Here is a 230,686-nt window from a genome sequence, read left to right on the forward strand (position 1 = left end):
TTGCTGATGATCTCGTCGTAGCCGGCCGGGCGCAGCACGTCCTGCAGCCCCCGGGCCAGCGCCGGGTAGAACGGGTTGGTGATGTCGGGGATGACCAGCCCGATCGTCTGGCTGCGGTTGGTGCGCAGCCCCCGGGCCAGCACGTTGGGCCGGTAGCCGAGCCGGTCGATCGCCTCGAGCACCCGCCGGCGGGTCTCGGCCGCGACCGGCCGCCGCCCGTTGAGCGTGTGGGACACCGTGGTCGCGCTCACCCCGGCCGCCTGGGCGACCAGCAGGATGCTCGGCCGCCGGGCGTCGGCGCGCGGCGCGGGGGCGCGGCGGACCGGCGGCGCGGCGAAGGAGGCCAGCGCCTCCTTGAGCTCGCCGACGGCCTGCTCGGCGGCGTCCGGCGCGGGGGCGCCCTCGGCCACCCGCAGGATCGCCGACTCCCACACCCGCCGGGCCGCCGCCGCGACCAGCGCGCCGGTCACCCCCGCGCCGAGCTCCTCCTCGCGCGCCGCGAACGCCTCGCGGGCGTGCGCCCGCAGGTGGGCGTCGTCGCGGTAGACCCGGGCCCGCGCCGGGTCGAGCACGCCGGTCGCGGCCACCCACCCGGCCACGACCTGCGGCACCGGCTCGGCGGGCAGCGGCCCGCGCGGCAGCAGCGGCGGGTCGGCGTCGAAGAACAGCTGCTCCTTGGCCGGGAAGTAGTTGAACACCGTCTTGACCGCGACGTCGGCCTCGGCGGCGACGTCGGCGACCGTGACGGCCGCGAACCCGCGTTCGGCGAACAGCCGCAGCGCGGCCCCGGTGATCGCCCGGCGCGTCTCGGCCTTCTTCCGCTCCCGCCGATCCATGGAGGGATCGTATATCCACACGCACCTTGCACCCGATGTAAGTTCTTAAGGCGGCTCGATGCCGCCATCGGGGCGGCGCACGCGGGCCGACCAGCGTTCGTGGAGATGGGTCACCGGCGGGTGCTTCGCGGCGGCGCGTTCGTCGAGGTCGACGCCCCAGCCCGGGGCGTCGTGGGGGAAGAGGTAGCCGCCGACCGGGTTGATCGTGCCGGGGAAGACCTCGACGACCGGATCGGGGTAGACGTGGCCCTCCTGGATCTGGAACGCGTGGGTGGTGACGTCGAGGGCGATGTTGGCCGCCGAGCCGACGGGCGAGACGTCGGCGGGGGAGTGCCAGGCCGTGCCGACCCCGTTCAGCTCGCAGAGCGCGACCAGTTTCCTGACCGGCGTGAGGCCGCCGACCGCCGAGACGTGCAGCCGCAGCAGGTCGACCCCGCCGTTCATGACGAGCCGCGCCGCGTCGGCGACCGACCCGAGCTGCTCCCCGGCCGCGATCGGCATCGGCGCCGCGCCGCGCACCTCGGGCAGGCGGTCGTAGTACTCGGGCGCGACGGGGTCTTCGAGGAAGAACAGCCGGTACGGTTCGAGCGCCCGCGCCAGCTGCACCGCCTGCTTCACGGTGAGCCGCGAATGGACGTCGTGCAGCAGCCCCGGCTCGTCGCCCAGTTCCTGGCGGGCCCGCTCGAACAACGCCGGGGTCTCGCGGAGGTAGCGCTGTACGTCCCACCCGTCGGGGTAGGGCGCGCCGGGGTAGCCGTTCGGGGAGCCCGGAGCGCCGTAGTGGCCGAGACCGGGCGCGCCCGTCTGCAGCCGGACGTTGCGGTAGCCCGCGTCGAGCAGCCGCCGGGCGTGGTCGAGGGTCGCCTCGACCGTCGCCCCCTCGGCGTGCAGGTAGGTGTCGGCGGCGGCCCTGACCCGGCCGCCGAGGAGCTCGTACACGGGCATGCCGGCGCGTTTGCCCATGATGTCCCACAGGGCCTGGTCGACCCCGGAGAGCGCGCTGTTCAGCACCGGCCCGCCCCGCCAGTACGACGAGTAGTGCACCATCCGGACGATGTCCTCGATGTCGGCCGGATGCCGGCCGACCAGCATCGGCCCGACGTGCTCGTCGACGGCGGCGGCCACGGCGTGGAAGCGCTGGGTGAAGGTGGCGCAGCCCAGGCCGTACAGGCCCGGATCGGAGGTGTCGACCCGCACCACCACCAGCGGCGGCCCGCCCGGCGCGGTCACGATCGACCGCACCCCGGTGATCCTGAGGTTGTCGCGGGCGGGCCAGGGGGCCTGCGTTTCCGGCATCACGGGGCGACTCCGAAGGTGTCGGCGGGGAAGAGGTGCTCGGCGCGGAAGCCGAGCAGGGTCTCGGCCACCGTCAGGTCGACCGGCGCCTCGCGGCCCGTGAAGGTCCTCCGGCGGGCCGCGTCGGGGTGGAAGCGGTCGAGCAGTTCCTCCGTCGGCTGCGGGGCGAGCGTCGTCGGTGCGGTCACGAACACCGCGTGGTAGCCGGTGAGCGGGGCGGTCACGGCGAGCCAGGCCGCGCGGGCGGCGTCGCGGTCGTCGAGGTAGGTCCACAACTCGGCGGCCCCCGAGCCGGGGTCGTCGGCGTAGCGGGCGGCGGTGGTGTCGAACTTGTCGCCCGGCCCGCCGAGCAGCGGATAACGCAGCGCCACTACGCCCATGCCGAACCGCCGCGCCATCATCGCGCCGGTGGCCTCGTCGGCCTGCTTCGACAGGCCGTAGGGGTCCTCGTTCTGGAGCGGGAGCCGCTCATCGATGGGCACGTAGGCGGGGTGCAGCGGCTTGGCCGCCCACGGCATCCCGGTCACCGACAGGCTGCTGGCCAGCGCCGCCCTCGGCACCCCCGCCCGCCCGGCCTCCTCCAGCACCACGAAGGTCGACCGGGTGTTGCCCGCGTAGACCGCCACCGGCGTGCCGAGCGTGGGCGCGGGGATCGCCGCGAAGTGCAGCACCGCGTCGACCCCGTCGAGCGCCCGCCGGACCGTCTCCGGATCGCCCGCGTCGCCTGCCACGACCCTCGGCGCGACCAGCGGTTCCCGATCGAGCGCGGTCACCTCGACCCCCAACTCGGCCAGCAGCGCGAGCGTGGCTCTCCCCAGCCTGCCCGCGGCCCCCGTGACCAGCACCCGGCGGGGTGTGTCGGCCATTCGATCATCCCTCCCGCAAAACGTTTTGCTTTCGAGCAAAACGCAGGGTGCGGGGGTCTGTCAACGTACTACGCGGGGTGATCTTATAGCGGGTATATCTGACAGGCCCTCGGGCCCAGGCTGGGCGCATGGCGGGCCGGGGGAGTCAGCAGTTGAGGGCGGCCGTGGTTTGCGGCCGGCCCGAGGACGGGTCCAGGGTGATGGGGAAGGTGCGGCCGTCCTGCACCCGGATCTCGATCGCGGCCGGGCCCGTCCACCTGACCGAGGCGAAGCCGTCGCCGGACTCGTCGTCGTTGAAGCAGCCGAGGTGCCACTCCCGGGTGAGCAGCCCCTCCTCCCGGCGGAGGCTGAGCCATGTCACCTGGTCGGGCCCGAGTCCCGCCGTCGACGTCTGGAGCCGGATCCGGTACGGGGCCGGCCCGTCGACGTGACCGGCCTCCTCAGCGGCGCCGAACATGACGGCGATCATCCCCTCGAACAGCGCGACGACCAGGCCCAGCGCCGCGAGCACGATGACCGCGACCCGCAGCCAGACCCGGCGCAGCCGGAACGTCGTCGGCATCGCCAGCAGGCAGGCCAGCGCGCCGAAGGCGAACGGGTGGTCCAGGTACGTCCGCAGGATCACCAGCTCGAAGGTGTGGACGTAGGCCACGACCGCGAGGCCGGCCGTACAGAGCGCGAGGACCGGCAGCACTGATCTCATCGCCATGACGGCCTACGGGAAGCGCAGGAAGGCCGGCGGGACGTGGGAGACCAGCCACACGCCGTTCGCGCTGACCCGGAACTCGTGGCCCTCGGCGTGCATGCGGCCCGACTCGACCGTCAGCACGACCGGACGCCCCCGCCGCGTTCCCACCCGCTCGGCCGTCGCGACGTCGGGTGACAGGTGCACGTGGTGCCGCGCCATCTGCCGCAGCCCCTCGGCTCTGATCGCGGGCAGCGCCGCCGGGGCGGTCCCGTGGTAGAGCACGACGGGCGGCTCGACCACGGGCAGGTCGAGGTCGACCTCGATCGAGTGGCCCTGGCTGGCCCGGATGAGGCCGTCGCTGATGACGTACCGCTTCTTGTCGTTGGCCTCGACCACGTGGTCGAGCTCGGCCCGGTCGAAGGGGAAGCCGTGCGCGGCGGCGGCCGCGATCAGGTCGTCGACGGGGGTCCAGCCCTGCTCGTCGAGGACCAGGCCGATGCGTTCGGGCTCGTGCCGCAGGTGCTTGGCCAGGTATTTCGAGATGCGCACCATGCGCCGTTGGTCCATGGTCGTCGAGTGTGGCCGGAAAAACCGGCCGCCGTCTTCCCGATTTCTGTTATCCGCAGGTCGTCGCGGGGTCTCCGGTTCAGACATCCCCTACGAAGGACAACCATGACTCAGACGACAGTTCCCCGCCGGCGCGCCGCGCTCGGGGGCTCCCTCGCGGTGGCCCTGAGCGCGTCCCTGATCACCGGGGTCGGGCCCGCGCAGGCCGCCGACTCGCTGGTCTCGCAGGGTCGTCCCGCGGTGGCCTCGTCGGTCGAGCGGGGCGACCTGTCGGCGGCCGCGGCCTTCGACGGCAAGACGAGCACCCGCTGGTCCAGCAAGTTCGCCGACCCGCAGTGGATCCGCCTCGACCTGGGCAAGGTCACGCCGATCAGCCGGATCGTGCTCAACTGGGAGCGCGCCTACGCGACCGCCTTCCAGATCCAGACCTCGAACGACGCCGCGACGTGGCGGACCATCCACACCACCACGGCCGGCCGGGGCGGCGTCCAGACGATCAACGCGTCGGCGAGCGCCCGCTACGTGCGCCTGCACGCCACCAAGCGCTCCAGCCAGTACGGCGTCTCCCTCTGGGAGTTCCAGGTCTTCGGCAACGGCACCCCCGGGACCACCCCCACCACCACGCCGAGCACGACGCCGAAGCCGACCCCCTCGTCGAGCCCCAGCACGCCCCCGGCCACCGCCAAGGGCAAGAAGGGCGTCGCGGTCTGGCAGATCCCCGGCGTCAACGCCGCCGTGGCCAACGCCAAGGCCGGCTGGTACTACACCTGGGCCGTCGACCACCCCAACATCACCACCCCGGCCGACAGCCAGTTCGTCCCGATGATCTGGGGCGCCAACAGCGTCACCGACGCCAACCTCGCCAAGGCCAAGGCCGCCGGCCCCTACCTCCTCGGCTTCAACGAGCCCGACTTCGCCGACCAGGCCAACATGACGGTCGAGAAGGCCCTCGAACTGTGGCCGAAGCTCCAGGACGCCGGCAAGATCCTCGGCGCCCCGGCCGTCGCGTGGGGCGGCGACCGCGCGGGCGGCTGGCTCGACCGCTTCATGACCGGCGCCAAGCAGCGCGGCTACCGCGTCGACTTCATCCCGCTGCACTGGTACGGCGGCGACTTCGTCACCGAGCGCGCCGTCCAGCAGCTCAAGGGCTACCTCCAGGCCGTGTACGACCGCTACAAGAAGCCCATCTGGCTGACCGAGTTCGCCCTGATCGACTTCAGCAACGGCGTGCGCTTCCCGACCGAGGCCCAGCAGGCGGCGTTCGTCACGGAGTCGGCCAAGATGCTCCAGTCGCTCCCGTTCGTCGAGCGCTACGCGTGGTTCGGCATCGGCGCGGGCGCGAGCGGCGTCAACAGCGGCCTCTTCCGCGACAACGGCACCCCGACCGCAGCCGGCCGCGCCTTCCAGGCGCTGCCCCGCTAGTCACCCGAACGGCAGGACCGCCATCCCGGGACCCGCACCCCCGGCGTTTACGCCCGGGTCCCGGGATGGCCCTTTTCTTGCGACATAATCCGACGATGCTCCGCCTGTTGATCTCCGTGGCCCTGGTGCTGACCGCCGTGGCGGCGGACGGGGGCGCGGCGGCCCGGGACCCGTGGCCGCACACGTGGGACGTGTCGGTGTTCCTGTGCGGCGGTCTCGGCGCCGACAACTGGGGATGCCCGGAAGGCGACCCGACGCCGGCCCAGCTGGAGGCCGCCACCGCCGCGGTCGCCGCCGATCCGAGGATCACGGAGGCCCGTCTCGCCGACCGGCAGGAGGCGGCCGACGACTTCAACCGCCCCGAACTGTCGAACGCTCCCGGCGAGAAGGGCTTCTCGAACCTCTTCACCGCCGACGACCTGGCCTTCCAGATCGAGGCCATCGCGGTAGGCACGGCCGACCCCGACGAACTGATCGAGGATCTCGGCGAGATCCCCGGCGTCACCGTCGTCTACGTCATGCCGGTCATGTACTGGACCGGCAGGGCCGACGTCCGCGTCCAGATGTGCGGACCCGCGACCGAGAAGGACCTCAGCTGCGTGGGGCGCGGCGCCGCCACGGACGCCGAACTGGCGGCGGTCGCCGCCCACCTGCGCGCCCTGCCCGGCGAGCCGATCGTCTACGAGGCGACCCCGGCGCACTCCCGGTGGAACCACCTCACCTACCTGCGCCGCCTCGGCCCCCGGTGGAAAGTGCCCGCCGACGTCGCCTTCAGCACGACGTTCTGGCTGGACCTGGATGACACGACAGGGCGCACCGAGCTCCTCTACCGCCTGGTCAAGCTGCCCGGAGTTCGCGAAGTCGGCCCGAACTGACACATACGCGATAATCCGACGATGCTCCGCTTGTTGATCACCCTCGCCCTCGTCTACGGCGGCGCGTCCGCCGCCGGTGGGGTGGCCGCGAAGGACCCTTGGCCGGAGGGAGGCCGCCTCGCCGTCTACATGTGTGCCGAGGACGCGATGGTGAACGGTTGTGACGCGGGCGCGGCGACGCCCGAGATGGTGCAGGCGGTCCGCAGGACGCTGGAGGCCGATCCCCGCCTCTCCGATCTGACCTACACCAGTCCCGAGGCCATGCTGGCGGACTCGAAGAAGCTCCGGGAGGACAACCGGTCCAACGTCACGCCGCTCTTCGACGCGGAGGAGCTGGCGGATTTCGAGCCCGAGCTCTCGGAATTCGGCGGTATGTTCAACGCCGTGATCGCCCGCACGGCGGACCTGGTGGCGGTGGACGCCGACTACCCCGGCTATCCGCGCACACCCGGCTTTCCCGGGTCGTGGGGCGCTTCGGTGACTCCGAGGCCGTACTGGGAGGGCAAGGGCGGTGATCTCTTCGTGATGATGTGCGGCGAACGGGCGAAGTGGTCGGCGCGCACCTGCGCGGGGGGACGGGGCGCGGCGACCCCGGCCGAGATGCGGGCCGTCGAGGAGGTGCTCAGGGGACTCGATGGAGGGGTCGTGTACCCGGTGAGCCGGGCTTTCTCCCTGTGGGAGGCGACCGAAGGCGATGTCCGCGAGTCGCTGGGGAAACCGCTCGACCCGCCGGACTTCGAGGTCACCGAGGCTCATCACAGTGAGATGTTCATGGTCGACCTGCCCGCCGCGCCCGACCCCGCGCTGCTCGACCGGCTGATCCGCATGCCCGGAGTGTTGTGGGTCCAGTGAGCCTTCACGAGATGCAGGAGCTGACCTCCCGCCTGTGGTTCCCCGGCGCCCGCTGGCACGTCGGCGACCTGGCCTGGGGCCTGCGCCAGCACACCGGCCGCGACCACGAGTGGCCCACGAGGGTCTGGCGCGCGAACGGTGAGGTCGTCGCGTGGGGGTGGGCCGAGTTGCCCGGCCACCTCAACCTTCAGGCCGTCGACGAGCGCTGGGCCGGTGAGGTCCTCGACTGGTTCACCGATATCACCGAACCCGAGAGCGTCGTCGTGTCGAGCGCCGAACCGCACCTGGTCCGCGCCGTCGAGGCGCGCGGGTTCGTCCCGGTGGACGGGCCGTTCTTCCTGCACCTGGTACGCAACCTCGACGACCTCCCCGAACCGGCGGCCGCCTGTCACCCGGTCACCGACCTCGCCGGCCGGGTCAGGGCCCACCGGGAGGCGTTCTACCCGTCGAGAGTCACCGAGGAGAGCTACCGGAACGTCCAGGCCACCGCGCCGTACCGGAGGGAGCTCGACGTCGTCGCCGACGTCGACGGCCAGGCCGCCGCCTACTGCCTCGCCTGGCTCGACGACGCCCGGAAGGCCGTTCTGATCGAGCCCGTCGGGACCGTGCCCGACCACCGGGGCCGGGGCCTGGCCCGGGACGTCTGCCTGGCCGCCCTCCGCACCGCCCGGGACCTGGGGGCCGAGGTCGCCACTGTCAGCCCCCGGGGCGACGACGCCTGGCCGATTCCGGCGCGTCTGTACCGTTCGATGGGGTTCACCCCTATCGCCCGGACCGTGCATTATGGTGTGGCCCGAGGATAAGGAGATCAGGTGGACCTCAAGGCTACGTTCGACGCCATCGACGCCGACAGCGACGGATACGTCACCGAGGCGGAGATCGTCGCCCACTTCCCCCAGCTGCCCGCCGAGGCCCTGGGGGCGTACGCGACCGGTCTCGACGCCGACGGCGACGGCCGCTACTCCTTCGAGGAATTCTCCCGCCTGCTCGGGTAATGCCGGGGCCCGGAACGCCATAAGGGGGACGTGACCCCCGAAACCTTCGAGGCCGTCTTCCGCGACACCTACGAACGGCTCACCCGATACGCGGTGCGCCGTTGCGCGTCCGCGCAGGACGCCGCCGACGTCGTCGCCGACACCTACGCCGTGGCCTGGCGAAAACGCGAGAAGATCCCGCGCGGCGACGAGGCGGTCCTCTGGCTGTACGCCGTCGCCCGCCGCGTGCTCTCCCAGCATCGCCGCGGCGGCCGCCGCGACGCGGTGCTCGACGCCGAGATGGCCGACCTCTACGCCCCGGCGCCCGGCGTCGAGATGAGCGTGATCACGCAGACCTTCCGCGCGCTGCCGGACGCCGACCGCGAACTGCTCGCCCTGGTCGCCTGGGAGGGGCTCGGCCACGACGAGATCGCCGTGACGCTCGGCATCACCCGCAACAACGTCCGCGTCCGCCTCCACCGCGCCCGCCGCCGGTTCGCGGCGGCGCTGGCCGCCAACGGCGTGCCCACCTCCTTCGCCCTGGCCTCCCTGGGAGAGACCCCATGACCGACCTCCTGACGCCCCTCGACCCGTCGGCCCGGGGCGGCGACCCGGACTCCCCGGGCGCCCTCGCCCTGCTGGCCCGGGTGACGGCCGAACCCGTGCCGGCGCGCCGCCGCCGCCGCTGGCTGCGTCCCGCGCTGGTCGCCGTCGCCGCCGGGCTCGTCGTGACGCTGATGCCGCCGCAGCCCATCACCTCCTACGCCAACGCGGCGGTCGAGATCCGCCTGGAGGGGCGGCAGTACGTCGCCCGCGTCATCGATCCCTTCGCCGACCACGAACGCTTCACCGAGGCGTTCCGGGCCGTCGGGCTGAACGTGCGGATCCGCCCGCTGCCGGTCTCGCCGCTCTCGGCCGGGCGGTCGCTCGGGCTGATGATCGCCGGCACGTTCGACCGCCCCGAGGAGATCGGCGGCGAGTTCGCCTACGACGGGGTGGTGCTGAGCGCCAACCCGGAGCCGAAGGGGTGCGTGCCCGCCCGGCCGGGGTGCTCGATGATCATCCGGGTGCCCGCCGGGTTCCCCGGCTCGGTCGACGTCCGGCTCGGGCGGCCGGCCCGGCCGGGGGAGGACTACGCCGACTTCGACAAGGCCCTGGAGCCCGGCGGGCCGCTCCACGGGCTGAAGCTCCGGAACGGCGCGCCCGTACGGGAAGTGACGGCCGAGGCGGAGCGCCGGGGGCTGCGGGTGACGTACCGGCGCATCGACGTCGGGGCCGACGGAGGGCTCTCCTTCACCGACGTCACCCCCGGCGACCGGTGGACCGTCTGGAACGCCTGGCAGGTCCGCGAGGGGGTGGTGCGGCTGCTGGTGACCGAGCGGCGCCTCAGTCAGAACCCGTTTTACAACGGGTCCGCGCCCCCTCCGAACCTGTAGCCGGCATTGACCCGAGATGTACCGCACCGTAACAATATGGACGTCTCGGGCTTGGCGGCGGTGGCACGCCATAGGTCAAGCAGGGTTTTTTTGAACCGTAGACGCGTTCGGCGTGCGCGTCCTCCGACCGGGGACTCAGCGTGCCATAGGCCGGCTCCATCCGACCTCACCAAGCCGTCCCTTCGGAGATATATCGAAAGGGAAGCCGGTGATGGTGAAGCAGAGTCGGACAGGCGTCTGGTTCGTTGGTGTTCGTGGGTCGGTGGCGACCACCGCGATGGCGGGCGCCACCGCGGTGCGGTTAGGGCTCGCGGCCCCGGTCGGCCTGGTCTCGGAACTGCCGGACTTCGCACAGCTTCCGTTGGCCGGATTCGGGGAGCTCGTGTTCGGCGGTCACGACATCGTGGCCACCCCCCTGGCCAAGCGCGTGGAGCAGCTGACCACCTCGGGGGTGGTCCCGCGGGACATCGCCGCGGCCGTGCTGCCCGAGGTGACGGCGGTCGAGGCGGAGATCCGCGACGGCGTGCACGTCGAGGACGCGGTGCCGCAGCTCCAGGTCGTGGCGCGGCTGGCCGCCGACATCGCGGCCTTCCGCGAGCGGCACGGGCTCGACCGGGTCGTCGTGATCAACGTGTCGTCGACGGAGCCGCCCAGCGCCTACCGTCCCGAGCACGACGACCTCTCGGCCCTCCAGAAGGCCATGGAGACCGACGCCTACGTCCTGCCGCCCAGTTCCGTGTACGCCTACGCCGCCTTCGAGGCCGGCTGCGCCTTCGTCGACTTCACCCCGTCGACCGGCGCCCGCCTGCCCGCGCTCGACGAGCTGGCCAAGTCGCGCGGCGTCCCGTACGCCGGCAGCGACGGCAAGACCGGCGAGACGCTCATGCGGTCGGCGCTGGCGCCGATGTTCACCACGCGGGCGCTGCGCGTCCTGTCGTGGTCGGGCACCAACCTGCTGGGCGGCGGCGACGGGGCGACCCTGGCCGACCCGGCCGCCGCGGCCAGCAAGACGGCCTCCAAGCAGCGGGGCATGGCGAAGATGCTCGGGTACTCCGCCGGGGGCGAGGTCCACATTGACTACGTTCCTGACCTGGGCGACTGGAAGACCGCCTGGGACCACATCCTGTTCGAGGGTTTCCTCGGCGTCCGGATGACCATGCAGTTCACCTGGCAGGGTTGCGACTCGGCGCTGGCCGCGCCGCTGGTGCTCGACCTGGCCCGGTTCACGGCGTGGGCGCACGAGCAGGGCGAGTCGGGCGCGCTGGCCTCGCTCGGGTTCTTCTTCAAGGATCCGGTCGGCACCGACGAGCACCGGTTGCTCGCCCAGTACGACGCGCTACGAGAGTGGGCGGTCCGATGACGCCCGACGACCTGCGCGCCGCGCTCGACCTCACCCCCCAGGCCGAGGAATGGTTGTCGTCCGCGCGGGCCCAGGTCGCGGACGACCCCGCCAGACTCGCCGTGCTGTTCCCCGCCGCCGGCCGCAAGGTCGGCCGGGGCGCCCTGGAGAGCCTGCCGGGCTGGACGGCCGACGACGCCGCCCGTGCCCTGCTGCTCGACGCGCTGCCCCGGCCCAGGGCCGCGGCGGCGTCGCGGGCGTACACCGAAGGGGACAACGCCGAGAAGCGGGCGGTGCTGCGCGCGCTGCCGCTCCTCGGCCTCGGCGACGAGGGGCTGCCGCTGGTGCGCGACGCCCTGCGCACCAACGACACCCGGCTCGTGGCCGCCGCCATGGGCCCCTACGCCGCCGCCCACCTCGACGAGGAGGGCTGGCGGCACGGCGTGCTCAAGTGCGTGTTCGTCGGCGTGCCCCTGGCGGCCGTCGCGGGCCTGGCCGACCGCGCCGACGCCGAGCTGGCCCGCATGCTGGGCGACTTCGCCAAGGAACGCGAAGCGGCCGGCCGCGTGGTGCCCGACGACGTGCACCTCGTGCTCACCCTCGTAGACCAGGAGTCCTAACCGTGCGAATCTTCGACCCGCACATCCACATGACGTCGCGGACCACGGACGACTACGAGGCCATGTACGCGGCCGGCGTCCGGGCCCTGGTCGAGCCGGCCTTCTGGCTGGGCCAGCCGCGCACCGGGGTGCGCTCGTTCCTCGACTACTTCGACTCCCTCGTCGGCTGGGAGCCCTTCCGGGCCGCGCAGTTCGGCATCCGCCACCACTGCACGATCGCCCTGAACCCGAAGGAGGCCAACGACCCGCGCTGCGTGGACGTCCTCGACGAGCTGCCCCGCTACCTCGAGAAGGACGGCGTGGTCGCGGTCGGCGAGGTCGGCTACGACTCGATGACGAAGGAGGAGGACGAGGCCTTCACGCGTCAGCTCGACTTGGCGAAGGAGCACGAGCTGCCGATCATGGTCCACACCCCGCACCGCGACAAGGCCGCCGGCACCCGGCGGACGCTCGACGTCGTGCGCGAGTCGGGCATCGCGCCCGGCATGGTCGTGGTCGACCACCTCAACGAGATGACCGTGCGGATGGTCGTCGAGTCGGGCAGCTGGGCCGCGTTCTCGATCTACCCCGACACCAAGATGGACGAGGACCGCATGGTCCGCATCCTCCAGGAGTTCGGCACCGACCGGATGCTGGTCAACTCGGCCGCCGACTGGGGCCGCAGCGACCCGCTGAAGACCCGCAAGACGGGCGACGCGATGCTGGCGGCCGGGTTCTCGGCCGACGACGTCGACAAGGTGCTGTGGCGCAACCCGGTCGAGTTCTACGGCCAGTCGGGCCGCCTCGACCTTTCGGACCTGAAGACCGACGAGACCTTCGAGGGCAACTCGGTGCTGCGCGGCGTGCGCAAGGACGCCTGACATGCGGCTCCGGCATTCCGACGGGTCGACGGTGCACGTCGCCTACTGCACCAACGTCCACCCGGCCGAAAGCCTGGAGGGTGTCCTGGGCCAGCTCGCCCGCTTCGGCGAGCCGGTCAGGGAGGCCCTCGGGGTCGACCGCCTGGGCCTCGGCCTGTGGCTGGCGCGCGACGTCGCGACCGCCCTGGTCGAGGACCCCGTCCAGGTGGTGCGGCTGCGCCGCGAGCTGGCCGCCCGCGGCCTGGAGGTGGTGACGCTGAACGCGTTCCCCTACCGGGGTTTCCACGACCCGGTGGTGAAGCGCAAGGTGTACGTCCCCGACTGGACCACCCACGACCGGCTGCGCTACACGCTCGACTGCGCCTCGGTGCTGGCCGGGCTGCTGCCCGACGACGCCGCGCGCGGCAGCGTCTCGACGCTGCCGCTGGCCTGGCGGACCGACTGGAACCCGTCCAGGGCCGCCGAGGCGCGGGCCCGGCTGGGCGAGCTGGCCGAAGGACTGTCCAAGCTGGCCGCCTCCAGCGGCCGGACGGTCCGGGTCGCCCTTGAACCCGAGCCCGGCTGCGTCGTCGAGACGATCGAGCAGGCGTGCGCCGAGTTCGCCGACCTCGACCACGACTGGCTCGGCGTCTGCCTGGACGTCTGCCACCTGGCCGTGCAGTTCGAGGACCCGGCCGGGTCGCTGGCCGCCCTGGACGCCGCGGGGCTGCCCGTGGTGAAGACCCAGGCGTCGTGCGCCCTCCACGTCGAGGACCCCGCCTCCGCCAAGGCGGAGCTGGCGGCCTTCCACGAGGAGCGGTTCCTGCACCAGACGCGGGAGCGCGGCGGCGGGTCGTGCGACGACCTCGACGAGGCGCTCGCCGGCCTGCCCGGGGACGACGCGTGGCGGGTGCACTTCCACCTGCCCCTCCACGCCGACCCCGAGCCGCCGCTGTCGAGCACGAGCGGCGTGCTGAACAGCACGCTGGAGGCTCTCTTCGGCGGCCCCTCGGCGGTGACCGACCACGTCGAGGTGGAGACCTACACCTGGCAGGTCCTCCCCGAGGACCGCCGCCCGCAGGGAGATACGGGCCTGGTGGCGGGCCTCGCCGCCGAGCTCGCCTGGACGCGCGACCGCCTGGTCGCGCTCGGACTGGAGGACCTGTCCCGATGACGAGACTGCTGGCCCGGTTGCTGATCGCGGTGCTCTGCCTGGGCACGACGACGGTCCTCCTGGAGGGCCCGGCGTTCGCCCACGGCCAGCTCGTCGAGTCGACCCCGGAGAAGGGCGGCACCCTCGCCGAGGCGCGCCAGACCCTCACGATGTGGTTCACCGAGGCGCCGCCGCGCAACGCCCACTTCACCGTGACCGCCCCCGGCGGCGAGCGCGTCGAGCGTCAGTGGCTCGTCGGGGCGACCAAACGCCTCGACGAGCCGGTCACGGAGCTGTTCCTGATCGACGGCAAGTGGGAGCCGCGCCTCTACCACGAGGGCTACTCGGTCGAGCTGCCCGTGGCCTACTGGCCCAAGGTCGGCGAGTACACGGTCGAGTACCTGTCGATCGCCAGCGACGGCGAGGAGGTCAAGGGCAAGCTCGAGTTCACCTACGCGGGCAAGCCGACCAAGGCGCCCGGCGACTGGACCGAGCCGACCGCCGGCCCCGACCCCGGCCTGCTGGCCGCGATCGAGGCGGCGCACTCGCAGAAGGACCAGCAGCCGGTGACGCTGCCGACCACCGACACCCAGACCGTGACGACGGCCGCGCCCACCGTGGCCCCGTCGCCGGTGGCCGCGCCCGACACGGGCGACGACAGCCCGCTGGTCTGGCTGATCCCGGTCGTGCTGGGCGCGGGCGTGATCGTCCTGCTGGCGCGGGCGATGCGGCGTCCACCCGCGAAGAAGACCAGCAGGTCGGGGAACCCCGCGAAGAACAACCGGCCCAAGGCCGGCGCGAAGAAACGTTGACTGGAGAACCGATGAGACACCTCGCCGCGCTGCTCGTGGCGGTCATGGCCCTCACGGGTTGTGCCACCGGGGGCCCGGCCGCCGCGGTGGGCCCGATCAAGGAGATCACGATCACGATCTCCGGCAAGAAGGTCACCCCGCCGCCCGGCCGGATCGAGGTCCGGCTCAACCAGGGCGTCAAGCTCACCGTGACCAGCGACGTCGCCGACGAGGCCCACGTCCACGGCTACGACAAGGCCGCGACGCTGCTGCCGAACCACCCCTCGGTCATCTCGTTCCTGGCCGACGAGACCGGGCTGTTCGAGGTGGAGACGCACGACCAGGGCCTCCAGCTCTTCCAGCTCGTGGTGAGCTGATGCTGCTGGCCCACGGGGTCGGCGGCCGGCAGGACCTGCCCATCCCGTTCTCCGCCGCGCTGATCGGCGCGATCGTCTGCCTCGTGGTGTCGTTCGCCGCGCTGGGGTTCCTGTGGCGGGAGCCCCGGCTCGGCCTCGGGCTCGGCGACGCCCGCCCGCTGCCGAGGTTCCTGCAGTGGCGGGCGCCCGAGTGGGTGTGGCGGGCGGTCGGGCTGGTCGCGACGGCGTACTTCCTGATCGGCTTCTTCGGTCCCGACGACGCCGACAACCCGGTGGCCGGGGTGGTCTACGTCCTGTTCTGGGTCGGGCTGGTGCCGCTGTCGCTGGTCTTCGGCGGCGTGTGGCGGCTGTTCAACCCGCTGCGCACGGTCGTCCTGCTGATCCGGGGCGACCGGGCGCCGCGCCCGCTGCCCGAGCGGCTCGGCTACTGGCCGGCCGCCGCCGGGTTGTTCGCCTTCGTCTGGCTGGAGCTGGTCGCCCCCGGGCGCGTCACCCTGCCGGTCATCGGCGGGTGGCTTGCCCTGTACGCCCTCGCGATGCTCGCCGGCGGCCTCGTCTACGGCGTGCGGTGGTTCGACAAGGGCGACGCCTTCGAGGTCTACAGCGACCTGGCCGGGCGGCTCTCCCCGGTCGCCCGCCGCGACGACGGCGTGCTGGTCTGGCGCAACCCGCTCGACGGCATGACCACCCTGCGGCCCGCGCCGGGCCTGGTCGTGCTGGTCATCGTGCTGCTGGGCTCGACCATGTACGACAGCGTCTCCAACGCGCCGGTCTGGGTCAGGTTCGTCCAGGAGAACAGCCTGCCCTCACCCGTGCTGGGCACGGCCGGGCTGGTGTCGGTGATCCTGCTCGTCCTGGGCGCCTACCTGCTGGCCACCCGGCTGGCGGGTCGGCGCGGCATGGGGGAGCAGGGCCGGACCGCGGGCGAGATCGCCCACTCGATCGTGCCGATCGCGATCGGCTACGTCGTGGCCCACTACTTCACCCTGTTCCTGTACGAGGGCCAGCGCACCCTCGCCCTGCTGTCGGACCCCCTGATGACGGGCGCCAACTGGCTCGGGACGGCGGACTGGACGGTCCAGTCGGCGTTCCTGACCCCCGCCGCCGTGGCCATGCTCCAGGTGACCCTGATCGTCATCGGCCACGTCCTGGGCACGGCCCTGGCCCACGACCGGGCGCTGGTGCTGTTCCCCAGGCGCACGGCCGTGGCCGGCCAGGTGCCCCTGCTGGTGCTGATGGTCGTCTACACCGTCACGGGGCTGATGCTGCTGTTCGCCGCCTAGGGTCCGTCAGGAGAACTTCGTCTTCGGCCGGGGCTCCAGCTCGCCGTCGACGTAGATGTCGACCTTCTCGTTGTAGAAGGCGACCAGGCCGGCGACCTTCTGGCTCTCGGGCAGCGGCGTCCGGTACGACCAGGCGAGGTCCTTGCCCCCGTTGACCGACCAGTACTCGGCCGACCCCTTGTAGGGGCAGTGCGTGACGGTGTCGGTGGCCTCCAGGAGGTCGAACCGCACGTCGGTCTTGGGCAGGTAGTACCGCGCCGGCAGCCCGGTCTCGAAGAGGATGCGCCCGTTCCGGGAGTCGGCGACGGTCTGCCCGCCGACCTCGACCCGGATGTGCCGCGACGAGGGCAGGATGTCCACCCGCGTGTACGGGTCGCGGGGGTGGACGAAGACCTCCTCGTCCTCCTCGAACCAGGCGTCCATGGCGTCCCACTCGAAGCGGACGTGGTCGCGGATCTCCTCGATCGGCGAGTCGGCGTAGACGAGCGCCGGGGCCTCCCTGCCGCCGGACGTCACCGTGTAGAGGGTGGCGTCGCCGCGCGAGGGCGAGTGCGGCCCCGCGCCCGCCTCCTTGAGCACGCCGGGCACGACGTCCTTGATCGGGATGTAGTACGTCGGATAGTAGGGCGCCTCCCAGACCATCAGCGCCGCGGTGGTGTCGGCCACCGGCTGGCCTCCGAGATAAACGCGCAGACGTTTGGCCGTCGGCTCCAGCCTGACTCGGCCTCTGGTTGTCGTCATACCGGCGGAAACCGTGCCGGAGGGGGCGGTATTCCGGGGCCGCGCGGCCCGAAATCTTCATCTTTTCAGCGGGCCGGAACGGCCGTCGGCGCAGGCAGGCGGTCCGGATCACGAACACGGCGCGCCGGGCTCTTGACGATCGAGGTTTCCGGCGTGTTTGCTTCGATCGCTCAGCTCACAATGTTAGCGCTCACATTGTGAACCCCCGGCTCCCGCGAGAGGTTGATCATGTCTACTGGGAAACGATTACTCACCATGGCGCTCGGGGCCGTCACCGTGCTCGCCCTTCTCGTGGGCATCCGGACGACGGCCGCCCAGGCGGAGTCCAACGGCGGGGTGCGCGTCATGCCCCTCGGCGACTCCATCACCGAGGGCACCCAGGTGCCCGGCGGCTACCGCATCGGGTTGTGGCAGCGGCTGGCATCGGCCCGCTACACCGTCGACTTCGTCGGCTCCCAGTTCAACGGGCCGGGCTCGCTCGGCGACCACGACCACCAGGGACACCCCGGCTGGCGCATCGACCAGATCGACGCCAACATCGCCGGCTGGCTGCGCACCCAGAACCCGCGCACCGTGCTGCTCCACATCGGCACCAACGACATCCTGCAGAACTACAACGTGTCCTCCGCGCCCTCGCGGCTCTCCACGCTGGTCGACCGGATCACCGCGACGGTCCCCAACGCCGATGTGTTCGTCGCCACCATCATCCCGCTGTCGAACTCGGGTCAGAACGCCGCGGTCCGCACGTTCAACGCCACCATCCCGGACATGGTCTGGAGCAAGGTCTCCGCGGGCAAGCGGGTGCACCTGGTCGACATGTACAGCAAGCTGACCACGTCCGACCTGATCGACGGCATCCACCCGACGGCGGGCGGCTACGACAAGATGGCCGCCGCCTGGTACGCGGCCCTCCAGTCGGTCCCCGGCACCATCGGCACTCCGGGCGTCGGCCCGAGCCCGACCCCCTCCCCGTCCCCGTCGGGGACGAGCGCCATCCGCGGCGCCGCCTCCGGCCGGTGCGTCGACGTGACGGGCGTCTCCCAGGCCAACGGCGCCCGCGCGCAGATCTGGGACTGCAACGGCCAGTCGAACCAGCAGTGGACCGCCACCTCCTCGGGCGAGCTGCGCGTCTACGGCACCAAGTGCCTGGACGTCAACGGCGCCTCCACCGCCGACGGCGCCCAGGTGATCATCTGGGACTGCAACGGCCAGAACAACCAGAAGTGGCGCTTCAACTCCGACGGCAGCATCACCGCCGTCGGCGCCGGCAAGTGCCTCGACGCCCCCAACAACTCGACGGCCAACGGTGTGAAGCTGCAGACCTGGTCGTGCAACGGCGCCGCCAACCAGCGCTGGAGCCGCTCCTGACGGTTCAGCGGCGGCACCGCACCTCCGTGCGGGTGGTCGTGGCGGTGCCGTCGACGAGGCGGTGGACGTAACAGGCCCCGGCGGGCGGCTCCCGTCCGGCCACCACGATCGCGAGCCCCTCCTTCGTGAGACGGTCGAGGGGCTCGTGATCGGCGGGCGCGTCGAGGAGCAGGATCTGCGGGTTGGCCATCAGGGCCCGCCCCACGGCGGCGGCCTGGTGTTCGGTGAGGGAAAGCGCCGCGGCGTGCGCGCGGCGCTTTTCCCGCAGGTACGGATAGAGCTCGTAGACCCGGCTGAGGGTCCAGGGGCCGGGGGCTCCCCAGCGCGCGCCGACCAGGAGGTTCTCCTCCACGGTGAGCGACGTGAACAAACGATGATTCTGCGGCATCAGACACAGACCACGGGCTTTCCGCCATTCAGGACGTTCCCGGGTGATGTCGGTGTCGTTGAAACGAATCGTCCCGTTCGTGGCGGGGTGCAGGCCGACGACAGTGCGCAGCAGCGTCGTCTTGCCCGAGCCGGGGCCGCCCACGATCGCGTGGTGTTCTCCCTGCTCAACCCGTATCGTGACGGCGCGGATCGCGCACGCGGTGCCATATCCGGCGGACAGTGCGGTGACTTCCAGTACGGCCTTCATTTGCGGTCAATTGTGAGAATTGCGGCGCGCTTTCGTCTTGTACCTAACGGCACACGACTTGACGCAGAGCGCACCGGGTCCCAATCTGCACACATGCTCTATATCGCTCACACTGCGGGCGTGCCCGTCGAGGAGCGTCAGGATTTCTGGCAAGATGTCGTTTCTTCGGCGTTTGTACCGCTTGAAGCAGTTTTTTCGGAAGACTGTTTTGAAGGAAAACTCCGGTCCACCTCGCTGGGCCCGATCGACGTGATCGACGTCGGCGCGACCGCCCACCAGGCCCGCCGCACCCCGAGGCTCGTGACGGCCGCGCCGTCCGACAACCTGAAGCTCGGCCTGATCGTGAGGGGCCGCGGCCGGCTGGAGCAGGGCGGCCGGCAGGCCGTCGTCGAGACCGGCGAGATGGCCGTGTACGACACCGACCGCCCCTACTGGCTCGACTTCGACGTGCCGACCCGCATGGTCGTGCTGCTGTTCCCGCGCGCCATGCTCGGCCTGCCGCACGACCGGGTCGACGAGGTGACCGGCAGGTCGATCCCCGGCTCCGCCGGCCTCGGCACCCTCGTCGCGCCGTTCCTGCTCCGCCTCGCGGGCCACCTCGACGACGTCGAGGTGCGCGACGCCACCCGGCTGGCCGGCAACGTCGTCGACCTGGTCGCGACCATGCTCGCCGACCGGCTCGACCTGCCCCCGGCCGACCCCGACGCCGCGCGGCGGGCGATGCTGCTGCGCATCACGTCGTACATAGAAGCGCACCTGGGCGAGCCCGGCCTCGACCCGGCGCAGATCGCGGCCGCCCACTACATCTCCACCCGCTACCTGCACAAACTGTTCAGCGCCGAGAGCACGACGGTGGCCGCCTGGATCCGCACCCGCCGCCTGGAACGCTGCGTCCGCGACCTGCGCGACCCGCTCCAGGCGGCCCGCCCGGTCAGCGCGATCGGCGCGCAGTGGGGCTTCGCGGACGCCTCGCACTTCAGCCGCCTGTTCAAGGCCGCCTACGGCCTCTCACCCCGCGACTACCGCTGTGCGGTGGGCGAGGACGGAGTCGCGGATCTCACCCGCCCTGATCGCCGTGGTCGACAGCAGGGTTGAGGTCAGCCCGTGGGAGTGCTCGGTGCCGCCCTGGAGGTAGACGCCGGCGCGCACGGTCGAGGCGAACTGGACGCGGTGGTCGCGGCTCACCCGGAGCGCGTCCTCGTCGTCGCGCAGGCACAACTTGCCGGTCTCGCCCAGCAGTGCGGCCACGTCGTGGGGGCGGTAGCCCGTCGCGTGGACCAGGACGTCGGCCTCGATCGTGACGTGCTCGCCGGTCGGCAGGTATTCGACGGTCACCCGCAGGCCGCCGGGGCCCTCCTCGACGTCGCGGATGCGCGAGACGTTGAGCATCTGCAACCGCTGGTGCCCGTGCACCTTCTCGCGGTACATGGTGGCGTACAGGGCCTGGATCAGCTCCATGTCGACCACGGAGTAGTTGGTGCTGCGGTGGTAGTCGACGAGCGACTGCTTCACCTCGGCGGGGGCGGTGAAATAGACGTCGACCGCGTCGGGGTCGAAGATGCGGTTCGCGAACGGGCTGTCGTCGGCGGGGGTGTAGCCGTATTTGGCGAAGACGGCGCAGACCTCGGCGTCGGTGAACGTCCGGTGGAGGTAGTCGACCGCCTCGGCGGCGCTCTGGCCCGCGCCGAGCACTAACGCGCGGGCGACGCGCTCGCCGCCGGCCACCTTCTCGGCCACCTTCGGCACCAGCCCGCTGGTGTGCCAGACCCGGTCCGACAGGACCGTCCCGGGCGGCAGGTGCGGCTCCAGGCCGACCGCCACCGACAGGTTCCTGGCCCGGCGCACCCGGCCGTCGGAGGTGATCACGTCGAAGTAGCGGATCTCGCCGTCCTCCTTGACGCCCTTCACCGCGGTCACCTCGGCCGAGTAGGTCACCGCGTGCGCCATCCGCGCCGCCGCCCACTCGAAGTAGTCGTGGAACTCGGCGCGGAGCGGGAAGAGGGTCTTCTGGTTCAGGAAGTCGACCAGGCGGCCCTTGTCCCGCAGGTAGCAGAGGAAACTGAACTCGCTGGCCGGATTCCGCATCGTGACCAGGTCCTTCGGAAAGGAGACCTGCATCGTCGCGTCGTCGATGAGCATGCCCCGGTGCCAGCCGAACCGCGGCTGTTTCTCCAGGAAGGCGGCGGCCATCCTGTCCGATGGCGCGGCCTGCGCGTTGTGTTCCTCGATGGCTATGGCCAGTGCCAGGTTCGACGGCCCGAATCCGATCCCCAGAACGTCGTAGACCATCGTGGTCACGCGATCGCCTCCCTTGTTGCTCGTATGGTAAATAAGGTTAGCCTTACCTTGCAATATTGGCCGACGGAGAGGGAGCCCCCACCATGCGGGTCGTCATGTTCGGACACCAGACCTGGGGGCACCGCACCCTGCGGGCGCTGCTGGAGTCGTCGCACGAGGTGGTGCTGGCGGTGACCCATCCGAAGAGCGACCACGCGTACGAGAAGATCTGGGACGACAGCGTCGCCGACCTGGCCGTCGAGCACGACGTTCCGGTGCTCCTGCGGAACCGGCCCACCGACCCCGAATTACTGCAGGCCGTGAAGGACGCCCAGCCCGACGTCATCGTGGCCAACAACTGGCGCACGTGGCTGCCCCCGGAGATCTACGACCTGCCCCCGCACGGCACCCTGAACGTGCACGACTCGCTGCTGCCGAAATACGCCGGATTCTCACCCATCATCTGGGCCCTCATCAACGGCGAACCGGAGGTCGGCGTCACCGCCCACCGGATGACCGAAGACCTCGACGCGGGCGACATCCTCCTCCAGCGCTCGGTCCCGGTGACCCCCACGTCGACGGCGACCGACCTCTTCTTCGCGACCGTCGACCTCATCGCCCCGATCGTCCACGAGGGCCTCGACCTCATCGAGTCGGGCAGGGCGATCTGGACACCCCAGGACCGTTCGCAGGCGTCCTTCTTCCACAAGCGCGCGATCGACGACAGCCGCATCGACTGGACGTGGCCGGCGGAGGACCTGGAGCGCCTCGTGCGGGCCCAGTCCGATCCGTACCCGAACGCCTTCACGTTCTGGAAGGGCGAGCGGGTGCGCGTCCTGGAGGCGTCGGTGTCCGAGGGGAACTACGGCGGCACGCCGGGACGGGTGTTCATCCGCGAGGGCGACGGAATCGTCATCGTGGCGGGGCGCGAGGCGCGGTCGGGCCGCCTTCCCGGGCTCGCGATCAGGAAGGTCCGGCTCGACGACGGGACGGAACTCGCGGCGACTGAGTACTTCCGCACGATGGGCGGCTACCTCGGCTGACTGTGCCCTCTCGGCGGAGTCATTCGGCGGACGACGGGCCGGTTTCGAAGCCGGGTGAGTTAGTCGGTGAGGGCCGCGATCGGCACGGTGGTTCCGTAGCGGACGGCCGGAGCGATGGCCTGGGGCGCGTCTCCACGCTGCCCGGCCGTGGTCACTGCGGACGGAGACCCCTTCGGGTTTCCCGTCATGACATGCCGCAGCGCCTGTCGACTTCGACGCAGGCTCTAGCGGGCCGAGACTGTGAGCTTCGCCTTGGGAAGGCGCAATAAGCGGTACGGGCGGCGGCGCCACCTATGGTGACTTCATGCGGAGCGACTGGAGGTGTGAACTCCTTGGGGGGACCCATGGCAGCTTCACGGTGTACCCGGTCGCCCCGTTTGATGAGGTGGCCGGCAACGACAGGCTGCAGCTGAAGTATCGGTGTGAAGAAGGCGCGAGCGAGTTTGCGGAGGCCTTCCGGGCAGCCCTCTCCTCACGCCGTTACCTGCAAGTCTTGGGGCGAGCAAACCGCGGACTGGGCGACTGGTTCCAACTATGGGGCAAGGTCCGTAGGCGTCCTCCATCGACATGTGGTGATTGCGGCAGTTTCGCGCTGGAGTCGTCTCTAGCGGAGTTCCGCCGCGTCCATGGGGCGGTGTTGAGGCACCGCCACTCGTGGCTGACGTCGCTTCGCGATCTTCGCCAGGAGCGGAGGGAAGTCCCGCACTTCGAGGCCCTTCAGGTGGACGGGCTGTTCGAAGGTGAACTGCCGTCGCTCGTCCATCGCTGCGCGGCTTCACATTTCGGTTACAGATTCAGGCGTGCGAGGCGTGTCGACCATCACGAGATGTTGGTCCGGCTCCTCACTCGCGTCGTCCGGATCGTCAGGCTGCTTCGCAAGCTGGTGACCGCGCATTTTCGTCTCCTGGCTCAACTACCGAGGTTCGGTCTGCTGGTGAGAGCCGTCATGCTCAGGTTCGGTCATCGTCACGATGGCGATGACCACCTGCGTCTTCCGCTGCGCCGATTCGTGTTCACGGCGGGGAGAGCGACGACCATCTGACCGATCGCGCTCCCTGCTTTCTGCGGAAGACCGGGAGTTGAGTTCGAATGGACGTCTTCCTCCGCGTGCTGGCGGAGATGGCTCCTGCGGCGGGATGGGCCGCCGCACTACTGGCGACGGTGGTCGCCGCGTTCGTGTTGTACGTCGGGGTCGCCATGGCGGCCACCCTGCTGAGCGGGGACCGGGAGACGGCCAGGGTCCGTTACCGGGTCTTCGCCGACCTGCTGGAGCTGTTCCGCAGGCGGCCGAAATGACCGCGGTCGAGCCCCGCCGCCGTCGTGGCCGGCCGCCGTGCTGCCCGCCCGATGTGGCGTTGCGGGTCCTCGCACTGCGTGATCAGGGGTTGAGCCTGGCCGCCATCAGCCGCGTCCTCAACGAGGAGGGGGTACGGACCCCGGCGGGCGGCCGGTTCTGGCAGAAATCCCACGTGGATCGGCTGTTGCACACGCTGCACGCCAGAGAACTGCGCGAGGACCCGTCATGACGTGTGGTGGCGGCCCATCGGGATCACGAGCGGGGTGCCGCTCACCGGGTCGGTCGTCACCTGGCAGCGCAAATCGAAGACCTCGGCCACGTTCTCGGCCGTGATGACGTCGGCCGGGTCGCCCTCGGCCACGATGCGGCCGCCCTTCATGGCGATCACGTGGTCGGCGTAGCGGCATGCCTGGTTGAGGTCGTGCAGGACCATCACGATCGTGCGGCCCTCGTTGCGGTTCAGGTCGTGGATGAGGTCCAGGACGTCGATCTGGTGCGCGAGGTCCAGGTACGTCGTCGGCTCGTCGAGGAGCAGCACCGGCGTGCCCTGCGCGACCGCCATCGCGATCCACGCCCGTTGCCGCTGGCCGCCCGACAACTCGTCGACCGCCCGCCCGGCCAGGTCGGCGATGCCCGTGGCGGCCAGTGCGTCGTGGACGGCCATCTCGTCGGCCTTGGACCACTGCCGCCACCACGTCTGGTGCGGCGACCGTCCCCGGGTCACCAGGTCGAGCACGGTCAGGCCCTCGGGCGCGGTCGGTCCCTGCGGCAGGATGCCCAGCCGCCGGGCCAGTTCGCGCGTCGGGATCGAGTGCAGCGCCCGCCCGTCGAGTTCCACGGCCCCCTTCCGAGGGGAGAGCAGCCGGGCCAGGGCGCGCAGCAGGGTCGACTTGCCGCACGCGTTCGCGCCGACGATCGCGGTGATGCGGCCCGGGGGCACCTTCACGTCGAGGTCGTCGACGACGATGCGCTGGTCGTAGGCGAGCTGGAGGCCGCCGGCCTGGAGTTCGGGAATCATCACGTTCAGCCTCCTGAGCCCGCGCGGTTGGCGCGGATGAGCAGCCAGAGCAGAATCGGGGCACCGAGGACGCCGGTGACGATGCCGACCGGGAGTTCCATCGGGAACAACCGGGCGGCGGCGAGGTCGGAGCCGACCACGAACAGCGCGCCGGTCAGGCCCGCCGCGAGCGGGGGAGGCCAGGCGGTGCCGGCCAGCCGCTGGGCGATCTGGGGGGCGGCCAGGGCGACGAAGGCGATGGGGCCGCCGGCGGCGGTGCCGAAGGCGACCAGGCCGACGCCGGTGACGAGCAGGGCGAGCCGGACGAACTGCACGCGGGTGCCGAGGCCGATCGCGACGTCGTCGCCCAGCTGGAGGGTGCGGGTCAGGCGGCCGAGCGCCAGGGCCGCCGGGACCAGCACGGCCATGGTGAGCGCCAGCGGCAGCGCCTGCGACCAGTCGCGGCCGTTGAGGTTGCCGGTGAGCCAGCCGAGGGCGGCGTGCGCCTGGAACTGCATGCCGCGGGCGACCAGGTAGTCGGTGGCGGAGGTGGCCATCCACTGGAGGCCGATGCCGACCAGGATGATGCGGTAGCCGGTGGTGCCGCGCCGCCAGGCCAGGACGTACACGAGAGCGGCCATGACGAAGGTGCCGAGCAGGCCGAGGACCTGGGTGCTGACGGTGCTCGTCCAGCCGAAGACGATGCCGGCCACCACGGCGGTGCCGGCGCCCTGGGTGAAGCCGATCATGTCGGGGCTGGCCAGCGCGTTGCGGGTCATCGTCTGGAAGATCGCGCCCGACAGTCCGAACGCGAAGCCGACCAGCACGCCCACGACCGCGCGCGGCAGGCGCAGTTCCTGGACGATCAGCAGGGTGCCCGGGTCGCCGATGCCGACGACGGCCTTCAGCGCCTCGGTGAACGTGATGGGGAAGTCGCCCATCGACACCGCCCAGGCCACCGCGAGGAAGGTGGCCGAGGCCAGCGCGGTGCAGACGGTGATCAGGCGGGGGCGCAGTTGTCCGGAGAGGGGCGGCAGGGCGAGCCGGAAGTGCGCGCCGGACTTGGGGGAGAGGGTTTTGGTCGCCACGTCACACCTCGGCCAGCTTGCGGCGGCGGACCAGCATGATGAAGAACGGCCCGCCCAGGAACGCGATGAGCACGCCGGCCTGCACCTCGGTCGGTTTGGCGATCAGGCGTCCGGCGATGTCGGCCACCAGCAGCAGCGCCGGGGCGATGAGCGCCGAGAGCGGCAGCAGCCAGCGGTGGTCGGGGCCGAGCCCGGCCGCCTGGGCCAGCGCGCGGGCCACGTGGGGCACGACCAGGCCGATGAAGACGACCGGGCCGATCGCGGCGACGGCCGCGCCGGTCAGCAGCATGATGGCGACCACTCCCTGGGTGCGGACCAGGGCCAGGTTGCGCCCCAGTGAGGTGGCCACGTCGTCGCCGAGCGCGAGGCTGTTGAGCGCGGGGGCCGAGGCGAGCGCGAGCACCGCGCCGATCACCACGAACGGGAGGATCTGGACGGCCACGTCGCCGTTCAGCCCGGCCAGCGACCCGGCCGACCAGAAGCGGTAGCGGTCGAGCGCCTCGACGTCCATGAGCACCATCGCGCTGGTCACCGAGCCGAGGAACGCGGTCACCGCGATGCCCGCCAGGGCGAGCTTCACGGGCGTGAGGCCCGAGCGGCCCATGCGGCCCAGCACGAACACGACCACGCTGGCCGCCGCCGCGCCGAGCAGGGCGAACCAGATGAAGCCGTAGAGGGTGCCGATGCCGAAGGCGACGATCGAGACGACGATGCCGAACGACGCGCCCGCGCTGACGCCGAGCAGGCCGGGGTCGGCGAGCGGGTTGCGGGTGAGCGCCTGCATGAGGGTGCCGCCCAGGCCGATGGCGACGCCGGTGGTCAGGCCGATGGCGGTGCGGGGGCCGCGCACCGACCACACGATGTTCTCGACGTTCGACGGCACCGGGTCTCCGGTGAGGGCCCCGACGACCTGGCCGAGGGGGATCGCGACGGCGCCGAGGGCGAGCGAGAGCAGGCAGACGAGGACGAGCAGGGCGACCAGCAGGGTCAGCAGCACCGCCGGCCGGACCCCGGGGGGTGACTTACTGGGAGTAACTGAACCGATCGCCACGAATCCTCATCTTAGGTTAGGCAGCCCTTAACTCTAGCGCCCGGGTTTAGGTAGCCTTTCCCGAGAACTTAGGTAATGCTTACCTTGGTAGTAGCGTTTATGGTTTGGGAGGCTCGGTCTTTCGTGTCCGCTATCGATCAGTCGGCGGCTTTCTGGCGCCAGCGCCTGACCCCTCTTCCTCAGCGGCTCGCTCTCCCGGTGGACACGGCTCTCCCGCCCGGACCCCGGCACGCCCGGGAGTCGTCGCCCGCCGTCCCGGAGGCGACGGGGCTGGCCGCCGTCGCGGCCCTGCTGCACCGCTACGGCGCCGCCACCGACTTACTGATCGGGTACGACACCCTCCCGCTCCGCCTGACCGTCACGGGGGCCACCCCCTTCACCGATCTTGTACGCAGCGTCACCGCCGCCCTGGAGGAGGCCCGCGCCCACGGCCGCCCGGAGGACCTCCCCGAGGTCGCCGTCGCGGTGGGCCCGTGGCCGACGGACGTCGCCCTCACGGTGACCTTCGACGACGGCGGCGTCGTCTTCGACGGCCCCGGCGACCCCGCCCACCTCGCCACCCTGCTCGCCGACGCGCTCGCCCGCCCCGAGACCCCGGTCGCCGACCTCGACCTCCTCCCCGCCGGCGAGAAGGCGCGCATCCTCGACGGCTGGAACCCGACCACGCACGCCGTGCCACTGCGCACGTGGCCCGCCATGTTCGCCGACCAGGTCGCCGCCCGCCCCGACGAGGTCGCGCTGGTCTTCGAGGACGAGTCGCTCACCTACGCCCAGCTGAACGCGCGCGCCAACCGCATCGCGCACGCGCTGATCGCCCGCGGCGCGGGCCCCGAGACGGTCGTCGCGCTCGCGGTGCCGAGGTCGCTCGACCTGATCGTCGCCGAGGTCGCGGTGCTCAAGTCGGGCGCCGCCTACCTGCCGGTCGACACCGACTACCCGCCCGACCGGGTCGCCTACATGCTCCAGGACGCCAAGCCGGTCTGCATGGTGACCACCACCGAGACCGCCGAACCGGGCAGCCTGGTGCTCGACGCGGCGGAGGTCGTACAGGAGCTGGAGAACAGGCCGGCCACCGACCCGGTGACCGATCTGCGGGTGGACCACGCCGCCTACGTCATCTACACCTCCGGCTCCACCGGCAAGCCCAAGGGCGTCGTGTTGTCGCACGCCGGGGTCGCCAAGCTGGTCGCCACCCAGGTCGAGCGGTTCGGCATCGGGCCGCACAGCCGGGTGCTGCAGTTCGCCTCGCCGTCGTTCGACGTCGCGTTCTGGGACCTGTGCCTCGGCCTGCTCTCGGGCGGCCGCCTGGTCGTGGTGCCGTCGGAACGCCGGGTGCCCGGACGCCCGCTGGCCGACTACGCGCACGCCAACGACATCACCTTCATGATCCTGCCGCCCGCGCTGCTCGACGCGATGCCCGCCGACGTGGTCCTGCCCCCGGCGACGCTGCTCGCCGGCACCGAGCGCGTCTCGCCCGAACTGGTCGGCCGCTACGCGCGCGGCCGGATGATGTTCAACGCCTACGGCCCGACCGAGGCGACCACCAACTCCACGCTCGGCCTCTGCGACCCGGACATCGCCCCCGGCTCGATCGTGCCGATCGGCGTGCCCGACCCGGGCACCCGCGCCTACGTCTTGGACGACCGCCTGAAGCCGGTCCCGGCGGGCGTCCCCGGCGAGCTCTACCTGGCGGGCGAGGGCCTGGCCCGCGGCTACCTCGGCCGCCCCGCGCTGACCGCCGAACGTTTCGTCGCCGACCCGTTCGGCGGCCCGGGGGAGCGCCTCTACCGCACCGGCGACCTGGTCAGATGGCGCTCCGACGGCCGCCTGGAGTTCCTCGGCCGGGTCGACTCCCAGGTCAAGATCCGCGGCTTCCGCATCGAACCCGGCGAGATCGAGTCGGTGCTGCGCGCCCACCCGGCCGTCGAGCAGGCCGCCGTCGTGGTCCGCGAGGACCGCCCCGGCGACCGCCGCCTGGCGGCCTACGTGGTGCCGTCGCTCGACGAGGGGGCCAGCGTCGAGGAGTGGAAGGACCTGCACGAACTGCTCTACTCCGCCTCGGCCGGCGACGGCTTCGCGGGCTGGAACAGCATGTACGACGGCCTCCCGATCCCCCTGGAGGAGATGCGCGAATGGCGCGAGGCGACCGTCGAGCGCATCGCCTCCCTTGCTCCGAAGCGGGTCCTGGAGATCGGCGCGGGCAGCGGCCTGATCCTCGACCGGATCGCGCCGACGGCCGACGTCTACTGGGCGACGGACCTGTCCGAGGAGGCGATCCGGGCGCTGGGGGACCGGCTCGACCCGGCGCTGGCCGGCAAGGTGCATTTGCGCGCTCAGCCCGCCGACGACGTGACCGGTCTACCTTCGGGTTACTTCGACGTCGTCGTGGTGAACTCGGTGGCGCAGTACTTCCCCGACGCTGCCTACCTGGAGCGGGTGATCCGCGGCGCGGCGACGCTGCTGGCCCCCGGCGGGGCGGTGTTCGTCGGCGACGTCCGCAACCTGCGGCTCCTGCGCACCCTGCGCGCCGCCGTGGAGACGCGCCGCAACCCCGACGACAAACAGGCGATCCGCGCGGCGACGGACCGGTCGGTGGCATGGGAGGGCGAACTCCTCCTCGACCCCGACTTCTTCGCTCAGCTCGACGGCTTCACGGCGGACATCCGGGTCAAGCGCGGCCGCTTCCACAACGAACTCACGCGCTACCGCTATGACGTGGTCCTCCGGGTGGGCGTCGCCGAGCCGGCCGCCCAGCGAACCATCCGCTGGACGGGCCCGGACCTCACCCTGGCGGACGGCCTGCGCGTAACCGGCATCCCCAACGCCCGCCTGACCACCGACCTCACCGCCCTGTACGCCATCGACGACACCAGCCGCCCAGCAGCCGCCGACGGCGTCGACCCCGAAGACCTGCACACCCTCGCCGAGGCGCAGGGTCTCCAGGTCGCGATCACCTGGGACGCCCAGGCGGACGACGGCTCCCTGGAAGCGCTCTTCACCCGGCCGCCGACCGGCAGCGACACCCTCACCGACCTCCAGGTGGCGGGTGGCTCGCCGGTCTACCGGTCTTCCGGTGGGTTCCCGCTCGCCAACCGGCCCGCGTCCTTCCGGGACGTGCAGGCGCTCATGCGGATCCTGCGGGCGCACGCGGCCGAATGGCTGCCCGACTACATGGTCCCGGCCGCGTTCACGCCGCTCGACCGGTTGCCCGTCACCGCCAGTGGCAAGATCGACGCCGCCGCGCTGCCCGCGCCCGACTACGCCGCGCTCAGCTCTGGACGCGCCCCTCGCGACCCCCGGGAAGAACTGCTCTGCGGGTTGTTTGCCGAGGCGCTCGGGGTGTCCGGTGTGACGATCGACGACGACTTCTTCGCGCTGGGCGGCGACAGCATCACCGCCATCCGGGTGCTCGCCGGCGCCCGTGCCGCCGGGTTGCGGCTGACCTCCCGCGACGTCTTCCGGCACCGCACGGTCGCCGCGCTGGCCGGCGTCGTGGCCGACGTCCAGGCCGAGAAGACCACGACGCTGGAGGTGCCCGAGGGAGCCGACGTCACCGGGCTCGACGTCGAGGAGCTGCTGCCGCTCAGCCCCCTCCAGGAGGGCTTCTACTTCCACTCGCTCGCCGACGACCACGACGCCTACGTCGTGCAGCAGGTCGTCGAGCTCGACGGCGACGTCGACCCCGAGCGGCTGCGCCGGGCGGCGGAGCGGCTGCTCGCCCGGCACGCGCCGCTGCGGGCCTGCTTCCGGCCGGGCGCCGACGGCCGTCCGGTGCAGGTGATCCGGCGTGAAGCGGTGCTGCCGTGGCGGGAGGCCACGCATGACGTCACCGCCGAGGAGCGGGCCCGGCCGTTCGACCTGGCCGACGCGCCGCTGCTGCGGTGCGCGCTGATCGGCGGCCGGAGGCTGGTGCTCACGTTCCACCACATCGTCGCCGACGGGTGGTCGCTGCCGGTGCTGCACCGCGAGCTGCTCGCGCTCTACGCCGATGAGGTGCTGCCGGAGGTCACCCCGTACAGAGAGTTCCTGCGCGGCCTCGCCGGGCGCGACGGCGAGGGCGCGCGGGCGGCCTGGGCGCACGCCCTGGCCGGGTTCGACGAGCCGACCCGCATGATCGACGCGCCGCCCGGACCGGTGGTCCCGGCGCACGTGCGGGTCGAGCTCGCCGAGGACGTCACCGAACGGCTCGCCGCGCGGGCCCGCCAGCTCGGCGTGACGCTGAGCACGGTCGTCCAGGGGGCCTGGGGGCTCCTCCTCGGCCGCACCCTCGGGCGCGACGACGTCGTGTTCGGCACCACCGTCTCCGGCCGCGACGCCGAGGTGGCCGGGATCGAGCACATGGTCGGCCTGTTCATCAACACGCTGCCGACCCGGTTCCGGTGGAGCCCGTCGGCGACGCTCGCCGACCTGCTGACCACGCTCCAGAACGACCAGGCCGCCCTGCTCGACCACCAGCACCTCGGCCTGGCCGCCGTCCAGCGGGCCGCCGGGCGCGCGGGCGGCGGGGAGCTGTTCGACACCCTGGTCGTGTTCGAGAACTACCCGTCCAGCAGCGGTCTGTCGGCCGGCGGGCTGCGGATCGCGGGCGCGGAGTTCCACGACACCGTGCACTATCCGCTCGCGCTGATCGTCAAGCCGGGCCGCCGCCTCGACCTGCGGCTGAAGTTCCACGACGGCCGGGTCCCGCGCGCCGCCGCGGAGGGGATCGCCGACCGGCTGGCCCGCCTGCTCACCGCCGTCGCCACCGACCCCGGCCAGCGGGTCGCCCGCGTCGACCTGGCCGAGGACGTCCGCCCCCAGCAGGGCGAAACCGTCGCGATCACGCCGACGACCTTGGCGGAACGCATCGCGGCCCAGACCGCCCTCACTCCGCACGCGCTCGCGGTCGTGTACGAGGACACCCGTCTCACCTACGCCGAACTCGACGCCCGCGCGACCGAACTCGCGGCCCGGCTGCACGCCGGGCGCGGCGACGTCGTCGCGGTGGCGGTGCCGCGTTCGGAGCAGCTGATGATCGCGCTCCTGGCGGTCGTGAAGTCGGGCGCGGCCTACCTGCCGATCGACACGGGCTATCCGGCCGACCGGATCGTGTACATGCTCGCCGACAGCGGGGCGACGACGGTGATCCGCGGCCGGGAACTAAATGTCGAAATGTCGGGCGGCGAAAGCCGCCCGACCCAGTCCCACGACGCTGACCCACACCCGGCAGTCGACGCTGATTTGCGGAAGGCCGCCGACCTTGTCCCGGGTCCCGAGCGCGATGCTGATCTGCAGGTGGCGGGCGGCGGTGTCCTGGACCCGACCCGTGAGTCTGACCTGCACACGGCGCACGACGCCCTGCCTGACACCGCCGGAGCGCGGCCCGGTGATCCCGCGTACCTGATCTACACCTCCGGCTCGACCGGCCGTCCCAAGGGGGCCGTCGTCTCCCACGCGGCCATCGTCAACCGCCTCCAATGGATGCAGGCCGCCTATCCGCTCCGCGCCGACGACAGGATTCTGCAGAAGACCCCCGCCAGTTTCGACGTCTCCGTCTGGGAGTTCTTCTGGGCGCTCTGCGAGGGCGCGGCCGTCGTCTTCGCCAAGCCCGACGGTCACCACGACCCCGCCTACCTCGCCGCCCTCATCGCCGCCGAGCGGGTCACCACGATGCACTTCGTGCCGTCGATGCTGGAGGCGTTCCTCGCCGCCCCGGAGATCACCGCCGACCCCGAATGGGCGAGGCCGCTGCGCCGCGTCTTCTCCTCCGGCGAGGCCCTCCCCGGCCAGGCGGCCCGCCGCTGGACCGACCTCACCCACGTCCCCCTGCACAACCTTTACGGCCCCACCGAAGCCGCCGTCGACGTCACCTTCCACCCGTACACGACCGACCAGAAGGATCTCACCGTCCCGATCGGCAAGCCCGTCTGGAACACCGGGCTCCGCGTCCTCGACACGTGCCTGCGGCCGGTTCCCGACGGGGTGCCCGGTGAGCTCTACCTGACCGGCGTCCAGCTCGCCATCGGCTACCACGCACGCCCCGGGCTGACCGCCGAAAGGTTCGTCGCCGACCCGTTCGAGGCCGGCCGGCGCATGTACCGCACCGGCGACCTCGTCGCCCGGCGGCCCGACGGCACCATCGACTATCTCGGCCGCACCGACCGGCAGGTCAAGCTCCGGGGCAACCGCATCGAGCTCGGGGAGGTCGAGGCCGCGCTCGCCGCCGTCGACGGCGTCACCCGCGCTGCGGTCACCATCCGGTCGAACACGCTGGTCGCCTACGTCGTGGGCGACGTCACCGAGGACGAGGTCCGCCGCGCCGTCACCGAGCGGCTTCCGGCCGCGATGACGCCCGGGGCGTACCTGATCATGGACGCCCTTCCCCTGACCCCCAGCGGCAAGCTCGACCGCGACGCGCTGCCCGCGCCCGAAGCGCGGCGGGCGGCGGCCCGCGCGGCGGGGAACCCCCGTGAGGAGCTGCTGACGGCGATCTTCGCCGAGGTGCTGAAGCTCGGCGACGTCGGCGCCGACGACGACTTCTTCCTGCTCGGCGGCGACAGCATCAGCTCGATCGGCGTCTCCAGCCGGGCCCGCGCGGCGGGGCTGGCCGTCAGCCCGCGTGACGTGTTCGTGCACCGCACCCCGGCCGCGCTCGCCGCCACGGCCGGGGCCGTGACCGGCACGGCGGCGGCCGTGTCGGAGTTCCGGCTCACCGAGGAGGAGCGGGCCAAGCTCGGCGACCTGGAGGTCTGGCCGCTCGCGCCCCTCCAGGAGGGGCTGTTCTTCCACTCGAACTTCGACGCGGGCGAGCTCGACGTCTACACCGTCCACGAGACCTTCGACCTCGACCGGCGGCTCGACCCCGACCGGTTGAGAGCCGCGATCGGGGCGCTGCTGGAGGCCACTCCGGGCCTGCGGGCCGGGTTCACCAGCGACGGGCTGCGCCAGCCGGTGCAGTTCATCGCCACCGACTACGAGATCCCGCTGGAGGTCCACGACGACCCCGAGGACCTCGACGAGCTCATGCGGGCCGAGCGCCTGAAGCGGTTCGACCTCGACCGGCCGATCCTGTTCCACGTGCTGCTGATCCGCCTGCCCGACCGCGACCGCCTCGTCATCGGCCGCCACCTGCTCCTGTGGGACGGCTGGTCGGCGTGGCTCTTCCTCGACCGGCTCTTCTCCCTGTACGCCGACCTCGACGCCCCCCTCGGCGCCGGCGGCTACCGCGACTACCTCACCTGGCTCGACGCCCAGGACACCGCCGTCGCGACCGCCGCCTGGCGGGAGGCGCTGAAGGGGCTCGACGAGCCGACCCTGCTCGCCCCCGGCGACCACGACCCGGTCATCCCCGAGCAGCTCGACCGCGACCTGCCCGGCAGCCTGCGCGACGTCGCCCGCAACCAGGGCCTCACCCTGAACACGCTGTTCACCACGGCCTGGGGACTCACCCTCGCCAGCGTGACCGGGCGCGACGACGTCGTGTTCGGCACCACCGTCGCCGGACGCCCCTCGGAGGTGCCCGACGTCGAGACCGTCATCGGCCTGTTCCTGAACACCGTCCCGGCCCGCATCGCCTTCGACCCGGCCGAGCCGGTCGGCGCGCTGCTGCGCCGGGTGCAGGACGAACGCCTCGCGCTGATGCCGCACGAGTGGCTCGGCCTCGGCGTCGTCCAGGCCGAGACGGGCCACCGCAGGCTGTTCGACACGCTGTTCGTCATGCGCGACGGCGACACCCGCGAACGCCTCGCCGACCTGCGCGACCGCTACGGCGCGACCGCGGTCGCCAACGTCGACGCCACGCACTACCCGGTCAACCTGATCGTCACCCCGGGCGACCCCACCCGGGTCACCCTGGCCTACCGCCCCGACCTGGTCACCGAGCGGTACGCCGCCGACCTCCTCGACCGGTTCGCCCGCATCGTCACCCGGCTGGCCGACGACGTCACGGCCCCCACGGGCCGCCTCGACCGCTCGCTCCCCGCCGAGCTCGCCGACCCGGGCGAGAACCGCGTCGACGAGCCGACTGACACGGTCGCCGACCTGCTGGCCCGGCAGGCGGAGCGCACCCCCGACGCCACCGCGCTGGTCTTCGGCGACGTCACCGTCACCTACGCCGAGCTCGACGCGAAGATCAACCGCATCGCCCGCCTGCTGATCGCCCACGGGGCCGCGCCCGAGGCCGTCGTGGCCCTCGGCCTGCCCCGGTCGATCGACATGGTCGCGGCGCTGTTCGCCGTGCTCAGAACCGGCGCGGCCTACCTGCCGCTGGAGCTCGACCACCCCGACGACCGCCTGGCGGCCATGCTCGACGACGCCCGTCCGGCCGTCCTGGTCACCACGCCCGAGGTGTCGGCCCGCATCACGACCGGCACGCCCAGGGTCCACCTCGACCGGCTCGACGACCACGCGGCCGACCCGGTCGAGGTCTCCTTCAGCCTCGACCACCCCGCCTACGTCATCTACACCTCCGGGTCGACGGGCCGCCCGAAGGGCGTCGTGACGCCCTACCGGGGCCTGACGAACATGCAGCTCAACCACCAGAGCGAGATCTTCGACCCGGCCGTCGCCTCGGCGGGCGGCCGGCGGCTGCGCATCGCGCACACGGTGTCGTTCGCGTTCGACATGTCGTGGGAGGAGCTCTTGTGGCTGGTCGAGGGCCACGAGGTGCACGTCTGCGACGAGGAGCTGCGCCGCGACGCGCTCGCGCTGGTCGCGTACTGCGAGGCGAACAGGATCGACGTCGTCAACGTCACCCCCACCTACGCCCACGTGCTGATCGACGAGGGGCTGCTGGAGGGGCACCGGCCGCCGCTGGTGCTGCTCGGCGGCGAGGCGGTCTCCGACCACGTGTGGTCGGTGCTGCGCGACACCGAGGGCACCTACGGCTACAACCTCTACGGCCCGACCGAGTACACCATCAACACGCTCGGCGGCGGCACCCACGACAGCGCCACCCCGACCGTCGGCACCCCCATCAGGGGCACCCGGGCGCACATCCTCGACGGCTGGTTGCGGCCGGTGCCCGAGGGCGTCGCGGGTGAGCTGTACATCTCCGGCATCGGGCTGGCCCGCGGCTACCTGCGCCGTCCCGGCCTGACCGCCGAACGGTTCGTCGCCGACCCGTTCGGGCTGCCCGGCGAGCGCATGTACCGCACCGGCGACCTGGTGCGGCGGCGTCCCGACGGCAACATCGACTTCCTCGGCCGCACCGACGACCAGGTGAAGATCCGTGGCTACCGCATCGAACCGGGCGAGGTGGAGAGCGCCCTGACCCGGCTGCCGCAGGTGGCCCAGGCCGCCGTGGTCGTCCGCGACGACCGCCTGGTGGCCTACCTCGTGCCCGCCCCCGAGCGGGACGCCGAGAAGAGGGCCGCCGAGAACGCCCAGATCGGCGAGTGGCAGGAGATCTACTCCGACGAGTACGAGGAGATCGGCACCGCCGTCTGGACCGAGGACTTCGCGGGCTGGGACAGCTCATACGACGGCACCCCGATCCCGCTGGAGCACATGCGCGAATGGCGCGAGGCGACGGTCGACCGCATCCGCTCGCTGAACCCCAGGAACGTGCTGGAGATCGGCGTCGGCTCCGGCCTGCTGCTCTCGAAGCTGGCCCCCGAGGCCGAGAGCTACTGGGCGACCGACTTCGCCGCCCCGGTCATCCGCAAGATCGGCGAAGACCTGAAGCGCGACCCCGCGCTGGCCGCGAAGGTCACGCTGCGGCACCAGGCGGCGAACGTCACCGACGGCCTGCCGCGCGGCTTCTTCGACACCATCGTCGTCAACTCCGTCATTCAGTACTTCCCGAGCCTCGACCACCTGACCGAGGTCATCCAGGGCGCGATGGCGCTGCTCAAGCCGGGCGGCGCGCTGTTCGTCGGCGACGTCCGCAACCTGCGGCTGAACCGGCACTTCCACGAGGCCATCCAGGCGGTGAAGGGCGGCGACGCCGACCGCAGCCTCGCCCTGGAGAAGGAGCTGCTGGTCGACCCCGACTACTTCACGACGCTCGGCCACCCGGTCGACCTGCGGACCAAACGCGGCCACCTGCACAACGAGCTCAGCAGGTACCGCTACGACGTGGTGCTGCACGCCTCGGATCCCGAGATCTCGGTGCACGACGTTCCCGCGATCGCCTGGTCCGACTTCACCGGGTTCCACGGCGAGCCGGTCCGCGTCACCGGCATCCCCGACGGCCGCCTCACCCCCGATGGCGTCGAGGCCGAATTCCTGCACACCTTCGGCCCGGCCGTCACCACCTGGTCGCGGGAGCCCGGCCGCTTCGACGCGGTGTTCCTGCCGTCGGTTCCGCGCGCGCTGAGCGGGGTCTACCTCCCGACCGGGGGAGTGCCCCTCGCCAACGACCCCGGCGACGCCCGCCGCGCGAGCGCGCTGGTCGCGGCCGTGCGGGAGGACGTCAAGCGGGAGCTGCCCGACTACATGGTGCCGGGCGCGTTCGTGGTGCTGCCGGCGTTGCCGATGAACGACAACGGCAAGCTCGACCTCACCGCCCTGCCCTCGCCCGAACCGGTCGCGAGCGGGGGAGGCCGCGCCCCGCGCACCCCCGTCGAGGAGACCCTCTGCCGCATCTTCGCGGAGGTGCTGGGCCTTTCCGAGATCACCGCCGAGGACGCGTTCTTCGAGCTCGGCGGCCACTCGCTGCTGGCCACCCGGGTGGTCAGCCGGGCCCGTGCCGAACTCGGCGCGGAACTCGCCATCAGGGACCTGTTCGAGGCCCCGACCCCGGCGCTGCTGGCCGAACGCGTGGCCGGCAGCGCGCCGGCCCGCCCCGCGCTGACCGTGCGGCCGAGGCCCGCGCGGGTGCCCGCGTCGGCCGCGCAGCGCCGTCTGTGGCTGGCCGAGCGCCTGTCGGGCGGCGACGCCTACCACTTCCCGCTGGTCGTGAAGGTGCGCGGCGCGTTCGACCGGGCCGCCTTCGAGCAGGCCGTGAACGACGTGGTGCGGCGGCACGAGGTGCTGCGCACCGTCATCGAGGAGATCGACGGCGAGCCCTACCAGGTCGTCACCGACCTGACGGTCCGGGTGAGCGACGCCGACGACCGGGGGCCGTTCGACCTGGCCGCCGAGCCGCCCATCAGGGTCTCCGTGCGGGAGACCGCGCCCGGCGAGCACCTGGTGGCGATGATCCTGCACCACATCGCCACCGACGAGTGGTCCGACCGCCCGTTCCTCCGCGACCTCGGCGAGGCTTACCAGGCCAGGCGCGAAGGCCGCGCCCCCACGTGGGAGCCGCTGCGGGTCCAGTACGCCGACTACACCCTCTGGCAGGACCGCCTGCTGGCCCACGACGGCGACCGTCAGCTCGCCTTCTGGCGCGACCGGCTCGACGACCTGCCCGACGAGATCATGCTCCCGTACGACGGCCCGAGGGTCCCGGGCGGCGCGTCGGGCCTGGTCAGCGTGGACGTCCCGGACGCCGACGCCCTCAGGGAGCTCGCCGCCGCCACCGGGACCAGCGTCTTCATGGTGCTCCAGGCGGCCGTCGCCGCGCTGCTGCACCGGATGGGCGCGGGCGACGACGTCCCGATCGGGGCGCCGATCGCGGGCCGTACCGACGAAGGGCTCGACGACCTCGTCGGGTTCTTCGTGAACACCCTCGTGCTGCGGGCCGACCTGTCGGGCGACCCGACGTTCGGGGAGCTGCTCGACCGGGTGAAGGAGGCCGACCTGGCCGCCTTCGAGCACCAGGACCTGCCGTTCGAGCGGCTCGTCGAGGACCTCAACCCGCCGCGGGTGCCCGGCCGGAACCCGCTGTTCCAGGTCATGATGGGCTACCACCACCGGCCCGGCGGCGACCCCGACGTGCTCGGCCTGGAGACCGAGTGGATCGACACCCGGATCGAGACGGCCAAGTTCGACCTCGACTTCACCTTCGTCGACGGCCCCCGCATGACCCTCCTCCTGGAGTACGCCGAGGGCCGCTTCACCGAGCGCACCGCCGCCGACCTCGCGGCCCGCGCGCTGAAGCTCCTCGGCGGGCTGCGGCTCGACACCCGCGTCAGTGAGCTGCCGGTGCTGCTCGACGCCCCGGTCCGGGACGAGGCCCCGCTCCTGCCGTTCCGGTCGATCCCGTCGATCCTCGAAGAGTTGGCGGCGACCCGGCCCTCCCACCCCGCACTGGTCACCGCCGACCGCGTGTACACCTTCGCCGAGCTGGCCGCCACGGCCCGCGCGGTGGCGGCGCACGTCATCGCCAAGGGCGCGGGGCCGGAGAAGGTCGTCGGCCTCGCGGTCTCCCGGGCCGAGATGGTGCCGGCGATCCTGGGCGTGCTGGCCTCGGGGGCGGCGTACCTGCCGATCGACCGGGGGTATCCGGCCGACCGGCTGGCGTACATGATCGCCGACACCCGGCCCGTCTGCGTGCTGGCCTCGCTCGACGACGTGACCGGGGAGGCGCCCGTCGCCGACGTCGAACCCGACAGCGCGGCGTACGTCATCTACACCTCCGGGTCGACCGGCACGCCCAAGGGCGTGGTCGGCACCCACCGGGGCCTGGCCAACCTGTTCGCCAGCCACGCCGGCAACCTGATCACCGCCGAGCCCGCCAGGGCGCTGCACGCCGCGTCGTTCAGCTTCGACGGCTCGTGGGAGCCGCTGCTGTGGCTGCTGGCCGGCCACCCGCTGTACGTCGCCGACGAGCAGACCATGACCGACCCGGCCGCCCTGCTCGCCCTGATCGAGCGCGAACGCCTCGACTACGTCGACCTCACCCCGACCTACCTGCGGGAACTCATGCACCACGGGTTCCTCGACGGCTACGCGCCCAAGGTGCTGTCGGTCGGCGGCGAGGCCACCCCGCCCGAGTTGTGGGAGCGGCTCAAGGGCCTTCCGGAGGTCGTCGTCCACGACCTCTACGGCCCGACCGAGTGCGCGGTCGACGCCTACGGCTGGCACGACGGCTGGGCCGCCCCGGTCGCCGGCATCCGTGTGTACGTCCTGGACGCCCGCCTGCGCCCCCAGCCCGCCAACGTGCCCGGCGAGCTCTACCTGGCCGGCCCGGGGCTGGCGCGCGGCTACCTCAACCGGCCCGGCCTGACGGCCGAACGCTTCACCGCCGACCCGTTCGCGGCGGGGGAGCGCATGTACCGTACCGGCGACCTGGCCCGGTTCCGCCCCGACGGCACGCTCGAGTTCCTCGGCCGCGCCGACGACCAGGTGAAGCTGCGCGGCTTCCGGATCGAGCTCGGCGAGATCGAGGCCGTGCTGCGCGGCCACCCGGCCGTCGCCCAGGCGGCGGTGATCGTGCGCGAGGAGACGCTCGTCGCCTACGTCGTCGCCACCGCGAGCGAGGACGAGCTGCGCGCCCACGTCGCGGCGCAGGTGCCCGACCACATGGTCCCGGCCGCGTTCGTGCCCATGGACACGCTGCCGAGGTCGGTCGCCGGGAAGCTCGACCGCCGGGCGCTCCCGGCCCCCGAGCGCAGGGTGTCCGCCTCGCGCCGTCCCCGCGACGCCCGCGAGGAGGTGCTGTGCGCGGTCTTCGCCGACGTGCTCGGCACCGAGGTCGGCCCCGACGACGACTTCTTCGCCTTCGGCGGCCACTCGCTGCTCGGCATGCGCCTGGTCAGCCGGATCAGGGCGGTGCTCGGGGCCGAGGTCTCGCTCCGGGCGGTCTTCGACGCGCCGACCCCGGCCCGGCTCGCCGGGATGCTGGGCGAGGCCGTGCGCCGGGGCCCCGTCCCGGTCGACCGGCCCGAGTTCGTCCCGCTCTCCTACGCCCAGCGCCGCATGTGGCTGCTCGACCGCATCGGCGACGCCGGCGCGTACGAGATCGCCACGGCGTGGCGGCTGGAGGGCGCGCTCGACGTCGAGGCGCTCCGGCGGGCGCTGGACGACCTCGCCGAACGGCACGAGGCGCTGCGCACCGTCTTCCCCGAGCGCGACGGCGAGCCTCACCAGCTCGTGCTCCAGAACGTCACCGTGCCGCTGATCGAGGGCCCGGTGACCTCCGGGTTCGCGCTCGACCGGGAGATCCCCATCAGGGCGCACCTCGACGGCGGGGTGCTGACGCTGGTCGTCCACCACATCGCCACCGACGAGTGGTCGGACGCGCCGCTGCGGCGCGACCTGGCCGCCGCCTACAACGCCCGGCTGCGCGGGCGGGCCCCCGAGCAGACCCCGCTCCCCGTCCAGTACGCCGACTACACCCTCTGGGCCCCCGAGGGCGACACCGCCCACTGGGAGGAGACGCTGCGGGACCTGCCCGACGAGCTGACCCTCCCGGCCGACCGGCCGCGCCCGGCGGAGAGCTCGTTCCGGGGCGGCCTGGCCGGCTTCGCCCTCGACGCCGACCTGTTCGCCGGCCTCCGCGAGGTCGCGCGGGCCCACGGCGTCAGCATGTTCATGCTGACCCAGGCCGCCGTCGCCGCCCTGCTCAACCGGCTCGGCGCGGGCGAGGACATCCCCCTCGGCACGCCGATCTCCGGCCGCGCCGACGAGAGCCTCGAAGACCTCGTCGGGTTCTTCGTCAACACGCTGGTGCTGCGGACCGACGTCAGCGGCGACCCGACCTTCGCCGAGCTGCTCGGCCGGGTCAGGGGCACCGCGCTGGCCGCCTACGAGCACCAGGACGTGCCGTTCGAGCGGCTCGTCGAGGTGCTCGACCCGCCGAGGTCGCTGGCCCGGCACCCGCTGTTCCAGGTCATGGTCGTCTACCTGACCGGCCGGGCCGCCCCGCCCGCCTTCGACGGGCTCACCGTCACCGAGCTGGAGACCGGCCAGGACACCGCCAAGTTCGACCTGAGCGTCGACTTCATCGAGCACGACGGCGGCGTCGAGGGGTGGATCGAGTACAGCGCCGACCTGTTCGACCAGGAGAGCGCCGACCTGCTCGCCGCCCGCCTCGTGCGGCTGCTGCGCCAGGTGGCCGCCGACCCCTCGGTCCGGGTACGCGACCTCGACGTCCACCTCGAGGAGCCCCCGGCCTTCACGAGCGTCGAGCTCCCGGCGGCGACCCTGCCCGAGCTGTTCCGCGAGCAGGTCCGCCGCACCCCCGACGCGCTCGCGCTGGTCTTCGAAGACACCCGGCTCACCTACGCCGAGTTCGACGCCCGCGTCGAGGAGACCGCCCGGGTGCTGGCCGGGCTCGGCGCGGGCCCCGAGACGACCGTCGCCGTGGCGCTCCCGCGCTCGGTCGAGCTGGTCGTCGCCCTGTACGCCGTCCACCGCGCCGGCGCGGCCTACCTGCCGCTCGACCCCGACCTGCCCGCCGACCGGAAGGCGTTCATGCTGGCCGAGGCCCGGCCGGTCGCCGTCGTCGACGGTGCGCTGCCGACCGGCCCGCACGGGGACCTGCCGGTGAGCCACGACGGCCGCAGCCCGGCCTACGTGATCTACACCTCCGGCTCGACCGGCCGCCCGAAGGGCGTCGTCGTCCCGCACGAGGGCATCGCCAACCGCCTCCGGTGGATGCAGGCCGAATACGGGCTGACCGCCGAGGACCGCGTCCTGCAGAAGACCCCCGCGAGCTTCGACGTGTCGGTCTGGGAGTTCTTCTGGCCGCTCATCACCGGGGCCGCGCTCGTCGTGGCCCGGCCCGACGGCCACCGCGACCCCGCCTACCTGGCCGGCCTCATCGAGCGGGAGGGCGTGACGACGGTCCACTTCGTGCCGTCGATGTTGCGCGCCTTCCTCGACGTCGAGGTGCGCGGTCTCACGCGGGTGCTCTGCTCGGGCGAGGCGCTGCCGGCCGACCTGGCCGCGCGGTTCCACGAGCGGGTGGACGCCGAGCTGCACAACCTCTACGGGCCCACCGAGGCGTCGGTCGACGTCACGGCCGTCGAGGTGACCGGCGACGACGTCACCATCGGCCGCCCGGTCTGGAACACCCGCGCCTACGTGCTCGACCGGTGGCTGCGGCCGGTCCCGCCCGGCGTCGCCGGGGAGCTCTACCTGGCGGGCGTGCAGCTCGCGCGCGGCTACCTCGACCGGCCCGGCCTGACCGCCGAACGCTTTGTGGCCGACCCGTTCGCGGCGGGGGAGCGCATGTACCGTACCGGCGACCTGGCCCGCTGGAACCGCGACGGCACCCTCTCCTACCTGGGACGCACCGACCACCAGGTCAAGATCCGCGGCTTCCGGATCGAGCTCGGCGAGATCGAGGCCGCCATCGGCGGGACCAACGTCGTGGTGGCCCGCGACGACCGCCTGGTCGCCTACGTCGTCGGCGAGCCGCGCGAGCTCGACCTGGGCCGCACCCTGCCCGAGTACATGGTGCCCGCCGCCGTCGTCTGGCTCGACGCGCTGCCGCTGACCAGCAGCGGCAAGCTCGACCGCAACGCGCTGCCCGCGCCCGCGTTCGAGGCGGGCGACGCCCGTCCCGCGACCCCGCGCGAGGAGACGCTCGCCGGGGTGTTCGCCGACGTGCTCGGCCTCGACCGGGTCGGCGCCGAGGACGACTTCTTCGCCCTCGGCGGCGACAGCATCGTCGCGATGCGCCTGGTCAGCCGGGCCAGGGCGGCGGGCCTCCAGCTGACCCCGCGCGACGTCTTCCGGTTCCGTTCGGTACGCGGCCTCGCGGCCGTCACCTCCGAGGCGTCCGCCGACGAACGGTCGGTCGCCTTCTTCACCCCCGCTGAGCTCGCCGAGTTCGCCGACCCGATCCTGCCGGTGACCCCGCTCCAGGCCGGGCTGCTGTTCCACGCCTCCTACGACGACGAGGACGTCTACACCGTCCAGGTCGTCTACGAGATCGACGGCGACGTGGACCCCGCGCGGCTCCGGGCGGCCGGGCAGGCCCTGCTCGACCGGCACGAGAACCTGCGCGCCGGCTTCGGCCACCTGTCGTCGGGCCGCCCGGTCGCGGTGATCCCGGCGAAGGCGGAGCTGCCCTGGCGGGAGGTCGCCCCGGCCGACCTCGACGCCGAGCTCGCCCGCGAACGCGCCGGCTTCCCCGTCGGCCGGCCGCCGCTGCTGCGCCTGATGCTGGCCGGGAACCGCCTCGTGCTCACCCACCAGCACGTCCTCCTCGACGGCTGGTCGCTGCCCGCCCTGATGGCCGAGTTCACCGCCCTCTACGAAGGCCGCCCGCACCCGGTGGCCCCGCCGTTCCGCGACCACCTCGAATGGCTGGCCCGCCAGGACGCCGGCGCCGCGGTCCGCGCGTGGGCCGGGGAACTCGACGGCGCCGAGCCGACCCTGCTCGGCCGGGGCGGCCACCGCCCGGCGTCGCCGCTGCTCCACGAGGTCCGGCTGTCTGCCGCGGAGACCGGCAGGCTCGCCGCCTACGCCCGGTCGAACGGCCTGACGCTCAACACGGTCGCGCAGGGCGCGTGGGGCCTGCTGCTGGCCCGCCTCACCGGCCGCGACGACGTCGTGTTCGGCGCGACCGTCTCGGGCCGCGACATGCCGGGCTCGGAGGCGATGGTCGGCCTGTTCATCACGACCGTGCCCGTGCGGGCCACCCCGCGCGAGGGGGAGCGGATGACGGCGTACCTGACGCGCCTCCAGGACCGGCAGGCGGCGCTGATCGAACACCAGCACCTCGGCCTGGCCGGCATCCAGCGGGCCGCCGGGACCGGCGAGTTGTTCGACACCCTGATGGTCTTCGAGTCCTACCCCGGCGGCGGCCACGACCGGTTCACCCCGATCGCCCACCACGACGCCACGCACTACCCGCTGACCTGGGCGGTCGAGCCCGGCGACGAGCTGGTGCTGACGGCCGAGTTCCACGGCGACCGGGCACGGGCCGAACGCGTCGCCGACGCGCTCGTGGCGATCCTGAGGCAGGTCGCCGACGACCCGCTCGTGGGCGCCCTCGACGGCCTCGCCCCGGGGGAACGCGCGTGGTTGCTCGGCCAGGGCACCGGCACGGCGCTGGAGACCGGCGGGACCGTGCCCGAGTTGTTCGCGGCCCAGGCGGCGGCGACCCCTTCGGAGGTGGCGCTGGTCGCCGACGGCCGGTCGTGGACGTTCGCCGAACTGGCCTCCTCGGTCGACGCCGTCGCCCGGGCTCTCGTCAGCAGGGGAGCGGGCCCGGAGAAGATCGTGGCCCTGGCGCTGCCGCGCACCGCCGACCACGTCATCGCGATCATGGCGGTGCTGCGGTCGGGGGCGGCGTACCTGCCGATCGACCCGGCGCTGCCCGGGGCCCGCGTCGCCGACATGCTCGCCGACGCCGCGCCGGTGCTGGTCCTGGAGTCGCTGCGGGGCCTCGACGGCTCGGGCGACCTCCCCGAGGTGTACGACCCGGGCCACCCCGCCTACGTCATCTACACCTCCGGCTCGACCGGCCGCCCGAAGGGCGTCGTGGTCACCCACGCCTCGCTCGCGAACCTGTTCCACAACCACCGCGCCGACCTCTACGACCGCGTGAAGGCGTCCACCGGCCGCCGTCACCTGCGGGTCGGCCACGCCTGGTCGTTCTCCTTCGACGCGTCGTGGCAGCCGCAACTGTGGCTGGTCGACGGCCACACCCTCCATGTCGCCGACGACGAGACGCGCCGCGACCCGGTCCTGCTGGAGCGGTTCGTGCGCGCCCACGCGCTCGACTTCATCGAGGTCACCCCGTCGTTCCTGGCCCAGATGCCGGGCCTGGTCGACGACGGCCCGCTCGCGCTCGTCGGCGTCGGCGGCGAGGCCGTCACCGACGCGTTGTGGACCCGGATGCGGAACGGCGTCAACCTCTACGGCCCCACCGAGGCCACGGTCGACGCCCTCGTGGCCCACACGGCGGACAGCGCGACCCCGCTGGTCGGCCGCCCCGTGGCCAACACCAGGGCTTATGTCCTGGACGCGGGCCTGCGGCCGGTCGCCCCCGGCGTCACCGGCGAGCTCTACCTGGCGGGCGCGGGCCTGGCGCGCGGCTACCTGAACCGCCCCGGCCTGACGGCCGAACGTTTCGTCGCCGACCCGTTCGCGGCAGGGGAGCGCATGTACCGCACCGGCGACCTGGCCCGCTGGACCGCCGACGGCCGCCTCGACTACCAGGGCCGCGCCGACGACCAGGTCAAGGTCCGCGGCCACCGGGTCGAACCCGGCGAGATCGAGGCGGTGCTGACCCGCTGGGCGACGCAGGCGACGGTCCAGGTCGCCGGCGGTCGGCTGGTCGCCTACGTCGTCGGCGCGGCCGGCGACCTGCGCGAGCGGACCGCCCGGGAACTGCCCGACTACATGGTGCCCAGCGCGTTCGTGCACCTCGACGCCCTGCCGGTGCTGCCCAACGGCAAGCTCGACCGGGCCGCGCTGCCCGCTCCGAAGCTCGCGCCGTCGGAGAGCCGCCCCGCCGCCGGCGACGCCGAACGGGCCCTGCTGGCGGTGTTCGCCGAGGTGCTGGAGGTGCCCGGCCTCGGCGTCGAGGACGACTTCTTCGCCTTCGGCGGCGACAGCCTGGTGGCGATGCGCGTCATCGCCCGCGCCCGCGCCGAGGGCTGGACGGTCACCGCCCGCCAGATCTTCGAGTCCCGCACCGCCGAGGCGCTGGCCCGGGTGGCCGGGCGGCTGGCGATCCCGCTGACCCCGATCATGCGCCGCCTGGTCCGGCGGCCGCACATGGAGTCGTTCTGCCAGTCGGCCGTGATCCGCGTCCCGGCCGGGCTGACTCATGACCGGTTCGAGGAGCTGTTGGGGAAGGTGGCCGACCACCACCCGATGCTCCGCTCCCGCCTCGCCGACGACGGCCTCCACATCGGCGCGTTCGAGATCGGCGACCTCGATCCGCGCGCCGGCCGGATGGTCGCCGTCGACTGGCTCGGCGACCGCGTCCGCCTGTCCATCCACCACCTGGCGGTGGACGCCGTCTCGTGGGGCGTCATCCTCGACGACCTCGCGGCGGCCTGGCGCGGCCGGGAGCCGGCCCCGGTCCCGGTGCAGTTCCGCCAGTGGGCGACGGCCGGCGACGACCTGCCGGAGACCGGCGTCCACGGTTTGGTCCGCGACGCGGTCACCTCGGTCACCGAGGTCCCGGCCTTCGACGTCACCGACGCGCATCTGGTCGCGACCCTGCGGCAGGTCTTCGGCCGCGACGTCACGATCGAGGTCGAGGGCCACGGCCGCGACGGGGACCGCGACCTGTCGCGTACGGTCGGCTGGTTCACCCGCGTCACCGTCCACGGCGACGGCGAACCGGAGGTCCTGCTGAACTACCTCGGCCGCTCGTCGCCGGAGGAGGGCGACTGGACCGTCGACCCCGCCGCCGAGGAGACCCCCGACCACCCCGACGCCCCCCTGACCCACCCGTACACCATCGACGCCGTCACCATGGACGGCGTGTTCACCGCGACCTGGACGCGCGCCCCCGGGGCGCCCGACCTGGCCGACAAGTGGCGCGACGCGCTAGAGAAGGGAACCCCCGCATGAGCAGCAACCCGTTCGAGAACCCCGACGGGATCTACGTCGTCCTGGTGAACGAGGAGGGCCAGCACAGCCTGTGGCCCGAGTTCGCCGACGTGCCCGCGGGCTGGACGGTGAGCTTCGGGCCGGGGGCGCGGCAGGCGTGCCTGGACCACATCGAGGCGACCTGGACGGACATGCGCCCCAAGAGCCTGCGCTAGGACGACGAGAAGCCGGGCTCCGGTGAGCCCGGCTTTCTCGGTCAAGGAGTGTCGTGCTTCCGCAGCACCCCAGGAACACCCGGGAGGTCCGGCAAGGTGTAGCCAAGGGACCGGAACCGCTCGACCACGACAGGCACCGGCAGATTGGTGTGGACCGCCCCGGCGAACACGTTCCAAAGCGGCACGGGCTCCTCCTGATCGATCCACCAGCTCCGGCGCGCGTTTCTGTTGAAATTCGGCGTTTTGATCGTCGAGAAATCACTGAGTTCGTGGCTCATGAGAATGAGGTCGACGGCGTCCACGGACCTGGACGGCAGAAGCGGAATGGACAGCCCGAGCGCGGCAAGCCGTTCTGTCGTTCTCTCCGCCGTCCAGGTCAGCTGTCCCGCGGCCGTGTAGACATGGCCGAGGGGAACGACTCCATCCTCCAGCCACGGCTTGCCGCCGTTGAGCCATCGGCTGGCCAGGAGCCTGTCGCCGGGTTCGACACGGCCGACGGAGAAATAGCCGGCCGGCACCAGAAAACCCAGCTGTGCCAGCCGGTCGGCGATTTCACCGACGGGCTGATCGAGTTTTCCGGCCACCGCCACGAGGTGACCGATGGTGACCGGTTTGAGCGCGTCGCCCCTGTCCCATTGGGGTAGGTGAAATTCTTCCTTCTCGTCCCCTATGCCGAGCATGATCGCGTCTGCCGGCCGGTAGTCCCCGGCAGTGAGAAGGGGTGAGGGGACGTCGAAGCCGAGCTTCGCCAGCCGCCTGGCCACCTCTTCGACGCTCCGGCCTGACTTACTCGCGACCTCGACCACATGGTGTGAATCGACGATCTCCGTCGAGTCGAGCCAGCGCGGGGTTCCGCCGGCATCCCGTGCGACCAGGAGCAGATCATCGTCGTGTGCGAGCGGCAGGGCGTCCGGTATCCGGAACCCGAGGTCGGCGAGTCGTGCGGCGATTTCGCCAACCGGCCTTCCTGTTCTCTTCCCTGCCATGAGCAGATGTCCGAGGGGAACGACGGGGACACCGGGCAAGGTAGGAGGCCTCGCGTCGAAGTTCCTGCTCAGCAGGATGAGGTCGTCGTGGCCGAGCCGGCCTCTGACCGGTAGTTCGCGGGGCACCGTGAACGAGAGATGCCGCAGTTTTTCGGCGACCGCTTCGACGTCGCGCCCCAACTGCGCGGCGACGGCGACCACATGGCCGGCCGCGACGGGTGCCGGATCTCCCGAGTCGTCGATCGGCTCCAGCCAGGGTTGCTCGCCGTCCAGATCCCGGCTCAGCAGAATACGGTCGGCAGGTTCGGCCCTTTGGCCATCGACTCCAGCTGGAACGTGGACCCCGAATTCGATGAGTCGATCGAGTACCTGCCTGATCGGCCACCCCAGCTGAGTCGCCAGGGCGACGACGTGCCCGATGGACGCGGCAGGTGGGGTGTCGGCAGGAAGGCCCTCATCCAGAGAGCCTTCGTCGTCGTAGATATTCGCGCGCAGCAGGACGAGATCCGACTCCTCCGGCGAGCCCAGGGCGCAGGTCGCGACGGGAACGTCATATCCCAGCTCGGCGAGACGCCGGGCCGTCTCGCCGATGCCGTATCCCGCTGCGAGCGCCGCGCGCACCACCTGATGTCTGAGGACGGGTGTGTCCCGCGGCAGCCACGGTTCCTCCAGCCGTGAATAGAAATAGCCAGGTCTCTGGCCGAGAATGACCGCGTCGGTGGGCCGTGCGGGAGGGCCGGGAGTGGGGAGATCGGGGTTCTCGGCCGCGCACATGGCCGCCAGACGCCACCTGATCAGATCGTCGGACAGGGGACGGATGCCCTGATACTGCCGTCGTCGTGCCTGGCCGTCGGTGGAGTAGTCCGGCTGCCGGTAGTTGATATCCGGGGGGACGAGATCCCGATCCCCGGCGAAGAAGCCGAGCCGGGAGAAGTCGATCTCATGCCCGTTCAGAGTGATCGACTTCCCGGTCGAGACGGTTTGAGCGAAGACCAGGTCCGCGATCAGGGGATGCCGGTGGTAGAGCAGTTCGCCGAGCCAGTCGAACGTCGGCGAAACAGGCGCGTCGTCGCTGGCGAGCTGCTCGACGGCCTGTGACAAGACACGTATGAGGACATCCGAATTGCGGGCCGAGTTGAGAAACTCCGTTCGGTCGATGGTCAGTTCCGGGCTGTTCTCGCCACTGAGGTTGACGATCATTCCGAAGCTGGTCGTATTCGTCTGCAGACCGTCGGCGAGGACGCTCGCCGAGCCTTCCCGCCACCAGACCGGCCCTCTGGAACGTTTGTCGGCGATCGGCTCGCCGTACAGTTTCAGCTCTTTCGGGGTCCATACGATCCGCTCGTCGCCATAGGCGGCTTCGACGGAGAACTCGGAGTAGTTCAGTACCTGTCGGAGCGTCTCCGTGCAGGAAACTCGATCCGTGTTTCCCGTGGCTCGCAGGTGAAGACGGAGAACCGTGCCCGCGTCGTCGCCCGGTCCGCAGTCCTGAATGTGGAAGAGCGTTCCAGGGCCCGCGATGGAGACGCGGAGACGGTGGCCGGGGCGGCCGTCCCTTCCCAACCGGCAGGTCGTCACGGTGATCTCGTCGGCGAGCATGAAGTAGCTCAGGACGCCGATGCCGAACTGGCTGTTGGGATAGAGCACGACGGGAGGATCGAGCTTCTCCCATTCGGCCTGCTCCTCGATGAACTCGGGCAGTTCGGCGAATCGCATGCCGGCTTTCGCGAAGACGTCCTGGAGTTCTCGTACCCCCATGCCGATCCCGTTGTCGGCGCAATCGATATAGGGGCGGCCCTGCTCGTCGATGCCCTGGGAGAAGCTGATGTGACCCTCCCAGTCGGGGAGGCCGACACCGGTCCGGCGGAGATACTCGGTTCGGGCCCGCCGGTAGCGGCAGGCGTCGAGGGCGTTCTGGTAGACCTCGCGCAGCGCCAGGTCACGATCGGTGTAGAGCCGTTCGCCCATCAGCAGTTCCTGGACGCGCTCCTCGTCCAGGCGGAACCGGATGCCGGCGGACGTGTACGCGGCGACCCCGTTCGGCTCGGCGGCTCTGACCTGGTCGGCGTCGGCATGACCGGGCAGCCCGGCGAGTTCGGCGAGTGACGGGTCGTCGGCGTTGCCGATGTCGGCGAGGATACGGTCGAGATCGGAGACGTGCTCGCGCAGGGCTACTTCGATGGCCGGATGCGGGCAGGCGGCTCTGAGTACGCGTCCTGTCCCACGGGGTTCCCACCGGGCCTGGTCGATCGTCTGGAGCACGTCTTCCGGGGTGAGGGACTGGACGATGCCGATGTGGTCGACGAGGACGCCGCCGAGTCCGGTCATCTCGATGGCCATGCGGTGGGCCACCACGACGAGGTAGGCCACCAGCCTCTCTCTGATCGTCTGCTCCCCGATACGACCGGGTGCGATCAGACGGGAGGCCGACAGCCCGTGCGGCCGGTCGGTGCGTGCGATGAAACCCGCGTCCGCGTAGACGAGCCGGATCAGCTCACTCAACCGCGTTTTGGTCAGAACCTCGTCGCTCAGCCGAGATCCGGAGCTGTGGCCGTCGAGCGAGACGGCCACGGCCTGTGAACTGAATGACGTGGCCAGCCTGCTGGTCCAGCGATGAAGAAGCCACCATCCGATCTGCCTGGAGACGCCGGTCTCACCTCGGCCGGCGGCGTCGACGGCACGGCGGAGCAGCCGGGGGTGGCTGCGTGTGTACGTCTCATAGGCCTTACGCCGCTCGGTGGGCGCACCGGCGGGAGCCAGGTCGGCGGGGTTGACGACGCTCGCCTCGGCCGCGATGTGCGCCCAGTGGGTGTCGTGCACGAACGGGGCCACCACCAGCAGCGCGGCCTCCGCGGGTGACAGGCGCAGGTCGTCGAGCAGGGATCCGAGGATGAAGTTCATCCGCTCGCTCATCCGGAGCGCGAATCGGGAGTCGTGCCACGGATCTTCGGCCAGCTTTCCGCCGGCCGCCCACCGCCGGGCCGCCAGACGCCGGACGACCGCGACGGTGTCCTCGCGCAGGCCCGCGCTTCCGAGAACGTTGTGAATCTTCTTCCAGGCGACGTGCGCGTCGGCGATCTCCGCCCAGTCGTCACCGTGCTCCAGGACGGAAGCCCGGCCGGGCAGCACGACGAAGGCGTCATGGTCGGCTTCGCCTGCCAGCCGAACCTGCTGAGCGGGCACCCGATGCTCGATGGCCAGCGCCGTCAGGTTCTCGGCCACCTGGCGCTTGAAACTCGACAAGGTGTCGGGCGCGGCCCCCGCGCCGATGGCCAGTTCGACCGCCCGGGCGAACAGGCTGAACGACCTTCCGCCGGGCTGGACCGGCACGTATCGGGCGACCTCCCCGGGCGAGCAGGGGAACAACCAGGCGACGTTCCGCCGGGCGGCGTTGGCGATCTTGTCTGGCGCCCAAGCCGTGCGGGCGAACGCGGACTTGGTGTTCTCGTGGAAGCCTTCGCGGCAGGCGTCCACCAGGAACAGGATTCCGGCGGCCCTGCTCTGCTCGATCATGGGACCCCACGTGGTCAGCGGCACCGCCACGTCGGCCAGGCTCAGCCACTTCAGATCCGCGTCGCTCGGCAACAGGTAGTCGACGTCGTCGCCGTGGGCGCCGTGCCCGCTGAGGTAGATCAGGAGCGTGTCACCCGGGCTCGCGGTGACCAGGAAGCGGCTGACCTCGGTCCGGATTCGGGTCTGCCCCAGCCGCCCGCTCCCTTCGGGAGCCTCCACGGTGCAGCCACGCGCCTCCAACGCCATGGCGACGTCGATGAGATCGTCGGTGACGAACGGAAGGTCCTTGATGCTGGGATCGTCGTACTCGGCCACTCCCAGAAGGAGTGCCCTGAACCTGCCCACAGCGCCCGCCTCAGGTGCCGAACACCAGCGTGATGGCCGCTGTGGCGCCGACCTTGGCGGTGCCGATGAGCTGGATGCCGCCTTCGCCCGTGATCTCGACGCCGATCTGGGCTTCTTTGAGCCGCAGCCCGTCGGTCGCCTTCGCCATGTCCTCGAACACCGCGCGCAGCGACTCAGCCGTTTGCCGCAGGTTCTCCCGGAGCACGTCGACGGGGATCTGGCGGAGGATCGCCGCGTGATCCGCCCCGGGGAACAGACCCATCGTGGAGTCCTGACCGTCGTCGGAGACGATGAAGGTCAAGGAGTCGATCACCGGAGGGGAGGAAGGTTCTTGCACCGTATGTCCTCTTCAGTCGAACCTCGATTGCCACGATAGGAACCAGGCTGTCACGATCACGCCAGGCGCGCCACACGATCCGCTGTGACTGCCGCAGGAGCGGATCGCCGCGCTGGACATGATCATCCGTCCCGTGAGGATTGTCGGTCGAGATCGCTAGGTTGTGCCTACTTTCCCGCTTTGACCTTTGCGAGGTACCGGCATGTCCACGGAACGGAAGCTGACCTACGTCGGCGGCGATTCGGCCAAGTTCTGGCACGTCAGGCAGGACGCCACCGAACTGGTCATCCGGTACGGACGCCTCGATGCCGAGGGCCGGACGCAGGTCACGTCCTTCGACTCCGAAGCCGCCGCGACGGCGGCCGTAGAGAAGCTGGTGGCCGAGAAGCTGCGCAAGGGCTACACCGAAGACGACACTGCCGCCCCCGAGACGGCCGCGCCCGACGACGAAGACGTTCTCACGATGCCGGCCGCCTGGTTACGCGCCCTCCACCCCCGCCGAGGCGGCGTCCGGGTGCCCGAGCGGCGGCGCGACGCCGACGCCGACGCGAAGGTCGCCGCGAGGGTGGCCGAGCACCGGCAGATGATCCGCGACTGCCTGGAGCTGACCACCGACCCCGGGATCGCCGAGGCGGGCGCAACCTGGCTCGACGGCGACGCGGCGGGCGGTCCGCTCGGCGCGGCGGTGGTGGCCGAGGTGGTCGCCGCCCATCTGAACTGGGACGACTCGGCGATGCTGGCCGCGTTCGCGGAGACGTGGCTGGCGGAGCGCGGGCTGGTGTTCGCGGCCGAGGCGGTGGTGGAGCTCATCTCGCTGAAGTGCGGAGACGACAGCTACTACTACCGTAGTTTCCAGCCTGCCATGCCGGTCCGGCGGCTGCCCGACGGCACCGGCACCTCCCGCTGGTGGTTCGGCCACGCGGCCGGGTTGCCGGCGCGGGTCCGGGCCGCCGTGGCGGCGGCGGGCGACGCGGAGTACGCCGAGGTCGTCGCCGTGCTGACCCGTTGTCGTGAGGCGGGGGCGCACCACCGGATGGCCACGTCCTACCTCGCGCCCTCCGAGGTCGCGTGGGTCGACGCCGACTGCGCCGAGGCCGCCGCGCCCGGCACGGGCCAGAGCCAGGGGCTCATCACCGCGGTCAGCACCCCGGCGCAGGCGGCGCTCATCGCCGACGACCTGCGGCTCTTCTGGGTGAGCAGCAGTCTCGCGGTGCCGGCCACGGTCGTCGACGGCATGGGCGAGGCCGCCGTGCCGGTGCTGACCGACTGGCTCGACAGGATCGACGGAGCCGACGAACGGAAACGGCTCCAGTCGGTCCTCGCCGAGCTGCCGGGCGACGCGGCGATGCAGGTGCTGATCGACCGCGTCGACGGGAAGTACGGCCAGCCGGCGCTGCTTCGGGCGGCGGCCCGCTTCCCGCGCCGGGCGATGCGGCTGATGGCGGCGTCCAAGGGGAAGGTCGTGGCCGAGTTGCTGCGGGCCCACGTGCTGGCCCACCCCGACCTGGTCGGCGAGGTGCTCGCGGAGGTCGACGGCACCGTCGCCGCGCAGCGGATCGGCGCTCTCGCGGACACGGCGGCCGTCGCGGTCGCGCCGCCCGAGGCCCTGCCCGAGGTGCTGGTCAGCCCGCCGTGGACGCGGCCCCGGGTGGTCCGCACGCCGGTGGTGATCGACGGCCTGGTCTGCGCCGGCGAACCGGCGACGGCGTGGGCGCCGGGCGAGCGGGACGCCTGGCGGTCGAGCGCCCCCGACTGGTGCGAACGAGGCCACCTGACCTGGGAGCAGATGGCCGCCGTCGTCTCCGGACCCCGCCGCAACGGCTGGTTCGAGGGCCCGACCCTGATCGTGGCCGGGCCGGAGGAACTGGCCAGGCCGGTCCTCGAAACATGGCGTCCGGACCACATGTGGCAGGCCGCCGACTGGATGCGGGCGGCGGTCGCCAGGTTCGAGTTCGCGGCGCTGCCCCTGGTGGTCCACTACGCCCGGAAGCAGGCTGCGGAGGTCGCGCCGGCGCTGCTGCCGCTGGCCACTCCCGAGATCGCCGTGCTGATGGCCGACTGGCTGGCCCGGCTCAAGTCGGTGCGGGCGACCGCGCTGGCGTGGTTCTCGCGGCATCCCGACGCCGCCGCCCGCGCGCTGGTCCCCCCGGCGCTGGGCAAGCCCGGCTCGGCCCGCCGCCAGGCCGAGCAGGCGCTGTCGGCCCTGGTCGCCGGCGGGCACCGCGACGCCGTGACGCGGGCCGCCGCCGGATACGGCCCGGCCGCCGAGGCCGCGATCGCCGAACTCCTCGCGGCCGGTCCGCTCGACGCGCTGCCCGCCAAGATGCCTGCGACGCCCCAGTGGGCCGACCCCTCGATCCTGACCCGGATCCACCTGCGCGGCGGCGGCCTGGCGCTGCCGCTGGAGGCCGCCCGCCACGTGGTGACCATGCTGGCGATCTCCCGGCCCGGCGACCCCTACGCGGGGATCGCCCTGGTCAAGGAGGCGTGCGACGAGCGCAGCCTGGCCGACTTCGGGTGGGCGCTGTTCCAGCGGTGGCAGGCCGCGGGGCATCCGTCCAAGGAGAGCTGGATGTTCGACGCCCTCGCCCTGATCGGCGACGACGAGACCGTGCGGCGGCTGACCCCGCTGATCCGGGCCTGGCCCGGCGAGGGCGGGCACGCCCGCGCCGTCACCGGCCTCGACGTGCTGGCCACGCTCGGCACCGAGGTCGCGCTGATGCACCTCCACGGCGTCGCCGAGAAGGTCAAGTTCACCGGGCTCAAGAACCGGGCGCGGCTGAAGATGGCCGAGGTCGCGGGGCGGCTGAACCTGACGCCCGAGGAGCTGGCCGACCGGCTGGTGCCCGACTTCGGGCTGGCCGCCGACGGCAGCCTGACCCTCGACTACGGGCCCCGCCGGTTCGTCGTCGGCTTCGACGAGCAGCTCAAGCCCTATGTCGTGGACGAGGCCGGCAAGCGCCTCAAGACCCTGCCCAAGCCGGGCGTCAAGGACGACGCCGAGCTGGCGCCGGAGGCGTACCGGCGATTCGCGGGCCTGAAGAAGGACGTGCGCACCGTGGCCGCCGACACCATCCACCGCCTGGAGCGGGCGATGGCCGACCGGCGCCGCTGGGGCGCCGGCGACTTCGCCCGGCTGTTCGTCGGCCATCCGCTGCTCTGGCACATCACGCGGCGGCTGGTGTGGGGCTACTACGACGCCGACGGCGCCCTGCTCGGCACGCTGCGGGTCGCCGAGGACCGCGGCTTCGCCGACGTCGACGACGAGACGCTGACCCTGCCCGGCGGGGTGACCGTCGGGCTCGTCCACCCGCTGGAGCTGGGGGAGACGCTGGGCGCATGGGCCGAGGTGTTCGCCGACTACGAGATCCTCCAGCCGTTCCCACAGCTTGGACGGGACGTCTACACCGCGCCGGACGCCCTCGACCCCGACCGGTTCACCAAGATCCCGACTGGCCGGGTGCTCGGTCTGGAACGGCGCGGCTGGCGGCGCGGCGCCCCGCAGGACGCCGGCTGGCAGGGCTGGATCGAGCGGGAGGCGCCCGGTGGCAGGATCGTCACGATCCATCTCGCTCCCGGCGTCTGCGTCGGCTACGTGGACATGGAGGAGGAGCAGACGGTGATGGTCGAGGAGGGCCACTTCCGCGGCCTCGACCCCATCACCGTCTCCGAGATCATGCGCGACCTCGAGGAGCTCGTCCGATGAGCATCGTCGTCGACGAAGACCACTTCACCATTCCGGTCGCCTGGTTACGCGGTCTCCATCCCCGGCGGGGCGGGGTGCGGGCGCCCGCCAAGCGGCTCGACCCCGGCGCGGCGGCCAAGGTCGCCGCGGCGCTCGGCAAGTACCGGGAGCTGGTCGACGGCTGCCTGGCGTTGTGCACCGACGCGGAGCTTGCCGCCGCCGGCGCCGCCCACCTGGCGGGAGAGCCCGACAGCAGCGCGCTCGGCGCCGCGGTGGTCGCCGAGGCCGTGGCGAGTTGCCTGAACTGGGACGAGTCGAAGGTGCTGCTCTCGATCGCCGAAACGTGGCTGACGGAGCGCGGTCTGGTGTTCGCGGTGACGGCGACGGCGGAGCTGAGCGCGCTGCAGTGCGGCGGCGAGTACCAGCGGAACGTGAGCGCGCAGCATCTCCTGCCGGTCAGGCGGCTGGCCGCCGACGGCCAGGGCCGCTGGTGGGGCGGGAGCCGCCGGGAGTTGTTCCGGCGGGTCCGGGCCGCCGTCGCCGAGGCGGCGGACGACGAGTACGCCGAGGTGGCCGGCGCGCTGGCCCGCTGCCGTGAGGCGGGGCCGCGCCAGCGGGTCGCCGCGTCCTACTTGGCGCCGACCGAGCGCGCGTGGGTGGACGCCGACTGCGCCGAGGCCGCCGGGCTCGATCCCGATGTGTCCTACGGCCTGATTCTCGCGATCAGCACCCCGGCCCAGGCGGCGCTGATCGCGGACCTGGTGCAGGGGCACTGGGTGAGGCACGAGCCCGGCCTGCCGGCGACGGTCGTCGACGGTCTGGGCGGCGCGGCCGCGCCGCTGCTGGCCGCCTGGTTCGACGACGCGTACGACCCCGACGAGCAGCGCCTGCTGCTGGCCATGCTCGCCGAGCTCCCCACCGACGAGGCGATGCGGGCGCTGATCGAGCGCGCCGACCGCACGTTCGTCCAGCCCGCGCTGCTGAGCGCGGCGGCCCGCTACCCGCGCCGGGCGATGCGGCTGCTGGCCGAGGGCGGCGGCAAGGTCGTGGACGAACTGCTGAAGGCCCACGTGCGGGCCCGGCCCGACCTGGTCGCCGAGGTACTGGCCGACCTCACCGGTCCGGCCGCGGAGCGCGTCGCCGCGGTCGAGGCCGCCCCGATCGCGCCTGCCGCGCCGCCCGGGGCGCTGCCCGACGTGCTGGTCGTCCCACCGTGGTCGCGGGATCGGACGGTGCGCACGCCGGTTGTGGTGAGTGGCCTGGTCTGCACGGACGAGCCGACGGTGGCGTGGGGGCGGGGCGAGCGGGACGCCTGGCGGTCGAGCGCGCCGGAATGGTGCCGGGTGGACAGACGCGACTGGCCGCCCGTCGCCGTCGGCGGCGCGCCGGGATACAAGGGCTGGTACGAGGCGCCGGCCCTGTTCGTGTCCGGGCCCGACGACCTGGCCGTGCAGCTGATCGAGGTGTGGCGGCCCGACGAGATGTGGCGCACCCCCGAATGGGTCAGGGCCGTGGCCGCCAGATTCGAGTCCGCCGCGCTGCCCCTGGTGGTCGACATGGCGCGGCGGAACCCCACGGGGATCGCTCCGGCGCTGGTCCCGTTCGCGACCCCCGGGATCGCGAGCCTGATGGCCGAGTGGCTGGGCCGGCTGAAGACGGTGCGGGCGACCGCGCTGACCTGGCTGGCGCGTCATCCCGACGCCGCCGCCCGCGCTCTGGTCCCGGCCGCGCTCGGCAGGGCGGGCGCGGCCCGGCACCAGGCCGAGCAGGCGTTGTCGGCGCTGGCCGCGCGTGGCGGCCGCGACGCCGTGATCCGGGCCGCCGCCGGTCACGGTCCGGCCGCCGAGGCCGCGATCACCGCGCTGCTCGACGCCGACCCGCTCGACGCGCTGCCCGCCACGATGCCCGTCGTCCCCGAATGGGCCGACCCCCTGATGCTGCCCCCGATCCTGCTGCGGGGCGGCGGTGCGACGCTGCCGGTCGAGGCGGCCCGTCATGTCGTGACGATGTTCTCGGTCTCCCGGCCCGGTGACCCCTATGCCGGGATCGCCGTGGTCAAAGAGGCCTGCGACGGCCAGAGCCTCGCCGACTTCGGGTGGGCGCTGTTCCAGCGGTGGCGGGCCGCCGGGCATCCGCCCGCCACAGGCTGGATCTTCGACGCGCTCGCGCTGGTGGGCGATGACGAGACCGTCCGCAGGCTGACCCCGGTGATCCGGGCCTGGCCCGGCGAAGGAGGGTTCGCCCGCGCCGTCACCGGCCTGGAGATCCTCACGACCCTCGGGACCGAGGTCGCGCTCATGCACCTCCACAGCCTCGCGGAGAAGGGCAGGTTCAACGGGCTGAAGAACCGGGCGCGGCAGAAGATGGCCGAGGTCGCCGCGCGGCTGGACCTGTCGCCCGAGGAACTGGCCGACCGGCTGGTGCCCGGCTTCGGGCTGGCCGCCGACGGCAGCCTGACCCTCGACTACGGCCCCCGGCGGTTCGTGGTCGGCTTCGACGAGCAGCTCAAGCCCTATGTCGTGGACGCCGCCGGCAAGCGCCTCAAGAGCCTGCCCAAGCCGGGCGTCAAGGACGACGCCGAGCTGGCGCCGGAGGCGTACCGGCGATTCGCGGGCCTGAAGAAGGACGTGCGCACGGTGGCCGCCGACACCATCCACCGCCTGGAGCGGGCGATGGTCGACCGGCGCCGCTGGAGCGCCGGCGACTTCACCCGGCTGTTCGTCGGCCACCCGCTGCTCTGGCACATCACCCGGCGGCTGGTCTGGGGCTGTTACGACGCGGAAGGCAGGCAGGTCGACGCGTTCCGGGTCGCCGAGGACCGCGGCTTCGCCGACGTCGACGACGAGACGCTGACCCTGCGCGCCGACGTCGAGATCGGGCTCGTCCACCCGCTGGAACTGGGGGAGGCGCTCGGCCTCTGGGCCGAGGTGTTCGCCGACTACGAGATCCTCCAGCCCTTCCCGCAACTCGGCCGGGAGGTCTTCACCGTGGCGGCCGGCTTCGACACCGAGCGGTTCGGCAGGGTCCCGACCGGCCGGGTGATCGGCCTGGAGCGGCGCGGCTGGCGGCGCACCTCCCCGCAGGACGCCGGCTGGCAGGGCGGGATCGAGCGGGAGGTGCCCGGTGGCCGGATCACGGTCGGTCTCAACCCCGGGGTCTCGGTCGGCTACGTCGACATGGACGCCGACCAGGAGTTGATCGTCTCCACCGACGACCTCACGGGCCTCGATCCCGTCACCGCCTCCGAGATCATGCGCGACCTCCAGGAGCTGATCCGATGAACGACCACGTCCAGCGGCCCCCGGCCGAGGTCCGCTACGCCGACGAGCTGGCCCGGCTCCGCGACGCCGACGACGGCGCCCGGCCGCCCGGCTGGGCACTCAGCCTGCGGGCCGCCCGCCGGTTCGTCATCGGCGACGAGAAGCTCGGCGTCACCCGCAAGTTCGTCGGCGACCCGTCGCTGATCGACCGCGCCCTGGTGACGCTGGCGACGAGCCGGGGGCTGATGCTCGTCGGCGAGCCCGGCACGGCCAAGTCGCTGCTCTCGGAGCTGCTCGCGGCGGCGGTCAGCGGCACGTCCACCCTCACCATCCAGGGCGGCGCGGCCACCACCGAAGACCAGATCAAGTACTCGTGGAACTACGCGCTGCTGGTCGCCGAAGGGCCGTCGCCCCGGTCGCTGGTGGCCGCGCCGCTGCTGCGCGGCATGGCGGAGGGCCGGGTGGTGCGCTTCGAGGAGATCACCCGCTGCCCGCTGGAGGTGCAGGACTGCCTGCTGTCGCCGCTGTCCGACCGGGTGCTCGCGATCCCCGAGCTGACCGGCCCCGACGCCATGGTGTTCGCCCGCGAGGGCTTCAGCGTCATCGCCACCGCCAACACCCGCGACCGGGGCGTCAACGAGATGAGCGCCGCGCTCAAACGGCGCTTCAACTTCGAGACCGTCTTCCCGATCGCCGACTTCGGCACCGAGTTGTCGCTGGTCGAGGCCGAGGCGACGGCGCTGCTCCAACGCTCCGGGGTCGGCGCGCTCCCGCACCGCGACGTGCTGGAGGTGCTGGTCAGGGCGTTCCGCGAGCTGCGGCAGGGCCAGACCGCGCGGGGCGACGCCACCGACCGGTTGTCGGGCGTCATGAGCACCGCCGAGGCCGTCTCGGTCGCGCACGCCGTCGGGCTGCGCGGCTGGTTCCTGCGCGGCGAGCCCGGCACCGCCGCCGACCTGGTGACCTGCCTCGCGGGCACGGCCGCCAAGGACAGCCCCGACGACCTGGCCAAACTCCGCAGGTACCTGGAACACCAAGGTTCCGGGCCCCTGTACGACGCCCGTCACCTCCTGCCGGGCTGACGATGACCGCCACCTTCATCGGCGTCCGGCACCACAGTCCCGCCTGCGCGCGGCTGGTCGCCGACACGATCACGGCCCTGCGGCCGGCGTACGTGCTCGTCGAGGGCCCGGCCGACATGAACCCCCGGCTGGGGGAGCTGCTGCTGGGCCACGACCTGCCGATCGCGGTCTACACCGGCTACCGCGACGCCGAGCGCCGGCACGGCTCGTGGGCGCCGCTGTGCGACTACTCGCCGGAGTGGACGGCGCTGACCGCCGGCCGCGACGTCGGCGCGGAGGTGCGGTTCATCGACCTGCCCGCCTGGCATCCGGCGCTGGCCGACGTGCGCAACCGCTACGCCGACGCCGAGGCCCGCTACGCCGAGGTGACCGAGCGGCTCTGCCGCGACTTCGCCGTCGACAACCCCGACGCGCTCTGGGACCACCTGTTCGAGATCGAACCCGCCGACGGCCTGGCCGACCGGCTGGCCGCCTACTTCGATCTCGTCCGGGGAGACGCGCGCACCGCCCCCGACGACGAGGCGCGGGAGGCGTACATGGCGCACTGGGTCAGGGCGGCGGTCGCCGACGCGGGCGACCGGCCGGTCGTCGTGGTCACCGGCGGCTTCCACCGCCCGGCGCTGGTCCGGTTTGCCGAGGAGGGCGACCGGACCTGGCCGGAGCTGCCCCAACCGCCCGGGGACGCGGTCGTCGGCAGCTACCTGGTGCCCTACTCGTTCCGGCGGCTGGACGCCTTCGACGGCTACCAGTCGGGCATGCCCTCGCCCGCCTACTACCAGCACCTGTGGGAGTCGGGCCCCCACGAGGCCGCCCGGGGGCTCACCGAGGCGGTCACCGCGCGGCTGCGCGGCCGGGGGCAGCCGGTCTCCACCGCCGACCTGATCGCCGCCCGCGCCACCGCCGAGGGCCTGGCGGCGGTACGCGGCCACGTCCACCCCGCCCGGGTCGACGTGCTCGACGGGCTGGCGAGCGCGCTGGTCGGCGAGGCCCTGGACACGCCGCTGCCGTGGGCGACCGGCGGCCGGATCAGGCCCGGCGGGCACCCCGTCATCGTCGAGATGGTCGCGGCGCTCAGCGGCGACCGGGTGGGCCGGCTGCACCCGTCGACCCCGCTGCCGCCGCTCGTGCACGCCGTCGCCGACCGGCTGCGCGCCACGGGGCTCGGCGGCTCCGGCGAGGTCCGCCTCGACCTCGGGAAGCCCGCCGACCTCGACCGCAGCCGCCTGCTGCACCGCCTGCGCGTGCTGGCGATCCCCGGGGTGGTGCGCGACTCCGGGCCGGGGCCGGGAGGCGACCCCGTACCGGCGGAGCAGTGGACGCTGACCGACTCCGACGACCGCCTGCCCGCCCTCATCGAGGCCGGCGGCTACGGCGTCGACCCCGAGGAGGCCGCCGCCGCTGTGCTCGCCGAACGCATCGCCGCCACGCCCGGCGACATGGACGTGCTGGCGGGCCTGCTGTTCGACGCGGCGCTCTGCGGCGTCGGCGCGCTGACCGGCCAGGTGCTCGACGACCTGGCACGCGCCGTCGGCGCGGCGGCCGACCTGGGCTCGCTGGGCCGCACGCTGGCCGTCGCCCTGGCGATGTGGCGGCACGACGGCCTGTTCCACACCGGCGGCGGTCCGGCCTTCGGCGCGCTGATCGCCGCGGCGGTGCGGCGCGCTTTGTGGCTGGCCGAGGGCGTGCGCGGCGGTCCCGCCCCGGCCGACCCGAAGCGGATCGGCGCGATGGCGGCCGTGCGCGACGCGCTGGTCCACGCCGCGGCCCCGCTCGGGCTGGACACCACGGCCGCGCTGGGCGTCGCCGACCGCGTCGCCGCCTGCCACGACGCGCCGCCCGACCTGCGCGGGGCCGCCTTCGGGCTGGGCTGGTCGTTGCGCGGCACGGCCGCCGCCGACCCCGGCCGGGCGGTGCGCGGCACCTTCACCCCGGCCCTGGCGGGCGACTGGCTGGCCGGGCTGTTCGCGCTCGCCCGCGAGGAGGTGCTGCACACGCCCGGGATGCTGGAGCTGCTCGACGAGCTGGTCGAGGCGATGACCGACGACGGGTTCCTGATCGCGCTCCCGGCGCTGCGCCAGGCGTTCGGCTACTTCCCGCCCCGCGAACGGCACCTCATCGCCGCCCGGCTGGTTCGCCTGCGCACGGGCGGGACCTCCGGGCCCGACCTGATGCGGCTCGACGCGACCCCGGAGCTGGTGGCCGCCGGGATGAGACTGGACGAACGGGTCGACACGGCGCTGCGCCGGGAGGGACTGATCACGTCATGACCGACCCCACCCTGGAACGCTGGCGGCTGCTGCTCGGCGAACCCGGCGGCGCCTGCCTCGGCGGGCAGCCTCTCGGTGAGCAGGCCGCCGCCCGCGACGCGGCCATGGACTGGCTCTACGGCCGCGACGACGACCTGCGCCGCCGGGGGGTTCGGCGCGACGGCGGCTCGGGCGCGTCGACGCTGACGACCGTCGACTGGCTCGACGACATCACCCGGCTGTTCCCCAAGGAGACCGTCGAACGGCTCCAGCGCGACGCGGTCGAACGCTACGAGATCCACGACGTGGTGACCGACCCCGCCGTGCTGGCGCGCATCGAACCCAACCCGGCGCTGCTCAAGGCGGTGCTGCGCACCAAGCACCTGATGAACCCGCAGGTGCTCCGCCTGGCCCGGCGCATCGTCGAGGCGGTCGTCCGCGACCTCACCGACCGGCTCGCCACCGAGGTCCGCGCCGCCTTCTCCGGCGCGAAGGCCCGCCGTCCGGGACGGCTGAAGCAGGCCCGCAACTTCGACCTGACCCGCACCCTGCGCGCCAACCTCGGCCGCTACCGGCCCGAGACCGGCCAGGTCGTCATCGAGACCCCCTACTTCTTCACCCGCACCCGCCGCCACCTCGACCAGTGGCAGGTGATCCTGCTCGTCGACCAGTCGGGCTCCATGGTCGGCTCGGTGATCCACTCGGCCGTCACCGCGGCCTGCCTGTGGGGTCTGCCGGGCGTGCGCACCCACCTGGTCGCCTTCGACACCGATGTCGTCGACCTGACCGCCGACGTCGACGACCCGGTCGACCTGCTGATGAAGGTCCAGCTCGGCGGCGGCACCGACATCGGCCGCGCCGCCGCGTACGGCGCCGGTCTGATCGACCGGCCGCGCAAGGCGATCGTCGTGCTGATCTCCGACTTCTACGAGGGCGGCACCCCCGAACGGCTGGTGCGCACGGTACGCGGCCTGGTCGAACAGGGCAGCCAGGTGCTCTGCCTGGCCGCCCTCGACGAACAGGCCAACCCCGACTACGACCGGGCGCTCGCGCAGCGCCTGGCGAACGCGGGCGCGCACGTGGGCGCGATGACCCCGGGAGAACTGGCCGCCTTCGTCGCGGAACACGTGGGCCGATGAGACCCGACCTGCTCGCCCTCACCCCCGACTCCCTCGCCGCTCTGACCAACAAGGGCCTGGTCAAACGCGCGACCCGGGAGCTCGACGCCGCCGCCCCGGCCCTGCGCACCGACCCCGACGGCACCGTCCACGGCGACTTCCCCGACGGCCCGACCGCCAGCCTCCCGGCCGGCGGCCTCGACGGCGGCCGCTGCACCTGCGCGGCCACGGGCGTCTGCCGCCATCTGATCGGGCTGGTGCTGGCGTACCAGCGAGCCGACCAGAGCCCGGACGTGGCAGCCGACCTGCCCTGGTCGCCCGGTCAGGTCACCGACGACGAGCTCACCGCCAGGATCGGGGCCCGGTCGATGGCCGCCGCCCGGCGGGCCGAGAAGGCCGGGTACACCGCGCGGGTGCGCCGGGCCAACGCCGCCGACCCGGTGCCGCAGGTCGAGCTGGCCACCGCGACCGTGCGGTTCCTGGTGCCCGGCGACCTGGGGTTCGTGCACACCGACGCCGCCGACGGGAGCAGGGACGACGCCCTGGCGCTGGCCGTGTGGGCGTTCCGGGCCGCCGACGAACGGCATCCCGGCCTGGACGACGTGCGGATCGACGTCGGGGGAGCCCCGGAAGAGGGCGCCGGTCCGGGGCTGGAACGCGCGCTCGGGCTGGCCGCGACGGTGCTCCGCGAAGGTGCGACGCATCTCGGCGCGGGCTTCGAGGCCGTCGTCGCCGACACGCGGCGGCACCTCGACGAGGCCGGGCTGCGCTGGCCGCTGCTGGCCGTCGACGACCTCGCCGACCAACTGGCCGCCTACCACGGCCGAGGCGCCCACTACCGTCCCGAACTGCTCGCGAGCCACCTCGCCGAACTGCACGCCCGCCACCGGGCGGTGACCCGGCCGGACGCCACCCTGCGCAGCAGCGTCCTGGGCACCGCCGAGGCCGCCGAGACGCCGCTGCGGCGGGCCCGGCTCGACGCCCTCGGCTGCCGGATAAGGGCGATCGGCGGCCGCCGCATCGCCGAGGTCTACCTGGCCCACGCGGCGAGCGCCGGTGTGTTCGTGCTGCGCCGCCACTGGGACGACGAGGAGGCCGACGGCCCCGCGCTGGCCCGGCGGCGCATCGGCGCCACCCCGCTGGCCGCGCTCGCGGCGGGCAACCTCGTCACCGAGTCGGCCGTCCGCAGCGCCAGCCGCACGGTACGCCTGGCCGCCGGCCGGATCGCCAAGACCACGGTCAGCCCGTCGCGCGGCCTCTGGGACGACCTGCCGTCGTCGATCCTGGCGGCCGACGTGGCGGCCCTCGCCCGCGAACTCGACGCCCTGCCGCCCCGCCCGATCCGGCCGAGGATCGAGGCGGAACTGGTCCGGGTGATCCCGGTCGCCGGGGTGGAGAGCATCGCCTACACCCCGGGCGACCAGCGCCTCGACGCCGTGATCGCCGACCACGCGGGCACCCCGGCGACGATCGCCGCCGTCCACACCGCCGCCGCCCCGGGCCGCCTCGACGCGCTGGCCGCCGCGCTCACCGGCGGGCACGTGCGCTTCGTCAGCGGCGTGGTCCGGCGCACGGCCGGCACCGTGGTCGTCGAACCGATCGGCCTGGTGGCCGGAGACCAGCTGATCGTCCCCGACCTGCGGGAACCCGCCGCCGTCGGGCTGGCCGACGCGGGCGAGGCGGCGGCCGACCCGCTCACGGCCGCGCTGACCGAGGCGCGGGACCTGCTCGCCGAGGCCGCCCATCGGGGCCTGAACCACCTGCCGCCTACCTACGGGGCGCGGCTCACGACCGCCGCCGAGCGGCTGGCCGCAATCGGCCTGCGCCGCATCGCTGGCGACGTCATGGCCTTCGCGGCCGCTCGAACCGAAGACGCCTGGGTCGACGCGTATCTGCGCCTGGAACTCGCCCTCGACCTGATCTCCCCGTAGCGATCGACGCCTATTCCGCGATGCCTTGGTGGACCCGCGAGTCGTACCGACCCGAGGGACGGACCTGGAAGAGACGACGGGGGTCGCGCGTGGAGGTGCCGGAGCCGATCACCTCCGCACAGGAAGGCGCACGGAACTGGGTCCGGCGGGCCTGCGCGGCATCGGCTCGGGGGGTGGCGTGGGCGAGCCCGCGAGCGATGCTCGCCGGGCTCTGCGCGAGCGCGCTGCTGCCGATCGCCATGGCCGATTCTGGCGCTGAGGCCGGATTGGTCGTGCTGGGGTCGGTCGGTTCCAACGTGCTGGCGACCCTCATCAGCCAATCTCTGGACGCCGCCCGCGCCCGCACCCGGCTCCGGTCGTCCACGGCGGAAGCGCCGACGCACCCCGACGGAAGCGACCCCGCGTTCGCGGACCAGGTCCGCGAGGAGATCGCCGCCCGCATCGAAGAGGTCCTGTCGCGCCAGGACGGGCAGGCGGAAGAACTGGCAGGGACCCTCGCGGTCGTCCTGGAGCGGATCGACGCCACCGCACTGATCATCCGTGACGTGGTCGTCGACGGTCACGAGCGCCTGCTGGAGGACCTCAGGACCGGATTCACCGAACTGGGAAGCCAGCTGGACGGGATCGCTCCGCTGCTGCGGGGACTGGACAGTTCGATCCTGCACATCCAGCGGACCCTGTCGCAGCAGGCGGTCGAACGGCGACTCGATCGATCCCGGAACGAGTTCATGATCGCGCTGCTTCTCGAGTTCCACGAGCAGCTGACCGAACTCATCGTCCGCCCGCCCGGGGAGGCGAACGCATTAGGGCCGGCCGAGCAGTGGATCGACTGTCCCTACCAAGGGCTGCGCCCTTTCGGTCCCGACCAGGCGGGGGTCTTCTTCGGCCGGAGGCAGTCGACCGCCCGGCTGCTCACCATGGTCGTCACCTACGTCCATGACGGGCCGATCATCGTGACCGGTGACTCCGGAGCGGGGAAGTCCTCCCTCCTGCGGGCCGGCGTGTTGCCCAAACTCGGCGGGTCGGCGAACGGATCGGCCGACTGGACGCCGATCGTCTTCAACGCCGGCGCCGATCCGTTGCGGGTGCTGGCCGTCCAGATGGCCGCACGGTGCAACGCCGACGCCGATCACGTACTGGCCGAACTGCGTGCCGACCCCGCCGGGGCCGCGGTCCGGAGGGGGCGGCAGATTCTGGAGATCGAGCGGATTCGGCGGGCTTCTCGCGAAAGGCGGCTGATCCTGGTCGTCGACCAGTTCGAGGAGCTCTTCACGCTGGCGTCCGGCCCGTCGGCCGATCTCGAAGAGGCAGACCGGTTCCTGACGGCGATCGATGCTCTCACCCGCCCGGCCGCCGAGGGTGCGCCGGACGAGCCGGTCGGGGTCGTCGTGCTCGCGATCCGCGGAGATTTCCTGGGACGCTGCGCCGCATATCCGATTCTGGTGCGCGCCTTGGAGCAACGCACGTTCGTGCTCGGCCCCATGACCCGGCAGGAACTGCGCCGGACCATCACCGGGCCCGCCGCGGCGGCGAGGCTGCACGTGGAGGAAGGGCTGGCGCAGCAGATCGTCGAGGACCTCGTCAGTCACGTACGCGGATCGTCGGGTCCGGACCTGGCGGGGGCCCTGCCGCTGCTCTCCGTCGCGATGGCGCGCACATGGGCCAACCGGGAAGGCGACCGGTTGACCCACGCCGCCTACGATCGGGCCGGCGGGGTCGCGTCCGCCGTCACCGACGCGGCCGAGGCCACGTACGCCGATCTGGATTCCGGGCAACGGCGGATCGCCCGGCGGATCTTCCTGGCGCTCACCGTCACCGGCGCCGACGGGCAGACCACCCGGCGTCGCGCGTTCCCGGACGAACTGACGTCGGCCTGCGCACCGGAACGGCCCCACGCGGTGTGGCAGGTCGTGGAGGCGTTCACGTCGGCGCGGCTGATGGTCGTCGCGCGGGTCGACGATCAGGGAGGCGACGCCGGAAGTGTCGTCGAACTCGCACACGACGTCCTGGTGACGACGTGGCCACGCCTCCACGAGTGGCTGAAAGAGGACCTCGACGACCGAGTCCTGCACGGAACGATCCTGCGCGACGCCGCCACCTGGCGCGAGTCCGCCGACGACGCCGCATTCCTCTACCGGGGTGGACGCCTGGAGACGGCCCGTTTCGCGGCCGAGCGCTGGCGTGCCGACCCCGTCCGATATCCGGCCCTGACCGCGCTCGCCGGCGAGTTCCTCCGGGCCGGCGCCCGGGCCGCCACCCGCTCCCAGCGTCGTTGGCGCACCCTGTCGATGTTCCTGGCCGCGTTCCTCGTCATCGCGATCACGGCGGGTGTGATCGCTCTGCGCTTCGGTCTCGACGCGCAGACGCGCAACGCCGAGGTGCTTTCCCGGCAGATGGTGACCTACGGCCGGGCGTTCTCCGATGATCCTGCCACCTCGGCCCGTCTCCTCGCCGCGGCCTGGTCCACCGCGCCGACCGAGGAGGCGCGCGCCGCGATGGTGGCCATGGTCAGTTCGCCGCTACGGGGAATCGTGACCGATTCCGGGGACCTGACGGCGGTCAGTCCGGCCGGGACGATCACGGCCTCGGCCACGTCCGAACGAATACGGACCTGGAACCTCGCCACGCGTGCACCGGTTCACGACTTCCCGGTGTCCGAATGGCTGACCCCGCCCCACTCCCTGGCTCTGGACCCCGGCGGGAGATTCCTGGCCACGGGGGAGTTCGCGGACGTTCGCATCTGGGACCTGGCGGACCGTACACCCGTCGGCCGGTCACTGGGCAGCCATCTCGGCGACGTCACCACTGTGGCCTTCAGTCCTGACGGCGCCCGTCTGGTCTCCGTCTCTCGCGAGGGCATTCAGATCTGGGACATGGCGAGCCGCCGGAGAGTCGGTCCGATTCTGGGTGAGCCATCGGACTCGATCCAGTCTCTCGCCTACGACCCGGACGGCTCCCGTCTCGCCTCCGGCGAGTTCGGGAAGGTGCGGATCTGGGATCCGGAAACCGGCCGGCAGGTCGGTCCGACCATCACGGGGTTCGCGGGAGAGGTGCCGTCGCTGGTTTTCAGCCCTGACGGAAGGCGGCTTGCCTTCGTGATCTCCACGAAGATACACATCTAGGACACGGTCGCCGGTGAGGAGGTCGGTTCGCCGCTGACCGGTCACACCGGGACGGTCAACTCAATGGTCTTCAGCGACGACGGCGCGCGTCTGATCTCCGGAGCCGACGACGGGATACGGATCTGGGACACGGCCACACATGAGCAGATCGGCACGATCGGTGACCCTGATCCCGATCGCGAGGTGGGCGTGGTGGCGTTCGCCGCGAACGGCGGGCTGGTCTCTGACGAAGGCGGAGCCGTCCTCATCTGGGACGCCACCACGCACCAGCAGGTGGGCCGCAGCCTGACCGGGCACGAGGCGTGGGTGGAGTCGGTGACCTTCGACCACGGCGGCACCCGAATAGCCTCCGCGTCCGCGGACAAGACCGTGCGCGTCTGGGACACCGCCACGCACCGGCAGATCGGAGCACCCATGTCCCACGACGGAGGGGTGACCGCGGTCGCGTTCAGCCCGGACGACACCCGCCTCGCGTCGGCCGCCGGGGACATGACGGTGCGGATTTGGGACCCCGATACCCGGCAACCGGCAGGCGTCGCTCTCCAGGGCCACGTCGACAGGGCGAATTCCGGGGGAACGGTCACCTCGGTCGCCTTCAGCCCTGACGGCGCCGGCCTGGTGTCCGCCGCAGATGACGCGACGCTGCGGATCTGGGACCTCTCGACGCGGAAACAGGTCGGCACACCCATCGTCGGCCGTACCCGCTGGATGAACTCGGTGGCCTACAGCCCCGATGGCGAACGTCTCGTGTCCGGTTCGAACGACAGGTCCGTCCGGATCTGGGACACCGGCACACACGAGCAGATCGGCCGCACCATGGTCGGGCACACGGGCGCGGTGAACTCCGTGGACTTCAGTCCCGACGGCGCCTACGTGGCGTCCGCATCCGACGACGGCACGGTACGGATCTGGGACGCGGCCACCCACAGCCAGGCCGGCACCCCCCTCACCGGCCACACCACCAGGGTGACCTCGGTGAAGTTCAGTCCTGATGGCACGTACGCGGCGTCCGCCTCCACGGACGGCACCGTGCGGATGTGGGACACGGCCACGCACGAAGAGGTCGGCGTCCTGGTGACGGGCCCCGCCGACGACGTGGCCTTCTCTCCGGACGGAAGACGGCTCGTCACGGCGAACACTGACTCGACCATTCGGATCTGGGACGTCGGAATCCCGGCCGACCTGCTCGGCGCGGTGTGCGCCATGGCGGGCCGCGGTTTCACCTCACGGGAATGGCGGCAGCACATCGCCGACGTCGACTACCGGCCCACCTGCCTCCCGTGACGACGGAGGCCGGGTCCCGCGCGGGCCCGGCCTCCGGTCATCTCAATGCGGCACCGCTAGTCGGCGGCCGGCTCGACCTTCGTCGCCGGGTCGCCGTCGATCGCCTGGGCCAGTTGCGGCACCAGGCGGTCGAGCACGTACGGCAGGGACAGCACCGTCACGAACGAGAACGCCACGCCGTAGTTGGTGCTCTCGCCGACGAAGACCTCGCGGCCCTCGGCGACGACCTTCATGTCCTTGTAGACCGCGTCCTTGTGCAGCGTGTCGGAGTCCTTCTTCACGTCCGGGACCGTCCAGATGATGAGGTCCTGGTCGAGCAGGTCGCTGCGCTCCTTGGAGATGCTGGCGCCGAACTGGTCGCCGATCACCGAGTCGAGGTCGGCGGGCAGGCCGAAGCCGAGGGAGACGAGGTTGCGGGAGCGGGTGTCCTGGCTGCCGTACACGAAGAAGCCCTCATAGGGCGTGGCCACGACGGCCTTCTTGCCGGCGAACTCGGGGTGCTCGGCGGCCATCGACTTGAACTTGCCCTCGACCTCGTCGACCAGCGCCTTGGCCTCGGTCTCCTTGCCGAGCGCCTTGCCGGTGATGAGGGTCTGCTCCTGCCACGGGATGCCGTAGTCGTTGTAGGCCGCGGGCTGCGCGACGACGGGGGCGAACTTCGACAGGGTCTCGTAGTGCTCCTTGGTGAGACCGGCGTACAGGGCCAGGATCAGGTCGGGCTTGAGGGCGGCGATCTTCTCGACCTGCGGGCCGGTGCCCGGGTCCTCCAGCAGGGTCGGGACGGGCGCGCCGTTCAGCTTCGGCGTGGCCCACGGGCCGACCGCGCCGGGGAAGCCGCCGAACCAGTTGGTGGTGCCGACCGGGACGACGCCGAGCGCGATGGCGGCGTCCTGGTCGGTGAGGCCGACGGTGAAGATGCGCTGCGGCGCGGCCGGGACGGTCGTGGAGCCGAACTTGTGCTCGATCGTCACCGGGAAGGCGGCCGCGGGGGCCGACGTCCCGGCCGGAGGGGCGGCCGGGGCCGACGCCGCGGGGGTTGCCGTCTCCGACGACGACCCGCAGGCGGCGACGGTGCCGAGCAGGAGGGAGGAGGCGAGCACCGCGGCGAACCGGATGCCTCTCGTAATGCCGAGCATCGAATTTCCTTATTCGAGGGGGTTTTCACTGGTGGGGCGGACGCCGGACCACGCCTCCCAGAGGGAGGCGTACCGGCCGCCGGAGGAGCGCAGCCCGTCGTGCGGGCCGCTCTCCACGATGCGGCCGCCGTCCATGACGACGACGCGGTCGGTCGCCGCCGCCTGGGTGAGGCGGTGGGCGACGATGAGGGCCGTGCGGCCCTCGACGGTGGTCTCGATGGCCTTCTCCAGCACCCGCGCCCCGGCGCTGCCCGCCTCGGCGGTCGCCTCGTCGAGCACGGCCACGGGCGGGTCGGCCAGGATCAGCCGGGCCAGCGCGAGCTGCTGGATCTGGGTCGCGGTGAGGCGGTGGCCGCCCTCGCCGACGACCGTGGCCAGCCCTTCGGGCAGGGTCTCGGCCCAGGTGAGCGCGTCGACCCTGGTCAGCGCCTCGCGCAGGTCGGCGTCGGTGGCGTCGGGGCGGGCCAGCCGCAGGTCGTCGGCGAGCGGGCCGGCGAACACGTGCACGTCCTGGGTGACCATGCCGACCTCGCCGGGGACGGCGATCGTCCCGGCCGACGGGCGGTGGATGCCGGCGATCAGCTTCGCCAGGGTGGTCTTCCCGGCGCCACTCGCGCCGACCAGGGCGACCCGTTCGCCCCGGTCGATCGTCAGGTCGACGTCGTGGAGCACGGGACGGCCCTCGTCGTAGCTGTGGCCGAGCCCGGAGACCTCGATCCGCGCCGACGACGGGCGGTCGAGGGCGGCCGGCTCCGGCAGGTCGATGACGCCGACCAGGCGGGCCAGCGCCGCGCCCGCCGACTGGGCGTCGTCGATCAGCACCAGGGCGGTGTTCACCGGGGCGAACAGGGAGTGGAAGTAGAGGGCGGCGGCGGTGGCCGTGCCGATCGAGGCTGCGCCCGAACGCACCATGAAGAACCCGGCGACCAGCACGGCGGCCAGGCCCGCGTACTCGGCGACGTGCAGGCGGCTGTAGAAGCGCAGCACCAGGTTGACGCCGCGCATGGTCAGGTCGACGGCCGTGTTCGAGCGTTCGGCGACCCGGGCCGTGTGGTCGGCCTCCAGCCGGAACGCCCGCACGGTCTTCGCGCCGCCGATGGTGTCGAGGAGCTGCTGCTGCTGGGCGCCCCCGGCCACCCGCTGGCGGGCGTAGAGGGGGCCGGCGTGGCGGACGTACCAGCGCGCGGTGTGCCACTGGACCGGCACCGAGATGAGCGCGGCCAGCAGGAACCGCCAGTCGAGGATGGCCAGCGCGCCCAGGGTGAGCACGATCGCCAGCCCCGAGCGGGCCATCTCGGGCAGCGCGACCCTGACGGCCTCGGCGATCAGCGAGACGTCGCCGGTCACCCGGGCGGTCAGGTCGCCCGACCCGGCCCGTTCCACCTGTTCGAGCGGCAGCCGCATCGCCCGGTCGACGAACCTTTCGCGCAGCCGGGCCAGCACGGTCTCGCCGAGCCGCGACACCAGCGCGAGCCCGGCGGTCATCGCGCCGCCCTGCGTGACGGCGACCGCGACCAGCGCCAGCACCGGCGCGGTGATCGCGGCGGCCGACTCCCCGGCGTCGACCAGGTCGACGATGGAGCCGAGCAGCGGCTGGGTCAGCAGGCCGATCGAGGTGGCCACGACCATCACGGCGAACCCGCCGAGGGCCAGCGCGCGATGGGGGCGGATCAGGTCGAGCAGCACCGCGCGGGTGCGCGCCGCCGTGGCGACGGGGAGCAGTTCGCGGCTCACGCGAGCACCGCCGTCCGGTAGGTCGCGTTGCGGGTCACCAGGTCGGCGTGCGGGGCGGCGTCGGTGATCCGGCCGCCGTCGAGCAGCACGACCCGGTCGGCCACCGCGAGCAGGGCGGGGGAGGTGGTCACCAGGATCGTGGTGCGGTCGCGCCGCACGTCGCGCAACCGGGAGGCGATGCGCGCCTCGGTCACCGCGTCGACCGCGGTGGTGGGGTCGTGGACGACCAGGACCGCGCGGTCGGCCGCCAGCGCCCTGGCCAGGGCGACCCGCTGCCGCTGTCCGCCCGAGAGCGACTGGCCGCGTTCGCTGACGTGCCCGTCGACGCCGCCGGGCAGCTCGTCGGCCACCTCGTCGGCGCCCGCCGCGGCCATCGCCTCGGGATGCGCGCCGCCGACGTTCTCGCGCAGGGTGCCCTCGAACAGGTCGGCGTCGTGGTCGGCGACCAGGACCACCGCGCGCAGCGCGGCCGGGTCGAGGTCGGCCAGCGCCACCCCGTCGAGCTCCACGGTCCCGGACGCGGGGTCGGCGGTCCGGCCCAGGCAGCTCAGCAGGCTGACCGCGTCGGCCGGGTCGACGGCCGCGACTCCGAGCACCTCGCCGGGGGCCACCTCCAGGTCGACGCCCTTCAGGGTGTCGTGGGAGACGGCGGACAGGCGGAGCGAACCGCGTACCGGAAGACTCGGTTGTTCGGTGCCGGCGGCGACGGAGTGGGGGGCGGCGAGCACCTCCGCGATCCGGGCCGCCGAGGCCCGGCCCATCGCGAACTGGGCGTTCACCCAGGCGAAGACCTCCAGCGGGCCGATCAGGAACAGGGCGAGGCCGACGGCCGAGACGAGCTCGCCAAGCGTGATCTCACCCGAGGCGGCCAGCCGGCCGCCGACCAGCGCCACGACGGCGATGAAGACGCCGGTGAGCGCGACGACCAGGCCCGTTTGCAGGGCCTCGGCGCGGGCCGCGCGCAGCGTCGCGGCGAGGGAGTCGCCGCTGGTCACCCGGTAGCGGGCGACGGCGGCCGTCTCGGCGCCGATGCCCTTCAGCACCCGCAGCCCCTTGATCAGGTCGGCCGCGACGCCGGACGCGTGCGCGGCGCGATCCTGCTGGTCTTCGCTGGCCTTCTCCAGCGGCTTGCTCAGCAGGTGGCCGAGGAACAGCAGCAGGGGGGTGCCGGCCAGCACCACCAGGCCGAGCGGCACCGAGATGTTCAGCAGCACGACCGCCGCGACCACGATGCCCGTCAGCGCCGACACGGCCAGCATCACCGACATGTTGACCGCGCCGACACGCTTGGCGTCCTCGGTCGCGGTGTTGGTCAGCGCGCCGGGCAGCCGCCCCTCCTCCGCGCCGCCGCGGGCGTCGAGCACCCGCTCGACGAGCTCCATCCGCAGCGCGTGACCGGCGCGTTCGGCGGCGCGTTCACCGGCGCGGGCGCCGAAGCGGTAGGAGAACGACAGGGCGACGTACACGACGGCCAGCACGACGAGCCACCGGGCCAGCGCGGGCAGGTCGCCCCCGGCCACCCCCTGGTCGATCACCACGCCGATCAGCACCGGCACCATGACCTCACCGGCCTGGTGGGCGGCGCCCAGCACGGCGCCCACGACGACGTCGCGGCGCTGCCCCGAGATCGCCCGCCACAGGACAGCCCTCACCCGTCACCCTCCGCCTCGCCCCAGTAAAACTTAGGTAAGGCTACACTAACCCGGTGGCGCGGGCCAGTTCAGAAGTTCGAGATCACCGATGTGAACACCCGCTGGATGTGCGCCGCGTCGCCCGATTCGTAGGCGACGCCGTCGGTCGCCTCGGCCATCCGCGTCAGCACCTCCTGGTCGGCCGCGCCCCCGTAGCCGATGGTGAACAGCCGGACCGGTTCGTCGGACTTCGTCTCCTTGATGCGGGTGATCAGGTTGTCGAGGGTCAGGCCGTCGTCCTCGTTCGCGCCGTCGGTCAGCAGCACCACCGCGTTGATCGACCCCGGTTCGGCCTCGGCCGTCATCGCGCCGAGCGCGGCCGCCGCGGTGTCGTAGAGGCCGGTGCCGCCGCCCGGCGTGAGCCCGTCGATCAGGCCGCGCAGCTTCTCCCGGTTCTCCTTCATCGGCTCGGTCGTCATCAGCTCCAGGTGGTCCCTCTCCCCGTCGAGGTGGGTGGAGAAGATCCACAGGCCGACGCGGTCGGCGTCGGTGAACTGCCCGAGCGACGAGACCGCCGCCCGTTTGGCCAGCGTCAGCGCGCTCTCGCCGAAGAACTCCACCGAGCTCTCCATCGAGCCCGACACGTCGAGCACCAGCAGCACGTTCGCCGGTTTCCGCAACTCGCGCCACGAGGTCAGGACCGCGTCGAGCACCCGCGCCGACGGCGGCCGCAGCAGACCCGGGAGCGGCGCGGCGTCCTTCTGCAGCGGCCCCGTGGCGCCGTCGTGGGCGCGGTAGCCGTACAGGAGGAACCGCTCCTGCACCCGCGGGCTGTGCAGATGCTTCAGGAAGGCGGCCGCGACCGCCCGCTTCGGCGCGTCCATCCAGGCCAGTTCGATGTACGGATGGTCGGAGACCGTCGTCCCCTCTTCAGGATTGATCGCGACCAGCGGCACCTTCGGCGGCAGATGGTCGCCCAGCGTCGCCGGGTCGCCCGACGGATTGCCCCGGTTGTAGTCGGTGACGAACTTCTCCTCCAGCGTCACCGCGGAGATGTAGCCCAAGGCCGAGCCCCTGTCGTCGGCCTTCTGCATGTTCTCCAGGAACGCGATCGCGGTCTCGCCGTAGTGCACGATCGAGCGCTCGATGGCCCGCACGAACTCCCGGTTCTCCTTCTTCTGTACGTCGCCCGTCGTGAGATCCCCGGTGGTCCCGGTGGCGGCGAAGAAGGCGGCCACGGTCGCGTTCAGCCCCGAGGTGGAGAAGTTCGGATTGGTCTTGCCGAGCCGGAACGGACCCCATTCGGGATGCCCGTGCGCTCCCCACCCCCGGGGATCACGGGCCAGCGCGGCCAGATCACGCCACCCGATCGGCTTCTCGGGCCACCCCAGCGCCTCGGCCATCGGACGCGGCATCGCGATCGTCAGCGGCGAGGTGACGATCGGCACGGGTGGCGCCGTGGCAGCGACGCCACCCGTGTCCTTCGCGCCGTGCTCCAAGAGAGTGAGCCACACCGACGCGGTCGGCGCCCACACGTCGGGCCGCGGACCGTCGAGGTCGGCGTCCCATCCGCGCGCGAGCGCCTCCATCCCGGTTCCTGAGTTGACCTCGTCGACCACGACCCGGCCACAGTCGCGGGTGCCGAAACCGGCGGCGGCCTCCCGCAGAAGCTCGACCTTGTCCTGCGACGCGGCGACGCGAATCTCGGTGAGCCCGTTGGGGCAGCCGGGCGCGCCTTCCGGCCGATTGACCCACCACAACCCCGCCACCAGCGCCGCCGACACCACAACGGCCACCCCGAACGCCGCCGGCTTTCTCATGTCGGGCCCGCTTCGCCGAGCACGGGCGTGTGGCGCTTCGGGGGAGCGTGGGTTCGTGCCCGTATGGCGGACGCCTCATGTCCCGCACACCTCGTTGAGCGCCTTCGCCTGCTGCCGCAGGGCCGCCTCCAGCTTGTCGACGTTCTCCTGGCGCTGCCGGTCGGACTCGACCTTCGCGAGGTACTGCTCGGCGATGGTGTCGCCGGTGACGGTCACCTGCGTGGGCCGGAACCCGGTCATCGTCTTCTCCAGCGCGCTCAGCGCGTTCTTCACGCCCTCGTCGCCGGCTTCGGAGGCGGTGGTGCGCAACCGGTCGCCGACGGCGTCGGTCATCGTGCCCACGACCTCCTCCGGTGCGACGTCGGTGATGCTCAGCGCGTAGGCGACGAGTTTGCGGCCGTCGCCGCACGCCTTCGTGTCGGCCTCGGTCAGCCCGCCGCAGCCCGCGAGCACCAGCACGGAACCGGCGATCAGCAGCCGCCGCATCAGACCCGCACCTCCGCCTTCGCCGGCGCCGCGACCACGCCGGCGGCGGTGATCCCGAGCGCGACCAGCACGTAGAGCGAGATCGCCAGGGTGGTGCCGAACCGGTCGAGCAGCGCCAGCGCGATGATCGGCGCCAGCGCCCCGCCGAGCACCCCCGCCAGCTGGTAGCCCATGGACGCCCCGCTGTAGCGCAGCCGGGTGCTGAACAACTCGGCGATGAACGCGGCCTGCGGGCCGTACATGGCCGCGTGGCAGGCCAGCGCCACCACCGTCGCGAACACGATGAGCGCGAACGACCCGGTGTCGAGCAGCGGGAAGAACACGAACGCCCACACCGCCGCGCCCGCCGCCCCCGCCAGGTAGACGGGCTTGCGCCCGACCCGGTCGGACAACGCCCCGAACAGCGGGATCAGGAACAACTGGCACGCCGACGCGATCAGCACCGCGTTCAGCCCCGTCTGCCGGTCGAGGTTCAGCGTGCCGGTGACGTAGGTCAGGATGTAGAGGGTGAACGTGTAGAACGCGACGTCGACCCCGATGCGCGCGGCGATGGCCGACAGCAGGGCCCGCGGATGCGTGGTGATCACGTCGATCAGCGGCATGCGGGCCTTGGCGGGCATCTCGGCGTACAGGGGCGACTCGGCGACCCGCACCCGGATCCAGAGCCCCACCCCCACGAGCACGCCCGACAGCAGGAACGGGATCCGCCACCCCCAGTCGAGGAACGCCTGCTCAGAGAGGGTCGCCGACAACACCCCGAGCGCCCCCGCCGCCAGCAGGTTCCCGGCCGGCACGCCGACCTGCGGCCAGCTGGCGTTGAAGCCCTTCCGGTCCGGGTCGCCGTGCTCCATCGTCATCACGACCGCCCCGCCCCACTCGCCGCCGAGGCCGAGCCCCTGCAGGAACCGCAGCGTCACGAGCAGGACCGGCGCGGCCACGCCGATGGCGGCGTAGGTCGGCAACAGCCCGATGAGGAACGTCGCCACCCCCATCAGCAGCAGCGTCGCCACGAGCACCCCCCGCCGCCCGACCCGGTCGCCGAAGTGGCCGAACACGATGCCGCCCAGCGGCCGGGCGACGAAACCGACCGCGTAGGTCGTGAGGGCGAGCAGGGTGCCGGTGAGCGGCTCGAACGTCGGGAAGAACACCTTGCCGAAGACGAGGGTCGCGGCGGTGCCGTAGAGGAAGAAGTCGTACCACTCCAGGGACGTGCCGATCAGGCTTGCGACGATCACCCGGCGGGACTGCGAGGTTGCCATGACGCTCCTTCGTGGGGAGGTGGGCCATTTTCAACATAAGAATCGTTGAACAATTCGACAAGGGGTTTGTTCTCATGTTTTTCTTGTCACCGTGCGTGAACAGACGACCGGGCCCCACCTCCTGCGAACCAGCACCGCCGAACTCGTCGCGGGCGTGCTCCGCGACCGCATCGCCCAAGCGGTCTACGCACCCGGCGAACGCCTCTCCGAAGAGGCCATCGGCGCCGAACTCGAGATCTCCCGCAACACCCTGCGCGAGGCGTTCCGCCTGCTCGGCCACGAGAGACTGCTCGTGCACAAGCTGAACCGGGGGGTGTTCGTCCGGGTCCTGTCGGCGGCCGACGTGAAAGACCTCTACCTGGTGCGCCGCGTCATCGAATGCGCGGCGGTGCGCAACTCGGCCGGGGGAGACGTGGCGGCATGCCGCGAAGCCGTCGACGACGGGGAGCGGGCGGCGGCCGCCGATCAGTGGCGTGACGTGGGGACGGCGAATCTGCGGTTCCACCAGGCTCTCGTCGCGATGCACGGGAGCTCGCGGCTCGACGAGCTGATGGGGCAGCTGCTGGCCGAGCTGCGGCTCGTTTTTCACGTGATGGAGAACCCGGGGGCGTTCCACGCGCCGTTCGTGGCCCGGAACCGGGTGCTGACGGGGATGCTGGAGGAGGGGCGGGTGGGGGAGGCGGAGCAGTACCTGTCTCGCTACCTGGATGACGCGGAGGCTTTACTGCAGGCGGCGTTCAGTTCCGGATCACAACCTGGCTGACCTTGGGCTGGGCCGGTTCTTTGTCGGCTGTGTGGTTCGGGGTCCCGGCCGGGTCTCGTGTTTCACGACCGGCGAGAAACCGACCTGGGCTGGGCCGCTGTGGACCGCAGCCGGGTGATCTCGGTCGGAGTGCGGCTTTGAGATGGTGATCCGGCCGCGTCTGCAGCTCATGGCCGAATCAACAGGCAGCAGGCGCCCACCCTTGACCGGTGAGAGCGTGTTCGACGCGTCGATGTTCCGCCAGATCTGGACCCGGGGCCTGGTTCGGCGGGGCCTGGTTCGGCGGGGCCTGGTTCGGCGGGGCCTGGTTCGGCGGGGCCTGGTTCGGCGGGGCCTGGTTCGGCGGGGCCTGGTTCGGCGGGGCCTGGTTCGGCGGGGCCTGGTTCGGCGGGGCCTGGTTCGGCGGGGCCTGGTTCGGCGCGAGTCGATGTTGCCTGGGACTGCTACCCGGTTGTCGGCTCGGTCGGCTCGGTCGGCTCGGTCGGCTCGGTCGGCTCGGTCGGCTCGGTCGGCCCGGTCGGCCCGGTCGGCCCGGTCGGCCCGGTCGGCCCGGTCGGCCCGGTCGGTTCACTCGGCTCGGTCGATTCGGTCGGTCCGGGCCGTTGTATGTGGTGACCTCTCAGCAGTTGGACCTATCCGGCTCGCGATCTCGTAGCTTGGCCCGATCGGTGAGGACGGGCATCTTCAGCCGAGGATCGCCATGCCCGCCGGTGGGAGCGTGACCCTGACCAACGCGCGGCCCTCGTGATGGACGACCGAGGGCGGCGCCGTCTCCCCATAGAGGACCGACAGGACCGACCCCTCCGGATGGAACGGACGGTGGACGGTGACCAGGGCCGTCATCGGATCGAGGGTCGGGTTGAGCGCCACCAGGACTTCGCGGTCGTGCAGGATGCGCGACCACGCGGTCAGTTCGCCCGTCGCCGGCAGCCGGAACGGGCCGCCCGTCGAGATCTCCCGCAGGTACATGCGGCCCCGCCGCAGCGCCAGACCCACGCCGTCGGGGCGGTTGCGCACCGCCGCCAGGGCGCGGATCCTCCGGTACGCCGGATGCTCCGCATCGAAGAAGTGACACCCCTGGGTGCCGAACGCCCCGAACGTCCCGCCGAACATCGACTCCCGGATGTAGCGGTCGTCGCCCCCGGCGGGCGACGCACCGTCGAAGGCCTGCTCGGTGCCGTAGTAGACGCACGGGATGCCCAGCGTGGTGAGCTGCACGCCGACCGCGTGGGCGACCTGGGTGTCGGAGTGGGGCCCGGCGTTGCCCGCCGAGAAGCGGCGGCGTTCGCGGCCGACCATGTCGTGGTCGTCGAACATCGTCACGTGGTAGCGGCCGGTCTCCCGGTGGCCGCCGAGGATGTCGTGGCCCTGATACTGCGCGAAGAACGCCTGCGGGTCGGCGAAGCCCTTGACCAGCCCGGCGATCAGCGCCGCAGGCTGGCCGATGTCGAGCACCGCGTCGACGTTGCGGCCGAAGACGTCGAGGTAGTCGCGGGCCATCGCCGCGCCGCCGGTCACCTCGCCGAGCAGCAGGAAGTTCTCCTTGCCGATCGACTCGGCGTACTCGCGGATCGCGCCGCAGAAGTTCCGCGACACCTCCCACGGGACGTGCTTCACCGTGTCGATGCGGAACCCGTCACAGTCGGTGAACGCGATCCAGTGCTTGTAGACGTCGACGACCGCCGACAGGACGTCGTCGCGGGTGAGGGTCAGGTCTTTCAGCGCCTGGAAGTCGCCCCGCCGGAACTCGACGTCGGGGTGGAGCGGATCCTCCCACGATTCGGGGTCCCAGCGGCCGATGCTGCCGGCGCGGGTGTACCACTCGGGGTTCTGGAACGGCTCCGGCCAGACGCCGTCGCCCCGGGCGGCGATGCGGGGGACGCTGGCGCCGTGAGCCGAACGCCAGCCGTGCATCGGATGGGGCGGGGCGAACCGGTAGGGGAGCTGGGAGACGGGGGAGCCGCCGTCGTCGTAGAACCAGTTGTCGCCGGTGTGGTTGTAGATGACGTCGAGGAGCACGTACATGCCCAGGTCGTGGGCCTTGGCGACGAGGGTGCGTAAGTCGTCGGGAGTGCCGAACCTCGGGTCGACGTCGAGGAAATCCTGGATGCCGTAACCGTGGTAGGTCTCCAGATCGGGACGCTGTTTCCAGACCGGGCCGAGCCACAGGGTGGTGACGCCGAGGTCGCGCAGGTAGCCGAGTTTGCCGGTGATGCCGTTGATGGTGCCGCCCTGGAAACGCGACCCGGAGTCGGCCCAGGCGACGGGGTCGGGGGCGCGGTGGGCGTCGGTGCGGTCGTACTTCGGGCGGGTCGCCTCGCGGCCGTCGCTGAAGCGGTCGGGGAGCAGGAAGTACAGGAACTGGTCACGCCATGTAACCGGGCTCGGATGCATGGGTTCCTCCCCTACATGTCGGCCTGCCGGGCGTCGTAGGCCCCCGGGCCCGGTGAATCGCGTCCACGTTTGTCATGGACCAGTCCAACAGCCCGCAAACCGCCTGAACGCAAAGTGTGACCAAGCGGTGTCGTCCTGTAATCAAAGGTGGCGCAGAGTGACGGACGGTCGGACAACGGATTCGAGGTCAAGTACTTCCGAGGCCGAGACCTGCGGACAGTTCCTCCGCCTTGATTCGCAAGTGCGGGGGGAGCGGCGGGCGGCGGGCGGCCAGGGCGCGGGCGAGGAGGAGCGGGGTGGAGTGCGTGTCCTCCTGGAGATGGCGGATCCTGCACAGGCGGAGCAACATGGGACCGTGGTCGGCGCCGCTCGTGATCAGCGCGGCGATCTCGGCCTCGGCGTCACGGTGCAGCAGCGTCATCGCCAGAGCTCGGGCGGCCAGACTTGAGATGTCCTCCGCCAGGCGGACCCGATCGAGGTCGGCCAGTGCCTCCTCGGCGCGGCACAGATCGGCGAGGATCTCTCCGCGCAGCCGATGGGCTTCCAGATCGTCGGTGCGCTTGAGCAGTGCATTCAAGACATTCAGGGCTTCGTGTTGTGAACCCTTGTGCCACAGGGCGTGCGCGTGCTCTCGATGGGCCGTGCCCGCCAAGGTGACCGCCAGATCGAATTCCTCCTCCGCCCGGGCGTACCACGCCGCCGCGCGGGTGTCGTCTCGCTCCTGCGCGGCCTCGTCGGCCAGTAGCATCGCCTCGGCTCCGGCCCGGGCGAACAGTACTCCGGCCTTCGGGGAGCGTCCCGCCACCTCGTAGAGCCCGGCGGCCTGCAGGTGGTTGTCATGGGCCTGCTCGGTCAGCCCCGCCCGGGAAGCCGACAGCCCGATGATCTCGCGCGCGGTCGCCGCCAGCACGTGCCGTCCCGGCGCCTCGACGCCGAGCGCCGCTTCGGCGTTGGCCCACGCGTCGTCCAGGTCACCTTCCTCGAGCGCCAGCCAGGCCGCTGCGACATGGTCTGCGGGGTCGGTGGCGCGAAGCGCCTCGATCAGACGATCGTGCGGGAGTTCGTAGCAGCGCTGGTTGGAGCGGTGCTCGGCGCTCAGCAGGTGACGCGTCTCGAGGTCGCGGACCAGGGCGTTCGGCATGCCGACGGTCTCGTGGTCGTCCTCGTACGCGGTGTCGCGGGTGCCACGCCGGGTGATGAAGTTCTGCTGCAACCATCGGCGCAACACTGTCGGCTTCAACTCGTGGGCCGCCGCCACCTCGCCGATGATTTCGGTGCAGAATCGCGTCAGATAGGCGTCGACGTCGACGTTGTGCCGCACATACTCGCGGGTGACGACCCTTGTCCCGGGCGGCAGCGAGTTCCACAACGCGCTGCAAACGACCTGGAGTTGCACCGGCTCGATGCTGTCGACCTTGGTGGTGCGCCGCTGCGAGCGCCGGTCGGTGACGGTGACCTCCAGCAGTTCGTCGACGAGGTCCTCGGCTGCCCCGTCCTCGAACGACCACCAGGTGTCCCGCAGGGGCCCCTTGACCGCTTCCAGCGCTGCCGGTCGGCCCAGTGGTAGCAGGTGGAACCGCTTCCGTGACCCCCGGCCCAGCCTTCGCTCATGATCGACTATTTCGGCGAGGTACTCCTTGCGAAGGGACAGCAGCAGCCGCAGGCCCTCGTGCCGCGACAGTGCCGCAGCCAGTTCGGACAGGAACTCGGCCCGCTCCTTTCGCAGATCGGCCGGCCCGGTGAGGAACTCCTCCGCCTGGTCGATCGCGATGAGCCGCGGTTTGGGGTCGCCGTAGGGGTCGCGCTGCTCTTCGCGCCGGTCGAGATAGTCCGACAACGTCAACTCGGAGAGGTCGCTCATGGTGGTGCCGGGTTCCCACGCGTTCAGCAAGGCGAGAGTGTACGGATTGCCCCCGTCGGTCCTCGGGGCGACCAGCGACAGGCGGGCCGTCGGCCAGATCTCGACACGGCTGGGGTCGAGCCGGGGGATCACTCCGGCGTGCAGCAGAGACGTCTTGCCTACGCCAGAGTTGCCGTAGAGGACCGTCAGCACGGTCGACTGCCACATCATGGCGACGTCGTCGGCCTCGCGGTCGCGGCCGAAGAACCGATTCTGATCGGTCCGGCGGAAGGGGCGCAGTCCGACGAATGGCTGATACACCTGTTCATCGGCCATGCTCTCCTCCTACGCGGTGGTGCTCAGGCGCTTTCTCAACTCGATGCAGAAATCACGCGCGGTGCCCCAGAAAATCGCGATCTTCAGGTCGCTGCCCAGATACTCGTGCAGATACTTCTTGGCGAGTTCCTCCGCCTCGGGAATCGTCGAGTCGACCGGAGGCATCATCTGCACGCTGATGTGCTTGCGCCGATGGATGTCAGGGATGCCGCGGAGCAGCCCCTTGAACAAATAGCGATACGTCATGTCTTCGTGGCTGTAACCGATGAACAGCAAAGGCTGGGTTTTGATCGCTGAGGCAACGGGAGTGGGCAGCAACTGTCCCCCCTCGCCACGGTCGATGCCGACGGTGAGGAGGAATTCGAGATAGTCGCTCTCCGTCAGAACCATCGACGGAGGTTCGGTCACCCGGCCGTGCAGATGGAAGACGAGGGGGCGGCTGACGGTGGGATTCGGGCCATCATCGGGCGCCCGGTCGTTTTCGTACCACTGGCAGATCCGCGAGTCGGGGTTCTTGCCGCGGTCACGCAGTGCCGTGGCGAGAAAGTCGTCGTAATTGGTCGTGATGAAAACGGGGATGTTCAGGTCGGCCAGAAATGCATGGGGCTCGCCTGGGGCCGAGAAGTCGTGGGGTCCCGCTCGGCCGAGTCGGGCAGCCAGAAGGCTCTTGACGTAGGGGGTGTCGCCTTCCTGGATGGCGACGTATTGCATGACGCGCGGGAGTTCGTACGGTGGGGGGAAGGGGTACCGGTAGTGGGCCGCCCACTCTTCGGCCAGCGCCTTGCCGGTGGGAAGAGTGGGAGTACACGCGCCGGAACCGAGGAATGGAGTGCAGTGACCGTTGCGTAACAGGCGGACCAGTCGATTCCAGTCCTTGTCTTCCACCGCATCACCCCACAGCGAAATCCTTCCTCATCTTAGAGGAAGTTTTGGAACCCGGAGAAGACGGATGAGCCGGAGTTTTCTTCCAAAACCTCGCGCAGTGCATCTTTGAGTGCGTCCGGTAGCGCGTTGAGATCGGTGAGCGAAACCCCGCTCATGTCGAGAAGCGAGGATGTGTACAGGCCGGTTTGATTGCTCATGAGTTCCGACTCCCAATCGACGATCTTGCCTCATGATCTCATGCGCCGGAGGGCATGATCTCACGCCGTGGCTATGGCCCCTCGTTGGCGGCTTGAGTAAACTTACCGCCACCTCTCGCGACGGAAGGCAGGCCGCGATGCCTACGTCCCCCGGCGGCAATGGTGTGAAGACCCCGGCTATCTGGGGTAAGGTGCCGCAGCGGAACAAGAACTTCACAGGTCGAGAAGACCTTCTGGGTCGCCTTCGTGATGAAATCCGGTCCGAATCGCCGACTGTCCTTTATACCCTTCAAGGATGGGGTGGTGTAGGTAAGACCGTTTTGGCTATTGAGTACGCATGGAGGTATGGCGGGGACTATGACCTGGTCTGGTGGGTACCCGCCGACCAGCCGGTTCTGATCCGTTCGACCCTGGCCGCACTCGCGCCGGAACTGGGTCTCCCGCCGGCGTCCGCGACCGGCATCGACGAGGCCGCTGCCTCGGTGCTCAAGGCGCTCCGCCGAGGTGATCCCGTCGCCAACTGGTTGATCATTTTTGACAATGCGGAGAAGCCGGCCGATCTCGCCGACGTGATTCCCAACGGCGGCGGCCACGTGCTGATCACGTCCCGGAACCAAGATTGGCAGACGCTCGCCGAGATGGTCACCGTCGAGGTCTTTGACCGTGCGGAAAGCATCGCCTTCCTGAAGAAGCGCGTCAAAGGCGTTCAAGAGGAGGACACCAAACGGCTGGCCGAGCAGTTGGGCGACCTGCCGCTCGCTCTTGAACAGGCCGGCGCCCTGCTCGCCCAGACCGGCATGGGCGTCGACGAATACCTCGAGCTGCTCGACAAGCAGACCATGCGCATCCTCGACGAGGGCAAGCCGGTCGAATACCCGGCCTCGATGACCGCCTCCTGGAGCTTATCGGTCGCCAAGCTGGAGGACAGCATGCCGGCGGCGGTGGAACTGCTGCGTGCGTGCGCATTCTTCGGTCCTGAGCCCATCCCGCGCTCGCTGCTACGCCCGATCCCCGTTGACCTGGCCAACGACGAGCCTCGCGAGACGCTGCGCACCGTCCTGGGAGATCCGATCCTACTCAGCCGGGCCGTCTCCGAACTCGGCCGCTACGCTCTGGCCAAGATCGAGTCCGAGACCCGCACCCTTCAGGTGCACCGGCTCGTGCAACAGCTGCTGCGCCAGCAGCTCACGCGTGAGGACTTCAACCAGTATCGCCACGAAGTGCACCTCATGCTGACCGCAGCCGCACCGGGGGAGGCCGACGACAGCGACAGCTGGCCACGTTACGCCGAGCTGCTCGGCCACGTGACGCCATCGAGAGTCGCCGGATGCTGTTACGACAAGGTCCGGGATTTCGCCGTCCGGGTGGTGCGCTATCTGGAACAGTCGGGCGACTACAGCTCGGCGCTTACCCTGGGTAAGGACCTTGAGGATGGCTGGACCGAACAGTTCGGCGAAGACCATCCACACGTGCTGGCCGCCCGCCGTCACCAGGGCAACGTGCTCCGTGCCCTCGGGCGTTACCAGGACGCCTATGACCTCAATGAGGACACCCTGTCGCGCATGCGCCGCGTGCTGCCCAGCGACGCCGAAGACCTGCTACTGGTCGAGAGCGGCCGGGGGGTCGACTTACGCGCGCGGGGCGAGTTCGAGGCGGCCCTGGCCGCCGACCGCGAGTCGGTCGAGAAACACACCCGGCTCTTCGGGGCCGAGCACCACCGCACCCTTCGCTGCCTGAATAACATGGCCATCGCCTATGTGCTCCTCGGCGACTACACCACCGCTCGTGAGCTGCATGAGCGGACATTCCGGTTGCAGGCCGCACCGAAGTCCAAGGCCAGTGTGCAGAACGTGCTCAGTTCGTGGAACGGCCTGGCCCGTGTCATCCGCCTCAACGGTCAGTATTCCGATGCGTGCGATTTCGGAAAGGACGCCCACGCGTTCGGCCGTCGTGAACTGCCACCGGACCATCCTGAGACGATGCGGGCGGCTAAGGACCTTTCGATCGCGATGCGCCGGAACGGAGCGCTGGAAGACGGTCTCACGCTCGCGGGCGAGACCTATGAGCGCTACAAGTCGGTCTTCAGCGAAGACCATCCCGACACCCTCGCCGCCGCGCTGAGCTACGCCAACGCCCTCCGGACCCGAGACCGCATCGAGGAAGCACTCGCCTTGGCCGAGGAGACGATGAACTTCTATCCCTCCATCTACGGCGACGACCACCCGTTCGTATTCGGCGCAATGTCCAACGTGGCACTGCTGCAGCGAGTGCAGGGCGACGTCGGCCATGCCAGGAAGCTCAACCGGCTCGCGCTGTCGGGCTTCGACAGTAGGCTCGGCCGCGACCATCTCTACTCTCTGTCGTGCGCCATCAACCTGGCCAGCGACTACGCCATCGAGGGTGACGGAACCGCCGCCCGCGAACTCGGTGCAGAGACGCTGGAACGGCTGGAGGGTCTGCTCGGGCTGGAACATCCGCTGACCCTTGCCTGCGCGGCCAACCTGATCATTGACCTGGTAGCGACGGGGGAGAGCGCCGCCGCGTTGAGGTTGAAGAATCGCACCTTCGAGATCTACGACCGCGTCCTTGGCGACGATCACCCAGATGTGATCCTCGCCAAGATTGGTCATCGGCTTGACTTCGACTTCGACCCGCCTCCCATCTAGAGATGCCGCTTGCGCCAGCGGTCGGCGTGCTCATGCGAGCTGGAGCGGGCATACTCCTCGGCCGTCTCGGGGAGAGAAACCTTGCGGAACTCCGCGAGTGTCTGTTCCATCGCCTCGGTCCAGACACGTCCGGCCTCCGTCAGTCGCCCTGAGCCGAGGACCACGTGCGCGGCTTGGTGTGCGTCGGCGCGCCAGCGGGCGAACTCGAGTGCCGCGAAGTCGTCGGAGGGATCGTGTGTGAACTCCTTCGCCCAGAAACGGGTAACGCCAAGGAAGGCATAAGTGCCCTGGAGGAGCCCGGGCAGTGGGCGTGGATCAGGTCGCCAGGGTGCGTAGTAGAGCTGGGTGTCCTCGCCCTGGAGCAATGGCACGATGTCGAGCACGGCGCACAGGGTCGCGTGCATTGACTCGTGCACGAGTGTGTTGGCCAGCCAGCGGGCGTCCGGCTGCGTGGAGAGGGCGACGGTGCCGAACGTCTCCCGAGAGGTGGCGCTCGACTGCCCCCGTTCACCTGGCCGGTCGAGTGGTGTGAGCACGCGTACCATTTTCGAGAGCCACGGTACGGTTCTTGGGTGACGCTCCACCAGCAGCTTCCACGCTGCTGCGAGGTGCCTCTGCCAGAGGAGAACCTCAGTCTCTTCGAGCCGAAGCTTTGAGAGCAGACTGTGTCCGGGTAGGCGGAATGGGTCGACATCATCGATCAACACGGCAATGCGGTCGTTTCCGGTTTGCGCGCTGAGTGGGCGTAGGTGGTGGAAGCTCGGCCCCTCGATTTCAACGTCGCCGATTCTGCCCTCGGCGACAACGGCCGGCCCGTTAATGTCCGCAACGCCGATCGAGGGCAGTGCGGCATCCGGGATGGTGATTGGCATATCGGCTTGGGATCGGTGGGCGACGGCGGCGGCCACATTTGCCATGCGCTTGGCAGCAGCCGAACCGTTCATCACATGGCGGGCCCAGGCGCCGACTGAGGGATGCCGTACGACGTCGCTGAGATGGTGGCCGTCAAGCTGCTCCAAGACGGCATACGCCTCGCGAGCCTCTGCATGGGAGTCGGCGACTGCCCACAGCAACAGGACATTCTTGCTGTACTGCGCAGCGACCAGCAAGTCGAGCGTTGAAGGGAGCCAGTTCCCGGTGGCCAGTGCGGACAGTTCGATGTCGGATATGGTAAATGGACTAGGGGATGTGTTCTCAGGAGAACGAGATGGCTTCATCCGGAAGAAACTAGTGGATCATCTGTCATGGGACCAAGTAAAACAGATCGACGTCTCTAGGTTATGCCCACGCCTGGTTCGATTGACTTCATGATGGCCTGGAAAGCTGGCCTTCCATTGATAACATAAGAAAGTTCACGCTACTTGCTCATGGATATACCTCGTCCTGAATTTCCGGCTACCCTCGACGTCGAGGCTCTGCTGGGCGGTGGCTGGCGGCCGCTGCCCTTCCATCAGTTCATCCTCAAGATCTACAGCCGGTGCGACCTCCATTGCGACTGGTGTTACGTCTACGAGCACGCCGACCAGAGCTGGCGCTCCCAGCCCCGCCGCATGTCCGACGCGATCGTCGACCGGACGGCCGCGCGCATCGCCGAACACGCGAAGGCCCACGACCTGCCCGAGGTGACGGTCGTCCTGCACGGCGGTGAACCGCTGCTGGCCGGAGCCGACATGATCGCCCGCACCGTGCGCACGATCCGGGCGGCCGTGGAGCGGCCGGTGAAGGCGGTCGTCCAGACCAACGGCGTGCGCCTCGACGAGACGTTCCTCGACGTTTTCGCCGAACTCGACATCCACGTCGGGGTGAGCCTGGACGGTGACCAGGTCGCCAATGACCGGCATCGGCTCTTCGCCGACGGGCGGAGCAGTTACCCCCAGGTGGAGAATGCACTGCGGCTGCTCGGCAAGGACGCCTACCGCCACCTGTTCAACGGCATCCTGTGCACGATCGACGTGCGCAACCCGGCGATCGCGACCTATGAGGCGTTGCTGGAGTTCGATCCGCCCACTGTCGACTTCCTGCTGCCGCACGGCAACTGGTCGTCGCCCCCGCCTTTCCGCATCCCGAACGAGGCGGGGGTGCCCTATGCCGATTTTCTCATTCCGATCTTCGACAGGTTCTACCGGACGGAACGAAAACGGACCGATGTCCGGCTTTTTACGGAGATCATCCGGCTGTTGGTGGGAGGAAAATCCCATACGGAATCAATCGGCCTGTCTCCGGTATTGATGGCAGTAGTGGAGACAAACGGGGCAATTCAGCAGTCGGACATCCTCAAGTCCAGTTATCCCGGCGCGCCGGCCACGCCTCTGCATGTGCTCACCGACCCGTTCGACGCCGCGCTCACTGAGCCGGCGATCATCGCACGGCAGTTGGGAGCCGGCGCGCTCGCCCCCGAGTGCAGGGGGTGCGAGGTGATGTCAGTGTGCGGTGGCGGTCTGTACGCCCACCGGTACGACGAGCAGTCGGGGTTCATGAACCGCAGCGTCTACTGCCCTGACCTGCTGGCCCTCATCCGGCACATCCACCGGACCCTGGAAGCCGACCTGGCCGCTGTTCGGAGCCGGAAGAGTGACAGTTAGGCGACCGGGAGGATCTGCCGCAGTTGCCCCGGCGGCGTCGCGCGCGGTCGCCACTCTCGCGGATAGCCCAGCGACACCTCCTCGAACCGCACCCCGTCGTGCCAGGTCGTCCGCGGAATGTGCAGGTGCCCGTAGACCATCGCCACCGCGCCGAACCGGGTGTGCCAGTCGGCCGTGCGGTCGGTGCCGCACCAGATGGCGAACTCCGGGTGGCGCAGGACGAACGTGGGGTCGCGGACCAGCGGATAGTGGTTGACCAGGACCGTCGGCAGGCCGCCGGGGCGGTCGGCCAGGCGGCGTTCGGTCTCCTCGGCGCGGGCGGCGCACCACTCGTCGATGCCGTCGTAGGGGTCGGGGTGCAGGACCATCTCGTCGGTGCAGACGACGCCCTTGTCGTACGCCAGCTTGAGCGCCGCCTCCTTGGTCGTGACGCCGGGCATGCGGTAGCTGTAGTCGTAGAGGACCATCAGGGGCGCGACCGTGACCGGGCCGTCGGGGCCCTCCCAGGTCGGATAAGGGTCTTCGGGGGTGACGACGCCCAGGTCGCGGGCGACCTTCACCAGGTGTTCGTAGCGTTCGACGCCGCGGAGCTGGACCGTCTCGCTCGGGTGGGTCCACAGGTCGTGGTTCCCCGGGGCCCAGACGACCTTGGCGAAGCGGCTCGCGAGGGTGCCCAGCACCCACTCGAAGTCGGCGACCTTCTCGGACACGTCTCCGGGCAGCAGGAGCCAGTCGGTCTCCGACCGGGGGCGGAGGCGCTCGACGATCTCCCGGTTCTCGGAGTAGCCGACGTGGACGTCGCTGATGGCCAGAAGAAATGTCATAACGGGCAGTCTCTCCAACCTGGACGCCCAAATCCACCTGCGAGGTGCTCGCACGGCTGGTTGCGGCGCCGTCACCACGAGTTCTCCGGGTGCGCCGTCGTGGCGGGGTTCGCGGTCGCGGGCGTTCGGCCGGTCAGCCGATCGTTCGGCGGACCAGGTCGCTGATCGTGGTGGCGGTGGTGAAGTCGGTGCTCAGGACGTTCTTCGTCAGGGCGAAGGCCAGGCCCGTCTTCGTGTCGGCGTAGGCGCTGCTGCCGCCCGCGCCCGGGACGCCGAACGTGGTCGGGCCGGGATCGGCGAACGCGCCCGGATGGCCGATGCCGTAGCCGAGGCCCCACCTCATGGGGTTGCCGAAGACGGCGTCGACCCCCTCGGCGGAGATCGCGGAGACCTCGCGGAGGCGTTCGGGGGAGATCAGCCGCACCCCGTCGACCTCGGTCATCAGCGCCGAGTAGAGGCGGGCCATCGCGCGGGCCGTCATCTTGCCGCCGGCCGGGATGTCGGCGGCCAGGATGTCGGGCCGGTTGCCGAACGCGGCGGTCGGCATCACCGACATCGGGGCCGCCCTGAACATCGGCAGGTCGGGCAGTTCGGCCGGCAGGCCCGGCGGCGGCTCGGGCGACGGGGCGTCTTCGAGGACGGCCAGCCGGTGCCGCTGGTCGGCCGGCACGCCGAAGTAGAGCTCGTCGGCCACTCCGAGCGGGGCGGCGACCTCGTCGCGCAGGACCTCGGAGATCTTCTTCCCGGTCACCCGCCGGACGATCTCGCCGACGATGTAGCCGAAGCTGTAGGCGTGGTAGCCGATCCCACTGCCGGGCTCCCACCAGGGCTCGGCGGCGGCGATGGCCGCGCACATCTCATCCCAGTCGCAGAGGTCTTCGGCCGTCGTGGTGAGCGGGATGCCGGGCACGCCGACGGTGTGGTTGAGCGCCATGCGCACCGTGGCCCGGTCTTTGCCGTGGGCGGCGAACTCGGGCCAGACCTCGGCGATCGGCGTGTCGTAGCCGATCAGCCCCCGTTCGGCCAGCACGTGGAGCACCGTGGAGGTGGCGCCCTTGCCGACGGAGTAGTTGTAGAACGGGGTCTCCGGCGTCACCTCGCGCCCGGTGGCCGGGTCGGCCACCCCCGCCACCGCCTCGGCCACGGGCTCGCCGCGGAGGTAGACCGCCACCTGGACGCCGCGCTCGACCCCCTTCTCGACGAGTTCGTCGATCGCGGCCTGTACGTCCCCCTGGAGATCGCTCATGTGTTCGAGTATAGCCAGTTCTTGGAATGTCGGTCGCCGCCGTTAGAGTCCCCGCCATGTCTGACGCGCAGATCGCGTACTCCTATTCGCGAGCCTCCGAACTCGATTTCTCCGCCGGCCTCCTGGGCCTGTCCACCTCGGGCGGGTTCACCCCGTCCGGCCTGGTCGCCCGGCCCCACTTCTTCAGCGGCGTGCTGACCAACGCCGCGCCCGCCGCGGCCGCCCTGATCGGCCTGGCCGACGTGGCCAAGACCCGCTACTACGAGATGCGCGCCGTGACGTTCATGCGCGACCCGGTGGTGACCTGCAACGGCGACCGGCTGCGGTTCGAGTCGTTCTCGGCGTGCGGGGGCGTCTACGCCCGGCTCGACGTGCTGCAGCAGGCGCTCGACGGCGACGTGGTCGAGGTCGGCACCACCAACGTCGACGTCAACGTGCCGCTGCGCAAGGCGCTGGCCCGGGTCGGCGGCAACGACCCCCTCCACCTGGCCGTGGGCGACGACGAGGTGGTCGCCACCACCCTCGACGGCGCGGTGGTGGAGAAGAAGGTGCCGCTGCCCGAGCGCTGGTTACGCGGCTTCGCCGAGGTCCAGGTGATCGCCTCCCGGTTCGACCTGCGCGCCTCGCTGGGCCGGGCCGAGGCCGTGAAGTTCGTGCGCGACCTGCCCAAGCGCGGCGTGTTGTGGGCGGTGCCCGCCGGGCGGTCGCTGCGGCTGACCGCGCGTCCGGCGCCCGGCGCGGTCTGCCTGGCCGGGCCCGAGCGGCTGGCCGTGCTCGCGCCGCTGCTGCGGTTCGCGACCGGGCTGCGCGTCTACGGCCCGGTCGTCGAGGGCACCCTGCCGATGGCGTCCGCGTGGGAGCTGGAGCTGCCCGGCATGCGGTTCACGCTCACCCTGTCGCCCGAGCTCCGGCGAGGATTCTCCGGCGAGGGGGCCGTCCTCGACGATCTGAGCGGCGACACCGTCGCCGACGACGCCGACCTGGTCGGCATGCTGCTGCGGTTCGAGCCCCGCCTCGACGCCGACCTGCTGGCCGAGCAGTCGGGCCTGACCCGCGCCCGCGTCGGCGCCGCCCTCACCCGGCTGGGCACCGGGGGCCGCGTCGGCTACGACGTCGCCGAGGCCGCCCACTTCCACCGCGAGCTGCCCTACGACGCGGGCCGCGTCCTGGCCATGAACCCCCGCCTGAAGTCGGCGCTCGACCTGGTCGAGCGGGGGGCCGTGCGGTTCACCGGGCCCGGCGTGGCCCAGGTGAACGAACGGACCGTCCGGCTCGCCCCCGGTTCCGCGCCCACCTGCACCTGTCCCTGGTGGATCGACTACCGGGGGTCGCGAGGGCCGTGCAAACACGTGCTGGCCGCCCAGAAGGTCGCGTCCCTGGTCGAGGTGACCGCGTGAACTCCGTCATCGCGCTGATCGGGCAGAGCAGGCACGCCTTCATCCCCGCCGCGATCGAGGCGCTCGACGCCGCCGGTCGCAAGGAGCTCCTGGCCGAGCTGACCGCCCGGCTGCGCATGTTCGGCGAGTGGCGGTTCGCGACCGACCACCGCCACGAGGTCACCGGCCTGCGGCTCGCGGGCGCCCTGTGCCACGGCGGCGCCGGTCAGGTCGCCACCTGGCTCAACCGCCGGGAGCTGCGCGAACCCGACGACCCGTGGGCCGACGCGAAGATCGTCGCCGGCGGGCTGCGCGGACGTCCACTCGAATGGCGCGCCGACCTGGCGCGGCGGCTCACGGCCGCGCTCCGCGCGCCCCGCGACGCGAACTGGACGTGGCGGCGGGCCGACAGCGCCCCGCCCGGATTCGCGCTGGCCCGCACGATGCTCCTGGAAACCGGCGTCGAACCCGAGGGCGACGCGTTCGTCGTCTGCTGGGCGTGGCACGCGTTCGTCACCGGCGACCTGAAGAACGACCCGGTCGCCGAGACGATGGTGCCCCGCCTGTTCGACACCGAAGCCGCCTCGGCGCCCTTCCGCAACAGCTGGGAGAGCGAGGCCACCACCAAGTTCATCGACCGGCTGCTCGCCGAGACGAAGAAGGGCCGGTTCGACCGGTCGACGCTCCTCGACGGCACGATCGGCCGGTTCCTGATCGGCGGCGACCTCCGCAACCTCGTCATGTTCGTGGAACTGCGCCGCCGGCTGGAGCCGGGCCTGGACGAGATGGCCGCCCGCGACCTGGTCCGCTGCCTGCCCGCCTCGCCCGCCAACGTCGCCGACCTCGCCGTCGAGGAACTGCGCGCGCTCGACCTGGCCGGACGCCTCGACGCCGACCTGTTCGGCGAGGCGGTCGGCGCGCTGGCGCTGCGGGCCGAGAAGAAGCACGTCGGCGCGGCGCTGAAGTGGATCTCCGAGACGTTCAAGGTCACCAAGGCCGACCCCGTCAGGGCCGAGGGCGCCCTGCTCGCCCTGGCCGACGTGTTCTCCGCCGAGAGCCCCGCGACCCGCGCCCGCGCGATCCGCCTCGCCGTCAAACTCGGCGCCGCGGGCGACACCGCCCGCACGGCCGTCGCCGACGCGGCCGCCCGGTTGTCCGCCGACGAACGCGCGCCGCTGGCCGACGCGTTCGGGGTGGCCGACACGGCCGAGGAGGAGGTGTTCACCGGCGTCCCCCTGGTGAGCGCGCCGCCGCTGCTGCCGCCGATCGGCACCGTGCCGGAACTCGTGATCGAGCTGAAGGACGTCCAGCGCACCGACGACCCGGACGCCTGCGAGCGCATCATGGCCGCCCTCGTGGAGCTGAGCCACCGCGACCGCGCCGCCATGGCCGCCGACCTGAAGACCGACTTCGAGCCCACCGCCTGGGACTTCTTCCGGACCATCGGCCACGTCCCCGACAACGGCGGCTGGTTGTTGTTCTGGGCCGCGGCCCTGATCGGCGAACACGCCGACGAAGAGTTCCTCGCCAGGTCCCGCAAGCTGCTCGGGCTGAACCCCTCGTTCCTGCAGCGCATCAAGGAGATGGCGCTGCCGCCCCGCGACCCCCACCGCAACCGGCGCACGCCGCACGCCCGCCTGTTCCGGCAGCGGATCACCGAGATCGTGCACATGGCCGCCCAGGGGGAGACCCGGCCCGGCCTGCTCGCCACCCCGACGCTCCCCGGTCACCTCGTCGACCCCGAGACCCTGCTGGCCCGCCTGGAGGCCCTCGGCGACCGCGAGCCGCTGCCCGCCGACCTCACCCAGGCCCTGCTCCGCCTGCCGCGCGAGGTCGACGCCTCGGTCGCCGACCGCGCCGAGAAGATCGGCGGCCACGGGGGCCGCATGCTGGCCGAGTGGATCCGCGAGGGCGGCCTGCCCGACCCGATCGTCGAGTGGACGCTGAAGGTCACCAACCGCTACGGCTGGGTCGACCGCAGGCCGGTCGTCACGATGGACCCGGGCCGACGGCTGCCCGACCACATCGACGCCCTGCTCACCCTGTCCCCCGATGACGACTACGACTACTGGATCCACCCCCGCGACATCTGGGCCGGCACCCTGCCCGCCCACCCGGAGGCCACCGCGGCCTTCCTGCTCCGCTGGATGTGCCACTGGGCGGAGCAGAGCGACCCCGCCGGCGAGGCCGTCATCCCGCTCGCCGTGGCCCCCGGCCCGGTCGGCCCCATCGTCGCCGCCACGGTCGTCGCCGCGATGGGCCACCAGCGGGCCGTCCAGCGCTCGGCGGCCGGCGAGGCCTTCCTGGCCCTCGCGGGCCGCCCCGACTTCCCGGCCGAGGGGGCCGGCGACGCGATCCGCCGCCTGGTGACGGGTGACGTCCTGAAGCTCAACCGCGTCACCGAGGTGCTCGGCCAGTCGGCCGACGCCGGCGCCCACGCGGCCGTCTGGGAGGTGCTGTCGATCGCCCTGCCCGGCCTGCTGCCGGAGGAGAACGCCAAACCCCGCTCGGGGCTGGGCGACCTGCTGGGCGTGGCGGTCACGTCGGCCCGCGTGTGCGGGGCGAAGGGGAAGGTGCCGGGGCTGGCGGAACTGGCCGCCCGGAAGGGGTCCAGCCGGGTGAACATGGAGGCCAGATCTCTGCTGAAACAACTCGCGGAGTGACCGTTCGGGTGGGCCGGTCGGCACGACCGGCCCACCGCGGTCCGGGCCGTCGGAAGGGTGAGATCTTCGGGTCTTGCGGTGATCCCACGGAAAGTGCCAGTGTCGTCACGGCGAGTACCCGTCGAGGAGAGGAGCCTCTTTGAAGGCCTTCACCATGCCCGAGTTCTACGTGCCGTATCCGGCCCGCCTCAACCCCCATCTGGAACGTTCCCGGGCCCACACCATGGCGTGGGCGAAGGAGATGGGCATGCTCGACGCGCCCAAGCCGGGGGGCGGCGTCGTGTGGACCGCCGAGGAGCTCGACCGCATGGACTACGCGCTCATGTGCGCGTACACCCACCCCGACTGTGACGGAGCGGCGCTCGACCTGGTCACCGACTGGTACGTGTGGGTGTTCTTCTTCGACGACCACTTCCTGGAGCTGTTCAAGCACTCCCGCGACTTCGCCGGCGCGCAGCGTTACCTCGACCGGCTGGAGCTCTTCATGGGCGACGCCCCGCCCGAGCCGGAGAACCCGGCCGAAGCCGGGCTGCGCGATCTGTGGGAGCGCACCGTGCCGCACATGTCCACGGACTGGCGGGAGCGGTTCGTCGTGTCGACCCACAACCTGATGGTCGAGTCGATGTGGGAGCTGGAGAACATCGACCGGGGACGGATCGCCAACCCCATCGAGTACATCCAGATGCGCCGCCGCGTCGGCGGTGCGCCCTGGTCGGCCAACCTGGTCGAGTTCGCCGCCGGGGCCGAGGTGCCCGGCGAGCTGGCCGCGACCCGGCCGTTGCGGGTGCTCTCCGACACCTTCTCCGACGCCGTCCACCTGCGCAACGACCTGTTCTCCTACCAGCGCGAGGTGGCCGAGGAGGGGGAGAACTCCAACGCCGTGCTGGTGCTGGAGAGGTTCCTCGGCGTCACCACGCAGGAGGCCGCCGAGCGGGTCAACGACCTGCTGACCTCGCGGTTGCAGCAGTTCGAGACGACCGCGCTGACCGAGGTCCCGGCGCTGCTGGCCGAGCGCGGCGTGCCGGCCCACGAGCAGGCCGCCGTCGCCCGCTACACCAAGGGGCTGCAAGATTGGCAGTCGGGCGGCCACGAGTGGCACATGCGGTCGAGCCGCTACATGAACGAGGGCATGGTCTCCGGGAAGATCCAGAAGCCTCAGGGTCTCGGTACGTCCACTCTGCGCATCGGCCTGGAGAAGCGGGCCCGGCAGCACTCCCACGTGCCGTTCGCGCGGGTCGGGCCGCAGCCCGTGCCGGAGTTCCACCTGCCCTACCCGCTCCGGATGAGCCCCCACCTCGATACGGCCCGCCGTCACGCGGTGACCTGGGCGCGCGAGACGGGCTTCCTCGACGAGGCGATCTGGGACGAACGCCGCTGCGCGGGCATCGACCTGGCCCACTGCGCCGCCCTGATCAACGCCGACGGCACCCTGGAGGAGGTCTGCCTGACCACCGACTGGCTGACCTGGGGCACCTACGGCGACGACTACTACCCGGTGGCCTTCGGCGCCACCCGCGACCTCGCCGGGGCCAGGGCCCTCACCGCCCGCCTCAAGGCGATCATGGACGACGCCGCGCCGCCCCCCGCCGGGGCGATGGAGCGGGGGCTGGCCGACCTGTGGCGGCGTACCGCTGGGAATCTGCCCGAACGGGCTCGGGCCGGGTTCCGGGCGGCGGTCGAGGACATGCTCGACAGCTGGGTCTGGGAGCTCGACAACCAGGCCGCCGGGCGGATCCCCGACCCCGTCGACTACATCGAGATGCGCCGCCGGACCTTCGGCTCCGACCTGACGGCCAGCCTGGCCCGGCTGGCGGCGGCCGAGACGGTCGACGACGAGATCTACCAGTCGCGGGTCATGCGGGAGCTGGAGACCGCGGCGCAGGACTACGGCTGTTTCACCAACGACCTGTTCTCCTACCAGAAGGAGATCGAGTTCGAGGGGGAGCTGCACAACATGGTCCTCGTCGTGGAGAACTTCCTCGACGTCGACAGGGCCACCGCACGCGCGATCGTGGTCGACCTGATGAACGAGCGCATGCGCCAGTTCGAGCACATCGTGGCCAACGGGCTGCCGTCCATGCTGGCCATGATCGGCGACCCCGAGGTCAGCCGGGTGCTGGAGCGCCATGCCGCCATGCTCAAGGACTGGATGGCCGGGATCATGGAGTGGCACCGCCGCTGCGCCCGCTACACCGAGCCCGAGCTGCTCCGGCTGCGCGCCGAGTCGTTCGCGCCGCCGCCCCGGCTGGTGCTGCTTCCTTCGGGTCTCGGTACGTCGGCGGTGCGGCCCCTGCCACGCCGTTAGGCCCCGTTTTTTCCCGGGCGAGCGGGGTTCGTGACCAGATCACGGGCTCCGCTTCGCCGTGCCGGGAAGGCGGGAAAGCTATGTTGGCGGGAGGGGAAGGAGCGAGATGGCCGGTACACCACGGCAGCGCCTCGACACCTCAATACCTCATCCGGCACGGGTCTGGGACTACTGGCTCGGCGGCAACGAGAACTTCGCGTCCGATCGCGAGGTGGCCACCCTGATCACGGAAGTCATGCCCGACATGCCGATCAACGCCCGGTCCGAACGCCAGTTCATCGGCCGGTGCGTCGGCCTGCTCGCCGGGGAGACCGGCGTCGACCAGTTCCTCGACGTGGGCGCCGGAATCTCGAACGCCGGGAACACCCATCTGGTGGCCCAGAAGATCAACCCGGCCGCCCGGATCGTGTACGTCGACAACGACCCGATCGTGCTGATCCACGCGCGGGCCCTGATGGAGAGCACGCCCGACGGCGCCGTCGACTACCTCGACGCCGACCTGCGGCATCCCGACCCGCTCCTGCAGGCCGCCTCGGAGACCATCGACTTCTCCCGGCCGGTCGGGCTCATGCTGCTGGGGGTGATCGAGTTCGTCACCGACGACACCCTGGCGCTCGACGCGGTGCACACCCTGATCGACGCCCTGTCGCCGGGCAGCTACGTCGCCATCGCCAGCAGCATGCCGAGTCCGGGCATGCGGGCGGCCGTCGATGTCTGGCACGCTCGGGGCGGCGCGCCGCTGGTGTTGCGCACCCCCGAGAACCTGACCCGCTTCTTCGACGGTCTCGACCTGCTGGAGCCCGGCGTGGTCTCGCTGCCGCAGTGGCGGCCCGACACGCTGACCGACTACCGGGACCGGGAGGTCTACCAGTACGGGGGCGTGGCCCGCAAACACTGAGCATTTGGGGAAATAGCCGGATAAAGTGGCTGGTGGCAAGACTTTTCCCCCACTGAAAGCGCGGGTATCGTGCGTTCTCCGATTTGGGTCGCAGAACGGTTTCCGCATGACGCTTGACGACCCGCGAGTCGACGGGCTGACGGAGGCCTTCCTCCGGCAGCAGCGTCGCTACACCAGCCACCAGGTCGCCGAACTGGCCGGCGTGCCCTTCCACCGGGCCCGCCGCTTCTGGCGCGCCCTGGGCTTCGCCAACGTCGCCGACGACGCGATCGAGTTCACCGACGCCGACGTCGAGGCGCTGCGCACCCTCATGGGCCTGCTCGCCGACGGCACCTACGACGACGAGCACATCATGCTCATGGCCCGCTCCCTCGGCCGGGCCTCGGCCCGCCTCGCCGAGTCGCAGGCCGAGCTCGGCGCCGAGACCCTCGACCTGGCCGGGGTCCCGCTCGCCCGGCGCAGCCACGCCTGGCAGCGCCGCGCCGACCGCGTCGTCCCCGACCTGGAACGCCTTCTCGTGTACGCCTGGCGCCGCCATCTCGCCGCCTCCGCCGGCCGGATCGTCGACCAGGAGACCGCCTCGGCCCGCCTGGCCGTCGGCTTCGCCGACCTGGTGGGCTTCACCCGGCTGAGCCGCCAGATCTCCGAGACCGAGCTGGCCCGCCTGGTCGAGCGCTTCGAGAGCCGCTCGGCCGACATCGTGGCCTCCTCGGGCGGCCGCATGATCAAGACCCTGGGCGACTCGGTGCTCTGGGTGAGCGACTCGGCCGCGCACGCCGCCGACATCGCCCTGTCGCTGGTCGGCGCGCACGCCCGGGTCAAGGGCATGCCGCAGCTGCGGGTGGGGCTGGCGATCGGGCCGGTGATCGGCCGGATGGGCGACGTCTTCGGGACCACGGTCAACCTGGCGTCGCGGTTGACGTCGCTGGCCCCGGCGGGCGGCGTGCTGGCCGACCCCGCGATAGCGGGGGAACTGGAGGACCATCCGAGGTTCGGGCTGCGGGCCGAGAGCCTCCAGGTGGTCAGGGGCGTCGGCGAGCTGGTGCCCTACCTGGTGTCGCGGGCCTGAACAGCCTGAGGCCGCCCCGGTCGGATGCGTGCCGGGGCGGCTCCAGCGTCTCCTACCTGGCGGGCGCGTGAACCCGGGAACTGCCCGAGGTGCGGGAGCCCATCTCCATGTCGGAGTCCATCTTCCGCATGTCGTCGTCGGTCATGTGGGTCTCCTCGACGCGGAGCGCCACGCCCATGGCCATGAGTGTGGGCGCCCACTGGCCGATGAAGATCCCCCAGCGGTCGGCCCGGTCGAGACCGGCGTCCTCCATCTGCCTGGAGATCATCCAGGTGCAGAAGGACAGCCCGACCGACGCGATGGCGGCGGTGTACATGTGACTGGACCTGAGACCCATACGGTGCAGCTTCTTGATCACTTGCGTACCCCCTTCGGTTCGGGTTGGGCGTGCCCGCTCCGAAGATCCCGAATTCGGGACATATCACGATATGGGGCAGAAATTTACGGCCGGATCAGCCGTCCCCTGGCGGCCAACTCGACGGTCAGCGCGACGGCGAAGGCCTCCGCCGACAGCAGCGCCACCAGGACCACCAGCTGCACGATCCCGGCCTCGATCGGCCCCGCCCCGCCGAGGAGCATGCCAACGAACGCGCCCGGCAGGGTGACCAGCCCGACGGTCCGGGTCTGGTCGAGGGCCGGCACCAGCGCCTGCGCGGCGGCGGGCCGGCAGATCTCCAGCCGGGCCTCCCGGGGCGTGAACCCCAGCGCCATGGCCGCCTCCACCTCGCCGTGGCGGGTGGCCAGCTCGTCGGCGGCCCGCCGCCCGGCCAGCCCCGTCGCGATCAGGCAGCCGCCGAAGACGATGCCCGCGATCGGGATGATCACGATCCCGTCGAGGGAGACCACGCCGGTGAGGGTGAGGACCGCCAGGATCGGGGCGGCGCCCGCCGCGATCGGCAGCGCCGCCCAGTAGGTGCCGATCCTGCGGGCGGCGGTGTGGGTGGCGAAGACGTACATGACCAGGATGAACCCCGCGACGGCGAGGCCGTTCGCGACCACCCAGGCGATCACCAGCGAGACCACCCCGAGCTGCACCACGGCCCGCGCGCAGGCCCGCACCACCGCCCACCCGTGCCCGAGCCCTCCCAGAGCGGCCACGGCCGCGCCGCCCGCGACCATGAGAACCAGTGCGATCGGCAACGCGGGACTCGGCGAGATCAGGGAGGTGGCTTCCACGCCCCGCAGTATTCCGCCTGCTATAAACCACGCGTGACGCTGGAGTGGGCGGACGATCAGTTCACCGTCCGGCTCGGTACGACGGCCGAGGTGATCCTGTGGAAGTCGTTCCTGTCCTCGGTGCGGAGCATGCTCCGCCACCTGCCCGAAGGGCACTTCGAGGCCCGCATCGGCATGGACGTGACCGCTTTCGGTGGGCTCTACGACCGATGGGCCGACGACGCCCCGAGCATCGACCTCGGTACGCGAGTTCGAGGCGGTCTTCGCGGCGATGCGGGAACTCGAGCACCTCGAGTCGCCCACGGAGTTCTGGATCGTGTACGGCGCTCCGAAGCGGCGGCTGCTCGATCTGATCGGTTTCATCGGGGATTCCGGGCGGCCGTCGTCCACCTGGGCTTTACTCAGGTCAACGATGACTCGAAGAGCTGACTCAAACTAGAAGTTCTCCCACAGCTGGTCCTCCGGGGCCCGGGTCGGCGGGGTGCCGGCGCGGGCCGCCAGCGCCATGGCCTCCGCCAGCAGCGGATGCCCGTCACCCAGGGCCGGTTTGCCGTGGGCGAGGGGGCGGCGGTCGAGCAGGGGGGCGAGCAGGTCGGCCACTTCGGCGGCCCGGTCGGAGCGGACGCGCTGGAGGGCGAGGCCCAGGCGGGCGCCAAGCACCGTTGGGTGGGTGGCGTCGAGCCGGTCACCGGCCAGGGCGAGCACGGCCTGGCAGGCCTCCTCGCCAGCGGTCTCGCGGCCCAAGGCGGCGGCGACGCGGGCGCGGACGAGGAGGGTCTCGGCCTGTTCGGGGGCGGCGTCGTCGGGGGTGAGGGCGTCGAGGACGCGGGCGGCCGAGGCCGGGTCGCCCACGGCCAGGCGGGCGGCCGCCTGGGCGCGCAGGACCGCCTTGGTCTGGGGGAGTTCGGCCAGGTCGGACAGGGCCGTCAGGGCCTCGCCGGAGGCGGTCAGGCCCTGGGAGCGGATCAGCACGGCCTCCTCGTGGAGGCGGGGGGAGACACGCTCGGCGAACCAGGTCGTGGTCACGGTCGCGTCGTCGAGCAGGCGGACCGCCTGGGCGGGGAAGCCGGCGTGCAGCTCGATCTCGGCGAGGCGGACCAGGTCGTATTGCGGCCAGTAGCCCTCGCCGGGGAGGTAGAGGGAGCGCAGGCGCATCGCCTCGGTCAGGTGGTGGCGGGCCTGGGCGGGGTGGGCGGCGGCCAGCAGGGCCTCGGCGAGGGTGACGCGGGCCGAGGCGGTGTTCACGTTGTCCTGGCCGAGGCGGTCTTCGCGGTCGCTCAGGGTGGCCTCGGCGAGGCTCACGCCCTCGGCGACGCGGCCCGCCCGCGTGGTGGCCCGCGCCAGGGCCTGGCGGGTCAGGGTGTGGCGGCGCCAGGCCGGGCCCGCGCCGGCCTTGGGCACCCCGGCGCTGCGGCGTTCGGCCACGTCGGCGAGGATCGCGCGGCCCTTCTCGGCCTGGCCCTCGTCGACGAGGAGTTCGGCCAGGTTGTGCTCGGCGCGGGCGATCAGGGACGCCGGGTCGGCCGAGTCGGGCAGCTTCTCGGCGATGCGCCGCGACTCCTCGAAGCAGCCCCGGGCGGCGGCGGTGTCGCCCAGGCGCAACAGGGCCAGGCCGCGCCGCGAGGTGACGTCGCACAGGGTCACGCCGTCGGCGGGGGAGCCGGTCAGCAGCGGGATCAGCTCGGCCCCGACCTCGGCGGCGCGGGCCAGCAGCGGGCTGCTGTCGAGCAGGACCTGGAAGACCACGACCAGCGCATTGGCCCGGGACCGGCCGTTGGGGCCGATCTTCTCGACCAGTTCGGCGGTGCGCTCGGCGGCGTGGAGGCGGTCGGCCCACTCGCCGGTCAGCGGGATCAGGTCGCGGGCCAGCCAGTAGGCGGCCAGGCCCTCGGCCTGCCGGTCGGCGGGGGCGTCGGCGTCGTCGGACATGGCGCGGAAGGCCAGCTCCGACAGGCGCTCGGCGCTGGTCTTGGCCCAGTTCTCCGGCGGCACCGCGACCGCGCGGGCGGCCTGGTCGAGGCGGGGGGCGAGATATTCGGCGTACGCCGTCACGCGCCCCTCCCAGCCCGCGGCGGCGGCCGAGCCGTAGGTGCCGGTGAGCCAGACGGGCGGGGTCTGCGCGGCCGAGGGGCGCTTCTCGGAGGTCGAGATGTCGCCGATGCCGAGCCGGACCTGCGCGAGCAGGAACCGTTCGACCTGGTGGAAGCGGGCGATGCGGCGCAGCGCGGCGGCCACCGACTCGGCCGCGCCGAGCATCGAGGAGACCGGCTCGGGGGTGTGCTCGCCGCTGGTGAACTCGTCGAAGGCGTGTTTGGCGGCCAGGGCGACCAGGACGCGGCGGCTGCGCACCTCGTTGTAGAGCCACACGGCGGACCGGCCGGTGTCCTTCTCGCCGCCCCGGGGCAGCCGGACCCGCTCGGCGACGTCCTCCGCGCGTACCTGGTGGTAGTCGCTGTGCCGGAAGGCGGCGGCGGAGGCCGCGGCGATCGCGGCAAGCCTTCGCTCCTGGGCTAGCACCGCTTGGTTCCCCCTATATGAGCTCATTACTTGCGAATATATCTCACTAAGGTTGGGCGAACCTTAGTGAGATGAGCTGACTCTCGCAAGGGTCAACCCGTAAACGCCCTGACCTCGCCCGCTTCGCGACCGGCCACCGCACCAAGGATGCCGCTTCTCTGGAGACACCACTCACCGGCGGAGCAGGAGGCGTCCAATGCGGGCAACCGAAAAGACCGGCGCGGCGGACGGGCCGGCCACGCGGGGATGGGTGGTCGTGCGGGGCGCCTGGGACGTGCCCACCCACGCCCAGGCGCTCCGTTTCGCCGCCCGCTTCGGCCGGCCCTCGGCCCGCGACGGCGGCCGGGCCGTCTGGGAGGTCAGGCCGCGGCCACTCGGGGGCACGTTCTCCCAGCGCAGTGGACCGGTGCCGCTGCACACCGACGCGCAGTACCACCCCGACCCCGAGGACCTGGTCTGCCTGTTCGCGGTCCGCCCGGCCGCCGACGGCGGCGACTCGCTGCTGCTGCCGGCGACCGGCGCCCTCGCCGCGCTGCGCGCCCACCCCGACGGAGCGCGGGCCGAGGCCGCCCTGCGGCGGCCGCAGTGGTCGTGGAAGACCCCGGCCGTATTCGCCGGAGGCGAGGCCGCGCCGCCCGCGCCAGTGTTTTCCGGCGACGATCAGGATCTCGCCGTGCGTTGGCGACCCGACAACCTCATGCCCGCAGGAGAGGGGCGACCCGACAATCTCATGTCCGCTGGGGAGGGGTGGGCCGACGACCTCCTGCCAACCGGGGAGGCGCGGGCCAACGATTTTGTGCCAGCCGAGGAGGGGCGGGCCGTCGCTGAAGCGTTCACTGAGGCGTTGGCGCGGGCCGATCCCGTTCGGGTACGCCTGACGCCCGGCGACGTCCTCGTCGTCGACAACCGTTGCGTTCTGCACGGCCGGACCGCGTTCGGGGATCCCCGGCGGCTGATGTTGCGCGTTCGGGTGTGGTCGCGATGACGCTGACCCGTGACGACTCGGCCATGTGGGCGTGGGCGGCCGGGCGGGCCGTCGCCGCCAGGGACGTCCCGGCGGCGGGGGCGGAGGCCGCCGCCTGGACGGTCCGGGGCTGGGCCGAGATCGCCCTGGGCTGCGCCCTGCTGGGGCCGGCGGCCTTCGACGGGCTCGACGCGGTCGTCCAGGCCACCGGTGTGCGCCACGGCGGCCCGGCGGCCGAGCGGCTGCGCGCCCTGCGGGGCCGGTGCGGGCCGGTGCCGCGCGGCTACCCGGACGCCGCCGACCCCGGCCCGGTCGGCCCGCCGGGGGAGGAGACCCGGGAGGCCTGCCGGCGGCTGGCCGCCTGGTGCGCGGCCATCCCCGACGCCGGGTTCCCGCGCGGCCGGGTTCGCCCGGTCCGCGACCCGCTGCGCTGGGGCGAGCGCCACCGGCCAGCCGCCACGCGCGACGTCACGGTCGTCGACGGGTCCCGGTTCGCCGGGCTGGCCTGGCGCACCTGGATGCGCCTCCCGGGCGAGCGCGGGCTGATCACCGTCGTGGTCGACGGCACCCACCGCGCCCCCGAACCACGCCGGCGGGTCTGGCGGGGTGTGCACGACGGCGCGCACCTCGACCACCTGGCCGCCTGCGGCGACGAGATCGAGTTCGGCCGGGGGCTGCTGGCGGCCGAGAGCTACGCCATGGCCGTCGAGCTGGTCGCGCTGGCGGAGACCACCGACCCGGTGGTCCGGCACGTGCTGAAGCAGGGGGTGGGGGAGCGCATCGACCGCATCTCGGGCCACCCGGAGCTCGGCGGCCTGCCGACGCTGGCCGCGACCTACGTCACGGGGGCGCTCGCGCTGCTGGGGGGCGAAGTGGTGGGCGTACCGGAGGAACTGGCGCAGCCCCTGCGGGGGCGCTGGGTCAGGGCGACAGCTGGCGCAGCACGATGTCGGCCTTCTCCGGTTCCGGCACGCTGAGGTGCACCTCCCAGCCCCGGCTGCGGGCCAGGTTCTCGCAGATGGCCGACCACAACCAGTGCAGCCCCGCCCGCACGGCCAGGTTGCCGTTGCCGGTGCCGATCAGCGGGAAGCAGATCGTGGTCAGCCGGTGGGTCGCCCGCTCCTCCTCGGCGAGCGCGAACACGCGGTGGACGGCGAGCATGATCGTCGGCGGGGTGACGTCGTGGTGGTGGGTGCCGGGCCGGGGCACCGCGACGGCCGCGTGGTAGACCCGCCGGACCCCGTTGAACGCCAGCGACCCCGGCCCGGTCGGCGCGACCGTGCCCGGGGCGACGGTGAGCCCGGGGCGGTGGTGCCGGGCCATCCACTCGTGCAGCTCGCGCTGGATCGTGTCGTCGAGCAGCTCCCCGGCCGGGCCGCGCCGCGAACCGGCCTTCCTGATCGCACCCGACACGCTGGGGGAGAACACCCGGGCCATCTCCAGGTAGACGTTCTCGGGGTTGACCAGCACGTCGACCCCGGAGATCAGCTCAATCGGCCGCACCTGGAGCACCGCCCGCCCGCCGCCCGACTCGACCGGGATGCGCGCCCCGACCGCGACCCGGGGCAGCACGTCGGCGCCGTCCTCCCCGCAGAGGGCGAGGATCTGGTCGGCGACCTGGGCGAGCAGCATGCGCTCCTGGTTCTTCCTGAACCGCTCGACGCTGAGCCGGTAGACGTCGGCGGCCCGTTTGCGCCGCGCCGCCGCCGTCCAGTCGCGGGTGCCCTGGACGAGCCCGAACGTGTACGCCGCCGCCGACCCGAGGTTGCCCTCGCCGAGCCGTTCGACGGCGTGCCGCACCAGCTTCTCCACGGCGGCGACGTGGCCGGCGGCCGGGTGGCGCAGAGCGGCGGCCCGGCGGAGATGCGGCAGGTCGGCGTCCCGGAGCCGGATCAGGCCGCGTTCGCGGAGGGCGGCCAGATCGCGGACGAGCTCCTGGTGCTCCGGCACGTCGGTCTCCATGGGCTCATTAACGCCTCCGTGACGGGGCAGGGGCAACCGACGGCAGAGACCGTACGAGCCCGGGAGGAGCCGCGGATGCGAGCGAGCGCGAAGGCACGGCACCGACGCGTCGACGTCGACGGGATCGAGGTCTTCTACCGGGAGGCCGGCAGCCCGGACCTGCCGTGCGTGCTGCTGCTGCACGGCTTCCCCAGTTCGTCCCACTGCTTCCGGCGGGTGCTCGCGCCGCTGGCCGGCGTCAGCCGGGTCGTCGCCCCCGACCTGCCCGGCTTCGGCTTCTCCGCCGCGCCGAAGGTGGACGAGTACGCGTACACCTTCGCCAACCTGGCCGACACCATGGAGCGGTTCCTGGAGCGGATCGGCGTCGAGGAGTTCTTCGTCTACCTGCACGACTTCGGCGCGCCGGTCGGCTACCACCTCGCGCTGCGGCGTCCCGAGCGGGTCCTGGGGCTGATCGTGCAGAACGGCAACGCCCACGACGACGGGCTGGGCGAGCAGTGGGACGAGGCCCGCGCCTACTGGGCCGACCCGTCGGAGGAGAACCGGGCGAAGCTGACCGAGTGGCTGAACTTCGAGGGCACCCGGGGGCAGTACCTCGACGGGCTGCCCGAGCGGCTGCGCGTGCTGCACCCGCCGGAGACCTGGCACCTCGACTGGGAGCGCATGTCGCGGCCGGGCGACCTCGACGTCCAGTTCCAGCTGTTCCGCGACTACGGCGCGCACGTCGCCCGCTTCGGCGAGCTGAGCGACTACCACCGCGCCCACCAGCCGCCGTGCCTGCTGCTGTGGGGCCGCCACGACGCGTTCTTCGACCTGGCCGAGATCATGGGCTACGCCCGCGACCTCGACCGGATCGAGATGCACGTCTACGACGCCGGCCACTACCTGCTGGAGACCCACGCCGACGAGAGCGCGGACGCCATCGCCGCGTTCGTCACCGACGTCTCACAGGCCCAGTAGCGCGCACACCGCGTCGGCCGCCTCGTCGGCCGGGCTGGTCCCGTCGACCACCAGGTCGGGGTGGTCGGGCGGCTCGTAGGGCTGGCCGTGGCCGGTCAGGTTCGGCAGCCGCCCCGCCTTCGCCTCGGCGTAGAGGCCCCTCGGGTCGCGGCGGGCGCACTCCTCGGGCGGGGTGTCGACCCACACCTCGGTGAAGTCGCCGTCGGCGAACAGGGCGCGGGCCGCCGCCCGGTCGGTGCGGTACGGCGACACCAGCGCCACCACGACGACGAGGCCGGCGTCCACCAGGATGCGGGCCACCTCGGCGACGCGGCGCACGTTCTCGGCGCGGCCCTGCGGGGTGAACCCGAGGTCCCTGTTCAGCCCGCCGCGCACGTTCTCGCCGTCGAGCACGTAGGTGTGCAGGCCCCTGCCGTGCAGCCGCCGCTCCAGCGTGTTGGCGAGCGTCGACTTGCCGGCGCCCGGCAGGCCGGTCAGCCACACCACGCGGGCGTGCTGGCCCTTGAGCCGCTGCCGGGCCTCGCGGTCGACGGTGTAGGCGTGCGGGGCGACGTTGCGGCCGCGCCGCAGGGCGTGCCGGACCATGCCGGCGGCGACGGTCTCCTTGGTGACGCGGTCGACGAGCAGCAGGCTGCCGGTGTGCCGCGACTTCCGGTAGGCGTCGAGACGGACGGGCGAGTCGGTGGTCAGCTCGACGGTGCCGATGTCGTTGAGGTCGAGGGTGCGCGCGGCCAGCTTCTCGCCGCTCACCACGTCGAGCCGGTCGCGCACGGCCGTGACCACGGCGGGCACGGTACGCCCGCCGACACGCAGCAGGTAGGAGCGGCCGTTGCGCAGGGGTTCCCCGGCGGTCCAGATCAGCGTGACGGAGAAGGCGGTCGCCGGGGAGGGGCCGTCGCCGGGCGGGGCCAGCAGGTCGCCGCGGCGCACGTCGACGTCGTCGGCCAGCGTCACCGTCACGGCGGTGCCGGGCGCGGCCCGGTCGAGGCCCGCCCCGCCGGGCGCGAGCAGCCGCTCGATCCTGGACGTCGTGCCACCGGCCCTCACCGGGTCGCCCGGACTGACCGGGCCGCCGAACACGGTGCCCGCGAAGCCGCGGAAGCCGTCGGCGCGGATGACGTACTGGACCGGCAGCCGGTAGCCCTCGCCGGGAGCGGGGCCCGGTTCCCAGGCGGTCAGCGCCTCCAGCAGGGTCGGGCCGTCGTACCAGGGGAGGTTCTCGGAGGGCTCGGCGACGTTGTCGCCGCCGAGGGCGCTGGCCGGGATGACGTCGGCCCGCATGCCGAAGCCGTCGGCCGCCGACCGCACCTCGGCCGCCAGGGTCTCGAACACCGGCCGGTCCCAGCCGGCGGCGTCGAGCTTGTTGACCGCCGCGATGACCGACGGCACCCCCATCAGCGCGCAGATCGCCAGGTGGCGGCGGGTCTGCTCGCGCACGCCCTTGGTGGCGTCCACGAGCAGCACCGCGACGTCGGCCGTGGACGCCGCGACCGCCATGTTGCGGGTGTACTGCTCGTGGCCGGGCGCGTCGGCGACGATCACCCGGCGGCCCGAGGGCAGGTCCATGAACAGGTGGGCGACGTCGATGGTGATGCCCTGCTCGTGCTCGGCCTCCAGCCCGTCGGTCAGCAGGGAGTAGTCGACCTCCCCGGCCGCCACGGTGGAGCCGCCGCGCCGGGTCTCGCGGGCGTAGTCGAGCCGGTCGTCGTCGGCGCCGCCGGTGGCGGCCAGCAGCCTGCCGATGAGGGTGGACTTGCCGTCGTCGACCGAGCCGCACGCCACGACTCTCAGTACCGCGACCATCAGAAATACCCCTCCGACTTCTTGCTCTCCATGGACGTGCCGCCCTCGCCGTCGATGAGCCGGCCGGCCCGTTCCGACCGGCGGTCGCGCCGCATCTCGTCGATGACCTCGTCGAGGTTCTCCGCCTTGGACTCCACGGCCGCCGTCAGCGGGTAGCAGCCGAGGGTGCGGAACCTGACCCGGCGCTCCTGCGGCCGCTCGCCGGGCTCCAGGGGGTAGCGGTCGTCGTCCACCATGATCAGTGCGCCGTCCCGCTCGACGACCGGGCGCGGCGCGGCGAAGTAGAGCGGCACGACGGGGATGTCCTCGCGCCGGACGTAGCGCCAGACGTCGAGCTCGGTCCAGTTCGACAGCGGGAACACCCGCATCGTCTGGCCGTCGGCGAGTTCGGTGTTGGCCTGCCACCAGAACTCCGGGCGCTGCGAGCGCGGCTCCCAGCGGTGGCCGGGCTCGCGCAGCGAGAAGACGCGCTCCTTGGCCCGCGACCGCTCCTCGTCGCGCCGCGCGCCGCCGATCGCCGCCTCGAACCCGCCATCGTCGAGCGCCCGGCGCAGGGTGAGGGTCTTCTTGATCCGGGTGTACTCGTGGGCGCCGTGGGTGAACGGGGTGGCCTCGTCGGGGCTGGTGTGCACCCGCAGGTCGAGCCCCAGCCGCTCGGCCGTGGCGTCGCGGAAGGCGATCATCTCGCGGAACTTCCAGCCGGTGTCGACGTGGATCACGGGGAACGGCATCCGGCCGGGCGCGAACGCCTTCAGCGCCAGGTGCAGCAGCACCGAGGAGTCCTTGCCGATCGAATAGAGCAGCACCGGCCGCCGGAACGCCCCGGCGACCTCGCGCAGGATGTGCACCGCCTCGGCTTCGAGCATGTCGAGGACGTCGTCTTCTCCGGCCATGTCCGGACCTCCGGCTTCGGGGTGGAGTAACCTGTAAATGGCTTCTGATCGGTTATCTGAAGGAGGCACGATGCGGTCGCTGACCGTGAAAGAGCTGTCCAAGGAGACCTGGGGCGACTTCGAGTCGGTGCTCGGCGCCAACGGAGGCGCCCGCGGCTGCTGGTGCATGCACTGGCGGTTGTCCATCAAGGAGTGGACGGAGGGCAAGGGCGAGGGCAACAGGAAGGCGATGAAGCGCCTCGCCGGGCGCGAACCCGTGCCCGGCCTCGTCGTCTACGACGGCGACGCCCCGGTCGCGTGGTGCTCGCTCGGCCCGCGGTCGGCCTTCCCCCGGCTGGAGCGTTCGCCGCTGCTGAAGGGCCTCGGCGACGAGGAGGTCTGCGCCATCGCGTGCGTGTACGTCGAGAAGGGACATCGTGGCTCCGGGTTGTTGCCGGGCATCCTGGAAGCGGTCTGCGACTGGGCCTCGGCGGCGGGCTACGCCACCGCCGAGGGCTACCCGGTCGAACCCCGCGACGGGAGGCGCGCCGGGGCCGACACCGCGATGACGGGCATCGCCGGCGCCTTCCTCGACGCGGGGTTCTCCGAGGTGGCCCGCCCGCGCGCCGACCGGCCGATCATGCGGCGGAAGGTCTAGCCCGCGCGAGCGCCTCGTAGTAGGGCCGGTGGTGGTCGGCGACGCGGCGCAGGTGCGCGCTGGTCGACGGCGTCTCGCGCGCGGCGGGCGCCGTCGCCGCCAGCCCGCTGCTCCCGGCCACCTCGGTGTGCCACCGGGTGGTGCGCCGCCAGCCCGTCTGCTCGCCCGGATCCCAGCGCATCGCCTCGGGCCGGAACTCCAGCCCGACGTGGGCGCAGTAGGCGCGGACGGTCTCCTCCGGCCGCGCCACCAGGTCGTCGCCGTCGATCACCAGCGGGGTCTCGCCGGTGGCCGACCGGACGGCCTCGAATATGGCGTGCAGGTACTCGAAGCCGTACTCGTCGAGCGTCGCGTCGGGGTTCACCGCGTAGTGGGAGGCGACCGCGCCCTCGGGCTCCCGGATCATGAACGTGTTGATCACGTCGGTGAACAGGCGCTCGTCGTCGAACAGCGGCGTGTACGTGTAGTCGGAGGTGTCCTTGGCGAAGACCCGCCGGCCGGCGGCCCCGAGGCCGAGCATCACGTCGAGCAGCTCGACCGGCGAGGTCACGGTCTGGCCCGCGAGGGTGAAGCCGCCGTCGTCCTGGAGGGACGAGAACGGCTCGTGGGCCACCTCCAGGTCGCCGCGCTCCATCATGACGCGCAGGAACGCGGTCGACCGCGACCGGGGCACCGCCCACAACAGGATCGGCTTCACTGCGACCACTCCGTCGGCCGCCGGTCCCAGCGGTGCTCGCGCAGCTCCGCCATCAGCGCCTCGCTCAGCGGTTCGGCGTCGCTCGCGGCGAGGTTGGCCCGCACGTGGGCGGGCTTGCGCATGCCCGGGATGACCGTGGAGACGTCGGGGTTCTGGAGGATGAACCGCAGCGCGAGCTCGGGCAGGGTCATGCCCTCGGGCACGATGCGGGCCAGCCGCTCGGCCCGGTCGACGCTCGGCCCGAGGTTCTCCGGGACGAAGTAGGTGTTGCGCCAGTCGCCCTCGGGCCAGCGGCTGTCACGGGTCAGCGTGCCGGTGAGGGTGCCCTCGTCGAAGGGCACCCGGGCGACCACCGCGACGTCGAGCTCGCGGCAGGCCGGGAACAGCTCGTCTTCCGGGGCCTGGTCGAAGACGTTGTAGATGACCTGGACGGCGTCGATCAGCCCCGTCCGCAGGGTCTCCAGCACGTTCCAGGGCTCCCAGCGGTTGACGCTGATCCCCACCCCCTCGATCAGGCCGCGTTCGCGCATCTCGGCGACGGTGTCCTGCCACGAGGGGTCGTGCGCCCAGGCGTCCTCCCAGACGTGGAACTGGAACAGGCCGACCGATTCCGTGCCGAGTCCGTCGAGGCTCCGGTGCAGGTACTCCCACAGGTGGTCGGGCGGGTAGACGTCGGCCAGCTTGGAGTCGCGGGTGGACGGCCACGCGAGGTCTTTCGGCGGCGGCTTGGTCGCCACGTGGAGACGGCGCTCCGGATGGCGTTTCAGCAGGCGGCCGAGCATACGTTCGCTCTCGCCGCGCCCGTAGATCCAGGCGGTGTCGAAGTAGTCGCAGCCGAGCCCGACGGCCTCGTCGAGGGCGGCGTCGCCGGTCGCGTCGTCGGCGCCGGTCCAGCCGCCCTCGCCGCCGGCGATGCCCCACATGCCGTAGCCGACGTCGCCGACCGTCCAGCCGAGCCGGCCGAAGCGGCGCTCACGCATGGCCGTCTCCTTCCCGGCTCCAGCGGTTGCCGCCCGAGCCGAACCGGGTCTGCTGCACGACGTGACTGGCCGCCTTCATCCCCTCGGGGCGGACCACGCCCCGGTGGACCGACAGCGTCACGCTGCCGCTGAGGTCGCCGACGAGCCGGTCGACCGCCTCGCGCGCCGCCTGGGCGGCGGGGTCGAGCCAGCGGGCCTCGTACATCGCGGCGCCCAGGACGGCGGCCAGCCGGTCGTAGAGCTCACGGCCGGCCGCGTCGAGACCGGCCTGCAGGACGCGGGTCCAGGCGCGTTCGAGCAGCTCCAGGCCGGGCGCCTCGTAGACGCCCCGGCAGACCGTGCCGACGATGCGCCGTTCGACGACGTCGCGCAGCCAGACGCCGTGGCGGGCGCCGATCGTGTTGGCCGCAGCCATCCACGCGACCGGGTCGGGGCCGCTGCCGTCGACGCCGGCCACCCGCCCGTCGCGGAACTCGACGGTGACGGTCTGGGGTTCGGTCGGGGCCTCGTGGGGCCAGGCGCTCCAGCGCGGCCGCAGCCGGGTGACCGGCGTCGCGAGGTCTTCGAGCTCGGCCGACTCGTGGGAGGCGCCGGCGAGGCAGGCGTCGGTGGACCGGTCGGCGGCGCTGCCCCGGTCGAGGCGCAGCCCCTGCCGGGCGACCGCCGCCGCCATGGCCGCCCGGTCGGGGAACCGGCCGAGGGCGCGCGGGTCGGTCCACGGTTCGACCCGGCTCATGCCGGGGGCGACCAGGCCGCCGTAGCGCGCGAACCGGCGCTGGTCGTTGCCGCCGCCGACGCAGCCGTGGACGAAGGTCTCGCAGCCGTCGGCCCGCATCCGCGGCAGCAGTTCGGCCGCCAGCACCAAGCGGGACGCGCCGGTGGTGTTCCAGTAGCCGCCGTCGTGGCGGGCGCGGTACCGCAGCAGATCGGACGCCACGGCGGCCATCGGCGCGCGCAGGTCGGTGACGACGACGTCGGCGCCGGAATCGCGCAGGGATGACGCGAGCGCGTCGATCTCCGCACGGTCGGACTGGCCGAGGTCGGCGAGGTAGTGCCGGGCCGGGACGGACGTCTCACGGAGCCATACTCCGACGGCCAGAGAGGACAGCCCTCCTGATTGGAATAACCCCGTCTTGGGGGCGCCATCGGCTGTTTCCACGACCTCCTCCTTGCGCTGGTGGATTCCTGACAATGTGTCAAGCCTTGCCCACAATGCCCACAGAAATCAAGTCCGTACGCGATGATTCGAAAGTCGACCGCTGTTGCCCCTGTGACCCGAGAGGTTCGTCGATTCGATTCGACGCTGGTCATCGTGTGTTTCGGAGAAAATGTCGCCGATTCTGATTAGCCCTCACGGGCTCGGGTATCGGGGCGCTCGGACCCCGAGCCTGCCGGGGGTGGATCGAATTCACGTCTTCGCAGGTGAACGCGGCACTCACCACTGCCTGGGCACCGTCCGGGCTTGCGTCCCACGGCCCGCTGACACAGTATGGAGTAACCCGTAAGTCGCTGAATGAGGGTTACTCAACCTCTTATTGGAGGGAGCGTCCGGTCACGCCTGAAATCATTCGACGCCCATCTGAATAGTGACTGCCTGACCATGGAAGCACGATGCCACGCCATCAGCAGACGCACCTTGACGAAAACGCTCACTTATTCCTCGGACCGCAGCACGCATTTCCGTCGCGGAGCACCGTCCTCGACCTTTTCCGCGAACAGGTGGAGAACACGCCCGACCGTCCCGCGCTCCGATATCGCGACCTCACGACCACCTACGCCGAGCTCGACGCGGCGGCGAACGCGACCGCCCGCCGGCTGATCGGCGGCGGCGTGGAGAGGCACCGGCTGATCCCCGTTCTGGTGGCCGACGGACGCGAGTTCCCGGCCGCGCTCCTGGCGGTGCTGAAGACCGGCGCGGCGTTCGTGCCGCTCGATCCGGCCTGGCCCGCCGACCGGCTCGACGCGATCATGACCGAGCTGTCGCCGCCCGCCGTCGTGGTCTCCCCGGCCACCGCGGAGATCCTCGCCTCACCCGTCCCCGCGGTGGTCGCCGACTGCGACGCCCCCGGCGACGACCCGCCGCCCGACGAGCTCCGGCCCGCGCCCGGCGACCTGATCTACGGGTTCTACACCTCCGGCTCGACGGGCCGGCCCAAGTGCGCGCTCAACCGCCACCGCGGCCTGGTCAACCGCCTGACCACGATGTCGCGCCGGTTCGGCGACGGCCACGTGACGCTGCAGAACAGCCGTTCCACCTTCGACTCCTCGATGTGGCAGGTGCTCTGGCCGCTGACCTCCGGCGGGCAGGTCGTGCTGCCCGACCGCGACGGCATCCTCGACCTGGAGCGGACCGCCACGACCATCGGCCGCTACGGCGTCACGATGACCGACTTCGTGCCGTCGGTGCTGGCCGCGTTCGTCGCCCTGCTGGAGGAGCGCGCCGACCTGCGCGCCGCGACGTCGAGCCTGCGCCGCATGCTGATCGGCGGCGAACCGGCCGGTCCCGGCGTGGTGCGCCGGCTGCGCGCGCTGCTGCCGGGCCTGGCGGTCACCAACACCTTCGGGCCGACCGAGTGCTCGATCGGGTCGGTGTTCCACGACGTCACCGACGCCGACGCCGACCGGATCCCCATCGGCCTGCCCATCGACAACACCGCCGCGATCGTGCTCGACGGCGACCTGAACCCCGTGCCGGCCGGCACACCCGGCGAGCTCTTCCTCGGCGGCGAGTGCGTCGGCGCGGGCTACCTCGGCGACCCCGCGCGGACCGCCCGCACGTTCGTGCCCAACCCGTTCCCGCAGGTCCCGGGCGACACCCTCTACCGGACCGGCGACCTGGTGCGGGCCGGCGACGACGGGCTGCTGCACTTCGCCGGCCGGCTCGACGAGCAGGTCAAGCTCGGCGGCGTGCGGGTGGAGCTCGGTGACGTGGCCGCCGCCCTGGCCGGTCATCCGCTCGTCGGCGACGCGACGGCGGTGGTGCTCGGCGAGGCCCCCGACGCCACGCTGGTCAGCTGCGTCACCCCGCGCTCGCCCGCCGAGACCCCCTCGGCGGAGCAGCTGCGCGGCTACGCGGCCGGGAAGCTGCCCGCCGAGCAGGTCCCGCACCGGATCGTGGTGCTCGACGAGCTGCCGCTCAACCACAACGGCAAGGCCGACCGCAAGGCGCTGGCCGCCCTGATCGTCGCCGACGGCGCGGAGGAGCACGCCGAACCCCCGGCCGATCCCATGGAGGAGCTGGTCTGCGCGGCCTGGTGCGAGGTGCTCGACCGCGACCGCGTCTCGGTGGTGGTGCCCTTCGCCGACTACGGCGGCACCTCGCTGCTGGCCTACCGCGTCGTCACCGCCGTCGGCGAACGGCTGGGGCGGCCGGTCCGCCCCCGCGACCTGCTCGCCGAGCCGACCGTGCGGGCCCAGGCCGCGCGGCTGGCGGGCGGCGTCGACGACGACAGCGCCGAACTGGCCTACGTCCGGCAGGACCTGGCCTGGCGGCCGCCCCGGACGCTGCTGCTGACCGGCGCGACCGGCTTCATCGGGGCGCACGTCCTGGCCGAGCTGCTGACCCGCACCAACGCCGAGGTGATCTGCCTGGTCCGGTGCGCCGACCCGGCCGACGGCGCCCGCCGGCTGACCGAGGCCCTCGACCGCTACGGCCTCGCCTCCGCCTGGCGGCAGCTGCCCGCGGCCGTCGCCGCCGGACGCGTCGAGGTGGTGCCCGGCGACCTGGCCGGGGAACTCCTCGGGTTGTCGCAGCGCCGCTTCGACGCCCTGGCCTCGACCGTGTCGGGCGTCGTCAACGCCGCGGGCGCGGTGAACTTCCTGTCGGGCTACCTCGACCACCGGCCGGCCAACGTGCTGGGCGTACAGGAGCTCATCAAGCTCGCCGCCGGCGGCGGCGCGCGCCTGCACCTGCTGTCGACGCTGAGCATCTTCGGCCCGGCCGACCGGACCGGCCCGCCCATCACCGAAGACCGGCTCCCGGTCACCCACGAGGTCGCCGCCGACGGCTACAACCGGTCGAAGTTCGTCGCCGAGAGCCTGGTCGCCGACGCGCACCGCCAGGGCGTGAGCTCGGTGGTCTACCGCCTCGGCGAGGTCTGGCCGCACCGCGCCACCGGCGCGGCCAACCCCGACTCGCTGGCCCACAACCTGCTGTACGCCTGCGCCCGCACCCGCTGCGTGTTCCCGACGGGCGCGGCGACCGACGTCACCCCGGTCGACGTGGTCGCCGGCTTCCTGGCCCGCGCCGCGACCGGCGACCTCGACGTGCCCGACGGCGCGATGCACGTGTTGTGGCCGACGGGCCTGCGCTTCGCCGACGCCTTCGACGCGCTGGCCGCGCGGTGCGGCTTCGACCGGGTCGGCTACGCCGAGTTCCGCGACCGCCTGGACGCCGTCGCCGAGCCCGATGAGCGGCTCACCGGGCTCCGCCTCCTGCTGCCGCCCCCCGACGACGGCCGCGACGCCGCGCCGGCCGAGTTCGACGAGATGTTCACCGACGGATCCCGCCACTTCGACATCCGGCGGTTCGACCGCCACGGGGCCGCGCTCGCCCGCCCGGAGGCCGACGGCCTCACCGCGGTCGGCCGCTACCTCAGCCAGTTGTCCGACACCTCCGCCTTCGTCCCTCAAGAAAGGCAGGCGCAATGAACGAGCAGTACGCCGTGGTGATCAACCACGAGGAGCAGTACTCGATATGGCCCGCCGGCCGCGAGATCCCGAACGGCTGGCGCGCGGCCGGGTTCGAAGGCGGCAAGGACGAGTGCCTGGCGCACGTCGCGAGCGTGTGGACGGATCTGCGCCCGCTGAGCGTCCGACGGTGAAGGAGGAGAAGGAGACCATGTCCACGCCCGAAGAGCGAAACGTCGGCGACATCAAGCGCGCTCTGCTGGAGCGAAAGGTCCGCCAGCGGGTGGCCGAGAAGGCCGAGCGGGAGAAGATCGTCCCGGTGCCGCGCACCGGCAAGATGGCCATCGCCGAGCAGCAGCGCTTCCTGTGGTTCCTGCACCAGATGGTGGCCGGCGCGCCCGTCTACAACGTCCCGTTCGCGATGCGCCTGCGCGGCCCGCTCGACGCCGGCGCGTTGTCGGCGGCGCTGCGCGGCATCGTGACCCGCCACGAGAGCCTGCGCACCCGGTTCGGCGACGAGCACGGCGTGCCGTTCCAGACCGTCGACCCGCCGCCCGAGACGTGGGACCTGCCGGTCACCGACGGCACCGAGGCCGAGATCCAGGACTGGATCGACGGCCAGGTGCGCGAGGAGTTCGACCTGCGCAACCACCCGCCCTACCGGTTCGGCCTGCTGCGCCTGGGCGACGACGACCACGTGCTGTCGATCGTCTGGCACCACATCGTCATCGACGGCTGGTCCTCACGGCAGTTCGCCGAGGAGCTGACCGCCCGCTACGCCGACCCCGACGGATCGCGGTTCCCCGACCTGGACCTGCACCCCGCCGACTTCGCGGCCTGGCAGCGGCTCTGGCTGCTCAGCGAGGAGCCGGCCAGGCAGATCGAGTCGTGGCGCACCGCCCTGGAGGGCATGGAGCCGCTGGAGTGGCGCGGCGACCGCGAGCGCCCCTCGGCGCCCACCGGGGCCGGCCGCATCTACGAGGGCCGCCTGCCCGACGACCTCGCCCGCGGCGTCCGCGACCTGGCCCAGGCCGAGAACGTCTCCCTGCTGGCCCTGACGATGACCGCCTACCAGATCGTGATCAACCGCTACACCGGCCAGGACGACATCGCGCTCGGCTCGGTCTTCTCCGGGCGCACCCGCTCGGAGACCGAACCCATGATGGGCTTCTTCGCCAACACGGTGGCCGTCCGCGGCGACCTGTCGGGCGACCCGGTCTTCCGCGACCTCGTCCACGTCACCAACGACACCGTGCTCGACGCCATGGCCCGCCAGGACATGCCGTTCGGCCGGATGATCGAGGAGCTGAGCCCCGAGCGGGTGCCGGGCCGTAACCCGCTGGTCGCGCACCTGTTCACGCTGCTGCCCGAGCCGATGATCGCGCGCTGGGAGTTCCGGGGCCTGGACGTCGAGATGCTCACCCCGCAGCCCGAGACCACCCGGTTCGACCTCACCTTCCAGATCAACGACCTGCCCGACGGCGGGCTGGGCGTCTGGATCGAGTACTCGTCCGAGTTGTTCGACCACGAGCGGGTCGAGGCCCTCGTCGAGCACTTCACCACGGTCCTGGCCGACGCGCTGTCGCGGCCGGCCGCCCGGATCGGCGAGCTCGACCTCATGTCCAACGAGGAGTACCTGCGGGTGCTCACCGCGTGGAACCCCGAGCCCCGCGAGCGCGACGGGCGGCTGCTGCACGAGCTGTTCGCGGCCCGCGCCGCCGAGGCGCCCGACGCGGTCGCCATGCGGTTCGGCGGCGACGACCTGACGTACCGGCAGCTCGACGAACGGTCGAACCGCCTGGCCCACGCCCTCGTCGACGAGTTCAAGGTGACGCCCGGGACCGTGGCCGGGGTGCTGCTGGAGCGCGGCTTCGACCTGCCCGCCGCCGAGCTCGGCGTGCTCAAGGCGGGGGGCGCGTGGTTGCCGCTCGACCCGCAGTACCCGCCCGACCGGCTCGCCTACCAGCTCGGCGACGCCGGGGTCGCGGTGGTCGTGACCACCTCCGACCTGGCCGACAAGGTGCCCGCCGAGGTGCCCAGGATCCTGCTGGACGCCGACGCGCTCGACGGCCGGGCCGCCGCCCCGCCCTCGGTGACCGTGTCGCCGGAGGACACCGCGTACGTCATCTACACCTCGGGCTCGACCGGCACCCCGAAGGGCGTCATGGTGCCCCACCGCGCGGTGGTCAACTTCTGCACCGCGTTCCAGCGCATGTTCCAGGTCACGCCCGACGACCGGATCCTGCAGTTCTCCAACCCGGCCTTCGACGTGAGCGTCTCGGACGTCTTCTCGACCCTCACCGCGGGCGGCACCATCGTCGGCGCGCCGCGCGCCGAGCTGCTCGACCCCGAGTCGCTGCAAGAGCTGCTCGCCCGCGAGCGGGTGACGATGGTGGACATCCCGCCCGCCGTGCTCGGGCTGCTCGACCCGTCGGCCCTCGACGACCTGCGGGTCTGCTTCATCGGCATGGAGCCCTTCGGCCCCGAGCTGGTCAACAGGTGGAGCCGGCCGGGCCGCGAGTTCCACAACGGCTACGGCCCCACCGAGGTCACGGTCACCTGCGTCGACTACCTGTGCCCGCCCGAGCCCATCGAGGGCGCGCCGCCGATCGGCCGGGCGATGGACAACCAGCGCGCCTACGTCCTGGACAGGGGCCTGCGGCCGGTCCCCGTCGGGGTGCCCGGCGAGCTGCACATGGCCGGCGCCGGGCTGGCCGTGGGCTACCTCGGCCGCCCCGACCAGACCGCCGAGAAGTTCCGGCCCGACCCCTTCGCCGCCACGCCCGGCGAGCGCATGTACGCCACCGGCGACCTGGCCCGCTGGAACGCCGACGGCCAGCTGGAGTTCCTCGGCCGGGCCGACCGCCAGGTGAAGCTGCGCGGCCTGCGCGTGGAGCTCGGCGAGATCGAGCACGCCATCGAGGCCGCCGACGGCGTGCGCCAGTGCGTCGTGACCGTGCGCGACCAGGGCACGCCCTCGGCGTGGCTGGCCGCCTACGTGGTCGGCGACGTCGAGCCCGACGCCCTGCGCGAGCACCTGTCGGGGCGGCTGCCCATGCACATGGTGCCGACCGACTACGTCCTGCTCGACCAGCTCCCGCTGACCTCCGCAGGGAAGGTCGACCACCGGAAGCTGCCCGACCCGCGCCCCGGCGGCGGCGCGGCCAAGGTCGAGCTGACCACCGACACCGAGCGCCGCATCGCCGAGATCTGGACCGGCCTGCTCGGGCTGGAGCCCGGCGGCGTCGGCGCGCAGGACAACTTCTTCGTCCTGGGCGGCAACTCGCTCCAGGTGACCCAGATGATCTCCCGGGTGCGCGACGCCTTCCAGGTGACGCTCGACCCCCGGCGGCTGTTCAGCTACCCGCTGCTCAGCCAGTTCTCCGCGCAGGTCGACGACGCGCAGCGCGCGCTGCTCGGCGACGACGAGGTGGCGAAGCTGGAGGCGCAGGTCGCCGACCTGCCCGAGGAGGAGCTCGACCGCCTGCTGAAAGAGCAGAGCTGATGGACGCCACCCTGGAGGAGAAACGCCGGGCGCTGCTGCGCCGGGAGCTGCGGCGCAGGCGGGAGGAGGCCCTCCGGCTGCCGCGTCCCGAACGGCGGCCGGAGTCCCCGCTGATCCCCCTCGGAGGAGCCGGGGACGGGCCGCCGCTGTTCCTGGTGCACGCCGCCGGCGGCTCGGTCGCGCCCTACGTCGCGCTGGCCGCGATCCTGGGCGAGGACCGTCCCGTCTATGCCCTGGAGGACCCGGGCCTGCACGAGGGCGTCACCGGCGACCGCGACCTCGCCGAGCTGGCCGGGATCTATCTCGACCTGGTCCGCGAGGCCCGGCCGTACGGGCCGCTCTACCTGGGCGGCTGGTCGGTCGGCGGCGCGGTGGCGCTGGAGATGGCCCGCCTCGACGGCGGCGCGGCGCTGACGTTCCTGCTCGACACCGGCGTCGCCGACGAGCCGTCGCGGCCCGGCGACGACGAGCTGGGCATGTGGTTCGACGCCGACCTCGCCGCGATGGACGCCGAACTCGACGACGCCGAACGGGCCCGGCGGTTCCCGGTGTTCGCCGCGAACGTGCGCGGCCTGCTGGCCTTCCGCCCCACGCGGGTGGAGGGCCGGGTGGTGCTGATCTGCGCGGAGAACTGCGAACCGGCCAAGCTCGACCGCTGGCGGCCCTACGCCGACGAGGTCCTGACCGTGGCGGGCGACCACTACACCATGCTCCAGGCGGCGCGCGCCGAGTCGCTCGCCGCCGTGATGCGCGAGAGGTTCAGCGAGGTGAGTGTCCGATGACCGGCTTCCGGGAAGAGGTCTGCGCGCTGCTGTGCGAGGACGCGGTCCGTTCGGAGATCGCCCAGACGCGGCGGTTGCCCTACGGGCAGGAGAGCGGGCTGCTCGACGTGCACCGCAGGCTCGGCAAGCTCGGCTGGCTGGCGATCAACTGGCCCGAACGGTACGGCGGCTCCGGCGCGACGATCGTCGAGAAGGCGATCGTCACCGAGGAGATGATCCGCCACGGCGTGCCCGAGAACGTGCACTCGCTCGGCGTCGACATCGTCGGCAACGCCATCAACCTCATGGGCACCGACGAGCAGAAGGAGCGCTACCTGCCCGGCCTGGCGCGCGGCGAGACCACCGCCAACGTGCTGTTCAGCGAGCCCGACGTCGGATCCGACCTCGGCTCGCTGGCCGCCCGCGCCGAGCCCGACGGCGACGGCTACCGGCTGACCGGCCGCAAGATCTACAACATGAAGGCGCAGCACAGCGACTTCGCGTTGTGCGCGGCCCGCACCTCGACCGGCCCGGTGAACTACGCGGGCATCACCCTGTTCCTGGTGCCGCTGCACAGCCTGGGCACCGTCATCGAGCCGGTGTGGAACCTGTCGGAGGAGCGCTTCGACCTGATCACCCTCGACGGGATCCGGATCGGCCGCGAGGACGTGCTCGGCGAGGTCGACGACGGATGGCAGGTGCTGAACCGGGTGCTGCCCTTCGAGCGCACCGGGCTCGACCACTCCGCCAAGGCCGAACGCACGCTGGCCGCGCTGCGCGAGCACGCGCCGCCCGGGTGCGGCGACCGCCTCGCGCGGCTGGAGACCCGGGTGCGCGCGGCCCGGCTGCTGGCCTGGCGGTGCATCGCCAACCTGCACGAGGGGAGGCCCGACGAGATCCACTCGGCGACCGCCAAGTGGTACACGTCCGAGACGGCCAAGGAGGTGTCGGTCGCGGCGGTCGAACTGCTCGGACCGCGGGCCCTGCTCGACGCGCGCGACCCCGACGCGATCGCCGACGGCCTCTTCGACGCCGCGTTCCGGGAGGCCCCGGGGCTGACGCTGGCCCAGGGCTCCTCGGAGATCATGCTCTACTTCGTCGCCACATCGAAACTGGGGTTGCCGTCATGACCGCCACGATCGCCGAGTTCTTCGAAGGAGACCTGGCCCCGCTGGTGCGGCGGATGGCCGACCGCCCGCGCGGCGAGGGCGGCGACACCGACGACGACCGCCGCGAGACCCGCGCGATGGTGTGGGAGGGCCTGGTCGGCCTCGGCGCGCTCGACGGCGACGACGCCACGGGCCTGGCCGAGCTCCTCGGCTCCGTGCTCTACCAGGGGCCGCTCCTCGACACGCTCACCGCCCGCGCGCTGTTCCCCGATGCCGGCCTCGGCCAGGCGCCGGTCGCGCTCGCGGCGGGCGAGCCCACCGAGGCGGATGGGACCGTCTCGGCCCGGTGCGACTTCGTCGGGTTCGCCGACGAGGTCGAGCACTTCGCCGTCGTCGGCGGGGAGCGGTCGGCGCTCGTCCGGGCCGGCCATCCGTCCATCACGACGCGGCGGCACGAGGAGACCGGCCGGGGCGAGCTCCACCGCGTCGACTTCGCCGGCACGCCCGTCACCGCCTGGGCCGGCCGCCCCGACTGGGAGGGCGCGCGGGTGCGCCAGGCCGCCTATCTCGTGGGCCTGGCCCAGGCGGCGCTCGACCACGCCGTCGACTACGCCACGACGCGCCGCCAGTTCGGCCGCGCCATCGGCGCCAACCAGGCGTTGTCGTTCCGGCTCGCCGAGATGTCGATGCGCGTCGACGCGGCCCGCCTGCTGGTCCACGACCCCGGCACGCCCGCGCACGCCGCGGCCACCCTCGGCGAGGTCGCCGACCTGGCCCGCACGGTCACCACCGCGACCATGCAGATCCACGGCGCGGCGGGCATGCGGTCGGACGACGACGCGCAGCTCTACTACCGCAGGGCGGCGGCCGAGTCGGTCCGGCTCCCGCAGCCGCGGGGGTGACCGATGAGCCTGGTGATCCAGAAGTACGGCGGCACATCACTGGGTGACGTGGACAGGATCGGCCACGCGGCGCAGCGCATCGCCGCCGCGAACGGATCGGTGGTGGCCGTCGTGTCCGCGATGGGCGGCGCCACCGACGCCATGCTCGGCCTGGCCCGCGAGCTCACCGACAACCCGCACGCCCGGGAACTGGACCTGCTGCTCAGCACCGGCGAGCAGGCGTCCGCCGCCGCGCTCGCCATGGCCCTGCACGAACTGGGCGTGCCGGCCCGCTCGTTCGGCGCCCGCGACGGCGGCATCGTCACCGACGGCGTGCACGGCTGCGCGAGCATCGTCAACGTCCGGCCCGCATTGATCCGCGAGTGCGTGCAGACGGGACACGTCCCGGTGGTGGCCGGGTTCCAGGGCGTCGCGGCCGGGAGCGGCGAGCTGACCACGCTCAGCCGGGGCGGCTCCGACACCACCGCCGTCGCGCTGGCGGCGGCCCTGCGGGCCGAGGCGTGCGAGATCTTCACCGACGTGGAGGGCGTCTTCACCGCCGATCCCCGGCACGTCGCCGACGCCCGCAAGCTCAACCGCCTCTCCTATGAGGACATGGCCGAACTGGCCGCCGGGGGAGCCACGGTGCTCGCCCACTCCAGCGTCGAACTCGCGGGGGAGCACCGGGTGCCCGTCCACGTGCGGTCGAGCACGACCGACGGCGCGGGCACCTGGGTGACCTCGGCCGGGCCGGACGACGGGCGGTTCACCGCCGTCGGCGTCGCCCACCGGACCGGGCGGCTGCGCGGCCGGCTCGACGGGGTCGAGCCGGCCGCGCTCACCACGATCGCCGCCGCCCTGGCCGACCTCCCGGAGGGCGCCGACCTGCTCGACCACTTCGCCGCCGCGAGCGGCTACTCGCTGCGGTTCACCGTGGACGCCGCCGACCGCGACCAGGTGGACGACCTGGTGACCGGATGCCGGTGGTCCTCGCCGGTGGGCACGGTGTCGCTGGTCGGCCGCGGGTTCCGGCCGCAGCACCCGCAGGTGCGGCTGCTGCCCGACACGCTCCGGTCCTGCGGCGTCCGGGTGCGCGACCTGGTCGTCCGCCCCCGGCGCATCTCCGTCACCTGCGCCGAGCCCGACGTCCTGAAGGCGGTGACGCGACTGCACGGCCTGTTCCTGACCCCCGGCTGACCCGAAAGGCATCGGCATGAACCTGGCGACGCACGAGCCCGGCACGTCCCGATCGCGGCGGTTCTGGCCGCTGGCCGTCATCTGCGGCACCCAGTTCCTGATCGCGGTCGACTACTCGATCATCAACGTGGCCGCCCCGAGCATCCGCGCGGGCATGGACTTCGGCCCGGGCGGCGGCGTCGCCTGGGTGTTGTCGGCCTACCCGCTGACCTTCTGCGGCTTCCTCCTCCTCGGCGGCCGGGTCGCCGACCTCTACGGCCGCAGACGGGTGTTCGTCTGGGGCCTGGCCGCTTTCGGCCTCGCCTCGCTCCTGGCCGGCCTGGCCTGGTCGCCGGCCGCGCTGATCGCGGGCCGCGCCCTCCAGGGGGTGGCGGCGGCGTTCGTCGCCCCGGCGGGCCTGGGCCTGCTCCAGGCGACCGTGCCCGAAGGGCCGGAACGCGAACGGGCGCTGGGCGTGTACGGGGCGGCGCTGTCGGCCGGGTTCGTCTCCGGCATGGTGCTCGGCGGCGTGCTCACCGAGTACGCCGGATGGCGGTCGGTCTTCCTGGTGAACGTGCCGATCGTGGTGCTCTTCGGCGTGCTGGCCATGATGCACCTCGGCGAGAGCCGCGACACCGGCGCCTCCCGCCACCTCGACCTCGCCGGGGTCGTGCTGGCCGCCACGGGCATGGTCGCCTTCGTGTTCGCGCTGACCGAGGGGGAGGAGTACGGCTGGACGTCGGCCCCGATCCTGCTGGCGGCGGCGGTCGCGGTCCCGGCGGCGGCACTTTTCGTCTGGGTGGAGTCGCGCAAGCGGGAGGCGCTGCTGCCGATCTCCGTCTTCCGCACCGCCGCGATCGGCCCGGCCAACCTGATCACCGTGCTGCTGATCTGCTCGTACGGCGGCATGCTCTTCATCCTCACGCTCTACCTGCAGACCCACCTCGGCCTGGGCGCGCTGGCGACCGGCCTGGCCTTCGCCGTCTCCGGCGCGGTCGCGGTCGTCACCGGCATCTACGCAGGGAAGCTCGTCGAGCGGTTCGGGCTCTACCGGGTGCTGCTCGGCGGCATCGTCGTCGAGACGGCCGGCATCCTCGTCATGGTGGGCCTGCCGGACGACCACGGGCTCACGCTCGTCCTGGTGGGCACCTCGGTGAACGCCTTCGGCCACATCCTGGCCCTGATCACGACGAGCATCGCCGGCACGAACGGCGCGGAGGAGGGCCGCCGGGCCACCGCCGGGGCGCTGATCAACGTCTCGCAGCAGCTCGGGCTGGCCGTCGGGGTCGGCGTGGTGACGTCGGTGGCGGCCCACTTCGCCACCGGGGCGGGCGGCGAACTCGCGGGCTGGCGCTGGGCCCTGTGGTGCTCGGTCGCCTTCGCGGCGGTGGCGGCCGTGGTGACCGTCGTGCTGCGCGGACGGCTCAAGGGGGAACCAGATATAGTGGGTTAAATGGTTACTCTGACGTCTCGGGTCAGGCCGCCATGGGAGGACGCCCACTTCGTCGGCGGCCACCTGGTCCTCGACCTCACGAACACCGTCTTCGACCGGATGCTCCCGGCCGGCGAGGACGTCGAACTGCTGCGATCCCCCTCCGACGTGCTGAGCTGGTGCCTCTCGGCCGGGTTGTTCGACGAGACGCCCGGCCCGGTCGCGGGCGATCTCGTCGCCGAGACCCGGGCCGTGCGCGAGCAGGCGTGGGCCGTGTTCGACACGATCGCCCGGGGCGGGACCGCACCCGGCGCCCCCTTCGGCGCGCTCCTGGAGCGGGCCGGGAAGGGCCTGCGGGCGTCCGCCGGCTGGTCGGCCCCCGGGGCGATCCCGGCCGCGCTCGCGCTCGCGGCGGTCGAGGCGGTGTTCACCCTCCCGCCGGCCCGGGTCAGGGCGTGCGGCCGGTGCGGCTGGTTGTTCCTCGACTCCTCGCGCGGCGGGCGCCGCCGCTGGTGCAGCATGAGCATCTGCGGCAACCGCGAGAAGGCCCGCCGCCACCGGCAGGGCCTCACCGGTTGAGGAAGGCCGCGACCTCCTTGACGAACCCTTCGGGGTCCTCGGCGTGCACGCTGTGCCCGGCGCCGAGCACCACCCGCCGCCCGTCGGGCAGCGCCGAGGCGAACGCGGCCAGCGCCTCCTGCGGCACCAGTTCGCTGTAGGCGCCCCCGACGACCAGCACCGGCATGGTCAGCTCGCCCAGCCGCGCCCACCAGGCGGGATCGACCGTGCGTACCCCGGTCCTGATCAGGTCGACCACGACCGGGTCGAAGTCGACCTCGTCGCCCAGCACCACGTAGGGCTCGAAGACCTGCGGCTCGTGGGGCGCCGGGAAGGAGTCCTCCAGCACCAGCCGCCGGACCAGCCCAGGACGCTCGCGCGCCACCAGCGTGGCGACCCGGCCGCCCATCGAGTGGCCGACCAGGTCGATCTCGGTGAGGCCCCGGGCGTTGAGGAACGCCAGGGTGTCGGCGGCCATCAGGTCGAGGGTGTAGTCGGAGTGGCGGGGGCTCGCGCCGTGGCCGCGCATGTCGGGGGCGATCCAGTGCCGCCCGAGGGCGGGGGCGATCGGGTCCCACGTGCCGGAGGTGCCGGTCAGGCCGTGGATCAGGACGACCGGGACGTCTCCCGGCGGTCCGCCTTCTTTCCAAGCGAGAGGTAGGGCGTCCATGGCGTCACCCTACGGTGATCCAGGTCGCGCGGGCCCGCGCGACGACCCCCTCCGCCGACAGCAGAGCCGAGGCGCTGTACGACTTCCTCCCGGACGCCCCCAGCGCCCACCCCACCGCCACCAGACGCTCCCCGGCCCCGACCTCGCGGCCGAGCTCGGCCTCGATCGTGCCGAGCAGCGCGATGACGTCGGTGCCCCGCGCGAACGGCGGATAGCCGACGCAGTCGAGCGCCGCCCACAGGATCTCCGGCCGCACGATCCCGTTCTCGGCGACGGTCGCGTCGGGCTCGAACGGCGACGCGCACACGTCGGCGGGCGCGAGCCGCCCGGGGGTGACCCGCAGGCCGTCGGCCCGGCCGTGGCCGCAGACGAAGCAGCCGGTCAGCAGGTTGTCGACACCCGTCCACGGGTGCCGGTCGCGCGCCCGCGCCGCCTCCGCGAGGGAGGGCCGGACCGGCGGGTCGAGGAAGTCGGCGTCGGAAGGCCCGGCCTCGGCCACCAGCGCGCCCTCGTGCAGGACGCGGACCGCGTCGCCGTCGCGCACCACGTCGAGCGGCGTCTCCAGCGGCGGCGGCAGGCGCAGCGTCACCCGCGCCGGGCCGTCGACGAACGCGGCGGCCAGCCCGGCGGCGTACCCGCCGTTGGCCGAGGCGGGCGGCCCGTTGAACCGGGCCCCGATCACGATCCGCGCGGTCACGTCCCCAGCTGTCACGCCCCCAGTGAACCGCACCCGGGCGGCCGGGGAGAGGATCCGGGTATGGACACCGCCGACGTCTACCGCACCTTCGGCCGCCGCGAGGCCCGGGGCCCGTACCGGGAGCTCGCCGTCGCCATCGCCGCCGACCCCGCCCTGATCGCCCGCATCGACGCGCTGCCGCAGCCGAAGCGCCAGCCGAACCTGGTTCTGGCCGCGGTCAGGTTCGAGGGCGGCCCGGAGACCGAGGAGGGCGGCTTCCGCGCGTGGGCGAAGGAGCACTGGCCCCGCGTCGAGCGGACCGTGCTGGCCCGGCGTACCCAGACCAACGAGGCGGGCCGCTGCGCCAGCCTCTTACCCGTCCTCGCGGGCATCCCCGGTCCGCTGGCCCTCGTCGAGGTCGGCGCGTCGGCGGGCCTCTGCCTCCAGCCCGACCGCTACCGGTACGCCTACGACGACCGCCCCGCCGTCGGCGCCGGCCCGGTGACGCTGACCTGCGCGACCGAGGGCGACCCGCCCATCCCCGGCGCGGTGCCCGAGATCGCCTGGCGGGCGGGCGTCGACCTGGCCCCGATCGACGTCACCGACCCCGAGGAGCGCCGCTGGCTCGAATGCCTCGTCTGGCCCGGCGACGACGCCCGCCGCGACCGGCTGCGCGCCGCCCTCGCCCTCGCGGCGGAGCACCCGCCCCGGCTGGTGCGCGGCGACGCCGCCGAGGCCCTGCCCGGCCTGGTCGAGGAGGCGAAAGGGCACGGCACGGTGGTCGTCTACCACTCGGCGATGCTCCCCTACCTGACCCCCGAGGCCAGGGACCGTTTCGTCGGCCTGGTCACCGGCCTGGGGGTGCGCTGGATCTCCAACGAGGGCACCATGCGCCTCCCGCGGTTGGTGATCCCCGAGGGTGCCGTCCCCGACGACCGGCTCGCGTTCGTGACCGCGCTCGACGGCGTCCCGCGGGCGATCACCGACCCGCACGGCTCGTGGTTGCGGTGGCTCTGAGGCGTCAGGCCCGGCGGCCCTCGGCGAGCATCGTCTCGATGCGGATCAGGCGCTCCTCCAGCCGGGCGACGTCGGCCAGGGTCGCGTTCTCCTCCTCGGGCCGGAGCCGGACCACCACGGTCCCGCCCGGTTCGAGGGTCGCCTCCGCGACGTCCTCGACCCGGCTGCCGCCCTGCCGCTTGATCGCCACGTCGAGGTCGGCGTGCCGCAGGCCGAGACGTCTCAGCGCGCGGTCGTCGTAGCGGCCGTCGCGGGCCAGCACCGTCGGCTTGCTCTCGAACAGCTTGGCCAGCCAGCCCCACTGGGCCGCCGCGCGGGTCAGCAGGGCGTTGCCCGACACCAGCACGACCGCGCCGATCACCCCGCCGAGCAGCGAGTTGTCGGGGCCGATGATGGCGTTCTGCACAACGTTCGACAGCAGCAGCATCACCACCAGGTCGAACGTGTTGAGCTGGGCCATGTCCCGCTTTCCGACGAGCCGGAGCAGGACCACCACGCAGAGATAGACGGCGACGGTCCGGAGCACCTTGTCCAGCACCGGCACCCCGAGGGTCAGCAGGTCGCTCATGCGACACGGTAACGCAGCCAGACCAGGCCGCCGCCGAACGTGTCGCTGTCGATCAGCTGGAGCGACCGCTGCGGCGGCCGCGCCTCGCCCCACCAGGTGCGGGCGCCCACGCCCATCACCGGGTGGACCAGCAGGCTGACCTCGTCGACCAGCCCCGCGGCCAGCAGGCGGCCGACCAGCCGCCCGCCGCTGACCACCCGCACCACCGCGGCGCCCGGCCGCCGCCCGATCGCGCGCAGCGCCGCCGCCAGGTCGACCTGCTCGTCGCCGACGACGAGTTCGGGCACGTAGCGGCCGACGGGCCGGGGCGGGGTGGCGCGGCAGTGCAGCGCGAGCACCTCCGACCAGTGGCCGGCGTCGCGCAGCTCCTCCCAGCGGGTGACGCGGGCGCGGCCGTCGACCACGGCCAGCAGCGGGCCCGGGTCGTGCGGCCCGGGGCCGTGGTGCAGCGTGGGTTCGAGGGCCAGGACGGTGTCCGACCCGGCCAGGGTGACGTCCTCGTGCCAGGTGGTGCCGACGAGCTGGTGGAAGCGGGCGCGGTCGAGGGGGAACCCGTCGGTCTTCCCGTCGAGCGAAACGGCCAGGTGGGCGACCACATAGGGCGTGTCGGTCGGCATGTCACCGAGCGTAGTCGAGGGTAAACGGGTTGCCCGGGTCGGCTCGCGTGACCACACTGACCGGATGCTGATCAGACGCGAGACCCCTGACGACGTGAGCGCGATCCGCGAGGTCGTCCGGCGCGCCTTCGCCCGGCCCGAGACGCCCGACCCGGTCGAGTCGCCGCTGGTCGACGAGCTGCGCGCCGACAAGGGCTGGATCCCGGCCCTGTCGATGGTCGCCGAGATCGACGGCGCGGTGGCCGGTCACGTGGTCTGCACCCGCGCCGACCTCGGCGGCGCGCCCGTGCTCGGCCTCGGCCCGCTCGCCGTCGCGCCCGAGCGGCAGCGCCAGGGGGTCGGGCTGGCGCTGATGCACGCGGTCCTCGGGGCCGCCGACGCGCTCGGCGAGCCGCTCGTGGTGCTGCTGGGCAGCGTCGACTACTACTCCCGGTACGGCTTCCGCCCCGCCGCCGACCTGGGCATCGTCTCCCCCGACCCGCAGTGGGGCCATCACTTCCAGGCGCGGCCCTTGTCGGCGTACCGAGGAGAGAAGGGCGTGTTCGCCTACGCCGAGCCGTTCACCCGGTTGTGAACGGCCGCAGCGCGGCCAGCTGCTGCTCGAACGGGATGAGCGTCGCCTCGGCCGGCCGCTTGGGCGCGGCGCGGGAGAGCAGGGCGGCCAGTTCGCCCGCCGCCCGGTCGATCCGGGAGGCCAGGCCGTCGCCGGAGGTCGCGCCCCAGTCCTCCGAGGCCGCGTAGACGGCCGTCGGCACGACGACCGCGCGCAGGTAGGTGAACATCGGCCGCAGCGCGTGCTCCAGCGCCAGCGAGTGGCGGGCGGTCCCGCCGGTCGCGGCGATCAGCACCGGGGTGCCCTGCAGGGCGGTGTTGTCGAGCACGTCGAAGAACGACTTGAACAAGCCGCTGTACGACGCCGTGAAGATCGGCGTGACCGCGATCAGGCCGTCGGCCCGCTCCACTGTCTCCAGCGCCTCCTTCAGCGCGGGGGAGGGGAACCCGGTCACGAGGTTGTTGGCGATGTCGACGGCCAGGCCGCGCAGCTCGACGACGCGGATCTCGGTGGTCTCCGCGGCGAGGTGACGGCCGGCGGCCTCGGCCAGACGGTCGGCCAGCAGCCTCGTGGAGGAGGGCTGGCTGAGCCCGGCCGAGACGACGGCGATGACGGTCATGGGGTCTCCTAACCGGCGACGAGGGCGGCGTCTCGCTTCTGCACGAGCGCGGCGTGGGTGGGGGCCTCGGCGACGCCCTGCTTGCGGCGGGCGGCGAACTCCTTGCGCAGCACCGGCACGACCTCCTCGCCGAGCAGGTCGAGCTGCTCCAGCACGGTCTTCAGCGGCAGGCCCGCGTGGTCCATCAGGAACAGCTGGCGCTGGTAGTCGCCGAAGGAGTCGCGGAAGGTCAGCGTCTTGTCGATGACCTCCTGCGGGCTGCCCACGGTCAGCGGCGTCTGCTCGGTGAAGTCCTCCAGCGACGGGCCGTTGCCGTAGACGGGGGCCTTGTCGAAGTAGGGCCGGAACTCGCGGACCGCGTCCTGGGAGTTCTTGCGCATGAACGCCTGGCCGCCGAGGCCGACGATCGCCTGGTCGGGGGTGCCGTGCCCGTAGTAGGCGAAGCGGGTGCGGTAGAGCTCGATCAGCCGGGCGAAGTGCTCCTTCGGCCAGAAGATGTTGTTGGCGAAGAAGCCGTCGCCGTAGTAGGCGGCCTGCTCGGCGATCTCCGGGCTGCGGATCGAGCCGTGCCAGACGAACGGCGGCACGCCGTCGAGCGGCCGGGGCGTCGAGGTGAAGCCCTGGAGCGGGGTGCGGAAGTTGCCCTCCCAGTCGACGACGTCCTCGCGCCACAGGCGGTGCAGCAGCGCGTAGTTCTCGATGGCCAGGGGGATGCCGTTGCGGATGTCCTGCCCGAACCACGGGTAGACCGGGCCGGTGTTGCCGCGGCCCATCATCAGGTCGACCCGGCCGTCGGCCAGGTGCTGCAGCATCGCGTAGTCCTCGGCGATCTTCACCGGGTCGTTGGTGGTGATCAGGGTGGTGGACGTCGAGAGGATGAGCTTGTCCGTCTTGGCGGCGATGTACCCGAGCATCGTGGTCGGCGACGAGGGCACGAACGGCGGGTTGTGGTGCTCGCCCGTCGCGAAGACGTCGAGCCCGACCTCCTCGGCCTTCAGGGCGATCGTCACCATGGCCTTGATCCGCTCGGCCTCGGTGGGGGTGGTGCCGTTCGTCGGGTCCGTGGTGACGTCACCGACGGTGAAGATCCCGAACTGCATCTCTGCTCCTTTTTTCGAGTACGCGCCCTCAAGCGCCACCGCGCGCCAACTTATTCCGCGCCGCAAGTATCTCTGTCATGGGAGGCTGTGCCAATGCGACGTACCGGACAGACCTTGATTTTCGACGCGGATGACACCCTGTGGGAGAACAACGTCTTCTTCGAGCGCGTGATCGACGACTTCCTCGACTGGGCCGCGCATCCGACGCTCGACCGGGCCGCGATCCGGCAGATCCTCAACGACATCGAGCGGGCCAACGCGGTGACCCACGGCTACGGCAGCCGGGTCTTCCTGCGAAACCTGCACGAGACCTTCGAGCGGCTCCAGGAGCGCCCCGCCTCGCTTGCGGAGCGGGAGCGCATCGACCGGCTGGCCGACCGCCTGATCAGGGGCGAGGTCGACCTCATCCCCGGCGTGGCCGACACCCTGGCCGAGTTGTCGTCGCGGCACGAGCTGTTCCTGCTGACCAAGGGCGACCCGGAGGAGCAGCAGCGCAAGATCGACGCCTCGGGGTTGTCCTCCTGGTTCCGCAAGACGCACATCGTCCGGGAGAAGGACGCCGAGGTCTACCGGCGGCTGGCGCTGGAGTCGGGCTTCGCCGTCGAGCGCACCTGGATGATCGGCAACTCCCCGAAGTCGGACATCGGCCCCGCCCGCGCCGCCGGGATGGGCGCCGTGTTCATCCCCCACGAGCACACCTGGGTGCTGGAGTTCGCCGAGCTCGACCCCTCCGACGCGGGCGTGCTGACGCTCAAGCGGTTCACCGAACTCGTGGACCATTTCTGAGCCCCGGTGATCCGTTGGCGGGGCATAGTGCGGCAAACTTAGGCTTATGGTGCATCAGCGTGCTGGGCAGCCCGCGCTGCCGACCGATCTGGTCGACGTCCCCCGCCTCCTGACCAGCTACTACGCGTTGCGCCCCGACGTGGAGCAACCCGGTCAGCGGGTCGCCTTCGGCACCTCGGGACACCGGGGCTCGTCGCTGAACACGGCCTTCAACGAAGACCACATCCTGGCCACCACCCAGGCCATCTGCGAATACCGCCACGCGCAGGGAATCGACGGCCCGCTGTTCCTCGGCGTCGACACCCACGCCCTCTCGGAGCCGGCGCGGGTTTCGGCGCTGGAGGTGCTGGCGGCCAACGAGGTGCGGGTGCTCATCGACGTCCACGACGGCTTCACGCCGACCCCGTCGATCTCGCACGCCATCCTGACCTACAACCGGGGCCGGTCGACGGGCCTGGCCGACGGCATCGTCGTCACCCCCTCGCACAACCCGCCGCAGGACGGCGGCTTCAAGTACAACCCGCCCAATGGCGGCCCCGCCGACACCGACGCGACCGGCTGGATCCAGAACCGCGCCAACGAGCTGATCGCCGGCGGCCTGAAGGAGGTCCGCCGCATCCCGTTCGAGCGCGCTCTGAAGGCCGACACCACCGGGCGCTACGACTTCATGGGCTCCTACGTGGCCGACCTGCCCTCGGTGGTCGACCTCGACGCGATCAGGGCCGCGGGTGTACGGATCGGCGCCGACCCCCTCGGCGGCGCGAGCGTGGCCTACTGGGGCGAGATCGCCGACCGCCACCACCTCGACCTCACCGTGGTCAATCCGCTGACCGACCCGACGTGGCGCTTCATGACGCTCGACTGGGACGGCAAGATCCGCATGGACTGCTCCTCGCCCTACGCGATGGCCTCCCTGATCGCGTCCAAGGACAAGTACGACATCGCCACGGGCAACGACGCCGACAGCGACCGCCACGGAATCGTCACCCCCGACGGCGGCCTGCTCAACCCCAACCACTACCTGGCCGTCGCCATCTCCTACCTGTACGCCCACCGCGACGGCTGGCGGGCCGACGCGGGCGTCGGCAAGACCCTGGTCAGCAGCAGCATGATCGACCGCGTCGTGGCCGGCCTCGGCCGCCGCCTGGTCGAGGTCCCGGTCGGCTTCAAGTGGTTCGTGCCCGGCCTGCTCGACGGCTCCCTCGGCTTCGGCGGCGAGGAGAGCGCGGGCGCGTCCTTCCTGCGCCGCGACGGCCAGGTCTGGACGACCGACAAGGACGGCCTCATCCTGGCGCTGCTCGCCTCGGAGATCACCGCCGTGACCGGCAAGTCGCCCAGCGCCCACTACCGCGACCTGGCCGAACGCTTCGGGGACCCCGCCTACGCCCGCGTCGACGCCCCGGCCTCGCGCGAGGAGAAGGCGGTGCTGGCCAGGCTCTCGCCGGGTCAGGTGTCGGCCGACAGCCTGGCGGGCGAGCCGATCACCAACGTGCTCACCCACGCGCCCGGCAACGGCGCGGCCCTGGGCGGCCTGAAGGTCGAGACGGCCAACGCCTGGTTCGCGGCCCGGCCGTCGGGCACCGAGGACGTCTACAAGATCTACGCCGAGTCGTTCCTCGGGCCGGAGCACCTGGCCGAGGTTCAGCAGGAGGCAAAGACTGTGGTCTCGGCGGCACTCACCGCCTGAAAATCCCCACAAAGGCCACTCTTGCTGGATATTTCGGGCGGCTAATGTCCGAATAGTGGATGGTTGGCTGAGACGCGAGGACGAGCGGCTGCTCACCGGGGCGGGCCGCTTCGTCGCCGACCTGCGGGTGCCCGCCTGCCTCGACGCCGTCTTCGTGCGGAGCGAGGTCGCGCACGGCGTGCTGCGGGAGGCCGACTGCTCGGCCGCCCGTGAGGTGCCGGGCGTCGCCGGGGCGTGGTCGGCCGCCGACCTGCCTGACCTGCCGCCGATGCCCTTGGGGGAACCCGCCCGGGAATGGCCCGCCCTGGTCGAGGACCGGGTGCGTTACCCCGGCGAGGCGCTGGCCGTGGTGCTGGGCGACGACCGCTACCACGCCGAAGACGGGGCCGCCCGGGTCCGCACGCGGATCGACCCGCTGCCCGCCGTGGTGACGGCGCAGGAGTCCGCCGCCGACACGGTCCGGCTGTTCGACGGGCTCAGCAACGTCGCGCTGCGCGGCGAGGCCGGGTCGCCGATCGACGGCGAGGTGTGGGAGCGGGCGGCCGTCGTGGTCGAGAGTGATTACCGGCAGCAGCTGCTGCTGCCCTCGCCGATGGAGTGCCGGACCATCCTGTGCGTGCCCGGCGGCGACCGGCTGACCGTCTGGTCGGGCCACCAGGCCCCCCACCGGCTGCGGCAGGATCTCGCCGGGCTGCTCGACCGGCCCGAGGAGAGCATCCGGGTCGTCGTGCCGGACACCGGGGGAGCGTTCGGCTCCAAGAGCGCGGTGTTCCCCGAGTTCATCGTCGTCGCGTGGCTGGCCGTGCTGCTCGGCCGCCCGGTCCGGTGGGTGGAGGACCGGCGGGAGTCCCTGCTGGTCGCGACCCGGGGCCGGGGTCAGGACCAGCACGTCCGCCTGGCCGCCGACGCCGAGGGGCGGCTGCTCGCGTACGAGCTGACCGTCGAGGCCGACGTGGGCGCCTACCCGCACCTGGGCGTCGCCTTCCCCATGCAGACGGCGTGGATGGCGACCGGGCCGTACACCACCCCGAAGGTGCACGCCACGGTCCGTTCGCTGCTCACCAACACCATGATCACCTACCCCTACCGGGGCGCCGGCCGCCCCGAGGCGACCAGCCCCCTCGAACGCACCATGGACGTGCTGGCCCGGCGCCTCGGCCTCGACCCGGCCGAGCTGCGCCGCCGCAACCTCATCCCGCCGGAGGCGTTCCCCTACCGCACCCCGACCGGCCGCACCTACGACAGCGGCGACCACCACGCCGCCCTCGACCTGGCGCTGCGCACCCTCGGCTACGACGGCTGGCGCGCCGAACAGGCCCGCCGCCGCGCCGACCCCGACGCCTTCCCGATCGGCATAGGGCTGTCGTGCTACGTCGAGCGGTCGGGCGGCGAGCGGGGCTCCCTCCACGAGTACGTCGGCGTCGAGGCGGGCGACGACGGCACCGTCACCGCCCGCTGCGGCGCCGCGTCCAGCGGCCAGAGCCACGCGACCGTCTTCCCCGCCCTCGTCGCCGAGACCCTCGGCGTCGAACCGGCCAGGGTCCGCCTCGTCGAGGGCGACACCGACGAGCTGCCCGGCGGCGTCGGCTCCTTCGGCAGCCGGTCGGCCCAGATCGACGGCGCGGGCCTGCAGCACGCCGCCGGCCTGCTCATCGAGGAGGCCAGGGAACGCGCCGCCCGCCTGTGGGACCTCCCGGTGGAGGAGACCTCCTGGTCCGACGGCGCCGTCCACCCGGTCAGGGGCAGCGCCGCCATGGGCCTGTCGGAGCTGGTCAAGCGCACCGGCCCGCTGCGGATCGACGAACGCTACGAGGCCGACATGGCCTTCCCGTTCGGCGCCCACGCGGCCGTGGTCGAGGTCGACCCGGAACTGGGCACGGTGCGCGTCCTCCAGGTGGTCGCCGTGGACGACTGCGGCCGGGCCCTCGACCCCGACGTGGTGCGGGGACAGGCGTTCGGCTCGATCGTCCAGGGCCTCGGGCAGGCCCTGTACGAAGGCGTGCCGTTCGGCGACGACGGCCTCCCGCTGCTGGACGGCGGACTGCTCGACTACCTCCTGCCGACGTACGCCGAGATCCCGCCCATCGAACTCGGGGAGACTCACACCCCCACCCCGCGCACCCCGCTGGGCGCGAAGGGCGCGGGGGAGACCGGCTGCATCGGCACCCCGCCCGCGATCGTCAACGCGGTGGCCGACGCACTCCGGCTCGCCCACCCCGAGCGGCTGCAGATGCCCCTCACCCCCGACGTGGTCTGGCGGGCGGCGGCATGAAGCCCGCCGCGTTCGACTACCTCGTGCCCCAAACGGTTGCGGGGGCCGTCGACGCGCTCGCCGCCGGGGCCCAGGTGCTGGCCGGCGGGCAGAGCCTGCTGCTGGAGATGCACCTCCAGCGCGCCCACCCGGCCCTGGTCGCCGACATCAACCGCGTGCCCGGCCTCGACACCCTCACCGTCGTGGACGGCACCCTGACGGTCGGCGCGCTGGTCCGCCACAAGACCTTCGAATCGCCCGGGGCCGTGCCCGGCCCGCTCGGCGACCTGTTCGCGCGGGCCGTGGGATACATCGCCCACCCGCCCATCCGCGCCCGGGGCACCATGACCGGCAACCTGGCGTGGGCCCACCCCGCCTCGGAGTGGTGCGCCCTCGCGGTCGCCCTGGACGCCGTCGTCGAACTCCGCAGCACCCGCGGCACCCGGGAGATCCCGGCGGAAGACTATTTCCTGGGCCCCTTCCAGACCGCCCGCGACCCCGACGAACTCCTGACGGCCGTCCGCTACCCCCTGCTCGCCCCCGACACGGGCGTCGCCTTCACCGAACACCGCCGCACCGGCTTCTCCTTCGCCCAGGTGGCGGTCGGGGCCGCCCTCACCGTACGGGAAGGCGTGATCACCGGAGCCAGGATCGGCCTGGCCAACTGCGCCGACCGCCCGCTGCGCGCGCACAACGCCGAACGCACCCTGATCGGCTCGGAGCCGTCGCAGCCGGTCTTCACGGCTGCGGGCGAGGCCGCCGCCGAACGCGACGCCGCCCCCGTGCCCGAGCCGTACGCCGACGTGGACTACCGCCGCCACGTCGTCGCCGTCCTGGTCGCCCGCACGCTGAGAGAGGCCGCCCCGGTATGAGAATCACCCTCACCGTGAACGACGCCGCCTACCCGCTGGAAGTCGAACCCCGCCGGGTCCTCGCCGACGCCTTGCGCGACGACTGCGGCCTCACCGGCACCCACCTGGGCTGCGAACAGGGCGTCTGCGGCGCGTGCACGGTCCTGGTCGACGGCGAGGCGGTCCGGTCGTGCCTGATGCTGGCCGTCCAGTGCGACGGCGTCCCCATCCGCACCGTCGAGGGCCTGACCGGCCCCGACGGCCAACCCCACCCCTTGCAACGCGCCTTCTCGGCCGAACGCGGCCTCCAGTGCGGCTTCTGCACCCCGGGCTTCCTGATGCTCGCCGCCGGCGCCCTCGACCACGACCTCAGCGAGAATGAGGTAGCCGACCTGGTGCGCTCGAACCTCTGCCGCTGCACCGGCTACGAACCCATCCGCCGCGCCATCACCCGCGCCGCCCACGCTCACCAGAACGGCCAGGACGGCCGCCACCGGTCGGTGTAACGGTCGTAGACCGCCCGCAACCACGGCTCCCGCACCTCGGGCACCGTGGACAGGGTCTCCACGAACGCACCGAGGTCGGGCGTGACCCGGGGCACCCTCGTCGGCGCCGGGTCGTCGAGCAGCGCGGCCCGCACCGTCAGCGCGGCCGACAACCGCCGGGCGTCGTTGCGGAACGTCAGAAACCGCCACATGGCGTAGGGCACCGCGATCGCCGTCGCCACGTCACCCCGCCAGGTCTCCCCACTCTGCGGATGCTCCGGCACGAGCGCGACCCCGGCCCCGTCCGCCGCCAGCCCCGGCCCGGCCGCCACGACCGTCCGCCCACCCGGCCCGTACGGCAGCAGCGCGTCGAGCACGTCACCGAGGATCTCCATCCCGGCGGGCATGACCGGCCGCCTCCCGCCCGACGCGGCCAGCAGCCGGGCCGTCACCACCCCCGCCATCACACTCCACGCGGCCTCGTGGATCTCCGAGTGGTCACGGTCGAAGCCGCCGAGCTCGTCCCACCCGAGCGCGGGCTCGTCGGCTCCCGTGGCGCGCACGGCGCGGGAGAACAGCCAGACCACCTGCAAGTGCCCACAGTCGTCGATCAGCGTCGCCACCGGCGTCCGGCACGATTCGCACCCCAGATCGGTGATCAGCCCGCAACAGTTCCCGTCGAGCCGATCCGGCTCGAAGACGACCCCACGGAGATCGCCCAGACAGATCCCGACATCACCCGCATCCTCGCGCGGAGGCCAGGGAGCCCCGGTCGGTTCTTCGCGCCAGTCCTCCCACCGCCGCCACACAGGCGCCCGGTGCCCCGGGTCCACGACATACGTCTTCGGTTCCAAAAGCTGCCCCGGGAGGAGCTGGTTGCCCCACGGATGCGCGGCATGCCAGGGAAAGGCGACACGCGAGAGGGGCACGGTCAGGGGTTGCTCACAGCCGGCACAGACGAAGACCCGCATATCGGGACATCACCCTAGTGCGCCCAGCGGTCGGCAGGACGCGGTGCCAGCCTTCACGTCAGGCGGACGGCGCAGGCGAAGGCGAACCGCGCCGTCTCCACCGCCCGGTCCAGGCCGGTATCTCTACGCCGGGCGCCGAGTTCGGAGGCCAGCCGGCGCCCCCGCGAGGACAGGCGGCCCGGCAGCCGGCCCGTCGCGATGCCCCGCTCGTTGTCCTCGGTCAGCGCGTGGGTCTCGAAGACGATCTCGACGGGCACGCCGGTTCAGACCGCCAGGCCGATCGCCAGCAGCAGGGCGAACAGCCGGACCGCCTGTTCGTCGAGTTCGTTCAGGCCGCCCGCCACCGGCGAGTCGAGGGCCAGCACGCCGAACACCTGGTCGCCCAGGGCGACCGTGGCGCAGGTGAACGCCTTGTAGCTGCGTTCGCCGTTCCAGCCTTTCATGTCCCATCCGGGCGGCCGTCCGCCGGGCGAGTCGACGTCGCGGACCAGGATGTGGCCGCGTTCGTCGACCATGCGGAGCATGTAGGAACCGCGGTCGGTGCCTTCCGCGAATATCGTGCGGGGCGGCCGGTCGCGGCCGTGCCAGAGATTGTCGGCGCAGAAAAGGCGGCGGCCCGGCGGCGTTTCGAAATAGGTGAGTAACGAGGCCCGGACATTCTGCTGGTCGATGCGGTTGCAGAGCAGGTCGACGGCCAATCTTTTGAGCTGGCCCTTTCTGATGTCGCGCCGGTTGGCGTCGTTCTCCTCCACGATTGCGGCCACTTGAGTGGAAAGCACGAAAACGCGGTCCTGTAATCCGCTGCGCACCTTCGCCGCCTCGATCGTGGCCAGCGCCGTCGCCTCCTGGGTGAGGATCTCCTGCTTCTTCTGCTCGCGGAGCGGGAGCACGATGGCGACCGCCGCACTCAGCGCCCCACCGGCCAAGAGCCCGATATGCCCCCAGAAGGGAAGTTCCTGGCCGAGCTGCACCTGGGCGATATAGCCCACCCCGGAAAGGGTGGCCGCGCCATAAGTGAGACGTCTCCAGCGCGGCCATTGCGTAGCCGGGTCCTTCTCCTCTGTCACGAGCCGCAGATTACACCCAAGATTGGGGCCAAGTGGCGTTCATGGTCATATGTCGTCCACGAGGGAAATATCGTTGAATCGGGCTGTCGCTTACCCGGGTTTCGGGCTCGACATGGGGGTTTCCAAGATGCGGACTGCGCGCCCGATCTACGATCGGTGCCAACAGTGTCACTTGACGTTATTTCGCCCCCAAGATTGAATGCAAACAAATCGCCGATCGAGGAGGTGGCCGATGCGGAACGACGATTTGATCGATGAAGTCCTCGCCGATTCCGACGCCTTTCTGACCCGCGCCAACGACCTGCGCAGGCGTGAGGCCAGTCAGTTCGTCCAAGAACGAATGGAACAGGCCGCCGAGAAAATCCGCGAGCGCAGTTTCGGCCAGAAGGCGCTGCGCGTCCTGCGGGGCTTGAAACCGTCGACGTGAAAGTTTCCGTAGGGTTCGCTGCGGGCTGATCGCCAATCGGGCGTGAAACCCCAGATGATGGCCTCATGCCCTTCTCCGATCTGCCGCTGCCCCAGCTGCGCGCCCACGTCTCCTCGGTCGCCGAGCCCGACGACTTCGACGACTTCTGGGCCGCGACCCTGTCCGAGACCCGCTCCCACGAGCTGGCCCCCGTCTTCTCGCCCGTCGCCACGGGCCTGACCACGGTCGACGTCTTCGACGTGGCGTTCCAGGGGTGGGGCGGCCAGCCGGTGCGGGGCTGGTTCCTCGTCCCGGCCAATACTGAGGGGCCGCTGCCCTGCGTGGTGCGCTACCAGGGCTACGGCGGCGGCCGGGGAATGCCGCACCAGTGGCTCTACTGGCCGAGCGCCGGCTTCGCCCACCTCGTCATGGACACCCGGGGCCAGGGGAGCAGCTGGTCCACCGGCGACACCCCCGACCCCGAGGGCTCGGCCCCGGCCCACCCCGGCTACATGACCCGGGGCATCGGCGACCCGGCGACCTACTACTACCGCCGCGTCTTCAGCGACGCCGTCAGGGCGGTCGAGACCGTGCGGCAGCACCCGCTCGTCGACCCGGCCAGGGTCGCGATCACCGGCGGCAGCCAGGGCGGCGGCATCACCCTGGCCGTGTCGGCGCTGCTGCCCGACGTCGCGGCGGCCATGCCCGACGTGCCGTTCCTGTCCGACTTCCCGCGTTCGATCCGGCAGACCGGCAAGGATCCGTACACCGAGATCGCCCGCTACCTGAAGATCCACCGCACCGAGGTGGCGCGGGTGGAGAACACCCTGTCCTACTTCGACGGCGTCAACTTCGCCAAGCGCGCCGCCGCCCCGGCCCTGTTCTCGGTCGGCCTGATGGACGAGATCTGCCTCCCCTCGACCGTCTACGCCGCCTACAACGCCTACGCGGGGGCCGCCAAGCACATGGAGGAGTACGCCTTCAACGACCACGAGGGCGGCGCCGACGCCCACCTGCCGGTGCAGCTGGCCTGGCTGAAGACCTGGGTCACCGCTCCCTGAGCAGCTCGGCGGTCTCCGCCGACACCGGCGTGGCCAGCACCGACGCGACGACGTCGACCAGGTGGCTGGTGAAGAGCCGCTCGTCGCGGCCCTCGCCGGTCTCGGCGCGGCGGGCCAGTTCCGTGTACGTCACCCTGATCGCCGTGAACCGCCGGTGCAGCCGCGTCACGGCGATCGGGGGCAGCAGCGGCCCGACGGTCTCCCGCCACCGGTTGACGCTGGTGGGCTCCTGGGTCGAGGCGCGCAGCGCGCCGGGGCTCGCCCGGCGCACCACCTGGTCGAGCAGCCGCAGGTAGCGCCGCCCGCCGGGCTCGGCCAGGCAGGCGGCGAGGGGCCGCACGAACGCCCCGGCCAGCGGCCGCAGCGGCTCGGCGGGCGGGGCGGCGTCGAAGGCGTCGAGCAGCGTGTGGCGGGCGGCCTCGACCGCCGGGTGGTGCCGGGCCAGGACCGCCCGCAGCAGGCCCTCCCGGTCGCCGAAGTGATACTGCAGCGCGGAGGCGTTCCGGTGCCCGGCGGCGGCGTTGACCTCCCGGAGCGACACGGCGTCGATGCCCCGCTCGGCGAACAGTTCCTCGGCGGCCAGCACCAGCCGCAGGCGGCCGTCCACGATGCACCCCCTGGGCGGATTAAGGCGATCGCATTAATATACGGCCCATGGCCATCGACTTCACGCTCGATCCCGAACACGAGGAGATCCGCCGCCGGGTCCGCGCGTTCGTCCAGGACGTGATCGTCCCGGCGAAGACCGAGGGGCTGCCGCGCGACGACTACCTCCGCACCATCTTCGGCCTGCGCGAGAAGGCCAAGGCCGCGGGCCTCTGGTTGCCCCACATGCCGAAAGAGGTCGGCGGCATGGGGCTCGGCCACGTCGCGCTGGCGATGGTCCAGTCGGAGGCGGCCAAGACCCGGCTCGGCCCGTGGGTGCTCAACTGCCAGGCGCCCGACGAGGGCAACATGCACACGCTGCACCACTGGGCCACCGAGGAGCAGAAGGAGAAGTACCTCCGGCCGCTGCTGGAGGGGCGGGCCATGTCATGCTTCGCGATGACCGAGCCCGAGGTGGCGGGGTCCGATCCCACGCTGATCCGGACGACCGCCGTCCAGGACGGCGACGAATGGGTCGTCAACGGCCACAAGTGGTTCATCTCCAACGCCCGCCGGGCGAACTTCGCGATCCTCATCGCCCGCACCGAACCCGACGTACCGGAAGGACAACGCGGCGCCACCACGGCCTTTCTGGTCGACATCCCGAGTCCGGGCTGGACCGACGTGCGCGAGGTCGAGACGATGCACGGCTCGACCGGCCACAGCGAGATCCGCATCGACGACCTGCGCCTGCCCGCCTCCCAGATCCTCGGCGGCCGGGGCAACGGGCACCGCCTGGGGCAGTACCGCCTCGGGCCGGCCCGGCTCGCGCACTGCATGCGGTGGATCTCCCAGGCCGAGACGGCGCTCGACATGATGGTCGACCGGGCCCTCAACCGCTACAGCCACGGCTCGCTGCTGGCCGACAAACAGGGCGTGCAGTGGCTGATCGCCGACTCGGCGATGGAGCTCTACCAGTGCAAGCTGATGGTCCTGCACGCCGCCTCGAAGATCGACAAGGGCGACGACTTCCGCACCGAGGTCTCCATGGCCAAACACTTCGTGGCCAACGCGCTCAACCGCATCGTCGACCGGGCGATCCAGGTGCACGGCGCGCTCGGCTACTCGACCGACACCCCGCTGGCGAGCATGTTCCAGCACGCGCGCTGGGCGCGGTTCGCCGACGGCGCCGACGAGATCCACCAGATGCGCATCGCCGAACGCACCATCGCCGCCTATCGTGACACCGGCTCGACGCGGGCCGCGACGGGAGGACTGCCGCTGTGAAGGTCGCACTGGTCACCGGGGGAAGCAGCGGCATCGGCGCCGGAGTCGCCCGCCGCCTGAGGGAATCGGGCGTCACGGTCGTCGTCGCCGACGTCGCCGAACCAGCCGACGTGCGCTGCGACGTGTCGGTCCTAGCGGACAACCTCCGGGCCGTCGACCACGTGATGAGCCGCCACGGCCGCCTCGACCTGGTCTTCCTCAACGCGGGCGTGGCCTCCGGCTGCGGCGTCGGCGACGACTTCGACCCGGCCCTCTACCGCCGCGCGATGGGCGTCAACCTCGACGGCGTCGTCTTCGGCGCGCACGCCGCGATCCCCGCCCTGAAGGCGTCGGGCGGCGGCACCATCGTCGCGACCGCGTCGATGGCCGGCATCGTCGGCATCCCGCTCGACCCGATCTACGCGGCCAACAAACACGCCGTCGTCGGCCTGATCCGCTCCCTCGGCACGACCCTCGCCGCCGACGGCATCAAGGTCCAGGCCCTGTGCCCGTCGTTCGCCGACACCGCGATCCTCGGCGACGCCCGCGTGCTGCTCGAAGCCGAGGGTTTCCCGATCCTGGAGGTCGCCGACGTCGTCGACGCCTTCGAGCAGGTCGTCGCCAGCGAGGGCACCGGCGAATGCTGGTTCGTCGTCCCCGGCCGCGCCCCCGAACCCTTCGCCTTCCGCCGCGCCCCCGGCCCTCGTTAGATCATTTTCCGTTACGGCTCCGCCCACGATGGCCCCGCCCGCCGCACCCGGTCCCCGCCGCCACCGGCGCCAACCGGCCGCTCCCGCTCCGCACCGTCACGACAGACGAGGCCCCCATCCGACGGCCTTCCATGCACTGCGGGAAAACCCCAATGCGCCCGTTCACGATGACCCGTTATGGTCGGAACCATGACCTGGCGACATTGATCCACACCTGAGTCCCGATTCGCCCGGCGTCTCTACGCCCTGGCGTTCTTCGAGGAGTTCGTCCTCCTCTACCCCGTCTACGCGCTCCTGTTCGCCGACCACGGGCTCTCACCCGGCCAGATCTCGACGCTCTTCGTCATCTGGTCGCTGACCTCGTTCCTGCTGGAGATCCCCTCGGGCGCGTGGGCCGACGCGTTCTCGCGCCGCCGCCTGCTGGTGCTGTCGCCGCTGCTCACGGCGGCCGGCTTCGGCCTGTGGACCTTCCTGCCGGGCTACTGGGCCTTCGTCGCCGGGTTCGTCTTGTGGGGGATCGCGACCGCGATCAGCTCCGGCACCGCCGAGGCCCTCGTCTACGAGGAACTGGCCCGGCTCGACGCCGCCGGCGCCTATCCCCGGATCACCGGCCGCGCCGAGGCCGTCGGCACCACCGCGATGATGATCGCCAGCGCGATCGCCGCCCCGGCGCTGGCCTGGGGCGGCTACCAGGCGGTCGGCGTCGCCTCCATGGCCACCCTCGTCGCCGCCGCCCTGGTCGCCCGCACCCTCCCCGAGACCCGTGAGGAGCGCGACGAGGACGACGGCTACCTCGACGTCCTGAGGTCGGGCTTGCGCGAGGTGCGCGGCTCCAAGACGCTCGGCCGGCGGCTGCTGCTGGTCTCGGCCGTGACCGGCCTGAGCGCCTTCGACGAGTACCTGCCGCTGCTGGCCCAGGGCACCGGCGTCGGCGATGCCTGGGTGCCGCCGCTGATGGTGCTGGTCTCGGCCGGGTTCGCCGCCGGGGGCTTCCTGGCCGGCCGCGGCCTGCGGTGGACCGGCCCGATCACCTGCGCCGGGGGCCTGCTCCTGATCGCGGGGGCGGCGACGCGCAGCCCGTGGGGGTTCGTGCTGGTCGCCGCCGCGTTCGGGGTGATCCAGTGGGCGATCACGGCGGCCGACACCCGCCTCCAGCACGGCCTCTCGGACCGGTCACGCGCGACGGTGACCTCGATGTCGGGGCTGGGCACCGAGGTCATGGCGGTGCTGACCTTCGCCTTCTACGGGTTCGGGTCGGCGGTCGCGCCGTCGTGGGTGCTGTTCGCGGTGCTGGCGGTGCCGTACACGCTGATCGGGGCCTTTCAGGGCCGCAGGGCCGAGTAGAGCACCTGGTCGTGCCAGGCCCCCTCGCGCCACTGCGCCCGCCGGATCACGCCCTCGCGCACGAACCCGGCCTTCTCCAGGGCGCGCTGCTCGGCGAGGTTCTCGGCGTCGGTGAACGACTGGATGCGCTCGGCCCGGGTGTGCGAGAACAGGTAGGCGGCCAGCTGGACCTGCGCCTGCGTGCCGATCCCCTTGCCCCGATAGCCGGAGAACACGCAGATCCCCGTCGACCAGCACCAGGAGGTCAGATCGGGCCCCCAGGAGTTCATCCACCACGACACCCAGCCGACGGGCACCCCGTCGCCCTCGATGGTCATCCGCCCCGAGTCGGGCCCGAGGAACCCGTTCTCGGCGAACTCGCGGTGGAACGGCTGCGGCGGGCGGTGCCCGAACCACTGGTAGGGGCCGGTGCCCTCCCGGTCGGCGCGCTCCCGCTCGAAGAGCTCGAGATCCTTGGCCCGGACCGGGCGAAGTGTGACCTCCATGGAAACTCCTTTCATGCGGGTATGACGCCAATCTTCCTCCTTTACCGTCGGGCGGCGGAAAGATTCGTACACAAACGGAAAGCCCCGCCCCGGAGGTCGCACGCTGGTCGGGATGGACCGATCCCCGCGCGAGCGCGCGTTCACCGCGATCTACGACCGGCAGCTCCGGGGGATCGCCGCCTGCCGCTGCGGGCAGGTCGACGTCGAGGACCTGCACGAGCACCTGATCGCCGCCTACCACGACCACGCCCCCTGGGCCCCGTGGCCGGGCCACGGGGACTGCCCGCCGGCGCGGGGGCCCTCCGACGACCAGGTCCGCCGCCTGCTCGACCAGGTGGCGGCCGGGCTGCCCGCCCGCGACCGGCGGCTCTACGACCTGGTGGTCCGGCGCGGCGCGGGCGGCCGGGAGGTGGCCGAGGCGCGCTGCGTCGACCTGCCCCGGGCCGGGCTGCTGCTGCGCGACCTGCGCCGGGCGCTGACCGGCGGGCTCCGGCTGCTCCTGCTGGCCCGGGAGACGCCCGAGTGCCTCGACCTGCGCGGATGGGACCGGGCGACGCTGACCCGGCCGGTCAGGCTGGCCGTCGAACGGCACCTGAAGACGTGCGACGCGTGCGGGAAGACGGCCGAGGAGGCGGTGCGCCGTCAGCTGCCCGGCCTGGTGCCGGTGCTGCTGCCGGCGATGCGGGAGGAGATGCTGGCCCGCATCGCCCGGCCCGCGCGCGGGTTCGGGCCGCTGTGGCAGCGCGCGGGCGCGGTCGTCCTGGTCGTGGCGGCGCTGGTGCTGCTGGCGGCGTGGGCGGCGGGCGGCTGAGGGTCAGACGTCGAGCTCCAAGCGCGACAGCGGCTCGACGAGCTCCTCCTCCTCGTACGCCAGATGCGACAGCAGCGACTCGGTCAGCGTCGTCACCTGGCGGCGCACCTCGTCGAGGCCCGACGGGTCGGTCACCATCGCGACCAGGGCGTCGTCGAGGCCGGTGAGGATGCCGGCGATGACCTCGTGCTCCTCCTCCAGGCGGCGGATCACCGGGGCCAGCGACGCCTCGGCGGCGACCAGGCCGGGGAACATGTGGGCGTCCTCGATCGAGTGGTGGGCGGTCAGCACGCGGCAGTAGGAGGCGCAGAAGCTGCCCAGCGTCCAGTAGTTCTGCCGCATCGTCAGGTCGTTGATCAGCGACCGGACCTGCGCCGCCTCGGCCCGGCCCTGCGCGACCTGGTCGACGGCCTCGCCGATGCGGGCCAACTCCTGCCGGAGGTGGTCGTGGATGAGGACCAGCCGGTTGCCGATCTGCCGCTGCCGCGGCGACAGCAGGGCGAAGTCATGTTTGGCCGACCGGGGCCGCGTCGCGTCGTCGATGCCGGTCTTGCCGGTCTCCGTCCGGATAAGATCACCCACGCCGCCCAACGCTACCAAAGGAAGCAGGTCAGCCCATGTCCGTGCTCGTCGCGTTCAGCGTCACCCCGATCGGCGTCGGCGAGGAGGTGGGGGAGCACGTCGCGGAGGCCGTCCGCGTCGTCCGGGCCTCCGGCCTGCCGAACCGGACCGACGCGATGTTCACCACCGTCGAGGGGGAGAGCTGGGATCAGGTGATGGCGGTCGTCCAGGCGGCGGTGGCCGCGGTGGAGGCGCGCTGCGACCGGGTCAGCCTGGTGCTGAAGGCCGACATCCGGACCGGCGCGGCCGGGCGGATGGAGGAGAAGGTGGCCTCGATCGAACGCCACCTGGCCTGACTCAGAACTCCTCCTGCTGCACCATGAGCCGCACGTCGTCGAGGTAGGGGTCGAGCTCGCCCGGGTCGAACCGGCACATCGCGATGGCGAACCAGAACTCGCCGTGGACGTTGCCCTCCTGCTTGTACCGCCCGTCGGGGGCGAAGGCGGCCCAGCCGCCGGGCACCCCGAGCAGGCTGACCTTGCGGGCCGGTTCGGGGCCCGACAGGTCCCACAGGATGATCAGGCCGTCGTTCCCGGCCGAGGCCAGCAGCGGCTCGGCCGGGCTGAACGCCACCGACACGACCCGGCGCGAGTGGCCCGCCAGGGTGTGCAGGTGACGGCCGGTGGCGACGTCCCACAACCGGATCAGCCGGTCGTCGCCGGCGGTCGCCAGGATCGAGCCGTCGGTGCTGAAGTCGCCCGTCCACAGGCGGCCCGTCCCGGTGCCGAGGGCCTGGAGCTCACGGCCGGTGGTGTGGTCCCAGATCCGGGCCACGCCGTCGTTGCCGATGCTGGCCAGCGCCGTGCCCATCGGGTTGAAGACCACCCGGTAGACGCGGTCGGTGTGGCCCGACATGATGCGCAGGCACTCGCCCGTGGCGGCGTCCCAGACGCGGACCAGCCGGTCGTCGCAGCCCGTCGCGACCAGGCGGCCGTCGGGGCTGAAGTCGATCGAGCGCACCCGGCCCTGGTGGGGGGCCGGCTTGGCGACGTGGGTGTTGCTGGTGCGGTACCAGAGCTGGAGCGTGTCGTCGTCGTTGGCGGTCGCCAGGATCTTGCCGTCGGGGCTGAACGCCTGCGCCCAGATCGACTCGGTGTTGGTGTCGAGTTCGCGCTCGAAGTCCCAGCCCGCCGTCTGCCGCAGGTGCACCGCGCCGTCGTTGGTCGTGGTGGCGATGCGCTCGCCGTCGGGGCTGAACACCGCCGAGGTGAGCTGGTCGTTGACCCCGCTGAACTCCTTGATCAGCCGCCCGGTCGGCGGCTCCCAGATGCGGACCGCGCCGTCGTTGCCGCTGCTGGCCAGCATCGTGCCGTCGGGGCTGAAGTTCACCGAGGTGACCCGGCGGCCGTGCCCGCGCAGGGTGCGCGTCAGCTGGCCGGTGCCCAGGTCCCACAACCGGATCGAGTCGTCGTTGCTGGTGGTGGCGAGCTGCGCGCCGCCGGGGTGGATCGCGAACGGCCAGATCGACCCCCGGTGCCCCGCCAGCCCCGCCCTCGGCTGCCCCAGCTCGCCCTGCCACATGCGCAGCGACCCGTTGCTGTCGACGCTGATGAGGTTCTTCCCGTCGGGGGTGTACGACACCTGGTAGACCGCCCCGGTGTGCCCGGCCAGCTGGCGCGGCACCAGCGGGGCGCGCAGGTTCCACACCCGGATCGTGCCCATCGTGTCGCCGGTCGCCAGGTGGGTGCCCTCGGGGTGGAAGTCGACGGCGTAGACCCGCCCGGGATGGCCGCGCAGCTCGTGCACGACCCGCCCGCTCGCGGTCTCGAACAGCCGGATCAGGCCGTAGTGGTCACCCGCGGCCAGCAGCGACCCGTCGGGGCTGAGCGCCAGCCGGTAGACCGGCCCGGTCCCCTCTGACAGCACCACCCGCAGCTCGCCGGTGGTCAGATCCCACACCCGGACGTTGGCCGAGGCGTCGCCGGTGATCAGGCTGGTGCCGTCGGGGCCGAACACCGCCGTGTAGACGGGCGGGGTGTGCCCGGGGAGCTCGCAGCGCAGCGCGCCGGTCGCGGTCTCCCACACCATCAGCGTGCCGTCGGGCGAACCGGCCGCCAGCAGGGTGCCGCCCTCGTTGAACAGCAGCGGCCAGACCCCCTTGGGATGCACCGGCAGCACGTGGGCGCACTCGCCGGTCGCGGTGTCCCAGATCCGCACGTCGCCGTCGGCCGAACCGGTGGCCAGCAGGTCCTGCGCGCCGAAGGCCAGCGCGTAGGCCCGGTCGCGGTGCCCCCACAGGGTGCGGATCGGCCGCCCCGAGGGCGCCTCGAACACCATCACCCCGCCGTTGTCGCAGCCCACGGCGAAGATCTGCCCGTCGGTGTTGTACGCGATCGGGTTCGGCAACCGGGTCGTCAACGGGTCGAACCCGTAGGGCACGCCCACCGCCGGTGGAGCGACCTGCACCTCGATCGAGCAGCCCGGCACCACGGCGGCGTCGCGCAGCTCGGGGGCGCGCAGCACCCGGTCGCCCGCCGTGACGTTGACCAGCGTGGCCCGCGTCCAGCGGCTGCCCGACACGACCGCGTCGCGCAGGTCGGTTCGGGCCAGCCGGGCCCGCGTCAGGTCGGCCCCGCGCAGGTCGGCGCCGGTCAGCCGGGCCTCGTCGAGCCACGCGCCGGCCAGCTTGGTGCCGCGCAGGATCGCCCGGGACAGGTTGGTGCCCACCAGCCGGGCGTCGGTCAGGTCGGCGTCGGTGAGGTCGACCTCCTGCAGGTCGCGGTGGGACAGGTCCTCGCCGCGCAGCTGCGCGCCGCGCAGGCTGGTCTGGGCGGGGGTGCGCAGCCTGGTGATGATCTTGAGGGCGTTCTTGCGGGCGGTGTTCCCGGCCCCCGGGTCGGCCAGCACCCGGTCGGCCCACAGCTGGCAGTCGTGCGCCTCGGCCAGGTCGCACAGGAAGTCGACGGTCAGCTGCGACAACTCCCGGCGGCTCAGCGCGGTCGGGTTGGCGCGGTCGCGGCCGAACTCGTCGGCGATGTAGTGGGCCACCAGCCACTCGGCCACCGACCCGTGGATGAACCCGAACAGGCCGTCGTAGGTGCGCACCAGCAGGCTCGCGGTGCCGACGGTGTGGGTGGCCTGCTCGCCCGACATGCGCCCGTCGGCCAGCCCCGACAGCGTCTCGGCCACCTCGGCAAGCTCGGCCAGCCGCAGGTAGGGCTCGTTGGTCTCCCACAGCCGCATCGCCAGGGTGCGCACGGCGTGCCACAGGTCGGCCTCGTCGAGCCCGGCCTGCGCGCCGCGCTGGTTGCCCAGCCGCCGCTGCTCGTAGCGCAACCAGGAACCGAGGATCTCCTGGTAGAGGGTGGCCGCGCTGACCGTCCGGTGGGCGTGCGCGACCGCGCGCAGCCGGTCGTCGGCCAGGTCGGCGATGAAGGTCAGCATGCGCGGGTTGCGGGCCAGCCCGCTCAGGTCCTGGATGCTGCGCAGCAGCCGCAGCCGCTCCTCGGCCAGCGCCCGGTCGCCGTAGGCGTTGATCAGGTAAGCCAGGATCTGCTCGCTGGAGAAGCCCTCGATGCTGAAGACCCGCCGCTGCGGCAGGATGCCGACCATCTCGCCGAGCTTGGTGAACACCTGGGCGTCCGACTTGAAGTGCTGGGTCCGGCTGGCCACCACGATCTTCGCCTGGTCCTGCGCCGCCTGGAGCAGGGTCTCCAGGTGGTCGGCGGCCCGGTCGTAGGTGACCCGGGTGACCAGTTCGTCGAACCCGTCGAAGAACAACACGATCCGGCCCTGCCGCAGCATGTACTGCACGGCCTTCAGGTCGATCTGGTCTTCGCCGTGGTTGGCCAGGTGGGCGGCGATCAGGGTCTCGACCGAGTGGGCCTTGTCGAGGGTGCGCAGGTCGATCAGGATCGGCGTCAGGTGGGGGGTCTCGGTCGCCATCCGCCTGACCACCTGGCGCAGCACGAACGTCTTGCCGCGCCCGAAGTCGCCCAGCACCAGCACGAACCGGCCCTGGTCGCCGTGGAGCTGGGAGATCAGCTCACCGGCCAGGTCGTGGCGGATCTCGCCGCCGGTCGGGTCGAGCTCGCGGTAGTCCTGGGTGACGTAGAGGTGGGCGGGGTAGGTCGTGTCGGCGTTCAGCTGCCGGGTCTGCGCCGCGACGTAGCCCGACAGGTCGACCAGGCCCTGGAACTCGATCAGGCTGCGCAGCCGCACGCCCCGGCGGGCCGCGTCCTCACGCAGGCTGCGCGGCGGGACCGGGCCCAGGTAGACCAGCTCGGCCGACTGCCCCATGTGGCCCGCGTGGACGTGGCGGACGAACTCGTCGACCTCTTCGGCCGTCGGCTCGCCCACGATCACGCCGACCCAGAACTCCCGCACGAACCCGCCGTCGCGGTAGCTGACCCGCAGGTGGGGCGGGTCGTCGTCGACGGTCCGGATGACGGCGTGGTCGAAACGGGTCTCGCACGCCTCGGCGACCCGGTCGAGCAGCTGGGCCTTCGGCCCCTGCGCCCGCGCGGGGGCCGCCCGGTCGGGCTCGGGGCCGCCGACGGCCAGCGGCACCGGCACCGCGCCCGGCGCGGGGAAGATCCCGCCGGCCGAGATCCAGCGCCGTTCGACCGCGTCGGGCGGCGCGGAGGTGCGGTGGACGACCAGCCCTTCGGGGGTGAACTCCAGCACCTGCTGGCGGCCCGGCTCCAGCGGCGGCAGCACGAGCGCCCCGGAGCCCAGCTCCGACCGGCCGCCGTCGCGCCCGCCGCCCTGCAGGATCGTGTGCAGCTTGCCGCCGAGCAGCCCCTCGACGACGGCCGCGTCGGTGAGCGAGTCGGGGTGGCCCGGCGTCAGGCCGTGGTGGACCACGCCCAGGCGCAACCAGCCCTCGCGTTCGAAGGCGCGCACCCGCTCGGCGAACCACGCCGCCTGCGATTCGCCGACCAGGCCGAAGCGGTGCTCGGTCCGGTGGCTGATCGCCATCGTCGAGTTGAGCCCGGCCACCACGACCTTGATCTCGGGGATCGCGAAGAGCGTCCACGGCTGGGCGCTGTCGAACATGACCGAGTCGACGCCCTGGTAGAACTCGCGGAACAACGACGCGAAGTGCCGCCACTTCGGCCAGTAGGGCGCCTCGGGACGTTCGTCGTCGGCCTTGCAGTCGTTGAAGTAGGCCTCGCAGGCGGCCAGGTTCACGTCGCGCGCGCCCGGCACCAGCACCACCCGCTGCGGTTCGAGCCCGGCGAGCGCGCGCAGCCCGGTGAGGAAGGTCAGCGCGTCGGTCATCTGCTTGCGGCTGCCCGCCGCCGTCAGGTCGCCCGCCACCACCATCAGCTCGGGCCGGGGCACCCCGGCGTCGGTCAGCCGGGTCAGCTCGGCGAAGATGTGGGACTGCAGCCCCGCGGGGCTCAGGGGCGGCTCGGCGCCCATCGTGCGGCCGAACCGGGGGCCCGCGACGTGGAGCACGCTCAGGCTGTCGCGCCGGGCCGGGGGTTCGAAGTCGGCCGGATAACCCGGCGGCACCACCGGCACCCGGCGGGCCCGCCGCTGCCCGGTCAGCACGGTCGGCCGGGGCGAGGTGAGCGGCGCGGGCGGCTGGACCTCGGAACCGGGGGTGGGGAAGGCGGGGCGTAACTCGGGCTTGGCCCGCCCGGCGAGCGCCTCGCGGATGCGGGTGAGCACCAGCCCCCGCGCGTGTTCGGGAGTGGTGACGCCGACGAGGTCGACCCAGGTGATGTTCGAGAGGAGCCCGTCGACCCGGCAATCCTCGATGCGCACCGTGATGAGTTTGTTTTCTGGATTATCCGGATTGGCGCGGAGCGCGGCCTGCCATTCGAGTTTCCCGTAACGGGAACCCAAATAGTTCTCGGTCAGCAGGGCGAGTACGACCGCCGCCTCGCGGACGCCCCGGTCCATGAAGTCGACGAAATTGGTGCCGGGCACGAAATCCCAGGCCTGCAGCATGGTGCGGTATCCTGCTGCCTCGAGTTCCCAGCCCAGCCACGACGCCCAGCGTTCGTCAGCCGGAGAGTAGCTGATGAAAATGTCGATCGGCCGCTCCATGACGCCGGTATCACCCGCCTCGCCGGAATGAAGTCATGATACTTTCTACCGTGGGCGACAAAGGGTCACCGTCCGTGCCGTCGTGGAAACGGGCCGTACGAGCACCGAGTGTACTCGATTGGATTCGAATCGGCCTGCTTTTCATCGGGGTCGGTTGCGTATTGACGGGTCTGCTGCCGATTGCCGAGGCGCGGGCGAGCGTCGAGCGAATAGCTCCGCTCATGCTGTTTCTGGTCGCCGTTATCGTGCTGGCCGAACTCACCAAAGAGGCGCAGGTATTCGACGTCATCGCGGCGCGCCTCGCGCTGCTGGGCCGGGGCGCCTATCCGGCGCTCTTCCTGTTGTGCGTCGCGTTCGCCTCGGCCACCACGATCTTCCTCAACCTCGACACCACGGCGGTCCTGCTCACGCCCGTCATGCTGGCGCTCGCGCCCCGGGCGAAGATCGCGCCGCTGCCGCTGGCGATGACCACCGTCTGGCTGGCCAACACCGCCAGCCTGCTGCTCCCGGTGAGCAACCTGACCAACCTGCTGGCGCTGAACAAGCTGGGCCTGTCGGCGCCCGAGTTCGCGGTCCGCATGTGGCTCGCGCAGACGGTCGCCATCGCGGGCACGATGGTGCTGCTGTGGGTGTTCTACTGGCGGCGCGGGGTGCGCGGGGCCGACCGCTACGAGCCCGCCCCGCCCGAGCCGATCAGGGACACCGTGCTGTTCTGGGGCACCGGCGCGGCCTGCCTGCTGTTCATCGCGGCGATCCTGGCCGGGCTCCAGATCGAGGTCGCGGCCATCGTCGCCGCCGCCCTGGCCGTCGCCGCCTACCTGTTCCGCGACCGCGCCGCGCTGCGCCCGTCGCTGATCCCCTGGCAGCTGCTCGTGTTCGTCACCGGGTTGTTCCTCGTGGTGCCGACCCTGATGCGCCACGGCCTCAACGACCTGATGACCTGGCTCGTGGGCCCGGGAGAGGGGTTCGCCGGGCTGCTGCGCACCGCCGCCGCGGGCGCGGGCCTGTCGAACACGGTCAACAACCTGCCCGCCTACGTCGCGGGCGAACAGGTCGTGCCGGCGGCCAATCTCGACCAGCTGCTGGCCCTTCTCGTGGGCACCAATGTCGGCTCGGTCATCACGCCCTGGGCGTCGCTGGCCACACTGCTCTGGTTCGAATGGTGCCGCCGCCGCGGTGTCAAGGTGCCACTGGGGAAATTCGTGCTGACCGGGGCGGTGCTCGCCATTCTGCTGCTGCCCTCGGTGGTGTGGGTGCTGACGTTCACCTGATATATAGACTGAGCCCATGTCGGGTCTTCCGGTTTACGACGCGGTGCTGTTACCCGGCGCCGATGTCGAAGAACGTTCGACACGCCTGAGCGCGTGGTGCGCGCAATTCGCGCCGGTCGAATTCACGCTGCGCACCGGTGCGCTCTATCCGCACATCTCGCTTTACATGGCGAATTTCGAATCGGCCCGGCTGGGTGAGGCGTGCGCGGCGCTTCGCCGCGTCGGCGCGGCCACCCCCGAGATCCCGCTCGAAGGCGGTCATTTCGCCGCCAACGACCAGGGCATGTTCGAGCTGTTCTACCGGAAGACCGCCGCCGTCACCCGCCTCCAAGACCACCTGCTCGCCGCGCTCGGCCCGCTGCGCACCGGGCTGCGCGAACGCGACCCGGTCGGCCGGGTGCTCGCCGACCACCGCCTCGTCGCGCCCCCGGAGGCCCGCGCCAACCTCGACCGCCACGGCTACGACGAGATCGGCGGGCTGTTCCGCCCCCACATCACCGTGACCCGGTTCCGCGAGCGCGGCCGCGAGGTGCCCGCCGACCTGCTGCCGCCGCCGGGCTCCTTCGACGACGTCTTCCGCACCCTCGCGTTGTGCGTTATGGGGGAGCACGGCACCTGCACCGAGATCGTCGAGACGGTGGAGCTCGGCCCGGCCGCCTGAGGGTCTGTCAGCCGGTGTACTGGGCGGCCAGGCCGGCGGTCGCGACGGCGGCGGCCCTGGCCGACTCGGCGTCGCCGCACACGTGCCGCCGCTGGGTGTGGCTGGGCGCGTCGAGCGGCCCGAGCGACAGGTCGGCGCCCGAGCGGATCATGCGGCCGAGCGCGACCGTCGCGGCCTCGCCCGAGCCCTCGATCACCGTGCTGTGGAACACTCCGGCGGCCAGCGAGTAGCTCTCGCCCGCGCCGAACCGCTCCAGGCGTTCGGGCCGGTAGTCGACCACCCGGCCGGTGGGCGTGATGACGTCGTCGTCGCCGAGCCCGGTCACCTCGAAGAGCCGGTGGACGGTCCCGTCGGAGACCCGGCCGAGGACGTTGGAGACCTGGCCGTACAGGACGAAACTGAGCAGGTCCCAGCTGTGGCAGTGGACCAGCGAGGTGCTGCTGCCCGAGGTGGTCAGCTGCGGCGACCACACGTGCAGGCAGACGCCCAGGTCGCCGTCGCGTTCGACGGGCAGGCAGAAGAAGCCGAGCGGATGGCGTACCGCCGGGATGCGCGGCGCCCCGGCGGCGACCGCCTGGAGCACCGACCCGGCCCACGCCGGGAGGGTCGAGGCGGCGGTGCCCTGGTCGATCTCGTGCCGTAGATCGGAGTAGCGCATGTCGCCTCTCTGGGGTCAGCTCACCGGTAGGGCTCCGCGGGCCGCAGCGCGCGGCGGGTCAGGTCGGCCACCTCGGGGTCGTCGAGGTGGTCGAGCGACAGGCCGAGCAGTTCGAAGACGTCGCGCACCTCGTCGACCGTCGGCTCGTCGCCGAGCGCCGCCGTCAGCACGCTCTCGACGGGCAGCTTCCGCGACTGGGCGTAGCCGCTGTTCAGTTCGGTCTCGCACCAGGAGTAGTAGAGCTTGCCCTGGTGGGCGACCAGCGCCGGGGCGGCCGGATCCTCGCGGGTGACCACGACGCGCGAGGCGGACATGTCCCAGCGGCAGGTCGACATCGTCGACGACAACCCGATCCGGATGGTGAGGAAGTCGGTGTGCCGGGCGTACCAGGCCGCGGCCAGGATCGTCGCGTACGCCTCCCTGCGGATGCGGTCGGGCGTCCAGGGGTCGGCGCGGCCGGTGACGAGCGACTGGCGGAACCGGGCGTACACCGCGCAGGCGGTGTCGTTCTCGGGGTCGATGATCTCCAATTGCACCTGGAGCCGGCGGCGGGCGATCCGCGACTGCTCCACGCACTCGGGCAGGGTGACGGCGCGCAGGAAGGTGCCGGTGCCGCCCTTGAAGATCCACGTGTTGGTGTGCTGGGCCGCCGCCATGAGCTCGGCCCGCACCTGCGCGCCCGGCAGCAGCGACACGACCGACATCTGGTCGATCGCCTGCCGCGACTTCTCCAGCAGCTCGGTGACCTCCCCGAGCCGCTCGGGCACCTGGTGCAGCGCCTCGCCCGAGTCGGTCAGCGCCCGCCGCAGCTCGGTCTCGACGGCCCCGGTGCGCATCCGGCTGCGCACGAGCGTGCTGGCGATCAGGGCCAGGACGACGAGCGTGGCCTCCTGCACCGGCTGATCCACGGCGTCGGTCAGGCCCCAGATCGCGACGCCTACGGCGATCAGGAACGCGATGACGACCTCGGGTTCGTCGCGCAGCCAGCCGAACCGTTCCGCCATCGACTGCTTGCGCGAATCGCCCCCGTTGTGCTCGACCGACATGAACCATCCCCATGGACCGCACTCCGGCATACCCCGCGTATATCGTCCCCGCCGTGGGCCGAATCCGCCACCCAATAGCAGGGAGAGCCCGTGGACGAGGTCGAGATCGTCGTCGCCCATTCCGAACGCGCCACCCTGCGCGTCGGCGACCTGTCCCTCAAGGTGGACGCCGACCCGGCGGCTCGACGCCGAATGCGAGTGGCTCGTGGGCGGCGGCGTGCTGCCCGCCGATCTGGTCGGCCGCAACCGCGGGGCCGCGCGGGCGGCGCTGCGGCCGTGGACCCCGGTGTTCACCCACGGCGACCTGCAGGCCGATCACGTCTTCGTCGACGGCGACGAGGTCACCGGCGTGCTCGACTGGTCGGAGGCGGGCCGGGGCGACGCCCTGTTCGACCTCGCCGTCGTGACGCTCGGGCACGAGGAGAACCTCCCCGACCTCCTGGCGGGCTACGGCGGCGGCGCCGACCTCGACGTGATCCGGGGGTGGTGGTCGCTGCGCGGCCTGGTGGCGATCCGCTGGCTGACCGGGCACGGCTTCGACCCCTTCGCGCCGGGGTGCGAGGTCGACGTGCTCAGGCGGACACCATCTTGACGACGTCGAGGGCGCAGCCCCAGCTCATGCTGACGCCCACGCCGCCGTGCCCGTAGTTGTGGATGAGCCGGCCCTGGTCGACCTGCTGCTCCTCCAGGCGGATCGAGGGGCGGGCGGGGCGCAGGCCGACGTCCACCTTGATCACCCGGGCGTCGGCCAGGCGGGGCTCGACCTCGGCGCAGCGCCGCAGGATGTCGGCCGTCTGGGCCTCGTCGGGTTCGAGGTTCCAGTCGCCCTTGCGGGCGTTGCCGCCCAGGACGACGCGGTCGCCGTGCGGGAAGAAGCCCGTCCAGTCGTCGGCGAAGCCGCCCTCGTAGAAGAACTCGGTCAGGCCGGGGTTCTCCACGACGACGTGCTGGCCGCGCACCGGGGTCACCGAGTCGTCGCAGGCCAGCGTGCCGCCGGCCACGCCGGCGCAGTTGACCACGATCGGCGCGTGGGAGGTCGGCTGCTCCAGCGAGGCCACCGTGCAGATCTCCAGGTCGCCGCCCGAGCGGCACAGCCGGTCGACGAGGTAGTCGAGGTAGCACGGCATGTCGGCGATCGGGCTGGTGATCCAGAAGCCCGCCTTGAACCCGGCCAGTTCGTCGGGGGAGCACTCGGCGAAGCCGGGCAGGTCGTGCGCCCACGGCGGGGTGCCGCCGTCCATCTGGGTGACCAGCCGGCCGCGCGCGGCGGTCACGCCCGTGTGGGCGCGGGCGGCCAGTTCGCCGAAGATCTCCAGACCGGTCTTCTGCCACCGGACCGCGTCGTCGCGCGGCTCGGTCATGACCGGGCCGCCCAGCAGGGCGCCCGCGACGGCGGAGGTGGTCTGCCGGGGCACCTCGGCGGTCCACACGACCGCCCGGAGCCCGGCCTCGTTCAGGGCGATCGCGGTCGTGAGACCGACGACGCCTCCCCCCACCACGACGACATCGGCATGCTGCGCCATCGACGACGACCTCCCTGGAAGTGAATGCTGCGGAACTTCCCGCAAAAGGGCCCCGCATGCGCGAGTCCCGCCCCTCACCGGTTGAGGAGCGGGACCATGGTGCTTCAAGTGGTGCCTTCGGTGGTGCCTTCAGTGGTGCGGTTCGCGATCGGCCGGGGCGGCCAGCCGATCGGCTTCCCATTGGAGGGCCTCCACGAGGACGAGCTCCAGCCGGAGATCTCCGTCGAGGAGGTTGTCCAGGACGTCCATACGGGCCTCCCTTGCCAGACAGGACGCCCCAGTGGTCACTTCGGTTCACCGGTTTGAACCACTCCCGTCCACCCCGCGTATCCCCGGGCGTGCTGACTGTTTCGCGCCATGCCGCCTTCGCCGCCGCCGCTCTGGCCGTCGTGTCGCTGTCCGCCTGTTCGGGCGGCGCACCATCGGCCGAGGGCGCCTACCAGGTGTCCGACCCGGCTCCGGCCGCGGCCGCCGCCCCCGTCCAGGCCGGGCCCGCACCCACCGTCGAGGAACTCGCCGAGAAGGTCGGGTGCGACGTCAAGATCCAGGTCGACGCCGAGGAGCTGCGCACCGGCGCCTGCTCGACGAAGGCCGGGGACTTCTTCGTGAACACCTTCGCCACCGAGAAGGGCAAGGACGCCTGGATGGACCAGGCGCCGGAGTACAACCCCCATCTCGTGGGACGGCTCTGGACCGTGCTCGGGACCCGGGAGACCCTCGACAAGCTGCGCCCCGATCTGGGCGGCGACCTGCACCTCAGCGACCACCGGGTGACCCCGAAGGCGGTGCCGTCGACCCCGGCCGCGTACTGAGACGATCTTGTGATTGAGTTCGGTGCGTGGAGATCCTCGTCCTTGCCCTGGTGGGTGTCGCGACGGGGATCGTGAGCACGGTCGTGTCGCTCGCGTCGATCGTCTCCTACCCGGCTCTGCTCGCCTTCGGGCTGCCGCCGCTGGCGGCCAACGTCACGAACACGGTGTCGCTGACGTTCACCGGGGTCGGGTCGGCCGCCGCGTCGCGGCCGGAGCTCAAGGGACAGGGGCCCCTGGTCCTGCGCCTGTGCGCGGTGACCGCGCTCGGCGGCGCCACCGGCGCCGCGCTCCTGCTGCTCACCCCGCCCAGAGCCTTCGAACTGGTCGCGCCCGTGCTGGTCGCGGGCGCGTCGCTGGTGCTGCTGCGGGCCCCCCGATCCGCGGCCCTGCGCGGGTGGGCGTTCTATCTGGGCGTGTACGCCGTCGCGATCTACACCGGCTACTTCGGCGCGGCCGGCGGGGTGATCATGTTCGCCATCCTGACGGCGGCCCTCGACCAGATCCCGGCCCGCGTCAACGCCGTGAAGAACGTGATCGCGATGTCCTCCAACGGGGTGGCCGCCCTCGGCTTCGCCCTGTTCGGGCCGGTGCGCTGGGACGTGGTCGTGCCGCTGTCGATCGGCATGGTCGCCGGCGGCTGGATCGGCCCGCTGATCGCCCGCCGGCTGCCCGGCCAGTCGCTCCGGGTGCTGACCGCCGTGGCGGGGCTGATCGTCGCGGTCAAGCTCGCGCTCGACACGTACACCTAGAGGACCTAGGGGAGCGGTGCCGGGCGTCCTCGACGCCGCCCGGCACCGCCGTCTCTAGAGGGTGCGCCGGGCCATCAGCGTCGACAACGCCGTCAGCTCGGCCGCCGGACGGGCCGCGCAGCCCGCCTCCGCCAGGTGGACGGGCGCCCGCGCCAGCAGCGCGTCGGCGGTCTCCCGGCACCAGTCGCGGCCCCCGGCCCGCTCCACCAGGTCGGCGGCCCTGGCCAGCTCGGCCTCCGACGACACCGTGCCCGACCGGTAGATCGCGGCCAGCTCCGCGGCCTCCCCGGTCGCGGAGGTGAGCGCGGCCACCACCGGCAGCGACTTCTTGCGGTTGGCCAGGTCGGAGAACACCGGCTTGCCGGTCACCTCCGGGTCGCCCCAGATGCCCAGCAGGTCGTCGGCCAGTTGGAAGGCCAGCCCCAGCTCGGCGCCGAACGTGCGCAGGTGCTCGATCGCCCGCGCGTCGGCTCCCCCGTAGAGGGCGCCCAGCGCGCAGGCGCACGCGATCAGCGCGCCGGTCTTCGACCCGGCCATCCGGATGCACTCGGGCAGCGTCACGTCGGCCCGGTCTTCGAACCCGACGTCGGCGCTCTGCCCGTCGAGCAGGTCGAGCACCGTGGCGTTCAGCAGCCGCGCCCCCTCGTGGGCCAGCGGATGGCCGCTGTCGGCCAGGCGGGCGAACGCCAGCGACACCAGCGCGTCACCGGCCAGGATCGCCTGGCTCACCCCGAACACCCGCCACGCCGTGGGCCGGTGCCGCCGGGTGGCGTCGCCGTCCATCACGTCGTCGTGCAGCAGCGAGAAGTCGTGGACGAGCTCGACCGCCACCGCGGCCGGCAGCGCCCCCTCGGCCGTACCGCCCACCGCCTCGGCGGCCAGCAGCGCCAGCGCCGGGCGCACCGACTTGCCCGCGCCGGTGGTGATCGGGCGGCCCCGTTCGTCCCACCAGCCCATGTGGTAGCCGGAGATGTGCCGCATCGAGGCCGGCAGGGTGTCGGCCGCCGCCCGGATCGCCGGCTGCACCAGGTCGCGGCTCCAGGCGAGCACCTCCGCGACGTCGCGAGCCCCCGTCTCGGTCGTCGTCATCGATGGCCGAGTTCCACGTTCTCCAGGACGCCGAGCGCGTCCGGGATCAGGATCGCGGCCGAGTAGTAGGCGCTGACCAGATAGTTGATCACCGCCCGGTCGTCGATGCCCATGAACCGCACGTTGAGCCCCGGCTGGTATTCGTCGGGGATGCCGGTCTGGTGCAGGCCGACCACGCCCTGGTTGTCCTCGCCGAGCCGCATCGCCATGATCGAGGTGGTCCGGGCCTCGCTGATGGGCAGCTTGTTGCACGGCAGGATCGGCACCCCCCGCCAGGCGGTCAGGCGCACCCCCTCGACCTCCACGTTCGTCGGGTAGACGCCGCGCTTGGTGCACTCGCGGCCGAACGCGGCGATGGCCTGCGGGTGGGCCACGAAGTACTGCGTCTTGCGGCGGCGGCAGAGCAGGTCGTCCATGTCGTCGGGGGTGGGCGGGCCCGACCGCGACTGGAGCCGCTGCTTCAGGTCGGCGTTGGCGAGCAGGCCGAACTCGCGGTTGTTGACGATCTCGTGTTCCTGGCGTTCGCGCAGCGCCTCGATGGTGAGGCGGAGCTGCTGCTCGATCTGGTCCATCGGGTCGTTGTAGAGGTCGGCGACGCGCGAGTGGACCCGCAGCACGGTCTGGGCGACGCTCAGCTCGTACTCGCGGGGCGAGGTCTCGTAGTCGACGAAGGTGCCGGGCAGCGCCGCCTCGCCGTGGTGGCCCGCCGCGAGTGCGATCTCCGCCTGCCCGTGCCGGTCCTGCGGCCGTTCGGGACTGCTCCGGTACGCCTCCACATGGGCCCGCAGCGTCTCGAACCGGTCGGCCAGTTCCTCGAACGCGCGCCGGCCCAGCGTCAGCACCGTGCCCGCCGTCGTGGCCTTCACGGTGAAGTCCCACGTGCCGGGGGCGAGCAGGGCGTGATCGCCGACGTGGTCGCCGTCGCCGAGGAGGCCGAGCGCGGTCTCGCCCCCGTAGGCGCCGGTGCCGACCTTGGTGAGCTTGCCGTGGGCGACCAGGATGACCTCGTCGGCCTGGTCGCCCTCCCCGGCGATGACGTCGCCGGCGGCGAAGTCGCGCTGGGAGAACCGCCCCGCGAGGGCCTCGAGGGCCTCGGGGTCGTCGAATCCGCGGAGGAGGGGGAGTTCGGTGAGCTCGGCCGGGATGACCCGGACCTGGCCCGACTGGACGGTGAAGGTGACCCGGCCGTCGCCGACCGCGTAGGACAGGCGCCGGTTGACCCGGTAGGCGCCACCGGAGACCTCGACCCAGGGCAGCACCTTCAGCAGCCACCGGCTGCTGATGCCCTGCATCTGGGGGACGGTCTTGGTGGTGGTGGCCAGTTTCCTGGCTGCCGCCGTGCCCAGGCTCAGTTGATCGTTCACGGCACTCCCTTACTGGTGGGAAACGAAAAGGGCGGCCCGGGAATTCACGCGTGGGCCGCCCTGGGGGAACCTTTTTCTAATGACCGACTTCGACGTTCTCCAGAATTCCGAGGGCGTCGGGGACGAGGATCGCGGCCGAATAGTAGGCGCTCACCAGATATTTGATGATGGCCTTCTCGTCGATGCCCATGAAGCGCACCGAGAGGCTCGGCTGGTATTCGTCGGGGATGCCGACCTGGTGGAGGCCGACCACCCCCTGCTTCTCCTCGCCGAGCCGCATCACGATCATCGAGGAGGTGCGGGTGTCGGTCACCGGGATCTTGTTGCAGGGCAGGATCGGCACCCCGCGCCACGACGGGAAGTGGTGCCCCCCGACGTCGACGCTGGTCGGGTAGACCCCGCGGGCGCTGCACTCCCGCCCGAAGGCGGCGATGGCCAGCGGGTGGGCCAGGATGTACGACGGCTCCCGCCACACCAGCGACAGCAGCTCGTCGACGTCGTCGGGGGTCGGCGGGCCCGACCGGGTGTGGGTGCGCTGCTTGAGGTCGGCGTTGGCGAGCAGGCCGAACTCGCGGTTGTTGACGATCTCGTGTTCCTGGCGTTCGCGCAGCGCCTCGATGGTGAGCCGGAGCTGCTGCTCGATCTGGTCCATCGGGTCGTTGTAGAGGTCGGCGACCCGGGAGTGCACCCGCAGTACGGTCTGGGCGACGCTCAGCTCGTACTCGCGCGGCGAGGTCTCGTAGTCGACGAAGGTGCCGGGCAGCGAGGGCTCGCCGTGGTGGCCGGAGGAGACCTCGATGGCGGCCTCGCCGTATTCGTCCTGCGGGCGGCCCGAGCCGGCCTGGTAGGACTCGACGTGGGCGCGGAGCGTGTCGGACTGGTCGACGAGCCGCTCGAACTCGCTGCGGGGGAGGGTCAGCACGGTGCCGGCGGTGGTGGCCTTGACCGTGTAGTCCCAGGTGCCGGAGGCCAGCAGGGTCTGGTCGCCGATGTGGTCGCCGTCGGCCAGCAGGCCCAGGGCGACCTGGTCGCCGTAGGGGCCGGTGCCGATCTTGGTCAGCTTGCCGTGGGCCACCAGGATCACCTGGTCGGCGGGCTGGCCCGCCTCCACGATGACGTCGCCGGCGGAGAAGTCGCGCTGGGTGAAGCGTTCGGACAGGGTGGTCAGGGTGTCGGGGTCGTCGAATCCGCGGAGCAGGGGCAACTCGGTGAGCTCGGCCGGGATGACCCGGACCTGGCCCGACTGGACGGTGAAGGTGACCCGGCCGTCGCCGACGGCGTAGGACAGGCGGCGGTTGACGCGGTAGGCGCCGCCGGAGACCTGGACCCAGGGCAGCACCTTCAGCAGCCACCGGCTGCTGATGCCCTGCATCTGGGGGACGGTTTTCGTGGTGGTGGCCAGTTTCCTGGCCGCCGCCGTGCCCAGGCTCAATTGCTCGTTCTCAACGGTCAACTCGACTCCTGTTCCTGCGGCGAAGCGAAAACAATTCAGGGGGCCCGCGCGAGAAACCTCATTGGGCTGGCCGAACGGATCAATAATGCAGGGGCGATCTTCGGAGTGTCAATTACGAGTTTGCATTCGAATGACTCGACCACAAAACACCGAAATAGCGCGTGATTCTCCGTAGTGGGTTCGTTACCCGTTTTGGTAGATTGTTCCCGTGTTAACCTCTGAAAGGGCCGCGTCTGTGGGGTCGGGGCCCGTAGGAGGCGAGGGCCGTGCAGCAGCGTGCACTGGCGACCCGTGAACGGCTGCTCCGCGCGGCCGCCGAGATCTTCGCGGCCAACGGGTACGCCGGGACCAGCCTGACCGAGATCCACGAGCGGGCCGGGGTGACCAAGGGCGCGATCTACTTCCACTACCCGAACAAGGAGTCGGTGGCCGAGGCGATCGTCGAGCGGCAGCTCGAACGCTGGCCCGCCCTGGTCAAGAGGTTCTGCAACGAGGAGTCCGACCCGGTCGTGGTGGTGGTCGCGCTGACCTTCGCCATCACCCGGGCGTTCCGCGACGAACCGGTCATGCGCGCGGGGGCGCGGCTGGCCCTCGACCGCAACGTGGGCGCGTGGGAGGCCGCGTTCACCCAGGTGCTCCAGCCGGCCGAGCGGGCCGGGGAGCTCGCCGAGGGCGTCACCGCCGAGAAGGCGGCGCGGGTCGTCGTCAGCTCGTTCTTCGGGGTCTTCCAGGTCAGCGACACGCTCGGCCGGGCCGACACCGAAGACCGGTTGCGCGAGATGTGGCGCGTCGTGCTGTTCGGCGTCCAGGCCGAACCCTCGCCGCGGAGCACCGTCCGGCGGGCCGAGGCGCTCGCCCTCACCTGAGCGACAGGTTCTGCTGTCCCCCCTTCAGTTCGCCCCGAGTCGGCCCTATAAAAATACATTCCGGTCGGTTTTTTTCGGGGACGTCTAACGCGCTGAAGGGACCGTCATGGAACGGATCGGCACGCTGGCCAAGGCCATGATCGTGCTGCGCACTCTGGCCACGTCGCCGGAGCCGGTCAGCCTCACCACCCTGGCACGCCAGGTCCAGATGCCCAAGTCGACGGTCCACCGGCTGCTGGCCGCCCTGGAGGCCGACGACCTGGTGGGCCGTACCGGAGCCGACTATCGCGTTGCCGCCACGCTGCGGACCTACGCGCAGCCCGACCGGGTGCGCCACTTCCAGTGGCTGCGCCGGATGGCCACGCCCCACCTGCTGGAGCTCTACGAGAACACCCGGCAGATCGTCTCGATCGCGGTGCTGACCGACCGCCAGGCCGAGTACGTGATGACCCTCTACCCGCGCACCCACACCAAGGCGTTGTGGCGGACCGCCGAGCTCGCCCCCGCCCACTGCACGGCGGCCGGGAAGGTGCTGCTGGCCTACCAGGGCGGCCCGCCCGACCTGCGCGTCCCGCTGCGCCGTCACACCGACCGCACCATCACCGACCCGGGCGTGCTCGACCGCCAACTGGCCGTGGTGCGCCGCCGGGGGGTGGCGTGGTGCGTGGAGGAGTACGTCCAGGGGCTCAGCGCCATCGCGGTACCGGTGCTGGGGGTGCCCAACTTCGGGGTGGTGGCGGTGGGGGTGTCCGGCCCGGTCAAGGTCCTGCAGGCCGGCCCGGCCGAGGCGGCGGTGCGGCGGGCGGGCCACGAGCTCGCGGTCACGCTGCGGACGGCCCGGCTCGCCGGATGAACCGCCCTCGGCTTATGGCCCATTTGTTCCAATATTTGGAACATGTCGTGGCGGCGCGGAAAAGCCCGGACTTACGCTCTCGGTCCGAGAGCACGCCCCCCTCTCCGACCGAGGAGCGCCCCATGCCTCCACAGCGGACCTGCGCAGCGATCACCCGCCCCCGGCTCCTGTCCGGGCTCGCCCCCGATGCGCCGCGCGGCCGGGCATCCGCGCGGCCGGGCGGGCCCGGCCAGGACGGTCCCGCGCCCGACGCGCGCGACACCCGGGTGATCGACGCGCGGACCGACGAGATCCTCTACGGGCCCGCGCTGCGGCGGGCCGTCCAGCGGGCCGCGCTGCGGCTGGCGCGGCTGCCCCGCGGGCTGCTGATGCTGGCCGCGCCGGCGACCGCCGAGGTGATCGTCACCTACCTGGCCGCGCTGCGCGCGGGGCGGCCGGTCGCGCCGGTCGACCCCCGGCTCGTCCGTTCCCGCGCGGGCGACCTGGTGACCCGGTTCGCGCCGGCCGCCCTGCTCGGGGCGCCGGGGGCGCCGCCGCCCGGATACCGCGCCGACGGGCGGGCGTGGGTGCGCACGGACCCCGGCGCCCCGGTCCACCCCGACCTGGCGGTGGTGCTCCTCGACGGGCCCGGCGGGATGCGACTGTCCCGCCGGGCCGTGCAGGCCGAGGGGGAGGCGGTGGCGCGGGCGCTGCGCATCCGCTCCGGCGAGGCCGCGCTGACCAGCCCGCCGCTGTTCACCGGCGCGGGGCTGGCGCTGCTCAACGCCCACCTCGCCGCCGGGGCGGCCGTCGTCGCCGCCGAGGGCTCGGTCGCGGGCGCGGAGTTCTGGGCCGCCGCCGAACGGTGGGCGTGCGGGTCGTTCGCCGCCTCCCCGCGCGTGTTCGCGCTGCTGCACCGGCTCGGCTGGGCCCCGGTCAGGCACCGGTCCCTGCGCACGCTCACCATGGTCGGCGGCGCGCCGCCCGAGGGCTTCGCCTCCCTGCTGTACGGGGTCGCCGCCACCCCGCCCGGCCAGGCCCGCCCCGGCTCGGTGGGCCCGGCGCTGCCCGGCGGGCGGTTGTCGGTCGTGCGCGGCGAGGTCGTCTACGAGGGCGACACCGTCGGCATGGGCCCGGCCCGGTCGGCCCGCGACCTGGCCAGGGGCGACGACCTGCGCGGGGTGCTGCGCACGGGGGAACGCGGCCGGCTCGACGCCGACGGCTTCCTCCACCTGGCCCGCGACCACCACTACGTCCTGGACGCGGGCGCCTGAGCGGACGGCCCGTGCGCGCAGGAGGAGCCCCCCACCCGCTCCCCGTCTTGGTCGCCGCGCGCGGGCCGTTCAGGACAGCAGCCGCACCAGGTCGACCCGCGACCGGATGTCGAGCTTGGCGAAGATGTTGCGCAGGTGGTGCTCGACCGTCCGGGGGCTCAGGTAGAGCTGGGCGGCGACCTCCCGGTTCGTCGCGCCGTCGGCGACCATGCGGGCGATCTGGAACTGCTGGGCGGTCAGCTCCTCGGCCGCCTTCGGCCGGGCCGTCGGCACCGACTCGCCGGCCGCGCGCAGTTCGCTGCGGGCCTGGTCGATCCAGAGGCGGGCCCCATAACGCTCGAAGGTGTCGAGGGCGCTGTAGAGGTGCTCCCTGGCGGCGCCCGGACGGCGGTCGCGGCGCAGGGCGGAGCCGTACAGCAACTCGGTTCTGGCCGTCTCGAACTCGGAGAAGCCCTGATGATGCAGGTCGAGGGCGGCGCGGAACAGGTCGTCGGCCTCGCCCGGCGGGGCGAGCAGGGCGCGGCAGCGCACGGCGAGGGCCCGCCGGTCGGGGCTGGCCGTGCTGTCGGCCCAGCGTTCGAAGACGCGCAGGGCGCGGGCGGCCTGGTCGCGCTCGCCGGTCCGGGCGGCGGCCTCGACGAAGTGCGGGGTCGCGGTGACCTGCACGACCAGATGGGTGTTGCGCACGTCGGCCCGCGCGGTCGGCCGCAGCCGCTGCACCGCCGCCGCCGGGCGGCCCGAGGCCAGGTCGATCTGGGCCAGCGCCCAGTTGCCGAGCGCCCCGGCGACGCTCACGCCGTGGGCCCCGGCCAGTTCGATCGCGGCGCGGGCCCGGGTCTGCACGGTCTCCTCGTCGCCCTGGACGGCCGCCATCATCGACAACCAGCCGAGGTGCTGCCCGGCGCTGCCGCGCTGACCGGTCTCCCGCGCCAGCCGCAGGCCCTCCGAGGCGTTGGCGGCGGCCGAGGCGAACCGGCCGAGCCAGAACTCGCTGTTGATGGCGAACTCCAGCACCTGCGGCACGGTCGCCACCGCGCCCAGCGCGCGGGCCGTTTCGACGGCGCGGGTGGAGAGCCGGAACGCCTGCGCGTCGTCGCCCAGCATCAGGCTCGACACGGCCGCCCACACCAGCACCGACGGGCTGTGCACGTGCGGCGCGAGCTCGACCACCCGGCGCAGCGGGCCGGCCGCCTCGCCGTGGCGGCCGCGGAAGGAGGCGGCCATGCCGGTCAGGTACTCGAACATGAGCCGGATCGCGGGCGGGTCGTCGGCGCGCCGCAGCGTCAGGGCGTCGCGGGCGATGGCGACGAACCGCTGGTGGTCGCCGGCCAGGTAGCTGGCCTCGGCGGCGCGCACCAGCGCCCGGACCGCCATCGTGCGGTCGCGGTCGAGCAGGGACGAGGCGACCGCGAGGAGTTCGTCGCGGGCGAAGCTGGTCTCGCCGCCGCGCAGCTCCAGCCGCGCGTGGATGCTCTCGGCCTGCTGCCGCAGCTCGGCCGAGATCGCGCCGCTGCGCAGCCGGTCGAGCAGGGCGTGCGCGCGGTGGGGGCGGCCTTCGAGGCGGGCGTACTGGGCGGCGGCGGCCAGCCGGGCCGCCGTGGTGTCGCCGCGGGTGCTCAGCTCGGCGGCCCGTTCGTAGGCCAGCGACAACTCCGGGAACGGGCAGGGCGAGCCGGTCGCGGTGGCGGCGGCGTCGAGTTCGTCGGCCAGGTCGTCGGGCGGCGCGTCGAGGGCGGCGGCCCGGTGCCAGGCCCGCCGCAGGCGGTGGTGGGCCAGCGCCCCGGCGAGCGCCCGGTGGGCGGCGCGGCGGGCCAGCAGCGACGCGCCGTGGTAGACCACCGGCCCGGCCGCCGGGTCGCGGAACCGGAACCGGTCGCCGCCGACCTCGACGATCCCGGCGCGCTCGGCCGCCTCCAGCGCGGTGAACGCGTCGCCGTCGAACGCCCGCACCAGCGTGGCCGTGTCGAGGCGCGGATCGGCGGCCAGCAGGAGCAGCAGGTCCCGCGTCGGGCCGGGCAGGTCCTCGATCTGTCCCGTGTACGCCCGCCACAACCGCCCCTCGCGCGGCAGCGTCGCCGGAGGGGCGGCCGTCCCGGCGAGCTGCTCGGGCGTGAGGGCGGCGGCCAGTTCGGTGAGCGCCAGCGGGTTGCCGCGGGCGATCTGGTCGAGCGCGGCCCGCAGGTCGTCGGGCAGCCCGCCGGGCACCAGGTCGTCGGTGAGCTCCCGGGCGGCCCGTTCGCCGAGGTTGTCGAGCTGCCTGACCGGCACCGCCCCGGCCCACACGTCGGAGCGGGCGGCGGCGGCCAGCGCGACGGGTTCACCGGCCAGGCGCCGGGCGGTGAACAGCAGGGCCTCGCGGCTGGGCGCGTCGAGGTGGTGCAGGTCGTCCACGACCGCGAGCACCGGACGGTCGGCGGCCACCAGCGACAGCAGCGTGAGCACGGCGGCCGGCACGACCAGGCGGCCCGTCGGCACCCCCAGGTCGAGGGCCTCGGTCAGCGCCTCGCCCTGCGCCTTCGGCAGCGCCGCCAGCCGGTCGCGCAGCGGGCGCAGCAGGCCGTGCAGCCCGGCGTAGGGCAGGTCGCGCTCGCACGCCACCCCGCGCGCGTGCAGCACCAGCAGGTCGGGCGCCCCGGCGGCGCACAGGTCGAGCAGCGCCGACTTGCCCGTTCCCGCCGCGCCGACGAGAAGGAGGGCGCCGCCCGACCCGGCCCGCGCGCCGGCCGGCACCGCCCGCAGCGCTGCCAGGTCGGCCTCACGGCCCCGCAGGGGATGGGCTGCTGACATCTCCTCAGTGTCACGGCCGCCTCACATCGCTGAAAGAGGGATATGAGGGAAAAGTCGTGACACCTTTCGTCACCTGCGGCGCACAGGGCAAGACTGGTGATTTCACCGATGCGCGACCGGGCCGCCGCTGCCGAGACTCTGCACCGTTCCGTCGGCACGCGACAAGGCGGCGACAAGGCGATGGTGCCCATGCTGGAGATCGGCCGGCTGACCGTGCGCTTCGGCGGGGTCACCGCCCTCGACGCGGTCGGCCTGGTGGCCGGCCCGGGCGAGGTGGTGGGCCTGATCGGCCCCAACGGCGCGGGCAAGAGCACCCTGTTCGACTGCGTGACGCGCCGCCGCGACCCCGACGACGGCGTCATCCGCGTCGCCGGCCAGGACGTGCTGGCCCGCCCGCCGCACGCCGTGGCCGGTTCCGGCGTCGCCCGGACCTTCCAGCACCCGGCCGTCTTCCCCGGGTTGTCGGTCCGGGAGAACGTCATGACGGGCGCGCACCGGTTCGGGGCCGAGGGGTTCTGGCGGGCCGCGTTCGCCCGCGACGGCGAACGGCGGCTGCGCGCGCACGCCGACCGGGTGCTCGACCGGTTCGGCCTGCTCGGCCTGGGCGACCACCCGGCCGCCGGACTGCCCTACGGGGTGCTGAAACGGGTGGAGATCGCCCGCGCGGTCGCCGCCGAGCCCCGGCTGCTGCTGCTCGACGAACCGGCCGGCGGGCTCGGCCCGGAGGAGGCGCTGGCCCTGTCGGGCCTGATCAGGGACCTGCACCGGGCCACCGGCCTGACGGTCGTGGTGGTCGAGCACCACATGGAGTTCGTGCTGGGCCTGTGCGGGCGCATCGTCTGCCTCGACCTCGGCCACAAGATCGCCGACGGGCCGACGCACGTGGTGCGCCGCGACCCGGCCGTGATCGCGGCCTGCCTGGGGGCACGATGAGCGGCCTGGAGGTCGGCGGGCTGCGCGCCGGATACGGGGCCGTGCGGGTGCTGCACGGCGTCGACCTGGTGGCGGGGGAGCGGGAGGTCGTCGTCGTGCTCGGGCCCAACGGGGCCGGGAAGACGACGCTGCTGCGGGCGCTGTCGGGGCTGGTGGCGGCCCGGGGTGTGGTCAGGGTCGGCGGCACGCCGGTCCTCGGGCTCGCCCCCGAGGAGATCGCGCGCCGGGGAGTCGGGCACGTGACGGAGGAACGCGGCGTGTTCAAGCCGCTGACCGTCGAGGAGAACCTGCGGGCCGGGGCGTTCGCGCGGCCGTGGCCGCGCCGGGGCGTCGACGACGACCTCGCGCGCGTGTTCACCTACTTCCCGGTGCTCCAGGCGCACCTGCGCCAGCCCGCCGGCACCCTCAGCGGCGGCGAGCAGGGCCTGCTCGCGATCGGGCGGGCGCTGATGGGACGGCCGAAGGTGCTGCTGCTCGACGAGCCGTCGCGCGGCCTGTCTCCCGGGCTGACCGGCCGGCTGTTCCAGACGCTCGCGGCCGTCGCGGGGCGCGAGGGCGCAACGATCGTGGTCGCTGAGCAGCACGCGCGGGCCGCCTCCCTGGTCGCGCACCGCGTGCACACCCTCGACGGCGGGCGGCTGGCCGCATGATCGGGCAGGTCGTCCACGGGCTCGGGTCCGGCGCGGTCTACGCGGCGCTCGCGCTGGCGCTGGTGCTCGTCCACCGGTTCACCGGCGTGGTCAACTTCGCGCAGGGCGAGCTCGCGATGGTGTCGGCCTACGTGGCGTGGCAGCTCGTCGAGGCCGGGTTGTCCTACTGGGTGGCGTTGCCGCTCACCATGGTCGTCGCGTTCGCCGCGGGCGCGCTGGCGCAGCGGCTCGTCATGCGGCGGGCCGGCGACGCGGCGCTGATCATGACGATCGGCCTGTACGTCCTCGTCCACGCCCTGGCCGCGCAGATCTGGACCTCGGCGCTGCGCGCCTTCCCCGACCCCTTCCCCGGCGGGCCGCTCGGGGTCGCCGGCCCGCTGGCCGTGGTGGGGGCCGTGCTCGCGCTGCTCTACCTGGTGATCCGGCACAGCGGCGCGGGGCTGACGCTGCGCGCGGTCGCCGCCGACCCCCGGGCGGCCCGCCTGGCGGGCATCCGCGTCGGCCGGGTGCACGCCCTCGGCTGGGGGCTGGCCGCCGTCGCGGGGGCGGCGTCGGGCGTGCTGGTCGCGCCGGTGGTGTTCCTGGAGCCGGGCATGATGGGCGACGCCCTGGTCTCGGCGCTGGCCGCCGCGGCGGTCGGCGGGTTCGCCAACCCCGTCGCGGCCGTCGCGGGCGGGCTGCTGATCGGGGTGGCCGAGACGCTGGCCGGCACCTACCTGTGGGCCGACCTGCGCGTGGTGGTGCCGCTCGCGGTCCTGCTGGCGCTGCCGGCGGTCCGCGCCGCCGGGCTCACCCGGGTGCGGGCATGACGGCGGAACCGCGCACGGGCACCGGGCACCGCCGCCCGGCCGTCGGGCAGTACGCGGGCGACCGGCGGCGGGCCTGGCCCTACCCCCGGACCGCGCTCGCCATGGCCGCCGCCGCTGCCGCGGCGGTGCCGTTCCTGGTGCCGCCCTATCCGCTGTACCGGGTGACGCTCGTGCTGGTCTACGTCGTGGCGCTGCTCGGGCTCGACCTGGTGACCGGGCACGGCGGGCTGATCTCGCTGGGCCACGGCGCGTTCTTCGGCGTGGGCGCCTACACCGCCGCGATCCTGCTCGCCGCCGGGGCGCCCTACCCGGTCACGCTCCCGGCGGCCGGGCTGGTCGCCTACGGGCTCGGGCACGCCTTCGGACGCCCGGCGGTCCGGCTGAGCGGGCTCTACCTGGCGGTCGTGACGTTCGCGGTGGCGGTGGCCGTACCGCCGCTGATCAGGCGGCTGGCCCCGGGCGGCGCGATGGGGCTGCCGGCGCGCACCCCGGGCGCGCCCTCCTTCACCGGCCTCGACGACGACCAGTGGGTCTACCTGCTCGTGCTCGCCGTCACGGCGGCCGCGTTCGCGCTGACGCGGGTGGTGATCCGGTCGACCGCCGGGCGGGCGCTGGCCGCGCTGCGCGCCGACGCGGGCGCGGCCGAGCTCCTCGGGATCCGGCCCCCGGCCACCCGGGCGCACGCCTTCGCCTGGTCGGCCCTGTACGCGGGCGTGGCCGGCTGCCTGTTCACCTGGACGACCGGCTTCGTCGCCCCCGAGTCGTTCACCGTCACGTTGTCGATCACCCTGCTGGCCGGGCTCGTCATCGGCGGCCTCGGCACCGTGCCGGGCGCGGTGATCGGCGCGGTCGTGGTGGCCTTCCTGCCCGCGCCGGGCCTGGTCTCCGGCCTGGCCCTGATCGTCGTGCTGGCGGTCGCGCCCCACGGGGTGACCGGGCTGGCGCGGCGGCTGCCATCGTTCCTCGGGAAGGACCGCGCGTGAGACGGCTCGCCCTCGTGGCCCTGCTGCTGGTGTCCGCCTGCCGGGTGACCTCGGCCGAGGTGGTCGTCGGCGGCCCGCCCGCGTGCGCCGGGCAGCACGCCGACGGGCTCACGCCCACGACGGTGCGGGTGGGCGGCGTCTACCCGCTGTCGGGCCCGGCCTCGGCCTACGGCGCGGTCGCGCAGGGGGCGGCGGCCTACTTCGCCTGGGCGAACGCGCGCGGCGGCGTGGCCGGACGCCAGGTCGAGTTCCTGGTCCGCGACGACGGCTACCAGCCCGCCCGCGCGGTCGAGGAGGCGCGGCGGCTGGTCGACTCCGACCGGGTCTTCGCGCTGTTCCAGACGCTCGGCACCCCGTCGACGGCCGCCGTGCGCGCCTACGCCGACCGGCGCGGGGTGCCGCAGCCGTTCGTCGCCTCCGGCGCCTCCGATTGGGGCGACGCCGCCCACCCGTGGACGATCGGCTTCCAGCCCACCTACGCCGCCGAGGCCCGCGTCTACGCCCGCCACCTGCTCCGCACCCGCCCGCACGCCACGGTCGCGGTGCTCTACCAGAACGACGACTTCGGCCGCGAACTCCTGACCGCCTTCGAGGACGCCGTCGCCGGGACGGGCGTCCAGGTGGTGGCCCGGCGCGGCTACGAGGTGATGGACGCCGACGTCCAGGCCCAGATGGCGGGCCTGGCCGCATCGGGGGCCGGGGTCTTCCTCAACGTCGGCACGCCCAAGTTCGCCGCCCAGGCCCTGGCCGCCGACGCCGCGATGACGACGTGGAACCCGCTCCACCTGCTCAACGGCGTCGCCAACACGCCCTCGCTGGTCGCCGGGGTCGGCCCGGCGGCGCTGCGCGGCGTGCTGACGACCGGCTTCTACAAGGACCCGGTCGCCTGGGAGGACGACCCCGACGTGCGGACCTTCGCCGCCGCCGTCCGGCGGCACGTCCCGGACGCCGACCCGGCGAGCTCGCAGGTGATGTTCGGCTGGACGTCGGCGGCGGCCTTCGCGGCGGCGCTGGAACGGATGGAGTGCCCGTCGCGGGAGGGCCTGATGGCGGCCGCCCGCGACCTGCGCGACGTCGAGATCGGCACCCTGCTGCCGGGCATCACGGTCTCGACCGGCCCCGGCGACCCCTACCCCGTGGAGGACCTGCGGGTGTTCCGGTTCGGCGACTCGGGGTGGGAAGCGGTTTAATCGGGTTTGCGATGTCTCACATTCACGTTGACCGTAAAACCCTGGAGGCGGGCGCGGTCTACCGCAACCTGCTCGTGTCGTCGACCGGCCTGACCCCCGACGAGCCGACGACCGTGACGACCGGCTGCGGGATCGAGGCGCCCTACGCGCTGACGTCGGTCCGGCCCGAGAGCGTGACGTGCCTGCCCTGCCGCGAGCACGCCGCCGCCGAGCACCTGCGCTACGCCGACCAGGTGGAGCGCCTGAGCCGGATGACCGGATCGGTCCTCGCCCCCGCCGACGCCGACCGGGCCGCCGCGTGGGCGCGCGACACGGCCCGGAAGTTCGCGAACTGAGCCGCGCAGCCCGGCGGTTTCATGGTGATCATGTGATGATCAGCGGCGATTCGGGGAGACGCGGTGGTTGACCGGTTGTTGTTCGACGTCGGCGACGACGCCGCTTTCGCCTGCCCGCCCGACCCGCCCGACCTCCGGTGGTACCTGGAGGACTACCGGCGGGTCCCCTACGGCGTGGGCGCGGCCCGGGGCGCCGAGGTCGCCGCCGGGCTCGCGGCGTGGGGCGAGGCGCTGTTCGCCGCCCTCTTTGCCGACGACGACCGGCGGGCGGCGTACGAGGCGGCGCGGGACTCCGGCGGCCCGGTCGAGCTGGTGATCCGGGGGCCCGCCGACGACGTGCCGTGGGAGCTGCTGCGCGACCCCGAGCGCGGCCGGTATCTGGTCCTCGACCAGGTCGGCGTGGTGCGCGCCGCACCCGGGACCGAACCCGGCGAACCGGTCGCGGCGCCCGGCGAGCGGCTGCGCGTGCTCGCCGTGTTGTCGCGGGGCGACCAGGCGATCGTCACCCGCCCGCTGCTGGAGCGGCTCGGCGGCGACGTCGACCTCGTCGTGCTGCGCCCGCCCACCGTGGCCCGGCTCCGCGAGGCCGCCGAGGGGTTTCACGTCGTGCACTTCGACGGCGGCGGCCTGCCCGGACCGGCCGGCGAGGTCGCCGGCGCGCTCGCGGCCGCCGACGTGCCGCTCGTGGTCGCCAACGCCTGCCCGCCCGAGGCCGCCGCCGCGCTGGCCGAGGTCGCCGGGTCGGTGGTGGCGCTGCCCCACCGCCTCGACGCGGCCGCCGCCGCCGACTTCCTGTCCTGCCTGTACGGCCGCCTCATCGCCGGCGACACCGTCACCGCCGCCGTGACGGCCGGCCGCGAACGCCTGGCCGAACGGCCCGACCGCCCGAGCCTGCGGGGCCCGCTGCGCCTCGACGACTGGCTGGTCCCCGTCCACCACCTGCGCCGCGACACGCGCTTCCCCGACCTGCTCGACCCCAAGAGCGACCCCGCCGCCGGCCGGGAGACGTTCGTCGGTCGCGACGACCTGTTCCACGCGCTCGAAGAGCACCTCCACGACCGCCGGGCCGCCGTGCTGCACGGGCCTCCGGGGATCGGGAAGACCGCGCTGGCCGAGGCGTTCGGCCGCTGGTGGGCCCGCACCGGCGGGGCCGAGCCCGGCGGCGTGGTCCGGCACGCCGCCGCCGGCCCCGATGCGGTCGTCGCCGCCCTCGGCCTGCCCCACCTGGGCGCCGAGTTCGCCCGCGCGGGTCGTGAGCGGCGCCGCGCGATGGTGCGCGAGCTCCTCGCCGAACGGCGGCTGCTGCTGATCCTCGACGGCCTCGACACCCTCGGCGACGCCTTCGACGACGACGGGCCCGCCGCGCTGCGCGACCTGGTGGCCGACGTCGCCGGGTCGGCGTGCGGCGCGGTGCTGGTCACCAGCCGCACCCCGGAGACCCGGCTCGGCGACCTGCCCCGGATCGAGGTGGCCGGGCTGGGCTCCGAGGACGCCACCGGCTACGCCGACCGGCTGCTCGCCCCGCTCCCCGGCGCGGCGGCGCGCCGCCAGCGGTGGCTCTTCTCCGACCTGATGGCGGCCCTGGCCGGGCACCCCCTCGCCATGCGGCTCACCCTGCCCCGGCTGGCCGACACCGATCCCGAGGAGCTGCTCGACGCCCTCCGCCACCGGGGGCTCGGCCGCGACCTGCTCGGCGCGGGCGTGCACCACGCCCTCACCTACCTGTCGGCCGACGAGCGGCGGCGGCTGGGCGCCGCGGCCCTGTTCCCCGGCGTGGTGATCACCGACGTGCTGGCCGTGTTGTCGCGGTTCTGGTCGGCCCCCGACGCCTTCCGCGGCCTCGGCCCGGCGGCCTGGCGCGCCGAACTCGACCGCGCCGTCGGGACCGGGCTGCTCACCCGGGTGCGCGTCAGCACCGAGACCGCCCAGGGCCTGGGCACCGGCCCGGCGATGGCGATGGCCCTCGGCATGTACGCCGTCCACCCCGCCCTGCGCCCCTACCTGGTCGAGGAGTGGCGGGCCGCGGGTCAGCGCACGTTCGACCAGGAGTACGCCACCACCCGGTTCGCCCTCCTGGAGTCGGCCGCCGAGTTCGCCGAACGGCTGCACCGGCAGCTCGCCGAGGGCGACGCCGAACTGGCCGACCGGGTGCTGGGCGTCCAGTACGACAGCCTGGCCGGGGTGTTCGGCGCGGCCCTCGACGGCCGCCAGTGGGGCACCGCGCAGCGCATCGCGACGGTGCTCGCCACCCGCTGGTCGGGCGACCTCGACGAGGACGCGCGGCGGTGGACCGCCCGGGGCCGCCGCGCCCTGGAGTTCGCCGGCGGCATCGCCCCGGCCCTCGACGGCCCCGCCGGGGAGTTGTGGTTCTTCCTGGTGGCCGGCGACGCCGAGCGCCACCTCGCCACCGGCCGCCTGGAGGACGCGGGCCGCGCCTACCGCGACCTGCTCGCCGCCCTGCCGCAGCGGCCCCCCGGCGCGCAGCTGGCCGCCGTCCAGCACCAGCTCGGGCGGGTGGCCGAGGAGCGGGAGGACTGGGACGACGCCGAGGAGTGGTACACGACCGCCCTGGCCACCGGCGAGGAGATCGACTACCGGCCCGTGACGGCCGGCAGCTGCCACGGCCTCGGCCGGGTGGCCTTCGAACGCGGGCGGCTCGACGAGGCCGACCGCTGGTTCCGCCGGTCGCTGGACGCCAACGGGCGTCTCGGCGACCGGCGGATGACGACCGCCACCTGCCGCCAGCTGGTCCGCGTCGCCGTGGCGCGGGGCGACGCGGACGCCGCGATCGACTGGCTCGTGCGCTGCGTCGCCCCGGCCGGGCCGGGCGAGATCGCCGGCCGGTGGCGGGAGATCACCGGCGAGCCCGTCCCGCCGCTGATCCGCGACCTGGTCGAGGAGGAGGGCGGCTGACCTACGCGGGCGGCGGGACCTGGTACTCCTTGGCCAGGTCGGAGATCGCGTGCTCCTTGAAGATCACCGACCCGCCGATCGCGGCCTTGTCGGGCTTCACGATGTACGTCGACAACGACGCCGGCTTGTCGTAGACCGAGAAGTCCTGCGGGGTGCCGCCGAAGCCGCCGTCCCAGGCCGTCTGGGTCCGGTGGGCCTTGATGATGCCTTCCCTGCTCAGGTCCTTGGCCGCGCAGGCGGCCTTGAGGGTGTCGCCGATGATGACGGCCTGCGTGTATCCCGAGGCCACGCCGCTGTCGAGGGGCTGGCCGGGGAACTTGGCCTCGTAGTCCTTGATGAGCTTCTCGTACACGGGGAGCGGGGCCGAGATCGGCGCCCCGGCCGTGGCCACGTAGTAGTCCTTGAGCAGCGCGGGCGCGGCGGGCGTCTCGAGGAGCAGCGGGCTGTAGGCCGAGTTGCTGCCGACGAAGGGCACGTCGAGGCCCGAGGCGAGCGCCACGCCGACCAGCGAGGCGGCCTGGCGGGGGCCGACCGAGACCAGGATCGCGTTCACGCCGGCCTTCTTGAACGCGGTCGCCTGCGCGGTCATGTCCTGGTCGGTGGCCTTGATCTTCTGCTCGACCAGTTCGAGGCCGACCTTCTGCGAGGCGAACTTCGAGCCGTTGAGCGCGCTCTCGCCGTAGTCGCCCTCGAAGTACAGGTGCCCGATCTTGTCGCCCGGCTTGAGGCCCTTCTCCTTCGTCAGGAAGTCGACCGCGTTGATCATGTCGACGTCGTAGGTGGTGCCGGTGACCTGGATCGCGTCGCTGCCGAGCAGGCTGGTCGCCCACGCGTTCGGCAGCGTGAGGATCTTGTCGGCGGTGATCTTCTCCTTCAGCGCCGTCACCATCGGCGAGCCGATGAACTGCGGGATCGCGGCGGTGCGCGGCGCGACCTCCGCGTAGGCCGCCATCGCCTTCTGGACGTCGTACCCGTGGTCGCGGACCACCGTCTCGATGGTGCGCCCGCAGATGCCCCCGGCGGTGTTGAGCTGCTCGAAGTACATCTGCTGGGCCTGCGTGACGCTCTTGCCGAGCGAGGCGTAGGGCCCGGTCAGGTCGGTCAGCAGGCTCAGCGTGATGGTGGTCTCGGTGACGCCCGCGCCGGTCTTCACGCCGTCGCCGCCCGTCGCGGTGGCCGGGGCCGCCCCGCCGGTGGCCTTGTCGCTGGCGCAGGCCGACACGGCGAGCGCCAGGGCCGCGATGACGACCGCGGCCTTCCTGTCAGGGGACATGCGGACTCCTGGTTTCTGGTGAGGGGGAGGAGAGGGGCAGCCGCAGGCGCGGCGGTCTCAGGCGGATCTTCCTGATCAGCCCGAGGAGGCCGCCCGGCAGGAAGAGCACGACCGTCACGACGGCCGCGCCGTAGAGGATGCGGGCGGCCTCGGCCGGGGAGACGCCCCCCGGCGTCCCCGGGGCGGCCACCAGCGGGATCGAGTCGCTGTACTTGGTGAGCAGCTGCGGCAGCAGGGAGACGAACAGCGCGCCGAGGACCGCGCCGCCGACCGAGCCCAGCCCGCCGATGACGATCATGGCCAGGTAGTCGAGCGACAGCAGCACGCCGAAGTACTCGGGCACGGTCCGCTGGAAGACCAGGGCGAGCAGGACGCCGGCGAGGCCGCCGTACATGCTGGAGAGCACGAAGACCCCGGCCCGGTAGCGCGCGACCGGCACCCCCATCACGCCGGCCGCGATCTCGTGGTCGCGGATGGTGTTCATGGCCCGGCCGGGACGGCCCTTCAGCACGCCCCGCGCGAAGACCATCGACAGCGCCACCAGCGCCAGGCCCAGGAACCACAGGCGCTCCAGCGTCCCGAAGGGCACCTGGAGCACGATCAGCTCCGGGGTGTCGCCGAACGAGAAGCCGAACAGGTCGAGCTCCGGCACCGCCCGGCCGTTGAAGCCGCCGGTCAGGTGCTCGGCGTTGAACAGCACGTGCTGGCCGCCGAAGATCAGCGCGAACGTGGCGATGCCCAGGTACGCCCCCTTCAGCCGCCCCGCGATGGGACTGAACAGCCCGCCCGCGACGCCCGCGACGACGACCGCGAGCACCGCCGCCAGCCCGGTCGGCAGGCCCAGCCCGCCCAGCCGGGCGGTGGGCTCGGCCGAGAAGAAGACGTACGCGTAGGCCCCCACCGCGAGGAAGAACGCGTGCCCCATCGACAACTGGCCCGTGGCCCCGGTCAGCAGGTTGATGCCGATCGCGCCGATGGCCGCCGACATCGCGAACAGCCCGGTCTGCAGCCAGAACCCGTCGAGGTAGAACGGCACCAGGAAGAGCACCGCCGTGAGGCCGGTCCAGGCGAGGTACCTATACACGGGCCAGCTCCTTCGTCCCGAACAGCCCGGCGGGCCGGATGAGCAGGATGACGAGCATCACCAGGAACGGCGCCACGTCGCCGATGCCGCGGCCGAGGAAGGCCATGTCGTTCTGGTAGCCGCTCATCATCGACTCGGTCACGCCGATGATCAGGCCGCCGACCAGCGCCCCCGTGGTCGAGTCGAGCCCGCCGAGGATCGCGGCCGGGAACGCCTTCAGCGCGACCAGCGAGGTGCTGCGGTCGAGGCCGGGGGTGGGGAAGACGCACAGGAACAGCGCGGCCACCGCCGCCAGGCCGCCCGCCACCGCCCACGCGCTCATCGACACCCGGCCGAGCCGCACCCCCATCAGCGCGGCCGTCTCGGCGTCCTCGGCGGCGGCGCGCATCGCGACGCCCCAGCCGGTGTACTTGAACGCCAGCAGGAACGCGGTGATCAGCGCCGCCGCCGTCACCAGCGCCACGATCCGGGTCTCGGCCAGGGTCACCCCGCCGAACCGCACCACCTGGCTGCCCCAGGGGTCGCCCATGGCCAGCACGTCGGTGCCGATCTGCCGGGTCAGCTCGGTCGTGATCACGATGTCGACGCCGATCGTGACGATCGCGAGCACGCTGTGGGAGGCGACGTTTGCCCGCCGGATCACCAGGAACTCGATGGCCGCCGCGACCAGCGCCGCCGCCGCGACGCCGATCAGCAGCGCCGCCCAGAAGCCCACCAGCGGCCACAACCGGGCGATCAGGTAGCCGCCCGCGAGCAGCAGCGAGGCGTGCGCGAAGTTCACCACCTCGGTCGCCTTGAAGATGACGACGAAGCCGAGCGCGATGAGCGCGTACACGGCCCCGATGGAGATCCCGTTGACGAGCAGCTCCACGAACGTGGTCACGTGCCCTCCGTCCCGAGGTAGGCGCCGATGACGGCGGGGTCGGCCTGCACCTCGGCGGGGGTGCCGTCGGCGATGCGCCGGCCGAAGTCCAGGACGGTGACCCGGTCGGCCAGCCGCATGACCATGCCCATGTCGTGCTCGACCAGCACGATCGAGATGCCGAGGCTGTCGCGCACCGAGAGGATGAGCTCGGCCATCTCCTGGCGTTCGCCGCTGTTCATCCCGGCCACCGGTTCGTCGAGCAGCAGCAGCCGGGGCTCCATGCACAGGGCGCGGGCCAGCTCCACCCGCTTCTGCACGCCGTAGGGCAGCAGCCCGACCGGGAACGCGAGCTTGCCGGTCAGCCCGACGAACTCGGCGATCTCGGCCACCCGCGCGGTGTGCCGCCGCTGCTCGCGCCGGGCGTTCGGCAGCCGCAGCCCGGCCGAGACGAACCCCGACGAGGTGAGCCGGTGGCGGCCCAGCATGAGGTTGTCGTGGACGGGCAGCCGGGGCGACAACGCGATGTTCTGGAACGTGCGGGCCACGCCCAGCGCCGCGATGCGGTGCGGCCTCAGCGTGGTGAGCTCGGCGTCGCCGAACCTGACCGAGCCGGAGGTCGCCTTGTAGACGCCCGACAACACGTTGAAGCAGGTCGACTTGCCGGCCCCGTTGGGCCCGATGACGGCGTGCACGGTCCCCGGCGCCACGGTGAAGCTGACGGCGTCGAGGGCGGTGAGCCCGGCGAACCGGACGGTCACGTCGCGGACTTCGAGCGGTTCCATACCGTCCGGTTGGTATGCCGTCGTCATACTACGACCACCTCGACAGGGTGCGCGTCTCGAGCGCGCCCTCCACGGCGTCGCCGATGCCGAGGTAGCGGCGGCGCACCTCGTCGCTCTCCCTGAGCTCGGCGGCGGTCCCTTCGAGGACCACCTCGCCGACCTCCAGGACGTAGGCGTGCGAGGCCAGCGACAGGGCCATCGCCACGTTCTGCTCCACGAGCAGGACCGAGGTGCCCAAACTGTTGATCTCCTTGATCGTCTCGGTGATGCGGGCGGCCGTCAGCGGGGCCAGCCCGAGAGTGGGTTCGTCGAGCAGCAGCGTCGTCGGCCCGGCCATCAGCGCCCGCCCGATGGCGAGCATCTGCTGCTCGCCGCCCGACAGCAGCCCGGCCCGCTGCCGCGCGCGCTCCTTCAGCACGGGGAAGAGCTCGGTCACCTGGTCGTGCGCCGTGGCGTAGTCGCGGCGCGTGCGGCCCAGGCCGCCCGCGCGCAGGTTCTCCTCCACGGTCATCCGGGCGAACACCCGGCGTCCCTCGGGCACCTGCACGACCCCGCGGCCCACCACCGAGGCGGCGTCGAGCCCGGTCAGTCGCTGCCCGCCCAGGGTCACGACGCCCTGGCAGCCGCCCCGGTGGAAGCGGAGCGTGCCGGAGATCGCCCGGAGCAGGGTGGACTTGCCCGCGCCGTTCGCCCCGAGCACGGCGACGATCGACCCGGACGGCACCCGCATGGACACCCCCCGCAGCGCCCGCACCGGCCCGTAGCCCACCACCAGATCGCTGACAGCGAGATCGGCCATGACGTGTTTCCTCCATGAGCGTCGGTGCTGCACACCAAACCCCGCGCTCGCACGGCCGTCCAGAGCACACGGTGAAGTCGCGACCCCTGCCCACTCATGACGCGACCCGGTTGTGCAACCGCACAACGGCGTGTCACGAAACGAAACCGAACCTTGTTCCGGAACGGGGCTGGTGGCAGTTTGGGGAGATGCGCTCCCTGACGCAGTCCAACCACGACGCGGAGGTCCGTGAGCTGCTGCGCGGCGCGGCCGGGGCCCTGCTGGCCCGGCTCCCCGAGCTGACCGACGAGCTGGTGACGCGGGTCCGCGGCGGCGACGAGGCCTACTGCACGTTCGTGCCCGCCGACGACCACTGGCAGAGCACCCGCGAGGGCCTGCGCATCGGCATCACCACGATGCTCCAGGACCGGCACGAACGCCGCGACCTCCCTTTCACCGAGTCGATGGCCCGCCGCCGCGCCGAGCAGGGCCTCCCGGTCGACTCCCTGATGCGCATGTACCGGCTGGCCGCGCAGGTGATGTGGTCGGCCATCGTCGACTACGTCGAACGCGAGCAGCCCGAGCGCATCGGCGTGCTGGTCAGGGTGGCCACCCACGTGTGGCACGCCATCGACCGGCAGGCGCTGGTCGCCGGCAACACCTACCGCAGAAGGGAGCAGGAGCTGCTCGGCCGCAACCACGAACGCGTGAACGCGCTGCTGGACGCCCTCCTCGACGGCACCGCCGACGCCGGCGTCGTGCGCGGCGCCTCGGCCGCCCTCGACCTGCCCGAACGGGCCCGCTTCGCGGTCGTGACGGTGCGCTTCCCGATCCGCCACGACCACGAGGGCACGCGGCTGCCCGACAAGATCGGCCAGATGCGCTTCATGTGGCGCATGCGGACCGGTCACGAGGTCGGCGTGGTCGCCCTGGGCGACGCCTCGCTCGACGACCTGACCGAGGCGCTGCGCCTGGTCGTCAGCGGCGTGGCCGGGGTGAGCCCGGTGGTGGAGAGCCTGGTCGACCTCGGCGACGCCCACCGCCTGGCCGAGCTCGCCATGCGCACCTGCGCCGACGCCGGCCCCGAGATCGCCCGCCTCGACCAGCGGCTCGCCACCGTGCTGGTCATCTGCCAGCCCGAGTTGTCGGGCCACCTGGTCGGGGGAGTGCTGGGGCCGCTGCTGGCGCTGGAGGGCGCCGACCGCGACGTGCTGCTGACGACGCTGGAGACCTGGTTGCTCTGCGAGGGCTCGGCCGCCCGCGCGGCCGGGCGCCTCTACTGCCACCGCAACACGATCATCAACCGGATCCGCCGCGTCGAGCAGCTCACCGGCCGCTCGTTGTCGCGTCCGCGCGACATCGTCGACCTCACCCTCGCCTTGGACGCCGTGCGCCTCTTACCCCTCTGATGGAGAGCGCTCTCCGCTAAAGTGGCGGATATGAGGGAAGATCGGGTGGCTTCGCCCACGCTGGAAGACGTGGCACGGGCCGCCGGGGTCTCCCGCGCGACGGTATCCCGGGTGATCAACGGCATCCGCAACGTCGACCCGTCGATCCAGGAGGTGGTCCGCCGGGCCATCGCCGAGGTGGGCTACGTCCCGAACCGGGCCGCCCGCCAGCTCGTCACCGGCAAGACCGGCTCGATCGCCCTGATCGTCTCAGGCGCCGGCCAGTTCTTCGCCCGCGTCTTCACCGACCCCTTCTTCGGCCGCGTCGTCGAGGGCATCAGCGGGCACCTGCGCCCGCTCGGCGTCCACCTGGTGCTGATGCTGGCCGAGGCCGCCGACGCGCGGGCCCAGGTGGTCGACTACGTCCGGCAGGGCCACGTCGACGGGGCGATCCTGGTCACCACCCACGCCGACGACCCCCTCCCGGCGATGCTGGCCGAGTCGGGCACCCCGGTCGTCCTGTTCGCCCGCCCCGACCAGCCCATTCCCATCTCGTACGTCGACCTCGCCCACGGCGCCGGCGCGCGCATGGCCGCCGACCACCTGGTCGCGCGCGGTTGCGAACGGGTCGCCACCATCTCGGGCCCCCTCGACGTGCTCGCCTCGATGGAGCGCCTGTCGGGCTTCCGCGAGGCGATGGCCCGCCACGGGCACGCCTACGTGCCGAGCGTGGCAGGCAACTTCACCAAGGAGAGCGGCGAACAGGCCATGGCCCGGCTGCTGGAGGAGCACCCGCGCATCGACGGCCTGTTCGTCGCCAACGACCTGATGGCCCAGGGAGCCCTGGAGGTCGCCGCCGCCCGGGGCCTGCGCATCCCGGGCGACCTGCGGGTCGTCGGCTTCGACGACAGCACCGCCGCGCTGGCCTGCCGCCCGCCGCTGACGACCATAAGGCACCCGGTCGAGGACATGTCGGCGGAGATGTCGCGGCTCCTGCTGACCCAGATCGAGGACCCCTCGCGCCGCCCGAAGTCGGTCATCTTCGAGCCGGAACTGGTCGTCCGCGAATCGGCCTAGCGGAACAGCCGCGCCGGGACCGCGTCGGCGATGGCCCGGTAGCCCGCCGGGTTGAAGTGCAGGTGGTCGCCCGTGTCGTAGGCCGGGAGCAACCGGCGCGGGTCGGCCGGGTCACGCGTGACCTTGTCGACGTCGATCACCGCCTCGAAGACGCCGCTCGTGCGGATCCACTGGTTGACCCGCTGCCGGGTGGCCTCGCGCAGTCCGGCCGGGTCGTCGTAGCCGGTGTTGCCGCCGAAGGCGGTGATCGTGGCGCCGTACACGCGGATGTCCTGGGCCTGCGCCCGGACGGCGATCTGCTCGTAGGCGGCGATCAGGTCGGCGGCGACCTGGGCCTGGGCGGCTTCGCTCGCCTCGGCGGTGCCGATGTCGTTCACGCCCTCGAAGACCAGCAGCCAGGCCACGCCGCTGGTCGCCAGCACGTCGCGGTCGAGGCGGGCCAGCAGGTTCGGGCCGAGGCCGTCGTTGAGCACCCGGTTGCCGCCCGCCGCCTGGTTCAGCACCGGGACGCCGCGCAGCCGGTCGGCCAGCACGTCGGGCCAGCGGTCGTTCCCGTTCGTCGTCGATCCGCGCCCGTCGGTCAGCGAGTCGCCGACGACGACGAGGGCGCGGGCGTCCGAGACGGTCTCGACGCCGCTGAGGAAGTACCAGTGGTCGGTCGGCGTCGCCCCCGGCAGGTCGGTGGCGGCGACGTGGTCACCGGCGAGCAGGTGCGAGGTCGTGCGCGACCCCGGGTGGGAGGTCACCAGGTTGGAGGCCTGCCCCTGCGCCAGGTACATGGTGACCGTGAGGTTGGTCCCGGCGGCGACCGGGAAGTTCAGCGGGTCGGAGACGGCCTGCGCGCCGACCGGCACGCTGACCGAGGTCCGCCCCTGGAAGGTGACCGGCCGCGACGACCCGGGCCTGATCGCGGCCACCCCCGCCTGCCCGTTCGCCGGCAGCGCGACCGCGACCTTGGTGACGGGCAGCGCGACGCCGCCGAACGCGTTGGAGAACCGCAGCCGCACCTGCCGGCCTCCCGCCGTGACCCGGACGGTCTGCCGCAGCGTCGTGTCGTCCATGACCAGGTTCTCCTGGGTGAACGGCGCCGGGGGCAGGTTGTGCGGCTCGGTGAGCTGCGGCATCGACGTCCAGGTGTGCACCCAGTCGGGACGCCCCTGGCCGAGGGCGGGCGTCACCCCCAGCAGCGCGACGGCGAGCACCGTCACGACCAGTAACCGGACACGCTTCATCAAGGAACCTCCCGCTCGTCTGGGTGGCGCAGACCGCCGGGAGCGTTCTTGTTCGGCCCGCGGGAGGCCCCAGTGTCAAGGGCGGGCGGACGGCCCGTCAAACACCGCCGTCAAGCGCCGAGGTCGCCGCCGAAAGGTTCATCAGGGCTCGCGCCCGGGGCTCGGCCACGGGTTCGGCTTGCAGCCCCGCAGGGAGATCGTCTGCTGCACCATGACCGGGGCCGCGCGCCCCCGGCCGGGGCAGTCGCGGTGGCCGTGCCCGAGGCCGTGGCCGACCTCGTGGCTGATGACGTACTTCCGGTAGAGCTCCAGGTCCTTGTACGTATCGGCGCCGAAGGCCCAGCGGCGCGCGTTGATGACCGCCCGGTGCCCGTTCCAGCAGGACAACTGGCCGAAGGTGCGCAGCGGCAGGCACTCGCGGTTGGTCGTACCGGGAGTGGCGAGCGAGACCCGGAGCCGGGCCGCCCCCTTGGACACCCGCTCGAACCGCCCCCACCCGCGGGGGTCGTTCAGGATCTCGTGGACGGCCGCCGCGAACTCGTCCACGTCGAAGGGCAGCCCCTTCTCGACCTCAACCATGTACTTGATCACAGGGGCCTTGCCCGAGCGGGCCTCGGCCCCGCCGGCGGCGACGCGGTACTTCCCGGAGCCCTTCTCGGGCACCTTGACCTTCTTCGGCGGCGGCGGCGTGGGAGCAGGCGGCGGAATGTAGGGCAAGGTCGCGCGCGGCGAGGCCGGCGGCGGCGGTGGCACGGTCCCGACTTGGGCCACGGGCTGCGGGACCTCTTCGGAGGGCAGCGCGAAACCCCAGGTCACCGCGCAGACCACGACGATCCCGGCCCCCGCGAACAGGACACGGTGGTTCACGACCCTCCCAAAACGAACTGAACGTGATCATACGGGAGGAGATCATCCGCACAGTTACGGTTGGGGGGTATTGCTCGCCCTTTCTGATGAATCGGGAGCGTACTTCCGATTTCCGAATTACAGTCGAGGGATCGGGAGGCATGGAGGACAGAACGGGTGGAACGTTCCCCAGAGACGATCACCAACGACCTTTTAGCCGTCGTCACCCGAGAGCTCGGATACCGGGAGAAGCCCGGACAGCACACCAAATACGGCGCGTGGTACGCCCAGACCGTCAAGGATCCGCAGTACCGCAACGCCGCATGGTGTGACATGTTCATCGCCTGGGCCGCGGACAAGGCCGGAGTCACCGACTACGTCGGCGCCTTCGCCTGGACGCCCTCACACGCGCGCTGGTTCGAACAGCACCAGGCATGGACGGACGAACCCGAGCCGGGGGCCCTGGTCTTCTTCGACTGGGCGGGCGGCGACGACATCAAGGGCATCGACCACGTCGGCATCGTCGAGAAGGTCGATGGCGGCAAAATTCACACCATCGAGGCCAACGTCGACAAGGTCTGGCTGAAAAGGAAGGTCCGCGACGAGAGCAAGATCGTCGGCTACGGGATTCCCCGGATGGTCAAGCCCGACCTGACGGTCGAACCGGCCGACGTGACCCTGGCCTTACGGCCTGACGCGGTCAGTTCGACCACGAGCCAGGCGGCCGGGGTCGACCCGGTCGCGGCGATGGCGACGGGGGTGCTGGTGGTGGCGGTGGGGGTCAGCCTCATCTTCGGCGGGTTCCATGTGCGCAAGCTCGCCTTCTCGGTCGGGCGCCACCGGAGAGCCGCGCCACCGCCGGAGCCGTCACCGGAACTGCCGCCGCCGTCGGAGGAGCGGCCGCTGGCGGGGGCGGTGGCAATCAGGTCGTCTAGGGCGCCGGGGGAGACGCCGGCACCGCGCCGGCGCTCGCGGCCGTACGCGTAGCCCTCGCTTCGCCACATGCGGTATCCCAAAACGCAGAGCTGTGGCGTGCCAGCCCGTCGCGCGTTCTTCCCGTTGGGAGAGAGGTCAGGAGACGACGGACAGAACGCGCTTGCCGCGGGTGTGGCCCCGCTCGCCGCGCCGGTGGGCCTCTGCGGCCTGGTCGAGTGGGAGGACGTCCTCCACCTCGACGGTCAACGTGCCCTGGTCGATGAGGTCGGCGATGCGGGCCAGTGCGGGGGCGTCCGGTTCGACCAGGAACGGGGTGGCGCGGACGCCGTGTTCGGCGGCGCGCTTCAGCAGCTCGGGTGAGACGCCGGAGGGCACCGCGACGAGCAGGCCGCCGGGTCGCAGGACCCGCAGTGAGCGGGTGCTCGTGTCGTCGTGCTCGTCGCCGACCAGGTCGATGACGACGTCGATGTCGCCGGTCGCCGCCTCGAATCTCGTGGACGTGTAGTCGATCACCTCGTCGACGCCGAGCCCGCGCAGCCACTTGTGGTTGGCGGCGCCGGCGGTGCCGACGACGTACGCGCCCAGATGCCGGGCCAGCTGCACCGCGATGTGGCCCACACCTCCGGCGGCGGCATGGATCAACACGCGCTGCCCCGCTCCCACCCCGGCGGTGTCCACCAGGCTCTGCCAGGCGGTCAGCGCGGCCAGCGGCACGGCCGCGGCCGTCACGTGGTCGACGCTCGACGGCTTGCGGGTGAACTGCCGTGACGGTGCGGTGACGTATTCGGCATACGCGCCGGCCGCACGGGGGAACCACGGCATCCCGTACACCTCGTCGCCCGGCGCCAGCGTGGTCACGCCGAACCCGGCCTCCTCCACCACGCCCGACACGTCCCAGCCCAGGACGAACGGCGGCTCGCCCAGCACCCCGGACATGCCGCCACCGGACCGCGTCTTCCAGTCCACCGGGTTCACCCCGGCCGCGTGCACCCGGACGAGGACCTCGGTGGGCAGCGGTTCGGGCCGGGGTACCTGCACCGGTTCGAGCTTCTCGGGCCCACCGAAGCCGGTCAGGCTGATCGCGCGCATGCTGGACACAGTCGTCTCCCTTGGTTGAACGGGTGGCCGTCGTCCGGCCGACCGCCAGGAAAGCTACCCGCGAGGTGGTAGTGACCTGCAAGGACCATTACTATCCGAAGGGAAGCTTTGGAGGGAGAGCCGGCCGTGGCCGCGAGTTGTGAGACGGGCAAGCACGACCACCACGACGTCTATTCGGCCCTCTGCCCGTGCCGGGAGGTGCTCGACCTGCTGGCCAACAAGTGGTCAGCGCTGGCCATCGGTGCACTCGAAGACGGCCCGCAACGCTTCGGCGAGTTGCAGCGGCTCCTGCAGGGGGTCAGCCCCAAGGTGCTCACCCGCACCCTGCGCCGGCTGGAGGAGACCGGCTTCGTGCGGCGGACGGTCTATCCCGCCGTGCCCCCGCACGTCGAGTACGCCCTCACCGACCTGGGCCGGAGCGTGTCCGTCCCGCTCGCCGGGCTCCGCGACTGGGTTGAAGACCACATCGACGCCCTCCAGTCGGTCTGACCGAGATCGGCTTTCAGCGGGCAGTCCGGGTTCCGGACCGGCCGCTGCCAGTTGTAGATCGTCCTCGCCGGCTACCGGTCACGCCGATTCGGACGGCCGAAGGACTGACATCAAGGTTGTGCCAACGAAGCTCGTAGATCCGAGCGAGGCCTGTCCAGCCTCGGCTGTACGCCCGCGGATGGCCGCATTCCGGTGCTCGGCGCAACCACACCTTCGACCAACGGGCGGCGTTGAACGAAGGCCGTGCGGGAGGGGCTGCCCCGCCCGGAACCTGCGGCTGCCCGACTCACCGCATCCATGGGCGTTCTCCAGCCGGCGCCGCGCCCCATCGAGCCCTGCCCAGGCGGTCCCGCTGCGTCCCGTCCCGGATCCAATCACAGGTCCCGAGCGGACAGCGCCTTTGGCCATACATCGACGAGGCCGGCTCGTGGAGTCCTCCATGAGTACCTGCATGTCGCTTGATCTGGGCCGATGGAGCCTTCGGCAGGGACAGAGGCATCCGCTGCCGCGAGGCGCTCGGATACGCCTGTCACCAACGGGATTCGCGGCATCGTCCAGAGCGATATCCATGGTCATGACCTTCCCGTTGTGCAAGCAGGAGGTCTTCCGGCAGGTGTCGTACTCAGATCTCCGTGACCCGCCCCGCACCGACCCGCAGGCGACGGCTCACCTGCACCGCCTCCAGCATGCGCCGATCGTGCGTGACCAGCAGCAGCGTGCCTGGATAGTGCGCGAGCGCCGACTCCAGTTGCTCGATCGCGGGCAGGTCGAGATGGTTGGTCGGCTCGTCGAGCACGAGGAGGTTGACGCCCCGGGCCTGTAGCAACGCCAGAGCTGCCCGGGTCCGCTCGCCAGGTGACAGGGTCGCGGCCGGGCGCATCACGTGTGCGGCCTTCAACCCGAACTTGGCCAGCAGTGTACGCACCTCGGCGGGCGGCATCGGCGAGACCAGCGCCCCGAAGGCGTCCAGCAACGGCTCGCCTCCCAGGAAGAGTCCCCGTGCCTGGTCCACCTCTCCGACCACCACGCCGGGGCCGAGCGAGGACTGCCCTTCCTCAAGCGGGAGCCGGCCGAGCAGCGCGGCCAGCAACGTGGACTTGCCTGTGCCGTTGGCCCCGGTGATGGCCACCCGGTCGGCCCAGCCGATCTCCAGATCGACGGGACCGAGTCTGAAGGAGCCGCGGCGGGCCACCGCCCCGCGCAGGGTGGCGACGACCGCTCCGGCGCGGGGCGCGGCGGCGATCTCCATCCGCAGCTCCCACTCCTTGCGCGGTTCCTCCGCCACCTCGAGTCGCTCGATCAGCCTTTCCGTCTGCCGGGCCTTGGCGGCCTGCTTCTCGGTCGTCTCGCCCCGGGCGTTCCGCCCGATCTTGTCGTTGTCGCTCATCTTGCGGCGCGTGTTCCTGACGCCCTTTTCCATCCACGCACGCTGGGTACGGGCACGGAGCTCCAACTGGGCGCGGGTCTCGGCGTACTGTTCGTATTGCTGTCTGGCGTGCGTCCGCGCGACCTCGCGCTCGGCCAGGTAGGCCTGGTAGCCGCCGCCGTACAGCCGAACCTGCTGCTGGACCAGGTCGAGTTCGAGCACGCTGGTGACGGTCCGGGCGAGGAACTCGCGGTCGTGACTGACCACCACCGTGCCCGGGCGCAGGCCGGTCACGAACTTCTCCAGCCGGTCGAGCCCGTCGAGGTCGAGGTCGTTGGTCGGCTCGTCGAGCAGGAAGAGGTCGTAGCGGCTCAGCAGCAACGAGGCGAGTCCCGCCCGGGCCGCCTGTCCTCCGGACAGCGAGGTCATCGGCTGGTCGAGGCCGATCGTGAGGCCCAGGTCGGCGGTCACCTGGGCGGCGCGCTCGTCGAGGTCGGCGCCACCCAGCGAGAGCCAGCGTTCCAGGCCCGTGCTGTAGGCGTCCTCGGCGCCCGGCAGACCCTCCACCAGTGCCTGCGTGGCGGCGTCGAGGTCGTGTTGTGCCCGGGCGACGCCGGTACGTCGGGCCAGGAACAGGCCGACGGTCTCGCCCGGCCTGCGCTCCGGCTCCTGGGGCAGATGGCCGACGACCGCCGTGGCCGGGGTGAGGCTGATGCCACCCTGCTCCGGCGTGTCGAGGCCGGCGAGCAGGCGCAGCAGCGTCGACTTGCCCGCGCCGTTGACCCCGACGAGCCCGATGACGTCACCAGGGGCGACCACGAAGTCGAGCCCCGAGAACAGGACCCGCTCCCCGTGCCCGGCCGCGAGATCCTTCACGACGATTGTTGCGCTCATGTCGTGAACGATGGTAGCCGCCATCTCGCGCGCCACCTATCGGTTACCACTGCGGTGACCGTCCTTGGCGGCGACTCCACTGACCAGCCCACCTCATCCAACCCCGACGACAACACGATCGTGGAATGGTGGGTGCGGTACTGCCGCTGTGGAGCGAACGCTATCTCCGGCACGTCCTGAGCGAGTACGAACAGTTCTACGACCGGCACCGCGCCGACCAAGCCCTCGCCCAGGCGGCCCCACTGCTCCTCGTTTCGCATCCGAGAACTGAATCCAAGCAGAACGCGACCTTGACCAGCCGTCGGCGAGACCGACTCGGCGGAATCCTCCAGGAGTACTCACATGCAGCATGAACTCCACGGATGGAATCTTCGGCGGGCACAGTGTGGTGTGCGGAAACTCAGCTGCCGAGATTGACCTGGGGGTTCGTGGCTCGAGCATGATGAGGTCTCGGGCATCCTGCTGACGGTGTCGTGGTCCTCCCTCGAGCTCGTCCTTGGGCGTGTCTTTCAGTTCCTGGTCCTGCTGGTCGCGGTGACCGGGCCAAAGCAGCCGAGATCGTGGTGCTTCGTCATCAGATCGCCGTACTGCGCCGTCAGGTGAACCGTCCCGATCTTCAACCTGGAGATCGGGTCGTGCTCGCGGCCTTGTCGCGGCTGCTTCCCCGCGCGTCGTGGAATGTCTTCTTCGTCACCCCCGCGACCTTGCTGCGCTGGCATCGCGCCCTGGTGTCACGCCGGTGGACCTCGCCGTCCAAATGCCCGGGTCGTCCCTCCACGCGCGCGGACAGCCGGGAAGCGGTGTTGCGCCTGGTTCGGGAGAATCCCACGCGGGGTTACCAGCGCATCAGCAGCGAACTGGCCGGCGTCGGCCTTCGGGTACCGCCCAGCACCGTGCGCGACATCCTCAACAGAGCCGTCCTCAAAACGCAGGCCGAGGGCATCTGGGCGTGTGATCTGTTCCACGTCGACGCCGTGTATCTGAAGCGGCTCTACGTGCTGTTCTTCATCGAGCACACCACCCGCGTGGTCCACGTTGCGGGCGTCACGGCGCATCCGACCGGAACCTGGTCGCTCAACAGCCCGCAACCTGGTCATGAACCTGGGAGAGCAGGCCGAGGACATCAGATTCCTCATTCGTGATCGGGACGCCAGGTTCACCGCTGTCTTTGACGAGTTGTTCACCTCATTCGGCGCCCGCATCATCAAAACACCGGTTCGCGCCCCGCAGGGCAACGCGATTGCCGAGCGTTGGGATGGCGCCGTTCGAAGGGAATGCACCGATCGGCTGCTGATCTACGGTGAAGGCCATCTCCGCAGAGTCCTGCAGGCATACGGACGGCATTACAACCGCACCGTCCTCATCGCGGACGAGGCCGTCGGCGGCCTCAACCACCACATGACCCGGTTCCGCCAAGCGATCTCGATCAGGTCCGCTTGCAACGCCGACAGGTACTCGACGGCCATCAACCAGTACCGGCGGGCTTCATAGACGGAGTGAATAACCGCCGTTCAGGGGCCATATCCGGGTGTTCGCACCCCACAAGGCACGCAGCAGGACTTCCCGGCGTTTGAACCGGTCCGCCACCTGTGCGAACGCCTCATCCAGAGCTGAACGCAGACACCTGGCATCCAACTGTTCTGCCCTGGCCATCGCATGATCTTCAGATCCATCACAACTGGATGGTCACAGCGGTGGCCGTCGCCTTGGCTGATATCCACGTAGTGCTCGTACGCGCGTACGGACAAGCACAGCGAGCCAGTGACGGCTACCTCGTCAAGATCTCACTGCGGCTGCCTACTAGGCAGGGCTTTTGCCAAGCTGCGTTGGGTATTTTTTCGAACCGGACCACCGCCTGATCCGTGGCCGAAAATATGTTTCGGCATGGGCGAAAATTGGAGCCCTGGTACTCCCAATTCGGGAGCGTCGAATTTCCTGATAGGCTCCAAAGGGATTATTTATACATTTATAATTGTTTTTGGGTTCTCCCGTAGGGCGCATCAGGCCTCAGGGCAATGTGATCATCATCACATTGCTGAGGAATCCTGAATACTTGTAGAAGATCACCTGACAGTCGACTTAGTGCTTAACGGGGGCGCTTAGTGAGAAAGTCGGGTAAAACCGCATTTTTATTGACGTTGGGTAGTTTATCCCACGAATATTCCGGGCGAATGGAGCTCTGGCACCACAAGAAGGCTGGCGGGAAACAGATCGCAGTGGTATTCGAAACAGGTGAGAAGTTCGGCACGTGGATGAGGTACGACGGAAGACGATACTAAGCTGAACAGCTGTCGATGATGCGATGTTCGCCATGCCGGAAGTCCCCGGCATGGCGGTCATTGCGTTCGCTCGCCGGCACGAACTATCTGCCCAGCACGGCCGTTCGATGAATGGTAGAAAACAATGCTCTTACGAGTGCGGAACCTCGTCGCCGTTCCGCTCGTCGCTCTCATGGCCCTCGCGACCTCGTGCGTGGATGCCGACCGGGAGCTCACGCGCGATGAGTGGGCGGAGCTGTACTCGGCTTATGCAATCGCCCTTGCCGTTACTCATCCCGATTACGGATCGGGTCTTCTCACTGACTACAGCGAGCCGAAGAACATCCTTCCCACGGACGCGCCGTCAGCTGTCTCCATCGACATGGCTGCGATTCCCGGTGGTCTAGGGCCGTCACTGACCACGGTGACCCTCACCCCGCGGAAAGAAGGAGACTATGAACTTGCAGGAGTAGGCGAAACGGGCGCTACCGAGGTTTTTCGTGAGGGCTATCTGAAGGGAACCGGGCGACCCGACCAGGAGCGCCACAAGGTGGAGCGTTTCCTCGAAGGTCTCGACAAGGCGATATCGACATCGGGTCTGGACAGACGGAAATACGGCGTCGCCCTCATCGTGGAACTGGACAAGCCGTTGACGAGCCGCGAGATGGAGTCGGCGGAACTGGACTCCGTAGCCAGCAGGGTGCTGTTCCCGGCCATCGGACCGGCGAATCTTCCGATGTCCTGGTCACAGGACAACTGCGGTGTCCTTCATACACCCGCCTGTGATGGATGGGATGAGGTCGAACAGTTCCGCGCCTGGTTGAAGAGCCTCCGCCCGGCACAGCGGCAAACACTGACGGGGAGGGCGTTCGATCTTGGGGGAATGGAACAGACCGCCGCCAGTGGCCGGATATCAGGGCTGATGGTCGATTGGATAGTGCCCGGTGGTGCGCTGGAGATCGTCCGCAATCCGCATGTGCGTGCCGCCTACCTTGTTGGAGTGGTGCAGTTACTCCCCTGAGGTCCGGACTGGGACATTGCGTCTGCCGATTATTCCATCCGTCCAGGTCACGACCTTGCGGGCAGGCTTCGATTCCTGACGAGGATTAGTGCGGCAGGATGACTGGTCATGCTTCTTCGCCTGGCCTACCAGGCCGTCACGAACATCTTCGCGGCGCTGCGGTTGCTGCCGGTGGGAGATCGGGATAAGGACATCGAGATCCTCGCTCTGCGTCACGAGGTCGCCGTTCTCGAACGGCGACTCGGCATCGGCGCTCGGGCGCGGTTTCGCGCCTGAGGACTGAGCGTTCCTTGCCGCTCTCCTGGTGCCGCTGCCCCGCGACGTGCTGCGCCGGCTGAGGCTCCTCGTCCGGCCGGATACCGTCGTGCGGTGGCACCGTGATCTGGTGAAGCGGCGTCATGCTCGTGCCTGCGTGCCGAAGCGGCGAGGACGCCCGCCAACCGTGCGCCCTTGTCTTCTGCTTAGTCCGGGGATTCTCAAGCAAGGAGGCATCGATCCGGCACCCGAGCGGTCGTCGACTACCTGGGCCGACTTCCTGAGCTCTCAAGCTGAGGCGCTACTGGCGTGTGACTTCATCGAGACCGTCACCCTCGACGGGCGGCGTCAGTACATCCTGACCGTCATCGACCACGCCACCAGACGCGTCCGCCTCCTCGGCACCACCGCACACCCGACCGCGAATTGAGTCGCCCAAGCGGTCAAGAACCTGGTGATGGATCTGGATGACACCGGCTGCCGGGCCCGCTACCTGCTCCGCGACCGGGACGGCAAGTTCCCTGCGCTCATGGACGAGATCCTCGCCGAGGCTGGCATTCAGACCGTGCTCACGGGTATCCGGATGCCGCGAATGAACGCGATCATGGAACGGTGGGTGCAGTCCTGCCTCCACGAACTTCTCGACCGCTGCCTGCTGTGGAACGAACGCCATCTCCGGCATGCCCTGCACGAGTACGAACAGTTCCACAACCGGCACCGCGCCCACCAAGCCCTTGCCCAGGCCGCACCGCTTCCATCGTGACGGTGCTGGTCACGGGAGCGCAGGAACCGGGATTGAGGCCGAGACGAGGCTCCCGGTAAGACAGCAGTCGACCAAGATCCGATGCCCCAACCGGGAGCCTCGTTGCTGTCTTACAGTGCCGCGATTCCGCTGTCGAACGACGCCCTGGCCCGCCTGACTGATCTGATCCGCGCCCGCCGTGCGGAGCGCCGCTGCCGATGGCGGCGCCTGAGCGCCGGACGTCAAGCCCTGCTGGTACTCGCCCACTTACGTAACGGCGACACCTACACCCGCCTGGCCTCGGGATTCTCCATCGGCACCACGACCGCTTGGCGCTACGTCCAGGAGGCGGTCGACCTCCTGGCCGCCCTGGCCGACGATCTCCAGGCCGCCGTCACACGAGCCGGTCGACTGGCCTACGCCATCCTGGACGGCACCCTGATCCCCATCGACCGGCTCGCCGATCAAAAGTCCTACTACTCCGGGAAACACCGACGTCAGGACTGAACGTCCAGGTCCTCGCCGACCCCATCGGCCGGCTGGTCTGGGCCTCACCAGCCCTGCCCGGCGCCGTGCACGACCTGACCGCCGCCCGCACCACTGACCTCATCCACGCCCTGACCAGCGCTGGCATACCGACCCTCGCCGACAAGGGCTACCAAGGCTCGGGCGGCACCATCCGCACCCCGTTCAAACGCCACCGGTATCGGCCGCGACTGTCCCCTGGACAGAAGGCCGTCAACCGCTCACACGCCCGCATCCGGGCCATGGGCGAACGCGCGGTCGCGACACTGAAGACCTGGAAAGTCCTGTCCAAACTCCGCTGCTGCCCGCACCGCGCCACCGCGATCGTGCAGGCAATCCTCACCCTTGACGCCGTCGAAACCGATCGCTACTCAGGATGAAAAAGGCTCAGTCTTCCAGCGTGTACGGCTTGCCGTCGGTCATGCCGTGGATACGCGGGTAGATGCCGTCACGATCGATGGACTCCCGGGCGTAGTCGATGGTGAGGATGCCGTCGCGCTCGGACCTCTCGCGGCCTTCGAACATGCCTCGGAAGATACCGATAAGCCGTAGTTCAACTCCGAAGTCAGGATCGAAGCGCAACGTCCCCGCGACCTGCCGCCCCGGATGTCCGGGAAGTCACCACTCGCCTACTGCCTCAAAGGCACGCCGAGACACCATCCGTGATCACCTTCCGCGTCTGGAGGCTCTTACCGTCGGGTCCCGCTCATAACGGGCACGAACTGACAGACATTCCTCGGCGTGCACAAAGGGCGCCAATTCGCATCGCGTTATCGAACGCGAGCCGGGACACCTGCTTAGCGGGTGGATCGTCCAAACCGTGTTTCCTTTACGGCTGACGGGGGTCGTTAGCGCGCACTATGGCGGGGGCCGTGGCCGGGAGGCGGGTCGAGTGGAGTCTGGTACGGCTTGCGCCCGTCCACGGCGTCCTGCATAGCGTCGTACATCTCCAGAATCAGCCGCTTGGTGCGATACTCGCCGTCGTATCTGGCCTCATCCTTGCGGCGAACAATTGGGAAGGCATCCATAATGTGGTCTACATCATCCCGTTCAACGCCATACAAATGCAAGAAGGCGGCGTCCAGTTCTGCTCGGAGCAGCTCCCGACGCGGCTCGTCCCACACGAAAGGTGCAGCGTTGTCACCTAGGTCTCGCGCGAATGATGCCATATCCCAACTCGTGAAAATGAGTTCAAGGATGCGACTAGAAATCCATTCATACGCATCGTCAGCTGGGCCATCCCTCCAGGCTAGAGATTCAGAGAACCTACTAGGAGGAATTACCGGGAGTTGCTTCAGGAGTGTTTGGATGAGATTAGCTCCACTCATCTTCTGCCTCGCTAAATAATCGAAGACGAATGAGCATAGATTGGCCAATAGGCAAGCTTGAGCAGGGACACTAAGCCTCGACACCACAATTGGTGCACCATCCGCGATTCCAGAAAATGGAAGAACGGTGAATACCGCTACGCGCTGACTCGTTGTCACGCGAGCCATCTTTCTATAAGAGATAATCCATTCTCGGTTGCTCGGCCAGCGTCGACTTGTCTCGGATCGTGGCACCCAATAGCGCGGCAATACGCCTCGGTCCGGATCAAGAGGCTGCATCAGTGGATTAGTTGGAGCCTTTATAGAAAATCTCGCCTCGCGCGGAATTCCTTCGAATGTATTGAAGCGGTGATTAAAAATCTGAAAAAGCTTCGGTTCATACAGCGGGACGTATGCCACATCGCCTGCGCGATCCATAAAATTGGAACCTAGGAGCACATATCCATCCTCAATCAGTGATTCCCGATCCCGGAAGTGGCCACTGTCGTTGGACGAGTGATAAACGGTTCCGAAGCCCAACTCCCATGGATTAACCGATCCAGTCTCGCGGAATATGACTACAGAATTCCGATAAAGTTTCAGCGTGACTTCTGCATCCCTGCGCGAAATGAACACTGGAATGGCGCTCGAGTTTGGGCTGACCTGAATAATTTCGTCTGGCGTGATCCGGAACCGACGATCCTCCACAGCGAGCTGGCCCGGGTCATCTAGTAGGAAGCTGAGCTCGGCCAGCGTCGCTGGACTGCTCAATCCTGAAAGGGTCAGCAGGCAAAATCTTACAGGAGCCCCGACGGCAGGAAAGATCTTCCTCCTATTCTCAAAATCGAAGAGGGAGATAAGCTGTGCCGAATTTATTACGGCCTTGATGAATTCCTGAGTGGTTGCATCTGTTGCGATACCTGTTGGCAGGATCACACCGATACGGCCGCAAGGGCTAAGGATTGATCTAGCGGTCTCAGCAAATATTGCATATGTATTAATATCGCCGCGGCCGGTCAGAGGAAAACGACCTGACGAACGCAGGAGGTGACTCTGTCCGTCAGCCTCGCGCTTGGATTCTAAAAACTGTTGATAAATCGCCCGGCCGAAATCAGTGTCAACCAGTCGCTTGATTAGCTTCTCGCGCGCTGCCTTATTTGGCGCGTTAGCAATTTCGTCATCGCGGGCCGCGAAGAACTCTTTCTCTAGGAGGGTTACCTTCTCCCAAGGCGGATTCCCAAGGACGCAGGTAAATCCACCTTTCCAGCCGGTTTCGGAGTTCTGATCTGCCGCCAATCCGCTAACGCGAAAAACCTCGGGAAATTCTAGATGCCAGTGGAAGAAGCGGTACTGCTCGGCAAGCGTGTCCAGCTCCTTACTTGTTGCATCGGGCAGCACACCACCGTCTTGCAAGTGGCGGATTGTGCTGGTCGTGATAGCGGTAGGAGCATCAGCGTGCTTACGCCAGACGAAGGCGGCACACCAGGCGTCAGCTGCACGACGGGCCCGGGTGAGGGCTTCGGAGGTGTCGAGCTCGCGGAAGCGGTGCTCCTGTTCCCGCACGTCCGCAACACGAGTAACCGGGATGGTGGCCAGCGTAAGAGCCTGCTCAGCCAGCTCCTTGTTCCCAACCCGCGTACCCACGTCGAACAGGGTGCCCTGGCTAGCGAGTTCCCGCCTGTTCTGTGCCTTCAAGGAGCTGACGACCGTCTTGTCGTCACCCTCGATGGCTTTAAACGCGGTCTCCGGAACACCATTCGCCAGAAGGGCCGGCGTGGCGCCGAGGAGGGCGTTGCCAACTTTGATGTGGGCGTCGAGGAAGGCTAGCGGCTTGCCTGGTTCCACAGACTCGATCCAGAGGGAAACCTTGGCGAGTTCTGCGGCGAGAGGATTGAGATCAACTCCATAGATGCACGTGCCGACGACCTTACGCATGGCCTCACGCACCGCCGATGGGACCGGCTCATCTTCGCCGGTGGCCAGGGCGGCGTATCGCTTGGCAATGCGGCGGGCTGCGGCGACCAAGAAATGGCCGGAGCCGCAGGCCGGGTCACAGACGGTGATTTTTAGAAGATCGTCGTGGTTGCCGGACTTGGCGTGTTCGTCGATAACCGGGTCGAGCGCAGTGTCGAGCAGCGACTCTATGAGCGAGCTCGGCGTGTAGTACGACCCGGTGGTCTTCCGGTCGTTTCCGGAGACCTTGTCCCTCAGCTCGAAGCGGGGACCCATACCGTTGGACGTGGCATAAGGGACAAGTTCCAGGAGCGACTCGTAGATGCTGCCAAGTTCTTCGGCTCCCAGGTGCTGGAAGTCGACGTCGCGAGGGCGGCCATCCTTGTCTCGGACGGTGGACATCCTCCTGATAGCGGTCAGCAGCGCCTCGTTTGAGAGGTCACACCAGAGGAACTGGTCAGGCTGCGGATCGTCGGTCAGTGTTTGGGCGGCGGCAGCCGTATGGAAGAAGAGGCCGCCGAGACCGGGCAGAGCGAGGGCAGACAGACCATCGTCCTCCCCTAGAGCAGCAATGACCTTGGCCGTGGTCTTCCAGAGGTCAGTGTGCCGGTCCCCGGAACGCTGGAGTGCGAGCCGGCGCAGGCGGCGGCTGGAGAAGTAGTCGGCGTAACGGTCCTTGGCTGCTTGTGGCGCCTTCGGGTCAAGCAGGGCGTTTCGGTCTTCGGCGACGAAAATGAATATGAGCTGGTAGGCGAGCCGGAGCAGCTCGTGGTGGAAGTCGCCCCTAACGAGCTTGCCGGATTCGAGCTGGTCACGGAGTTTGGGGTTGGCGACAAGGAAGCCCGTGCCGAGTGCTTCGAGGGCTTCCTTCACCCCGTTGCGCATCTGGTCCCGCGCCTTCATGCCGGTCTCGGCGGCGAAAGCGCGCCACTTCTCCAACCAGCAGTCGGCGCAGGTGGGCATCGAGTCGCCGTCCGGGAGCAACTCGAAGCGGGAGGCGTGCAGCAGCGTGTAGAGCAGCACGAAGTCCGAGTACAGCTCGCCGTCGAAGATGGCTTCGAGATCGAACTCGACGTACGCGGAGCCAACAAGCGCGGTGGAGTCGCGGAGGATGCGGAGCTGCCGACCGTTGGAGAGCACGCCCCACAGGTGGTCGTCGGAGAGGTTGAGGAACTCCTGCAACATCGACTGCGGAGCGCGCTTGGCGACTCCGGTGGCGCCCCGGTCGAGCGGAGTGTTCCACCCGATCAGGTGCATGGGCACGCTGTGCCAGAGGTGCGAGACGGCGAATTCCTTCTCCCCAACGCTGATGCTCCCACGGTTGAACGGGACGCGGCCAAAGCCGAATTCGTTCAGTAGGATGAGCAGCCAGCGGTCCCGGGTGATCGACGTGGCGGGGTCGCTCTCGGGAAGCATATCCACGCGCTCGCGGAAGGCGCGGTAGGCGCCGAGCAGGTACTCCCAACGGCGGCTGGCCGCATCGCCGAGGCGTTCGGCCGCCGCGAGGTGGTAGTCCTCAGATCGCATACCGGGGAGGTCCCGGTCCGCGGCGGCGATGCGGGAGAGCACATCCATCGGGATGAGACTGCCCTGAACCTCGACGGCGAGGTAGGCGGCGCTCCTCATCGGGCATCGCCAGCCGGGAGGTAGACGTACACACCGAGCACGTCGGCGGGGTGGTTGGCGGTCACCTTCAGTCCTCTCGTGCCCGCACCGACGGCGCCGCGGACCCGTTGGTGGGATTCTGCGAGCTTTGTGGCGAGCGTGTCGCCGCGGGCGCCCAGCTCGGCGGCGAACTCCGGGGACAGTTCCCGGCGGATCTCGCCGGTCGTCTCGTCCACTGTCTCGGTGACGAGTTCAGTCATGGCCCGCTCGGCTGTGCGCCGGACCAGTTCGGGCAGCGTGTTGGCCGGTCTCGCAGTGAGCAGTTCGGTGACCTCGTCGTCGCTCAGCCATTCCCGTCCATCGGTTCCGGCTCGGTAGCAGACGACCTGGGCGTCCTCGGCGACCAGAGTGCGGGGTCCAGTACGGCCGGGCAGGGTCACGTGGAAGCGGTAGCGAACGAGGAGCAGCGTGGTGCGTGCGCTGACGGAGTCCGTGCGGATCACTCCGCAACGGCGGGCCGGCCCTTCCGCGTCAAGTGCCGAGTCCAGGACCGTCCGGGCCAGGTTGCGGACCATGGGGTCGGTGCGGACCAGCGCGTGCGTGCCCACCGGGGCGGGGATGTCCGGGTGGAAGTCCAGGTTCGCGGTCTTGCCGTTGGTGGTGAGGCCGAGTGCGTGGCGTACCGAGACCGGGAACTGGCGAGTGTCGGCGTGGAAGCCGTCGGTGCGGGGTTCGACGATCGCCCCGAAGCCGGATAGCGAGTCACGGGCGAAGCGGGAGACGTCTGCGGAGCTGCCGAGGGCCGCGCGGATCTCCGCGACCTCCCGCTGGACCTCGTCGAGCTTGACACCGGAGTGGGCGTACTTGGTGAGAGCCTTGGACTCGCGGTCCGCGGCGCTTTCCCAGGCCCGGTGCATCTGATCGCGTGTCTTGGTCACTCCGAAGTCGAGGTCGAGCTGGTCCTGGTTCTCCTCATTCCGCAGCAGCAGGCCCTCGATCAGCGACTTCACAACGTCCTCACCACCGGTCGGGACGGGCACGGCGACACCGGTGCGGCGGGCGATAGTGCGGTGCTTGCGGATGAGCACGTCGAGCACGACTCCGTCGATGCCGTTGTCTAGGCCGTAGAGGGTGACCGCGCGCACCAGCGGGCGGCGCTGGCCGAACCGGTCGACGCGACCTTCGCGCTGCTCGTGCCGGGTCGGGTTCCACGCCAGGTCGTAGTGGATGACCGCCTGGAAGCTCTCCTGGAGGTTGACCCCCTCGGAAAGGCAGTCGGTCGCGACGAGGACATGCCTGCCGGGTTCCTCAGCGAGCTCCCTGATGACCTTCTGCCGTGCCTCCGGAGGAAGCTGCCCGGTGACGTGACGGACATGGGCCTTCTTGCCAAGCGCCTTGGCCAGGTGCTCGGCAACGTAGTGGGCGGTGGGGATGAAGCGGCAGAACACGATCGGGTCGTAGCCGTCGGCGAGCAGCGCCTTGACCTCGTTGATCAGCGCGGCCAGCTTCGCGTCGTCCTGCGGTCCTTCGATCTTGAGGAATGCGCGGGCCAGGCGTCGCAGGCGTTCGGTGTCCGGCGATGCCGAGTCGTCCTCGGTCTCGGTGAGCGCGCCGGCAGCGGCGTCGAGGCCTTCAAGGGTCTCCCCATCGGTGAGGTCGAGGACGCTGCGGCCGAGCTCGTCGGCCTCGGTGTCGTTTTCGGCGGCGACGGTGACCGAACGGGTCTTCAGGGTTTCGGCGGCAGCCCGAGGGGATGAGGCCACCGAGCGCAGCATGGCCAGTGCCGACCACCACGAGACCCGCTGTCGCAGGCCCGTGCCGGGCTTGCGGACGGTCTCCCGGGCGTAGGCGAGTACCTGGCGGGCGAGCTTGCCATATTCGCCGGTGAGCGAGTATGAGACGTCGCGGACCTGGCGGTCCTGCGGGAAGGGCGTCTCCTCATCCAGGTAACGGCGGATGTCGCGGCGACGGCGCTGGACGAAGTGGCGGGCAAGCGCCTCGCGGCCCTTGACGCTGTCGAGGTCGATGGTGGCGAGTGCCGGGTCGAGCAGCGCGATGAGGTCACGGAAGGCCTCCTCCTTGCCGCTGTGCGGGGTCGCGGTAACCAAGAGCAGGTGCCGGAGCGGGTCGGCGGCGAGCTCTTGCAGCAGCCGGTAACGGAGCTGACTTTGCTTGCTGGACGACCCCGCCGAGACGCAGGTGTGGGCCTCGTCCACGATGACCAGGTCGGGGCAGGTCCGGACGAACTGCTGATAACGCCTGTTGGCTTTGATGAAATCGGTCGAGACCACAGTGATCGGATGCCGGTCGAAGATGGACTCGTCCAGCCGGAGTTCGCGCTCCAGCCGGGTCGCGGTGGAGGCCAGCACCAGCGTCGCCTCAATGGCGAACTTGTCACGCAGCTCCGCCTGCCACTGCTCCGCCAGCGCAGGGGCACAGAGCACCGTCAGGCCGGACGCCTCGCCGCGTTCCAGCAGTTCCTTGGCGGTCAGGGCTGCTTCGACGGTCTTGCCGATGCCGACGTCGTCGCCGATGAGCAGCCTGACCGTTTCCATGCGTAAGGCGAGCAGCATTGGGACGAGCTGGTACTGGCGCGGCTCGACGGCGATGGAGGCCAGGGAACGGAACGGCCCGGCACTCGAGGTGAAACCGATCCGCAGTGCCGTACGGAGCAAGCCCGCCGCGACGCTGTCGCCGACCTCGTCCGCCGTCGGTGGCGGGAAGGTGGCGGCTGTGACCTCATCTGCAAACAGGCACGCCTCGAAGTCCGTGTCGCCGTTGAGTGGACGGACCATGAGAAAGTGATCGTCACTGCCAGGTTGAACGACCCATTCACGTCCTCGGGCAGCGACAAGAGACCCCGCAGTGTGGCTCATCGGCTTCCCCTGCCAGCGCCGAAAACGCTCGGGTATCTGCGCACGATCTCGTCCCACTCCTCGTCATGTCTGAATCGGATGACCAACCAGCCAAGGTCCATCAGCCGGTCTTCTGCCTGCATGTCGCGCTCGCTCACATCGGGGAAGTCGTGGTGCGGACCATCAACAAAGATCGCGACGTTGCCGGCCTGCGTGCGATAGAAGAAGTCCGGTTTGGCCAGGGCACCCGCGACGATCTCCTGAGATCCGTCCGGCAGCCGGTAGTCGCGTTCCCTGAGGAAATCGACGAAGCTCCGCTCCAGCTGGCTGTCGGCGGAGTCCCGGAGAGCGCCGACGTGCTGCTCGGCGGTCCGGTGCCCGCTCGACGGCTCGGTATTTGATTGCGCGAGATCGCGGAGGATCTCGACGACGCTCTGCCGGTCGATCTGTTCGTGCCACCACTGGTTGGTGTAAGAGAGGAGGCAGTCATAGCAGCCGCGTTCGCAGCGCTCGCGAGCTCCGGGAGCGTGACCGCGGTCCTCGCCCGTCTCGGGGTCGATGTGGATGATGTCGAGTGCCCGGGCCGCGACCTTGCGAAGGGCATCGCGCTCATCGTGGAGTCTCCGGAGGACTCCGGCCCCACCCTCGGCACTCTCGATGAAAAGCATCCGGGCGCGTCCATGCGGGTCGTCCAGCGGCTCACTGCTGAGTTCGGCGTCCTCAAGCTGGAACTCCGCCTCAATGCCACGCTCCAGCGCATACCGCAGGGTGGTGGCGACGGAGTCATTGACTTGTTCGGCGAGCCGAATGACGCAGATGTTCTTCCGATCTTCCACAAAGGGGACGACCTTTGTGATCCGCTGCGCCTTCTCCATGGAGATCAGACCTGCGTCCTCCGGCGCCTGGTTGGCCGCGTCGGAGTCCTTTACCCACCGCCCCTTGATGGGATCCAGCCAGTAGCCGATGTCGTTGCGGTTCTTTCGTCCGCGGCGCCCTTGGTTGATGATGCGGACAGTCGCGGTGTCACCGTAGATCAGCTCGGCCAGCGGACCGTCCGTCCCCTGGATGGCCGCCTTGAGACGACCGGAACGACTCCCATGGGTGCTGAAGCGGTAGCTCGTCTTCAGGTCGAAGCCGGCCTTGCGCCGCTCCTCCTCGTCTGAGGAGATCCTCTGGCGGCGGATTGTGTGGACGGTTTGCAGGTGCATCAAGCCGGAGAGCGACCCACCCAGTTCAACCCCGCACTCCTCGCACTGCTCGGTGCCCGCTTCGCGGTCGTGCCAGTAGCCGCACTCCGCGCAGATCCGAGCCTCGCCGGTCGCGACCTCCCCCGGTTCCCCTGCGGGCACCTGGATCTTGGCAACCTCGTAGCGGCGGCCTTCGTGATAGATGAGGGCGCCCGGACCGAACTCGCCGATCGCGATGAACCGGGGGCGCTGGATGTAGCTGGCCTTCTTCCTTTCCCCCGGGATATAGGCGGCCAGCGGAAGCCGGGGGAACGAGTAACCGGGCAGGAAGCCCTCAGAGGCGAAATAGCGATAGGTGTAGAAGTCGCTGAACTGGCGGTCGGTGTCCTCGTTCTTCAGGAGCCGCAACTGATTCTCCGCCTGGCGACGCCGCCCCTGGGCCTGATTTCGGGACTGGGGGGTCGCCGCATGGTCCAATACCCGGCGGTTCTGTTCAGCCTGCTCGGCGGTGGCCGCGCGGAACAGGTCTCGCCACCGATCGCAGGCGGCGTCGAATCCGGCGGCTGCATTGCGGATGGTGTGCTCAACCCACCCCTCGTACCACCAGGCGCTGTCGCCGAGGCGTTCCTTGGCCAGGAGATCGGCCACCATCTTCTTCGCCCGAGGCAGTGCTCGATGGAACGCCTGCTCGTCCTCTAACTGGAGCCGAAGGTTGTCGTGGATCGGCAGTTCGTCCACGAGGGAGACGTTGAGCACCTCGGGCATCCGCGAGTACAGCGAGGCTCTCGTCTCGGCGAGCCAGATGGCATGCACGTGGGAGCGGACGAGGTCCTCATTGGTGAGGTCCAGCCGTGGCGGCTGAACGCGGCCGACAACCATCTGCTCGGAACGCCGGAAGTAGTACTGATCGTGCGGGCTGCCGGTGGAGCAATAGGTGGTGATCAGCGCGGGCTGGCCGCTCCGTCCCGCACGGCCCGAACGCTGCGCGTAGTTGGCAGGAGTGGGAGGGACATTACGCATCGCGACGGAGTTGAGGGTGGCGATGTCGACGCCCAACTCCATCGTGGGCGAGCAGTACATCAGGGGCAACGTGCCGTCACGGAATCGTTTCTCGCGCTCCTGGCGTATGTCCGCCTGGACCTGAGCCGTGTGCTCGGCCGCGTGGATGCCGGCCAGGTTCCCCGCGACCGTGGCGTAGAGATCGCGAAAGAACTTGTTGACCCTGACACCCACCTCCGAGTCGACGGTCTTGCGCAGCGGATCGGAGGCTCCCTCCTTGCCACTGCCTGCCCGCCAGATCAGCTCGGAGGACTTGACCCGATAGCCTCGAGCGCCGTTTTGGGTCTGGTCCACCTGGACCAGCAGGCCATACTTCTCCATGACCCACAGCAACTGGGTGATGATCAGGTGTGCGTCGTCGACAGAGATCGCGTGCGGGAAATGAGGGAACGCCCCGGGGCGGCGCAAATAGCGTCCAAGCGCGGAGCGACCGGTGAAGTTGACCCGGTCCCGGCTCTCTCCCGGCCGCCCAGATTGAGCGAAGACGGTGGCTGCCCCGACTCGCCCATCGGGATCACTGAGCGCCCACACTCCGGTCAGGTGCTGCTCGGACTGCGTGAAGATCCGCTCGTACCCATCGAGGGTGAGTACGTCCACGTCGACTGCGAGTGCGCGGCGCATCTCGTCGAGCACGATGCGCGCCAGTGCGGCGCGGTGAACGGGTTCGTCGTTGCGCAGCGCCGGGTGTGTCTTCTCCCAAAACTCGGAGTCGGCGGCGATCTCGTCCAGGGCTATGTAATCGAATTTCAAGAGCCCGGTCTGCTCCAGGTTGGGCATGGTGATGCGCCAGCCCCGCGCCAGATCGACGTAGATCAAGTAGGAAAGGGCCCCGCGTAACGACTTGAGCACATGCTCGCGCTGTCCGAACTTCACGTCAGGGTTCTGGGCGAAGCCGGCCAACGGCAGATCTAGCGCCTTGGCCACGCGCTGGGCCACGTCGTCGTGGTGCAGGCCGTCGTCTCCGGCTGTCGCGGCGGCCCGATAGACAGCGCCGCGCACCTGGGTCACCTGAACGAAGTCGTTGAGATGACCCGCCTGCAGGCTCGCATCCTGCCGGTTGTCGACGAAGGTGAGCAGTTTGCGCGCCTTCTCGTCGAGGTTCCGCTGTTCGCGCAGGTTCCGGACGATGCTTGTACTGATGATCGACATTGCCGAACTGCGGCCCTCACTGGCGAAGGTCGCCAGCTTGGCGAAGTCCTTGCCCCGAGCCTGCTCGTAGGAGACCCGGCAGCGTAGGCAGTACCGGAACGGCTCACGGAAGTACCACGCCCGCTGTCCTTCGCCCGCGGGGCTCTCGCCGCCTCCCGGGCCGATCCAGACTTCGCGCGGTAGGTGGTCCCTGTGGGTCGCTCTGACCTGGCTGCCACCATCTGCGGCCAGCTCCAGCCACGAGTCGGGGAGCCTGCCAGCGGCGACAGGGTCGAAAGGCCAGGGGTGGTCAGAGCTGACGTAAAGGTAGCCGTTGGCCGCCTCGCCACCGGCTACGTTGGCCTCCTGACGAGCAGCGTAACTGCCGTCTTTTCGCCGGGAGACCACCAGGTAGTCCTGGCCACACTCCCGGCAGAAGGCAAGCGGAAGAAGGATCTTCTCTCGGTGCCCGGGGACACTCACCTGGTATTGGCTGGTGATGTACCGCCCGTCCTCGGGATCCAGGCTGACGTATGCGGTGTCCCCCTTGGAGAGGAACTGGTGCAGCCGGAACGCGAAAAGCGGCCGGGCGGTCTCCGGGTGCAGCGCCCTGGCCCCCTCCTGAAGGACCTCCTCGATCACCTCGGCGCATTCCTCCGCCGACCGTTCCGTTAGCTCGGCCAGAGTCTTGGCGGCCTCGGCGACCTTCGTGGGCTTCTGGCGAACCAGCCGCCCGCCACCCGGTTCTCTGGTCAGACCGAACTCTGACTCGACCCAGCTTGTCAGCGGATCCTGCGCCATGTCTCTGTAGGATCGATCGCTACCCGCATCAAACATTGACGCCTGCAGTTCGGCTTTGCCAGTTTTTCGGTCGGCAGTGGCACGAACGAGCGTCTCCCCGATCACCCGATCGGGAGTGACATCGATGCCGAAGAGCCTTGTCGCCACTCCCGCGACGACATCCTGTGCCTCAGCAAAGGTGGGGGTACTGGCCATTGTGGCCGAGGTTCCGACGCACTGAAGATCTGGTGCCATGCACGCGTCGCGCAGCCGCCGAACGAGGAGACTGACATCGGCGCCTTGGCGGCCTCGGTAGGTGTGCAGCTCGTCGAGAACGAGGAATCGCAGGCCCTGTGCGGCACCGATTAGATCCCTGCGCTCAGCAGGCCGTGTCAGCAGATACTCAAGCATGACGTAGTTGGTGAGCAGGATATCTGGTTTGCGAGCAAGGATGCGGGCCCGCTGCTCCTCGCTCTCTTGCCCGGTGTAACGTTCGAAACTGACCAGATGGCTTTCTTTGGGCAATCCCCATTGTAGATATCGGGTGAGCTCCTCCAATTGACTGTTAGCCAGCGCGTTCATCGGATAGACGACGATGGCTTTGACCCGCCCCGGGGCCGGATCGCGCAGGATCGAGTCAACGATCGGCACCATATAGGCAAGGCTCTTGCCCGAGCCGGTCCCCGTCGTGAGCACATAGCTACGGCCATCTCGTGCCGCCTCGACGGCTTCCCTCTGATGCTGATGGAGGTTGATCGTCCGTGTTCCAGGGTCGCTCACGTCGGATTTGGGGCGGAAGTACTGCTCACAGGCGGGATGAAGCACGCCTTGTGCGATTAGCTCTGTGATGGTGCCACCACTGGCGAAGCTGGGGTTGAGGGAGACCCACGGATGGGGCCAGCGAACTCGCGCCTCCCGTTCGTTCTTCAGGTACGCGGCGATACGCGGGTCACGAACACTCACCAACGACGTCGTGAACTCGTCGTAGTCGGCGATGAGCCGCTCATGTACCTGGAAAACGTCCATCCCCTATCCACCACTACCTTCCAGAGAGTGTGACCTTAATTGCCGTTTTGGTAGGCATTAATGGCCACCTTTGTGTCGGCGACGATGATCCAGGCCGTAAAGGTAAACCAGCGGAGGCCATTGGGCCCGGCATGTAGGTAACGTTGGGATATCGGTACAGACTTAACGTTCTATGAAGAATCCTCACAGTCGACGGTCGCGGAAGTGTGAGGGATGTGGCAGGCGATCCCTGCAAGAGGGGGCGGTATTGGTGCCCTTCTCGACACGCTGCACACAACAAGGTGCATCAATGGGCTGGCTACGACGTCGAGGCTGTCGTTAGCAAAGTCGTCTTCCTAGTAGTTCCACGGACTCATATCAGCGCCTCTGCTTGCGTCCGCTAACTTCCAGTTGTCTGCAACCAGCGTCTGCTACCGGCCCTCGGCCAGAACCAAGGGACTGTTGTCGTTAGGCCGAACCGTTGTTCCTCCATTGAGAGGAAGGTGATGGCGATGCGGAAGAGCCATCCGCTGGTCTACAAGCGATAAGGCTGCAAGGGGCGGAGAGGGAACTGCCCGAGACTGGGCGACCCGGGGCACGGGTCGTGGTACTTCGCAGTGCAGGTCCAAGGGCTATCTGGCCGACGTGAGCGCGTCCAGCGGAGGTTACGCCAGCCGGGGCGAGGCCGCGCGAGCAGGTCGGATCCTAATCGCAGCCGAGCAGGAAAATTTCGATCGGAGTGGGCTGCACGGTGGCGCAGGGGCTTCGGCACTGGCTGGCGTCTGACCAGGGCATCCGGCCGAGAACTCATCAGAGCTACGCGGACCATGTCCGCCTGCATCTGATCCCGGCGCTGGGGCGGATCAGGCTGTCGGAACTCTCCCAGCGCCATGTACAGCGGATGTTCATCGCGCTGGGCAACCGCCGAAACCGCTATGGCAAGCCGTTGACGGCGGCATCGCTGGAGCGGATCCGCGCCACGCTACGGGTGTCGCTGAATGAGGCCGTACGGGAAGGGCTGATCGACGGCAATCCTGCCCGCAACCTGCGGCTGCGTGCTTCGCCGCGTCCACGGGCGTAAGTGTGGACCGACAGGCGGGTGGCGGTGTGGAAGGCCACTGGTGAGAGACCTGCGGTGGCAGTCTGGACGATCGCGCAGCTGGTGGCTTTCCTGGACGGGGTCCGCGATGATCGGCTGTTCCCTTTGTGGTGGCTGGCCGCACTCCGTGGGCTGCGTCGGGGCGAGCTGGCTGGCCTGCGTTGGATGGACCTCAGCCTGGAGACCGCCGAACTCGTTGTTGAACGGCAACTGGTGCAGGTCGACGGAAAATTGGTCGCCTCGCCACCCAAGAGCGCGGCCAGCCGGCGCACCGTCGCACTGGACAGGCAGACAGTCCGCCTCCTACGGCGTCATGAGCACGACCTACGAAGAGAGAGGTCCCGCCGCGGGGAGCCTTGGGATGATTCCGCCGGTGTCTTCATACGCCAGGACGGTCGTACGGTGGCGCCGGACTATCTGACCTACCGGTTCCTTAAGCTGGTAGAAGAGAGCGGGCTACCGCCGGTACGGTTGCACGACCTGCGACACGGAGCCGCCACGATGGTGCTAGCCGCGCATGTGGATCTGCCAGTGGTGCAGGGGCAGGTGGGGCATGCCAGCATCGTGCTGACCGCCGACACCTACACCTCGGTTCTGCCGGAGCTACACCATCGAGCGGCCGAGGCGACGGCGAGGCTGGTGATATCGGCAGCGCGGGGAACCGCCCGGAAGGTGCGGCGGGGCAAATGCGGCTGGATGACCCAGGTATGACCCATCCGTTTCCCAGGCCATGATCGTGGGATCTTGGACCTGAGAGGATGTGCAGGTCATAGGTGGTGGGGCGCCAGGGATTCGAACCCTGAACCTACGGATTAAAAGTTCGCAGCATTAATGCCGCCCAATGCCGCAGGCTGTCTATTTCTATTAGAGCGCCCGGATTCGCTGCTGTCAAAGTCCCCGCTGGTGGTGCGCAGTGCCGCCCCGTATCGCGTACCAATGAGCAACCGCCGAGCAACTATGAATCACCGGTCGGCCTTTGCCGAATCACGGTGGGGTGATCTCATAACCTGGCCCTCACGCTCGCTCGCCCTGATGAGAAGGCGGAGCGGCATCGAGCACCGCGATTGGTGGCGTTGAGTAGTGAGCGGCCCATTGAGCAGGGGAATCCGGATCCCATCATCGATCAAGAGCGGATTGCGAGTTTGACTATCCGTCGGCGAGCCTGGCTCAGCGGAGTCCGTCATGAGTACTCATGTGCGGATTGATCTGCACGGATGGATTTTGCGCAGGCATAGTGTTGATGGTGACTCGCTTCAGCCGATCTCTCCGTCACGTGTATGGCCAGGTGAAGGTGTCCAGGGAGAGCGCGGAGGACCTTCGCACCCGGCTTCCGCGCTCTCCGTGCATCACTTGTCCGCAACAGTGAGGCGTTACGTGCTTTCAACGGTACATTCCGTCATGGTCGGGCACTGTTAGTGCAACACCGGGCAAGCAAGGTCCTTGTGGGCAAGTCTCGGCGTCGCGGGTTCATGTCCGCGATCTCTATGGCTCTGGACGGTGCATCGCAGATACCTACGGTTGGCCCGGGAGGGCATCCAGCCCGGGGCGGCCAGCAGTCTCGTTGCCACTGTTGTACGTGTTGCCATTGCCGTTGGGATGTCGCTCACCTCGCCGGTAGCTGAACCGGCGACGTTCGAGGATGAGTGGAGTCCGCACTCGAACTGGTCCCGAAAGCGCGCACCTCGAAGGGCACGTGCATGTGCCGGGAGCCGCCCCCGGGGGCGCGGCGGCCTTGGTAAGTGAGCGATTTCGGCCGCAATCGATGGGTGGGTTTGGCGTCATTTCAAGGGGTACGCCCCACTTGAACTGCCGCGGCCTGGATCACGGGCGACGCGGTCAAGTTGATCTCGCTCGGCCGGCCAACGCCCACGAGGGCGAGCGCTTTCGGCGGCGGCCTGTCGGTGTCATCGGCGTCGTCATCGGGATCACGGTGGTGGACCTGCTGAACCGGGCGCCGGTCAGCAGGCGACGGAGATCTACTCCCTGCTGGTTGTGCGAGGCATACGCGGAGGAGAACTCATGGAACTGACGGCCACGACAACCATTCGCAGACCCGCGACCGAGGTCTACGCGTTCTGGCGCGACCTGGAGAACCTGCCGACGTTCATGGCGCATCTCCAGGAGGTCCGCGCCACGGGTGACCGTACGAGCCGGTGGGTCGCCGACGCGCCGTTCGGCAAGGACATCGCGTGGGACGCGGAGATCCTCGAGGAGAGGCCCGGCGAGAAGATCTCCTGGCGGTCGGCCGCCGACGCCGACGTGCCCAACGCCGGCACGGTCCGCTTCACGCCCGCCCCGGACGGAATCAGCACCGAGGTGCACATCGCGCTGGTGTACGACATCCCGGGCGGCACGATCGGCAAGGCGGTCGCCAAGTACTTCGGCGAGGAACCCCACCAGCAGCTCGACGACGACCTGCGCCGGCTCAAGCAGGTCATGGAGACCGGCGAGGTCGTCCGGTCCGACGGCGCGCCGTGGGGCAAGCGGGCCCGCGAGGAGTTCCCGCAGCGTCCGGCGCAACCGCTGTCGGACGCCGAACTCGCGAAGGGAGCAGGCCGATGAGAGCCAACACCTGGGCGGGCCGCAACAAGGTCGAGGTCCGTGACGTGCCGGACCCGAGGATCCTGAACAAGCGCGACGCCGTCGTGCGGATCACCTCCACCGCGATCTGCGGTTCGGACCTGCACCTGGTCGACGGGTATGTGCCCACGATGCAGGACGGCGACGTCATGGGGCACGAGTTCATGGGCGAGGTGGTCGAGGTCGGCCCCGATGTCGCTGCGGAGCGGCTGCGCGTCGGGGACCGGGTCGTCGTGCCCTTCCCGATCGCCTGCGGGGCGTGTAACGCGTGCGCCGCCGAGCTGTACTCCTGCTGCGAGAACACCAATCCCAACGCCGGGATCGCCGAGAAGATGTTCGGCCACCCGGTCGCCGGGATCTTCGGCTACTCGCACCTGACCGGCGGCTTCGCGGGCGGCCAGGCGCAGTACGCGCGGGTGCCGTTCGCCGACGTCGGCCCGCTGAAGATCGAGTCGGACCTGGCCGACGAGCAGGTGCTGTTCCTGTCCGACATCCTGCCCACCGGCTACATGGGCGCCGAGATGTGCGACATCCAGCCGAGCGACGTGGTGGCCGTGTGGGGGGCCGGCCCGGTCGGCCAGTTCGCCATGGACAGCGCCCGGGTCCTCGGCGCGGCCAAGGTCATCGCCATCGACAAGGAGCCCTACCGGCTGGAGATGGCCGAGCGGGCGGGCCACATCCCGGTCAACTTCGAGGAGGTCGACGTCCGGTCCCGGCTGCTGGAGCTGACGGGCGGCCGGGGACCGGACAAGTGCATCGACGCCGTCGGCCTGGAGGCCACTCACGGCAGCGCCCACATCGCCACCTACGACCGGGTCAAGCAGGCCGTGCGGGCCGAGAGCGACCGTCCGCACGTGCTGCGCCAGGCGATCATGTCGTGCCGTAGCGGCGGCGTGGTGTCGGTGATCGGCGTCTACGGCGGGCTGCTGGACAAGTTCCCGGCCGGGGCGTGGATGAACCGGTCGCTGACGTTGCGTACCGGGCAGTGCCACGTGCAGCGCTACATGAAGCCGTTGCTGGGGCGCATCGAGGGCGGGGAGCTGGATCCGACCCGGATCATCACGCACACGCTGCCGCTTGAGGAGGCGGAGCGCGGCTTCGAGCTCTTCAAGAACAAGGAGGACCACTGCGAGAAGGTCGTCCTCAAACCCTGAGGGCGTCCGAGCGGCCGGTCCCCATTCGGGGGCCGGCCGCTGTGGGCTCAGTTGAGCTGGTTGGGGTGGATGACGACCTTGGTCCAGCCGGGATCCCGCCGGTCGAAGTGCTCATAGCCACCCGGTACGTCGTCCAGGTTCAGCTCATGTGAGACGACCCAGGACGGCTTGGCCTTCCCCTCGTGGATGAGCCGGGAGAGCTTCCGGTTGTAGCTCTTCACATTGCACTGGCCGTTGCCGATCTTCTGGCCCTTGAACCAGAACATCCCGTAGTCGAAGGCGACCTCGCCCTGCTTGAAGAGATCGTCCGGGCTGCCGGGGTCCGTCGGGATGAAGACGCCCACGACGCCGATGGTCCCGGTGAACTTGACCGATTTGACCAGGTCGTTGAGCGTCATGTTGGGGTGCTCGTTCCCCTGCGGGTCGTGCGCTTGGTAACCCACGCACTCGCAGCCCCGGTCGGCGCCCAGGCCGTCGGTGAGCTCCATGATCTGATCGACCGGTGACGCCTTGGAGTCGTCGATCGCGATCGCGCCGATCTCCTCGGCCTTGGCGAGCCGGTCGGGGTGGCGGTCGACGACCATCACCTTGCTCGCGCTCTTGATCGTGGCGGAGTAGGCCGCCATCAGACCGACGGGCCCCGCTCCGTAGACCACGACCGTGTCGCCCGCCTCCACCTGGGCGAGTTGGGTCGCGTGCCAGCCGGTCGGCCAGATGTCGGCGAGCATCACGTAGTCGTTCTGCTTCTCCTGTGCGTCCTCTGGCAGGACGAGGCAGTTGACGTCGCCGAACGGCACGCGCAACAGCTCGGCCTGGCCGCCGCTGTAGGGGCCCATGTCCGCGAAACCGTAGGCCGCCCCGGCCATGCCCGGCTCGGGATTGGTGGTGAGGCAGTAGGCCGTCAGGCCCTTCTCGCAGTTCTCGCAGAAGCCGCACGAGATGTTGAACGGCATGCAGACCAGGTCGCCGACGCGGACGTGGTAGACGGCCGGTCCGGTCTCGACCACTTCGCCGAGGTTCTCGTGGCCGAGGATCCGGCCTGTCTCGAAGTCGGTCCGGCCTTCGTACATGTGCAGGTCCGACCCGCAGATGTTGGTCGTGGTGATGCGTACCAGGACATCGGTGGGTTGCTCGATGCGCGCGTCGAGGACCTGCTCGACATCGACCTGTCGAGGTCCGTTGTATACGACTGCTCTCATGATTTCCTCGCATGTGGTTGTGGTCGCTGGATCGCCTTGCCCGTGCGCCCCGGTCAGAGCAGCAGATTGAAGACGCTCATCGTGCGCTCCCACTGCTCGGTCGCGGGGTTCTTCACCTCCGGATCCACGATCTTGAAGGTCTGGGCCAGTGCCACCGACAGGCCGCCGACGATCTCCGGCAGGCGGTCGACGGTCTCCTCGCCGATCGACAGGTCCAGCGGAGGCAGCGTGGCGAGCTGCTCCAGGATCGGTTTCAGCTCGATGTCCTCGTCCAGGTTCCGGAACCGGTGGATGCTCTCCTGGAGGCCCTTGGTGACGGGCAGGTCGCTGGGTTCGATGACGTCGCGATGGTTCGCCTTGGCGTGGGCCTGGCCCATCACCAGCAGATCGTGGACCTTGTCGTTCACGAAGTCGCCGTAGCGCCGCAGGTCGTTCTTGTCGACGTCGACACCTGCGGCGCTGCGGAAGAACCGTTCGAATCTCGGCACCGCCATGAGAACCATGGAGGTCTCCTTCCTTCCGGCCCGGAGTCACTCCCCGGCCTGGAGGTAGTCGTGGATCAGCCGTACGGCCATGGCGCCTTCACCGACCGCCGCGGCCACCCGCTTGACCGACCCGCTCCGCACGTCCCCGGCCGCGAACACGCCCGCCCTGCTCGTCTCCAGCGGGAACGGCCGACCGGCGGAGTCGGGCGTGTCCTGCCTGCCGGACCGGGTGGCGTCCGCGCCCGTCAGGATGTAGCCCTGCGGGTCGAGCGCGATCTCGTCGGCCAGCCAGGTGGTGTACGGCTCCGCGCCGATGAAGATGAACATCGCGCGGGCCTCGATCGTGGAACGCTCGCCGGTGCGGTTGTCCTCGGCGCTGACCGCGGCGAGCTTGTCCTCTCCGATCAGCTCCCGGACCTCGGTGTTCAGCAGGATCTGGATCTGGGAGTGCCGTTCGATCTCGACGGCCAGGTAGCGGGACATGGTCCTGGACAGCGCGTCCTCCCGCACGAGCAGCCGGACACAGGCGGCGTGCCGGGCCAGGAACAGGGCGGCCTGACCGGCCGAGTTGCCTCCGCCTACGATGACGATCGGCTCCTGCTCGCACATCTGGGCTTCGACCATGGTCGCCGCGTAGTAGACGCTCGTGGTCTCGAACTTCTCCAGGTTCGGGACGTCGAGCCTCCGGTAGCGGACGCCGGTCGCGATGATCAGGGTGCGCGCGTGGATCGCGCCGCCCTCCCCGACGGTGACGATGTGATCACCCGCGTCCAGGTGCAGTTCGCATGCCTGTGCGGGGACCAGGAGCTGCGCGCCGAACTTGTCGGCCTGGATCACCGCCCGCTCCGCCAGTTCGCCGCCGGAGAGCCCGGCCGGGAAGCCGAGGTAGTTCTCGATCCGGGAGGAGGTGCTCGCCTGACCGCCCGTCGCGACGTTCTCCAGGGCCAGCGTCACGAGGCCCTCCGACGCTCCGTAGACCGCCGCCGCCAGGCCCGCCGGTCCGGCCCCGATGACGAGCAGGTCGCATCGGGTCTGCCGCACCTGTGGCGCCGGGAGCCCGATCGCCCTGGCCAGCTCCGTAGTGCTCGGGTTGCGGAGCACCGTCTCGCCGCGCAGGATAACGACCGGGGTCTCCTCCGGGGTGACGCCCATGCTCCGCAGGAATCGCTCCGCCTCTTGATCCTTCTCGAGGTCGATCCACCGGTGCGGCAGCCGGTTGCGTGCCGCGAACTCCCGCAGCCGCCGGGAATCGGCGGAGAAGCAGGAGCCGATGATGCGGAATCCAGCGCCCAGTCCGATGAGCATCGTGCGGCGGATGAGGTAGGCGCGCAGGATCAGGTCGCCGAGTCCCGGATCCCCGGCGACCAGGCGGCGGAGCGCGTCCGCCGGGACGGCGAGGACCTCGCCGTCCTCGGCCACCACGCCGGTGACGAAGCCCACCTGGCCGGTGAGTACGTTGAGCTCTCCCAGGAACCGGCCTGCCCCGTGGACGCCGATCACCCGTTCGTCGCCTCCGAATCCCTCGACCGTCGCGACCTTGCCGGCCAGGACGGCGAAGAACTCGGCGCATGGAACACCCTCCGCGTACAGAACCTCGTCCCGGCGGACCCGGCGCCGCTCGCCGTGCGGGGCGAGCGCCTGGAACTGCGCGTCGCTCAGCCTCGGGTAGGCCCCCTGCGGGTCGGGCGTCTCTTGGATCTCAGGCGGCCAGCGCATGGTCCACCCACTCACGGAGGACGGGAGCCGGCGCCGCGCCCGATCGCCGGGTGACGACCCGGCCCTGATCGATCATGGCGAGCGTCGGGATGGCCCGTACGGTGAAGCGTTCCGAGAGCCGGGGCGCTTCGTCCACATTCACCTCCACCAGCTTCAGGCGGCCGGCACGTTCGGCCGCGATCTGTTCGAGCGCCGGGCTGACCATGCGGCAGGGGCCGCACCAGGGTGCCCAGAAGTCGACGAGCACCGGGATCCGGGCCGCCTCGACGACCTCGCTGAAGTCGTCGTCACCGGCCTCGGTGACCCAGGGAAGCGGCTGGTGGCATTGGCCGCACCGCGGGATCCCCGAATCGGCACGCGGCAGCCGGTTCCTCCGTCCGCAGGTGGAGCACGACACGACCCTCGCATCCTTGGTCGGTGACCGCATGGTCAGACCTCCGGGTTCTCGTACGCCACCGAAAGTGTGCCGCCGGTCATCCCGACCCGGATGACCGCGCCGTCGCGGACGTCGCCGGCGACCAGGGCGCGGGCGACGCGGGTCTCGACCTCGCGGGCGATGAAGCGGCGCAGCGGACGCGCTCCGTAGACGGGGTCGAAGCCCTGCTCGGCGATGAAGCGCACCGCCTCGGGGGTGACCTCCAGCCCCATCCCGCGTTCGGCGAGCCGGACCCTGATCTCGGTGAACATCAGGGCCACGATCTGCTCGATCTCCGGCTCGGTGAGCGGCTTGAACAACACGATGTCGTCGATCCGGTTGAGGAACTCTGGCCGGAACCGCGCGCGCAGTTCGGCCATCACCATCTCGCGGACCTCGGGGTCGATCTCGCCCCCCGGGCCGGCCTTCTCGCTCAGGAAGTGCGAGCCGATGTTGGACGTCATGATGATCACGGTGTTGCGGAAGTCGACCGTACGGCCCTGGGCGTCGGTGAGCCGCCCGTCGTCGAGCACCTGGAGCAGGGTGTTGAAGACATCCGTGTGGGCCTTCTCGATCTCGTCGAACAGCACGACCGAGTAGGGCTTGCGCCGGACGGCCTCGGTGAGCTGGCCGCCCTCCTCATAGCCGACGTATCCGGGCGGGGCGCCGACCAGCCGGCTGACCGTGTGGCGCTCCTGGTACTCGCTCATGTCGACGCGGACGATGTTGTCCTGGGTGTCGAACAGCGCCTCGGCGAGGGTCTTGGCCAGTTCGGTCTTCCCGACGCCGGTCGGGCCGAGGAAGACGAAAGAGCCGATGGGCCGGCGCGGGTCCTTGATCCCCGAACGCGCCCTGATGATCGCGTCGGCGACCGCTTGCACGGCCTCGTCCTGGCCGATGACGCGCCCGTGCAGGATCTGGTCGAGGTGCAGCAGTTTGCCCCGCTCGCCCTCCTGGAGCCTGCTGACCGGGATGCCGGTCCAGCGGGACACGATGCCGGCGATCTCCTCCTCCGTCACGACCTCACGGAGCAGCCGTCCCGCGCCGTGCTTGGACTCCAGCTGCCCCTCCGCGGCCTCCAGTTTGCGTTCCAGCTCGGGAAGCCTGCCGTGCATCAGCTCGGCGGCGCGGTTGAGGTCGTACACGCGCTCGGCCTGTTCGGCCTCGCGCCGGACCGCCTCGATCTCCTGGCGGACGCCCTGCACCCTGTGCAGGGCGTGCCGCTCGGCCTCCCACTGGGCGCGCATGGCGTCGGCCTGGGCGCGCACGTCGGCGAGCTCGGCGCGCAGCGCCTCCAGGCGGGTCCGGCTCGCCGGGTCGTCCTCGTCGGCGAGGGCCGCCTCCTCGATCTCCAGACGCATCACCCGGCGGGTGAGTTCGTCCAGCTCCGCGGGCATGGAGTCGATCTCCGTACGCAGCATCGCGCACGCCTCGTCGACCAGGTCGATCGCCTTGTCGGGCAGGAAGCGGTCGCTGATGTAGCGATGGCTCAGGACGACCGAGGCGACGACGGCGTTGTCGGCGATCTTCACGCCGTGGAACACCTCAAGGCGCTCGCGCAGGCCGCGCAGGATGGAGATGGAGTCCTCCACCGTCGGCTCGTCCACGAAGACGGGCTGGAAGCGGCGCTCCAGCGCGGCGTCCTTCTCGATGTGCTTGCGGTATTCGGTGACCGTCGTGGCGCCGATCATGTGGAGTTCGCCTCGGGCCAGCATCGGCTTCAGCATGTTCCCCGCGTCCATGGCGCCCTCGGCCGCGCCCGCGCCGACGACGTTGTGGACCTCGTCGACGAACAGCAGGATCCGGCCCTCCGCCGAGGTGACCTCGGTCAGCACGGCCTTGAGGCGCTCCTCGAACTCGCCCCGGTATTTCGCCCCCGCGACGAGGGCGCCCACGTCGAGACTGAAGATCGTCTTGTCCTTCAGTCCCTCGGGGACGTCACCCCGGGCGATGCGCTGGGCGAGGCCCTCGACGATCGCGGTCTTGCCGACGCCCGGATCGCCGATGAGCACGGGATTGTTCTTGGTCTTGCGCGACAGGATCTGCACGACCCTGCGGATCTCGCCGTCGCGGCCGATCACCGGGTCGAGTTTGTCCGCCCTGGCGGCGGCCACCAGGTCGCGGCCGTACTTCTCCAGGGCCTCGTAGGCGGCCTCCGGGGTGGCGGAGGTGACGCGCTGGTTGCCGCGCACCTGCGTGAGGACCTCCAGGAAACGCTCGCGGTTCAGCCCGTGTGCCTTGAGCAGCCGTCCGGTGGAGGTGTCCGGACCTTCGTCGAGCAGCGCCAGCAGCAGGTGCTCGACCGAGACGTACTCGTCCTTCAGCCTTCTGGCTTCCTGGTCGGCCGCCTCCAGCAGGCGGGACAGCCGCTGGGTCAGGTAGACCTGGCCGGGGGCTGCGCCGGGACCGGTCATGCGGGGCCGGCGTGCCAGCTCGGCCTCCACCTCCAGCGCCAGCTTGTCGGCGTCGGCGCCGGCGGCCGAGAGCAGACGGGGGGCCAGCCCCTCCGGCTGGTCCAGCAGCGCCGACAGGAGATGCTCGCCGTCGACTTCGGTGTGGCCGAAACGGGTCGCCTTGGTCTGGGCGCCCCGCAGGGCTTCCTGCGACTTCTGCGTCAGTCGGTTCACGTCCACGGCATGCCTCCCTGAGTTCTCGTGCGGGTCCGCAGAGCCGCTTCGAGCTCCGCGATGCGGTCGAGCAGGTCCGCCACCAGGCCCAGAGAGGCGTAGTTGACAGCCAGTTGCGTGTGCAGCCGCTGGAGGCGCCCGGCGGCGGCGAGCTGGGAGGGCGGGAAGCACAGGTCCCCCGCCGGGTCACGGAAGGCGTCGAGCAGGCCGAGCGCGACCAGGCGGCACACCAGCTCCGGATGCAGGCCGGTCACCCGCGCGAAGGATTCCAGGTCCAGGAGCGGGAGCCGGACGAGCGGATGGCTCATGGCCGGGTCCTCCCTTCCGATTCGGCACGCGGATCGAAGCTCGAGACGTCCGCCAACTGCTCGTAGAGACGGCGTTCCTCGGCGCTCAGCGTGCGGGGGACCATGATCCGGACCTCGGCGAACAGGTCCCCGGGAGCGCCGCGGGGGTGGGGCATGCCCTGGCCCCGCAGGCGCAGGCGGCGTCCGGAGGAGGAACCGGGCGGCACTGTGACCTTCGCCTCGCCACCGGGGGTCTCCACCGCCACGGTCGCGCCCAGCGCGGCCTCCGACGGGGTGAGGGGAAGCTGGACGTGGACGTCCCGTCCCTCGACGCGGTAGCGCGGATGATCGGTGATGCGGGCGATCAGGTAGAGGTCGCCGCTCTTCGCGCCGCCCGTGCTCTCGCCGCCCTGATCCGCGAGCCGGATCCGTTGCCCGTCCCGGACGCCCGGAGGGATCGTGACCTCCAGCGTCCGGGAACCTCCGGCGCGGGGCAGGGTGATCGTGCGGTGGCCGCCGCGGTAGGCCTCCTCGACCGTCAGCGGCAGCTCGGCCTCCTGGTCGGCGCCGGGCATCGGCCCCCAGCCTCGGCCCGCGCGGCCCGCGCGGCCTCCGAACATGCCGCCGAACAGGTCCTCGAAGTCGATGCCCTCGCCGGTCTCGAACCGGACCCCCTGCCCGGTCGGCTCGCGTGCCCATCCGGCCCGGCCTCCCGTGCCCGCCCCGGCTCGGGCCCGGGCGTACTCCGCCGGGTCCACTTCCTCGGGCACCTGCCGGAAGTCCCGGCCGAACGCGTCGTAGCGCCGCCGGGTCTCGGGATCGGACAGCACCTCGTAGGCCTCCGACACCTCCTTGAAGCGGTCTTCGGCGCTGGGGTCCTTGTTGACGTCGGGATGATAGGAACGCGCGAGCTTGCGGTAGGCCCGCTGGATCTCCTCGCGGCTGGCCGTTCGCGGCACGCCGAGAACTTTGTAGAAGTCGCGATCAGCCATCAGTCCTCCGCCTTGGTCGACACGACGACCGACGCGGGGCGCAACTGGTCAGGGCCCTCGCCGTAACCGGGCCGTACGACGGCGACGACCGTGCCCGGCTCGGCCTCCGGGTCCTCCAACGTGCTCACGGCCTCGTGCCTGGCGGGATCGAACTGGGCCCCGAGATCCTCGACGCGCGGGAAGCCCAGCCGCGCGAGCACGGCAACCGCCTGGTCGCGGACAGAGCGGACGCCTTCGATGATCGGGTCGGCACCGGCGTCGTCCGCGTGCCGCAGCGCCAGTTCGAGGTTGTCGACGACCGGCAGCCACTCCGCGGCGACCCTAGCCCGTTCGTCGAGCCGCTGCCTGGTGAGGTCCCTGGCCGTGCGCTTACGGAGGTTGTCCAGCTCGGCGGCTGCGCGTAGCCAGCGGTCGTGCAGCTCCTCCAACCGGGTGTCCGTGTCGGCCCCCGTATCAGCTGCTGTGCCGGTGTCCTCGCTGGGGGCGCCGGTTCCGGCGTCCATGGCCTCGGCCGTTGGAACACGACCCTGACGTGGATTTCTGTCCTGGTCGGTCATGTCACTCCGGCTCTGTGAACTCGGCGTCGATCACGTCGTCGTCCGGCCCGCCCGCGCCGGGCTGCCCCGGCTGCGGCCCCGTCTGCTGCTCGGGCTGTCCCGGCTGAGCGCCGGCGCCCAGCGCGTGGAAGACCTGCTGGAGCTCTCCGGCCAGGATGCGCAGCCGATCGGCGGGCGCCTCCTCCTTGATGGCCTGGCGGGCTTCGGCGATCAACTGTTCCGCCCGGGCCTTCTCGTGCACCGGGACGGCGTCCCCGAGCTCGGACAGGCGCCGCTCCACCTGGTAGGCGATCGAGTCCAGCTCGTTGCGGGCGTCGACCGCCTCGCGGAGGGCGACGTCGTCGGCGCGGTGCCGCTCGGCGTCGGCGATCATCCGGTCGATCTCGCTGGTGTCCAGGTTGGCGCTCTCACTGATCGTGATGCGCTGCTCGGCTCCGGTGTCCTTGTCCTTGGCGGTCACGTTGAGGATGCCGTTCGCGTCGATGTCGAAGGTGACCTCGACCTGCGGCACCCCGCGCGGTGCAGGCCGGATGTTCTCCAGCCGGAACCGGCCGAGCACCCGGTTGTCGGCGGCGCGTTCCCGCTCGCCCTGAAGGATGACCACGTCGACGGCCGACTGGTTGTCCTCGGCGGTACTGAAGATCTCGGTCCGGCGGGCCGGGATCGTGGTGTTCCGTTCGATGACCTTCGTCATGAGACCGCCGAGCGTCTCCACTCCGAGCGAGAGCGGGGTGACGTCGAGCAGCACGACGTCCTTGACCTCGCCCCTGATGACCGCCGCCTGGACCGCCGCGCCGAGCGCCACGACCTCGTCGGGGTTGACCGTCATGTTGGGGTCCTTGCCCGTCATGCGGCGCACCGTCTGCTGCACCGCGGGCATGCGGGTGGACCCGCCGACCAGGATCACCTCGTCGAGGTCGGCCGAGGTCAGCTTGGCGTCGCCCATGGCCTGCTCGACCGGGCCCTTGACCCGCTCGATCAGGTCGCCGGTGATCTGCTCGAACGTGGACCGCATCAGCGTGGTGTTCAGGTGCTTGGGCCCATTCGCGTCCGCCGTGATGAACGGAAGGCTGATCTGGGTCTGGCTGACCGCCGACAGCTCCACCTTGGCCTTCTCCGCCGCCTCGAAGAGCCGCTGCAGGGCCTGCGGATCGGCGCGCAGGTCGATGCCGTCCTGACGCTGGAACTCGTCGGCCAGATGGTCAACGATCCGGCGGTCGAAGTCGTCGCCGCCCAGATGGGTGTCCCCAGCCGTGGAGCGGACCTCGACCACGCCATCGCCGATGTCGAGGATGCTGACGTCGAACGTCCCGCCGCCCAGGTCGAAGACGAGGACGGTCTCGCTGCCCTTCTTGTCCAGGCCGTAGGCCAGCGCCGCCGCGGTCGGCTCGTTGATGATGCGCAGGACCTCCACGCCGGCGATCTTCCCGGCGTCCTTGGTGGCCTGACGCTGGGCGTCGTTGAAGTAGGCGGGCACGGTGATGACGGCCTCGGTGACCTTCTCGCCCAGGAACTTCGCCGCGTCGGCGATCAGCTTTCTCAGCACGAACGCCGAGATCTCCTCGGGCGCGTACTGCCTGTCCCTGACCTTGAACCGTACGGCCCCGTCGGGACCCGCCGCGACGTCGAACGAGACCGCCTTGGTCTCGTCGTGCACCTCGTCGAACCGCCGGCCCATGAACCGCTTGGCCGAATAGATCGTCCCCTTCGGATTCAGGATCGCCTGGCGGCGGGCCATCTGGCCGACCAGGACCTCACCCTGGTCGGTGAAACCCACCACCGACGGTGTGGTCCGCGACCCTTCGGCGTTCGGGATGACCGTTGGATGGCCGTCCTCGGTCGTCGCGATCACGGAGTTCGTCGTGCCCAGATCGATGCCCACTGCCCTCGCCATCGCCATGTCCCCTCACGGTTCCGCGTGGTCTGGCCCATCCCTGCCGGGTTTCGCTGATCTCGGCCGCAATGCGCCGTCGGACTTTCCCAGCCAGAAGGTCGGACGCGACTCCGCGACCCTCCGCACCGGCCTATCTGAATTTGTCGTGGGGGCGAATTGCGGATTCGCCGACATCTCTTGGTTCCCGGCGATGATCGCGGGCAACGACACGAACGCCCTGCGCTGAATGCGGTAGCCGATCGCCCCCCGAATCAGGCCCCTATCGCGGAGCCCAGGGTCCGCCACGGCCGAGGGCTGACGATCAGTAACACCAGGCTGATCAGCGGATCCATACAGATACCGGTGCCTCCGTCACGCGCGATCCAGCCCCAAGATCAATCCACCGGTCTGAATCCCCATACCTTCACTCAAAGGGCGCGGAGGGCTTCCTGAAACCCCCAGATATCCATTTTTGGATCAAACTAGCAAGGGATGGTCGGCTCAGCCTTCGTCAGCGTGGAGGCGGTGGCCAAGGCCCGCGAGCCGTCGTCTCGGCCGCGGGTGCAAGATCTGCAGCGAGGTGAAGTCGTCGCGGGTGAAGGTCGAGGAGGCGTGGCCGAGTGTCTCCTGAGCGATCTTCATCTGCATGGATGACTCGGCGACATCAGCGATTCCCGGCGCGAGCTGATCGACTCCGGGGTGGAAGCCCGCAGGGGCCGACGCCGTCCGGCGTCATTTGGGCCGCCAGAATTCCGAAGAAGTCTTCGCAGATGTCCTGAGCCGTCCGTGATGGCACCTGGCAGTTTGTGGCTACTGGTGAGCCCAGACTGGATGTTCGCAGCGCCTCGTGACACCCCTGATCCCAGGGCCACGTCTTGATCACGTCGTTGTGAAGAGGGCGCTGTTTCTCCACAGCCCCACTCGGCTCCGTTGGTGTCAGCTAGAAGGCTCGATCGGTGGCGGCGTCATTGAGTGAGTGAAAGGCATTGGCGGCGAGGCTGAGACTGCGCTGGACGCTGTGATTGGCGTAGCCGGATGTGGCCCTTGTTTCCCTAGAACCCGGTAGCTAAGGAGTCCCCGTGTGGTCGGTGATGGCCGGCCCGACTGACCGGGGTGGTGCAGTCGACGCGGATTCGTGGATCGAGATCCAGGCCGAATGGCCGAGACGCTCTCCGGTTCATGCCATCTGCTGACAAGGGCCGCGCCGATCTCGGCCTCTTGAGGCGTTTCTTGCATGATCGATGCCGTCACGATCGCCGGATTCACGTTTCTCCGTTTTAAGGAGGAGGGTGATAACGATGGGTGAGAGTCATCCGGTGATCTACAAGAGGTGCGGTTGCACCGGGCGGAGCGGGTGTCCCAGGCTGGCCGAGGACGGGCATGGCTCGTGGTATTTCGCCGTGCAGGTTCAGGGCCTGTCGGGGCAGCGGGAGCGCATGCGGCGGGGTGGATACGCCAGCGCAGGGGAAGCCGAACAAGCAGGGCTGCAGATGATCGCGTCTGAACACGGCGGGGGCATCGGGGCGGCATGCACCGTGGCGCAGTGGCTCCGCTACTGGCTGGCAACCGATCAGGGCATCCGGCCGAGGACACGTCAGGGGTACGCGGATCACGTCCGTTTGCACCTGCTCCCGGCGCTGGGGCGAATCAGGCTGGCGGAGCTGTCCTTCCGCGATGTGCGGCGGATGTTCATGGTGTTGGCCGGGCGCCGGAACCGGTACGGCAGGCCGTTGGCGGCGGCGTCGCTGGAACGGATCCGTGCCACGTTGCGGGCGGCGCTGAACGAGGCCGTCCGGGAAGGGCTGATCGACGCCAATCCCGCTCGTGGGTTGCGGTTGCCTGCCGCGCCGCGTCCGAGGGCGCAGGTGTGGACCGATCGGCGGGTGGCGGTGTGGAGGGCGACCGGTGAGAGGCCGACTGTGGCGGTCTGGACGGTGCCGCAGCTGGTGGACTTCTTGGACGGCGTCCGCGGTGATGCCTTGTTCCCGCTGTGGTGGCTGGCGGCGCTGCGTGGGCTTCGCCGGGGGGAACTCGCCGGCCTGCGCTGGGTGGATCTCAGCCTGGAGACCGCCGAACTCGCCGTGGTCCGGCAACTGGTGCAGGTCGGTGGAAGGCTGGTGTCTTTCCCGCCGAAGAGCCAGGCCAGTAGGCGTACGGTCGCGCTGGATCCGCAAACGGTCCGGCTACTGCGCCGCCACGAACGTGAGCAGCGAACTGAGGGAAGGTTCTGTGACGGCAGGGCGCAGGTCTTCACTCGGATGGACGGCAGCCCGGTGGCACCGGACTACCTGACTTACCGGTTCCGTAAGCTGGTTCGAGAGAGCGGGCTGCCACCGGTGCGGCTGCATGACCTGCGGCACGGCGCCGTGACGATGGCGCTGGCCGCGCACGTGGATCTGCCGGTGGTCCAAGACCAGGTGGGGCACGCCAGCATCGTGCTGACCGCCGACACCTACACCTCGGTGCTGCCGGAACTGCAACACGAGGCCGCCAGGGCAACGGCGCATCAGGTGATGTCAGCGGCCCGCAGAGCTGCCCGGAAGGTGCGCCGGGGGAGGTGCGGGTGGATGACCCAGGTATGACCCATCCGTGTCCCAGGCCATGATCGGGGGATCTTGGACCTGGGAGGACGCGCAGGTCAAGAGTGGTGGGGCGCCAGGGATTCGAACCCTGAACCTACGGATTAAAAGTCCGCAGGCCCCGCCGCTGTGGCGCAGCCCCACTGGTTAGGCTGCCATAGGTAGACCGACCAAAGGCGAGCAGACCTCACCCGTCCGCAGCCCAGCTCCACGTCTTCTTCAGCACCGCCGCCACCCGCGCGAACCGCACCGGATCCAACACCGCCCCTTCCCGCCGAATGTCGTCCTCGTCCATCTCGAAAACGCGGTCGAGCCGAAGGAAAGACGGGCGAGTATCGCCGCCCCACACCCCCAGCGGCAGCCAGTCCGGCGAGTCGTCCCCCTTGCTCGACAACATCATGCCGAGCAGCCGGCGCCCATGCCGGCCGACGACCAGCAGCGGGCGGTCCTTACCGCGAGACGGGTCCTCCTCGTACGGAACCCACGTCCAGACGACCTCGCCCGGGTCGGCCAGGCCGTCGAGGTCGGGCGAGTACTCCATCCGGGCCGCGCGGTCGATCCGGTGGACCTCGCGGACGGCGCCCCGCGACGGGCGCGGGTCAGCTCCATGATCACGCACGATAAGAACCTTATCGGACGGTCTTCACCCAGTATGGGTCGTCATAGAGGACCGCTCCCGAATCGTCCAGAAGCTGTTCGGGCGCGGAGATGAGCGCAACCTCGCCCTCCTGCTGCAACTGGAGCAGGACGTCGCGGACCCGCGGGCCGACCGGTAGTTTGCCCGGCGGCAGGTTGAGGCGTTCGCGTACCAGGTCGGCGAGCTCCGACAGGCGGAACGGGCGGCCGGGCAGCAGGGCCAGGACGACCCTGACCGGGATGACGGTCTCGGCTTCGGCGTGCGCCAGTTCCCAGACGAGCTGCGGGCCGCGGCGGCCCGTTCCGCCGCAGGACAGGCAGCGGCGTCGCCAGCCGGGGAAGGGCTCTTCTTCTAGGGTGCCGAAGCAGGCCGTGCAGAGATTGGCCTCGGAGGCGTGGAGTTCGGCCGACATCTGGTCGGGCAGGTCGGCCCCGCAACTACACCCCAGGGGCGCGGTCGACATGACATGGCGGGATTTTTCCTGGTTCATCTCTTGGCACTGTAGCCACTCGCGGCGCGACACGGGCTCTCCCGGCCGGGTGATCAAGGTGCTGTGACACCATTCCACGTATGCGAAAAACCGGATGGCTTGTCGCGGGGGCACTGGCCGCTGGAGTCGCGTGGAAGCTGCGCGACGTCCCCGAGGCGATGGGCGCCCACCCCACCGGCGTGCGCGCCGACCGGGTCCGCCGTTCCCCGCAGTTCCGCGGCACCGCGTTCGCCAACTCGGCGCCCGCGGTCGTCACCCCGCGCGAGGAGAGTACCAAGATCCTCCGCGACCTCCTGTTCGGCCGCGAGCAGCGCCGCCCGCGCGGCGCGATCCCCGTGCTGACGCCCGCGTCCGAGCCCATCAGCGATCTGGACGTCGTCTGGTACGGCCACGCGACCGTGCTGGCCGAGATCGAGGGCCGCCGGGTCATGTTCGACCCGGTGTGGAGCGACCGGTGCTCGCCGGTGCCGTTCGCCGGCCCCCGCCGGAACCACGAGCCGCCGCTGCCGATCGACATGCTGCCCCGGCTCGACGTCATCGTGATCTCCCACGACCATTACGACCACCTCGACATGCGGACCGTCCAGGCCCTCACCGGCTTCCAGGACGCCCCCTTCGTCGTCCCCCTCGGCGTGGGCGCCCACCTGGAGCGGTGGGGGGTGCCCGAGTCGCGCATCGTCGAGCTCGACTGGAACGAGAGCGTCACCATCAGGGGCCTCACCCTCACCCTCACCGAGGCCCGCCACTTCTCCGGCCGCACCTTCACCCGCAACACCACGTTGTGGGGCTCGTGGGTGGTGGCCGGCGAGCGCCGCAAGGTCTTCTACACCGGCGACTCCGGCTACTTCGAGGGGTACGCCGAGATCGGCCGCCGCCACGGCCCGTTCGACGTGGCGCTGGTGCAGATCGGCGCCTACAGCGAGAGCTGGCCCGACATCCACATGACGCCCGAGGAGGCGGTCCGCGCCCACCTCGACCTGAACGCCGGGCTGCTGGTTCCCGTCCACTGGTGCACGTTCACGCTGGCCTTCCACGCGTGGGGCGAGCCGGTCGACCGGTTGTGGCGGGAGGCGAAGGGCCGCGGCGTCCACCTGGCCGTGCCCCGGCCGGGCGAGCGGTTCGCCGTCGACGAGCCGCCGCTTGTGGACGGGTGGTGGCAGCAGATCGAATAGGCTGTCGGCTTCCGTAATCGTGAAGACCGGGGGAGTAGCCACGTGGCCGAGAAGGTCGTCCTGATCGATGATCTCGACGCGTCCGAAGGGGAAGACGTCTCGCGGCGGGAGTTCCGCCTGCTCGACAAGCTGTTCGCGATCGACCTGTCGGAGGCCAACAACGAACGCCTCGCCGAGGCCGTCGGCCTGATCGAGCTGGCGATCGAGAAGGGCCGTGAGGTCAAGCAGGCCGGGCGGGGCCGCAAGCCGGCCGAGCCGAGCAAGCTCCAGGGCTTCACCAACACCGACGTCCGCGACTGGGCCAGAGGGCAGGACCTGGAGGTGCCCGCGCGCGGGAAACTGCCCGACGACCTGATCGACGCCTTCATGGCGGCGCAGCGGGAGCCCGTGGAATCCTGATCGGGTGCGGATCGACCTCCACAGCCACAGCACCGCCTCCGACGGGACCGAACGCCCCGCCGAGGTGGTGCGGCGCGCCCGCGAGGCCGGTCTCGACGTGCTGGCCCTCACCGACCACGACGGGGTCGGCGGCCACGCCGAGGCCCTGGCGAACCTGCCCGACGGCCTGACCCTCGTGCCCGGCATGGAGTTGTCGTGCCGCCGCGACGGCATGAGCATCCACATGCTCGCCTACCTGTTCGACCCCGCCCACCCGGGCCTGGCCCGGGAGACGGCACTGATCCGCGAGGCCAGAGACGGCCGGGCCGCCGAGATGGTGGCCCGGCTGATCGAGCTGGGCGTCCCGATCACGCTGGATATGGTCGAGCGCATCG

General features: G+C 71.3%; 177 protein-coding genes, 1 tRNA gene and 2 pseudogenes (2 of these 180 running past the window's edge). 100 read left to right on the forward strand and 80 right to left on the reverse strand.

Features of this window, described 5'->3' with window-relative positions:
* The 5 genes from AW274_RS39295 to AW274_RS18925 all read right to left on the reverse strand — a co-directional run.
* Positions 1–836: the 5' portion of a substrate-binding domain-containing protein gene (locus tag AW274_RS39295; RefSeq protein ID WP_062433849.1), read on the reverse strand. 706 nt of this gene lie to the left of the window's left edge; only the first 836 of its 1,542 coding nucleotides appear in the window; its start codon is at positions 834–836; its stop codon lies off the left edge, out of view.
* A 45-nt stretch (positions 837–881) separates the two neighbouring features.
* Complete coding sequence (locus tag AW274_RS18910) at positions 882–2,132, reverse strand: enolase C-terminal domain-like protein (protein ID WP_062433852.1); 1,251 nt, start codon at positions 2,130–2,132, stop codon at positions 882–884.
* Positions 2,132–2,998, reverse strand: a complete 867-nt coding sequence (locus AW274_RS18915) for an NAD-dependent epimerase/dehydratase family protein (RefSeq protein ID WP_062433855.1) — start codon at positions 2,996–2,998, stop codon at positions 2,132–2,134. Before AW274_RS18915 ends, AW274_RS18910 begins: the two co-directional genes overlap by 1 nt.
* 145 nt (positions 2,999–3,143) lie before the next feature.
* Positions 3,144–3,707: a hypothetical protein gene (locus tag AW274_RS18920; protein ID WP_157520418.1), complete on the reverse strand. Its 564-nt coding sequence runs from the start codon at positions 3,705–3,707 to the stop codon at positions 3,144–3,146.
* Between the two features lie 6 nt (positions 3,708–3,713).
* Positions 3,714–4,253, reverse strand: coding sequence for an RNA 2'-phosphotransferase (locus AW274_RS18925; protein WP_062433860.1), 540 nt, complete (start codon positions 4,251–4,253; stop codon positions 3,714–3,716).
* Between the two features lie 105 nt (positions 4,254–4,358).
* Between AW274_RS18925 and AW274_RS39300 the strand changes: the two genes are divergently transcribed.
* The 14 genes from AW274_RS39300 (at position 4,359) to AW274_RS18995 (ending at position 16,214) form a co-directional block, all read left to right on the forward strand.
* On the forward strand, positions 4,359–5,675 hold the full coding sequence (locus AW274_RS39300) for a glycosyl hydrolase (protein ID WP_083974472.1): 1,317 nt from the start codon (positions 4,359–4,361) through the stop codon (positions 5,673–5,675).
* A gap of 95 nt (positions 5,676–5,770) precedes the next feature.
* Positions 5,771–6,550 carry a hypothetical protein gene (locus AW274_RS18935; RefSeq protein ID WP_062433863.1) on the forward strand — a complete coding sequence of 260 codons (780 nt, stop codon included), beginning with the start codon at positions 5,771–5,773 and terminating at the stop codon, positions 6,548–6,550.
* A 21-nt stretch (positions 6,551–6,571) separates the two neighbouring features.
* Complete coding sequence (locus AW274_RS18940; protein WP_157520421.1) at positions 6,572–7,402, forward strand: hypothetical protein; 831 nt, start codon at positions 6,572–6,574, stop codon at positions 7,400–7,402.
* Positions 7,399–8,205 (forward strand): GNAT family N-acetyltransferase, encoded by an 807-nt coding sequence (locus AW274_RS18945; protein ID WP_198169282.1) that lies wholly within the window; start codon positions 7,399–7,401, stop codon positions 8,203–8,205. Before AW274_RS18940 ends, AW274_RS18945 begins: the two co-directional genes overlap by 4 nt.
* Before the next feature lie 9 nt (positions 8,206–8,214).
* Complete coding sequence (locus tag AW274_RS18950) at positions 8,215–8,397, forward strand: EF-hand domain-containing protein (RefSeq protein ID WP_062357122.1); 183 nt, start codon at positions 8,215–8,217, stop codon at positions 8,395–8,397.
* Positions 8,398–8,427: 30 nt separating this feature from the next.
* Positions 8,428–8,943 carry an RNA polymerase sigma factor gene (locus AW274_RS18955; RefSeq protein ID WP_062433874.1) on the forward strand — a complete coding sequence of 172 codons (516 nt, stop codon included), beginning with the start codon at positions 8,428–8,430 and terminating at the stop codon, positions 8,941–8,943.
* A complete protein-coding gene (locus AW274_RS18960; RefSeq protein ID WP_062433877.1) occupies positions 8,940–9,812 on the forward strand; it encodes a hypothetical protein in 873 nt (290 codons plus the stop codon). Before AW274_RS18955 ends, AW274_RS18960 begins: the two co-directional genes overlap by 4 nt.
* A gap of 211 nt (positions 9,813–10,023) precedes the next feature.
* Complete coding sequence (locus AW274_RS18965) at positions 10,024–11,172, forward strand: inositol-3-phosphate synthase (protein WP_062433879.1); 1,149 nt, start codon at positions 10,024–10,026, stop codon at positions 11,170–11,172.
* Positions 11,169–11,771, forward strand: a complete 603-nt coding sequence (locus tag AW274_RS18970; RefSeq protein ID WP_062434694.1) for an EboA domain-containing protein — start codon at positions 11,169–11,171, stop codon at positions 11,769–11,771. Before AW274_RS18965 ends, AW274_RS18970 begins: the two co-directional genes overlap by 4 nt.
* Before the next feature lie 2 nt (positions 11,772–11,773).
* Entirely contained in the window at positions 11,774–12,631 is an 858-nt protein-coding gene (locus AW274_RS18975; RefSeq protein ID WP_062433880.1) for a TatD family hydrolase, read from the forward strand.
* Position 12,632: 1 nt separating this feature from the next.
* Positions 12,633–13,784 carry a metabolite traffic protein EboE gene (gene eboE / locus AW274_RS18980; protein WP_062433883.1) on the forward strand — a complete coding sequence of 384 codons (1,152 nt, stop codon included), beginning with the start codon at positions 12,633–12,635 and terminating at the stop codon, positions 13,782–13,784.
* Entirely contained in the window at positions 13,781–14,575 is a 795-nt protein-coding gene (locus tag AW274_RS18985; protein ID WP_062433886.1) for a copper resistance CopC family protein, read from the forward strand. The genes eboE and AW274_RS18985 overlap by 4 nt, the downstream gene beginning before the upstream one ends.
* An 11-nt stretch (positions 14,576–14,586) precedes the next feature.
* The gene (locus AW274_RS18990) at positions 14,587–14,931 is read left to right on the forward strand and encodes a hypothetical protein (RefSeq protein WP_062433889.1); all 345 of its coding nucleotides are present in this window, start codon (positions 14,587–14,589) and stop codon (positions 14,929–14,931) included.
* A complete protein-coding gene (locus tag AW274_RS18995) occupies positions 14,931–16,214 on the forward strand; it encodes a hypothetical protein (protein WP_062433892.1) in 1,284 nt (427 codons plus the stop codon). Before AW274_RS18990 ends, AW274_RS18995 begins: the two co-directional genes overlap by 1 nt.
* A gap of 6 nt (positions 16,215–16,220) precedes the next feature.
* Here the strand turns inward: AW274_RS18995 and AW274_RS19000 are convergent, their stop codons facing one another.
* Complete coding sequence (locus AW274_RS19000) at positions 16,221–16,880, reverse strand: DUF427 domain-containing protein (protein ID WP_232320180.1); 660 nt, start codon at positions 16,878–16,880, stop codon at positions 16,221–16,223.
* A gap of 303 nt (positions 16,881–17,183) precedes the next feature.
* Here AW274_RS19000 and AW274_RS19005 point away from each other — a divergent pair, with 303 nt between their 5' ends.
* Complete coding sequence (locus tag AW274_RS19005) at positions 17,184–18,323, forward strand: lectin (protein ID WP_062433897.1); 1,140 nt, start codon at positions 17,184–17,186, stop codon at positions 18,321–18,323.
* Between the two features lie 4 nt (positions 18,324–18,327).
* On the opposite strand, the gene AW274_RS19010 is transcribed toward AW274_RS19005, so the two are convergent.
* Positions 18,328–18,960 carry an ATP-binding cassette domain-containing protein gene (locus AW274_RS19010; RefSeq protein WP_062433899.1) on the reverse strand — a complete coding sequence of 211 codons (633 nt, stop codon included), beginning with the start codon at positions 18,958–18,960 and terminating at the stop codon, positions 18,328–18,330.
* A 93-nt stretch (positions 18,961–19,053) separates the two neighbouring features.
* On the opposite strand from AW274_RS19010, the gene AW274_RS19015 reads away from it, so the two are divergent.
* The gene (locus tag AW274_RS19015; protein WP_083974474.1) at positions 19,054–20,055 is read left to right on the forward strand and encodes an AraC-like ligand-binding domain-containing protein; all 1,002 of its coding nucleotides are present in this window, start codon (positions 19,054–19,056) and stop codon (positions 20,053–20,055) included.
* Here AW274_RS19015 and AW274_RS19020 read toward each other — a convergent pair.
* Complete coding sequence (locus AW274_RS19020; RefSeq protein WP_062434696.1) at positions 19,969–21,249, reverse strand: lysine N(6)-hydroxylase/L-ornithine N(5)-oxygenase family protein; 1,281 nt, start codon at positions 21,247–21,249, stop codon at positions 19,969–19,971. The two genes, AW274_RS19015 and AW274_RS19020, sit on opposite strands and share 87 nt — an antisense overlap.
* A gap of 92 nt (positions 21,250–21,341) precedes the next feature.
* Between AW274_RS19020 and AW274_RS19025 the strand changes: the two genes are divergently transcribed.
* From AW274_RS19025 to AW274_RS41370, 4 genes are all read left to right on the forward strand, one after another.
* Complete coding sequence (locus AW274_RS19025) at positions 21,342–22,280, forward strand: methionyl-tRNA formyltransferase (protein WP_062433902.1); 939 nt, start codon at positions 21,342–21,344, stop codon at positions 22,278–22,280.
* Positions 22,281–22,584: 304 nt separating this feature from the next.
* Complete coding sequence (locus AW274_RS41360) at positions 22,585–23,322, forward strand: hypothetical protein (protein WP_198169284.1); 738 nt, start codon at positions 22,585–22,587, stop codon at positions 23,320–23,322.
* Positions 23,323–23,369: 47 nt separating this feature from the next.
* The gene (locus AW274_RS41365; protein WP_062433908.1) at positions 23,370–23,576 is read left to right on the forward strand and encodes a hypothetical protein; all 207 of its coding nucleotides are present in this window, start codon (positions 23,370–23,372) and stop codon (positions 23,574–23,576) included.
* Positions 23,573–23,806, forward strand: coding sequence for a recombinase family protein (locus tag AW274_RS41370; RefSeq protein ID WP_198169285.1), 234 nt, complete (start codon positions 23,573–23,575; stop codon positions 23,804–23,806). Before AW274_RS41365 ends, AW274_RS41370 begins: the two co-directional genes overlap by 4 nt.
* Here AW274_RS41370 and AW274_RS19040 read toward each other — a convergent pair.
* From AW274_RS19040 to AW274_RS19050, 3 genes are read right to left on the reverse strand one after another with little or no spacing between them, the layout of a single operon-like run.
* Positions 23,801–24,595, reverse strand: a complete 795-nt coding sequence (locus AW274_RS19040; protein WP_198169328.1) for an ABC transporter ATP-binding protein — start codon at positions 24,593–24,595, stop codon at positions 23,801–23,803. The genes AW274_RS41370 and AW274_RS19040 overlap by 6 nt on opposite strands.
* Before the next feature lie 5 nt (positions 24,596–24,600).
* Positions 24,601–25,662, reverse strand: a complete 1,062-nt coding sequence (locus AW274_RS19045) for a FecCD family ABC transporter permease (RefSeq protein ID WP_062433911.1) — start codon at positions 25,660–25,662, stop codon at positions 24,601–24,603.
* Position 25,663: 1 nt separating this feature from the next.
* Positions 25,664–26,713, reverse strand: a complete 1,050-nt coding sequence (locus tag AW274_RS19050; RefSeq protein WP_232320181.1) for a FecCD family ABC transporter permease — start codon at positions 26,711–26,713, stop codon at positions 25,664–25,666.
* A gap of 99 nt (positions 26,714–26,812) precedes the next feature.
* Between AW274_RS19050 and AW274_RS19055 the strand changes: the two genes are divergently transcribed.
* Complete coding sequence (locus AW274_RS19055) at positions 26,813–47,005, forward strand: non-ribosomal peptide synthetase (protein WP_083974476.1); 20,193 nt, start codon at positions 26,813–26,815, stop codon at positions 47,003–47,005.
* Positions 47,002–47,199: an MbtH family protein gene (locus AW274_RS19060; RefSeq protein WP_062433921.1), complete on the forward strand. Its 198-nt coding sequence runs from the start codon at positions 47,002–47,004 to the stop codon at positions 47,197–47,199. The genes AW274_RS19055 and AW274_RS19060 overlap by 4 nt, the downstream gene beginning before the upstream one ends.
* A gap of 41 nt (positions 47,200–47,240) precedes the next feature.
* Here AW274_RS19060 and AW274_RS19065 read toward each other — a convergent pair whose 3' ends face one another.
* Positions 47,241–52,043 carry a wHTH domain-containing protein gene (locus tag AW274_RS19065; RefSeq protein ID WP_083974478.1) on the reverse strand — a complete coding sequence of 1,601 codons (4,803 nt, stop codon included), beginning with the start codon at positions 52,041–52,043 and terminating at the stop codon, positions 47,241–47,243.
* Between the two features lie 10 nt (positions 52,044–52,053).
* A complete protein-coding gene (locus AW274_RS19070; RefSeq protein ID WP_062433927.1) occupies positions 52,054–52,356 on the reverse strand; it encodes a Pepco domain-containing protein in 303 nt (100 codons plus the stop codon).
* 226 nt (positions 52,357–52,582) lie between these two features.
* Here AW274_RS19070 and AW274_RS19075 point away from each other — a divergent pair, with 226 nt between their 5' ends.
* From AW274_RS19075 to AW274_RS19115, 8 genes are all read left to right on the forward strand, one after another.
* Entirely contained in the window at positions 52,583–56,086 is a 3,504-nt protein-coding gene (locus tag AW274_RS19075; protein ID WP_062433929.1) for a DUF4132 domain-containing protein, read from the forward strand.
* The gene (locus AW274_RS19080; protein WP_062433933.1) at positions 56,083–59,346 is read left to right on the forward strand and encodes a DUF4132 domain-containing protein; all 3,264 of its coding nucleotides are present in this window, start codon (positions 56,083–56,085) and stop codon (positions 59,344–59,346) included. The genes AW274_RS19075 and AW274_RS19080 overlap by 4 nt, the downstream gene beginning before the upstream one ends.
* Positions 59,343–60,407 (forward strand): ATP-binding protein, encoded by a 1,065-nt coding sequence (locus tag AW274_RS19085; protein ID WP_062433936.1) that lies wholly within the window; start codon positions 59,343–59,345, stop codon positions 60,405–60,407. Before AW274_RS19080 ends, AW274_RS19085 begins: the two co-directional genes overlap by 4 nt.
* Before the next feature lie 2 nt (positions 60,408–60,409).
* Positions 60,410–62,674 (forward strand): DUF5682 family protein, encoded by a 2,265-nt coding sequence (locus AW274_RS19090; protein ID WP_062433939.1) that lies wholly within the window; start codon positions 60,410–60,412, stop codon positions 62,672–62,674.
* Positions 62,671–63,792: a VWA domain-containing protein gene (locus tag AW274_RS19095; RefSeq protein WP_062433942.1), complete on the forward strand. Its 1,122-nt coding sequence runs from the start codon at positions 62,671–62,673 to the stop codon at positions 63,790–63,792. The genes AW274_RS19090 and AW274_RS19095 overlap by 4 nt, the downstream gene beginning before the upstream one ends.
* Positions 63,789–65,702 carry a YehQ family protein gene (locus tag AW274_RS19100; protein ID WP_062433945.1) on the forward strand — a complete coding sequence of 638 codons (1,914 nt, stop codon included), beginning with the start codon at positions 63,789–63,791 and terminating at the stop codon, positions 65,700–65,702. The genes AW274_RS19095 and AW274_RS19100 overlap by 4 nt, the downstream gene beginning before the upstream one ends.
* A gap of 197 nt (positions 65,703–65,899) precedes the next feature.
* Complete coding sequence (locus AW274_RS19110) at positions 65,900–68,824, forward strand: nSTAND1 domain-containing NTPase (RefSeq protein ID WP_157520430.1); 2,925 nt, start codon at positions 65,900–65,902, stop codon at positions 68,822–68,824.
* Between the two features lie 33 nt (positions 68,825–68,857).
* On the forward strand, positions 68,858–70,108 hold the full coding sequence (locus AW274_RS19115; protein WP_269750595.1) for a WD40 repeat domain-containing protein: 1,251 nt from the start codon (positions 68,858–68,860) through the stop codon (positions 70,106–70,108).
* Positions 70,109–70,164: 56 nt separating this feature from the next.
* Here the strand turns inward: AW274_RS19115 and AW274_RS19120 are convergent, their stop codons facing one another.
* The 6 genes from AW274_RS19120 to AW274_RS19145 form a co-directional block, all read right to left on the reverse strand.
* On the reverse strand, positions 70,165–71,244 hold the full coding sequence (locus AW274_RS19120) for an iron-siderophore ABC transporter substrate-binding protein (protein ID WP_062433958.1): 1,080 nt from the start codon (positions 71,242–71,244) through the stop codon (positions 70,165–70,167).
* Positions 71,245–71,253: 9 nt separating this feature from the next.
* Positions 71,254–72,978, reverse strand: coding sequence for an ABC transporter ATP-binding protein (locus tag AW274_RS19125; RefSeq protein ID WP_062433961.1), 1,725 nt, complete (start codon positions 72,976–72,978; stop codon positions 71,254–71,256).
* Positions 72,975–74,630 carry an ABC transporter ATP-binding protein gene (locus AW274_RS19130; RefSeq protein ID WP_062433965.1) on the reverse strand — a complete coding sequence of 552 codons (1,656 nt, stop codon included), beginning with the start codon at positions 74,628–74,630 and terminating at the stop codon, positions 72,975–72,977. Before AW274_RS19130 ends, AW274_RS19125 begins: the two co-directional genes overlap by 4 nt.
* Positions 74,631–74,698: 68 nt before the next feature.
* The gene (locus tag AW274_RS19135; protein ID WP_062433968.1) at positions 74,699–76,429 is read right to left on the reverse strand and encodes a substrate-binding and VWA domain-containing protein; all 1,731 of its coding nucleotides are present in this window, start codon (positions 76,427–76,429) and stop codon (positions 74,699–74,701) included.
* Between the two features lie 75 nt (positions 76,430–76,504).
* Complete coding sequence (locus AW274_RS19140) at positions 76,505–76,915, reverse strand: hypothetical protein (RefSeq protein ID WP_062433971.1); 411 nt, start codon at positions 76,913–76,915, stop codon at positions 76,505–76,507.
* On the reverse strand, positions 76,915–78,174 hold the full coding sequence (locus AW274_RS19145) for an MFS transporter (protein ID WP_062433975.1): 1,260 nt from the start codon (positions 78,172–78,174) through the stop codon (positions 76,915–76,917). The genes AW274_RS19140 and AW274_RS19145 overlap by 1 nt, the downstream gene beginning before the upstream one ends.
* Positions 78,175–78,265: 91 nt before the next feature.
* Here AW274_RS19145 and AW274_RS19150 point away from each other — a divergent pair, with 91 nt between their 5' ends.
* Positions 78,266–78,937 (forward strand): GntR family transcriptional regulator, encoded by a 672-nt coding sequence (locus AW274_RS19150; protein WP_062433978.1) that lies wholly within the window; start codon positions 78,266–78,268, stop codon positions 78,935–78,937.
* Positions 78,938–79,621: 684 nt separating this feature from the next.
* Here the strand turns inward: AW274_RS19150 and AW274_RS19155 are convergent.
* The 4 genes from AW274_RS19155 to AW274_RS40395 all read right to left on the reverse strand — a co-directional run bounded on the left by AW274_RS19155 (position 79,622) and on the right by AW274_RS40395 (position 84,589).
* Positions 79,622–81,331: an alpha-amylase family glycosyl hydrolase gene (locus AW274_RS19155; RefSeq protein ID WP_062433980.1), complete on the reverse strand. Its 1,710-nt coding sequence runs from the start codon at positions 81,329–81,331 to the stop codon at positions 79,622–79,624.
* A 187-nt stretch (positions 81,332–81,518) separates the two neighbouring features.
* The gene (locus AW274_RS19160) at positions 81,519–83,507 is read right to left on the reverse strand and encodes an nSTAND1 domain-containing NTPase (protein WP_062433983.1); all 1,989 of its coding nucleotides are present in this window, start codon (positions 83,505–83,507) and stop codon (positions 81,519–81,521) included.
* A gap of 9 nt (positions 83,508–83,516) precedes the next feature.
* Entirely contained in the window at positions 83,517–84,392 is an 876-nt protein-coding gene (locus tag AW274_RS19165) for an SIR2 family NAD-dependent protein deacylase (RefSeq protein WP_157520433.1), read from the reverse strand.
* Positions 84,393–84,424: 32 nt separating this feature from the next.
* Positions 84,425–84,589: an FxSxx-COOH-like cyclophane-containing RiPP peptide gene (locus tag AW274_RS40395; RefSeq protein WP_157520436.1), complete on the reverse strand. Its 165-nt coding sequence runs from the start codon at positions 84,587–84,589 to the stop codon at positions 84,425–84,427.
* 137 nt (positions 84,590–84,726) lie between these two features.
* Between AW274_RS40395 and fxsT the strand changes: the two genes are divergently transcribed.
* The gene (fxsT, locus tag AW274_RS19170; protein ID WP_062433989.1) at positions 84,727–87,255 is read left to right on the forward strand and encodes an FxSxx-COOH system tetratricopeptide repeat protein; all 2,529 of its coding nucleotides are present in this window, start codon (positions 84,727–84,729) and stop codon (positions 87,253–87,255) included.
* Here the strand turns inward: fxsT and AW274_RS19175 are convergent.
* Entirely contained in the window at positions 87,252–88,472 is a 1,221-nt protein-coding gene (locus tag AW274_RS19175; protein WP_083974480.1) for an HEXXH motif domain-containing protein, read from the reverse strand. The genes fxsT and AW274_RS19175 overlap by 4 nt on opposite strands.
* 150 nt (positions 88,473–88,622) lie before the next feature.
* Here AW274_RS19175 and AW274_RS19180 point away from each other — a divergent pair, with 150 nt between their 5' ends.
* Positions 88,623–89,837, forward strand: coding sequence for an FxsB family cyclophane-forming radical SAM/SPASM peptide maturase (locus AW274_RS19180; protein ID WP_062433994.1), 1,215 nt, complete (start codon positions 88,623–88,625; stop codon positions 89,835–89,837).
* Here AW274_RS19180 and AW274_RS19185 read toward each other — a convergent pair.
* Positions 89,834–90,661 (reverse strand): metallophosphoesterase family protein, encoded by an 828-nt coding sequence (locus AW274_RS19185; protein WP_062433996.1) that lies wholly within the window; start codon positions 90,659–90,661, stop codon positions 89,834–89,836. The genes AW274_RS19180 and AW274_RS19185 overlap by 4 nt on opposite strands.
* 133 nt (positions 90,662–90,794) lie before the next feature.
* On the reverse strand, positions 90,795–91,907 hold the full coding sequence (locus tag AW274_RS19190) for a serine hydrolase domain-containing protein (protein WP_062433999.1): 1,113 nt from the start codon (positions 91,905–91,907) through the stop codon (positions 90,795–90,797).
* Positions 91,908–91,963: 56 nt separating this feature from the next.
* Here AW274_RS19190 and AW274_RS19195 point away from each other — a divergent pair, with 56 nt between their 5' ends.
* The 5 genes from AW274_RS19195 to AW274_RS19215 all read left to right on the forward strand — a co-directional run bounded on the left by AW274_RS19195 (position 91,964) and on the right by AW274_RS19215 (position 100,218).
* Positions 91,964–93,304: an SWIM zinc finger family protein gene (locus tag AW274_RS19195; RefSeq protein WP_062434002.1), complete on the forward strand. Its 1,341-nt coding sequence runs from the start codon at positions 91,964–91,966 to the stop codon at positions 93,302–93,304.
* Positions 93,301–95,946, forward strand: a complete 2,646-nt coding sequence (locus AW274_RS19200; protein WP_062434006.1) for a DUF6493 family protein — start codon at positions 93,301–93,303, stop codon at positions 95,944–95,946. Before AW274_RS19195 ends, AW274_RS19200 begins: the two co-directional genes overlap by 4 nt.
* Before the next feature lie 139 nt (positions 95,947–96,085).
* Entirely contained in the window at positions 96,086–98,251 is a 2,166-nt protein-coding gene (locus AW274_RS19205) for a terpene synthase family protein (protein WP_062434010.1), read from the forward strand.
* 106 nt (positions 98,252–98,357) lie between these two features.
* Positions 98,358–99,149: an SAM-dependent methyltransferase gene (locus AW274_RS19210; RefSeq protein ID WP_062434027.1), complete on the forward strand. Its 792-nt coding sequence runs from the start codon at positions 98,358–98,360 to the stop codon at positions 99,147–99,149.
* A 106-nt stretch (positions 99,150–99,255) separates the two neighbouring features.
* A complete protein-coding gene (locus AW274_RS19215) occupies positions 99,256–100,218 on the forward strand; it encodes an adenylate/guanylate cyclase domain-containing protein (RefSeq protein WP_062434029.1) in 963 nt (320 codons plus the stop codon).
* A 52-nt stretch (positions 100,219–100,270) separates the two neighbouring features.
* Here the strand turns inward: AW274_RS19215 and AW274_RS19220 are convergent, their stop codons facing one another.
* Both AW274_RS19220 and AW274_RS19225 read right to left on the reverse strand, forming a co-directional pair.
* The gene (locus tag AW274_RS19220; RefSeq protein ID WP_232320182.1) at positions 100,271–100,534 is read right to left on the reverse strand and encodes a hypothetical protein; all 264 of its coding nucleotides are present in this window, start codon (positions 100,532–100,534) and stop codon (positions 100,271–100,273) included.
* Between the two features lie 125 nt (positions 100,535–100,659).
* The gene (locus tag AW274_RS19225; RefSeq protein ID WP_232320183.1) at positions 100,660–101,394 is read right to left on the reverse strand and encodes an ABC transporter permease; all 735 of its coding nucleotides are present in this window, start codon (positions 101,392–101,394) and stop codon (positions 100,660–100,662) included.
* A 33-nt stretch (positions 101,395–101,427) separates the two neighbouring features.
* On the opposite strand from AW274_RS19225, the gene AW274_RS40400 reads away from it, so the two are divergent.
* Positions 101,428–101,823: a hypothetical protein gene (locus AW274_RS40400; RefSeq protein WP_157520442.1), complete on the forward strand. Its 396-nt coding sequence runs from the start codon at positions 101,428–101,430 to the stop codon at positions 101,821–101,823.
* Between the two features lie 6 nt (positions 101,824–101,829).
* Here AW274_RS40400 and AW274_RS19235 read toward each other — a convergent pair whose 3' ends face one another.
* Positions 101,830–103,911 (reverse strand): tetratricopeptide repeat-containing protein, encoded by a 2,082-nt coding sequence (locus tag AW274_RS19235; protein WP_062434039.1) that lies wholly within the window; start codon positions 103,909–103,911, stop codon positions 101,830–101,832.
* 196 nt (positions 103,912–104,107) lie between these two features.
* Between AW274_RS19235 and AW274_RS19240 the strand changes: the two genes are divergently transcribed.
* Positions 104,108–104,896, forward strand: a complete 789-nt coding sequence (locus AW274_RS19240) for a TauD/TfdA family dioxygenase (protein WP_062434043.1) — start codon at positions 104,108–104,110, stop codon at positions 104,894–104,896.
* On the forward strand, positions 104,893–105,852 hold the full coding sequence (locus AW274_RS19245; RefSeq protein ID WP_157520445.1) for a hypothetical protein: 960 nt from the start codon (positions 104,893–104,895) through the stop codon (positions 105,850–105,852). The genes AW274_RS19240 and AW274_RS19245 overlap by 4 nt, the downstream gene beginning before the upstream one ends.
* Here AW274_RS19245 and AW274_RS19250 read toward each other — a convergent pair.
* Positions 105,797–106,837: a macro domain-containing protein gene (locus tag AW274_RS19250; RefSeq protein ID WP_062434048.1), complete on the reverse strand. Its 1,041-nt coding sequence runs from the start codon at positions 106,835–106,837 to the stop codon at positions 105,797–105,799. The two genes, AW274_RS19245 and AW274_RS19250, sit on opposite strands and share 56 nt — an antisense overlap.
* A 75-nt stretch (positions 106,838–106,912) precedes the next feature.
* On the opposite strand from AW274_RS19250, the gene AW274_RS19255 reads away from it, so the two are divergent.
* Complete coding sequence (locus tag AW274_RS19255) at positions 106,913–107,797, forward strand: alpha/beta fold hydrolase (RefSeq protein ID WP_062434051.1); 885 nt, start codon at positions 106,913–106,915, stop codon at positions 107,795–107,797.
* Here the strand turns inward: AW274_RS19255 and cysC are convergent.
* Positions 107,783–109,600 (reverse strand): adenylyl-sulfate kinase, encoded by a 1,818-nt coding sequence (cysC, locus tag AW274_RS19260; RefSeq protein WP_062434054.1) that lies wholly within the window; start codon positions 109,598–109,600, stop codon positions 107,783–107,785. The two genes, AW274_RS19255 and cysC, sit on opposite strands and share 15 nt — an antisense overlap.
* On the reverse strand, positions 109,600–110,493 hold the full coding sequence (gene cysD, locus AW274_RS19265; RefSeq protein WP_062434057.1) for a sulfate adenylyltransferase subunit CysD: 894 nt from the start codon (positions 110,491–110,493) through the stop codon (positions 109,600–109,602). The genes cysC and cysD overlap by 1 nt, the downstream gene beginning before the upstream one ends.
* Positions 110,494–110,563: 70 nt before the next feature.
* On the opposite strand from cysD, the gene AW274_RS19270 reads away from it, so the two are divergent.
* Positions 110,564–111,130 carry a GNAT family N-acetyltransferase gene (locus tag AW274_RS19270; protein WP_083974482.1) on the forward strand — a complete coding sequence of 189 codons (567 nt, stop codon included), beginning with the start codon at positions 110,564–110,566 and terminating at the stop codon, positions 111,128–111,130.
* On the opposite strand, the gene AW274_RS19275 is transcribed toward AW274_RS19270, so the two are convergent.
* The 3 genes from AW274_RS19275 to AW274_RS19285 are packed head-to-tail and all read right to left on the reverse strand — an operon-like array spanning position 111,111 to position 113,966.
* On the reverse strand, positions 111,111–111,827 hold the full coding sequence (locus tag AW274_RS19275; protein WP_062434060.1) for a sulfotransferase-like domain-containing protein: 717 nt from the start codon (positions 111,825–111,827) through the stop codon (positions 111,111–111,113). The two genes, AW274_RS19270 and AW274_RS19275, sit on opposite strands and share 20 nt — an antisense overlap.
* Complete coding sequence (locus AW274_RS19280; protein WP_062434064.1) at positions 111,824–112,807, reverse strand: aldo/keto reductase; 984 nt, start codon at positions 112,805–112,807, stop codon at positions 111,824–111,826. The genes AW274_RS19275 and AW274_RS19280 overlap by 4 nt, the downstream gene beginning before the upstream one ends.
* Positions 112,800–113,966, reverse strand: coding sequence for an argininosuccinate synthase domain-containing protein (locus AW274_RS19285; protein WP_062434067.1), 1,167 nt, complete (start codon positions 113,964–113,966; stop codon positions 112,800–112,802). The genes AW274_RS19280 and AW274_RS19285 overlap by 8 nt, the downstream gene beginning before the upstream one ends.
* Positions 113,967–114,526: 560 nt before the next feature.
* Between AW274_RS19285 and AW274_RS19290 the strand changes: the two genes are divergently transcribed.
* The 9 genes from AW274_RS19290 to AW274_RS19330 are packed head-to-tail and all read left to right on the forward strand — an operon-like array spanning position 114,527 to position 126,879.
* Positions 114,527–117,457 carry a non-ribosomal peptide synthetase gene (locus tag AW274_RS19290; RefSeq protein WP_062434069.1) on the forward strand — a complete coding sequence of 977 codons (2,931 nt, stop codon included), beginning with the start codon at positions 114,527–114,529 and terminating at the stop codon, positions 117,455–117,457.
* Positions 117,454–117,630, forward strand: coding sequence for an MbtH family protein (locus tag AW274_RS19295; protein ID WP_062434071.1), 177 nt, complete (start codon positions 117,454–117,456; stop codon positions 117,628–117,630). Before AW274_RS19290 ends, AW274_RS19295 begins: the two co-directional genes overlap by 4 nt.
* On the forward strand, positions 117,627–120,941 hold the full coding sequence (locus tag AW274_RS19300) for a non-ribosomal peptide synthetase (protein WP_062434075.1): 3,315 nt from the start codon (positions 117,627–117,629) through the stop codon (positions 120,939–120,941). The genes AW274_RS19295 and AW274_RS19300 overlap by 4 nt, the downstream gene beginning before the upstream one ends.
* On the forward strand, positions 120,941–121,723 hold the full coding sequence (locus tag AW274_RS19305) for an alpha/beta fold hydrolase (RefSeq protein ID WP_062434078.1): 783 nt from the start codon (positions 120,941–120,943) through the stop codon (positions 121,721–121,723). The genes AW274_RS19300 and AW274_RS19305 overlap by 1 nt, the downstream gene beginning before the upstream one ends.
* Positions 121,720–122,832, forward strand: a complete 1,113-nt coding sequence (locus AW274_RS19310) for an acyl-CoA dehydrogenase family protein (protein WP_062434082.1) — start codon at positions 121,720–121,722, stop codon at positions 122,830–122,832. The genes AW274_RS19305 and AW274_RS19310 overlap by 4 nt, the downstream gene beginning before the upstream one ends.
* On the forward strand, positions 122,829–123,713 hold the full coding sequence (locus AW274_RS19315; RefSeq protein ID WP_062434084.1) for an acyl-CoA dehydrogenase family protein: 885 nt from the start codon (positions 122,829–122,831) through the stop codon (positions 123,711–123,713). Before AW274_RS19310 ends, AW274_RS19315 begins: the two co-directional genes overlap by 4 nt.
* A gap of 3 nt (positions 123,714–123,716) precedes the next feature.
* Positions 123,717–124,889, forward strand: a complete 1,173-nt coding sequence (locus tag AW274_RS19320; RefSeq protein ID WP_062434086.1) for an aspartate kinase — start codon at positions 123,717–123,719, stop codon at positions 124,887–124,889.
* 16 nt (positions 124,890–124,905) lie between these two features.
* Entirely contained in the window at positions 124,906–126,321 is a 1,416-nt protein-coding gene (locus AW274_RS19325) for an MFS transporter (protein WP_062434089.1), read from the forward strand.
* Positions 126,322–126,879 (forward strand): CGNR zinc finger domain-containing protein, encoded by a 558-nt coding sequence (locus AW274_RS19330; RefSeq protein WP_062434091.1) that lies wholly within the window; start codon positions 126,322–126,324, stop codon positions 126,877–126,879. It begins immediately after the preceding gene.
* Here AW274_RS19330 and AW274_RS19335 read toward each other — a convergent pair.
* The gene (locus AW274_RS19335) at positions 126,869–127,528 is read right to left on the reverse strand and encodes an alpha/beta fold hydrolase (protein ID WP_062434093.1); all 660 of its coding nucleotides are present in this window, start codon (positions 127,526–127,528) and stop codon (positions 126,869–126,871) included. The genes AW274_RS19330 and AW274_RS19335 overlap by 11 nt on opposite strands.
* Positions 127,529–127,532: 4 nt before the next feature.
* Positions 127,533–128,240, reverse strand: a complete 708-nt coding sequence (locus tag AW274_RS19340; RefSeq protein ID WP_063813444.1) for a hypothetical protein — start codon at positions 128,238–128,240, stop codon at positions 127,533–127,535.
* 45 nt (positions 128,241–128,285) lie between these two features.
* On the opposite strand from AW274_RS19340, the gene AW274_RS19345 reads away from it, so the two are divergent.
* Positions 128,286–129,221 carry a DUF2332 domain-containing protein gene (locus AW274_RS19345; protein ID WP_062434097.1) on the forward strand — a complete coding sequence of 312 codons (936 nt, stop codon included), beginning with the start codon at positions 128,286–128,288 and terminating at the stop codon, positions 129,219–129,221.
* 4 nt (positions 129,222–129,225) lie between these two features.
* On the opposite strand, the gene AW274_RS19350 is transcribed toward AW274_RS19345, so the two are convergent.
* Both AW274_RS19350 and AW274_RS19355 read right to left on the reverse strand, forming a co-directional pair.
* Complete coding sequence (locus AW274_RS19350) at positions 129,226–129,789, reverse strand: DUF421 domain-containing protein (RefSeq protein ID WP_062434099.1); 564 nt, start codon at positions 129,787–129,789, stop codon at positions 129,226–129,228.
* Positions 129,786–130,406, reverse strand: coding sequence for a RibD family protein (locus AW274_RS19355; RefSeq protein WP_062434101.1), 621 nt, complete (start codon positions 130,404–130,406; stop codon positions 129,786–129,788). The genes AW274_RS19350 and AW274_RS19355 overlap by 4 nt, the downstream gene beginning before the upstream one ends.
* Before the next feature lie 64 nt (positions 130,407–130,470).
* Between AW274_RS19355 and AW274_RS19360 the strand changes: the two genes are divergently transcribed.
* On the forward strand, positions 130,471–130,980 hold the full coding sequence (locus tag AW274_RS19360) for a GNAT family N-acetyltransferase (protein ID WP_062434104.1): 510 nt from the start codon (positions 130,471–130,473) through the stop codon (positions 130,978–130,980).
* On the opposite strand, the gene AW274_RS19365 is transcribed toward AW274_RS19360, so the two are convergent.
* Both AW274_RS19365 and AW274_RS19370 read right to left on the reverse strand, forming a co-directional pair.
* Entirely contained in the window at positions 130,967–131,578 is a 612-nt protein-coding gene (locus AW274_RS19365; RefSeq protein WP_062434107.1) for an FMN reductase, read from the reverse strand. The two genes, AW274_RS19360 and AW274_RS19365, sit on opposite strands and share 14 nt — an antisense overlap.
* 8 nt (positions 131,579–131,586) lie before the next feature.
* A complete protein-coding gene (locus AW274_RS19370) occupies positions 131,587–132,678 on the reverse strand; it encodes an LLM class flavin-dependent oxidoreductase (RefSeq protein ID WP_062434110.1) in 1,092 nt (363 codons plus the stop codon).
* Positions 132,679–132,771: 93 nt separating this feature from the next.
* On the opposite strand from AW274_RS19370, the gene AW274_RS19375 reads away from it, so the two are divergent.
* The 5 genes from AW274_RS19375 to AW274_RS19395 are packed head-to-tail and all read left to right on the forward strand — an operon-like array spanning position 132,772 to position 138,759.
* Positions 132,772–133,464, forward strand: a complete 693-nt coding sequence (locus AW274_RS19375; RefSeq protein WP_062434113.1) for an HAD family hydrolase — start codon at positions 132,772–132,774, stop codon at positions 133,462–133,464.
* Positions 133,465–133,510: 46 nt separating this feature from the next.
* Complete coding sequence (gene pgm / locus AW274_RS19380; RefSeq protein WP_062434116.1) at positions 133,511–135,151, forward strand: phosphoglucomutase (alpha-D-glucose-1,6-bisphosphate-dependent); 1,641 nt, start codon at positions 133,511–133,513, stop codon at positions 135,149–135,151.
* 55 nt (positions 135,152–135,206) lie between these two features.
* Complete coding sequence (locus AW274_RS19385; protein WP_157520448.1) at positions 135,207–137,423, forward strand: xanthine dehydrogenase family protein molybdopterin-binding subunit; 2,217 nt, start codon at positions 135,207–135,209, stop codon at positions 137,421–137,423.
* On the forward strand, positions 137,420–138,274 hold the full coding sequence (locus AW274_RS19390; RefSeq protein ID WP_062434118.1) for an FAD binding domain-containing protein: 855 nt from the start codon (positions 137,420–137,422) through the stop codon (positions 138,272–138,274). The genes AW274_RS19385 and AW274_RS19390 overlap by 4 nt, the downstream gene beginning before the upstream one ends.
* A complete protein-coding gene (locus AW274_RS19395) occupies positions 138,271–138,759 on the forward strand; it encodes a (2Fe-2S)-binding protein (protein WP_062434121.1) in 489 nt (162 codons plus the stop codon). The genes AW274_RS19390 and AW274_RS19395 overlap by 4 nt, the downstream gene beginning before the upstream one ends.
* Here the strand turns inward: AW274_RS19395 and AW274_RS39310 are convergent.
* The 3 genes from AW274_RS39310 to AW274_RS19410 all read right to left on the reverse strand — a co-directional run bounded on the left by AW274_RS39310 (position 138,720) and on the right by AW274_RS19410 (position 140,698).
* Positions 138,720–139,331, reverse strand: coding sequence for a hypothetical protein (locus tag AW274_RS39310; protein WP_157520451.1), 612 nt, complete (start codon positions 139,329–139,331; stop codon positions 138,720–138,722). The two genes, AW274_RS19395 and AW274_RS39310, sit on opposite strands and share 40 nt — an antisense overlap.
* 431 nt (positions 139,332–139,762) lie before the next feature.
* Positions 139,763–139,966: a histidine phosphatase family protein gene (locus AW274_RS19405; RefSeq protein ID WP_062434127.1), complete on the reverse strand. Its 204-nt coding sequence runs from the start codon at positions 139,964–139,966 to the stop codon at positions 139,763–139,765.
* Positions 139,967–139,972: 6 nt separating this feature from the next.
* The gene (locus AW274_RS19410) at positions 139,973–140,698 is read right to left on the reverse strand and encodes a GAF domain-containing protein (protein WP_062434131.1); all 726 of its coding nucleotides are present in this window, start codon (positions 140,696–140,698) and stop codon (positions 139,973–139,975) included.
* 310 nt (positions 140,699–141,008) lie between these two features.
* Between AW274_RS19410 and AW274_RS19415 the strand changes: the two genes are divergently transcribed.
* Together AW274_RS19415 and AW274_RS19420 are read left to right on the forward strand one after the other, a co-directional pair.
* Positions 141,009–141,203 carry a hypothetical protein gene (locus tag AW274_RS19415; RefSeq protein WP_062434134.1) on the forward strand — a complete coding sequence of 65 codons (195 nt, stop codon included), beginning with the start codon at positions 141,009–141,011 and terminating at the stop codon, positions 141,201–141,203.
* A gap of 65 nt (positions 141,204–141,268) precedes the next feature.
* Entirely contained in the window at positions 141,269–142,243 is a 975-nt protein-coding gene (locus tag AW274_RS19420; protein WP_062434137.1) for an acetylxylan esterase, read from the forward strand.
* Here AW274_RS19420 and AW274_RS19425 read toward each other — a convergent pair.
* Entirely contained in the window at positions 142,230–142,850 is a 621-nt protein-coding gene (locus AW274_RS19425; RefSeq protein ID WP_062434140.1) for a TetR/AcrR family transcriptional regulator, read from the reverse strand. The two genes, AW274_RS19420 and AW274_RS19425, sit on opposite strands and share 14 nt — an antisense overlap.
* A gap of 47 nt (positions 142,851–142,897) precedes the next feature.
* On the opposite strand from AW274_RS19425, the gene AW274_RS19430 reads away from it, so the two are divergent.
* The 3 genes from AW274_RS19430 (at position 142,898) to AW274_RS19440 (ending at position 146,148) form a co-directional block, all read left to right on the forward strand.
* A complete protein-coding gene (locus AW274_RS19430) occupies positions 142,898–144,115 on the forward strand; it encodes an acyl-CoA dehydrogenase family protein (RefSeq protein WP_062434143.1) in 1,218 nt (405 codons plus the stop codon).
* Positions 144,112–144,804 carry an SDR family oxidoreductase gene (locus tag AW274_RS19435; RefSeq protein WP_062434146.1) on the forward strand — a complete coding sequence of 231 codons (693 nt, stop codon included), beginning with the start codon at positions 144,112–144,114 and terminating at the stop codon, positions 144,802–144,804. Before AW274_RS19430 ends, AW274_RS19435 begins: the two co-directional genes overlap by 4 nt.
* A gap of 294 nt (positions 144,805–145,098) precedes the next feature.
* On the forward strand, positions 145,099–146,148 hold the full coding sequence (locus tag AW274_RS19440; RefSeq protein WP_232320201.1) for an MFS transporter: 1,050 nt from the start codon (positions 145,099–145,101) through the stop codon (positions 146,146–146,148).
* Here the strand turns inward: AW274_RS19440 and AW274_RS19445 are convergent.
* Positions 146,127–146,633, reverse strand: coding sequence for a GNAT family N-acetyltransferase (locus AW274_RS19445; protein WP_063813449.1), 507 nt, complete (start codon positions 146,631–146,633; stop codon positions 146,127–146,129). The two genes, AW274_RS19440 and AW274_RS19445, sit on opposite strands and share 22 nt — an antisense overlap.
* 112 nt (positions 146,634–146,745) lie before the next feature.
* On the opposite strand from AW274_RS19445, the gene AW274_RS19450 reads away from it, so the two are divergent.
* Complete coding sequence (locus AW274_RS19450) at positions 146,746–147,444, forward strand: hypothetical protein (RefSeq protein WP_062434155.1); 699 nt, start codon at positions 146,746–146,748, stop codon at positions 147,442–147,444.
* 3 nt (positions 147,445–147,447) lie between these two features.
* Here AW274_RS19450 and AW274_RS19455 read toward each other — a convergent pair whose 3' ends face one another.
* Positions 147,448–148,026: a hemerythrin domain-containing protein gene (locus tag AW274_RS19455; RefSeq protein ID WP_198169286.1), complete on the reverse strand. Its 579-nt coding sequence runs from the start codon at positions 148,024–148,026 to the stop codon at positions 147,448–147,450.
* A gap of 35 nt (positions 148,027–148,061) precedes the next feature.
* Here AW274_RS19455 and AW274_RS19460 point away from each other — a divergent pair, with 35 nt between their 5' ends.
* Complete coding sequence (locus AW274_RS19460; RefSeq protein ID WP_269750586.1) at positions 148,062–148,361, forward strand: MTH1187 family thiamine-binding protein; 300 nt, start codon at positions 148,062–148,064, stop codon at positions 148,359–148,361.
* Position 148,362: 1 nt separating this feature from the next.
* Here the strand turns inward: AW274_RS19460 and AW274_RS19465 are convergent, their stop codons facing one another.
* Complete coding sequence (locus tag AW274_RS19465; RefSeq protein ID WP_062434163.1) at positions 148,363–154,065, reverse strand: WD40 domain-containing protein; 5,703 nt, start codon at positions 154,063–154,065, stop codon at positions 148,363–148,365.
* A 35-nt stretch (positions 154,066–154,100) separates the two neighbouring features.
* Between AW274_RS19465 and AW274_RS19470 the strand changes: the two genes are divergently transcribed.
* Together AW274_RS19470 and AW274_RS19475 are read left to right on the forward strand one after the other, a co-directional pair.
* Positions 154,101–155,336: an ArsB/NhaD family transporter gene (locus tag AW274_RS19470; protein WP_083974491.1), complete on the forward strand. Its 1,236-nt coding sequence runs from the start codon at positions 154,101–154,103 to the stop codon at positions 155,334–155,336.
* Between the two features lie 16 nt (positions 155,337–155,352).
* The gene (locus AW274_RS19475; protein WP_062434169.1) at positions 155,353–155,997 is read left to right on the forward strand and encodes a hypothetical protein; all 645 of its coding nucleotides are present in this window, start codon (positions 155,353–155,355) and stop codon (positions 155,995–155,997) included.
* Positions 155,998–156,004: 7 nt separating this feature from the next.
* On the opposite strand, the gene AW274_RS19480 is transcribed toward AW274_RS19475, so the two are convergent.
* Positions 156,005–156,655 carry a hypothetical protein gene (locus AW274_RS19480; RefSeq protein ID WP_062434172.1) on the reverse strand — a complete coding sequence of 217 codons (651 nt, stop codon included), beginning with the start codon at positions 156,653–156,655 and terminating at the stop codon, positions 156,005–156,007.
* Positions 156,656–156,675: 20 nt separating this feature from the next.
* A complete protein-coding gene (locus AW274_RS19485) occupies positions 156,676–157,701 on the reverse strand; it encodes a hypothetical protein (protein WP_062434174.1) in 1,026 nt (341 codons plus the stop codon).
* A gap of 205 nt (positions 157,702–157,906) precedes the next feature.
* Here AW274_RS19485 and AW274_RS19490 point away from each other — a divergent pair, with 205 nt between their 5' ends.
* Entirely contained in the window at positions 157,907–158,293 is a 387-nt protein-coding gene (locus AW274_RS19490) for a phosphotransferase (RefSeq protein WP_232320184.1), read from the forward strand.
* On the opposite strand, the gene AW274_RS19495 is transcribed toward AW274_RS19490, so the two are convergent.
* The gene (locus AW274_RS19495) at positions 158,274–159,224 is read right to left on the reverse strand and encodes an FAD-dependent oxidoreductase (RefSeq protein WP_062434176.1); all 951 of its coding nucleotides are present in this window, start codon (positions 159,222–159,224) and stop codon (positions 158,274–158,276) included. The two genes, AW274_RS19490 and AW274_RS19495, sit on opposite strands and share 20 nt — an antisense overlap.
* A 338-nt stretch (positions 159,225–159,562) precedes the next feature.
* On the opposite strand from AW274_RS19495, the gene AW274_RS19500 reads away from it, so the two are divergent.
* Entirely contained in the window at positions 159,563–160,036 is a 474-nt protein-coding gene (locus tag AW274_RS19500) for a hypothetical protein (protein ID WP_062434181.1), read from the forward strand.
* A gap of 26 nt (positions 160,037–160,062) precedes the next feature.
* Positions 160,063–160,785 carry a sulfite exporter TauE/SafE family protein gene (locus AW274_RS19505; RefSeq protein ID WP_232320185.1) on the forward strand — a complete coding sequence of 241 codons (723 nt, stop codon included), beginning with the start codon at positions 160,063–160,065 and terminating at the stop codon, positions 160,783–160,785.
* A 54-nt stretch (positions 160,786–160,839) separates the two neighbouring features.
* Here the strand turns inward: AW274_RS19505 and AW274_RS19510 are convergent, their stop codons facing one another.
* The 3 genes from AW274_RS19510 to AW274_RS19520 all read right to left on the reverse strand — a co-directional run bounded on the left by AW274_RS19510 (position 160,840) and on the right by AW274_RS19520 (position 164,691).
* The gene (locus AW274_RS19510) at positions 160,840–161,874 is read right to left on the reverse strand and encodes a family 2 encapsulin nanocompartment cargo protein polyprenyl transferase (RefSeq protein ID WP_062434185.1); all 1,035 of its coding nucleotides are present in this window, start codon (positions 161,872–161,874) and stop codon (positions 160,840–160,842) included.
* Positions 161,871–163,238: a family 2B encapsulin nanocompartment shell protein gene (locus AW274_RS19515; protein ID WP_062434188.1), complete on the reverse strand. Its 1,368-nt coding sequence runs from the start codon at positions 163,236–163,238 to the stop codon at positions 161,871–161,873. The genes AW274_RS19510 and AW274_RS19515 overlap by 4 nt, the downstream gene beginning before the upstream one ends.
* A gap of 76 nt (positions 163,239–163,314) precedes the next feature.
* Entirely contained in the window at positions 163,315–164,691 is a 1,377-nt protein-coding gene (locus tag AW274_RS19520) for a family 2B encapsulin nanocompartment shell protein (protein WP_062434191.1), read from the reverse strand.
* Between the two features lie 266 nt (positions 164,692–164,957).
* On the opposite strand from AW274_RS19520, the gene AW274_RS19525 reads away from it, so the two are divergent.
* The 3 genes from AW274_RS19525 (at position 164,958) to AW274_RS19535 (ending at position 167,663) form a co-directional block, all read left to right on the forward strand.
* Positions 164,958–165,557, forward strand: coding sequence for a ScbR family autoregulator-binding transcription factor (locus AW274_RS19525; RefSeq protein WP_062434194.1), 600 nt, complete (start codon positions 164,958–164,960; stop codon positions 165,555–165,557).
* A gap of 106 nt (positions 165,558–165,663) precedes the next feature.
* Entirely contained in the window at positions 165,664–166,410 is a 747-nt protein-coding gene (locus AW274_RS19530) for an IclR family transcriptional regulator (RefSeq protein WP_062434197.1), read from the forward strand.
* A 122-nt stretch (positions 166,411–166,532) separates the two neighbouring features.
* Positions 166,533–167,663: an acyl-CoA synthetase family protein gene (locus AW274_RS19535; protein WP_157520454.1), complete on the forward strand. Its 1,131-nt coding sequence runs from the start codon at positions 166,533–166,535 to the stop codon at positions 167,661–167,663.
* Positions 167,664–167,732: 69 nt separating this feature from the next.
* On the opposite strand, the gene AW274_RS19540 is transcribed toward AW274_RS19535, so the two are convergent.
* Positions 167,733–170,450, reverse strand: a complete 2,718-nt coding sequence (locus AW274_RS19540) for a helix-turn-helix transcriptional regulator (protein ID WP_063813451.1) — start codon at positions 170,448–170,450, stop codon at positions 167,733–167,735.
* 96 nt (positions 170,451–170,546) lie between these two features.
* On the opposite strand from AW274_RS19540, the gene AW274_RS19545 reads away from it, so the two are divergent.
* The 7 genes from AW274_RS19545 (at position 170,547) to AW274_RS19575 (ending at position 178,263) form a co-directional block, all read left to right on the forward strand.
* A complete protein-coding gene (locus AW274_RS19545) occupies positions 170,547–171,383 on the forward strand; it encodes an ABC transporter ATP-binding protein (protein ID WP_232320186.1) in 837 nt (278 codons plus the stop codon).
* Positions 171,380–172,033 (forward strand): ABC transporter ATP-binding protein, encoded by a 654-nt coding sequence (locus AW274_RS19550; protein WP_062434203.1) that lies wholly within the window; start codon positions 171,380–171,382, stop codon positions 172,031–172,033. The genes AW274_RS19545 and AW274_RS19550 overlap by 4 nt, the downstream gene beginning before the upstream one ends.
* A complete protein-coding gene (locus AW274_RS19555) occupies positions 172,030–172,842 on the forward strand; it encodes a branched-chain amino acid ABC transporter permease (RefSeq protein WP_062434206.1) in 813 nt (270 codons plus the stop codon). Before AW274_RS19550 ends, AW274_RS19555 begins: the two co-directional genes overlap by 4 nt.
* Positions 172,839–173,825 (forward strand): branched-chain amino acid ABC transporter permease, encoded by a 987-nt coding sequence (locus tag AW274_RS19560; RefSeq protein WP_062434209.1) that lies wholly within the window; start codon positions 172,839–172,841, stop codon positions 173,823–173,825. Before AW274_RS19555 ends, AW274_RS19560 begins: the two co-directional genes overlap by 4 nt.
* Entirely contained in the window at positions 173,822–175,015 is a 1,194-nt protein-coding gene (locus AW274_RS19565; protein WP_083974493.1) for an ABC transporter substrate-binding protein, read from the forward strand. The genes AW274_RS19560 and AW274_RS19565 overlap by 4 nt, the downstream gene beginning before the upstream one ends.
* 11 nt (positions 175,016–175,026) lie before the next feature.
* On the forward strand, positions 175,027–175,350 hold the full coding sequence (locus tag AW274_RS19570) for a hypothetical protein (protein ID WP_062434212.1): 324 nt from the start codon (positions 175,027–175,029) through the stop codon (positions 175,348–175,350).
* 63 nt (positions 175,351–175,413) lie between these two features.
* A complete protein-coding gene (locus tag AW274_RS19575; RefSeq protein WP_062434214.1) occupies positions 175,414–178,263 on the forward strand; it encodes an AAA family ATPase in 2,850 nt (949 codons plus the stop codon).
* Between the two features lies 1 nt (position 178,264).
* Here AW274_RS19575 and AW274_RS19580 read toward each other — a convergent pair whose 3' ends face one another.
* From AW274_RS19580 to AW274_RS19600, 5 genes are read right to left on the reverse strand one after another with little or no spacing between them, the layout of a single operon-like run.
* Complete coding sequence (locus AW274_RS19580; protein ID WP_062434217.1) at positions 178,265–179,536, reverse strand: ABC transporter substrate-binding protein; 1,272 nt, start codon at positions 179,534–179,536, stop codon at positions 178,265–178,267.
* A complete protein-coding gene (locus tag AW274_RS19585; RefSeq protein WP_062434220.1) occupies positions 179,526–180,620 on the reverse strand; it encodes a branched-chain amino acid ABC transporter permease in 1,095 nt (364 codons plus the stop codon). The genes AW274_RS19580 and AW274_RS19585 overlap by 11 nt, the downstream gene beginning before the upstream one ends.
* Entirely contained in the window at positions 180,613–181,503 is an 891-nt protein-coding gene (locus AW274_RS19590; protein ID WP_062434224.1) for a branched-chain amino acid ABC transporter permease, read from the reverse strand. The genes AW274_RS19585 and AW274_RS19590 overlap by 8 nt, the downstream gene beginning before the upstream one ends.
* Positions 181,500–182,267: an ABC transporter ATP-binding protein gene (locus AW274_RS19595; RefSeq protein ID WP_157520457.1), complete on the reverse strand. Its 768-nt coding sequence runs from the start codon at positions 182,265–182,267 to the stop codon at positions 181,500–181,502. Before AW274_RS19595 ends, AW274_RS19590 begins: the two co-directional genes overlap by 4 nt.
* 28 nt (positions 182,268–182,295) lie before the next feature.
* Positions 182,296–183,066 carry an ABC transporter ATP-binding protein gene (locus AW274_RS19600; RefSeq protein ID WP_062434230.1) on the reverse strand — a complete coding sequence of 257 codons (771 nt, stop codon included), beginning with the start codon at positions 183,064–183,066 and terminating at the stop codon, positions 182,296–182,298.
* Positions 183,067–183,254: 188 nt separating this feature from the next.
* On the opposite strand from AW274_RS19600, the gene AW274_RS19605 reads away from it, so the two are divergent.
* Both AW274_RS19605 and AW274_RS19610 read left to right on the forward strand, forming a co-directional pair.
* A complete protein-coding gene (locus tag AW274_RS19605) occupies positions 183,255–184,454 on the forward strand; it encodes an RsbRD N-terminal domain-containing protein (protein WP_062434233.1) in 1,200 nt (399 codons plus the stop codon).
* 30 nt (positions 184,455–184,484) lie between these two features.
* Positions 184,485–185,510, forward strand: a complete 1,026-nt coding sequence (locus AW274_RS19610; RefSeq protein WP_062434236.1) for a LacI family DNA-binding transcriptional regulator — start codon at positions 184,485–184,487, stop codon at positions 185,508–185,510.
* Here the strand turns inward: AW274_RS19610 and AW274_RS19615 are convergent.
* Complete coding sequence (locus tag AW274_RS19615; protein WP_062434238.1) at positions 185,507–186,742, reverse strand: SGNH/GDSL hydrolase family protein; 1,236 nt, start codon at positions 186,740–186,742, stop codon at positions 185,507–185,509. The two genes, AW274_RS19610 and AW274_RS19615, sit on opposite strands and share 4 nt — an antisense overlap.
* Before the next feature lie 141 nt (positions 186,743–186,883).
* Positions 186,884–187,609: a DUF3152 domain-containing protein gene (locus AW274_RS19620; protein WP_269750587.1), complete on the reverse strand. Its 726-nt coding sequence runs from the start codon at positions 187,607–187,609 to the stop codon at positions 186,884–186,886.
* Positions 187,610–187,765: 156 nt separating this feature from the next.
* On the opposite strand from AW274_RS19620, the gene AW274_RS41375 reads away from it, so the two are divergent.
* A complete protein-coding gene (locus AW274_RS41375; protein ID WP_062434241.1) occupies positions 187,766–188,575 on the forward strand; it encodes a CHAP domain-containing protein in 810 nt (269 codons plus the stop codon).
* An 84-nt stretch (positions 188,576–188,659) separates the two neighbouring features.
* Here the strand turns inward: AW274_RS41375 and AW274_RS19630 are convergent, their stop codons facing one another.
* Positions 188,660–189,613: an NADP-dependent oxidoreductase gene (locus AW274_RS19630; RefSeq protein WP_062434244.1), complete on the reverse strand. Its 954-nt coding sequence runs from the start codon at positions 189,611–189,613 to the stop codon at positions 188,660–188,662.
* Between the two features lie 135 nt (positions 189,614–189,748).
* Here AW274_RS19630 and AW274_RS19635 point away from each other — a divergent pair, with 135 nt between their 5' ends.
* On the forward strand, positions 189,749–190,111 hold the full coding sequence (locus tag AW274_RS19635; RefSeq protein WP_062434729.1) for a winged helix-turn-helix transcriptional regulator: 363 nt from the start codon (positions 189,749–189,751) through the stop codon (positions 190,109–190,111).
* 622 nt (positions 190,112–190,733) lie between these two features.
* Here AW274_RS19635 and AW274_RS19640 read toward each other — a convergent pair.
* Complete coding sequence (locus tag AW274_RS19640; RefSeq protein WP_062434731.1) at positions 190,734–192,371, reverse strand: ABC-F family ATP-binding cassette domain-containing protein; 1,638 nt, start codon at positions 192,369–192,371, stop codon at positions 190,734–190,736.
* Positions 192,372–192,931: 560 nt separating this feature from the next.
* Between AW274_RS19640 and AW274_RS41380 the strand changes: the two genes are divergently transcribed.
* The 7 genes and pseudogenes from AW274_RS41380 to AW274_RS19670 all read left to right on the forward strand — a co-directional run bounded on the left by AW274_RS41380 (position 192,932) and on the right by AW274_RS19670 (position 197,552).
* Positions 192,932–193,513 (forward strand): hypothetical protein, encoded by a 582-nt coding sequence (locus tag AW274_RS41380; protein ID WP_198169287.1) that lies wholly within the window; start codon positions 192,932–192,934, stop codon positions 193,511–193,513.
* Positions 193,467–193,862, forward strand: a complete 396-nt coding sequence (locus AW274_RS40410; RefSeq protein ID WP_062434251.1) for a hypothetical protein — start codon at positions 193,467–193,469, stop codon at positions 193,860–193,862. Before AW274_RS41380 ends, AW274_RS40410 begins: the two co-directional genes overlap by 47 nt.
* 924 nt (positions 193,863–194,786) lie before the next feature.
* Entirely contained in the window at positions 194,787–195,650 is an 864-nt protein-coding gene (locus AW274_RS19655) for a hypothetical protein (protein WP_062434253.1), read from the forward strand.
* Positions 195,651–195,758: 108 nt separating this feature from the next.
* Entirely contained in the window at positions 195,759–195,926 is a 168-nt protein-coding gene (locus AW274_RS41385) for a hypothetical protein (RefSeq protein WP_198169288.1), read from the forward strand.
* A gap of 28 nt (positions 195,927–195,954) precedes the next feature.
* Complete coding sequence (locus tag AW274_RS43000) at positions 195,955–196,335, forward strand: hypothetical protein (protein ID WP_198169289.1); 381 nt, start codon at positions 195,955–195,957, stop codon at positions 196,333–196,335.
* A 174-nt stretch (positions 196,336–196,509) separates the two neighbouring features.
* Positions 196,510–196,668, forward strand: coding sequence for a hypothetical protein (locus AW274_RS43005; protein ID WP_369408654.1), 159 nt, complete (start codon positions 196,510–196,512; stop codon positions 196,666–196,668).
* 102 nt (positions 196,669–196,770) lie between these two features.
* Positions 196,771–197,552: pseudogene (locus AW274_RS19670) on the forward strand (transposase family protein).
* A 7-nt stretch (positions 197,553–197,559) separates the two neighbouring features.
* Here the strand turns inward: AW274_RS19670 and AW274_RS43010 are convergent.
* The 4 genes and pseudogenes from AW274_RS43010 to AW274_RS19685 form a co-directional block, all read right to left on the reverse strand.
* A pseudogene (locus AW274_RS43010) lies at positions 197,560–197,778 on the reverse strand (hypothetical protein); the annotation flags it as partial.
* A 242-nt stretch (positions 197,779–198,020) separates the two neighbouring features.
* Complete coding sequence (locus tag AW274_RS19675; protein ID WP_062434259.1) at positions 198,021–202,058, reverse strand: Eco57I restriction-modification methylase domain-containing protein; 4,038 nt, start codon at positions 202,056–202,058, stop codon at positions 198,021–198,023.
* A complete protein-coding gene (locus AW274_RS19680; RefSeq protein WP_062434261.1) occupies positions 202,055–204,913 on the reverse strand; it encodes a DUF8741 domain-containing protein in 2,859 nt (952 codons plus the stop codon). The genes AW274_RS19675 and AW274_RS19680 overlap by 4 nt, the downstream gene beginning before the upstream one ends.
* Positions 204,910–210,072, reverse strand: coding sequence for a DEAD/DEAH box helicase (locus tag AW274_RS19685; RefSeq protein WP_062434263.1), 5,163 nt, complete (start codon positions 210,070–210,072; stop codon positions 204,910–204,912). The genes AW274_RS19680 and AW274_RS19685 overlap by 4 nt, the downstream gene beginning before the upstream one ends.
* A 730-nt stretch (positions 210,073–210,802) precedes the next feature.
* On the opposite strand from AW274_RS19685, the gene AW274_RS19690 reads away from it, so the two are divergent.
* The 4 genes from AW274_RS19690 to AW274_RS19705 all read left to right on the forward strand — a co-directional run bounded on the left by AW274_RS19690 (position 210,803) and on the right by AW274_RS19705 (position 214,884).
* A complete protein-coding gene (locus AW274_RS19690) occupies positions 210,803–211,132 on the forward strand; it encodes a tyrosine-type recombinase/integrase (protein WP_198169290.1) in 330 nt (109 codons plus the stop codon).
* A 54-nt stretch (positions 211,133–211,186) separates the two neighbouring features.
* A complete protein-coding gene (locus AW274_RS19695; protein ID WP_062434267.1) occupies positions 211,187–211,861 on the forward strand; it encodes a site-specific integrase in 675 nt (224 codons plus the stop codon).
* 1,308 nt (positions 211,862–213,169) lie between these two features.
* Positions 213,170–213,712, forward strand: a complete 543-nt coding sequence (locus AW274_RS19700; RefSeq protein WP_062434269.1) for an SRPBCC family protein — start codon at positions 213,170–213,172, stop codon at positions 213,710–213,712.
* Entirely contained in the window at positions 213,709–214,884 is a 1,176-nt protein-coding gene (locus tag AW274_RS19705; protein WP_062434271.1) for a zinc-dependent alcohol dehydrogenase, read from the forward strand. Before AW274_RS19700 ends, AW274_RS19705 begins: the two co-directional genes overlap by 4 nt.
* 47 nt (positions 214,885–214,931) lie before the next feature.
* Here the strand turns inward: AW274_RS19705 and AW274_RS19710 are convergent, their stop codons facing one another.
* From AW274_RS19710 to dnaK, 9 genes are read right to left on the reverse strand one after another with little or no spacing between them, the layout of a single operon-like run.
* The gene (locus AW274_RS19710) at positions 214,932–216,083 is read right to left on the reverse strand and encodes a glutathione-independent formaldehyde dehydrogenase (RefSeq protein ID WP_062434273.1); all 1,152 of its coding nucleotides are present in this window, start codon (positions 216,081–216,083) and stop codon (positions 214,932–214,934) included.
* Positions 216,084–216,136: 53 nt separating this feature from the next.
* Positions 216,137–216,586 (reverse strand): DUF1931 family protein, encoded by a 450-nt coding sequence (locus AW274_RS19715; RefSeq protein WP_062434275.1) that lies wholly within the window; start codon positions 216,584–216,586, stop codon positions 216,137–216,139.
* A gap of 27 nt (positions 216,587–216,613) precedes the next feature.
* A complete protein-coding gene (locus tag AW274_RS19720) occupies positions 216,614–218,284 on the reverse strand; it encodes an FAD-dependent oxidoreductase (RefSeq protein ID WP_062434278.1) in 1,671 nt (556 codons plus the stop codon).
* The gene (gene trxA / locus AW274_RS19725) at positions 218,268–218,711 is read right to left on the reverse strand and encodes a thioredoxin (protein ID WP_062434281.1); all 444 of its coding nucleotides are present in this window, start codon (positions 218,709–218,711) and stop codon (positions 218,268–218,270) included. The genes AW274_RS19720 and trxA overlap by 17 nt, the downstream gene beginning before the upstream one ends.
* A gap of 2 nt (positions 218,712–218,713) precedes the next feature.
* The gene (gene clpB, locus AW274_RS19730) at positions 218,714–221,332 is read right to left on the reverse strand and encodes an ATP-dependent chaperone ClpB (RefSeq protein WP_062434284.1); all 2,619 of its coding nucleotides are present in this window, start codon (positions 221,330–221,332) and stop codon (positions 218,714–218,716) included.
* Positions 221,323–221,634: a chaperone modulator CbpM gene (locus AW274_RS19735; RefSeq protein ID WP_062434287.1), complete on the reverse strand. Its 312-nt coding sequence runs from the start codon at positions 221,632–221,634 to the stop codon at positions 221,323–221,325. The genes clpB and AW274_RS19735 overlap by 10 nt, the downstream gene beginning before the upstream one ends.
* Positions 221,631–222,605 carry a DnaJ C-terminal domain-containing protein gene (locus tag AW274_RS19740; RefSeq protein ID WP_062434289.1) on the reverse strand — a complete coding sequence of 325 codons (975 nt, stop codon included), beginning with the start codon at positions 222,603–222,605 and terminating at the stop codon, positions 221,631–221,633. The genes AW274_RS19735 and AW274_RS19740 overlap by 4 nt, the downstream gene beginning before the upstream one ends.
* Positions 222,605–223,108 carry a nucleotide exchange factor GrpE gene (locus AW274_RS19745; RefSeq protein WP_198169291.1) on the reverse strand — a complete coding sequence of 168 codons (504 nt, stop codon included), beginning with the start codon at positions 223,106–223,108 and terminating at the stop codon, positions 222,605–222,607. Before AW274_RS19745 ends, AW274_RS19740 begins: the two co-directional genes overlap by 1 nt.
* 55 nt (positions 223,109–223,163) lie before the next feature.
* The gene (dnaK, locus tag AW274_RS19750; RefSeq protein WP_062434738.1) at positions 223,164–225,056 is read right to left on the reverse strand and encodes a molecular chaperone DnaK; all 1,893 of its coding nucleotides are present in this window, start codon (positions 225,054–225,056) and stop codon (positions 223,164–223,166) included.
* 1,295 nt (positions 225,057–226,351) lie between these two features.
* On the opposite strand from dnaK, the gene AW274_RS19755 reads away from it, so the two are divergent.
* Entirely contained in the window at positions 226,352–227,617 is a 1,266-nt protein-coding gene (locus AW274_RS19755; protein ID WP_062434292.1) for a tyrosine-type recombinase/integrase, read from the forward strand.
* Positions 227,618–227,680: 63 nt separating this feature from the next.
* Here AW274_RS19755 and AW274_RS19760 read toward each other — a convergent pair.
* The 3 genes from AW274_RS19760 to AW274_RS19770 form a co-directional block, all read right to left on the reverse strand.
* Positions 227,681–227,756: transfer RNA gene (locus AW274_RS19760), tRNA-Lys, on the reverse strand.
* 45 nt (positions 227,757–227,801) lie between these two features.
* Positions 227,802–228,233, reverse strand: coding sequence for a type II toxin-antitoxin system PemK/MazF family toxin (locus tag AW274_RS19765; RefSeq protein ID WP_062434295.1), 432 nt, complete (start codon positions 228,231–228,233; stop codon positions 227,802–227,804).
* Positions 228,234–228,243: 10 nt separating this feature from the next.
* Complete coding sequence (locus AW274_RS19770; protein WP_062434304.1) at positions 228,244–228,741, reverse strand: hypothetical protein; 498 nt, start codon at positions 228,739–228,741, stop codon at positions 228,244–228,246.
* An 80-nt stretch (positions 228,742–228,821) separates the two neighbouring features.
* On the opposite strand from AW274_RS19770, the gene AW274_RS19775 reads away from it, so the two are divergent.
* The 3 genes in view from AW274_RS19775 to AW274_RS19785 are tightly spaced (at most 42 nt apart) and all read left to right on the forward strand, a layout consistent with a single transcriptional unit that may run on beyond the window.
* The gene (locus AW274_RS19775) at positions 228,822–229,913 is read left to right on the forward strand and encodes an MBL fold metallo-hydrolase (protein ID WP_062434306.1); all 1,092 of its coding nucleotides are present in this window, start codon (positions 228,822–228,824) and stop codon (positions 229,911–229,913) included.
* A 42-nt stretch (positions 229,914–229,955) separates the two neighbouring features.
* Positions 229,956–230,312, forward strand: coding sequence for an Lsr2 dimerization domain-containing protein (locus AW274_RS19780; RefSeq protein WP_062434309.1), 357 nt, complete (start codon positions 229,956–229,958; stop codon positions 230,310–230,312).
* Between the two features lie 4 nt (positions 230,313–230,316).
* Positions 230,317–230,686, forward strand: partial view of a PHP domain-containing protein gene (locus AW274_RS19785; RefSeq protein ID WP_062434313.1) — the 5' portion only. Its footprint extends 455 nt past the window's final position; only the first 370 of its 825 coding nucleotides appear in the window; its start codon is at positions 230,317–230,319; its stop codon lies beyond the right edge, outside the window.

The organism is Herbidospora daliensis (assembly GCF_001570585.1).
Lineage (GTDB): Bacteria > Actinomycetota > Actinomycetes > Streptosporangiales > Streptosporangiaceae > Herbidospora > Herbidospora daliensis.

Coding starts and splice junctions, on each gene's coding strand:
- AW274_RS19110 (WP_157520430.1), top strand. CDS start 65,900: ATGCTCGCCGGGCTCTGCGCGAGCGCGCTGCTGCCGATCGCCATGGCC.
- AW274_RS19485 (WP_062434174.1), bottom strand. CDS start 157,701: ATGTCGGTCGAGCACAACGGGGGCGATTCGCGCAAGCAGTCGATGGCG.
- AW274_RS19325 (WP_062434089.1), top strand. CDS start 124,906: ATGAACCTGGCGACGCACGAGCCCGGCACGTCCCGATCGCGGCGGTTC.
- AW274_RS19160 (WP_062433983.1), bottom strand. CDS start 83,507: ATGGCCGATGAACAGGTGTATCAGCCATTCGTCGGACTGCGCCCCTTC.
- AW274_RS19685 (WP_062434263.1), bottom strand. CDS start 210,072: ATGGACGTTTTCCAGGTACATGAGCGGCTCATCGCCGACTACGACGAG.
- AW274_RS19430 (WP_062434143.1), top strand. CDS start 142,898: ATGGCCATCGACTTCACGCTCGATCCCGAACACGAGGAGATCCGCCGC.
- AW274_RS19075 (WP_062433929.1), top strand. CDS start 52,583: ATGTCCACGGAACGGAAGCTGACCTACGTCGGCGGCGATTCGGCCAAG.
- fxsT (WP_062433989.1), top strand. CDS start 84,727: ATGCCTACGTCCCCCGGCGGCAATGGTGTGAAGACCCCGGCTATCTGG.
- AW274_RS18985 (WP_062433886.1), top strand. CDS start 13,781: ATGACGAGACTGCTGGCCCGGTTGCTGATCGCGGTGCTCTGCCTGGGC.
- AW274_RS19735 (WP_062434287.1), bottom strand. CDS start 221,634: ATGAGCCATCCGCTCGTCCGGCTCCCGCTCCTGGACCTGGAATCCTTC.
- AW274_RS19395 (WP_062434121.1), top strand. CDS start 138,271: ATGAGAATCACCCTCACCGTGAACGACGCCGCCTACCCGCTGGAAGTC.
- AW274_RS40395 (WP_157520436.1), bottom strand. CDS start 84,589: ATGAGCAATCAAACCGGCCTGTACACATCCTCGCTTCTCGACATGAGC.
- AW274_RS19080 (WP_062433933.1), top strand. CDS start 56,083: ATGAGCATCGTCGTCGACGAAGACCACTTCACCATTCCGGTCGCCTGG.
- AW274_RS19270 (WP_083974482.1), top strand. CDS start 110,564: ATGCGGTCGCTGACCGTGAAAGAGCTGTCCAAGGAGACCTGGGGCGAC.
- AW274_RS19020 (WP_062434696.1), bottom strand. CDS start 21,249: ATGGTCTACGACGTTCTGGGGATCGGATTCGGGCCGTCGAACCTGGCA.
- AW274_RS19135 (WP_062433968.1), bottom strand. CDS start 76,429: ATGAGAAAGCCGGCGGCGTTCGGGGTGGCCGTTGTGGTGTCGGCGGCG.
- AW274_RS19025 (WP_062433902.1), top strand. CDS start 21,342: ATGCGGGTCGTCATGTTCGGACACCAGACCTGGGGGCACCGCACCCTG.
- trxA (WP_062434281.1), bottom strand. CDS start 218,711: ATGCGGTCACCGACCAAGGATGCGAGGGTCGTGTCGTGCTCCACCTGC.
- AW274_RS18940 (WP_157520421.1), top strand. CDS start 6,572: ATGCTCCGCTTGTTGATCACCCTCGCCCTCGTCTACGGCGGCGCGTCC.
- AW274_RS19060 (WP_062433921.1), top strand. CDS start 47,002: ATGAGCAGCAACCCGTTCGAGAACCCCGACGGGATCTACGTCGTCCTG.
- AW274_RS19085 (WP_062433936.1), top strand. CDS start 59,343: ATGAACGACCACGTCCAGCGGCCCCCGGCCGAGGTCCGCTACGCCGAC.
- AW274_RS19450 (WP_062434155.1), top strand. CDS start 146,746: ATGGACCGATCCCCGCGCGAGCGCGCGTTCACCGCGATCTACGACCGG.
- AW274_RS19550 (WP_062434203.1), top strand. CDS start 171,380: ATGAGCGGCCTGGAGGTCGGCGGGCTGCGCGCCGGATACGGGGCCGTG.
- AW274_RS19720 (WP_062434278.1), bottom strand. CDS start 218,284: ATGCGCTGGCCGCCTGAGATCCAAGAGACGCCCGACCCGCAGGGGGCC.
- AW274_RS19140 (WP_062433971.1), bottom strand. CDS start 76,915: ATGCGGCGGCTGCTGATCGCCGGTTCCGTGCTGGTGCTCGCGGGCTGC.
- AW274_RS19475 (WP_062434169.1), top strand. CDS start 155,353: ATGTCGGGTCTTCCGGTTTACGACGCGGTGCTGTTACCCGGCGCCGAT.
- AW274_RS19595 (WP_157520457.1), bottom strand. CDS start 182,267: ATGGAACCGCTCGAAGTCCGCGACGTGACCGTCCGGTTCGCCGGGCTC.
- AW274_RS18995 (WP_062433892.1), top strand. CDS start 14,931: ATGCTGCTGGCCCACGGGGTCGGCGGCCGGCAGGACCTGCCCATCCCG.
- AW274_RS41370 (WP_198169285.1), top strand. CDS start 23,573: ATGACCGCGGTCGAGCCCCGCCGCCGTCGTGGCCGGCCGCCGTGCTGC.
- AW274_RS19740 (WP_062434289.1), bottom strand. CDS start 222,605: ATGGCTGATCGCGACTTCTACAAAGTTCTCGGCGTGCCGCGAACGGCC.
- AW274_RS19600 (WP_062434230.1), bottom strand. CDS start 183,066: ATGGCCGATCTCGCTGTCAGCGATCTGGTGGTGGGCTACGGGCCGGTG.
- AW274_RS19055 (WP_083974476.1), top strand. CDS start 26,813: ATGGTTTGGGAGGCTCGGTCTTTCGTGTCCGCTATCGATCAGTCGGCG.
- AW274_RS18970 (WP_062434694.1), top strand. CDS start 11,169: ATGACGCCCGACGACCTGCGCGCCGCGCTCGACCTCACCCCCCAGGCC.
- AW274_RS19415 (WP_062434134.1), top strand. CDS start 141,009: ATGCGGAACGACGATTTGATCGATGAAGTCCTCGCCGATTCCGACGCC.
- AW274_RS19280 (WP_062434064.1), bottom strand. CDS start 112,807: ATGCGTGAGCGCCGCTTCGGCCGGCTCGGCTGGACGGTCGGCGACGTC.
- AW274_RS19775 (WP_062434306.1), top strand. CDS start 228,822: ATGCGAAAAACCGGATGGCTTGTCGCGGGGGCACTGGCCGCTGGAGTC.
- AW274_RS18910 (WP_062433852.1), bottom strand. CDS start 2,132: ATGCCGGAAACGCAGGCCCCCTGGCCCGCCCGCGACAACCTCAGGATC.
- AW274_RS19320 (WP_062434086.1), top strand. CDS start 123,717: ATGAGCCTGGTGATCCAGAAGTACGGCGGCACATCACTGGGTGACGTG.
- AW274_RS41365 (WP_062433908.1), top strand. CDS start 23,370: ATGGACGTCTTCCTCCGCGTGCTGGCGGAGATGGCTCCTGCGGCGGGA.
- AW274_RS18925 (WP_062433860.1), bottom strand. CDS start 4,253: ATGGACCAACGGCGCATGGTGCGCATCTCGAAATACCTGGCCAAGCAC.
- AW274_RS18935 (WP_062433863.1), top strand. CDS start 5,771: ATGCTCCGCCTGTTGATCTCCGTGGCCCTGGTGCTGACCGCCGTGGCG.
- AW274_RS40410 (WP_062434251.1), top strand. CDS start 193,467: ATGAACCTGGGAGAGCAGGCCGAGGACATCAGATTCCTCATTCGTGAT.
- AW274_RS19710 (WP_062434273.1), bottom strand. CDS start 216,083: ATGAGAGCAGTCGTATACAACGGACCTCGACAGGTCGATGTCGAGCAG.
- AW274_RS19605 (WP_062434233.1), top strand. CDS start 183,255: ATGCGCTCCCTGACGCAGTCCAACCACGACGCGGAGGTCCGTGAGCTG.
- AW274_RS19570 (WP_062434212.1), top strand. CDS start 175,027: ATGTCTCACATTCACGTTGACCGTAAAACCCTGGAGGCGGGCGCGGTC.
- AW274_RS19100 (WP_062433945.1), top strand. CDS start 63,789: ATGAGACCCGACCTGCTCGCCCTCACCCCCGACTCCCTCGCCGCTCTG.
- AW274_RS19240 (WP_062434043.1), top strand. CDS start 104,108: ATGCGGGCAACCGAAAAGACCGGCGCGGCGGACGGGCCGGCCACGCGG.
- AW274_RS19195 (WP_062434002.1), top strand. CDS start 91,964: ATGTCTGACGCGCAGATCGCGTACTCCTATTCGCGAGCCTCCGAACTC.
- AW274_RS19560 (WP_062434209.1), top strand. CDS start 172,839: ATGACGGCGGAACCGCGCACGGGCACCGGGCACCGCCGCCCGGCCGTC.
- AW274_RS19420 (WP_062434137.1), top strand. CDS start 141,269: ATGCCCTTCTCCGATCTGCCGCTGCCCCAGCTGCGCGCCCACGTCTCC.
- AW274_RS19215 (WP_062434029.1), top strand. CDS start 99,256: ATGACGCTTGACGACCCGCGAGTCGACGGGCTGACGGAGGCCTTCCTC.
- AW274_RS19630 (WP_062434244.1), bottom strand. CDS start 189,613: ATGCGCGCGATCAGCCTGACCGGCTTCGGTGGGCCCGAGAAGCTCGAA.
- AW274_RS19390 (WP_062434118.1), top strand. CDS start 137,420: ATGAAGCCCGCCGCGTTCGACTACCTCGTGCCCCAAACGGTTGCGGGG.
- AW274_RS19335 (WP_062434093.1), bottom strand. CDS start 127,528: ATGGACGCCCTACCTCTCGCTTGGAAAGAAGGCGGACCGCCGGGAGAC.
- AW274_RS19470 (WP_083974491.1), top strand. CDS start 154,101: ATGATACTTTCTACCGTGGGCGACAAAGGGTCACCGTCCGTGCCGTCG.
- AW274_RS19245 (WP_157520445.1), top strand. CDS start 104,893: ATGACGCTGACCCGTGACGACTCGGCCATGTGGGCGTGGGCGGCCGGG.
- AW274_RS19535 (WP_157520454.1), top strand. CDS start 166,533: ATGCCTCCACAGCGGACCTGCGCAGCGATCACCCGCCCCCGGCTCCTG.
- AW274_RS19445 (WP_063813449.1), bottom strand. CDS start 146,633: ATGGAGGTCACACTTCGCCCGGTCCGGGCCAAGGATCTCGAGCTCTTC.
- dnaK (WP_062434738.1), bottom strand. CDS start 225,056: ATGGCGAGGGCAGTGGGCATCGATCTGGGCACGACGAACTCCGTGATC.
- AW274_RS19185 (WP_062433996.1), bottom strand. CDS start 90,661: ATGACATTTCTTCTGGCCATCAGCGACGTCCACGTCGGCTACTCCGAG.
- AW274_RS18920 (WP_157520418.1), bottom strand. CDS start 3,707: ATGGCGATGAGATCAGTGCTGCCGGTCCTCGCGCTCTGTACGGCCGGC.
- AW274_RS19365 (WP_062434107.1), bottom strand. CDS start 131,578: ATGACCGTCATCGCCGTCGTCTCGGCCGGGCTCAGCCAGCCCTCCTCC.
- AW274_RS19530 (WP_062434197.1), top strand. CDS start 165,664: ATGGAACGGATCGGCACGCTGGCCAAGGCCATGATCGTGCTGCGCACT.
- AW274_RS19155 (WP_062433980.1), bottom strand. CDS start 81,331: ATGCATCCGAGCCCGGTTACATGGCGTGACCAGTTCCTGTACTTCCTG.
- AW274_RS39300 (WP_083974472.1), top strand. CDS start 4,359: ATGACTCAGACGACAGTTCCCCGCCGGCGCGCCGCGCTCGGGGGCTCC.
- AW274_RS41360 (WP_198169284.1), top strand. CDS start 22,585: ATGCGGAGCGACTGGAGGTGTGAACTCCTTGGGGGGACCCATGGCAGC.
- AW274_RS19295 (WP_062434071.1), top strand. CDS start 117,454: ATGAACGAGCAGTACGCCGTGGTGATCAACCACGAGGAGCAGTACTCG.
- AW274_RS19250 (WP_062434048.1), bottom strand. CDS start 106,837: ATGGAGACCGACGTGCCGGAGCACCAGGAGCTCGTCCGCGATCTGGCC.
- cysD (WP_062434057.1), bottom strand. CDS start 110,493: ATGGCCGGAGAAGACGACGTCCTCGACATGCTCGAAGCCGAGGCGGTG.
- AW274_RS19680 (WP_062434261.1), bottom strand. CDS start 204,913: ATGAGCCACACTGCGGGGTCTCTTGTCGCTGCCCGAGGACGTGAATGG.
- AW274_RS19555 (WP_062434206.1), top strand. CDS start 172,030: ATGATCGGGCAGGTCGTCCACGGGCTCGGGTCCGGCGCGGTCTACGCG.
- AW274_RS19040 (WP_198169328.1), bottom strand. CDS start 24,595: ATGATTCCCGAACTCCAGGCCGGCGGCCTCCAGCTCGCCTACGACCAG.
- AW274_RS19770 (WP_062434304.1), bottom strand. CDS start 228,741: ATGAACCAGGAAAAATCCCGCCATGTCATGTCGACCGCGCCCCTGGGG.
- AW274_RS19375 (WP_062434113.1), top strand. CDS start 132,772: ATGCGACGTACCGGACAGACCTTGATTTTCGACGCGGATGACACCCTG.
- AW274_RS19315 (WP_062434084.1), top strand. CDS start 122,829: ATGACCGCCACGATCGCCGAGTTCTTCGAAGGAGACCTGGCCCCGCTG.
- eboE (WP_062433883.1), top strand. CDS start 12,633: ATGCGGCTCCGGCATTCCGACGGGTCGACGGTGCACGTCGCCTACTGC.
- AW274_RS19700 (WP_062434269.1), top strand. CDS start 213,170: ATGGAACTGACGGCCACGACAACCATTCGCAGACCCGCGACCGAGGTC.
- AW274_RS19350 (WP_062434099.1), bottom strand. CDS start 129,789: ATGAGCGACCTGCTGACCCTCGGGGTGCCGGTGCTGGACAAGGTGCTC.
- AW274_RS43005 (WP_369408654.1), top strand. CDS start 196,510: ATGGAACGGTGGGTGCAGTCCTGCCTCCACGAACTTCTCGACCGCTGC.
- AW274_RS41385 (WP_198169288.1), top strand. CDS start 195,759: ATGCTTCTTCGCCTGGCCTACCAGGCCGTCACGAACATCTTCGCGGCG.
- AW274_RS18915 (WP_062433855.1), bottom strand. CDS start 2,998: ATGGCCGACACACCCCGCCGGGTGCTGGTCACGGGGGCCGCGGGCAGG.
- AW274_RS19370 (WP_062434110.1), bottom strand. CDS start 132,678: ATGCAGTTCGGGATCTTCACCGTCGGTGACGTCACCACGGACCCGACG.
- AW274_RS19640 (WP_062434731.1), bottom strand. CDS start 192,371: ATGAGCGCAACAATCGTCGTGAAGGATCTCGCGGCCGGGCACGGGGAG.
- AW274_RS19305 (WP_062434078.1), top strand. CDS start 120,941: ATGGACGCCACCCTGGAGGAGAAACGCCGGGCGCTGCTGCGCCGGGAG.
- AW274_RS19480 (WP_062434172.1), bottom strand. CDS start 156,655: ATGCGCTACTCCGATCTACGGCACGAGATCGACCAGGGCACCGCCGCC.
- AW274_RS19360 (WP_062434104.1), top strand. CDS start 130,471: ATGCTGATCAGACGCGAGACCCCTGACGACGTGAGCGCGATCCGCGAG.
- AW274_RS19010 (WP_062433899.1), bottom strand. CDS start 18,960: ATGAAGGCCGTACTGGAAGTCACCGCACTGTCCGCCGGATATGGCACC.
- AW274_RS19005 (WP_062433897.1), top strand. CDS start 17,184: ATGTCTACTGGGAAACGATTACTCACCATGGCGCTCGGGGCCGTCACC.
- AW274_RS19510 (WP_062434185.1), bottom strand. CDS start 161,874: ATGACGACGACCGAGACGGGGGCTCGCGACGTCGCGGAGGTGCTCGCC.
- AW274_RS19180 (WP_062433994.1), top strand. CDS start 88,623: ATGGATATACCTCGTCCTGAATTTCCGGCTACCCTCGACGTCGAGGCT.
- AW274_RS19345 (WP_062434097.1), top strand. CDS start 128,286: ATGGACACCGCCGACGTCTACCGCACCTTCGGCCGCCGCGAGGCCCGG.
- AW274_RS19705 (WP_062434271.1), top strand. CDS start 213,709: ATGAGAGCCAACACCTGGGCGGGCCGCAACAAGGTCGAGGTCCGTGAC.
- AW274_RS19460 (WP_269750586.1), top strand. CDS start 148,062: ATGTCCGTGCTCGTCGCGTTCAGCGTCACCCCGATCGGCGTCGGCGAG.
- AW274_RS19190 (WP_062433999.1), bottom strand. CDS start 91,907: ATGAGCGATCTCCAGGGGGACGTACAGGCCGCGATCGACGAACTCGTC.
- AW274_RS19675 (WP_062434259.1), bottom strand. CDS start 202,058: ATGAGGAGCGCCGCCTACCTCGCCGTCGAGGTTCAGGGCAGTCTCATC.
- AW274_RS19495 (WP_062434176.1), bottom strand. CDS start 159,224: ATGGCGCAGCATGCCGATGTCGTCGTGGTGGGGGGAGGCGTCGTCGGT.
- AW274_RS19120 (WP_062433958.1), bottom strand. CDS start 71,244: ATGCTCGGCATTACGAGAGGCATCCGGTTCGCCGCGGTGCTCGCCTCC.
- AW274_RS19210 (WP_062434027.1), top strand. CDS start 98,358: ATGGCCGGTACACCACGGCAGCGCCTCGACACCTCAATACCTCATCCG.
- AW274_RS18965 (WP_062433879.1), top strand. CDS start 10,024: ATGGTGAAGCAGAGTCGGACAGGCGTCTGGTTCGTTGGTGTTCGTGGG.
- pgm (WP_062434116.1), top strand. CDS start 133,511: ATGGTGCATCAGCGTGCTGGGCAGCCCGCGCTGCCGACCGATCTGGTC.
- AW274_RS19580 (WP_062434217.1), bottom strand. CDS start 179,536: ATGTCCCCTGACAGGAAGGCCGCGGTCGTCATCGCGGCCCTGGCGCTC.
- AW274_RS19175 (WP_083974480.1), bottom strand. CDS start 88,472: ATGAAGCCATCTCGTTCTCCTGAGAACACATCCCCTAGTCCATTTACC.
- AW274_RS19715 (WP_062434275.1), bottom strand. CDS start 216,586: ATGGTTCTCATGGCGGTGCCGAGATTCGAACGGTTCTTCCGCAGCGCC.
- AW274_RS19540 (WP_063813451.1), bottom strand. CDS start 170,450: ATGTCAGCAGCCCATCCCCTGCGGGGCCGTGAGGCCGACCTGGCAGCG.
- AW274_RS19310 (WP_062434082.1), top strand. CDS start 121,720: ATGACCGGCTTCCGGGAAGAGGTCTGCGCGCTGCTGTGCGAGGACGCG.
- AW274_RS18990 (WP_062433889.1), top strand. CDS start 14,587: ATGAGACACCTCGCCGCGCTGCTCGTGGCGGTCATGGCCCTCACGGGT.
- AW274_RS19090 (WP_062433939.1), top strand. CDS start 60,410: ATGACCGCCACCTTCATCGGCGTCCGGCACCACAGTCCCGCCTGCGCG.
- AW274_RS18960 (WP_062433877.1), top strand. CDS start 8,940: ATGACCGACCTCCTGACGCCCCTCGACCCGTCGGCCCGGGGCGGCGAC.
- AW274_RS19745 (WP_198169291.1), bottom strand. CDS start 223,108: ATGGACGCCGGAACCGGCGCCCCCAGCGAGGACACCGGCACAGCAGCT.
- AW274_RS19465 (WP_062434163.1), bottom strand. CDS start 154,065: ATGGAGCGGCCGATCGACATTTTCATCAGCTACTCTCCGGCTGACGAA.
- AW274_RS19615 (WP_062434238.1), bottom strand. CDS start 186,742: ATGAAGCGTGTCCGGTTACTGGTCGTGACGGTGCTCGCCGTCGCGCTG.
- AW274_RS19355 (WP_062434101.1), bottom strand. CDS start 130,406: ATGCCGACCGACACGCCCTATGTGGTCGCCCACCTGGCCGTTTCGCTC.
- AW274_RS19015 (WP_083974474.1), top strand. CDS start 19,054: ATGCTCTATATCGCTCACACTGCGGGCGTGCCCGTCGAGGAGCGTCAG.
- AW274_RS19145 (WP_062433975.1), bottom strand. CDS start 78,174: ATGGCAACCTCGCAGTCCCGCCGGGTGATCGTCGCAAGCCTGATCGGC.
- AW274_RS19610 (WP_062434236.1), top strand. CDS start 184,485: ATGAGGGAAGATCGGGTGGCTTCGCCCACGCTGGAAGACGTGGCACGG.
- AW274_RS19255 (WP_062434051.1), top strand. CDS start 106,913: ATGCGAGCGAGCGCGAAGGCACGGCACCGACGCGTCGACGTCGACGGG.
- AW274_RS19330 (WP_062434091.1), top strand. CDS start 126,322: ATGGTTACTCTGACGTCTCGGGTCAGGCCGCCATGGGAGGACGCCCAC.
- AW274_RS19095 (WP_062433942.1), top strand. CDS start 62,671: ATGACCGACCCCACCCTGGAACGCTGGCGGCTGCTGCTCGGCGAACCC.
- AW274_RS19220 (WP_232320182.1), bottom strand. CDS start 100,534: ATGTACACCGCCGCCATCGCGTCGGTCGGGCTGTCCTTCTGCACCTGG.
- cysC (WP_062434054.1), bottom strand. CDS start 109,600: ATGGTCGCGGTACTGAGAGTCGTGGCGTGCGGCTCGGTCGACGACGGC.